The sequence below is a fragment of the Roseovarius sp. genome, assembly GCF_030373445.1.
GTDB lineage: Bacteria > Pseudomonadota > Alphaproteobacteria > Rhodobacterales > Rhodobacteraceae > Roseovarius.
In genome coordinates this window covers 1-171,318 of sequence record NZ_JAUCYU010000013.1, presented here as the reverse complement: position 1 = coordinate 171,318, position 171,318 = coordinate 1, and the positions used below count along the sequence as shown (strand labels likewise).

167 protein-coding genes and 2 tRNA genes are annotated in these 171,318 nt (G+C 66.3%); 78 read left to right on the top strand and 91 right to left on the bottom strand.

Annotated features, from left to right (window positions below; genetic code table 11):
- The 12 genes from QUV18_RS20755 to QUV18_RS20700 form a co-directional block, all read right to left on the bottom strand.
- The coding region (locus tag QUV18_RS20755; RefSeq protein ID WP_300896029.1) for a hypothetical protein at positions 1-1,025 on the bottom strand (1,025 nt) is incomplete at its 3' end.
- 124 nt (positions 1,026-1,149) lie between these two features.
- On the bottom strand, positions 1,150-2,391 hold the full coding sequence (locus QUV18_RS20750) for an ABC transporter C-terminal domain-containing protein (RefSeq protein ID WP_300896028.1): 1,242 nt from the start codon (positions 2,389-2,391) through the stop codon (positions 1,150-1,152).
- Between the two features lie 145 nt (positions 2,392-2,536).
- A complete protein-coding gene (locus QUV18_RS20745) occupies positions 2,537-3,667 on the bottom strand; it encodes a hypothetical protein (protein WP_300896027.1) in 1,131 nt (376 codons plus the stop codon).
- Positions 3,668-3,724: 57 nt separating this feature from the next.
- Positions 3,725-4,858 carry a hypothetical protein gene (locus QUV18_RS20740; protein ID WP_300896026.1) on the bottom strand — a complete coding sequence of 378 codons (1,134 nt, stop codon included), beginning with the start codon at positions 4,856-4,858 and terminating at the stop codon, positions 3,725-3,727.
- Positions 4,859-4,962: 104 nt separating this feature from the next.
- The gene (locus tag QUV18_RS20735) at positions 4,963-6,144 is read right to left on the bottom strand and encodes a hypothetical protein (RefSeq protein ID WP_300896025.1); all 1,182 of its coding nucleotides are present in this window, start codon (positions 6,142-6,144) and stop codon (positions 4,963-4,965) included.
- A 109-nt stretch (positions 6,145-6,253) separates the two neighbouring features.
- A complete protein-coding gene (locus tag QUV18_RS20730; RefSeq protein ID WP_300896024.1) occupies positions 6,254-7,474 on the bottom strand; it encodes a hypothetical protein in 1,221 nt (406 codons plus the stop codon).
- A 104-nt stretch (positions 7,475-7,578) separates the two neighbouring features.
- The gene (locus QUV18_RS20725; RefSeq protein WP_300896023.1) at positions 7,579-8,802 is read right to left on the bottom strand and encodes a hypothetical protein; all 1,224 of its coding nucleotides are present in this window, start codon (positions 8,800-8,802) and stop codon (positions 7,579-7,581) included.
- A 153-nt stretch (positions 8,803-8,955) separates the two neighbouring features.
- Entirely contained in the window at positions 8,956-10,101 is a 1,146-nt protein-coding gene (locus QUV18_RS20720; RefSeq protein WP_300896022.1) for a hypothetical protein, read from the bottom strand.
- Positions 10,102-10,150: 49 nt separating this feature from the next.
- Positions 10,151-11,383 (bottom strand): hypothetical protein, encoded by a 1,233-nt coding sequence (locus QUV18_RS20715; RefSeq protein ID WP_300896021.1) that lies wholly within the window; start codon positions 11,381-11,383, stop codon positions 10,151-10,153.
- A 129-nt stretch (positions 11,384-11,512) separates the two neighbouring features.
- Positions 11,513-12,646: a hypothetical protein gene (locus tag QUV18_RS20710; protein WP_300896020.1), complete on the bottom strand. Its 1,134-nt coding sequence runs from the start codon at positions 12,644-12,646 to the stop codon at positions 11,513-11,515.
- Between the two features lie 84 nt (positions 12,647-12,730).
- The gene (locus QUV18_RS20705; RefSeq protein WP_300896019.1) at positions 12,731-13,957 is read right to left on the bottom strand and encodes a hypothetical protein; all 1,227 of its coding nucleotides are present in this window, start codon (positions 13,955-13,957) and stop codon (positions 12,731-12,733) included.
- A 144-nt stretch (positions 13,958-14,101) separates the two neighbouring features.
- Positions 14,102-15,247: a hypothetical protein gene (locus tag QUV18_RS20700; RefSeq protein ID WP_300896018.1), complete on the bottom strand. Its 1,146-nt coding sequence runs from the start codon at positions 15,245-15,247 to the stop codon at positions 14,102-14,104.
- Between the two features lie 172 nt (positions 15,248-15,419).
- Here QUV18_RS20700 and QUV18_RS20695 point away from each other — a divergent pair, with 172 nt between their 5' ends.
- The 3 genes from QUV18_RS20695 to QUV18_RS20685 all read left to right on the top strand — a co-directional run bounded on the left by QUV18_RS20695 (position 15,420) and on the right by QUV18_RS20685 (position 18,295).
- The gene (locus QUV18_RS20695) at positions 15,420-16,832 is read left to right on the top strand and encodes an amidase (protein ID WP_300896017.1); all 1,413 of its coding nucleotides are present in this window, start codon (positions 15,420-15,422) and stop codon (positions 16,830-16,832) included.
- A gap of 68 nt (positions 16,833-16,900) precedes the next feature.
- On the top strand, positions 16,901-17,677 hold the full coding sequence (locus tag QUV18_RS20690; RefSeq protein WP_300896016.1) for a DUF2189 domain-containing protein: 777 nt from the start codon (positions 16,901-16,903) through the stop codon (positions 17,675-17,677).
- A 147-nt stretch (positions 17,678-17,824) separates the two neighbouring features.
- Entirely contained in the window at positions 17,825-18,295 is a 471-nt protein-coding gene (locus QUV18_RS20685) for a hypothetical protein (RefSeq protein WP_300896015.1), read from the top strand.
- Positions 18,296-18,398: 103 nt separating this feature from the next.
- On the opposite strand, the gene mazG is transcribed toward QUV18_RS20685, so the two are convergent.
- Positions 18,399-19,214, bottom strand: a complete 816-nt coding sequence (mazG, locus tag QUV18_RS20680; protein WP_300896014.1) for a nucleoside triphosphate pyrophosphohydrolase — start codon at positions 19,212-19,214, stop codon at positions 18,399-18,401.
- A gap of 62 nt (positions 19,215-19,276) precedes the next feature.
- Here mazG and QUV18_RS20675 point away from each other — a divergent pair, with 62 nt between their 5' ends.
- From QUV18_RS20675 to QUV18_RS20665, 3 genes are all read left to right on the top strand, one after another.
- Positions 19,277-20,440, top strand: a complete 1,164-nt coding sequence (locus QUV18_RS20675; protein WP_300896013.1) for a M20 aminoacylase family protein — start codon at positions 19,277-19,279, stop codon at positions 20,438-20,440.
- Positions 20,441-20,518: 78 nt separating this feature from the next.
- Positions 20,519-21,490, top strand: coding sequence for an agmatinase (gene speB, locus QUV18_RS20670; protein ID WP_300896012.1), 972 nt, complete (start codon positions 20,519-20,521; stop codon positions 21,488-21,490).
- Between the two features lie 28 nt (positions 21,491-21,518).
- Positions 21,519-21,938, top strand: a complete 420-nt coding sequence (locus QUV18_RS20665) for a DUF1499 domain-containing protein (RefSeq protein ID WP_300896010.1) — start codon at positions 21,519-21,521, stop codon at positions 21,936-21,938.
- On the opposite strand, the gene QUV18_RS20660 is transcribed toward QUV18_RS20665, so the two are convergent.
- Positions 21,873-22,160: a hypothetical protein gene (locus QUV18_RS20660; RefSeq protein WP_300896009.1), complete on the bottom strand. Its 288-nt coding sequence runs from the start codon at positions 22,158-22,160 to the stop codon at positions 21,873-21,875. The genes QUV18_RS20665 and QUV18_RS20660 overlap by 66 nt on opposite strands.
- 63 nt (positions 22,161-22,223) lie before the next feature.
- On the opposite strand from QUV18_RS20660, the gene prfA reads away from it, so the two are divergent.
- The 3 genes from prfA (at position 22,224) to QUV18_RS20645 (ending at position 24,999) form a co-directional block, all read left to right on the top strand.
- Positions 22,224-23,273: a peptide chain release factor 1 gene (gene prfA, locus QUV18_RS20655; RefSeq protein WP_300896008.1), complete on the top strand. Its 1,050-nt coding sequence runs from the start codon at positions 22,224-22,226 to the stop codon at positions 23,271-23,273.
- Positions 23,270-24,115 carry a peptide chain release factor N(5)-glutamine methyltransferase gene (gene prmC / locus QUV18_RS20650; RefSeq protein ID WP_300896007.1) on the top strand — a complete coding sequence of 282 codons (846 nt, stop codon included), beginning with the start codon at positions 23,270-23,272 and terminating at the stop codon, positions 24,113-24,115. The genes prfA and prmC overlap by 4 nt, the downstream gene beginning before the upstream one ends.
- Before the next feature lie 230 nt (positions 24,116-24,345).
- Positions 24,346-24,999: a DUF4167 domain-containing protein gene (locus QUV18_RS20645; protein WP_300896006.1), complete on the top strand. Its 654-nt coding sequence runs from the start codon at positions 24,346-24,348 to the stop codon at positions 24,997-24,999.
- A gap of 283 nt (positions 25,000-25,282) precedes the next feature.
- On the opposite strand, the gene rsmA is transcribed toward QUV18_RS20645, so the two are convergent.
- From rsmA to lptF, 6 genes are read right to left on the bottom strand one after another with little or no spacing between them, the layout of a single operon-like run.
- A complete protein-coding gene (rsmA, locus tag QUV18_RS20640) occupies positions 25,283-26,122 on the bottom strand; it encodes a 16S rRNA (adenine(1518)-N(6)/adenine(1519)-N(6))-dimethyltransferase RsmA (protein ID WP_300896005.1) in 840 nt (279 codons plus the stop codon).
- Positions 26,119-27,093 carry a 4-hydroxythreonine-4-phosphate dehydrogenase PdxA gene (gene pdxA, locus QUV18_RS20635; RefSeq protein WP_300896004.1) on the bottom strand — a complete coding sequence of 325 codons (975 nt, stop codon included), beginning with the start codon at positions 27,091-27,093 and terminating at the stop codon, positions 26,119-26,121. Before pdxA ends, rsmA begins: the two co-directional genes overlap by 4 nt.
- Positions 27,090-28,325 carry a peptidylprolyl isomerase gene (locus QUV18_RS20630; protein WP_300896003.1) on the bottom strand — a complete coding sequence of 412 codons (1,236 nt, stop codon included), beginning with the start codon at positions 28,323-28,325 and terminating at the stop codon, positions 27,090-27,092. Before QUV18_RS20630 ends, pdxA begins: the two co-directional genes overlap by 4 nt.
- A gap of 17 nt (positions 28,326-28,342) precedes the next feature.
- On the bottom strand, positions 28,343-30,568 hold the full coding sequence (gene lptD, locus QUV18_RS20625; RefSeq protein WP_300896001.1) for an LPS assembly protein LptD: 2,226 nt from the start codon (positions 30,566-30,568) through the stop codon (positions 28,343-28,345).
- Positions 30,565-31,656 carry an LPS export ABC transporter permease LptG gene (lptG, locus tag QUV18_RS20620; protein WP_300896000.1) on the bottom strand — a complete coding sequence of 364 codons (1,092 nt, stop codon included), beginning with the start codon at positions 31,654-31,656 and terminating at the stop codon, positions 30,565-30,567. The genes lptD and lptG overlap by 4 nt, the downstream gene beginning before the upstream one ends.
- A complete protein-coding gene (lptF, locus tag QUV18_RS20615) occupies positions 31,653-32,783 on the bottom strand; it encodes an LPS export ABC transporter permease LptF (protein ID WP_300896037.1) in 1,131 nt (376 codons plus the stop codon). Before lptF ends, lptG begins: the two co-directional genes overlap by 4 nt.
- A gap of 152 nt (positions 32,784-32,935) precedes the next feature.
- Between lptF and QUV18_RS20610 the strand changes: the two genes are divergently transcribed.
- On the top strand, positions 32,936-34,408 hold the full coding sequence (locus QUV18_RS20610) for a leucyl aminopeptidase (RefSeq protein WP_300895999.1): 1,473 nt from the start codon (positions 32,936-32,938) through the stop codon (positions 34,406-34,408).
- Complete coding sequence (locus QUV18_RS20605; RefSeq protein ID WP_300895998.1) at positions 34,408-34,866, top strand: DNA polymerase III subunit chi; 459 nt, start codon at positions 34,408-34,410, stop codon at positions 34,864-34,866. The genes QUV18_RS20610 and QUV18_RS20605 overlap by 1 nt, the downstream gene beginning before the upstream one ends.
- Positions 34,867-34,949: 83 nt before the next feature.
- On the opposite strand, the gene QUV18_RS20600 is transcribed toward QUV18_RS20605, so the two are convergent.
- From QUV18_RS20600 to QUV18_RS20585, 4 genes are all read right to left on the bottom strand, one after another.
- Positions 34,950-35,180, bottom strand: a complete 231-nt coding sequence (locus QUV18_RS20600) for an aspartate aminotransferase (RefSeq protein WP_300895996.1) — start codon at positions 35,178-35,180, stop codon at positions 34,950-34,952.
- Positions 35,181-35,225: 45 nt separating this feature from the next.
- Complete coding sequence (locus QUV18_RS20595) at positions 35,226-35,807, bottom strand: TIGR02281 family clan AA aspartic protease (RefSeq protein WP_300895995.1); 582 nt, start codon at positions 35,805-35,807, stop codon at positions 35,226-35,228.
- Positions 35,808-35,844: 37 nt separating this feature from the next.
- Positions 35,845-36,474: a MarC family protein gene (locus QUV18_RS20590; RefSeq protein ID WP_300895994.1), complete on the bottom strand. Its 630-nt coding sequence runs from the start codon at positions 36,472-36,474 to the stop codon at positions 35,845-35,847.
- A gap of 120 nt (positions 36,475-36,594) precedes the next feature.
- Positions 36,595-38,448 carry an ABC-F family ATP-binding cassette domain-containing protein gene (locus QUV18_RS20585; RefSeq protein ID WP_300895993.1) on the bottom strand — a complete coding sequence of 618 codons (1,854 nt, stop codon included), beginning with the start codon at positions 38,446-38,448 and terminating at the stop codon, positions 36,595-36,597.
- Between the two features lie 135 nt (positions 38,449-38,583).
- On the opposite strand from QUV18_RS20585, the gene ndk reads away from it, so the two are divergent.
- Positions 38,584-39,006, top strand: a complete 423-nt coding sequence (gene ndk, locus QUV18_RS20580; protein ID WP_300895991.1) for a nucleoside-diphosphate kinase — start codon at positions 38,584-38,586, stop codon at positions 39,004-39,006.
- A 72-nt stretch (positions 39,007-39,078) separates the two neighbouring features.
- Here the strand turns inward: ndk and QUV18_RS20575 are convergent, their stop codons facing one another.
- The 3 genes from QUV18_RS20575 to QUV18_RS20565 form a co-directional block, all read right to left on the bottom strand.
- Positions 39,079-39,207 (bottom strand): hypothetical protein, encoded by a 129-nt coding sequence (locus tag QUV18_RS20575; protein ID WP_300895990.1) that lies wholly within the window; start codon positions 39,205-39,207, stop codon positions 39,079-39,081.
- A 142-nt stretch (positions 39,208-39,349) separates the two neighbouring features.
- Positions 39,350-40,396 (bottom strand): zinc-dependent alcohol dehydrogenase family protein, encoded by a 1,047-nt coding sequence (locus QUV18_RS20570; protein WP_300895989.1) that lies wholly within the window; start codon positions 40,394-40,396, stop codon positions 39,350-39,352.
- Between the two features lie 130 nt (positions 40,397-40,526).
- The gene (locus QUV18_RS20565; protein ID WP_300895988.1) at positions 40,527-41,369 is read right to left on the bottom strand and encodes a LysR family transcriptional regulator; all 843 of its coding nucleotides are present in this window, start codon (positions 41,367-41,369) and stop codon (positions 40,527-40,529) included.
- A gap of 120 nt (positions 41,370-41,489) precedes the next feature.
- Between QUV18_RS20565 and QUV18_RS20560 the strand changes: the two genes are divergently transcribed.
- The 5 genes from QUV18_RS20560 to QUV18_RS20540 all read left to right on the top strand — a co-directional run bounded on the left by QUV18_RS20560 (position 41,490) and on the right by QUV18_RS20540 (position 46,509).
- On the top strand, positions 41,490-42,005 hold the full coding sequence (locus QUV18_RS20560) for a flavin reductase family protein (RefSeq protein WP_300895987.1): 516 nt from the start codon (positions 41,490-41,492) through the stop codon (positions 42,003-42,005).
- A gap of 13 nt (positions 42,006-42,018) precedes the next feature.
- Positions 42,019-43,488, top strand: a complete 1,470-nt coding sequence (locus QUV18_RS20555; RefSeq protein ID WP_300895985.1) for an aldehyde dehydrogenase — start codon at positions 42,019-42,021, stop codon at positions 43,486-43,488.
- A gap of 13 nt (positions 43,489-43,501) precedes the next feature.
- The gene (locus tag QUV18_RS20550; RefSeq protein WP_300895984.1) at positions 43,502-44,560 is read left to right on the top strand and encodes an LLM class flavin-dependent oxidoreductase; all 1,059 of its coding nucleotides are present in this window, start codon (positions 43,502-43,504) and stop codon (positions 44,558-44,560) included.
- Positions 44,550-45,146 (top strand): amino acid synthesis family protein, encoded by a 597-nt coding sequence (locus tag QUV18_RS20545; RefSeq protein ID WP_300895983.1) that lies wholly within the window; start codon positions 44,550-44,552, stop codon positions 45,144-45,146. The genes QUV18_RS20550 and QUV18_RS20545 overlap by 11 nt, the downstream gene beginning before the upstream one ends.
- Positions 45,147-45,267: 121 nt before the next feature.
- Positions 45,268-46,509, top strand: a complete 1,242-nt coding sequence (locus tag QUV18_RS20540) for a GAF domain-containing sensor histidine kinase (RefSeq protein ID WP_300895982.1) — start codon at positions 45,268-45,270, stop codon at positions 46,507-46,509.
- A 110-nt stretch (positions 46,510-46,619) separates the two neighbouring features.
- Here QUV18_RS20540 and QUV18_RS20535 read toward each other — a convergent pair whose 3' ends face one another.
- The 4 genes from QUV18_RS20535 to QUV18_RS20520 all read right to left on the bottom strand — a co-directional run bounded on the left by QUV18_RS20535 (position 46,620) and on the right by QUV18_RS20520 (position 49,965).
- Complete coding sequence (locus tag QUV18_RS20535) at positions 46,620-47,177, bottom strand: polymer-forming cytoskeletal protein (RefSeq protein WP_300895981.1); 558 nt, start codon at positions 47,175-47,177, stop codon at positions 46,620-46,622.
- Positions 47,167-48,486, bottom strand: a complete 1,320-nt coding sequence (locus tag QUV18_RS20530; protein ID WP_300895980.1) for a M23 family metallopeptidase — start codon at positions 48,484-48,486, stop codon at positions 47,167-47,169. The genes QUV18_RS20535 and QUV18_RS20530 overlap by 11 nt, the downstream gene beginning before the upstream one ends.
- Before the next feature lie 202 nt (positions 48,487-48,688).
- Complete coding sequence (locus QUV18_RS20525) at positions 48,689-49,483, bottom strand: ferritin-like domain-containing protein (protein ID WP_300896036.1); 795 nt, start codon at positions 49,481-49,483, stop codon at positions 48,689-48,691.
- A 20-nt stretch (positions 49,484-49,503) separates the two neighbouring features.
- Positions 49,504-49,965: a peroxiredoxin gene (locus tag QUV18_RS20520; RefSeq protein WP_300895979.1), complete on the bottom strand. Its 462-nt coding sequence runs from the start codon at positions 49,963-49,965 to the stop codon at positions 49,504-49,506.
- Between the two features lie 93 nt (positions 49,966-50,058).
- On the opposite strand from QUV18_RS20520, the gene QUV18_RS20515 reads away from it, so the two are divergent.
- From QUV18_RS20515 to uvrA, 6 genes are all read left to right on the top strand, one after another.
- Positions 50,059-53,394: an AsmA-like C-terminal region-containing protein gene (locus QUV18_RS20515; RefSeq protein WP_300895978.1), complete on the top strand. Its 3,336-nt coding sequence runs from the start codon at positions 50,059-50,061 to the stop codon at positions 53,392-53,394.
- A gap of 2 nt (positions 53,395-53,396) precedes the next feature.
- The gene (queA, locus tag QUV18_RS20510; RefSeq protein ID WP_300895976.1) at positions 53,397-54,449 is read left to right on the top strand and encodes a tRNA preQ1(34) S-adenosylmethionine ribosyltransferase-isomerase QueA; all 1,053 of its coding nucleotides are present in this window, start codon (positions 53,397-53,399) and stop codon (positions 54,447-54,449) included.
- A gap of 105 nt (positions 54,450-54,554) precedes the next feature.
- Positions 54,555-55,811 (top strand): MFS transporter, encoded by a 1,257-nt coding sequence (locus QUV18_RS20505; protein ID WP_300895975.1) that lies wholly within the window; start codon positions 54,555-54,557, stop codon positions 55,809-55,811.
- 119 nt (positions 55,812-55,930) lie between these two features.
- Entirely contained in the window at positions 55,931-56,515 is a 585-nt protein-coding gene (locus QUV18_RS20500) for a DUF924 family protein (protein WP_300895973.1), read from the top strand.
- Between the two features lie 148 nt (positions 56,516-56,663).
- Positions 56,664-58,058 (top strand): dihydrolipoyl dehydrogenase, encoded by a 1,395-nt coding sequence (lpdA, locus tag QUV18_RS20495; RefSeq protein ID WP_300895972.1) that lies wholly within the window; start codon positions 56,664-56,666, stop codon positions 58,056-58,058.
- 166 nt (positions 58,059-58,224) lie between these two features.
- Positions 58,225-61,083, top strand: coding sequence for an excinuclease ABC subunit UvrA (gene uvrA, locus QUV18_RS20490; protein ID WP_300895971.1), 2,859 nt, complete (start codon positions 58,225-58,227; stop codon positions 61,081-61,083).
- A gap of 93 nt (positions 61,084-61,176) precedes the next feature.
- Here the strand turns inward: uvrA and QUV18_RS20485 are convergent, their stop codons facing one another.
- From QUV18_RS20485 to QUV18_RS20465, 5 genes are all read right to left on the bottom strand, one after another.
- Positions 61,177-61,497: an excinuclease ABC subunit A gene (locus tag QUV18_RS20485; RefSeq protein WP_300895969.1), complete on the bottom strand. Its 321-nt coding sequence runs from the start codon at positions 61,495-61,497 to the stop codon at positions 61,177-61,179.
- 99 nt (positions 61,498-61,596) lie between these two features.
- Complete coding sequence (locus QUV18_RS20480) at positions 61,597-61,794, bottom strand: DUF2892 domain-containing protein (protein ID WP_300895968.1); 198 nt, start codon at positions 61,792-61,794, stop codon at positions 61,597-61,599.
- A gap of 77 nt (positions 61,795-61,871) precedes the next feature.
- Positions 61,872-62,744 (bottom strand): 3-hydroxyisobutyrate dehydrogenase, encoded by an 873-nt coding sequence (mmsB, locus tag QUV18_RS20475; RefSeq protein WP_300895967.1) that lies wholly within the window; start codon positions 62,742-62,744, stop codon positions 61,872-61,874.
- Positions 62,745-62,748: 4 nt separating this feature from the next.
- The gene (locus QUV18_RS20470; protein ID WP_300895965.1) at positions 62,749-63,792 is read right to left on the bottom strand and encodes an enoyl-CoA hydratase/isomerase family protein; all 1,044 of its coding nucleotides are present in this window, start codon (positions 63,790-63,792) and stop codon (positions 62,749-62,751) included.
- Positions 63,789-64,931: an acyl-CoA dehydrogenase family protein gene (locus QUV18_RS20465; RefSeq protein ID WP_300895964.1), complete on the bottom strand. Its 1,143-nt coding sequence runs from the start codon at positions 64,929-64,931 to the stop codon at positions 63,789-63,791. The genes QUV18_RS20470 and QUV18_RS20465 overlap by 4 nt, the downstream gene beginning before the upstream one ends.
- Before the next feature lie 157 nt (positions 64,932-65,088).
- Between QUV18_RS20465 and QUV18_RS20460 the strand changes: the two genes are divergently transcribed.
- Both QUV18_RS20460 and QUV18_RS20455 read left to right on the top strand, forming a co-directional pair.
- Positions 65,089-65,331: a type II toxin-antitoxin system ParD family antitoxin gene (locus tag QUV18_RS20460; protein ID WP_300895963.1), complete on the top strand. Its 243-nt coding sequence runs from the start codon at positions 65,089-65,091 to the stop codon at positions 65,329-65,331.
- A complete protein-coding gene (locus QUV18_RS20455) occupies positions 65,328-65,627 on the top strand; it encodes a type II toxin-antitoxin system RelE/ParE family toxin (RefSeq protein ID WP_300895962.1) in 300 nt (99 codons plus the stop codon). The genes QUV18_RS20460 and QUV18_RS20455 overlap by 4 nt, the downstream gene beginning before the upstream one ends.
- A 70-nt stretch (positions 65,628-65,697) precedes the next feature.
- On the opposite strand, the gene QUV18_RS20450 is transcribed toward QUV18_RS20455, so the two are convergent.
- The 3 genes from QUV18_RS20450 to QUV18_RS20440 all read right to left on the bottom strand — a co-directional run bounded on the left by QUV18_RS20450 (position 65,698) and on the right by QUV18_RS20440 (position 68,034).
- Positions 65,698-65,943 carry a hypothetical protein gene (locus QUV18_RS20450; RefSeq protein WP_300895961.1) on the bottom strand — a complete coding sequence of 82 codons (246 nt, stop codon included), beginning with the start codon at positions 65,941-65,943 and terminating at the stop codon, positions 65,698-65,700.
- Positions 65,940-67,100 (bottom strand): aromatic ring-hydroxylating dioxygenase subunit alpha, encoded by a 1,161-nt coding sequence (locus QUV18_RS20445; protein ID WP_300895960.1) that lies wholly within the window; start codon positions 67,098-67,100, stop codon positions 65,940-65,942. Before QUV18_RS20445 ends, QUV18_RS20450 begins: the two co-directional genes overlap by 4 nt.
- A gap of 109 nt (positions 67,101-67,209) precedes the next feature.
- On the bottom strand, positions 67,210-68,034 hold the full coding sequence (locus tag QUV18_RS20440) for a helix-turn-helix transcriptional regulator (RefSeq protein ID WP_300895959.1): 825 nt from the start codon (positions 68,032-68,034) through the stop codon (positions 67,210-67,212).
- 202 nt (positions 68,035-68,236) lie between these two features.
- Between QUV18_RS20440 and QUV18_RS20435 the strand changes: the two genes are divergently transcribed.
- Positions 68,237-68,626 carry a hypothetical protein gene (locus tag QUV18_RS20435; protein ID WP_300895958.1) on the top strand — a complete coding sequence of 130 codons (390 nt, stop codon included), beginning with the start codon at positions 68,237-68,239 and terminating at the stop codon, positions 68,624-68,626.
- Here the strand turns inward: QUV18_RS20435 and ilvN are convergent, their stop codons facing one another.
- The 3 genes from ilvN to QUV18_RS20420 all read right to left on the bottom strand — a co-directional run bounded on the left by ilvN (position 68,627) and on the right by QUV18_RS20420 (position 72,333).
- Positions 68,627-69,187 (bottom strand): acetolactate synthase small subunit, encoded by a 561-nt coding sequence (gene ilvN, locus QUV18_RS20430; RefSeq protein WP_300895956.1) that lies wholly within the window; start codon positions 69,185-69,187, stop codon positions 68,627-68,629.
- A 13-nt stretch (positions 69,188-69,200) separates the two neighbouring features.
- Positions 69,201-70,442 carry a glycosyltransferase family 87 protein gene (locus tag QUV18_RS20425; RefSeq protein ID WP_300895955.1) on the bottom strand — a complete coding sequence of 414 codons (1,242 nt, stop codon included), beginning with the start codon at positions 70,440-70,442 and terminating at the stop codon, positions 69,201-69,203.
- A gap of 133 nt (positions 70,443-70,575) precedes the next feature.
- Positions 70,576-72,333, bottom strand: a complete 1,758-nt coding sequence (locus QUV18_RS20420) for an acetolactate synthase 3 large subunit (RefSeq protein ID WP_300895954.1) — start codon at positions 72,331-72,333, stop codon at positions 70,576-70,578.
- Between the two features lie 346 nt (positions 72,334-72,679).
- On the opposite strand from QUV18_RS20420, the gene QUV18_RS20415 reads away from it, so the two are divergent.
- The gene (locus QUV18_RS20415) at positions 72,680-72,862 is read left to right on the top strand and encodes a hypothetical protein (protein ID WP_300895952.1); all 183 of its coding nucleotides are present in this window, start codon (positions 72,680-72,682) and stop codon (positions 72,860-72,862) included.
- Positions 72,863-72,996: 134 nt separating this feature from the next.
- Positions 72,997-74,895, top strand: coding sequence for a PhoX family phosphatase (locus QUV18_RS20410; protein ID WP_300895951.1), 1,899 nt, complete (start codon positions 72,997-72,999; stop codon positions 74,893-74,895).
- Positions 74,896-75,019: 124 nt separating this feature from the next.
- On the opposite strand, the gene QUV18_RS20405 is transcribed toward QUV18_RS20410, so the two are convergent.
- Both QUV18_RS20405 and QUV18_RS20400 read right to left on the bottom strand, forming a co-directional pair.
- Positions 75,020-75,667 (bottom strand): response regulator transcription factor, encoded by a 648-nt coding sequence (locus tag QUV18_RS20405; RefSeq protein ID WP_300895950.1) that lies wholly within the window; start codon positions 75,665-75,667, stop codon positions 75,020-75,022.
- Positions 75,664-77,094 carry a cache domain-containing protein gene (locus tag QUV18_RS20400; RefSeq protein WP_300895949.1) on the bottom strand — a complete coding sequence of 477 codons (1,431 nt, stop codon included), beginning with the start codon at positions 77,092-77,094 and terminating at the stop codon, positions 75,664-75,666. Before QUV18_RS20400 ends, QUV18_RS20405 begins: the two co-directional genes overlap by 4 nt.
- A 224-nt stretch (positions 77,095-77,318) precedes the next feature.
- Here QUV18_RS20400 and QUV18_RS20395 point away from each other — a divergent pair, with 224 nt between their 5' ends.
- The 3 genes from QUV18_RS20395 to QUV18_RS20385 all read left to right on the top strand — a co-directional run bounded on the left by QUV18_RS20395 (position 77,319) and on the right by QUV18_RS20385 (position 81,755).
- Positions 77,319-78,404, top strand: a complete 1,086-nt coding sequence (locus QUV18_RS20395; RefSeq protein WP_300895947.1) for a TRAP transporter substrate-binding protein — start codon at positions 77,319-77,321, stop codon at positions 78,402-78,404.
- 91 nt (positions 78,405-78,495) lie between these two features.
- Positions 78,496-79,386, top strand: coding sequence for a TRAP transporter small permease subunit (locus QUV18_RS20390; RefSeq protein WP_300895946.1), 891 nt, complete (start codon positions 78,496-78,498; stop codon positions 79,384-79,386).
- Positions 79,387-79,400: 14 nt separating this feature from the next.
- Positions 79,401-81,755, top strand: a complete 2,355-nt coding sequence (locus tag QUV18_RS20385) for a TRAP transporter large permease subunit (protein ID WP_300895944.1) — start codon at positions 79,401-79,403, stop codon at positions 81,753-81,755.
- 96 nt (positions 81,756-81,851) lie between these two features.
- Here the strand turns inward: QUV18_RS20385 and QUV18_RS20380 are convergent, their stop codons facing one another.
- On the bottom strand, positions 81,852-82,019 hold the full coding sequence (locus QUV18_RS20380; protein WP_300895943.1) for a hypothetical protein: 168 nt from the start codon (positions 82,017-82,019) through the stop codon (positions 81,852-81,854).
- Positions 82,020-82,238: 219 nt separating this feature from the next.
- Between QUV18_RS20380 and QUV18_RS20375 the strand changes: the two genes are divergently transcribed.
- Positions 82,239-83,357: an alpha/beta fold hydrolase gene (locus tag QUV18_RS20375; RefSeq protein ID WP_300895942.1), complete on the top strand. Its 1,119-nt coding sequence runs from the start codon at positions 82,239-82,241 to the stop codon at positions 83,355-83,357.
- Between the two features lie 6 nt (positions 83,358-83,363).
- Here QUV18_RS20375 and QUV18_RS20370 read toward each other — a convergent pair whose 3' ends face one another.
- From QUV18_RS20370 to QUV18_RS20355, 4 genes are all read right to left on the bottom strand, one after another.
- A complete protein-coding gene (locus QUV18_RS20370; RefSeq protein WP_300895941.1) occupies positions 83,364-84,197 on the bottom strand; it encodes an arginyltransferase in 834 nt (277 codons plus the stop codon).
- A gap of 82 nt (positions 84,198-84,279) precedes the next feature.
- A complete protein-coding gene (locus QUV18_RS20365; protein WP_300895940.1) occupies positions 84,280-84,729 on the bottom strand; it encodes an RDD family protein in 450 nt (149 codons plus the stop codon).
- 69 nt (positions 84,730-84,798) lie between these two features.
- Entirely contained in the window at positions 84,799-85,230 is a 432-nt protein-coding gene (locus QUV18_RS20360; protein ID WP_300895939.1) for a DUF2852 domain-containing protein, read from the bottom strand.
- 223 nt (positions 85,231-85,453) lie between these two features.
- Positions 85,454-85,921, bottom strand: a complete 468-nt coding sequence (locus QUV18_RS20355; RefSeq protein WP_300895938.1) for a YbaK/EbsC family protein — start codon at positions 85,919-85,921, stop codon at positions 85,454-85,456.
- Positions 85,922-86,008: 87 nt separating this feature from the next.
- On the opposite strand from QUV18_RS20355, the gene QUV18_RS20350 reads away from it, so the two are divergent.
- From QUV18_RS20350 to QUV18_RS20330, 5 genes are all read left to right on the top strand, one after another.
- Positions 86,009-88,798, top strand: coding sequence for a glutamine-synthetase adenylyltransferase (locus QUV18_RS20350; protein ID WP_300895937.1), 2,790 nt, complete (start codon positions 86,009-86,011; stop codon positions 88,796-88,798).
- Positions 88,795-89,070, top strand: coding sequence for a hypothetical protein (locus tag QUV18_RS20345; protein WP_300895935.1), 276 nt, complete (start codon positions 88,795-88,797; stop codon positions 89,068-89,070). Before QUV18_RS20350 ends, QUV18_RS20345 begins: the two co-directional genes overlap by 4 nt.
- A 197-nt stretch (positions 89,071-89,267) precedes the next feature.
- The gene (locus QUV18_RS20340) at positions 89,268-89,882 is read left to right on the top strand and encodes a DUF6778 family protein (RefSeq protein WP_300895933.1); all 615 of its coding nucleotides are present in this window, start codon (positions 89,268-89,270) and stop codon (positions 89,880-89,882) included.
- A gap of 44 nt (positions 89,883-89,926) precedes the next feature.
- Positions 89,927-91,123, top strand: a complete 1,197-nt coding sequence (locus tag QUV18_RS20335) for an RSP_2647 family RNA methyltransferase (RefSeq protein ID WP_300895932.1) — start codon at positions 89,927-89,929, stop codon at positions 91,121-91,123.
- Positions 91,120-91,665 (top strand): RSP_2648 family PIN domain-containing protein, encoded by a 546-nt coding sequence (locus QUV18_RS20330; protein WP_300895930.1) that lies wholly within the window; start codon positions 91,120-91,122, stop codon positions 91,663-91,665. The genes QUV18_RS20335 and QUV18_RS20330 overlap by 4 nt, the downstream gene beginning before the upstream one ends.
- On the opposite strand, the gene QUV18_RS20325 is transcribed toward QUV18_RS20330, so the two are convergent.
- From QUV18_RS20325 to QUV18_RS20305, 5 genes are all read right to left on the bottom strand, one after another.
- On the bottom strand, positions 91,652-93,859 hold the full coding sequence (locus QUV18_RS20325; protein WP_300895928.1) for a fused MFS/spermidine synthase: 2,208 nt from the start codon (positions 93,857-93,859) through the stop codon (positions 91,652-91,654). The two genes, QUV18_RS20330 and QUV18_RS20325, sit on opposite strands and share 14 nt — an antisense overlap.
- 136 nt (positions 93,860-93,995) lie before the next feature.
- Complete coding sequence (locus QUV18_RS20320) at positions 93,996-94,679, bottom strand: M48 family metallopeptidase (protein WP_300895927.1); 684 nt, start codon at positions 94,677-94,679, stop codon at positions 93,996-93,998.
- Between the two features lie 64 nt (positions 94,680-94,743).
- Entirely contained in the window at positions 94,744-96,519 is a 1,776-nt protein-coding gene (locus QUV18_RS20315; protein ID WP_300895926.1) for an SLC13 family permease, read from the bottom strand.
- Positions 96,520-96,625: 106 nt separating this feature from the next.
- Positions 96,626-97,774 (bottom strand): Xaa-Pro peptidase family protein, encoded by a 1,149-nt coding sequence (locus QUV18_RS20310; protein WP_300895925.1) that lies wholly within the window; start codon positions 97,772-97,774, stop codon positions 96,626-96,628.
- Between the two features lie 155 nt (positions 97,775-97,929).
- Entirely contained in the window at positions 97,930-98,883 is a 954-nt protein-coding gene (locus QUV18_RS20305) for a radical SAM protein (protein ID WP_300895924.1), read from the bottom strand.
- Between the two features lie 155 nt (positions 98,884-99,038).
- Between QUV18_RS20305 and zwf the strand changes: the two genes are divergently transcribed.
- From zwf to pgi, 3 genes are all read left to right on the top strand, one after another.
- On the top strand, positions 99,039-100,493 hold the full coding sequence (zwf, locus tag QUV18_RS20300; RefSeq protein ID WP_300895923.1) for a glucose-6-phosphate dehydrogenase: 1,455 nt from the start codon (positions 99,039-99,041) through the stop codon (positions 100,491-100,493).
- Positions 100,490-101,161, top strand: coding sequence for a 6-phosphogluconolactonase (gene pgl, locus QUV18_RS20295; RefSeq protein WP_300895921.1), 672 nt, complete (start codon positions 100,490-100,492; stop codon positions 101,159-101,161). The genes zwf and pgl overlap by 4 nt, the downstream gene beginning before the upstream one ends.
- Before the next feature lie 105 nt (positions 101,162-101,266).
- Complete coding sequence (gene pgi / locus QUV18_RS20290) at positions 101,267-102,859, top strand: glucose-6-phosphate isomerase (protein ID WP_300895920.1); 1,593 nt, start codon at positions 101,267-101,269, stop codon at positions 102,857-102,859.
- A 473-nt stretch (positions 102,860-103,332) separates the two neighbouring features.
- On the opposite strand, the gene QUV18_RS20285 is transcribed toward pgi, so the two are convergent.
- The gene (locus QUV18_RS20285) at positions 103,333-103,758 is read right to left on the bottom strand and encodes a cupin domain-containing protein (RefSeq protein ID WP_300895919.1); all 426 of its coding nucleotides are present in this window, start codon (positions 103,756-103,758) and stop codon (positions 103,333-103,335) included.
- A gap of 128 nt (positions 103,759-103,886) precedes the next feature.
- Here QUV18_RS20285 and QUV18_RS20280 point away from each other — a divergent pair, with 128 nt between their 5' ends.
- Both QUV18_RS20280 and QUV18_RS20275 read left to right on the top strand, forming a co-directional pair.
- Positions 103,887-104,219: a DUF1992 domain-containing protein gene (locus tag QUV18_RS20280; protein ID WP_300895918.1), complete on the top strand. Its 333-nt coding sequence runs from the start codon at positions 103,887-103,889 to the stop codon at positions 104,217-104,219.
- Positions 104,220-104,379: 160 nt separating this feature from the next.
- A complete protein-coding gene (locus QUV18_RS20275) occupies positions 104,380-105,123 on the top strand; it encodes a dimethylsulfonioproprionate lyase family protein (protein ID WP_300895917.1) in 744 nt (247 codons plus the stop codon).
- Positions 105,124-105,128: 5 nt separating this feature from the next.
- Here QUV18_RS20275 and eno read toward each other — a convergent pair whose 3' ends face one another.
- The 6 genes from eno to QUV18_RS20245 form a co-directional block, all read right to left on the bottom strand.
- On the bottom strand, positions 105,129-106,406 hold the full coding sequence (eno, locus tag QUV18_RS20270; RefSeq protein ID WP_300895916.1) for a phosphopyruvate hydratase: 1,278 nt from the start codon (positions 106,404-106,406) through the stop codon (positions 105,129-105,131).
- 84 nt (positions 106,407-106,490) lie between these two features.
- Entirely contained in the window at positions 106,491-107,390 is a 900-nt protein-coding gene (locus tag QUV18_RS20265) for a DMT family transporter (RefSeq protein ID WP_300895915.1), read from the bottom strand.
- Positions 107,391-107,581: 191 nt separating this feature from the next.
- A complete protein-coding gene (locus QUV18_RS20260; RefSeq protein ID WP_057815945.1) occupies positions 107,582-107,995 on the bottom strand; it encodes a Fur family transcriptional regulator in 414 nt (137 codons plus the stop codon).
- Positions 107,996-108,070: 75 nt separating this feature from the next.
- Positions 108,071-108,910: a PhzF family phenazine biosynthesis protein gene (locus QUV18_RS20255; RefSeq protein WP_300895912.1), complete on the bottom strand. Its 840-nt coding sequence runs from the start codon at positions 108,908-108,910 to the stop codon at positions 108,071-108,073.
- Positions 108,911-108,921: 11 nt separating this feature from the next.
- Positions 108,922-110,169, bottom strand: coding sequence for a sodium:proton antiporter (locus QUV18_RS20250; RefSeq protein WP_300895910.1), 1,248 nt, complete (start codon positions 110,167-110,169; stop codon positions 108,922-108,924).
- A 69-nt stretch (positions 110,170-110,238) separates the two neighbouring features.
- On the bottom strand, positions 110,239-110,943 hold the full coding sequence (locus QUV18_RS20245; RefSeq protein ID WP_300895909.1) for an endonuclease/exonuclease/phosphatase family protein: 705 nt from the start codon (positions 110,941-110,943) through the stop codon (positions 110,239-110,241).
- Between the two features lie 40 nt (positions 110,944-110,983).
- Between QUV18_RS20245 and QUV18_RS20240 the strand changes: the two genes are divergently transcribed.
- Positions 110,984-111,622, top strand: a complete 639-nt coding sequence (locus QUV18_RS20240) for a hypothetical protein (RefSeq protein ID WP_300895908.1) — start codon at positions 110,984-110,986, stop codon at positions 111,620-111,622.
- Positions 111,623-111,805: 183 nt separating this feature from the next.
- On the opposite strand, the gene QUV18_RS20235 is transcribed toward QUV18_RS20240, so the two are convergent.
- From QUV18_RS20235 to QUV18_RS20205, 7 genes are all read right to left on the bottom strand, one after another.
- Positions 111,806-113,224 (bottom strand): protein adenylyltransferase SelO, encoded by a 1,419-nt coding sequence (locus QUV18_RS20235; RefSeq protein WP_300895907.1) that lies wholly within the window; start codon positions 113,222-113,224, stop codon positions 111,806-111,808.
- 42 nt (positions 113,225-113,266) lie between these two features.
- A complete protein-coding gene (locus tag QUV18_RS20230; protein ID WP_300895906.1) occupies positions 113,267-113,713 on the bottom strand; it encodes a GNAT family N-acetyltransferase in 447 nt (148 codons plus the stop codon).
- On the bottom strand, positions 113,710-114,651 hold the full coding sequence (locus tag QUV18_RS20225; protein WP_300895905.1) for a nucleoside hydrolase: 942 nt from the start codon (positions 114,649-114,651) through the stop codon (positions 113,710-113,712). Before QUV18_RS20225 ends, QUV18_RS20230 begins: the two co-directional genes overlap by 4 nt.
- A gap of 124 nt (positions 114,652-114,775) precedes the next feature.
- Positions 114,776-115,960, bottom strand: a complete 1,185-nt coding sequence (locus QUV18_RS20220) for a VWA domain-containing protein (RefSeq protein WP_300895904.1) — start codon at positions 115,958-115,960, stop codon at positions 114,776-114,778.
- A gap of 10 nt (positions 115,961-115,970) precedes the next feature.
- A complete protein-coding gene (locus QUV18_RS20215) occupies positions 115,971-116,141 on the bottom strand; it encodes a hypothetical protein (protein ID WP_300895903.1) in 171 nt (56 codons plus the stop codon).
- Between the two features lie 7 nt (positions 116,142-116,148).
- On the bottom strand, positions 116,149-117,522 hold the full coding sequence (locus QUV18_RS20210; RefSeq protein ID WP_300896035.1) for a DUF2927 domain-containing protein: 1,374 nt from the start codon (positions 117,520-117,522) through the stop codon (positions 116,149-116,151).
- A gap of 311 nt (positions 117,523-117,833) precedes the next feature.
- Positions 117,834-118,673, bottom strand: coding sequence for a MoxR family ATPase (locus QUV18_RS20205; protein ID WP_300895902.1), 840 nt, complete (start codon positions 118,671-118,673; stop codon positions 117,834-117,836).
- 191 nt (positions 118,674-118,864) lie between these two features.
- Between QUV18_RS20205 and dksA the strand changes: the two genes are divergently transcribed.
- Together dksA and QUV18_RS20195 are read left to right on the top strand one after the other, a co-directional pair.
- Entirely contained in the window at positions 118,865-119,287 is a 423-nt protein-coding gene (dksA, locus tag QUV18_RS20200) for an RNA polymerase-binding protein DksA (RefSeq protein ID WP_300895901.1), read from the top strand.
- A 72-nt stretch (positions 119,288-119,359) separates the two neighbouring features.
- Entirely contained in the window at positions 119,360-120,529 is a 1,170-nt protein-coding gene (locus QUV18_RS20195) for an FAD-dependent monooxygenase (RefSeq protein WP_300895900.1), read from the top strand.
- A gap of 156 nt (positions 120,530-120,685) precedes the next feature.
- On the opposite strand, the gene xth is transcribed toward QUV18_RS20195, so the two are convergent.
- Positions 120,686-121,468 carry an exodeoxyribonuclease III gene (gene xth / locus QUV18_RS20190; RefSeq protein WP_300895899.1) on the bottom strand — a complete coding sequence of 261 codons (783 nt, stop codon included), beginning with the start codon at positions 121,466-121,468 and terminating at the stop codon, positions 120,686-120,688.
- A 325-nt stretch (positions 121,469-121,793) separates the two neighbouring features.
- Between xth and QUV18_RS20185 the strand changes: the two genes are divergently transcribed.
- Genes QUV18_RS20185 through QUV18_RS20175 form a run of 3 tightly spaced genes read left to right on the top strand, consistent with a single transcriptional unit; the run spans position 121,794 to position 124,240 of the window.
- Positions 121,794-122,213, top strand: coding sequence for a DUF6749 domain-containing protein (locus QUV18_RS20185; RefSeq protein ID WP_300895898.1), 420 nt, complete (start codon positions 121,794-121,796; stop codon positions 122,211-122,213).
- Between the two features lie 51 nt (positions 122,214-122,264).
- Complete coding sequence (locus tag QUV18_RS20180; protein ID WP_300895897.1) at positions 122,265-123,338, top strand: hypothetical protein; 1,074 nt, start codon at positions 122,265-122,267, stop codon at positions 123,336-123,338.
- Positions 123,335-124,240 (top strand): DMT family transporter, encoded by a 906-nt coding sequence (locus QUV18_RS20175; RefSeq protein ID WP_300895896.1) that lies wholly within the window; start codon positions 123,335-123,337, stop codon positions 124,238-124,240. The genes QUV18_RS20180 and QUV18_RS20175 overlap by 4 nt, the downstream gene beginning before the upstream one ends.
- A gap of 40 nt (positions 124,241-124,280) precedes the next feature.
- Here QUV18_RS20175 and QUV18_RS20170 read toward each other — a convergent pair whose 3' ends face one another.
- The gene (locus QUV18_RS20170) at positions 124,281-124,604 is read right to left on the bottom strand and encodes an iron-sulfur cluster assembly accessory protein (protein ID WP_064258676.1); all 324 of its coding nucleotides are present in this window, start codon (positions 124,602-124,604) and stop codon (positions 124,281-124,283) included.
- A gap of 81 nt (positions 124,605-124,685) precedes the next feature.
- On the opposite strand from QUV18_RS20170, the gene QUV18_RS20165 reads away from it, so the two are divergent.
- The 7 genes from QUV18_RS20165 to QUV18_RS20135 all read left to right on the top strand — a co-directional run bounded on the left by QUV18_RS20165 (position 124,686) and on the right by QUV18_RS20135 (position 131,568).
- Complete coding sequence (locus QUV18_RS20165) at positions 124,686-125,852, top strand: deoxyguanosinetriphosphate triphosphohydrolase (RefSeq protein WP_300895895.1); 1,167 nt, start codon at positions 124,686-124,688, stop codon at positions 125,850-125,852.
- Between the two features lie 73 nt (positions 125,853-125,925).
- Positions 125,926-127,671, top strand: a complete 1,746-nt coding sequence (gene argS / locus QUV18_RS20160; protein ID WP_300895894.1) for an arginine--tRNA ligase — start codon at positions 125,926-125,928, stop codon at positions 127,669-127,671.
- Positions 127,672-127,765: 94 nt separating this feature from the next.
- Positions 127,766-128,704 carry an SPOR domain-containing protein gene (locus QUV18_RS20155; RefSeq protein ID WP_300895893.1) on the top strand — a complete coding sequence of 313 codons (939 nt, stop codon included), beginning with the start codon at positions 127,766-127,768 and terminating at the stop codon, positions 128,702-128,704.
- A complete protein-coding gene (gene nagZ, locus QUV18_RS20150) occupies positions 128,680-129,711 on the top strand; it encodes a beta-N-acetylhexosaminidase (protein ID WP_300895891.1) in 1,032 nt (343 codons plus the stop codon). The genes QUV18_RS20155 and nagZ overlap by 25 nt, the downstream gene beginning before the upstream one ends.
- The gene (locus tag QUV18_RS20145; RefSeq protein WP_300895890.1) at positions 129,701-130,492 is read left to right on the top strand and encodes a ScpA family protein; all 792 of its coding nucleotides are present in this window, start codon (positions 129,701-129,703) and stop codon (positions 130,490-130,492) included. The genes nagZ and QUV18_RS20145 overlap by 11 nt, the downstream gene beginning before the upstream one ends.
- An 84-nt stretch (positions 130,493-130,576) precedes the next feature.
- Positions 130,577-131,236 carry an SMC-Scp complex subunit ScpB gene (scpB, locus tag QUV18_RS20140; protein WP_300895889.1) on the top strand — a complete coding sequence of 220 codons (660 nt, stop codon included), beginning with the start codon at positions 130,577-130,579 and terminating at the stop codon, positions 131,234-131,236.
- Positions 131,237-131,331: 95 nt separating this feature from the next.
- A complete protein-coding gene (locus QUV18_RS20135) occupies positions 131,332-131,568 on the top strand; it encodes a hypothetical protein (RefSeq protein WP_300895888.1) in 237 nt (78 codons plus the stop codon).
- Positions 131,569-131,698: 130 nt separating this feature from the next.
- Here QUV18_RS20135 and QUV18_RS20130 read toward each other — a convergent pair whose 3' ends face one another.
- The 8 genes from QUV18_RS20130 to QUV18_RS20095 form a co-directional block, all read right to left on the bottom strand.
- The gene (locus tag QUV18_RS20130; protein WP_300895887.1) at positions 131,699-132,772 is read right to left on the bottom strand and encodes a 2'-deoxycytidine 5'-triphosphate deaminase; all 1,074 of its coding nucleotides are present in this window, start codon (positions 132,770-132,772) and stop codon (positions 131,699-131,701) included.
- Positions 132,773-132,851: 79 nt separating this feature from the next.
- Positions 132,852-132,928, bottom strand: a tRNA-Pro gene (locus QUV18_RS20125).
- A 62-nt stretch (positions 132,929-132,990) separates the two neighbouring features.
- Entirely contained in the window at positions 132,991-133,965 is a 975-nt protein-coding gene (locus tag QUV18_RS20120) for a MerR family transcriptional regulator (protein WP_300895886.1), read from the bottom strand.
- Between the two features lie 15 nt (positions 133,966-133,980).
- A complete protein-coding gene (gene ihfA / locus QUV18_RS20115; RefSeq protein WP_300895885.1) occupies positions 133,981-134,283 on the bottom strand; it encodes an integration host factor subunit alpha in 303 nt (100 codons plus the stop codon).
- 110 nt (positions 134,284-134,393) lie between these two features.
- Positions 134,394-135,368, bottom strand: a complete 975-nt coding sequence (locus QUV18_RS20110) for a beta-ketoacyl-ACP synthase III (RefSeq protein ID WP_300895884.1) — start codon at positions 135,366-135,368, stop codon at positions 134,394-134,396.
- On the bottom strand, positions 135,365-136,474 hold the full coding sequence (gene plsX / locus QUV18_RS20105) for a phosphate acyltransferase PlsX (RefSeq protein ID WP_300895883.1): 1,110 nt from the start codon (positions 136,472-136,474) through the stop codon (positions 135,365-135,367). The genes QUV18_RS20110 and plsX overlap by 4 nt, the downstream gene beginning before the upstream one ends.
- A gap of 23 nt (positions 136,475-136,497) precedes the next feature.
- Complete coding sequence (gene rpmF, locus QUV18_RS20100; protein ID WP_300895882.1) at positions 136,498-136,704, bottom strand: 50S ribosomal protein L32; 207 nt, start codon at positions 136,702-136,704, stop codon at positions 136,498-136,500.
- 156 nt (positions 136,705-136,860) lie between these two features.
- Complete coding sequence (locus QUV18_RS20095) at positions 136,861-137,418, bottom strand: DUF177 domain-containing protein (protein ID WP_300895881.1); 558 nt, start codon at positions 137,416-137,418, stop codon at positions 136,861-136,863.
- Between the two features lie 90 nt (positions 137,419-137,508).
- On the opposite strand from QUV18_RS20095, the gene bamE reads away from it, so the two are divergent.
- The 3 genes from bamE (at position 137,509) to QUV18_RS20080 (ending at position 140,679) form a co-directional block, all read left to right on the top strand.
- Positions 137,509-137,964 (top strand): outer membrane protein assembly factor BamE, encoded by a 456-nt coding sequence (gene bamE / locus QUV18_RS20090; protein WP_300896034.1) that lies wholly within the window; start codon positions 137,509-137,511, stop codon positions 137,962-137,964.
- A gap of 91 nt (positions 137,965-138,055) precedes the next feature.
- The gene (locus QUV18_RS20085) at positions 138,056-138,793 is read left to right on the top strand and encodes a GNAT family N-acetyltransferase (protein WP_300896033.1); all 738 of its coding nucleotides are present in this window, start codon (positions 138,056-138,058) and stop codon (positions 138,791-138,793) included.
- A gap of 62 nt (positions 138,794-138,855) precedes the next feature.
- Positions 138,856-140,679 carry an ABC-F family ATP-binding cassette domain-containing protein gene (locus QUV18_RS20080; protein ID WP_300895880.1) on the top strand — a complete coding sequence of 608 codons (1,824 nt, stop codon included), beginning with the start codon at positions 138,856-138,858 and terminating at the stop codon, positions 140,677-140,679.
- Between the two features lie 3 nt (positions 140,680-140,682).
- On the opposite strand, the gene QUV18_RS20075 is transcribed toward QUV18_RS20080, so the two are convergent.
- The 3 genes from QUV18_RS20075 to QUV18_RS20065 form a co-directional block, all read right to left on the bottom strand.
- Positions 140,683-142,560, bottom strand: a complete 1,878-nt coding sequence (locus QUV18_RS20075; RefSeq protein WP_300895879.1) for a nucleoside-diphosphate sugar epimerase/dehydratase — start codon at positions 142,558-142,560, stop codon at positions 140,683-140,685.
- A 188-nt stretch (positions 142,561-142,748) separates the two neighbouring features.
- On the bottom strand, positions 142,749-143,366 hold the full coding sequence (locus tag QUV18_RS20070; protein WP_300895878.1) for a sugar transferase: 618 nt from the start codon (positions 143,364-143,366) through the stop codon (positions 142,749-142,751).
- The gene (locus QUV18_RS20065; RefSeq protein ID WP_300895877.1) at positions 143,363-144,202 is read right to left on the bottom strand and encodes an NAD(P)-dependent oxidoreductase; all 840 of its coding nucleotides are present in this window, start codon (positions 144,200-144,202) and stop codon (positions 143,363-143,365) included. The genes QUV18_RS20070 and QUV18_RS20065 overlap by 4 nt, the downstream gene beginning before the upstream one ends.
- Positions 144,203-144,310: 108 nt before the next feature.
- On the opposite strand from QUV18_RS20065, the gene QUV18_RS20060 reads away from it, so the two are divergent.
- Positions 144,311-145,426, top strand: a complete 1,116-nt coding sequence (locus QUV18_RS20060; RefSeq protein ID WP_300895876.1) for a polysaccharide biosynthesis/export family protein — start codon at positions 144,311-144,313, stop codon at positions 145,424-145,426.
- A 33-nt stretch (positions 145,427-145,459) separates the two neighbouring features.
- Here the strand turns inward: QUV18_RS20060 and QUV18_RS20055 are convergent, their stop codons facing one another.
- Complete coding sequence (locus tag QUV18_RS20055) at positions 145,460-146,188, bottom strand: hypothetical protein (RefSeq protein WP_300895875.1); 729 nt, start codon at positions 146,186-146,188, stop codon at positions 145,460-145,462.
- 191 nt (positions 146,189-146,379) lie between these two features.
- On the bottom strand, positions 146,380-149,091 hold the full coding sequence (gyrA, locus tag QUV18_RS20050; protein ID WP_300895874.1) for a DNA gyrase subunit A: 2,712 nt from the start codon (positions 149,089-149,091) through the stop codon (positions 146,380-146,382).
- A 263-nt stretch (positions 149,092-149,354) separates the two neighbouring features.
- Here gyrA and QUV18_RS20045 point away from each other — a divergent pair, with 263 nt between their 5' ends.
- Complete coding sequence (locus QUV18_RS20045; RefSeq protein WP_300895873.1) at positions 149,355-149,618, top strand: usg protein; 264 nt, start codon at positions 149,355-149,357, stop codon at positions 149,616-149,618.
- Positions 149,619-149,693: 75 nt separating this feature from the next.
- Here the strand turns inward: QUV18_RS20045 and QUV18_RS20040 are convergent, their stop codons facing one another.
- A complete protein-coding gene (locus tag QUV18_RS20040; RefSeq protein ID WP_300895872.1) occupies positions 149,694-150,254 on the bottom strand; it encodes a YSC84-related protein in 561 nt (186 codons plus the stop codon).
- Positions 150,255-150,514: 260 nt separating this feature from the next.
- Positions 150,515-151,510, bottom strand: a complete 996-nt coding sequence (gene hemB / locus QUV18_RS20035; RefSeq protein ID WP_300895870.1) for a porphobilinogen synthase — start codon at positions 151,508-151,510, stop codon at positions 150,515-150,517.
- 141 nt (positions 151,511-151,651) lie between these two features.
- Between hemB and QUV18_RS20030 the strand changes: the two genes are divergently transcribed.
- From QUV18_RS20030 to QUV18_RS20020, 3 genes are all read left to right on the top strand, one after another.
- Positions 151,652-152,179 (top strand): component of SufBCD complex, encoded by a 528-nt coding sequence (locus QUV18_RS20030; protein ID WP_300896032.1) that lies wholly within the window; start codon positions 151,652-151,654, stop codon positions 152,177-152,179.
- A 27-nt stretch (positions 152,180-152,206) separates the two neighbouring features.
- A complete protein-coding gene (mfd, locus tag QUV18_RS20025; protein ID WP_300895869.1) occupies positions 152,207-155,662 on the top strand; it encodes a transcription-repair coupling factor in 3,456 nt (1,151 codons plus the stop codon).
- 378 nt (positions 155,663-156,040) lie between these two features.
- A complete protein-coding gene (locus QUV18_RS20020) occupies positions 156,041-156,994 on the top strand; it encodes a hypothetical protein (RefSeq protein ID WP_300895868.1) in 954 nt (317 codons plus the stop codon).
- Between the two features lie 74 nt (positions 156,995-157,068).
- Here QUV18_RS20020 and QUV18_RS20015 read toward each other — a convergent pair whose 3' ends face one another.
- The 3 genes from QUV18_RS20015 to QUV18_RS20005 are packed head-to-tail and all read right to left on the bottom strand — an operon-like array spanning position 157,069 to position 158,580.
- Positions 157,069-157,653, bottom strand: a complete 585-nt coding sequence (locus tag QUV18_RS20015; RefSeq protein ID WP_300895867.1) for an HD family hydrolase — start codon at positions 157,651-157,653, stop codon at positions 157,069-157,071.
- Positions 157,650-157,922, bottom strand: coding sequence for a hypothetical protein (locus QUV18_RS20010; protein WP_300895866.1), 273 nt, complete (start codon positions 157,920-157,922; stop codon positions 157,650-157,652). Before QUV18_RS20010 ends, QUV18_RS20015 begins: the two co-directional genes overlap by 4 nt.
- 4 nt (positions 157,923-157,926) lie before the next feature.
- Entirely contained in the window at positions 157,927-158,580 is a 654-nt protein-coding gene (locus QUV18_RS20005; RefSeq protein ID WP_300895865.1) for an alpha/beta hydrolase, read from the bottom strand.
- 159 nt (positions 158,581-158,739) lie between these two features.
- Here QUV18_RS20005 and QUV18_RS20000 point away from each other — a divergent pair, with 159 nt between their 5' ends.
- The 14 genes from QUV18_RS20000 (at position 158,740) to QUV18_RS19935 (ending at position 168,006) form a co-directional block, all read left to right on the top strand.
- Positions 158,740-159,201, top strand: a complete 462-nt coding sequence (locus QUV18_RS20000) for an Rrf2 family transcriptional regulator (protein WP_300895864.1) — start codon at positions 158,740-158,742, stop codon at positions 159,199-159,201.
- 106 nt (positions 159,202-159,307) lie between these two features.
- Complete coding sequence (locus tag QUV18_RS19995) at positions 159,308-160,330, top strand: cysteine desulfurase family protein (RefSeq protein ID WP_300895862.1); 1,023 nt, start codon at positions 159,308-159,310, stop codon at positions 160,328-160,330.
- Positions 160,331-160,348: 18 nt separating this feature from the next.
- On the top strand, positions 160,349-161,881 hold the full coding sequence (sufB, locus tag QUV18_RS19990) for a Fe-S cluster assembly protein SufB (protein ID WP_300895860.1): 1,533 nt from the start codon (positions 160,349-160,351) through the stop codon (positions 161,879-161,881).
- Positions 161,881-162,138, top strand: a complete 258-nt coding sequence (locus tag QUV18_RS19985) for a hypothetical protein (RefSeq protein WP_300895859.1) — start codon at positions 161,881-161,883, stop codon at positions 162,136-162,138. Before sufB ends, QUV18_RS19985 begins: the two co-directional genes overlap by 1 nt.
- 10 nt (positions 162,139-162,148) lie before the next feature.
- Positions 162,149-162,406 (top strand): hypothetical protein, encoded by a 258-nt coding sequence (locus QUV18_RS19980; protein ID WP_300895857.1) that lies wholly within the window; start codon positions 162,149-162,151, stop codon positions 162,404-162,406.
- Positions 162,403-162,717, top strand: coding sequence for a heavy metal-binding domain-containing protein (locus QUV18_RS19975; RefSeq protein ID WP_300895856.1), 315 nt, complete (start codon positions 162,403-162,405; stop codon positions 162,715-162,717). Before QUV18_RS19980 ends, QUV18_RS19975 begins: the two co-directional genes overlap by 4 nt.
- A gap of 9 nt (positions 162,718-162,726) precedes the next feature.
- On the top strand, positions 162,727-163,077 hold the full coding sequence (locus QUV18_RS19970) for a hypothetical protein (protein ID WP_300895855.1): 351 nt from the start codon (positions 162,727-162,729) through the stop codon (positions 163,075-163,077).
- Positions 163,078-163,080: 3 nt separating this feature from the next.
- Positions 163,081-163,836 carry a Fe-S cluster assembly ATPase SufC gene (gene sufC / locus QUV18_RS19965; protein WP_300895854.1) on the top strand — a complete coding sequence of 252 codons (756 nt, stop codon included), beginning with the start codon at positions 163,081-163,083 and terminating at the stop codon, positions 163,834-163,836.
- Positions 163,836-165,122, top strand: a complete 1,287-nt coding sequence (sufD, locus tag QUV18_RS19960) for a Fe-S cluster assembly protein SufD (protein WP_300895853.1) — start codon at positions 163,836-163,838, stop codon at positions 165,120-165,122. The genes sufC and sufD overlap by 1 nt, the downstream gene beginning before the upstream one ends.
- The gene (locus QUV18_RS19955; RefSeq protein ID WP_300895851.1) at positions 165,122-165,607 is read left to right on the top strand and encodes a YIP1 family protein; all 486 of its coding nucleotides are present in this window, start codon (positions 165,122-165,124) and stop codon (positions 165,605-165,607) included. Before sufD ends, QUV18_RS19955 begins: the two co-directional genes overlap by 1 nt.
- Entirely contained in the window at positions 165,604-166,206 is a 603-nt protein-coding gene (locus tag QUV18_RS19950) for a YIP1 family protein (protein WP_300895849.1), read from the top strand. Before QUV18_RS19955 ends, QUV18_RS19950 begins: the two co-directional genes overlap by 4 nt.
- 2 nt (positions 166,207-166,208) lie before the next feature.
- Positions 166,209-167,429 (top strand): cysteine desulfurase, encoded by a 1,221-nt coding sequence (locus QUV18_RS19945; protein ID WP_300896031.1) that lies wholly within the window; start codon positions 166,209-166,211, stop codon positions 167,427-167,429.
- A gap of 182 nt (positions 167,430-167,611) precedes the next feature.
- Entirely contained in the window at positions 167,612-167,746 is a 135-nt protein-coding gene (locus QUV18_RS19940; RefSeq protein WP_300895847.1) for a hypothetical protein, read from the top strand.
- A gap of 183 nt (positions 167,747-167,929) precedes the next feature.
- Positions 167,930-168,006 (top strand) — tRNA-Arg (locus tag QUV18_RS19935).
- Between the two features lie 165 nt (positions 168,007-168,171).
- Here the strand turns inward: QUV18_RS19935 and QUV18_RS19930 are convergent.
- Positions 168,172-168,747 (bottom strand): dihydrofolate reductase family protein, encoded by a 576-nt coding sequence (locus tag QUV18_RS19930; protein WP_300895846.1) that lies wholly within the window; start codon positions 168,745-168,747, stop codon positions 168,172-168,174.
- 169 nt (positions 168,748-168,916) lie between these two features.
- Here QUV18_RS19930 and QUV18_RS19925 point away from each other — a divergent pair, with 169 nt between their 5' ends.
- Complete coding sequence (locus QUV18_RS19925; protein WP_300895845.1) at positions 168,917-169,414, top strand: GNAT family N-acetyltransferase; 498 nt, start codon at positions 168,917-168,919, stop codon at positions 169,412-169,414.
- A gap of 85 nt (positions 169,415-169,499) precedes the next feature.
- Here QUV18_RS19925 and QUV18_RS19920 read toward each other — a convergent pair whose 3' ends face one another.
- Complete coding sequence (locus QUV18_RS19920; protein ID WP_300895844.1) at positions 169,500-170,264, bottom strand: hypothetical protein; 765 nt, start codon at positions 170,262-170,264, stop codon at positions 169,500-169,502.
- The gene (locus tag QUV18_RS19915) at positions 170,261-171,211 is read right to left on the bottom strand and encodes a GSCFA domain-containing protein (RefSeq protein ID WP_300896030.1); all 951 of its coding nucleotides are present in this window, start codon (positions 171,209-171,211) and stop codon (positions 170,261-170,263) included. The genes QUV18_RS19920 and QUV18_RS19915 overlap by 4 nt, the downstream gene beginning before the upstream one ends.
- Positions 171,212-171,318: the final 107 nt, after the last annotated feature.

Sequence of the window (171,318 nt, the reverse complement as noted above, 5' to 3'; positions counted from 1 at the left end):
TTCTGGCGCTCGATGAACACGTGGGCGTGCTCCAGCGCGTTCAGCATCCCGCCCATCTTCTCGCTGACGTTGATCGGCGCCTCCGGGGCGGTCGGGCCGACGAAAGGCAGGTGACCGTCGGCCCACATCCGGGCGGCGTAGTCGTCTTCGGGGATGATCCGGCGCTCGGTGAAGACCGCGTCGCAGCCGCCATCGCAGGTCGGCCCGCCGGTGGTGAGCGTGCCGCGGATCACCAGGTCGCCATCGGCATTGAGGCGCATCTCGGGCCCGTCGCCGTCGACGATGTTGTAGCGCAGCTCGCCCGTGTTCAGAGGGCCTTGCGTGAAGACGACATCGACAGACTGGTTGACCGGCGCGCCGGTGGCGGTGATGCGGAAGAAGCTGAAACTGTCCGCGTCGCTGATTTCGAGCGGTGCCGCGGGCGCATCGGTGCCAAGGCCGACCTGGCCCTCGCTGTTGATGTAGAGCGCCCGGGTCGGCGCCCCGCTGCGAATTTCGAAGGGGATGGCAGAGTTCTGCGGGTCGAACAGGTAGAAGCCGCCGTCATTGCCCGCCAGCGTCCATCTCCAGGACGGATCCTCGAAGGTGATGCCCGGATCGATCGCGTCGAAGATGTGCAGCTCGTCGGTCGGTATCACCGTGCCCAGGCCGACATGGCCGCTGCTGGCGACATGGAGGGAGGCGCCCGGTGCGCCCGCGTCGAGGCGGAAGATCGTGTTGCCGGTTTCGTCATCGACGATGGAGAAATGGTCGGCGCCACCGCTCAACGAGTCGTTCACCCTGATCTGCCAGTCATTGGTGGGAAAGCTAGAGGTTGAAGAATTATCCTCGAATTTCAGCCATGTGTTGTTCTGCTTGATCTTCAGGGCGAAGTCCCCGAAGTCCTCGCTGCCGGTACAGCCTTCGCCAACGCATAGAGCGCCATCGACGCTGTGATCGCCGGACAGCACGGTCTGGGCATGGGCGGTGGCGGGAATAATGCTGGCGACGGCGAGCAGGCGGAGGGCGGAATGAAGGCGGAGCATTGGCAATTCCCTTGATCTGGATAATTGAAAAATTCCGGGCGACCGTACCGCATGAACGCGACAACTCAAACGGGAATGAGGCGCCAGGGCCCGTTTTGACCGGCTCCGCCGCCCGTGTGCCGGTTCAGTCCGCCCGCGCGCCCGCTTCGATGGCCGAAAGTCGCGCCTCGAGCCGGGCCAGCCGCGCGGCCTGTGCGGATCTTTCCGCCTCGAGCCGGGCGAACCGCGCGGACTGTGCCGCCTTTTCCGCCTCGAGCGTCTCGATGCGCCGGTTCTGGCGTTCGATGAACACGTGGGCGTGTTCCAGCGCGTTGAGCATCCCGCCCAGCTTCTCGCTGACGTTGATCGGTGCGCCGGGGGCCGTCGGGCCGACATGGGGCAGGTGGCCGTCTGCCCACATGCGCGCGGCGTAGTCCGGCTCCGGGATGATCCGGCGCTCGGTGAAGACCGCGTCGCAGCCGCCACTACAGGTCGGCCCGCCGGTGGTGAGCGTGCCATCGAGTGTCATGTCGCCATCGGCGTTGAGGCGCATCTCGGGCCCGTCGCCATCGACGATGTTGTAGCGCAGCTCGCCAGTGCCAAGCGGCCCTTGGGTGAAGACCACGTCGACGGACTTGTTGATGGCGGCGCCGCCGGCGGTAATGCGGAAGAAGCTGAAGCTCGCGTCGTCGCCGATTTCCAGCGGGGCACTTGCGCCGGCGGTGCCGATGCCCACGTTGCCGTTGCTTGCAATGTCGATGGCGGAGGTCGGCGCACCGGGGCGGACCTGGAAGGGCACTGTATCGGCGGCGGGATCGTACACGTAGAAGCCGAAGTTATTCGCCCGAATATCCCATGTGTAGGGCGTGGCGCCGATTTCCTCCAACCGGATGATGGCCTCGTTGAATACGGCATCGTCGAAGATATGCAGGTTCGCCTGCGGCATGGATGTTTGCAGGCCGACGGCCCCGGATTCGGCGACATAGAGCGCGTTGGTGGGCGCGGCGCCCCTGACCAGGAAGGGGACCGTGCCGGCGGACATGTCATGGATGGCGAAATATTCGGTGCCGCCACTGGCGATGGAAAGGTCCGGTTCGTTCAGCTGGATCGCCCAGTTCGTATTCGGGAAACTGTCGGTCGAGGTGTCGACAAAGTCTATCCGGCTTCGGAAATCATTGATCTCGAGCGAGGCGGTGAAGCCATCTGCGACGAATTGGGGGGAGGGATCATCGGCGCATTCGCCGCCCAGGCAGAGACGGTCGCGGATGGTGGCGTCGCTTGACGCCTCCAATACCTGCGCCGCGGCGGGCTGGGCGAGAAGCGTGGCGAGGATCGAGACCGCGGGCAGAATGCTGGCAGAGGCCAAAACGGGCTGGGGGCGGGACATGGGCAATATCCTTGGTTCATGACAATATTAAAAAACTCGTGGCGACACTATCGCACGACGGCAGTTTTATCAAAACGGAAGATGCCCCTGTGCGGCCTTTGGTATGGCGCATTCTCCCGCCCGGCGTTTTCAGGCTGCTGGCGGTTCAGTCCGTGGTCCGGCTCGTTTCCAGCGCCATCAGCCGCGCTTCGAGCCGGGCGATCCGGGTGTCCTGCGCCGCCTTTTCCGCCTCGAGCGTCGCGATGCGCCGGTTCTGGCGTTCAATGAACACGTGGGCATGTTCCAGCGCGTTCAGCATTCCGCCCATCTTCTCGCTGACGTTGACCGGCGCCTCCGGTAGGGTCGGGCCGACATGGGGCAGGTGGCCGTCGGCCCACATGCGCGCGGCATACTCGCCCTCGGGGATGATCCGGCGCTCGGTGAAGACCGCGTCGCAGCCGGCCGCGCAGGCCGGGCCGATCGTGGTGAGCGTTCCCGCGATCTCCATGTCGCCCTTGGCGTTGAGGCGCATCTCGGGCCCGTCGCCATCGACGATGTTGTACCGCAGCTCGCCGGTGCCGAGCGGGCCCTGCGTATAGACGATATCGACCGAGTCGTTGACCTCGGCGCCGGCGGCGGTGATGCGCAGGAAGTTGAACGCCTCGCGCCGGAAGATCTCCAGCGGGGCCTGCGGACTGGAGGTGCCGAGACCGACATTGCCGGTATTGGCGATCCGCAGGGCGTAGGAGGGGGCGTTCTTTTCCAGCATGATCGGATTGGTGGCGGCCAGCACGTCCTGGATGACGAAGGCGGCGCTGTTGGCCTCGATGTCCCAGCGCGCGGCGGTGCCGACGGTTTCCTCCATCCGGATCGTGGCGGTGCCGCCGTTCGAGACGATGTGCAGGTCGTGCTGCGGCAGGCCGGTGCCGATGCCGATATCGCCGTTGCCCGCGATCCGAAGCGCGTTGGTGGGGGCGAAGCCGTCGATGCGGAAGGGAACGGTCGCGAGGGTGCGGTCCTCGACGGCGAAGTAATCCTCGCCGAACTGGGCGACATCGTTGAAGAGGAAACCCCAGTCGTGGCCCGAATAGTCCGGGTTGGTGGTCCGGTCGTCGACATGGATGCGAAGGTTGTAGGCCTTCAGGCGCAACGTGTCGTCCCCGAAGCTTTCGCTGGCGCACTGGGGTCCGACGCAGAGGGCGCCCAGCACCGTATGGTCCCCGGGCAAGACGGTCTGCGCCCGGCCCGACGTGGCGGCGAGCAGCAGCAGGAGGGCGGCGGCGTGACGTGCTTTCATCTTTCTTCTCCCTGTTGGCGGTGAACCGGCCGGCGGGGAGGGCGCGAGGCAGTCTCCTTACGGTTGGCCGGTGTGGTCAGTGTCGTCGATGCGGTCGAGCCGGGCCGTGAGCGCGGCCAGGGCGGCGCGGGTCTCGGCCAGCTCTGCCTGCTGGCGGGTGATCTGCTGCTGCTGGCGGGCGATGAAGAGGTGTGCGTGTTCCAGCTCGTTGAGGATGCGGCCCATCTTGTCTGTCACGTCCCACGGCTCGCCGTCTCGCGTCGGCCCGACATTGGGCAGGTGACCCAGGGCGAGGGTTTGCGCGTGATGCTCCTCGATCGAGGGCAGGGGGTAGCCCGCGTCGAACACCGCGTCGCAGCCGACGGAGCAGGAGCCGGAGGTGGTCAGCGTGCCGTCGATCGCCATGTCGCCATCGGCGTTGAGCCGCATCTCGGGCCCGTCCCCGTCGACGATATTATAGCGTATCTCCCCGGTGGTCAGCGGCCCCTGGGTGAAGGTGATATCGACAGACTGGTTGACCGGGGCACTCTCGGCGGTGATGCGGAAGAAGCTGAACGTGCCCGCGTCACTGACTTCGAGCGGGGCGTCGGGGCTGTTGGTGCCGAGGCCCACGTTCCCGTCAGAGCCGATCGCGAAGGACGAACTGGGCGCGCCCGAGTTTATCCGCAAGGGCAGGGTTCCGGCCCCGATATCGTAGACATAGAAGCCGCCCTGGTTGCCGCGCAGGTCCCAACTGTAGGGCGTGCCCGTTGTCCCCTCCAGCCGAAGGCTCGCGGTGCCAGCGGTATCGACGACGTGCAGGTTGGCCAGCGGCAGGGAGGTTCCCAGCCCCACGTCGCCGTCCGAGGAGACGTAGAGCGAATTCGGGGGAGCGCCGGCGTTGAGCCGCATGATCGCATGGAAGGTATCGGCATCCCTGAGAGCGAAATAATCCCCGGTGCCGGATGACGCATTCGCTTCGAGCACCCAGTCGTTGGTGGGAAAGCCGGCGGATGTGGAGATATCCTCGAAAAACAGCCGGACACTGTTGCCCTTGAGTTTCAATATGCTTGTGATGGGTTCGTCTGCGGCGCAGCTGGGGCCGATGCAGACGCCGCCCGAGATGCTGTGATCGCCCGACAGCAGGGTCTGGGCAGGGGCGGCGGCGGGCAGGAGGCCGGCGATGGCCAGCGCGGGACAAAGGCGGTGCATGGGCAATTCCTTTCATCAAAGTGACGGGGAAATTTGCCCTCCAGCCTAGCAAATGGCCGCGATTTCTCAAAACGGGATACGGGGCGGCGCGCCGGCCGGCGGGGTCAATCCGCCTGCCGGCTCGTCTCGAGCGCTGTCAGCCGGGTGGTCAGCGCGGCCAGCGCGGCCCGGGTCTCGGACAGCGCGGCGCCGGTTTCGGCCAGCTCGGTGCGTTGCGCGGAAAGCTCTGCCTCCTGGCGCCTGATCTCCTCCTGCTGGCCGGCGATGAAGAGGTGCGCATGCTCCAGCTCGTTGAGGATGCGGCCCATCTTGTCGGTCACGTCCCACGGCTCGCCGTCTCGCGTCGGCCCGACATTGGGCAGGTGGCCCAGCGCCAGGGTTTGCGCGTGGTGCTCCTCGATCGAGGGCAGGGGATAGCCCGCGTCGAAGACCGCGTCGCAGCCGACCGAGCAGGAGCCGGCGGTCGTGAGCGTGCCTTCGAGCAGCATGTCGCCATTGGCGTTCAGCCGCATTTCCGGCCCGTCCCCGTCGACGATGTTGTAGCGCAGCTCGCCGGTGCGGAGGGGGCCCTGGGTGAAGGTGATGTCGACCGACTGGTTGATTTCGGCACCGTCGGCGGTGATGCGGAAGAAGTTGAAGGTTTCGTCGCTTTCAAGTTCGAGCGGGGCCTCGGGGAGCGAGGTGCCGATGCCGACCCGCCCGGTGTTGCGGATGACGAAGGTATTGGCGGGCGTGCCAGCCTCCACGCCCACGGGCGCGGCGAGCGCTGTCACATCGCGGATGTACCAGAAATTCGCGTTCGCGGCGACCTCCCAGGCGTAGGGCGTGCCGTCCGCCTCCTCGAGCCTGATCGCGGGAGTGGAAGCGCTTACGATGTGCAGCCGGGAGAGGGGGGCGGCGGTGCCAAGCCCGACGTCCCCGTCATTGGCCACGTAGAGCGCGTTGTCCGGCGCGTCGCCCTCGACCCAGAACGGGTCGGTGCCGGCGGTGACGTCGGAGAGGAAGAAGGCATTGCGCCCGGACAGCGTGTTTTCATTGGCGTTGAGCTGCCAGTCGTGGCTCGGAAAGCTGCCGGGGTCAGATTGGTCGTCGAACAGGATCGCGGTGTTGTTGGCCTTCAGCTTGAGGATGGTTCGGTTGGCGACGTTGGGCTCGCCATCCGCGCAGCTCAAGCCGACACAGAGCAAGTCATCGGCGACGATCACGTCATCGTTGAAGACCTGGTCGGCCAATGTGGTGGCAGGAAGAAGGGCAAGGGCCGCGGCGGCGGAAAGGGCTTTGTGCATTGTATTGTCTCCGGATGGAATACGACCCGACGGGCCGTGCGGACGAAATGGCAATGGCCGCAGGATAGCGCGGCGCGGTCCTTCGGCATAGGCTGTTGACGTGGGCCGCTCAGTCGGCGCGTTCGAGCGCGTCGAGCCGGGCGGTGAGCGCCGCGATCTGGGTCGACTGCGTGTCGATCCGGGCCTCCTGCGCGGCGTTCTCGCGGTGCAGGGTGTCGATGTAGATATGCGCATGCTCCAGTTCGTTGAGCATCCCGCCCATCTTCTCGGACAGGTTCATGGGCTGGCCCGGCAGGGTCGGGCCGATCGCGGGCAGGTGGCCCTTCTCCCACATCAGCGCGGCGTGATCGCTAACCGAGAGCCTGTCGAAATCGGCATCGAACACCGCGTCGCAACCGCTGTCGCAGCTGGGCCCCCCGGTGGTCAGCGTGCCCTCGACCAGCATGTCGCCATTGGCATTCAGCCGCATTTCCGGCCCGTCTCCGTCGACGATGTTGTAGCGGAATTCGCCGGTGCCAAGCGGCCCTTGTGTGAAGACCAAGTCGGCGGACTGGTTGACGGATGCGCCGGTGGCGGTGATGCGGAAGAAGCTGAAACTGGCGTCGTCGCTGATCTCGAGCGGGGCGGCGGGCGTATCGGTACCCAGGCCGATGTTCCCCGAGGCATCCATGACGAACGACGCGTCGGGGGCGGCAGCCCCGATGCGAAACGGCGTGGTGCCGGCGGTTTCGTCACTCAGGCCAAAGCTGTTCTGGCCGAATAGGCGCCAGGTTCGCGGCTGCAAAAGCCCTGTGCCCTGCTGTTCCAGCCGAATCGAGGGCCCGACCAGCCCGAGGATGTGGAGCCTGTTCTGGGGAAACATCGTGCCCAGCCCCACGCGCCCGTTATTGTCGAGCCACATCGTGCTGTCCGGGGCGGCGCCCTCGATCGTGAAGGGCAGCGTACCCGCGGTGGCATCGGCGATGGAAAACCGCGCCAGCCCGCCCGCGTTGAGATCGTTGGCTTCGAGCGTCCAGTCGTTACTGGGCTCGGTGCCGACCGCGTTGTTGCTGTCGACGAATTCCAGGCGCAGATATGTCGACTTGAGCTTCAGCGTTGTTTGTACGTCAAAATCCTCGAAATCCGAACAGGCGTCGCCGATGCAGACGCTGCCCGAAAGCGCGCTGTCATCGCCCACGAAAAGCGCGGCCTGGCTGGGATCGCCGTCGAAAATGTCGACGCCGTTATAGAAATCCTGTTCCTGCGCCGCGGCGGCGGGGGCGAGGGCAAGGACCGGCAGGACAAGGACAGGGAGGAGGGCAAGGGCGGGGGCGGAAAAGACTTTCTTCATATGACATGCTCCGGATTGGAGAACCGCCCGGCGAACCGGGCCGGTAACATGCCGCAGGATAGCGCGGTTTTGCCATTTGGCCTAGGGCGTGGAATTTGGCGGCCTCAGCCGTCGCGTTCCAGCGCCTCGAGCCGGGCGATCAGGGCGTCGATCTGCGCGGCCTGCGTCTTGATCTGGCTGGCCTGCGCCTCGATCCGGGTGTCCTGCGTGGCGTTGTCGCGATGCAGTTCCTCGATATAGATATGCGCGTGCTCAAGCTCGTTGGTGAGGGTGCCGATGCGTTCGGAGAGGTTGATCGGCGCGCCGGGGATGGTTGGGCCGACCGCCGGAAGGTGGCCCTTGTCCCACATCAGCGCGGCGTGCTGGGTGACGGAAAGCCGGGGGAAATCGGCGTCGAACACCGCGTCACAGCCACTGTCGCAGCTGGGCCCGCCGGTGGTCAAAGTGCCCTCGACCAGCATGTCGCCATTGGCATTCAGCCGCATCTCGGGCCCGTCGCCGTCGACGATGTTGTAGCGGAATTCGCCCGTGCCCAGCGGGCCCTGGGTGAAGACCACGTCGACGGACTGGTTCGTGGGGGCGCCGGTGGCGGTGATGCGGAAGAAGCTGAAAGTGTCGTCGTCGCTCACCTCGAGCGGGGCGTCGGGGCTGTCGGTGCCGAGGCCGACATTGCCGTTCGCGGCAAGCGCCAGGCTGGCATTCGGGGCTTCGTCATTGATGCTGAACGGAAAGCCGTTGCCGTTTGAATTGCCAATGTAGAACACGTTGTGATTGCCAGCGAGGGTCCAGAAAAAGGGCGGAAAGGCCCCGAACCCGACCTGGTCCAGCCGCAGCGTCGGCAGCGTCGAGGCCGCGACATGCAGGTCGGACTGCGGGAGCGACGTGCCCACCCCGACCTCGCCGCCGGGGGCGATCCAGAGCGCGCTGCTCGGCGCGCCCGCCTCGACGGTGAAGGGCACGGTGCCGGCGGTCGCATCGGCGATAGAGAAGCGGTCCTGCCCGAAATTCGCAGTGTCGTTGATCTGGATTTCCCAGTCATTGCTCGGAAAGCTGCCCGCTGCGGAGCTGGTGTCGACGAATTCCACGCGGATATCGGGATTGGTCAGGCGCAGCAGCGTGTCCTCGGGGAAGACCTCGGTCTCGACACAGGCGTTGCCGATGCAGACGCTGTCGTCGAACACCGTGTCGCCGGTGACGAAGAGGTCGGCCTGGGTGAAGTCGATGTCGGAGATGTCGACGCCTTCGCCGAAGACGGCTTCCTGCGCGTGAAGGGCCGGGGCCAGGGCGAAGAGAGGCAGGGCGAGGAGCGGGGAAAATCGAAGCGGCATGCGGCAGGCCTTCCTTGAATGGGCGCCTGCGAATGGGCCGGGAACCGGCGCAAATGAATTGGTCTCAAATTCCGTCGTCCCGGTCGGCGGATGCCGGAAGGGTAGCAGAACGGGGGCGCATCCTGTCAAGCGTGCGCCCCCGGCATTGCGCCGTCAGTCAGCCTGCTGGTCGAGCCGGGCCGTCAGCGCGGCAAGCTGGGCCGTCAGCGCCTCGATGCGGGTTTCCTGCGCGGTGAAACGTGCCTCCTGCGCCGCGTTCTCGCGGTGCAGCTCCTCGATGTAGATATGGGCGTGCTCCAGCTCGTTGAGCATCGCGCCCATCTTCTCGCTGACGTTCAGGGGCGCGCCCGGCAGCGTCGGCCCCACGGCGGGCAGGTGGCCCTTCTCCCACATCAGCGCGGCGTGATCCGTCACCGACAGGCGCTCGAATTCCGCGTCGAAGACCGCGTCGCAGCCGCTGTCGCAGGTGGGGCCCCCGGTGGTCAGCGTGCCATCGAGCACCATGTCGCCATCGGCATTCAGCCGCATTTCCGGCCCGTCGCCATCGACGATGTTGTAACGGAATTCGCCCGTTCCGAGCGGACCTTCGGTAAAGACCACGTCGACCGACTGGTTGATCGCGGCGTCGTTGGCGGTGATGCGGAAGAAGTTGAACGAGTCGTCTCCGGCCACTTCCAGCGGTGCGCTCGGTGAACTGGTGCCGAGGCCGACATAGCTGTTCTCATCGATGTAGAGCGAATAGGGGGCGGCGCCCGTCCTGATGCGGAAGACGTAATTATCACTATCCGTCACGTTGTCGATCCGCACGCCGCGCTCGTCGGCCAGGATATCCCATACGTGCGCGGCCTGTGCCTGCGTGGTGTCCTGTTCCAGCCGGATGGCCGGCTGGTTGCCGTTGATGATGTGCAGGTCCTTTTGGGGAAACGCGGTGCCGAACCCGACATTGCCGGTATCCTCGATGAACAGGGCGGCGGGGGGCGTGCCATCCTCGATCAGGACCGGATAGACGCCTTCGGTTTCGTTCTTGAGGGTGAAGCCATTGAAGAGACCCGAAGTCGTGTCGTCGACGCTCAGTGTCCACGTGGTGGCGTCGGTGGAGGTGTCGAAAAACTGGATCTCGGGGATCGTGCCCTTGACCCGGAGGTCGGTGGCGCCGAACACCTCTCCATCCTCGCATTCGAAGCCCCCGGTGCAGATATTGCCGGTGACGATCAGGTCGTTCAGGATGACCTCGTCGGATTGCGCCGTGCCCGGCAGGGACAGGGCAAGAAGCGCGGTCGTGGTCAGAAGTCTTTTCATGGGTCAGTTTCCTTGAATGAAAAGGCCCGAATCCGGGCGTTGGAAAAAATCAGTTCGTCTCCAGCGCGTCGAGCCGGGCGGCGAGGGCGGCGATCTGGGCGGCCTGCCTGGCGTTCTGAGCCCGCTCGGCGGCGACCTCGGCCGCGAGGGCGGCGTTCCGGCTGTGCAATTCCTCGATATAGATATGGGCGTGCTCCAGCTCGTTGAGCATGCCGCCCATCTTCTCGGAGACGTTCATCGGCGCGCCCGGCAGCGTCGGGCCCACGGCGGGCAGGTGGCCCTTTTCCCACATCAGGGCGGCGTGCTCGATGACCGACTTCCGCGCGAACGCGGCATCGAACACCGCGTCGCAGCCCGTCGCGCAGGTCGGGCCGCCGGTGGTCAGCGTGCCGGCGATCGTCACGTCGCCATCGGCGTTGAGCCGCATTTCCGGCCCGTCGCCATCGACGATGTTGTAGCGGAACTCGCCGGTGGTGAGCGGCCCCTGGGTGAACACCACGTCGGCCGACTGGTTGACCGGCGCCTCGGTCGCGGTGATGCGGAAGAAGCTGAAACTGTTGTCGTCGCTGACCTCGAGCGGCGCGTCGGGGGTGTTGGTGCCGAAGCCCACATACCCCGTCCCGGCGACGTAGAGAGAATTGCTGGGGGCGGTGCCCTCGATCACCAGCGGGATGGTCCCGTTGCCGCTGCTGGCCACCTGGAACGCCGTATCCGAGGCCGCGATGTCGAACCCGCCGGCCGTGCCGTTCGTCTCCTCGAGCCGCATCACCGCCGAGGTCAGGGGCGACACGACATGCACATTCGTCTGCGGCATCGAGGTGCCGAGGCCCAGATACCCGCTGGTGTCGAGCCAGAAGGCATTGTCCGGCACGCCGCCGGCGATGGTGAAGGGCGTCGTGCCGGCGGTGTCGTCCTCGACCGCGAACTTGTCGATCCCGCCCGTGGCGACGGTGTTGGGGTCGTTGACGCGCAATGTCCAGTCGCGGTCGGGCGAGGTCGAGCCGGACGTGTCGTCGAAGACGATGGAATGCTGCGTGTATCTCAGGATAAGCGTTTCGTCATTCGCGAAGGTCGTGGTCGGTTGGCAGGTATTGCCAAGGCAGAGGGAGCCGTCGATGACGCTGGCCCCCTCGACATACATGCTGCCCGTGGTGCCCGCGTCGACGGTCAGGTCGCCCTGGATCACGACGTCGTCGGGGAAAGTGGTGACCTGCGCGGCGGCCGGGGCGGCAAGTAGGACAAGGGCACAGGTCGTGGCGGCCCGGGGGAGGCGGAAAGGCATGGGGATCTCCCTGGTAAGCGGCTGGCCGGCGTCCGGCTCAATGCCATTGGTCTGAAATAAGTCTTTCGCAAAGGCGCGCATCATGCGGGCGCGTCGCGCGGAAAGTTAACGACAGCCGGCGCCGGGTTGTCAATTTCGTATCGCGGGGGGCTGGTCGGCACGCCCCGCCAGCAGGGCCTCGACCCGCGCGAGCCGCGCTTCCAGTTCGGTGATCCGCGCCTGCGCGGCATCGCGGTCGTCGTGCAGCTCCTCGATGTAGATATGCGCGTGCTCCAGCTCGTTGAGCATCGCGCCCATCTTCTCGCTGACGTTCATCGGCGCGCCCGGCAGGGTGGGGCCCACGGCGGGCAGGTGGCCCTTCTCCCACATCAGCGCGGCGTGTTCCTTGACCGACAGCCGCTCGAAACCGGCATCGAACACCGCGTCGCAGCCGCCCGCACAGGTCGGCCCGCCGGTGGTCAGCGTGCCGTCGAGTTCCATGTCGCCATCGGCATTCAGGCGCATCTCCGGCCCGTCGCCATCGACGATGTTGTAGCGCAGCTCCCCGGTTTTGAGCGGCCCCTGGGTGAAGACGAAATCCACGGACTCGTTGAACTGCGCTCCGGCAGCGGTGAGGCGAAAGAAGTTGAAGCTCTCCTCGCGCCGCAGTTCCAGAGGGGCAGCCGGGTCGTCGGTGCCGAGGCCGAGGTAGCCGTTACCGTCGAGCCACATCGCCCAGGCAGGCGCGTCGCTGGCGATGAAGAGCGGCATCTTCCCGTTGCTGGTCACGTCGCGAATGCCGAAGCCGGTCTGGTCGGCCACGATGTCCCACGCGTGCGCGGGTGCCTGCGTGCGCTCCAGTCGGATGCCGGGAAAGGTGCCCTTCGCCACGACATGCAGGTCCTGCTGCGGCAGCGACGTGCCGAGGCCGACCCGCCCGTCGCTGCCCACCCAGAGCGCGTTGTCGGGGGCACCGCCGAACAGGGTAAAGGGCGTGGTGCCCGCCGACAGGTCGAGGATCGAGAACAGGCTGAGATAGCTGCTGCTGTCCTCGTTGGCGCGGATCTGCCAGTGGTGCTGGTTGACGGCCGAGGCATCGTCGAAATGGATGCGGGGCGACTGGGTGCTGAGCCGCAGCAGCCCGTCGGGGAAGAAGCTGCCGGGCTGGCAGTAATCGCCGGCGCAGAGCCCGCCTTGGACGATCACGTTCTCGTTGAAGACCTGTTCGGCCATGGCGGGGGAGGCCGCTGCGGCAAGCGCGGCAACAAGCGGGAAAACCTTCATCACAATATCCTTTGATCAATCGCTGCGCCGGGGCAACGTCATTGGTTTATAAAGGTTTTTTTGTAATGCAGGGCCGGTGGTCCGTCAACGCCCCTCCAGCGCGTCGAGCCGGGCAGCCAGCGCCGCGACCTGTGCCGACAGCGCCACGTTGACGGTTTCCTGTGCCTGTCGCTGCTCTTCCTGCGCCGCAAGACGGGTGTGCAGCTCTTCGATGTAGATATGCGCATGCTCCAGCTCGTTGAGCATGGCGCCCATCTTCTCCGACACGTTCATCGGCGCGCCCGGCAGGGTGGGGCCCACGGCGGGCAGGTGGCCCTTGTCCCACATCAGCGCGGCGTGGTCGGCCATGGAGAGGCGGGCGAACTCCGCGTCGAACACCGCGTCGCAGCCGCTGTCGCAGGTGGGGCCCCCGGTGGTGAGCGTGCCGTCGAGCACCATGTCGCCATCGGCATTCAGCCGCATCTCGGGCCCGTCGCCGTCGACGATGTTGTAGCGGAACTCGCCGGTGGTGAGCGGCCCCTGGGTGAAGACCACGTCGGCCGACTGGTTGACCGGCGCGCCCTCGGCGGTGATGCGGAAGAAGCTGAAACTGCCCGCGTCGCTGACCTCGAAAGGCGCGTCGGGCGTGGCGGTGCCGAAGCCCACGTTGCCGGTGTCAGCGATGTAAAGCGCATTCGTGGGCGCCGCGCGTTCCAGGCGGAACGGCGTGGTGCCGGCGGTGGTGTCGGCGATGCTGAAGCTGCTCTGGCCGATCAGGCGCCATGTCTGCGCCGGCACAAGCCCGTTGCCGGTCTGCTCGAACCGGACGCTGGGGCCGAAGGCGCCGACCGCGTGGATCCGGTCCTGCGGCAGCAGGGTGCCGAGGCCGATATTGCCGGCGCTGGTCATCCAGAAGGCATTCTCGGGCGCGCCCGCCGCAATGGTGAAGGGGATGGTTGCGGCGGTGATGTCCTCAATGGAAAACCGGTTCAGCCCGCCCTCGGTAAACGGCTCGGGATCGTTGACCCTGATCCGCCAGTCGTTCGAAGGTGTTGAGCCGCTAAAACCACTGTCGTCGTCGAAAAAGATGCTTGGCGAACTCGTGTTCAGCTTCAGAATGTACCCAACGTCAAAACTTTCGGCCAGATTGCAGACTTCACCAATGCAGGTATGGCCCCTGACGACGCTATCGTCCTCCACGTAAAGATCAGCGTTAGTCGGATTGACGTCCGAGATCCGAACACCGTCGGTGAACACGTCCTGCGCCAGCGCGGGCGCGGCAAGACCGGACAGGGCAAGAATGGCGCAAAGCGCCGGGGGACGAAAGGGCATTGGGCAGGCTCCCGATGAGGGCGCCGGCAAGGGGGCGGGGGCTGGCGCGGCAATGACTGGTCTCAAATCCCGCCGCCCCGGACGGCGGGTCTGGCATTAGTTAACCCGCCCCGGGCGCCCCCTGTCAAACTTTCGCGATTGGGCTCACTTCTTCTCCACTGTCCCGGAAAGCGCGGCAAGCTGCCGGGTCAGGGCGGCGATCTGCGCCGCCTGCTCGCCGCGAAGCGCGGCAATCTCCGCCTCGAGCGTCGCGATGCGGCCGTTCTGCCGCTCGATGAACACATGGGCATGTTCGAGCGCGTTCAGCATTCCGCCCATCTTCTCGCTGACGTTGATCGGCGCCTCCGGCAGGGTCGGGCCGACGAAGGGCAGGTGGCCGTCGGCCCACATCCGCGCGGCATACTCGCCCTCGGGAATGATCCGGCGTTCGGTGAACACCGCGTCGCAGCCGCCCGCACAGGTTGGCCCGCCCGTGGTCAGCGTGCCGCCGAGCACCATGTCGCCATTGGCGTTCAGGCGCATCTCGGGCCCGTCGCCATCGACGATGTTGTAGCGCAGCTCTCCGGTGCCCAGCGGGCCCTGGGTGAAGGTGATGTCGACCGACTGGTTGATCGCCGCGCCGTCGGCGGTGATGCGGAAGAAGTTGTACGTGTCCTCGCCGAACACCTCGAGCGGGGCGCTCGGGTCGTTTGTTCCCAGGCCGACATTGCCGGTCGCATGGACGAATATGCTGTGGTTCGGCGCTGCCTTTTCCAGATGCAAGATCGCGTCGTGCTCGTTGGCGTTTCGGACCTGGAAATAAGTCGGGTTCGCCCGCAATTCCCAGAAGGCCGATCCTGAATCCATGCGGATGCCGACGGCGCTGCTCGTCCCGGTAACGTGAAGCTGCTTGGTGGGCAGCATCGTGTTGATGCCGACATGGCCGTCTTCGCCGATCACGAGGGTGTTCTCGTCCGCGCCCCCCAGGATGCGAAACGGCCTTGTGCCCGCGTCTTCGTCCTGCACGGCGAATTCTTCGGCGCCGCTGGCCGTGGTTTCGCCGGTCCGGATCGACCAGTCACCACTTGGAAAGCCCGAGTCGGACATGTCTTCGAACAGGATGGCAGGAGCGACGTCCTTGATCTTGAGACCCTGCCGGTCGGGTATCTCGGGTTCGCCTACGGCGCATTTGTTGCCGACGCAGAGCAGGTCTTCCACCACGATCAGGTCGTCCGTGACCAATTGGTCGGCCAGGGCGGCCCCGGACAGGGCGCAGGTCGCAAGCAGGGATGTCAGGAAAGGGCGCTTCATGTCTAAATCCACTTCGCAAGGGGTCGGGTGTAAAAACATACAGTCTGTGCAACGAACGCTACGCCGTGCGGGGGGACTTGGCAATTTTATTGCGCACAGGCGCGGACCCGACCGGTCCGCGCGCCGCGAAATCGGCCTTGCACCGCTCCGGACGGCCCGCCAGATTGGCCGCATGGATGATGTCCCCGCACAGACCGCCGCCGCGCAGGCCCACGCGATCGCCGAAGGCCGGCTGACCGCCGAGGCGCTGATGGAAGCGTCGCTCGACCGGATCGGCGCGGTGAACGGGGCGGTGAACGCCATCGTCTCGCTGCGCGCCGCCGACGAGGTGCTGGCCGAGGCCCGGGCGGCGGACAAGGCCGGACCGGGCGGCCCGCTGCACGGCCTGCCCATCGCCATCAAGGACCTGGCCGATGCCAGGGGCCTGCCCACCAGCATGGGCTCGCCCGCCTTCGCAGGCCAGGTGGCCGAGGCCGACGAGCCGCACGTGGCCCGCCTGCGCGCCGCCGGGGCCATCGTCATCGGCAAGACAAACACGCCTGAATTCGGGCTGGGCAGCCACACCTACAACCCGGTGCATGGCGTCACCCGCAACCCCTACGCGCTCGACCGGAGCTGTGGCGGCTCGTCGGGCGGGGCGGCGGTGGCGCTGGCGGCGGGGATGCTGACGCTGGCGGACGGGTCGGACATGATGGGCAGCCTGCGCAACCCGGCGGGGTGGTGCAATGTCTACGGGATGCGGCCAAGCTGGGGCACCGTGCCGTCGGGCGGGGGCGGGGAGCTTTACCTGCACCGGCTGTCGACGCGCGGGCCGATGGCCCGCTGCCCGGCCGACCTGGCGCTGCAGTTCGACGTGATGGCGGGCGCCGCGCCTGGCCAGCCGATGGTGCGGGATGCCGCGCCCTGTGGCACGCCCGAACCCCGCGCCGGGGGCCGCCGCGTGGCCTGGCTCGGCGACTGGGGCGGCGCCTGGCCGATGGAGGAGGGGATCCTCGCGCTTTGCGAAAGCGCGCTGGGGGTGCTGGATGCCGCCGGCGCGCGGGTCGATGCGGTGGGCGCGCCCTTCGACCGCGACGCGCTCTGGCAATCCTGGGTTGCCCTGCGCGCCTGGAGCAATGCCGCCGACCTCGGCCCGCTGCTCGACGATCCGGCCACCGCCGGGCTGCTGAAGCCCGAGGCGCTGTGGGAGATCGAACAGGGGCGGGCACTCTCGGCGCTCGACATACACCGGGCCAGCCTGCGCCGGTCCGACTGGTACCGGCAGGCGATGGCGCTGTTCGAAACCCATGACGTGCTGGCCCTGCCCTCCGCGCAGGCCTGGCCCTTCCCGGCCGATATCGACTGGCCCAGGGAAGTGGCGGGCGTGGCGATGGACACCTATCACCGCTGGATGGAGGTGGTGATCCCCGCCAGCCTGCTGGGCCTGCCGGTGGTGGCGGTGCCGGCGGGGTTCGGCGCGGCGGGGCTGCCGATGGGGCTGCAACTGATCGGCGCGCCGGGCACGGACGCGATGCTGCTGGAGGTGGCCGAGGCCTATCACCGCGCGACCGGCTGGCCCGAGGCGCGGCCGCCGCTGCTAAGCTGAGCGCAAGTTACATCTTTGCCCCCGCCGATCCCTTGGCTAACCTGTGCCGGGGACGAGGGAGGACAGCCATGCAGGAGAAACCGCTCGGGGTGCCGCCGCTGGGGGCGGCGCGCTTCGACATGCTGGGCGCGGCGTTGCGCCGGGGGTGGCGCGACATGCGCCGGGCTCCGGGCTATGCCATTGTTTTCGCAGGGGTCTACGTGGCGATCGGCTGGGTCATGGCGTGGATCACGTGGGTCACGGGGCAAAGCTACTGGTTGATCTTCGCGGCCGTGGGCTTTCCGCTGATCGGGCCTTTCGCGGCGGTGGGGCTTTACGAGGTCAGTCACCGGCTGAGCGGCGGCGAGCCGCTGGTGGCACGCGAGATATTCGGCGTGATCGCCCACCAGAGGCGGCGGCAACTGCCCTCGATCTGCGCGGTGATCATCATCATGTTCCTGTTCTGGTTCTTCCTCGCCCACATGATCTTTGCCCTGTTCCTCGGCCTGTCGGCCATGACCAACGTGTCGAGCAGCTACGAGATCTACCTCACCCGCGAGGGGCTTTTGATGCTGGGCTTCGGCACGGCGGTGGGCGCGGCCTTCGCGCTGCTGCTCTACATGATCACGGTGATTGCCCTGCCGCTGCTGCTGGATCGCGAGGTCGATTTCGTGACCGCCATGATCACCTCCTTCCAGTCGGTCCTGCGCGCGCCGGGGCCGATGCTGGGCTGGGCGGTGATCGTGGCCGGGCTGACCTTCGTGGCGATGCTGCCGGGGTTCCTCGGGCTGTTCGTGGTGCTGCCGCTGCTGGGGCACGGGACGTGGCATCTCTACCGGCAGATGGTGGAGGCGGGGGAGGGGTAGCCCGCCGGGGAATGGGCCCACCGGGCGCCGGGCGTCCGCCATGGCGGATATGCAACGCCCTTGAGTTAGGTCGCGTCAACCTTGGATTGTGCTGGCACGAGGGCGCGTTCCGGGGCATTTTATCCGTACATTACAGAAGGATGCCATATGAATTTCCCGTTTCAGCATATCCGCACCCGCCTGCTCGGCCTGTCCCTTGCCATCGGCCTGTCGGGCGTGGCGCCGTCCGTGGCACAGACCACGGGGTTCACCACGCCGCTGGTCAAGGATGCCTACGTTATCGAGATCCCGTTCAAGCCCTATGGCAGCATGTATTACGCCATCACGATCCGCGAAGTGCAGGGCAAGGTGGCGGTCTGCGGCATCTGGGCCGAGGGCGATCGCTGGCAGGCCTATGTCATCAAGGGGCACCTGCCGATGCGGGTCCGTGGGGTGACGACGGTGATGCTGGGCGATACCTACCTGTTGAAGGGGGTGGGCTTCTTCACCCAGGGCGAGATGGAGGATTTCGTCAGCGGCACCCCGGTCAATTGCCAGATGACGAACGTGCCCTGGCGGCGGGGATATTCCAACAAACAGATCAACCTGCGCATTCCGAGGCTGAGGGTCATCGCCTGAGCATCTAGGGGGGCGCCGACGGTCAGCGCCCGCCCGTCACGCCGGGGCGTACCGCCTAGAGTGGCGCACCTCTGGTGCGACGGGCGGGCGGGCGCTGCATGACTTATCCCCGCTCCTCCGCCTTCGCCCGGTCCCACAGCGCGTCCATCTCGGCGAGGTCCGAGTCCGACGCCTCCCGCCCGTCCTCGGCCAGCCATGCCTCGATCCGTTCGAACCGCCGCGTGAACTTGGCATTGGCCCCGCGCAGGGCCGCCTCGGGTTCCACTCCCATGTGGCGGGCAAGGTTGGCCATGACGAAGAGCAGGTCGCCGAACTCCTCCTCGACCTTCTCCTGCGGCAGGCTCTCGGCGGCCTCCCGCAGCTCCCCGGCCTCCTCGGTGATCTTGTCGAGCACGTGGGACGCATCGGGCCAGTCGAACCCCACGCGCGCCGCCCGTTTCTGCAGCTTCACCGCCCGCAGAAGCGCCGGCAGCCCCAGCGCCACCCCGTCCAGCACGCCGGTCTGCGCCTTGGCCGCCCGCTCGGCGGCCTTCACGGTTTCCCAGTCGCGGGTCTGCTGCTCGGCCGACTTGTCGCGGCTCTCGTCGCCGAAGACATGCGGATGCCGCGCCACCATCTTGTCGGCGATCGCATCCGCCACCTCGTCGAACCCGAATAGCCCGCGGTCGCGGGCGATCTGCGCGTGAAACACCACCTGCAACAGCAGATCGCCCAGCTCGTCCTTCAGCTCCCCCCACGCCTCGCGCTCGATGGCATCGGCCACCTCGTAGGCTTCCTCGATCGTGTAGGGGGCAATCGTGCCGAAATCCTGCTCGATATCCCACGGGCACCCCGTCTCGGGATCGCGCAGCCGCCGCATGATCTCGATGAGGCGGGGCATGCCCCCATGGGGGTCGAAAATCAGCGGATCGTCAGGCATTGCACCCCCTCAATTCTTGCAGTTGAATGCAGCGTGACCGCAGAGGGGCAAGGAGTCCAGACATGGCCGTGATAAACCGCATCGCGGGGTTCGCCGACGACATGACGGCATGGCGACGGCACCTGCATACCCACCCCGAGCTGGGGCTCGAGTGCCACGAGACGGCGGGCTTCGTGGTCGAACGCCTGCGAGAGTTCGGCATCACCGAGATCGAGACGGGCATTGCCACGTCCGGCGTTGTCGCGGTGATCGAAGGGCGCGGCGAGGGGCCCACCATCGGGCTGCGCGCCGACATGGACGCGCTGCCGATCATGGAGGCGACGGGGCTCGACTATGCCAGCGCAACGCCGGGCCGGATGCATGCCTGCGGCCATGACGGGCACACGACCATGCTGCTGGGGGCGGCCCGCTACCTTGCCGAAACGCGCAATTTCGCCGGCCGCGTCGCGCTGATCTTCCAGCCCGCCGAGGAAGGGCCGGGCGGCGGCCGGGTGATGGTCGAGGAGGGCATCCTCGAGCGCTACGGCATCTCCGAGGTCTACGCGCTCCACACCCTGCCGGGCGCGGCGGAGGGCAGTTTCGAAACCTGCCCCGGCCCGATCATGGCCGGCGTCGACACCTTCCATATCGACGTGACCGGCCTTGGCGGCCATGGCGCCATGCCTCACGAGACGCGCGACCCGGTCGTGGCGGCGGCGGGCATGGTGCAGGCGATCCAGACCATCGTCAGCCGCAACCACTACGCGCTCGACGAGCTGGTCGTCTCGGTGACCCAGATCCACACCGGCAGCGCCGAGAACATCATCCCCGAAACCGCCTATATCAACGGCACGATCCGCTCCTTCGACCCGGCAGTGCAGGCCATGGTCCACCGCCGGCTGGAGGAGATCGTGGCGGGGCAGGCGGCCTCCTACGGTGTCACGGCGGAATTGCGCATCGACGTGGGCTACCCGGCCACGATCAACCACCCCGACCAGACGGGCTTTGCCGCCGATATCGCCCGCGAGGTCGCCACCGGCGGCTCGGTGGTGGACGACCGGCGCAAGGAGATGGGGGCCGAGGATTTCTCCTACATGCTGGCCGAGCGCCCCGGCGCCTACCTCTTCCTCGGCCAGGGGGAGGCCGCGGGGCTGCACCACCCGAAATTCGACTTCAACGACGCGGTGGCGCCGGTCGGGGCCTCCTTCTTTGCCCGGCTGGTGGAGCGCGCCCAGCCAGCGGCGTGAACCACGGGGCTTGACGCCCCGCTTCGAACCTGCACAATTTGATCAAATTATCCCGGCAGATCTGGAGGCAAGACCGGCATGGCACTGGAAGATGCGAAGAAGGAAGTCGACAACGCGCTCATTCAGGAGGACCTGAAAGGCCTCTCGCACGAGAACACCTTCGGCGGCGCGCTGTCCTTCCTGCGCCGCGCCTATACGAAGAACCTGCAAGGCGTCGACGTGGCGGTCACCGGCATCCCCTTCGACCAGGCCGTCACCAACCGCCCCGGCACGCGGCTCGGCCCCCGTGCCATCCGCGAGGCCAGCACGCTTCAGGCCTTCGATGCGCCCTATGGCTGGGGCTACGACGCGATGAGCGAGCTGGCGATCGTCGATTACGGCGACGTGGCCTTCGACTATGCCAAGATCCAGGATTTCCCCGACGCGGTGACCGACCACATCCGCACCATCCTGGCCGCCGGCGTGCCCAGCATCGCCCTGGGGGGCGATCACTACATCACCTTCCCGATCCTCAAGGCCTATCACGAGAAATACGGGCCCCTGTCGCTGGTGCAGTTCGACGCCCATACCGACACCTGGCCCGATGACGACATGGAGCGGATCGACCACGGCACCATGTTCTACAAGGCGGTGAAGATGGGGCTGATCGAACCCGCGCGCTCGGTCCAGGTGGGCATCCGCACCTCCAATTCCGACCCGCTCGGCGTCAACATCATCGACGCGCGCGAGGTCTACGAGGCCGGGCCGGCGGCCACGGCGCAGAAGATCAAGGGAATCGTCGGCGATCACCCCACCTATGTCTCCTTCGACATCGACGGGCTCGACCCGGCCTTCGCGCCCGGCACCGGCACGCCGGTCTGGGGCGGGCTGACCTCGGTTCAGGCGGCGATCATCCTGCGCGATATTGCCGGGATCAACATGGTCGGTGGCGACGTTGTGGAAGTGTCGCCGCCATATGATACTTCGGGGGCGACGGCGGTCGCGGGGGCGCATGTGGCGACCGATCTCATCAGCCTCTGGGGATGGCGCCATCGGAACGGTCGGGAGTGAGTATTTTTGGAACAATGAAAGGCGGGACATGCGTATCGCGGTGATCATTGTCGTTGTGGTGCTGGTGCTGGCCGTGGGGTTGGCGGCTTACGTGCGGTTGGCGCCCTCCGATCCTCAGCGCTGGCACAAGATGCCGGATGACGTGACCGACCGCGATTTCAGCAGCGGCGCCATGCGCGTGATCGCGGCGGGCGAGGGCGATCTCGCCCGGCTGCACGGGATCATCGCAGGCAGCCCGCGCACCACGGTGCTGGCCGGCTCGGTGGAGGAAGGGATGATCACTTATGTCAGCCGGACGAAGATCATGGGCTTTCCCGATTACACCACGGTTCAGCAGGCGGGCGGCGAGATCCGCATCCATGCCCGCCAGCGCTTCGGCTCGTCAGATCTTGGAGTGAACGCCAGGCGCGTCGACGGCTGGCTCGACCGGTTCCGTCAGGGAGGATGACAGGCACCCCTCGCTCACCTCGCGCCACATCGGGTTGTTGAGCGACATCTGGCACTGCGCCATGAAACTGCGGCCGTCCACGTGCAGGCAGGTCATCTCGCCGATCTCGACCCGCCCGCCGGTCTTGTCGGTGCAGTAGCAATCCACCGTCTTGCCATTGTACATCCCGTCGGCCAGCACCGGCGCGGCAAGAAGCGTGAAGAGGATGGCAAGCCGTTTCATGGGGCCAAGTATAGCACCGTCAACCCGCTTGACCAAATGAAAGGAATGGGAGAGACCGGCGCAATGGTGCCCTTGGACAAACTGAACGAGATCACGCAGCGCTTCGAGTATCTCGAGGCGCGGATGGCCGAGGGCGGCGGCGATATCGCCAAGCTGGGCCGCGAATATGCCGAGCTGCGCCCGGTGGTCGAGGAAATCCGCGCCTACAGGCAATTGCTCGACGATCTCGAGGGCGCGCAGGCGATGCTCGACGACCCCGAGATGCGCGAGCTGGCGCGCGAGGAGCTGGAGACGCTCGAAGCCCGCAAGCCCGGGCTCGAGGACAAGCTGCAACTGGCCCTGCTGCCCAGGGACGAGGCCGACAACCGCTCGGTCATCCTCGAGATCCGCCCCGGCACGGGCGGCGAGGAGGCGGCGCTTTTTGCCGGCGACCTGCTGCGCATGTACCAGCGCCACGCTGAGGAGAAGGGCTGGAGTTTCGAGATCATCGAGATGAGCCAGACCGAGCTTGGCGGGATCAAGGAGCTGGTGGCCCACGTGAAGGGCGACGGGGTCTTCGCCCGGATGAAGTTCGAAAGCGGCGTGCACCGCGTGCAGCGCGTGCCGGAAACCGAGAGCGGCGGGCGCATCCACACCTCCGCCGCCACCGTCGCCGTGCTGCCCGAGGCCGAGGACGTGGACATCCAGATCGACCCCAACGCCCTGCGCATCGACACGATGCGGTCAAGCGGGGCAGGGGGGCAGCACGTCAACACCACCGATTCCGCCGTGCGCATCACCCACCTGCCCACCGGCATCGTTGTGACCTCCTCCGAGAAATCCCAGCACCGCAACCGCGAGATCGCCATGCAGGTGCTGAAGACCCGGCTCTACGACATGGAGCGCCAGAAGGCGCATGACGAACGCTCCTCGGCCCGGGCGGCGATGGTGGGCTCGGGCGACCGATCGGAACGGATCCGCACCTACAATTTCCCGCAAGGGCGCATGACCGATCACCGCATCGGCCTCACCCTCTACAAGCTCGACCAGATCATGAACGGCGACCTCGACGAGATCACCGACGCCCTGACCGCCGACGCCCAGGCCACCCTGCTGGCGGAGATGGAGGGGTGACCCGCAGCGTGGGCGACGGGCTCTCCGACCTGCGCGGGAGGCTCGCCGCCGCCGGCATCGAAGGCGCCCCCCGCGAGGCGCGGCGGATCATGGCCGCCGCCCTGGGCGTGGCGCCCGACCGCGTCAGCCTGATGCAGACCGACCCGCTGCCGGCCGAGGCCGAGGACCGCCTGACCGGCATGGCCGCCCGCCGCTGCGCGCGCGAGCCGCTGTCGCATATCCTGGGCCTGCGCGCCTTCTACCGCCACGAATTCCGCGTCACCCGCCACGTGCTCGACCCCCGGCCAGAGACCGAGATGCTGGTCGAGGCCGGGCTGGGCGCACCGTTCGAGCGGGTGCTCGACCTCGGCACCGGCACAGGCTGTATCCTGCTGTCGCTGCTGGCCGCGCGGCCCGGGGCCAGCGGCACCGGCACCGATATCTCCGACGAGGCGCTGGCGGTGGCGCGGGAGAACGCGGAAAACCTTGGCGTGACCGACCGCTGCGAGCTGCTGCGCTCCGACTGGTTCACCGCCGTCGACGGGCAATATGACCTCATCGTCTCGAACCCGCCCTACATCGCCGCGTGGGAGATGGACATGCTGGAGCCCGAGCTGCGCTATGAGCCGCGCGGGGCACTCACCGACGAGGGCGACGGCCTGACCGCCTATCGCGCCATTGCCGAAGGCGCCATGGATCACCTCCGCCCCGGCGGCCGCCTTCTGCTGGAAATCGGCTGGCGGCAGGGGCCCGACGTCTCGGCCCTTCTGCACGCCCACGGCTTCGAAAACCCGCGCCTCCTGACCGATCTCGACGGGCGCGACAGGGTGCTCAGCGCGGCCCGCCCCCTCACGGCCCCGTGACTTGCCGACACGCGAGAGCCAAAAAACGCGCAATTTGACCGAAATTTCAGCCTTTCCCCTTGTCTCGGGCCTTCAGGCATGTTTACTGAAGGGGTCTAGCCGGTGGATGCCCAGACGGGCGGTCCCGCTTGACATCAAGCCAGAACATGTCGGATCCGGGTAAAATTTCGGCGCAAGGGGCGCCAGTCGGATCGAAAAGACGCTTTGAGCATAGGGCTGACAACTTAACAATGAGATCATCCAAGTCACGTTCGCGGAACAAGTCGAACCGCAATAGATCGATGGGCAATGTGGTCAACCGGGTTTTCGACAGCTCGGGGCCCGAGGGCAAGGTGCGCGGCACGCCGCAGCAGGTCATCGACAAGTACAACCAGCTGGCGCGCGATGCCCAGCTGTCCGGCGACCGCGTCGCCGCGGAGAACTTCCAGCAGCATGCCGAGCATTACCTGCGGCTTCTGGGGTCCGCCCAGAAGGAGCAGGACGCCAAGCGCGAGGAGCAGGAGCGCCAGAACCGCGAACGCCAGGCCGAGCGCGACCGCGAGCGCGCCAAGCGGCAGGAACGCGAGATGAACGGCGGCGACATGGTCGAGGATGACCAGCCGTCGCAACATCACCAGAACGACCAGCCGTCGCAGGGCGAAGGCAAGTCGAAGAAGTCTTCCCGCTCGGACGTGCTGGAAACCACGGGCGACGAGCCCGACAGCGGGCTGGTGGAAACGCCGGAAAGCAAGTCGGGCGACACCGGTGGCCAGCAGGACGCGCCGCAGGAAAAGCCCAAGCGCACCCGCAAGCCGCGCACGCCCAAGCCGAAAGCCTCCGACGGGGGCGACAAGGGCGGCGACGGCGGCGACAAGGGCCCGGATTCGCAGGAAGCGGCAGAGTAGGCTGCCTCGCTACGGTTGAAATCTGGAAAAGCGCTGCCGAAGGGTGGCGCTTTTTTCTTTTGGGGAAACAGTAGGGAAAGTTTGCGCTTCGCTTGAGTAGCCGCGCATCGACGGGCCGTGGCGCGGCGATCCGACGGTCGTGATGGGCACTTTATACCTGCCAAATACATCTGAACTGCGTGCGTGGCACTTCGCCTGCTAAATCGCCGTGCCGTCGGGGCGGCCCGTCGATGCGCGGCGGGCTGAAGCCCTTTGTTCCGCGCAGGGGCCTGAAAGACGGTCGCTACCCCTCGAACCCCCGCGCCAGCGCGCAGAACTGCTCCAGCGACACCACCTCGGCCCGGTCCGTGGGCTTGATCCCCGCCGCCAGCAGCCGGTCCTCGATATCCGGCCCCAGCCCCTTCAGCGCCGCCCGCAGCATCTTGCGCCGCTGGTTGAAGGCGCGGGCCACCACGTCCTGCAATATCTTCGCATTCGCCGGATAGCGGGGGCCGGGCAGGGCGGTCAGGTGCACCACCGCGCTCGACACCTTGGGCGGGGGCGAGAACGCCCCTGGCGGCAGGCTCATCACGATCTTCGCGTCACAGCGCCACTGCGCCAGCACGGCAAGCCGCCCGTATGCCTTGCCGCCCGGCTGCGCCACGATCCGCTCCGCCACCTCGCGCTGGAACATCAGCGTCAGGCTCTCCCAGAAAGGCGGCCAGTCCTTCGGCGTCAGCCACCGCACCAGCAGTTCCGTCCCGACATTGTAGGGCAGGTTGGCCGCCACCTTGATCGGCGGGGTCAGGTGCGCCAGCGGGTCCACCTCCAGCGCGTCGCCCTCGATCACGTCCAGCCGGCCGGGGTAAGCCGCGGCGATCTCCTCCAGCGCGGGGATGCAGCGGCTGTCCTTCTCCACCGCCAGCACCCGGCGCGCGCCCTCGGCCAGCAGCCCACGGGTCAGCCCGCCGGGCCCCGGCCCGATCTCCAGCACGTCGGCGCCCGCGATATCCCCCGCCGCGCGGGCGATCCGCGCCGTCAGGTTCAGGTCCAGAAGGAAGTTCTGCCCCAGCGACTTGCGCGCCGACAGCCCGTGCGCCGCGATCACCTCGCGCAGGGGCGGCAGGCTGTCGATCCCGCTCATGCGGCGGCGCGGGCGACGGCCATGCGCGCGGCCAGCCGCAGCGCCTCGATCGTCGAGGTGGGGTTGGCCACCCCCTTGCCGGCGATGTCCAGCGCGGTGCCGTGATCGGGCGAAGTGCGGATGAAGGGCAGGCCCAGCGTCACGTTCACGCCCCGGTCGAAATCCAGCGTCTTGATCGGGATCAGCGCCTGGTCGTGATACATCGCCACCGCCGCGTCATAGGTGGCCCGCGCGCTGGCGTGGAACATCGTGTCCGCCGACATCGGCCCGGCGAGGTCCAGCCCCTCGGCCCGCAATTCCTCGATCACCGGCGCGATCAGCTCGATCTCCTCGCGCCCCATCTTGCCGCCTTCGCCGGCATGGGGGTTGAGCCCCGCCACCGCCAGCCGCGGCGTCGCCACCGAGAAATCGCGCACCAGCGCCGCATGGGTGATCCGCAGCGTCTCGCGCAGCAACTCGGCCGTCAGCGCCCCGGGCACGTCCTTCAGCGGAATGTGGATCGTCGCCGGCACCACCCGCAGCACGTCGCTGGCCAGCATCATCACCACCCGGTCGACCCCGCCAAGCGCGGCCAGGTACTCGGTATGGCCGGGATAGGCGAACCCCGCGCCGTCCTGCAGGGCCTTCTTGTGGATGGGAGCGGTACAGACGGCGCCGGCGAACCCGTCCTGCACCAGCGTCACCGCGCGGGCGATCACGTCGATCACGCCCTGCGCATGGGCCGGGTTGGGCTGGCCGGGCGTCAGCGCGCCCTCGAACCGGTGCGGCAGCACCGGCAGGCCGCGGGGCAGGGCGGCCAGGCACCCCTCGGGGCTGTCGATCTCGACCACGCGGGCGCCCTCGGGCAGGTGATCGGGGTCGCCCAACAGGAAGAAGGGCAGCCGCCCCTCCAGCCGCTCCCACGCCCGAACCGCCAGCTCCGGGCCCACCCCGGCCGGTTCGCCACAGGTCAGCGCGATGGGGGCCGTCATCTCAGCTCGACGATCCGGGCCTCGGCGCGCAGCTGTTCCAGGTAGCCATTGGCAAGGGAATCGAGCTGCCGGCTGCGGATGAAGTTGGTCAGTTCCTCCGACGACGGGCCTTCGCCGCCATCGACCAGCGGCGTGCGCCCGCACAGCATCAGGAAGACCAGCGTCTGCCCGTTCGACCGGGTCAGCCGGGTCGACACCTCGCCGGGGTCGAGATTGGCCAGCTCGCGCGCGACGTCCTGCGGGATCTCGTTCGGCGCCTTCTTCTCGCGCGCCAGCACTTCGGGCGGCTGGCCCTTGGCGATGCCGTAGAGGTCGTCGCAGACATCCACGTCGGCCTCGACATTGGCGGCCCGCTGCAGGGCGGCCTGGCTGCGGCCACCGTCGATATAGTACATGGCATAGTCGATCGAGGAGTAGCGCGGCGTCGGCACGGCGGTCTCGGCGATGTCGCGCAGTTGCAGCAGCACGATCGCCCGCTCGGTCGGCAGCGGCGCCGACACCTCGCCCGGCGACAGCCCCAGCACCACGGGGCGCAGCGGCTCGGGCAGCTCGTCGACCGCGGTCCAGCCCATCTGCCCGCCGCTGTCGGCCGAGGGCGAGGCCGAATAGCGCCGCGCCGCGGCGGCAAATTCCGCCAGGCTGCGGATCTGCGACAGCTCCTCGGCCCGGGCCATCGCTTCCTGACCGCGCCCCTGCGGAATGGGCAGCACGATCTCCGACAGGAGCACGGTCACGCCCGAGCTCCCGGTCAGCGCGAGCTTGGCGCGTTCGATGTCGTCCTCGCTCACGTCGACGGAATTGCCGAACTTCGCCCGCACCACCTCGCGCCAGGTCACGCCGGCCCGCACGAAGGCCCGGAACGAGCTTTCGTCCACCCCGGCCCCGGCCAGGCTCTGCACCATCTGGTTGGCCGACATGTTGCCCCGCTGGGCAAACTCTTCCATCGCCGCGTTCACAACGTCTTCGGTCACCTGGATACCCTCGACCTTCGCCGCGCCCAGCTTGAGCCGGTCGTCCACGAGCTGCTCCCGGGCGATCTCGATCGGGTCGCCCGGCGTGCGGAACAGCGTCAGCATCCGCGCCCGCTGCTCGATCTCGAACCGGGTGACGGCCTGTTCGTTAACCTTGATGACCGGCTGGAAAAGGCCCTGCGCCGCGGCTCGGGGCGCCGGCACCGAAACCAGCGCGCCGACCAGCGCGATCATGGCGGCTTTGAAGACAACAATTCGCATAGAGACGTCCATTCGGGTTAATTGTTACAGGTTCTGACGTAGCTTTTGTCGCTCGTCTTCGTGGTGAAGCCCCTGAGCCCGACCGTCAAGCTTATATCGGTCGAGGGCTCAAGGATCGTCGATGAGGTAAAGCGCCGCGACGCCGCAAGGCGGACCTCGACGCATTCGTTCGTGTAGGTCAGCCCCAGCCCGGCGCGCACGCTTTCGTCGCTGGCAATGTCATAACGCCAGTTGGCGCTGCCCGTCCAGTGCCGCGACAGCCGGTAGGAGGCATCGAAGGCCCATTCCGAGATCGTCGTCGGCCGGTTCTCGGCAAGGTCGCGGCCCAGCCAGATATAGGTGGCGCTCAGGCTGGCAAGGCTGTTCTGCCAGCTTGCCCGCGCCTCGGCCTTGGTGGTATTGAACGTGTCGTCGAACAGCCCCCGCGCCGTCAGGACCAGCCCGTTGCCGGTCTTGACCTGGCCCGCCACCAGCACGTCCGACACCTTGCCGTTCAGCCCCGAGGAGCTGGTGAAGCTGTCCTGCCCGTTCACCTCGAGCTGGATCTCGTCGCGTACCAGCTGCCCCATCGCCAGCGAGGTCTGAAGCCCGGACGGGTCGAACCTTGTCCAGCTGACGCCATAGGCGGCGATGCGGCCGCGCTCGCGCCGGTCCGGCGCGGTGAAGCGCGAGGTCGAGAACAGGTTGCCCTCGTCGAACTCGATCCGCGTGCTTTCGTCATTCGGGATGAACGGGTTCTCGCCGCCGGTCCACGAGAACTGCACGATCGGCTCGATCACGTGGGTCGAATGGCCCGACATGGCATTGATCAGCGGCCAGCGCAGTTCGACCGCGACGGTGGGCGACACCTCGGTCGCGGTCGACAGGCTGGTCAGCCCGGCCTGCCGTATCTCGAAATGGTCGATGGCGACGCCGGTGCGCACATGCGCCAGCACGCCGCCCGGCAGGGTCCAGTTGCGGTGCCAGTCGGCGCTGAGCGTCAGCCGCCCCACGTCGCGCCCGTCGGCCCAGGGGTCGATATCCGGCCCGTCGCTGATCAGCCCGGACGAGCGGATATGCGAATGCGCCAGCATCCCCAGCCGGATCTCGCCGCCGCCGGCCCAGTTGGGATGCATCCGCCGCTCCCACTCGGCATTGGTGACCAGCGTCGGCAGGGTGCTGTTCTGCTCGCCCACCCGCAGGCTGTGGAAATGGGTGATCGCGCCCCGCACGTAGCTGTCGCGCCGGGCGCGTTCGATCTCGATCTCGCTGTCCAGCCGGTCCTTCTCGTAATAGGAATAATCCAGCAGGTAGGTGTCGTCGTTCACCGTCTCGACATCGAAGCGCAGGATGAAATCGCCCGGCAGGGTGAACTCGCCCTCGCCGAAGATGTACCCCCGCCGGCTTCTCGTGCCGAGATCGTCGTCGGAAATCGCGCCCTCGAACTCGATCCGCCCGTTGCGGAAGGCCTGCCGGTAACGCAGCTCTAGCGTCGTGCTCTTGGTGGTCACGAAGGGCGTGACCGTCAGGTCCTTGTGATCGCCCAGCTTGATGAAATAGGGCACCCGGACGCCGGTGCCCAGCAGCGAAGAATTGTAGAAGGACGGCACCAGGAAGCCAGTGGCGCGTTCGAGCGACGGGTCGGGCAGGCGCAGCCGCGGCAGGTAGAAGATCGGCGTGTCCATCACCCGGAATTGCGCGTCCTCGAAGTAGAGCTGCTTCTCCTCCTGGTCATGGATCACCCGCCGCGCCCGGATCTGCCAGAGCGGGGCACGCCCGGTTTCGCACACCCTGCACGAGGTGACAGAGACCTTCACGAGCTGGTTGTACCGCCCGGCCGAGCGGTTCAGCTCCTGCGCGGCAAGCTGCACATGGTCGCCCATCACGATCCGTGCGCCCCGCAGGATGCCGTTGCGCAGCTCCTTGTCGATTTCCCCCGACGAGGCCAGGATGATCGACTCGCCGTCCTCGTGGATGACGATCGGCCCGCTCAGGATCAGCGTATCCTCGGTGCGGTCGTAGATGATCCCCTCGGCCTGAAGCCGCGTGCCGTCGTAGAGCGCCTCGACATTGCCGGTGGCGACCAGGCGTTCGTTGCCTTCCATGTAGACATCGTCGGCGACCAGGACGGCGGGCGGGGGCGGGGCGCCCGTCTGTCCGGCCGTCTGGCCCTCTGCCGGGCCGGCAGCCTGCGCCGTGGCCACACCTGGCCCGGCCAGCGCCATCCCCAGCACCAGAAGACATATGACGGCAGCACCCCTCATCCGTCCTCCATATGCAAAAGGATGCCCGTCGCCAATAGTATTGACGCCACCGGGGGAGCCCAGGCCGCAAGAACTATGGGGATTTCTCCATTCTCCCCCAATATCTGGGCGAAATTCCGTATGTAATGCAGACCGAATCCCAGCAGCACCGCCGACAGGACCGAGATGCCGGTATTCGACAGCCGGGCATGCCGCATGGTGAAGGCGGCCGAGATCATCACCAGCGCCATCATGAACAGCGGCCGGGCCAGCTCCATCTGGAACCACATGGCATAGCGGCGGGCGGAAAACCCCGCCTCGTCAAGCTGGTCGATGAAGCCGGGCAGGTCCCAGATCGGGATGTATTCGGGCTTGCCGAACGTGTCGATGATCCGGTCCTGCGTCAGCGCAGAGCTGAGGCGCAGCGTCTCGGCGCGTTCGGCCGCGGCCTCGGGGTTGTCGCCGCGCGACAGGTCCCAGATCTTGGCGTCGTAGAGCATCCATTCGCCCTTCGACAGCCGCGCCGCCTCGGCCATGATCCGCTTGGCGGGCTGGCCGTCGGGGTCGAAGTCGATGAAGGTCGTGTCGAACAGCACCGTCAGGTCGGAACTGGCCCGCTCGGCATGAATCACCGTCTGCCCCTCGGGGCTGCCCTGCCTGAGCCATAGGCCCTCGGAGGCGATCACCATGATCGCCGCGCCGCCGCCCACGTGGCTGTTCACAAGGTCGTTGTAGCGCTTGGCCGAGGCCGCGACGATCGGGTTCAGCATCGTCACCGACAAGAGGCCCAGCAACAGCGCCACGCCCACCGGCGCGGCCAGGCTGCGCAGCGCCGACCGCCCCGTCGCCCGTACCACCACCAGCTCCGACGACCGCGCCAGCCGGATGTACAGCCCCACCGTCGCCAGCACGATCACCAGCGGAAGGATCTCGTAATTCGCCGACGGCATGTTCAGCAGCACGATCTCCAGCACGTCGCCGAAGGGCAGGTTGGGGAAATCCTGCAACTCGTCGACCAGGTCGATCAGCGCCAGCAGCACAAGGAAGATCGAGAAGACCAGCATCACCGACCAGAAGAACTTCCGCGCGAAATAGGCATCCAGCATCATGGCGTGCCTCCTCCCTCGGATGCCCGCCGTCGCCATGGCACCAGCCGCCGCAACAGCCCGGGGCGGGCGGCGAAATAGAGCAGTATCAGCGTGGTCAGGAACCCGATCCCCGCCGGCAGGTACATCAGCGGCCACATGCCGGGCTGGCTAATCACCACCCCGGTGATACTGCCCTCGACCAGCTTGATCCCCACCAGCAGCACGAAGGCGATCAGGATCTGCCACCACACGCCGAACCGGCTGAAGCTGCCCAGAAGCAGCGTGGCGAACCCGATCAGCGCCGCCACGATGCACATCAGCGCCTGCGTGAACCGGCTGTGCAGGGTGAACTGCAGCTGCCCCTCGGTCGCGCCGGTGACCTCCATCACCTCTTCCGGCCGCAGGATCAGGTCGGCGGTATGGGCGAACTCCACCTTGTTCAGGTTGGTGGGGTTCTGCGCGATCAGCCGGCTGATATCATAGGAGAAATCGTCGAAATGCGTGGTGAAGAGCCGCTTGCCGTCGGCGCGCAGCGTCTGCGCCAGCCCCTTGACCATCACCAGCTTCGTGCCGCCCCCCTCCTGCACCAGGTAGGCCAGCGTCGAGGTATAGGTCACCGGGCTTTCGGTGTTCCGCCGGTCCGACAGGAACACGTCGCGCAGCTCGCCCTCGGGGCTGATGTCGCGGATGTAGAAGGTGATGCCGGGGGCCGGATGCAGGAACTCGCCCTCCTCCAGGAACCGGGCCGAGACGCTCTGCCGCACCTCCGCCTCGCGCTGGCGCAGCTCGCTCAGGCTGGTCGGGATCAGGTAATGGCTCAGAAGCGACATGATCAGCGCGATGATCACCCCGAACACCGCCGCCGCCTTGATCAGCCGAAGCGGCGAATACCCCGTCGCCTGCACCACCGTCAGCTCGCTTTCCGTCGACAGCCGGTTGGTGACATAAACCGCCCCGGCAAAGGCCGCGATCGGCAACACCATGCCGATGACGCCGGGGAGGGTGAGGGCGGTGAACTCGAGGAAAACCCAGGCCGGCTGCCCGTCGCCCACCAGCCGGTCGAACATCCGCACCGCCTTGTTGATCCAGAAGATCGACACCAGCACAAGCGAGAAGAATCCGAACAAAACCATGAATTGCGACAGCATATACCTGTCGAATCTGGTCATGCTCTAAACCCCCCAAGGTTCGTCTTTTCAGGCAACTTATCGGAATTGATCACGGGGGAAAACTGCTAACTGGCCAAGCCGGCACAGCCGCGCTAGGACTCTGCCCAACCACAGGATATCAGGAGCAGCCGATGACCACCCCCGCCGCCGTCACCATCACCGAGACCGACATCGAGCAGATCGCCGAATTCGAAGGCCGCGTCGCCGTCTTCGTCACCCCCGATGGCAAGCTCGACCCCGGCGCGCGGCGCGCCAACCGGCAGACCAAGGGCGCGGTGGGCCGAATGGCCGAGGCCGAGAGCTGGGGCAAGATGACGCCCGGCGATGTCAGAACGCTGGCCTGGCCCGCCGGCATGAAGGCCGAGGCGCTCGACGTGGTCTGCCTGCCCCGCAATGCCGACGTGGCCGAGGCCCGCAAGGCCGGCGTGGCGCTTGGCCGCCTCAAGGGCGACGCCGCGCTGCTGGTGCTGGCGAACCCGGTGCGCCGCGCCGACGAGATGCTGCTGGGCCTCGTCCTGCGCGGCTACGAGTTCACCGCCCACAAGACCGCCGAGCGCGACGCGCCCAAGGGCATCACCGTCATGACCGGCAAACCCGACGAGCTGAAGGAGGCCGCCGCCCCGCACCTCACCGCAGCCGAGGGCGTCTTCCTCACCCGCGACCTTGTCAGCGAACCGGCCAACCACCTGACAACCGAGGAATTCGCCAGCCGCATCAAGGGGTTGGAGAAATCCGGCCTGAAGGTCAAGATCCTCGACGAGGACGAGATGCGCAAGCTGGGCATGCACCTGCTCCTGTCGGTGGGCCACGGGAGCGCCATGCCGTCGAAGCTGGCCATCATGGAATGGATGGGCGGCAAGAAGGGTGACGCGCCGCTGGCACTGGTGGGCAAGGGCGTCGTCTTCGACACCGGCGGCATCAGCCTCAAGCCCGCCGCCGGGATGGAGGAGATGACCATGGACATGGGCGGCGCCGGCGTCGTCACCGGCGTCATGCACACGCTCGCCGCCCGCAAGGCCAAGGCCAACGTGGTGGGGCTCGTCGGGCTGGTCGAGAACATGCCGTCGGACCGTGCCACCCGCCCCGGTGACGTGGTGAAATCCATGAAGGGCGACACCGTCGAGATCATCAACACCGACGCCGAGGGCCGGCTCGTGCTGGCCGACGTGCTGTGGTACGCGCAGGAGAAATACAAACCCTCCGGCATCGTCGACCTCGCCACGCTCACCGGCGCCATCATCATTGGCCTCGGCCACGACAAGGCCGGCGTCTTCTCGAACGACGACGCCTTCTGCAACAGCTTCCTCAAGGCGGCCGATGCCGAGGGCGAGGGCGCCTGGCGCATGCCGATGGGCGACAGCTATGACAAGCAGCTCAAATCCGCCATCGCCGACATGAAGAACGTGGGCGGCCGGCCGGCCGGGTCGATCACCGCCGCGCAGTTCCTCCTGCGCTTCGTGCAGGAGGGCACGCCCTGGATCCACCTCGACATCGCCGGCGTGGCGCGCGTGGGCGAAGACACAACCTACGCGCCCAAGGGCTCCTCGGGCTGGGGCGTCCTGTCGCTCAACCGCATGATCGCGGACAATTACGAAGCCAAGTGATGGGGGCCGCCTATTTCTACCACCTCACCCGCCGCCCGCTCGAGGCGACCCTGCCCATGTTGCTGGGCAAGGCGCAGGAGGCGGGCTGGCGGGTCGCGGTGCGGGGCAGGGCGGCCGCCCGGATGGAATGGCTCGACGAGAAGCTCTGGCTGGGCCCCGAGGAAGGGTTTCTCCCCCACGGCCTCGCCACCGCGCCCCATGCCGCGCGCCAGCCGATCCTGCTGACCACCGGGGCCGACAGCCCCAACGACCCGCATTGCGTGATGACCATCGACGGCGCTGAGGTCGCGGCGGAGGAGGTTCAGCGCCTCGACCGGGTCTGCGTGCTGTTCGACGGCAATGACGAGGCCGCGCTGCAGACGGCCCGCGGCCAGTGGAAGGCCCTGACCGATGCCGGATGTTCCGCGCAATACTGGTCGGAAGAGTCTGGCAGATGGGAGAAAAAGGCCGAAAAATAAAGCCTTACGGCCTAATCTTGACGCCACCCGAAATCTTTAAAAGATTTCGATCCGCTTTCTTTTCAAGAAAGCGCCCCCAACCCTCACTCGAGCCACCTCACAGGCTCCCGGTTGCAGAACACCACGACCTGCCCGCCATTGAGCGCCACGCGAAACCCGCGCCGCCGGACCTCGCGCAGGAACACGTCCATGCCCGCGAACCGCTCCACGTCCCGCGCCTTGCGTCGGATCACGCCACCCTGCTGCACCGCCTTGCTGGCGAATAGATCGTTGAGCCAAAGCTCCGGCGAGAGGGGAGAGTTGCGATTGTCCATGGGGCCAAGCCTGCCCCGAACATGGTTAAGGCACGGTAAAGCGCGTCAGCGCGTCAGCACCAGCGTCCCGTTGGTGATCTCGACGCTGGTGAACCGCTGCAGGTATTCCATCCCCAGAAGCGACTGGTCCAGCTCGCCCTCGTTCACCACCGCGCGCACATCCTCGTCGACCAGCGGCCCGACCTCGACCCGCTCCAGCCGCACCGGCGCCGTGCGCACCTCGCCATTGGCGGTAAAGGCCCGGCCGACGAAGGACAGCTCCTCGGTCGCCAGCCCGGCCGTTTCCGCATCCGCCTTGGTCAGCACGATCTGGCTCGCCCCGGTATCCACCACGAAGCGGATCGGTGCGCCGTTCACGTCGGCCGTCAGGTAGTAATGCCCGTCCGCCGCGCGGGGCAGCTCGATCCGCCCGTCCTCGGCCACAACGGCCTGCCCGGGCATGACCGTGTTGCGGATATCGCCCCAGAGGCCCACCGCGGCGATCACGCCCACGAAGATCAGCGCCCAGATGATCGCCTGCTGCGTGATCTTGCCAAGGGAATTGCGGTTCTGCGCGAAGAACCAAAGCACCACCGCGCTTCCCAGCAGCACGAGGTAGAAGACGCGGGCATAATCGAATTCGCTCATGGGGCGGATATAGTTCCGCGCGGGGCGGTTGGGAAGGTCACAGCGCCAGTCCGAAGCCGCGGAGCCCGTCCAGGACGAACTGTACCGCCAGCGCCGCCAGCAGCATGCCCAGCAGGCGGGTGACCACGATGATCCCCGTCCGCCCCAGCGCCCGCTCCAGAAGCCCGGCGGTCAGGAACAGCACGAAGACGATCCCCAGCACCGACAGCATCACGCCGATCACCCAGGCCAGCCCCTCCAGCCCCGGCCGCTGCCCCGCCAGCAGGATCACCGAGGCGATCGCCCCCGGCCCGGCAATGAGCGGAATGGCCAGCGGAAAGACCGAGGGGTCGTCGCTGTCGTCATCCTCCTCCTCGGCCTGCGCCGTGCCCTCGCGCCGCTTGGTGCGCCGCTCGAACAGCATGTCCAGCGCGGTCAGGAACAGCAGGATGCCCCCGGCGATGCGAAAGGCGGGCATGGAAATGCCGATGAAGCCCAGCACCGCCTCGCCGAAGGCGGCGAAGACGATCAGGATTAGCGCCGAGGTGATGCAGGCGCGCAGCGCGATGGCCCGGCGGCGGGCGCCGGTCATGCCCTGCGTCAGCGCCACGAACAGCGGCGTCATGCCGACCGGGTCGATGATGACCACGAGGGTCACGAAAGCGGTGATCAGAAACCCGGTATCCATGAGGCCACCATTGCAGATGGGGGCGGTGGGGGGAAGGCTGCGTCGGTCATCCGCACCGACGTAATACCGACAGAATACCGACGTTATACCGACGTCGGATTTCGGCCATTTCGGCCCGGCTCACCCCTCGGCCCGCTCCAGCTTTTCCAGCGCCGTCATCCACAGCGCCTCGGCCCGGTCGAGCCCGTTCATCACCTCGGCATATTTCTTCTGCCACTCGGCCATGTCCCCGGCGCGGGCCTCGTCGTAGAGTTCCGGGTCGGCCAGTTTCTTCGAAATTCGGTCGCGCATTTCGTGAAGCTTTTCAACGCGTTCCTCGCACTTCCTCACCTCCTGCCGCATGGCAAGAATGGCATCCCGCGAGGGCCGTTTCACCTTCTCCGCCTTGGGCCGCGGCGCCGCCTTCTCCTCGCCGTTCCCGCCCAAAAGCATCTGCCGGTACGCCTCTAGGTCCCCGTCGAACGGCCGCACACGCCCGTCCTTCACCAGCCACAGCCGGTCGGCCACGAGGCTCAGCAAGTGCATGTCATGGCTCACCAGGATCACCGCCCCGGTATAGGCCGTCAGCGCCTCCACCAGCGCCTCGCGGCTCTCGATATCGAGGTGGTTGGTGGGCTCGTCGAGGATCAGCATATGCGGCGCATCGAGCGTCGCCAACAAAAGCGACAGCCGCGCCTTCTGCCCGCCCGAAAGCCGCCCGGCTTGCGTATCCGCCTGCTCGGCCCCGATGCCGAAACCGCCGAGCCGCGCCCGCAGCTTGCCCGGCGCCTCGCCCGGCCGCATCCGGCGGATATGGTCGAGCGGCGTCTCGTCAGGCCGCAACTCCTCGAGCTGGTGCTGGGCAAAATACCCCACACGTAGCTTCGAGGAGGCATGCATCTGCCCCTCCATCGCCTCAAGTTTGCCCGCCAACAGCTTGGAAAGCGTGGATTTCCCCTCGCCGTTCCGGCCCAGAAGGGCAATCCGGTCATCCTGGTCGATCCGCAGGTCGAGCCGCTTCAGAACCGCCCTGCCGTCATAGCCCACCGCGGCTTCTTCCAGCCGCAGGATCGGCGGCGACAGCTCCTCCGGCTCGGGGAAGGAAAACGCCCGGAGCGCGGCCTCCTGCGGCCTCGTGATCGGCTGCATCTTGGACAACGCCTTGATCCGCGCCTGCGCCTGTTTCGCCTTGTCGGCCTTGTAGCGGAAGCGGTCGACGTAAGACTGCAGATGCGCCCGCCGCGCCTCCTGCTTCTTGGCCTCCGATTCCGCCGCGGCCAGCTTGGCCGCCCGCGTTTCGGAAAACCGGTCATAGCCGCCCTGGTAGAGCGTCAGCTTGCGGTCCTCGAGATGCAGGATCGCCCCCACCGCCCGGTTCAGCAGCCCACGATCGTGGCTGATGATCAGCACGGTATGCGGATAGCGGGCGAGGTAACTCTCGAGCCACAAGGCCCCTTCGAGGTCGAGATAGTTGGTCGGTTCGTCGAGCAGCAGCAGGTCGGGCGCCGAGAACAGCACCGCCGCCAGCGCCACGCGCATCCGCCAGCCGCCCGAGAAGGCCGAGCAGGGCATCGCCTGCTCCTCGTCGGTGAAGCCCAGCCCCTTCAGGATCGACGATGCCCTTGCCTCGGCCGACCACGCGTCGATATCCGCCAGCCGCGTCTGGATCTCGGCAATCCTTCCGGCCTCCGTCGCCGTCATGGATTCCTCAAGCAATTCAGCGCGTTCCGTGTCGGCCTTCAACACGGTATCCAGAAGCGACACCTCGTTGCCCGGCACCTCCTGGTCGACCCCGCCGATGCGGGCGCGCTTGGGCAGGCTGATCTCGCCCCCCTCCAGCGCCAGCTCGCCCCGGATCAGCCGGAAGAGCGTCGTCTTGCCGGTGCCGTTGCGCCCGACCATGCCCACCTTGTGCCCCTCGGGGATCACCGCCGAGGCGTGTTCGATCAGGGGCCGGCCCGCCACCGAATAGGATATGTCGTCAATCCGCAGCATGGCCCCCGCATGCCCCATCCACGGGCGAGGGTCAATCGCGGCTTTTCAAAGCACATCCCCCATGCTATCGGAGCCGCGATCTTTCGGCGCGGGCGCATTGACCCCGCGCGCATAACCCAAGGAAAAGAGGCTGACATGGCTGTCGAACGCACGCTGAGCATCATCAAACCCGATGCCACCAACCGGAACCTGACCGGCAAGATCAACGCCAAGTTCGAGGAGGCGGGCCTGCGCATCGTCGCCCAGAAACGCATCCACCTGACCAAGGCACAGGCCGGCGTGTTCTACGCTGTCCACAAGGAACGCCCGTTCTACGATGAGCTGTGCGAATTCATGGCCAGCGCGCCGGTCGTCGTGCAGGTGCTCGAAGGCGAGGGCGCCATTGCGAAAAACCGTGACGTCATGGGCGCCACCAACCCCGCGGACGCGGCACCGGGCACGATCCGCGCGGAATTCGCTGAATCCGTCGGCGAGAACTCGGTTCACGGGTCGGACGCACCGGAAACCGCGGCGGTCGAGATCGCCTATTTCTTCTCGGGTCTGGAACTGGTCGGCTAAGCGCCGTCCCTGACTGCCCGCTCGGATTGGCCGCGCCTGTCAAAGGGGGCGGCCTTTTCATTTTTGCGCCGCTCAGATGGCGGCGAAGTCGTTAAAGACGCGCGTGGTCGCGGTCACGCGCGGCGAATTAGGTGTGGATTTCGTCGGGTTCTGGGGCTTGGGTTTGCCCGTGTCCGGCGGCGGTGTCGCTGTCTTGGCCATGCTCGGCTCCCTACTCTTTACAGAGCGCCGGCTGACTTGCGCCAACCGGCGCCCCTGTCACAAGGCTTTCATAAAGAAGTGTGCGAATCTACACTTTTCCACAGGCTGTCGCGGCCAGATGGGCGAACTTGTTGCCTAAATATCAACAATCTAGGCGGTCGATCACGGTTACCCCGCTGGATTGGAAACCATCCATCTCGCGCAGGGCCGCCGCCGCGCCCGACAGCGGAATGGTCCGCGTGACCAGCCGGGAGGGGTCTAGCCGGCCCGCAGCGATCATCTCGAAGAGCGCCGAAAACCGCGTCGCGCCGATGCCGCGCGTGCCGTGCAGGGTCAACTGCCGGGCATAGACCAGCTCCAGTAGGGGAAGGGACGGGGAGGCATGGGCGCCCACCGGCATGCCGATCTGCACGTGCCGGCCCATCTTGCGCAGGGAGCGCAGGGAATTCTCGAAAGTCGCGGTGATCCCCAGCCCCTCGACCGAGACATGCGCGCCGCCTTGCGTGATCTCGCGCACCGCCTGGCCGACATCGCCGTCGCTCGCGTTGACCGTGGCCGTCGCCCCGAACGCCTCGGCCATTTTCAGCGCCTCGGGGTTGATATCCACCGCCACCACCGGCGCCCCCAGCGCGGCGCCGATCATGATCGCCGACAGGCCCACGCCGCCGCAGCCATGCACCGCCAGCCATTCGCCGGGCTGCAAGCGCCCGCGGTCGACCACGGCGCGAAAGGCCGTGGTGACGCGGCAGCCCATCCCGGCGGCGGCGGTGTAGTCGACGTTCTCGGGCAGGCGCACGAGGTTGAAATCGGCCCGGCGGATCACCACCCGCTCGGCAAAGGCGCCCCAGCCGGTGAAGCCGATCACCTCCTGGTGGTTGCAGATCGTGGGCTCGCCGCCGCGGCAATCGGGGCAGGTGCCACAGCCGAGGATGAAGGGCGCCGTGACCCGGTCGCCCACGGCGAAAGCGCGCACGTCCTGACCAAGTTCGAGGATCTCGCCCGCAAATTCATGCCCCATCACGTGCGGCAGCGCCACGTCCGGGTCGGCGCCTTTCCAGGCGTGGTGATCCGACCGGCACACGCCACAGGCGCGCACCGCCACGACGGCCCCGTCGCGCGGGCAGGTCGGGTCGGGGACGGTTTCGAGCGGAAGCTCGCCGTCATATTCCATCATCAGGGCGGCTTTCATACGATATCTTAACCTTGTGTGTTTGAATTGCGCCGGAGCCACCGCGTGGCCTGCCGGCGGATTTGAGTATTTTTGGAAAGATGAAGCAAGGGCCGGCGCGCGCCGACAGGCACCGGCATTAACCTTTCGTTCATGTTTCGGGGGCGGTCATCGTGGCCACGAGCGGGGCGAACCATGTCCACCGCCGGGCCGCGGCGTCATTGACGATCAGGTTCTTCTTGCGCGTGTAGACCGGCGCATCGAGCTGGAAGAGCTTGCCCTCGGCCACGTAGGGCTCGGCCAGCGCGCGGGGCAGGTAGGCCGAGCCGCCCCTGTCCAGCATGGTCTGCAGCGCCCACCACGAGCTGTCGAGGCTGACCCTGGCCACCCCCGCGCCGTAATAGGTTTCGGCATGTTGGCGGCGATACTCGGCGCCGTGGTCGACGAAGATATAGAAGGGCCCCTTGTCGATCGGCGTGTCCGGCTGGTCGGAATAGAGCACCAGCTCCTCGGCCGGCAGCGGGTGCACCGTCTGGTTGCCGCGCGTGACCGAGTCGAAGGTCAGGATCACGTCGACCATGCCGTTGGCGAGCCACTCTTCCAGATCCCGCGCGCTGCCCTGCAAGACGGAAACGGCCATCTCCGGGCTGCCCGACAGCACCCCGTTGAAAAAGTCGCGCCCCGGCCCGTGCCACAGCTCGCGGTCGCAGCCGAAGGTACAGACCGAGGCCAGCCCCGCCGGCAGGCTGGTTTCGAGCTGCGCCTGCCGCCAGAGCCCCGTCATGATCCGGGCGTAGCGCAACAGCCGCGTGCCTGCCGGGGTCAGCGTGGTGCCGGATTTCTGGCGGTTCAGCAGTTGCTGGCCCAGCCCGTCCTCCAGCGTCTGCAGCCGGGCGGTGACGGTCGACTGGGTGACGTGCAGCACCTGCGAGGCCCGCACGAGGCTGCCGGTGTCGACGATGGCGAGGAAGGTCTGGAGCGCGGTGATGTTCATGGGGGCGGGCCTGACAATTCGAATACTCCGAACTTATTCCGCAAAACAATTCGTTTTCAAGAATTGAGATTCTGTGTCACCCCTGACGATGCGACAGGATGCGAAGACAGGAGATGCGACATGGTTCGGCAGACCCACGGGCTTGCACCCAGAGAGGATTTCATCTCGGCCATGCGCCGCGTGGCGGCCTCGGTCACGGTGGTGACGAGCGACGGCCCGGCGGGCCGTGCAGGCGCCACGGTCAGCGCGTTCTCTTCCGTCTCGGCCGACCCGCCCACCGTGCTGGTCTGCCTTGCCGCGCAAAGCCGGATCGCGGGCGTGGTGCAGGAAAACGGGCGGTTCTGCGTCAATGTCCTGCCCGAGGGATTCTCCGATATCGCCGACCGTTTCGCCGGGCGGCATGATGCCATCGTCCCCGACCGGTTCGACGGGATCGAGATGTTCGCCCCCCGCGGCAGCGCGCCGGTGATCGACGGGGCCACTGCCTTTCAATGCGGCCTGCAGCAGGTGATCCGCTCGGGCAGCCACCTGATCCTGCTCGGGCACGTGCACTCCGTGCTCGATGGCGCCGCGCCGCCGCTCGCCTATCGCGAGGGGGCCTATCACCGGGTCGTGCCGCACGCCCATGCCGGATGAAGGAGCACGATTGATGGAAGAGTACAGCATGCTGATCGGCGGCCAATGGGTCGCCGCGTCCGACGGGGGAAGGTTCGAGACGGTAAACCCCGCCACCGGAAAAGCCTGGGCCACCGCGCCCGAGGCCACGGCAGAGGATATCGACCGCGCGGTGAAAGCGGCCCACGCCGCCTGTTACGAAGGGCCCTGGTCGCGCATGACCCCCACCGAGCGGGGCCGCTGCCTGCGAAAGCTGGGCGACCTGCTCGCCGACCGGTCGGAGGAGCTGGGCGAGATCGAGACGCGCGACAGCGGCAAGATGTTCAAGGAAACCCGCTGGCAGGCGAAATACATCGCCGAGTTCTTCCATTTCTACGCCGGCGCCGCCGACAAGATCGGCGGGGAAACCCTGCCCATCGACAAGCCCGACCTCTTCGTCTTCACCAACCGCGAACCGCTGGGCGTGGTCGCCGCCGTGGTGCCGTGGAACAGCCAGCTGTTCCTGACCGCGGTCAAGATCGGCCCGGCGCTGGCGGCGGGCAACACGGTGGTCCTCAAGGTCTCGGAACAGGCGCCCGCGGCGATCCTCGCATTCGGGCGGCTGATCGCCGAGGCCGGCATCCCCGACGGGGTGGTCAACATCGTCTCGGGCCATGGCGACCCCTGCGGCAAGGCACTGACCTCGCACCCGCTGGTGGCGCGGATCAGCTTCACGGGCGGGCCGGTGGCGGCGCGGCGTGTCATCATGAACTCGGCCAGCAACTTCGCCGAGGTGAGCCTGGAACTGGGGGGCAAGTCGCCCTTCATCGTGTTCGATGATGCGGACCTTGAAAGCGCGGTGAACGGCTCCGTCGCGGGGATATTCGGGGCCTCGGGGCAAAGCTGCGTGGCCGGTTCCCGGCTTATCGTGCACGAGGATGTGGCGGACGACTTCATCGCCCGGATGAAGGACATCGCGCAGGGCATCCGCATCGGCGATCCGATGGCGGAGGAGACCGAGATGGGCCCGCTCTGCACGCATGGCCAGATCGAGACAATCGAGCGCGAAATTGCCGGCGCGGTCGACGAAGGCGCGACCGTGGTCTGCGGCGGCAGGCGGGCCGAGGCGGGGGAGATGTTCTTTCAGCCCACGATCATCGACTGCCCGTCGCCCGAACTGAAGATCGTCGATACCGAGCTTTTCGGCCCGGTCCTCTGCGTGTTGCGCTTCCGCACGGAAGAGGAGGCGCTGCGCCTGGCCAACGACACCGAGCATGGCCTCGCCGCCGGCATCTTCACCCGTGACAGCGCCCGCGCCCTCAGGATGAGCCGCGCCGTGCGGGCCGGGATCGTCTGGGTGAACACCTACCGGGCGATCTCGCCCGTGGCCGCGTTCGGGGGCGTGAAGGCCTCTGGCTACGGCCGGGAAAGCGGGTTCCAGGCGGTCTACGACTATACCCGCCCCAAGACCGTGTGGATGAATATGTCGGACGAGCCCGTCGGCAACCCGTTCCAGATGCGATGAGAAGGAGAGAGTTATGAAGTTCCATTTGGCAATCAACCTCGAACGCATGAGCCCCGAGACGGACATGCGCGAGGTGCGCGACCACACGCTCGAGATGGTGAAGATGGCCGATGCGGCGGGGTTCGAGATCGCCTGGGCGGCCGAGCACCACGCGCTCGAGATGACCATCGCGCCCAACCCGTTCCAGATCCTGACATGGTGGGGCGAGCATGCGAAGAACATCCGGCTGGGTATCGGCGTAGTGAACGCCGCCTACTGGCACCCGATCAACCTGGCCGGCGAGGCGGCGATGCTCGACCTGCTGAGCGACGGCCGGCTCGAATTCGGCATCGGATCGGGCGCCTACCAGCGGGAATTCGACCGGATGAAACCCGGCCTCGATCAGAAGGACAGTTGGCGCTACATGCAGGAAATGCTGCCGGTGGTGCAGAAGCTCTGGGCGGGCGACTATGCCCATGACGGCGAGTTCTGGCAGTTCCCCACCGCCACCTCCTGCCCCAAGCCGGTGCAGCAGAAGGTGCCGGTCTGGGTGGCGGCCCGCGCGCCCATCACCTTCGACTACGCGGTCGAGCATGACTGCGACATCCTGAGCTGGCCGCTGACCATGCCGATCTCCGAGGTGCAGACCTATCGCCGCCGGCTTGACGAGGCGGTCGAGAAGGCGGGCAAGCCGTTCAAGGCCACATGGGCCGTGATGCGCCATTCCGCCGTCTACGAGACCGAGGAGGACCGGAAAGCCGCGATGGGCGCCATTCGCCACGTGCTGGGGCAGTTCGGCAACCTGATGATGAAAAAGGGCGAGGTGATCAACGGCTTCCCCGAACAGGTGCCGCTGGCCGAGCTTGACGGCAACGCCCGGGTCGACCCGGCGATGCTGGAAGAGAACCTGATGTTCGGCTCGCCGGACCAGGTGATCGAAAAGCTCAAAGCGCATGAAGCGGTGGGCGCCGACGCCTTCGTCTACTACGCCTCGATGGGCATGGACATGGCCCAGCAGAAACGCTCGCTGCAGCTCTTCATCGACAAGGTGATGCCCGAGTTCGCGGAAAGGGAGGTGGCCCATGCCGGCTGAGATCAGGCGCACGCTTCTGCAGGTGCAAACGACCTACAAGGAAGGCTGGAAGGAGGTGGCGACCCCCACCAAGCTGGTGGCCGCGCTGGCGGTGATCCGCAACCCGTGGTTCGGGCAGGAGCATGTGGAAGACCTGAGCCCCGAGGTGCAGGATATCTGCCCCCAGATCGGCAGGCTGCTGACCGAAATGCTGCTCGACGTGACAGGCGACACGCTGGAGGGCTGTGGCAAGGCCGCGGTCGTGGGCATGGGCGGCGAGGTGGAACATGCGCAGGCGCTGACCCATTCGCTTTGGTTCGGCAACCAGCTGCGCGATGCGATCAAGGCGAAGTCCTATCTCGCCTTCACCAATGGCCGGGGCGGGGCAGGGCAGCCGATCATGATCCCGCTGATGCACAAGGACGATGCCGGCATGCGCTCGCATTACCAGACCATCCATCTCGACATCCCCGACGCGCCAGCCCCCGACGAGGTTGTCATCGCGCTCGGCGCCTCGGTGGGCGGGCATCCCAACCACCGGATCGGCGATCGCTATGCCGATCTGCGGGCGATGGGGCATGACGTCGACAACCCGGCTGGTGTCTGACGGCAGCGGCGGGGCGCGGGTATATTGCCATTCCTTTCAAATGGCCGGTATATGATCCTGCGCTCCGCCTCTTCCGCCCGGCGGCGGCCGGGCGCCGGAGATACGATTGTACGGGACGAGTATGAGCCAGACTTCACTGCCGCAGGCGGCGATGCACGACCACGCCGCATTCCTTGCGCAGCGGCATGATTTCCAGACCGATATCGACCGGATTGCCGGCAGCGATACCGTCGGCACCATTCTCGAGACGGTGATGCTGGCGACGAACATGCGCTTTGCCGCCATTGCCCGGGTCACCGCCGAGCGCTGGGTGGCCTGCCGGACGGTGGACGAGGTGAATTTCGGGCTGGCCGAGGGGGACGAGATCGACATCGAGTCGACCTTCTGCCAGATCGTCCGGACCAGCGCGGAAAAGGTCCTGTTCAACGACAGCGCCACGGATGACATCTACAAGGACCATCCGATCGCGCGGAAGTTCGGCATCGTCAGCTACGCCTCGATCCCCATCTATCGCAGCGACGGCAGCTTCTTCGGCACGCTCTGCGCCATCGACACAGAGCCGCGCGACGTGAAGGATGCACGCGTGGTGGCGATGCTGGAGATGTTCGCCGACGTCATCGGCCGCAGCCTCGAGACCGAGGAGCGGCTGGAGGCGCAGGAGCACAACCTCGCCCATGAAAAGGAACTGGCCCGCCTGCAGGACGAGCTGGTGGCGGTGCTGGGGCACGACCTGCGCAACCCCGTCGCGGCCTTCTCGGCCGGCATCCGCCAGCTCGAGCGTGAGCCGCTGAACGACAAGGCGCGCATGATCCTGCCGCTGATGCGATCGTCGCTCTTCCGCATGAACGACCTGATCTCGAACATCATGCTGCACGCCCGCGCCCGGCTGGGCGGCGGCATCCGCGTGACCGCAACCCCCGACGCGCCGCTGGCCGAGGCCGTGCGCCAGGTGGTCGAGGAGATCCGCGCGGCCGAGCCGGAAAGCACGATCAATCTCGACCTCAGTTTCACCCGCCCGGTCGCCTGCGACGCGCCGCGGGTCGCGCAGGCGGTGTCGAACCTGTTGTCGAACGCGGTCCGCCACGGCACCCCCGGCTCGCCGGTCGAGGTACGCGGCACGACGGACGATCACGAGGTGTCAATCACCGTCAGCAACCGCGGGCTCGCCGTGCCCGGCGACCTGCGCGACAAGCTGTTCCACCCGTTCCAGCGCGGCACCCATGCCCAGGGCGAGGGGCTTGGCCTCGGCCTCTATATCGCCGCGACGATTGCCGAGGCGCATAATGGCCGGATCGGCGTGACCTGCGAGGGTGGCACCACCACGTTCGCTTTCACGCTGCCGCTGTCGGAGGCTGCGGCCTGACAGTTGCCTGCGCGGGCGCCATCGCGATGAGCCGGCATGCAGAAGGCGCCGCTGCGGGGCAGGGCGCCTTTCCATGATGACCCCGAAAGGTCTTCCGCCGGCGGGCCGGTTCAGCCCTTGGCGGCTTCCTGCACCTGCTGGGGCTTCTGCTGGTTCTGCTGACCCTGCTGGCCGCCACCGCCGCCCTGCTGCTGCTGGTTCTTGGGCTTCGAGTTGAGCGGATCGTCCTGCCGCTGCACCGAGCCTTCGAAATGGGCGCCGGATTCGATGGCGATGGTCTTGTGGATGATGTCGCCTTCAACCCGCGCGGTCGAGGTCAGGCGTACCTTCAGGCCACGGACCCGGCCGACGATACGGCCGTTGATCACCACGTCATCGGCAATCACCTCGCCCTTGATCGTGGCGCCTTCGCCGATGGTCAGCAGGTGGGCGCGGATATCCCCCTCGACCGTGCCTTCGACCTGGATATCGCCGGTGGTCTTCAGGTTGCCGGTCACGTGCAGGTCCGACGACAGCACCGATGCCGGCGGCTTGGCCTTGGGCGCGGCGGCCTTGAATTCGTTCGACGGTGAGTCGTTGCGCGCGGTGTCGGGCTTTTCCGGAACTGCCGGTTTGGCCGCGGCATCTTGCTTGGGGGCGGGATCGTTGATTTTGCTCTTAGAAAACATTTCTCGCAGCCTTGATGTAGATCATGGGGTTGACGGCCTTGCCGCCGACACGGACCTCGTAGTGTAGATGCGTGCCCGTGGAACGTCCAGTGCTCCCCATATCACCAATACGTTCCCCGCGCGAGACCCTTTGACCTTTTTCGACCCGAATGCGCGACATATGGGCGTATCGGGTCTCGATGCCGAACTCGTGCTGGATTTTCACGAGCCGGCCATAGCCCGACAGCCATTCCGCGTGAATGACGACCCCGTCGGCGGTGGCATAGATCGGTGTGCCGTGTTTCGACGCGAAGTCGGTGCCCGAATGCATCCGCCCCCAGCGCATGCCGAAGCCCGAGGTATAGCGGAAGGTCGACTTCACCGGCAGGGCGAAGGGCGCCTTCTGCGCGGCGATACGGTAGAGGTTCAACCGGTCGAGCTGGTTGAGGATGCGGTTGGCGCGCATCGCGTCGGGCGTGGGCTCCTCGCCCCGGGTCGAGAACGACAGCGGCATCAGCGGCCCGCCCTGGCCCGAGTAGCCGCGGCGCACGGTATCGAGCATGTTGTCGGTGTCCATGCCGGCGGCGGTGAACATCTTGTCGAGCGGCTCGACCGAGATCGTCATCGCGTCTTCGAGCTGGCGGAAGATCTGGTCGTTCTGGTCTTTCATCAGCTGGATCTGCGCGGCCATCTCGTCGGCTTCCAGCAGCGCCAGCTCGGCGTCGTTGCTGATCTTGTCACGCTGGCGCGCGGTGTCGGAGAGGGCGGCGGTCAGGGTTTCCAGCGTCGCCTCGGTGCCCATGCCTTCCTCGTCGGCCAGCGTTCCCGGGGCGCTGTCCTTCAGCGCCAGTGTCAGTTCCTCGCTCTCCGCGCGGGCGGCGTCGCGCTCCTTCATGGTGCGGCGCAGGGTCGACTGGATGACCTCGATGCCGGTCTCGAGCTCGCGCCGGCGCGTCTCCGAGGCCAGCAAATCGGATTGCATCGTGGAAATCTGCTTCAGGGCCGAGTTGAACCGCTCCTGCGCGGCCGCCGCTTCCTCGGCGCGGGTGTTGCGCTCGGCCTCGAGCGCGTTGAGCCGCGCCTCGTAGGTGCGCTGGTCGCGCTTGGCCTGTTCGCGGAAATTGCCCGAGCCGATCGAATCCATCAGCAGCACGGCAGTGGCGATGATCGTCCATGCGACCACGGCCGAAACGCCCACGAAGGCAATGAGTTGAGAGCCGGGCTTGAGGCGGATGAACCGCGTGTCGTTATCTGACCGGAGGAAAACCCTGCGCTCCGGGAAATATCTTTCCAGAAACGCATGAAACTTGATTGCGAGTCGTGTTCGCACGAAAACCCCGTCCCTGTTGCCCCATCCCCAAGGCGGCACCGTCGATCACTTTTTCTTTCACCGATGCCTTTGGTGTGATTATCGGCTGGCGTTCCGATGAGCAAGGTTTTTGGACAACACCGTCCAGAAATCCGGCAATTTACCGCACAGACGGCAAAAAATTGCCGATCTCAATGGGTTGGCGCTAACAGCAGGGCAAGAATCAGCCGGTCGCTTCCGTAAGCGGCCAGTAGAAATCGGGCGGCAGGCCGGCTTCGGCGCGCTTTTCCTCGTTGAAGGGCGGTTTCAGCAGGCCGTGGAAATATCGGCGCACAAGGGTGTGGAACGCCTCTTTCGGGTCCTGGTCGTGGCGTCCGCAGAGGAAATGAAACCATTTCGAGCCATAGGCGACGTGATGCACCTCCTCGGCGTAGATCACCTTCATCGCCTCGACGGCATCTGTCGGGCCGGCCGTCTCGAACAGCGCGATCATCCCCGGTGTCACGTCGAGCCCGCGCGCCTCGAGCACCATGGGCACCACCGCGAGCCGGCCCATGAAGTCCTGCGCGGTGTCCGAGGCCGCGCGCCACATGCCGGCATGGGCGGGCATGGCGCCGTAATAACTGCCTTGTGCTTCAAGGCAGTCGCATATCAGGTTGAAATGCTTCGATTCCTCGTCCGCCGATTTCACCCAGTCATCGTAGAAGCCGATAGGCATTGGCACATCCGCGAACCGCGCGATGATGTCCCAGTGCAGGTCGACGGCGTTCAGCTCGATATGCGCCACCGCATGCAGCATCGCCAGCCGCCCCTTGGGCGAGCCGGGGCGGCGGCGCGGCACGTCGCGGGGGTCGAGAAGCTCTGGCCTGTCGGGCCTTGCGGGGAAATCGGGCGGGGTGGCGCGGCCAAGCGGAATGGCCTCGCCCGTCTCGCGCGCGGCAAACCATGCCGCCGCGTGCCGGCGGGACAGGGCGGTCTTTTCGCGCCCGTCGGCGGTGGTCAGAACCTCCACCGCCATCCGTGACAGCGTCGGTTCCGTCAAAGCGCCTTCACCGCCTCGAGCACCTCTTCGGCATGTCCCGGCACCTTCACCTTGGGCCAGACCCGCACGACCTTGCCGTCGCCACCGATCAGCACGGTGGTGCGCTCGATTCCCATGAATTTCTTGCCGTACATGCTCTTTTCCTTCCAGACGCCGTATTGTTCGCACACGTCGGACTCGGCGTCGGAGAGCAGCGGAATGCCCAGCTCGTGCTTGTCGCGGAACTTGTCATGCTTGGCGACGGTATCCTTCGAGATGCCGAACACCTTCGCGCCCGCCGCCTCGAACTCCTGGCCGAGTCCGGTGAAGGCGATGGCTTCCTTGGTGCAGCCCGACGTGTCGTCCTTCGGATAGAAGAACAGGACGACGGGCGCGGGGCGCAGTTCGGACAGGGTCACATTCCCGCCGCCATCGCGGGGCAGGGTGAAATCGGGGGCCGCTTCGGCGGGTTTCAGCACGGGGAGTCTCCTTCCACAAAGAATTGAGTTTCATATTAGGGCGCGAGCCGCCAGAATAAACAACCAGAGGCAGGTCACCGTTTGAAGACAAGAATGACCGATGAAAAACAGGAACGGCCGCGCGCCCGACGCCTGAAGAGGGCCGGGTTGTGGAGCGGCGGGCTGTTGGTTGCGCTCGTCGTGGCCGCTGGCGTTACTGTCATGTCATTGGTCGGAACGCGCCTGTCGGCGCCCGACTGGCTGCGCACGCGCATCACCGAGAAGATCAACAGCGACGTCGAGGGCCTGTCGATCGGTTTTGCCGACGTGTCGATCGTGCTGGAAAACGACTGGGTGCCGCGGCTGGCGCTGCAGCGGGTGACGATCCGAGACGAGGCGGGCACGCCGGTGGCGCAATTGTCCGACGTGCATGGCGCCGTGGCGCTGGGGCCGCTCCTGAAGGGCCAGTTGCAGCCGGGGCGCATATCGCTGAACGGGGCCCGTGTCACGCTGCGGCGCGCCGATGACGGGGCGGTGGGCGTCAGCGTGGGCGACACGCCCGACCCGGTGCAGGAGGCCGAGACGGTGACCGCGCTGATAAAGCGGGCCGATACCTTCTTCCAGCGCCCCCATTTCTCGGCCCTGACAGAAGTGTCGGCCGACAACCTGACCCTGCGCTTCGAGGATGCCCGCGCCGGAAAGGCCTGGACGGTCGATGGCGGGCGGATCCAGATGCGCCGCGAGGGTGAGACGCTGTCGATCCGGTCCGATTTCGCGCTTTTGGGCGCGCGCGACTATGCCACGACACTGGCCGTGGCGTATTCCAGCCGGATCGGCGAAACCGCGGCGGAGTTCGCGATAGATTTCGAGGACATGCCGGCCGGTGACATCGCCGGGCAGTCGCCGGCGCTGACATGGTTGACCGCGCTCGACGCGCCGATTTCGGGCTCCGTCCGCGCGGCGGTCGACGAGGAGGGGCAGCTCGGCCCGCTCGATACCAAGCTCGAGATCGGGGCAGGGGTCCTGCACCCGAACGAAGCCGCCCGACCGGTGGCCTTCGACCATGCCAGCACGCATTTCACCTTCGACCCGGCCGACGACCTGATCCGCTTCCACGCGCTCGATGTGCAAAGCAAATGGGTCAGTGCCCGGATCGAGGGGCAGACCTACCTGGCGGGAATGGAAGATGGCTGGCCCAATGCGCTGGTCTCGCAGTTCCAGGTGCGGGACCTTTCGGCCAACCCGCTCGAGATCTACGACGCGCCGGTGGCCTTCGAGGGCGCGACGATGGACATGCGCCTGACGCTCGACCCGTTCCGCATCACGCTGGGCGAGCTCAGCCTGTCGGACCAGGGCCGCAATCTCGTCGTCTCGGGCGATGTCCATGCCCGGCCCGATGGCTGGTACGTGAGCGTCGATGGGCGTCTCCCGGGGATCGACCCGGACCGGCTTCTGACGCTCTGGCCCGAGAGTCTCGAACCGAAGACCCGCACGTGGATCGAGGAAAACATCGTCAGTGCGAAGCTGAGCGATATACAGGTTGCCCTGCGCGCCGTGCCGGGGGAGAAGCCCGATGTTTTCCTGGGCTTCGACTTTTCCGAGCTGACCTCGCGGTTCATCAAGAACGTGCCGGTGATTGAGGACGGGCGCGGCCATGCCACCATCTATGACAACCGCTTCGTGATCGCCGCGCACGAAGGGTACGTGACTGCCGCGCAAGGCGGCAAGATCGACATTTCCGGGTCAAGCTTCGATATCCCCGACATCGGTATCAAGCGCGGCCCCGGCACCGTGCGGCTGAAGACCCGCAGCACGATCACCGCCGCCCTGTCGCTGTTGAACGAGGAGCCGTTCCGGTTTCTCGACAAGGCCGGGCGTCCGGTCACGCTGGCCGACGGGATGGCGCAGCTGGAAGGGCAGCTCGATTTCCTCGTGGTCGATGACCTGCAGCCCGAGGACGTGGCGTTCGGGCTGACCGGGACGATGCGTGACGTGCGCAGCGAAACCCTGGTCGAGAACCGTGTGCTGGCCGCCTCGGAACTGAAGATCGACGCGACCAGCGAGCGGCTCAACATCTTCGGCGAGGGCCGCGTCGGCCGGGTGCCGTTCGGGGGCACGTGGTCGATGCCGCTGGTCGAGGGCAGCAACGGGCGGTCGCACGTGGATGGCTGGATCGAGCTGTCGGAACGGTTCGCCGACGAATTCCGCATCGGCCTGCCGCCGGGCAGCATATCCGGGGCAGGCCGCGGGCAGATCGAGATCGATTTCGAGAACGAGAAGCCGCCGGTGTTCCGCATGGCGTCGGATCTGTCGGGCGTGGCCTTGCGCCTGCGCCCGCTCGACTGGGCGATCGGGGCCAGCGCGACCGGCCTGCTGGAAGTCGACGGCGCGCTTGGTCAGCCGCCGCAGGTCGACCGGATCCGGCTCGACGCCGCGGGCCTGCGGGCCAACGGGTCGGTCACGCTCAACAATGACGGCACGCTGCAACAGGCCAATTTCGGGCGCGTGCAGCTTGGCTCTTGGGTCGATGCGCCGGTCGACCTTGTGGGGCTGGGGCCGAACAAGCCGCCGCTGGTGCGGGTGACGGGCGGCGAGATCGACCTTCGCCAGACCTCCCTTGCCGCCAAGGGTGACGGGCCGCGCGGCGAGCAGGGGCCGGTGTCGCTTCGGCTCGACCGGCTGCAGATTTCCGACAAGATCGCCCTGACCGATTTCAACGCCGAGCTCGACATGTCACGCGGCGCGGACGGCAAGTTCACCGGGAAGGTCAACGGGGGCACACCTATCGTCGGGCGCGTTCTGCCCCGCGACGGGCGCAGCGCCTTTACCATCACCTCGCAGGACGCGGGCGGCGTGTTGCGCTCGGCCAACGCGCTGAAACAGGCCCGCGACGGCTCGCTTGTGCTGGTGCTGGTGCCGGGGCAGGGGGAAGGGATCTATGACGGAAAGCTCACCGTCGACAACCTGCGGGTCAAGGACGCGCCGGCCATGGCTGCCCTGCTCAACGCCCTGAGCGTGGTGGGCATCCTCGAACAGCTCGCCGGCGAGGGGCTGCATTTCAACCGGGTCGAGGCGGAGTTCCAGCTGGGTCCTGACCGGGTCACGGTCTACAACGGTAGCGCCGTCGGGGCCTCGCTCGGGATATCGATGGAAGGGTATTACTGGCTCGAGGCCGCGCAGATGGATATCGAAGGGGTGATTTCCCCGGTCTATGCCGTCAACATGCTGGGCGGGTTGTTCTCACGCCAGGGCGAAGGGTTGCTGGGGTTCCAGTATTCGCTGAAAGGCCCCACGACCAGCCCGCGGGTGCAGGTCAACCCGCTCTCGGTCCTGACACCCGGCATGTTCCGGGAAATCTTCCGCCGCGCCCCGCCGAAGCGGTCGGGTGTTGCGTCCAACGAAGAGGAAAGCGAAACACGCGAGGACGCGACCAGGACCCAGGACCGCTAGGAATGAAGCTTTCTGATTTCGACTTCGATCTGCCAGACCGGCTGATCGCTACCCGGCCCGCGCGGCCCAGGACCTCGGCCCGCCTGCTGGTGGCCGAGGGGGACGCGATCACCGACGCGACGGTGGCCGACCTCGGCCAATGGCTGCGACCCGGCGACCGGCTGGTGTTGAACGACACGAAGGTGATCCCGGCGCGGCTTTCCGGCGTTCGGCCCCGCACGGGCCCGGCCGGCGAGACGGAGGCGCGGATCGAGGTGACGCTGCTCGACCCGGCGCCTGACGGGGGCTGGCGGGCGATGGTCAAACCGCTGAAGAAACTGCGAGAGGGCGAGGTCGTGCGCTTCGGCGCGGGGCTCGAGGCGACCTGCGTCGCGAAGGAAGACGGCCACGCTGTGCTGCGTTTCAACCTCGAGGGCGACGCTTTCGACGCGGCGCTCAACGAGGCGGGCGCCATGCCCCTGCCGCCCTACATCGCCGCGCGCCGGACCGCCGACGCGCAGGACCGCGAGGATTACCAGACCGTCTGGGCCCGTAACGCGGGCGCCGTTGCCGCACCGACCGCATCGCTTCACTTCGACGAGGCGCTGCTGGCGGCGCTTGCAAAGATGGGCGTGGCCTTCACCCACGTCACCCTGCACGTGGGCGCGGGCACCTTCCTTCCGGTGAAGGTCGAGGACGTGACCACCCACAAGATGCACGCCGAATGGGGCGAAGTGAGCGAGACGGCCGCCGCCGAGATCGCCGCGACCAAGGCGGCTGGGCACCGGGTCATCCCGGTGGGCACCACCGCGCTCCGGCTGATCGAGAGCGCCGCGCAGGAGAGCGGACAGATCGCGCCGTGGCGGGGCGAGACCGACATCTTCATCTATCCCGGTTTCACCTTCCGGGTGACCGACGCGTTGATGACCAATTTCCACCTGCCGCGTTCGACCCTGATGATGCTGGTCTCGGCGCTGATGGGGTCGGCGCGTATCCGCATGATCTATGAGCACGCGATTGCCGAGGAGTACCGTTTCTTTTCCTATGGCGACGCTTCGCTGTTGATCCCCGGCTGAAACGCTGGCAGGGCGGCGCGGGCAGACCAGCGCGAGTCGGCTTTGGCCCTGACACCTGTGTCGTGCTAAGGCACTCTTGCCGGGTCTGTACGGGAGGCACAGTTCATGTTTTCGGTCTTGTCCAGCGCATGGGCGCTGCTTCTTGGGATGATGCTTCTGCAGGTCGGCAACGGCATGCAGGGCACCCTGCTCGGTATCCGGGGCGAGATCGAAGGCTTCTCGACGCTTGAAATGTCCCTCGTGATGTCGGGCTACTTCGTCGGTTTCCTGTTCGGCTCGCGCATGGCACCCGACATGATCCGCCGGGTCGGGCACGTGCGGGTCTTCGCCGCGCTGGCCTCCCTCATCTCGGCGGTCATGATCCTCTATCCGACCTTCGCCGACCCCTATGCTTGGGGTCTCGGGCGCATCCTGATCGGGTTCTGCTTCTCGGGCGTGTACGTGACCGCCGAAAGCTGGCTCAATGAGGCCGCGAGCAACGAGAACCGGGGCAAGGCGCTGTCGCTCTACATGATCGTGCAGATGGTCGGCATCGTCTCGGCGCAGGCGCTGATGCTGGTGGCCGATCCGGGCGGATTCGTGCTGTTCATCATCCCCTCGGTGCTGATCTCGCTGGCCTTTGCGCCCATTCTCCTGTCGATCAGCCCCACACCGGCCTTCGATACGGCCAAGCCCCTCAGTCTGCGCCAGATCATGAAGATCTCGCCGCTGGGCTGTGTGGGCATGTTCCTTCTGGGGGGCGTCTTCTCGGCCCAGTTCGGCATGGCGCCGGTCTATGGCGCCGAGGTGGGGCTTTCCGTTGGGCAGATATCGACCTTCGTATCCGCCTTTTTCGTGGGCGCCCTGGTGCTGCAATTTCCGATCGGCTGGCTGTCCGACAGGATGGACCGGCGGCTTCTGATCCTGATCGCCGCGGCCATCTGTGGACTGGGCGGCGTCGTGGGCGCCCTGTTCGGCGCGTTCTTCCCCGCGCTGCTTCTGGCGGGGCTGATGGTGGGCGGCATGTCGAACCCGCTTTACTCGCTGCTGATCGCCTATACCAACGACTTCCTGAGCCACGAGGACATGGCCGCCGCTGCCGGCGGCATGGTGTTCATCAACGGGCTGGGCGCGGTTGCCGGTCCGGTCGTGACGGGCTGGCTGATGGGGCAGCTTGGCGCATGGGCGTTCTTCCTGGTGATCGCGGTGCTGTGTTTCGCGGTCACGGGCTACGCCGCCTACAGGATGACGCAGCGCGCGGCGCCGTCCGTGGACGAAACAGACAGCTTCACCATGGTGTCGATGTCCGCCTCGCCGCTGGCCGTGAACTTCGCCGCCGAGTACGACTATGAAACAGCCCAGGACGAGCAGGAGGCCGGATAGCGCTAACGAGTTATCCACAGTCACGGACTGTTGCCGATGTTACAAATTTTTACTGTCCAAATAAAAGGATATGGGAATAATCGTTCCTGATCGGGTGTGGGAAAAATGAGGAGGCACCAATGACGACCCCTGAGGAGGTCTTGCAGTTCTGGCTTGATGAGGTCGGACCTCAGGGCTGGTACGAGGCGTCGGACGAGCTTGACGCGAAGGTTCGCGAAAGGTTCCGGCAAACATGGGATCGGGCGAGAGACGGCACCTACGGCCTCTGGCTGACCTACCCGAGTGGCACGCTGGCCTATATCATCGTCATGGACCAGTTCTCGCGCAACATGTTCCGGGGCGAGGCGGCGGCTTTCTCGACCGACAAGCACGCGATGGCCGCGGCCAAGGCGGCGATCCACCGGAAGTGGGATCTGCGCATCGATGAACCGGCGCGGCAATTCTTCTATCTCCCCCTGATGCATTCCGAGAACCTCTGCGACCAGGAACGCTGCATCCGCCTGGTGATGGAGCGGATGCCTAAGGGCGGCGCAGACACGTTGCTGCACGCCCGTGCGCATCGCGAGGTGATCCGCATGTTCGGCCGTTTCCCCTATCGCAACGACGCGCTGAGCCGCAATTCGACCGAGCCGGAACTCGATTACGTCGAGCAGGGCGGCTATGGTTCGACGCTTCAGGCGCTGCAGAAAGCCGATGCCGCCTGAGTTGGGGCGGTGAAAATCGTTCTCTGTAAGCCTCTTAGGTTCGCCCCCCGTGACATTGCGTTGCGGGGTGCGTTTGGCGCGTTGAATGCAAGTGGCAGATAGTTTAATATCAAACTAAATTCCGGCACATAGCCAGACGGAGACGGAAATGGCGGCAAAATCCTTTGACATGATCGTTATCGGCGCAGGTCCGGGGGGCTACGTGGCCGCCATTCGCGGGGCGCAGCTTGGCCTGAACGTTGCCATTGTCGAGCGCGAGCACATGGGCGGCATCTGTCTCAACTGGGGCTGCATTCCGACCAAGGCGATGCTGCGCAGCTCGGAAGTGTTCCACCTGATGCACCGCGCCAAAGAGTTCGGACTGAAGGCCGACGGGATAGATTACGACCTCGACGCCGTGGTGAAACGCTCTCGCGGGGTGGCCAAGCAGCTGGCTTCGGGCGTGGGCCACCTGATGAAGAAGAACAAGATCACCACCGTGATGGGCGAGGCAACGCTACCTGCCAAGGGCAAGGTTTCGGTCAAGACCGACAGGGGCACCGAGGAGCTGGAGTCCAAGGCGATCGTGCTGGCCACCGGCGCCCGGGCGCGGGAACTTCCGGGGCTCGAAGCCGATGGCGATCTCGTCTGGACCTACAAGCACGCGCTCCTGCCTCCGCGGATGCCGAAGAAGCTTTTGGTGATCGGCTCGGGCGCCATCGGCATCGAGTTTGCCAGCTTCTACAACACGCTGGGCGCCGACACGACAGTTGTCGAGGTGATGGACCGGATCCTGCCGGTCGAGGATGCCGAGATTTCCGCCTTCGCCAAGAAGGCGTTCCAGAAGCAGAAGATGAAGATCATGGAGAAGGCGACGGTCAAGAAACTCGACCGCGCCAAGGGCAAGGTGACCGCCCATATCGAGACCGGCGGCAAGACAGAGAAACACGAGTTCGACACCGTGATCTCGGCCGTGGGCATCGTCGGGAACGTCGAAAATCTCGGGCTGGACGAGCTGGGCGTGAAGGTCGACCGGACCCACGTGATCGTCGACGAGTACTGCCGCACCGGGGTCGACGGGCTTTATGCCATCGGCGACCTTGCCGGTGCGCCGTGGCTCGCCCACAAGGCCAGCCACGAGGGTGTCATGGTGGCCGAACTCATCGCCGGCGGGCACCCGCACCCGGTGCGCCCCGACAGCATTGCCGGTTGCACCTATTGCCACCCGCAGATCGCCAGCGTCGGCATGACCGAGGCACAGGCCAAGGAGAAGGGCTACAAGATCAAGGTCGGCCGCTTCCCCTTTATCGGCAACGGCAAGGCGATCGCCCTTGGCGAGGCGGAAGGCATGATGAAGACGGTGTTCGACGAGAAGACCGGCGAGCTTCTGGGCGCGCACATGGTGGGCGCCGAGGTGACCGAGTTGATCCAGGGCTACGTGGTGGGGCGGCAGCTCGAGACCACCGAGGAAGACCTGATGAACGCCGTGTTCCCACATCCGACTCTCAGCGAAATGATGCACGAGACGGTTCTGGATGCCTATGACAGGGTCATCCATATCTGACCCGGATCGCGGGGAGCAGGCCAGAGATCGGCAGGTTTTCGAGCATAGCGGGAAAATAATCGCCGTCCTGACAGAGGTTGTCAGGCGTTCCCCTTATGTTCGCAGTTTGGGCTTGGAAGATCCGCACCGCTCCACTATCTCTTAACCAGTGTGAACGGGGGACCGGATGGCCGAGCTCAAGCATATCGAAGTGCGCGGTGCGCGGGAGCATAACCTGCGCAGCATCGACGTGGATATTCCGCGCAACGAGCTGGTGGTGATCACCGGGCTTTCAGGGTCGGGGAAATCGTCTCTGGCCTTCGACACGATCTATGCCGAGGGGCAACGGCGCTATGTCGAAAGCCTGTCGGCTTATGCGCGGCAGTTCCTCGACATGATGGAAAAGCCGGATGTGGACCACATCAGCGGTCTTTCCCCGGCGATCTCCATCGAGCAGAAGACGACCAGCAAGAACCCGCGTTCGACAGTGGGCACGGTCACCGAGATCTACGATTACCTGCGTCTGCTCTTCGCCCGGGTCGGCACGCCCTATTCGCCCGCCACCGGCCTGCCCATCGAGGCGCAGCAGGTGCAGGACATGGTGGACCGGGTGCTGGGCATGGAAGAAGGTACGCGCGCCTATCTCCTCGCACCGATCGTGCGTGACCGGAAAGGGGAATACCGCAAGGAATTCCTGGAGTTGCGCAAGCAGGGCTTCCAGCGCGTCAAGGTCGATGGCGAGTTTCACGAGCTCGACGATCCGCCCAAGCTCGACAAGAAGTTCCGCCACGATATCGACGTGGTGGTCGACCGGCTGGTGGTGAAGGACGGGATCGGCACGCGGCTGGCCGACAGTTTCCGCACCGCCCTGGACCTGGCCGACGGAATTGCCGTGCTGGAAACGGCGCCGAAGGAGGGGGATCCTGAGCGGTTTACCTTCTCCGAGAATTTTGCCTGTCCGGTCAGCGGGTTCACCATCCCCGAGATTGAGCCGCGGCTGTTTTCCTTCAATGCGCCCTTCGGGGCCTGCCCGGAATGTGGGGGCCTTGGGGCCGAGCTGTTCTTCGACGAACGGCTGGTGGTGCCGGATGAGCAGTTGCGCATCGCCGACGGTGCGCTGGCACCGTGGCGGAAGGGGAAAAGCCCTTATTTCCTTCAGACGATCGAGGCCATCGCGAAACATTACGAGTTCGACCGGAACGCGCGGTGGAAGGACCTTGATGCGCATGTGCAGCAGGTTTTCCTGTATGGCTCGGGCGACGAGGAGATCCAGTTCCGCTATGACGAGGGCGGGCGTGTTTACCAGGTGAGCCGGGTGTTCGAAGGGGTGATCCCCAACATGGAGCGCCGGTATCGCGAGACGGACAGTGCGTGGATCCGCGAGGAATTCGAACGGTATCAGAATAATCGGCCATGCGGGGCTTGTGGCGGCTATCGCCTGCGGGACGAGGCGCTGGCGGTGAAGATTGCCGGGCTGCACGTGGGCCAGGTGGTCGAGATGTCGATCCGCGAGGCCTATGCATGGTGCGAGACGGTGCCGGAAAGCCTGACTTCGCAGAAAAACGAGATTGCGCGGGCCATCCTGAAGGAAATCCGCGAACGTCTTGGATTCCTTAACAATGTTGGGCTCGACTACCTGACGCTGTCGCGCAGTGCGGGCACGCTTTCTGGCGGTGAAAGCCAGCGGATCAGGCTGGCGAGCCAGATCGGGTCGGGGCTGACGGGGGTGCTTTACGTGCTCGACGAGCCGTCGATTGGCCTGCACCAGCGGGATAACGGGCGGCTGTTGCAGACGCTGCAGAACCTCCGGGACCAGGGCAATACCGTGATCGTGGTGGAGCATGACGAGGAGGCGATCCGGACGGCGGATTATGTTTTCGACATCGGGCCGGGGGCCGGGGTGCATGGCGGGCAGGTGGTGAGCCACGGCACGCCGGAGCAGATCGCGGCCGATCCGAACTCGGTGACCGGGCAGTATTTGTCCGGGCAGAGGGAGATTTCCATCCCGGCGGAGCGGCGCAAGGGGAACGGGAAATCCGTCAAGGTTATCAAGGCCGAAGGAAACAATCTTAAGGCGGTCGATGCCGAGTTTCCGCTGGGCAAGTTCGTCTGCGTGACCGGGGTTTCCGGCGGGGGCAAGTCGACGCTGACGATCGAGACGTTGTTCAAGACCGCATCGATGCGGCTGAACGGGGCGCGGCAGACGCCGGCGCCGTGCGAGACGATCAAGGGGCTGGAGCACCTGGACAAGGTGATCGACATCGACCAGCGGCCTATCGGGCGGACTCCGCGGAGTAACCCGGCCACGTATACCGGGGCGTTCACACCGATCCGGGACTGGTTTGCCGGGCTGCCGGAGGCGAAGGCGCGGGGGTACAAGCCGGGCAGGTTCTCGTTCAACGTCAAGGGCGGGCGGTGCGAGGCGTGCCAGGGGGACGGCCTGATCAAGATCGAGATGCACTTTTTGCCCGATGTCTATGTCACCTGCGAAACGTGTAACGGCGCGCGGTACAACCGTGAGACGCTGGAAATCACGTGGAAAGGCAAGAGCATAGCCGACGTTCTTGAGATGACTGTCGAGGACGCGCAGGAGTTCTTCAAGGCGGTGCCGTCGATCCGGGAAAAGATGGACGCGCTGGCAAGGGTCGGGCTTGGCTATATCAAGGTCGGGCAGCAGGCGACGACCCTGTCGGGCGGCGAGGCGCAAAGGGTGAAGCTGTCGAAGGAGTTGTCGAAACGCTCGACGGGTCGGACGCTTTACATCCTCGACGAGCCGACCACGGGGTTGCATTTCGAGGACGTGAAGAAACTGCTGGAAGTCCTTCATCAGCTTGTGGAAACCGGCAACACGGTTGTCGTGATCGAGCACAATCTGGACGTTATCAAGACCGCCGACTGGCTGATCGATATCGGGCCGGAAGGCGGGGATGGCGGCGGTGAGATCGTGGCCGTGGGCACGCCGGAAACCGTGGCCGAGGAGCCGCGGAGCCATACCGGGCGCTACCTCAAGGAGATGCTGGCGGCGCGGAAAGTGGCGGCCGAATAGGGCCGGTTTTCAACGTCGGTATCACGTCGGTATTTTGTCGGTATTACGTCGGTGCGGGTGGCGGTGTCCGCCACCCGGCAAACCTGCGACGGATCAGTTCAGGATCCGGCTGACCGCGCCGATCAGGTCGAGCACCTCGCGGGTGTCGCGGTCGACCCGGTAGACGTTCCCGCCGGAGCGGTAATAGGTGTAGGCCGGGTTCAGCCCGTAGCGCTGCGGATACTCGACGAGGATGCCATTCCGGAGGTATCTGCGCTGATCGTTGTTGTAGATCTTCTTGGCCTGACCCGGAGGCAGACAGCCGTTCTGTTTCTTGGCCAGACCCGGCGGGCAGCCTGCGGCGCCGGCATGGGCGGTGAGCGGGGCCGTCAGTGTGGCCGCGGCGATGGCGGTGGTGATGAGTATCCTGCGCATGTGGTGGCCTCCTTGGCGTGGCTTTGGCATGGACCACTCAAGATGGGGCCGCCCGGCCACGTCGCAAGGCGGGCCGGGGCGGGTGCGCGGATTGCTGCCTCAGCTGCGCTTGCAGGTATTGATGCCGAGCCAGGCGTAAGGCGGACAATAGCCGATCACGCCCGTGGCGAGCGGAATGATGCCCAGCAGGTAGAGCCAGCTATAGGCGCCGTCGCCGAGGAAATAGCCGAGGATCAGGGCCGCGCCGACGAGGACGCGGAGGATACGTTCGATATTGCCGATGTTTTGTTTGAACATGGCTGGTCCCTTTCGTGAAAGACGGGACCAGCCTTAATCATATTTTCAAATATGAATATGATGCAGATCAAACCGCCTTAGCTGTGGCCGCGCTTCTCGAGGCGGGGGAGCATGGCGGAGAAGTCCTTGCCGGCGCCGTCTTCCTTCTCGACGAACTGTTCGTAGAGCTTCATCGCCGCCTTGCCGAGCGTGGTGTCGGCATCGGCGGTTTCGGCCGCCTGCATGGCAAGGCGCAGGTCCTTGAGCATCAGGTCGGCGGCGAAGCCCGGCTTGTAGTCGTTGTCTGAGGGCGATTGCGGGCCGACGCCCGGGGCGGGGCAGTAGGCGTTCATCGACCACGAGTAGCCGGAGGAGGTGGAGACCACGTCGAACATGGCCTGCCGGTCGAGGCCCAGCTTGTCGGCCAGCGCGAAGGCCTCGCAGGTGACGATCATGGTGGCGCCGAGGATCATGTTGTTGCAGATCTTGGCAGCCTGGCCGTTGCCGGAGGGACCGCAGTGAACGGCCTTTTGGCCCATGATGTCAAAGAGTTCCTTGGCGATGTTGAAGCCCGCCTCGTCGCCGCCGACCATGAAGGTCAGCGTGCCGTTCGTGGCGCCGCCGACGCCGCCCGAGACCGGCGCGTCGAGCGCGGAGAGGCCGGCGGCCTGCGCGGCTTCGGCCACGGCGCGGGCGCTGTCGACATCGACGGTGGAACAGTCGAGATGCACGGCGCCCTTGTCCATCGCCGGGTGGATTTCCTCGGCGACGGCGCGGAGGATCTTGCCGTTGGGCAGCATGGTGATGACCACGTCGGCCCCCTTGGCGGCCTCGGCGGCGGAGGCGACGGTGGTGACGCCCTCGATGCTGACATCAGCGGTGTCGAAGCCGGTCACGTCATGGCCGGCCTTGGAGAGGTTGGCGGCCATCGGCCCGCCCATGTTTCCAAGTCCGATGAATCCGATCTTCATGGCGTTATCCTTCCTTTTGGAATGTCAGGGCGTCGGCCCCGAGGGGCGTCAGCATCGCGTCGGCCGCCTCTTGGGGCGGGGCGTCGAGATCGTGCTGCCACTTGGGAGAGCGGTCCTTGTCGATCACCGCGGCGCGGATGCCTTCGAGGAAATCGCCATGTTCCATGGCGCGGTGGGTGAAACGGTATTCGAGGTCGAGCGCCTGCCGGATATCGGTGCCGGGCCCTTCGAGACGGTGCAGCATCTCGACGGTGCAGGCCATCGAGAGCGGCGAGCCGCGGGAGAGGGCCTTGAGCGTGGCGGCGGCGAACTCGCTGTCGGAGGATTTGAGGGAGGCCACGATATCGGACAGGGTATCGCCGCTGAAGTGGGTGTCGATCTCGGCGGCCTGCGCGCTGACCGTGCCTTCGGGCGGGGTCGCACTGACCTGATCGATGAGGAAGAGGTCGCCGGTTTCGGAGAGTTGCGCGATGAGGTCGGCCCATTTCTCCTGCGGGATGAAGTGGTCGGCGAAGCCCGCATGGATGGCGTCGCCGGCGTTCATCCGGGTGCCGGTGGTGCCGAGATATTCGCCCAGGCGACCCGGCGCCCTGGCCAGCAGGTAGGTGCCGCCCACGTCAGGCACGAGGCCGATACCGCATTCGGGCATGGCGATCTGGCTGGATTCGCAGACGATGCGGGGGTGGCCGTGGCAGGAGATGCCAACGCCGCCGCCCATGACGAAGCCCTGCATGAAGGCGACGTAGGGTTTGGGATACTCGGAAATCTTGGCGTTGAGCCGGTACTCATCGCGCCAGAAGCGGCGGGCGTATTCGTAATCGCCCTTGGTGCCGGTCTCGTAGAGCGCGGCGATGTCGCCGCCGGCGCAGAAGGCCTTGTCGCCCTCGGCGTCGATGATGATCAGTTCGACCGTGTCGTCATCGGCCCAGGCATCGACCGCGTCCTCGATGGCGATGCACATCTCGTAGGTCATGGCGTTGAGCGCCTTGGGGCGGGTGAGGGTGATGCGGCCCGCCTTGCCGTCTTTCCGGATCGATATGTCTGTCATTTCTCCGCCAGCATGTGCCGCGCCACGATGAGGCGCATGATTTCATTGGTGCCTTCGAGGATTTCATGAACGCGCAGGTCACGCACGAGTTTTTCGATGCCGTAATCGGCGAGGTAGCCGTAGCCGCCGTGGAGCTGGAGGCAGTCGTTGCAGATCTTCGAGCCCGCTTCGGTCACGAATTTCTTGGCCATGGCGCAGAACTTGGTGGCGTCGGGGGCCTCGGTGTCGAGCTTCCACGCCGCTTGCCGCAGGAAGGTGCGGGCGGCCTGAAGCTCGATCTCCATCTCGGCGAGGCGGAACTGGAGGGCCTGGAACTGGTCGATGGACTGGCCGAAGGCCTTGCGCTCGGCCATGTAGTCGCGGGTGAGGTTCATGGCGGTCTGGGCCGCGCCTAGCGAGCAGGCCGAGATGTTGAGGCGGCCGCCGTCGAGGCCCGCCATGGCGTAGGTGAAGCCGCGCCCCTCGTCGCCGACGAGGTTGTCGGCAGTGATCTTGCAATCGTCGAACTGGACCTGGCGGGTGGGTTGCGAGCGCCAGCCCATCTTGTCCTCGAGCCCGCCGAAGGAGAGGCCGGGGGTGCCGTCCTCGACATAGACGGTGGAGATGCCCTTGGGGGTGTTGTCGCCGGTGCGGACCATCACGACATAGGCGTCGGAATAGCCGCCGCCGGAGATGAACGCCTTGGTGCCGTTGAGGGTGTAGCCCTCGTTGGTTTTCTCGGCGCGGGTCTTGAGGGCGGCCGCGTCGGAGCCGGAGCCGGGTTCGGTGAGGCAGTAGGAGAGGACGGTTTCGAGCGAGATGACCTTGGGCAGGACGCGCGCCTTCATGTCGTCGGAGGCGAACTTGTCGATCATCTTGGCGCACATGTTGTGGATCGACAGGAAGGCCGCGACGGAGGGGCAGGCCATGGAGAGCGCTTCGAAGACGAGGGTGGCGTCGAGGCGCGAGAGGCCGGCGCCGCCCGCTTCTTCCGAGACGTAGAGGCCGCCGAAGCCCAGTTCGCCGACCTGGGGCCAGAGCTCTTTCGGGATGGTGCCTTCTTTCTCCCAGTCGCGGGCGTGCGGGGCGATCTGTTCCTGCCCGAAAGCGTGGGCCATGTCGAAGATGGCCGTCTGTTCTTCATTCAGGGCGAAATCCATGGGGGTGCCTCCTCCTCCTCCTGGCGTTCGTCTAATTGAACGTGTGTTTAATTAACGGAGGGGAAGGGGGTAATGCAAGATTGATTTATGCAGACCGGTTTTGCAGGGATGGGGGAGGAGAGTTGACAAAGATTGCCAAGGTGACAAGATATCAGCCATGGCCACGATGAACATATCGCTTCCCGACCATATGAAATCCTCTGTCGAGGCGCGCGCCAAAGGCGGGCAGTACAGTAATGTGAGCGATTACGTGCGTGACCTGATCCGCAAGGACCTGGAGCGGCAGCAGGCGATCGGCGAGTTGCAGGGGCTGATCGACGAGGGGCTTCGGAGCGGAGAGCCGAGAGCGGTCGACATGGCCGGGTTCATCGAAAGGAAGACGCGCGGGCAGGGCGGGTGAGCCGGGAGGTTCTGTGGCGCCCGAGGGCCGAGGCGGACCTGGACGATATCTGGCGATACACGGTCGAGACGTGGTCGGAGGGGCAGGCGGTGGCCTACCTGACCGGGTTGGAGCGGACGTTGCGGCTGTTGGCGGAGTTTCCGGAAACGGCGCGGTTGAGGGAGGAATTCGTGCCGCCGGTGCGGGTGCATCCCTATCGCGCGCATCTCGTCATCTTCCAGAGCGATGAGGCCGTGCTGGACGTGGTGCGGGTGGTGCATGCGCGGGCGAACTGGCAGGCGTTCCTGGCGGAGTGAGCGGGGCGTGCTTGTCAGCCTTTACAGGCTGCCTCGCGGCGGAAGTCGTACGGCCAAGGGGAGGAAGCGGCTATTCCTCGCGTCCGTGGGCCTTGAGGCGGGCGTGGAGGGTGGCGGCCTCGGCGGCGCCGGCCTCGAGCGCGAAGATATAGGCGTAGGTGAGGAAGAAGCAGGCCGCGTCGATGTCGTTGGTGATGTCGGCGGCCTGGGTGTAGAGCCGGATCAGGGCGAAGCGGTCGTCGCCGTCATGCGCGGCGAGGAGCTGCGCGTCGAGGCTGTCGACCATGCCGATGCCCTGATCCGGCAGGGCGGTCATTGGGCGGCTTGCGCCTGGCCGCGGTGGGTTTCGACCTTGGCGGCGACCCAGTCGTGGAAGCAGTGGGTCGGGCTGTCCATCACCGGCGAGAAGCGGCCGCCGTCGAAATTGGTGGCGTGGCGGCCCTTCTGCATGCCCTCGACGACGAAGATGTCCTCCTCGAACACGGTCTTCCAGAGCTGGGTGTTGCGCATGCGCAGCCCTTCGTCGCTGTCGGGGACGGCGTAGTAGAGGTGGATATGTTCGACCGTGCGGTCGTGGCCGCGGGGTTCGAGGATGATGGCGAAGGCGTGGTCGCGGTGGACGCCAAGAAGCACGTTCGGGTAGACGGCGATGTATTCCGCCTGTTCATTCCATTTCGAACCGACATCGGCGAAATCGGGGAAGGTTTCGCCGTTCTCGTTGGTGAGCTGGCGGTAGACCATGGTGCCCTGGCCGGAGAATTCGCCCGGTTTCTCGATATTGTAGTGGTCTTCGAGCTTGGAGTAGCTGTTGAGCCCGGGGTGGACCCAGGGCAGGTGGTAGCTTTCGCAGTAGTTCTCGACCGCGAGCTTCCAGTTGGTGTTCACTTCCAGCGTGATCTTGCTGTCATGGCCGCCGTGGTAGAGGGGCAGGTCGAACTCGGACCAGCGGGCGATGATGTCGCGCATGGCGTCCTCGAAGGCGGGGGCGTCGCCCGAGACGTTGATCCAGACCACGTCGCGCCAGATATGGGAGCGCACCTCGATCAGGCCGAGATCCTCGCGCTTGATGGTCTCGTGGGTGTTGTGGCCGGGGCCGCCCACATGGGGGGTCGAGACCAGCTTGCCCTTGGTCGAGTAGCACCAGGAATGGTAGGGGCAGCGGATCGCGCCCTCGATCTTGCGGGGCTCCTCGACCAGGATCATGCCGCGGTGGCGGCAGATGTTCTGGAAGACGCGGACGTCCCCTTCCTTGTCGCGGATGAGGAGGAGCGGCATGCCGAGGAAATCCATCGGTACGGCATCGCCCGGTTCGGGCACGTCGGCGGCGACGGCGAGGCCCGCCCATTGCGAGAAGAGCAGCGCCTGACGTTCCTCGGCATAGACCTCGGGGTCGATGTAATGCGCGTTGGGCAGGCCGTGCGCCTTGTCGACGGACAGGCGGACGTGGCTGAGATCGGTCACGGTGGCGGTCATCGCGGGTCTCCATGCGTTGGCTGGGGAGAGCTACGCATGAAAGGGCCTGTCGCGACCGACCGGCAGCGACCCGGATTATCTCAGGGCGACAAATTGAGGGGCGATGCGCCTAGCGGAAATCCTCGTCGGGGCGCAGAAGGTGGCGGTAGAAGCGCGGCACCTTGTCGATGGGCACGACCCCGGTTTCGCGGGCGGCCTGCAGGATGCGGGCGGAGGAATTGCCCAGGTGCTCGTAGACCATCCGGGTGGCGCGGTTGCCCGAGACCTTTTCGCGTACCGTGCGGGAGGCGTAGCCTTCCCACAGGTTCGACTGGAAGGAGGTTTCCGGCGTCAGGAAGTTGAACGAGCAGGAGAGCGAGGCGCGGTGGGTGACCACGGCCATGATCCCCTCTTCCTGGCGCATGACGATGCCGCGGTATTCGCGGGTGTGCGGATCGGTCGAGAGACCCTGTTCGCGCACGCCCTGGCGCGGCTCGAACCCGCGCAGGAAGGTGTAGCCGTCGCCGCGCTTGATCATCACCAGCCCCAGCACGAAGCGCGAGGCGTCGACGAAGCTCTTGCGGGCGAAGCGGTAGAAGCCGCTGGGGAAGACATCGGTGGAGACGTCGACCGTGGGCTTGCCGAAGAACTCGGAAAGGAAAGGGTGGTTGAGCAGGTCGTTCGGCTTCGGGGCGAGGGAATCGACCGGTTCGAGCAGGATGCGGGCATCGGTGCCGAAGAAGGCGCAGATCCGGTGCAGCACGTCGGGGCGGGGGAAGCTTTCGCCGGACATGTAGCGATTGAACTGGGTGCGGTTGATGCCGAGCTCGCGGCAGAGCTCGGACACTGAAGGGTAGCTGGCGCAGAGGCGGCGCAGGTTGTCGCCGAAGACCTCCCTCAGCGCGGCCGGGTCAGTGTCGCGTGTTCGCGAGTCGGCTGTGCGTTGTTGTGTCAAGGGAGGACATGCTTTATAGTTGCAAAGGCGGGGATATCATCACGCTATCGGAGATTCCCGGGCGTTTCCACAAGAATCGACGCTAATCAGAGTCAAACGTGACGCGACTTGGCGTCAGGTTTCCCCCGGTTTGTCACAAATTGCCGGCGGTTCAGGGTCAATCACCCCATTCACTTTTATTCAAACTCTTTCAAAATCAGGAGTGAGGAAGAAGATTGGGGTCACCATGTACGGCGTAGTTCTTTGGAGTGATAAAAAGCATAACCGGGCGGTCATCTGGTGCGAGGATCACCGCAACCTGGCCTTTTACAAGGACGAGGAAAACCTGTCGGAGGCGAGCTGTTTCGTGCCCGGCGACCTTGTCGAGTTCGACCTGCGCGAGGTGGACGACATGCGCCTTGCGGTCGATCCCAGCATCGTGTCGAAGCATGAATTCGCCTCGTTGCCCGGGGATCTGAAGACGGCCAAGGCCAACCTGCGGCGCAACAAGATCGCGCCGCCAAAGACGGGTGCGGGCCGGCAGAACGTGGTGGCGCTGCATCCGCGCGGCACGCCCGGGGCACGCCGCGCGGCGGAATCCTCCTACCGCTGATCAGGCGCCGCGCGAGAGCGCGGCGATGCCTGTCCGGGCGATCTCGGTCAGGCCGAGGGGCCGCATGAGATCGGCGAAGGCGTCGATCTTCTGCGGCGTTCCGGTGATCTCGAACACGAAGCTGTTGAGCGTGCTGTCGACCGCGTTGGCGCGGAAGATGTCGGCAAGGCGCAGGGCCTCGACCCGTTTTTCCCCTTCACCCGCCACTTTCAGGAGCGCCAGCTCGCGTTCGACGGAATGCCCCTCGACCGTGAGGTCGTGGACATCGTGGACGACGACGATGCGGCCCAACTGTGCCTTGATCTGTTCGATCACCTGTGGCGTGCCGGTGGTGACGATGGTGATGCGCGACATGTGGCCGGTATGGTCGACCTCGGCCACGGTGAGGCTGTCGATGTTGTAGCCGCGGCCGGAGAAGAGGCCGATGACGCGGGCCAGAACGCCCGGTTCGTTGTCGACGATCACCGCCAGCGTATGCGTCTCGGCCTTGTCGGAGAAGGTCGGGCGCAGGTTGTAGGCGGAATGCTTGGTCGAGCCTTTCTTGATCTTGAGCGCTGACATTGGGTCTGGTCCTTCAGTGGGTTTCTTCGGGGGTGGCCGGCGTGGCCGCAGGGCGGGGCCTGAGCAGGGCGTGCCACAGGCAGGTGAGAAGCGCGATCGACGCGAGGGGCAGGAAGACCGGGCGGAAGACATCGGCCGCGCCGGACTTGAGCAGGACGAGGGCCGAGGGGCCGAGGCTGAGCCACATGGCGAGGCCGAGGAGCACGGTGAGGGGGCGCCCCGGCGTGACCACGCCGGCGCGGGTGAGAAAGAGGGCGGCGGGGGCGAGCAGGGCGGATTCGTAGTGCCACAGGTAGGGCGAGGCGAGCGGGATGGCGCAGAGCAGCGTGGCGGCGCGCAGGTCGAAGGAGATGGAGGGGCGGCGCCAGGTCAGGAAGACGGCGGCGGCGCAGAGGGCGGTGAGGGCCCATTGGGCGGCCAGCGCGGTGGTTTCGGCGAGGCCCATGAAGGTGAGGGTGGCGTAGGCGCTGATCATCAGGTTGAGATCGGCGATTGCGTTGCGGACGGTGTCGCCATGCTCGCGCATCATGGCGAGCATCTCGGGCCAGTAGGCGGTGCCGAAGAGCGCGGTGGGAATGGCCGCGAGGAGGAGGGTGGTCACGGCGGCCGAGGCGATCGCGCGCCACTGGCCGGCGGCGATGAGGGCGAAGGGGATGAGCAGGCCGAGCTGGGGTTTCAGCGTCAGCAGGCCGATGAAGGCGCCGGCGAGGATCGGTCTTTCGGCGCGGAGCGCGGCCAGCGCGGCCATCAGCCCGGCGAGCCAGAGGATGGTGGTCTGGCCGACCAGCAGGCAGGGCAGGATCGCGGGGGCCAGCGCCGCGCCGAGCAGCACCTGCGTGCGACCGGCGGCGAAGGGGCGGGTGGCCAGCAGCAGGGCGGCGCAGGAGACGGCCATGAACACTGCCCAGGCGGGGGCGAAGGGCAGGAGGCCCAGCGGCATCACCAGCAGAAGGAAGCCCGGAGGATAGGCCCAGGGCATCCAGTCGTCATGGGTGACGGCGGCCATCTCGGCGATGCGGGTGACGTCGAACGCGTCGAGGGGCAGGCCCTGGAGCGCCAGCTTGGCGGCGGCCCAGAAGACGTAGAAATCGACCGAAACCGAGATCAGATCGGTGTTGTTGACCTCGACGATGCCGCCGATGATGAAGATCGCCCCCAGCATCACCGTCACCACCGCGCCCAGCAGGCCGAGCTGCCAGCCGCGGCGGCTGTCGAAGATCGCGAGACGGGCGTCTGCGGCGGCGTGGGGCGTCATGCGGCGGGTCCTTGGGCGGCGCTAAGGCGAGAAGGGTTGGCGGGTTTCACCCACCCTGCGGGGGACCAGTCGGGCGGGGGCAAGGTGGTGGGTTTCACCCACCCTACGGGGGAGGGTGGGTGAGAGTGGGTCATTACACCAGGACCGCCCCGGACGTGCTGATCGCGTCCTTGGTGGAGGCGTTCTCGCCCAGCAGCATCTTGTTGTGCGGCTCGCCCGAGGGGATCATCGGGAAGCAGTTCTCGTGCTTCTCGACGAGGCAGTCGAAGATCACCGGCCCGTCATGCTCGATCATTTCCATGATCGCGTCGTCGAGGTCGGTGGGATCCTTGCACTGGATGCCCTTGGCGCCGAAGGCCTCGGCGAGTTTCACGAAGTCGGGCAGGGCCTCGGACCAGGAATGCGAGTAGCGCTCGCCGTGCAGGAGCTCCTGCCACTGGCGGACCATGCCGAGGCGTTCGTTGTTCATGATGAACTGCTTGACCGGCAGGCGGAACTGCACCGCGGTGCCCATCTCCTGCATGTTCATCAGCCACGACGCCTCGCCCGCGACGTTGATGACCAGCGCGTCGGGGTGCGCCATCTGCACGCCGATGGAGGCCGGGAAGCCGTAGCCCATGGTGCCCAGGCCCCCGGAGGTCATCCAGCGGTTGGGGTCGTTGAAGCCCAGGTATTGCGCCGCCCACATCTGGTGCTGGCCGACCTCGGTGCAGATATAGCGGTCGTGATCCTTGGTCAGCTCTTCGAGACGCTGGAGGGCATATTGCGGCTTGATGGTCTTGCCCGCCTGCGTGAAGGCGAGGCAGTTGACCTTCTTCCAGTCGTTGATCTGCGCCCACCATTTCTCGATCGCCTCGCGGTTGGTCTTGCGGCCGCGGGATTTCCAGATCTTGAGCACGTCTTCCAGCACGTGGGCGATGTCGCCGACGATGGGGATGTCGGTCTTGATCACCTTGTTGATCGAGGACGGGTCGATGTCGATATGCACCCGCTTGGAGTCGGGGCTGAAGGCGTCGACGCGACCGGTGATCCGGTCGTCGAACCGGGCGCCGACGTTGATCAGCAGGTCGCAGTCATGCATCGCCATGTTGGCCTCGTAGAGACCGTGCATGCCGAGCATCCCGAGCCACTTGTCGCCATTGGCCGGGTAGGCGCCGAGGCCCATGAGGGTGGAGGTGATCGGCACGCCTGTCGCCTCGACCAGTTCGCGCAGAAGCTGGCTGGCGGCGGGGCCGGAGTTGATCACGCCGCCGCCGGTGTAGAAGATCGGGCGTTCGGCGGTCTCGAGCGCCTCGACCAGCTCGGTGATCGCCTCCATGTCGCCCTTGACCTGCGGCTGGTAATGCGAGGTCTTGGCCTTTTGCGGGGGCGTGTATTCGGCGCTGGCGAACTGCACGTCCTTGGGGATGTCGACCAGGACCGGGCCGGGCCGGCCGGAGGTGGCGACGTGGAAGGCCTGGTGCAGGACGTTGGAGAGATCCTTGGTGTCGCTCACCAGCCAGTTGTGCTTGGTGCAGGGGCGGGTGATGCCGACGGTGTCGGCCTCCTGGAAGGCGTCGTTGCCGATCATGAAGGTGGGCACCTGTCCCGAGAGGACGATGAGCGGGATCGAATCCATCAGCGCGTCGGTGATGCCGGTCACGGCATTGGTGGCACCGGGGCCCGAGGTGACGAGGCAGACGCCGGGCTTGCCGGTCGAGCGCGCATAGCCTTCGGCCGCGTGCACCGCGCCCTGTTCGTGGCGTACGAGCACGTGGCGAATGTCATTCTGCTGAAAGACCTCGTCGTAAATCGGTAGCACGGCCCCGCCGGGGTATCCGAATACGACGTCCACACCCTGATCCTTGAGGGCCTGAACCACCATTTTCGCTCCGGTCATGTGACGTGTCATCTTGATTTGCTCCGTTTATGACGTGTCTGTCGCTGCGCATAAAAAAGCCCCCGAGTTTCGGGGGCGCATGGGGTACCGTTATGGTGTCCGTTACCGGCCCATGCGCCATTTACCTACCAGAATTACGATCGAACCGATCATCGGAAGCTCCTGTCTGCGTGCGCGGGACATTATGGCGGGGGACGGGACCCGTCAACCGCTGTCATGGGGGTGTTGGTGAAAAAAATGTCGCAGGGCGGCGGGTTTTCTTTCCGGATGTTGCGCGGGAGCGGGGTATGCCGACAATGGTTGTCAGGGGGCGGGGGTAGGAAAGGGGGAGAGATGGCCCGAAGCGAAGGAGAGCGGCATGATCAAGTATTATTATCCCAACGGCGACCATTGCTACCGGGCGCTGCACACGGCGCACGCGGTCTATCACGACGCCGAGGGCCGGCTGATCGCGCGGGCGATGCGGGCGGATAACAGCGCGCTCTACGAGTTCGAGATCGTGGCGTTCGAGCTGGTGGAGGCGGGGGTGCGCTGTACCTGAGGCGGCGTCATTCCGCGCAAGGCGGGGATTTTTCGGCTCCGGGGCGGGTTTGATGAAAAGGGACACATGGATTTTACAGGAATCACCCAATGCAGGAGGGACAGACAGTCTTTGAAGCAAGGGAGATGCCAGCCATGAAAGACGCGCAGGGAAACCGGATATCCGCCGACGAGTGGGACGAGCTGAACGACCCGCGCCCCGAGGGGTGCGATTTCGACGAGGTGGTCGAGCGTGCGCTTTCGCGGCGGGGCTTCCTTGGCGGGGTGATGGCCTTCGGCTCGGGCGCCGCGGCGATGGGTACGGCGCAGCTGCTGGGCTCGGCCGCCGAGGCGATGGAAGTCTCGCGCTTTGCCTTCACGCCGATCGGGGCGCAGACCGATGCCACGGTGCATGTGCCCGAGGGCTACAGCTGGGACGTTCTGGTGCGCTGGGGCGATCCGCTGTTTTCCGACGCGCCGGCGTTCGACCACGAGACCGGCGGCGATGCCGAGAGCGCCGACCGGGTGTTCGGAGAGAACACCGACGGGATGGAAAGCTTCGTGCATGACGGGCACGAGCTGATCGCGGTGAACCTCGAATACACCAACCAGGAGATCAACCTGCCGCAGACCGGGGAAGGCGTGCCCGCCAGCCTCGACGACGTGCGCAAGCTGCAGAAGCTGCAGGGCGTGACGGTGATGGAGATCGAGAAGGGCGAGGGTGGCTGGGGCGTCGTGGTCGACAGCCCGTATAACCGGCGGATCACGCATCTGACGCCGATGACCCTTGCGGGGCCTGCTGCCGGGCATGACTTGCTCAAGACCGAGGCCGACCCGAGCGGGACCGAGAGCCTTGGCACGTACAACAATTGCGGCTCGGGCAAGACGCCGTGGGGCACCTACCTGACCTGCGAGGAGAACTTCAACGGGTATTTCGGTGCCACGTCCGAGGGTGACGTGCCGGAGGCGGTGCAGGCCGGGTACGAGCGCTACGGGATCGGGGCCGATGGCTGGGGCTACGATTACCACAAGTGGGATGACCGGTTCGATACGGCGAAAAACCCCAACGAGCCGCATCGCGCGGGCTGGGTGGTCGAGATCGACCCGGCGGACCCGGAGAGCACGCCGGTCAAGCATACCGGGCTGGGCCGTTTCAAGCACGAGAATGCCGAGGTGGTGCTGGCGCCCGACGGGCGCGTGGTGGTCTACATGGGCGACGACGAGCGGGGCGAGTTCATGTATCGCTTCGTCTCAAACGCGGCTTATGCGCCGGGCGGGTCGACCGGGGGGCTGCTGGACGAGGGCACGCTCTATGCCGCGAAGTTCAACGATGACGGCACTGGCCAGTGGCTGGCGCTGACGCCGGAGAGCACCGGCATGGAAAGCCTTGCCGAGGTGCTGGTCTTCGCCCGGATGGCGGCCTCGAAGGTGGGCGCCACGACGATGGACCGGCCGGAGTGGATCGCCGCCAACCCGCATGCCGTCGAGGCCTATTGCTGCCTGACCAACAACAAGAACCGCGGCGTGAAGCCCAATGCGGGCGGTGACGAGACGCCGGTGAACGGGCCCAACCCGCGCGAGACCAACAATTACGGCCAGATCGTGCGCTGGCGGCCGCATGAGGACGATCATGCCGCCGATACGTTCGACTGGGATCTCTACGTGATGGCGGGCAACCCGGACGTGTACAAGAACGTCTATGGCGGCTCGGAGAACGTGACGAACGGCAACATGTTCAACTCGCCCGACGGGATGGCCTTCGACAGCGCCGGGCTGGTCTGGATCCAGACCGATGGCGATGACAGCAACGAGGGCGAGTTCGCGGGCATGGGCAACAACCAGATGCTGGCGGGCGACCCGGTGACGGGCGAGATCGCGCGCTTCCTGACCGGGCCCAAGGGCTCGGAAGTGACCGGGCTCACGTGGTCGGCGGACCGGACGGCGATGTTCGTGGGCATCCAGCACCCCGACGCGCCCTTCCCCGACGGCGAGGGCAAGCTGCCGCGCTCGTCGGTGGTGGTGGTCTGGCGCGAGGATGGCGGGCTGGTCGGCTGAGCCTGGGAAAGACGGCCCCGGTGTTTCGCGGCACCGGGGCTTCTTCTGGCCGGAAATATCCCGGGGGAGACGTTGAAATTCCAAGGGAATTTCGACGTTGGGGGCTGGCCCCCCGCAACGCCCCCTAAAGCGAGACGCTGGTGCCCTGCAGCATGCCGTGTTCCATGGCGTAGCGGGTCAGGCCGGCGGTCGAGCTGATGCCGAGCTTGCTCTTGATGTTCTTGCGGTGGGTTTCGACGGTGCGGATCGAGATGTCGAGGTCGAGCGCCACCTCTCGGTTCGACCGGCCCTGGGCCACCTGAAGCAGGATGGTCTGTTCGCGGTTGGTGAGCTGTTCGCGCAGGCCGCCCTCGCGCGGGGCGAGGGAGCCTTGCGCGCCGGTGCAGAGGTAGCGGCGCCCCGCCATGACCGCGTCGATGGCGCGCTTGATCTCCTCGGTGGGGACGTCCTTCAGCACGTAGCCCACGGCGCCGTGGCTGAGGGCGGAGGAGATGTATTCGGGGCTGTCATGCATCGACAGGATCAGGATGCGCGTCTCGGGGCGGCGTTCGAGGATGATCTCGGTGGTCGAGAGCCCGCCGATGCCGGGCATGTTGAGGTCGAGCAGGATCACGTCGGGCCGGAGGGTTTCGACGTTGTCGATGATCTGCTGGCCGGTCGAGAGCGTGGCGATCACCTGGACATCGTCGTAGCTTTCGAGGATCGACTGGATGCCTTCGGCGACCATCGGGTGATCGTCGACGATGACGATGCGGGTGGGCGTGTCGGTCATGCACTGGCCTTGGTGTTGGTGTCGGTGCGTTCCTGCGGCGGCAGGAGGTGGGTGAGGGGCACGGAGGCCTCGATCACGGTGCCGGACTTGCTGGACAATATTCTGAGCGTGCCGTCAAGCTGTTCGATGCGTTCCTGCATGTTGCGCAGGCCTAGCCCGCCATTGCCGGTGCTGTCGCGGCGGCCCGACTGGTCGAGCCCGCGGCCGTTGTCGGTGATCCGCAGGGTGGCGCCGCGGGCGTGGCCGCGCAGGTCGATCGAGACGCGGGTGGCGCCGGAATGGCGCTCGACATTGGTCAGCGCCTCCTGGGCGACGCGGTAGAGGGCGATCTTGGAATCGCCGTCGAGCCGGTTGCGGAAGACGACCGTGTCGAACTCGATCTCGACGCCGGTGCGCTGGCCGAAATCCTCGATCAGCGCCTTCAGCGCCGGCCCGAGGCCGAGATCGTCGAGCACGCCGGGGCGCAGGTCGCGGCTGATGCGGCGCACTTCCTGGATCGCACCGGAGAGATAGGCGATGCCCTTGTCGAGATTGTCGGCGGCGCGGGTGTCGCCCGCCGCCATCCGCCGGCGGGTGGTGTCGAGCGCGTAGCGGACGCCGACGAGGATCTGGCTGATGCCGTCATGCAGCTCGCGGGCGACGCGGCCGCGCTCTTCCTCCTGGGCGTCGAAGACCCGCTGGGTGAGCTTCTTGAGCTTGGCGTCGGCGAGGCGGCGTTCGCGGATGTTGATGAAGAGGCCGGTGACGAAGACCAGCAGCAGGGCGGCGAGGGTGATGCCGCCGATCCAGAGAAAGGTGCGCTGGACGCGGTTTTCGACCCCGGCGCGCGCGGCGTTCACGGTGGCGACCACGTCATCGACGAAGACGCCGGTGCCAACGGCCCAGCGCCAGTCCTGCAGGCCGACCACGTAGGTGATCATCGTCGCCGTCTCGCCGGTGGAGGGCTTGGGCCATTCGTAGCTGTGGTAGCCGCCGCCGGTGCGGGCGAGGCGGATCAGCTTGTCGGTGACGGGCGTGCCGTTCTCGTCCTCGAGCCCGGACCAGTTGCGGGTGATCAGTTCCGTCCGGCGCGGGCTGACGAGGTTGGTGCCGTCGTAATCGAAGACGAAGAAGTAGCCGTCCTGCCCGTAGAGCATGGCCGAGAGGATCTGGGTGACGGCCAGTTTCGCCGCCTCGTCATCGGGCGCCGCGCGGCCGTAGATGTTGACGAAGGCGGTGCGGGCGATGGACATGTAGTTCTTGAGCTCGTCGCGCTTGGCGGCGATCAGCTGGTCCTCGAGGTTGCGGATTTCGCGCTCGGCCAGTTGCCGGGATTCGAGCGTGACGATGACCGAGATCAGGACCGCCGCGAAGACGAGCGGCAGGGTGGCGACGAGGAACAGTTTCTGCCCGTAATTGAGCCGGAGTCTGCTGTGTAAAGCCTGCATGACGAATCGATATAGCGAATCGTTGCGGTTGCACAGACTCATAACGTCGCGGTGGCTCAAAGCCTGATAATTAAGCGCTAAATTCGCGGCGGGGGCGGGTTTCTACGCAGAAGTCGGTATTCCCATGTTACCGTGTGCACGCTAGGGTCGTCGCACTTGCAACGATCCGCGCGCGGGACACCAAGAGCCTGCGGCGCTCAAATTGTATCGGGAGGAAACACCACATGGATCGTCGTTCATTTCTGAGAAATTCCGCACTCGGCGGCGGTGCGGCCGCCGCGTCGGCGCTGGCCGCACCGGCCTACGCCCAGGGCAACCGCACGCTGACCATGGTCACCACCTGGGGCCGGGGCCTGGCCGGGGTGCATGACAGCGCGCAATACTGCGCAGACGCCATCACCGCGATGAGCGACGGCCAGCTGACCATCGATCTCAAGGCCGCCGGCGAGCTTGTCGGCGCGTTCGAGGTGTTCGACGCGGTGTCGTCGGGCCAGGCCGACCTGTATCACGGTGTCGACTACTACTTCATGGGCCAGCACCCGGCGCTGTCGTTCTTCAGCCAGGTGCCGTTCGGCATGAACTTCATGGAATTCAACAACTGGTACTACCATGACGGCGGCGCCGAGATGGCCGACGAGCTGTACGGCATCTTCGGCATGAAATCCTTCCCCGCCGGCAACACCGGCCCGCAGTCGGGTGGCTGGTTCAGCAAGGAAATCAACAGCCCCGAGGACTTCCAGGGCCTGCGGTTCCGGATGCCGGGCCAGGGCGGCCAGGTTCTGGGCAAGCTGGGCGCGAGCGTGCAGAACCTGCCGGGCGCGGAAGTGTATCAGGCGCTGGCCTCGGGCGCGATCGACGGGACCGAGTGGATCGGGCCGTGGGCCGACGAGAAGGCCGGTTTCCAGGAAATCACCAAGATGTACTATACCGCCGGTTTCCACGAGCCGGGCCCGAACCTGAACCTGAACATGAACCTCGACATCTACGAGGACCTGACCGCCGCGCAGAAAGAGATCGTGAGCCAGGCCGCGCGGGCGTCGAACATCTGGACGATGTCGCTGTTCATGGCCAACAACTCGGCCGCGCTGCAGCGCCTGCAGTCGGGCGGCGTTCAGATCCGCGAGTTCCCGGACTCGGTCTGGGATGCGTTCGGCACCGCCGCCGAGGAAGTCACGCAGGAGCCGATGGGCGACGAGATGTACGCCCGCTTCTACGAGAGCTACATGGCGTCGCTGCGCAGCTCGGCCGAATGGATCAGCCGTTCGGAAGACGAGTTCACGCGCCAGCGCAACCGCGTCGTCGGTATCTGATCGGGCCATGGCCTGACGAGAAGGGCGGGTCCCCCGGCGGGGCCCGCCGCCATTTGGGCCAGCGGCCCGTACAACAGTCCCGGGGGGAGCGATGCTGGATGCAGTCGCCTGGTTCTTCCAGAATATCGGCCTGGCCTTTTACAACTTTTTCTACGCGATCAGCCATCCGGGGCTCTGGCTTGACTGGTCGGACAAGGAAGCGATCATGCGGTTCGTCTATTACGGCGGGTCGATCGAGTTCTTCTTTGTCGTCTTCACCGCGATCCTGATCCTGACCGCCGTCGGCATGTGGAAGAACGGCGTGATGTGGGGCTGTGTCCGGGTGATGGAGGGGTTTGCCAACACGGTCGGCCGGTTCTTTGCCTGGGCCGGGCTGATCATGGTGCTGCAGCAGGTGATCATCGTCTTCGTGCAGCGCATCTTTGCCCGGCCGGACATCTCGATCGGGTTCGGGATCCCGCTGGAGATGGACATCAGCTGGTGGTCGGAGGAACTGAAGCTCTATAACGCGATGGTGGTGGCGCTGTGCTGTACATACACCTTCGTACAGGGCGGGCACGTGCGGGTCGACCTGATCTATGCCACTGTCAGCCACCGCACCAAGCGGGTGATCGACATGGTCGGCAGCCTGCTGTTCATGCTGCCGATGGCGATCCTGATCTGGATGTATGGCTGGTACTTCCTGTGGCGACACCTGATCACGCCCAAGCCCTCGGCCTCGGACACGCTGGAGCGGCTGCTGATGAAGGCCCGCGCGGTGCGCTGGAACGTCGAGACGATCGGCTTCAGCCCGAACGGGTTCAACGGGTATTTCCTGTTCAAGATCCTGATGGTGGCCTTCGCCGGCATGATCTTCATCCACGCGATCGCGTTCTTCTACCGGTCGTACCTGGAGTGGAAGGAAGGGCCGGAGAGCGAGAACAAGTACCTCGACAAGGATACGCTTGGCGATGGCGAAGAAGCCTATGAAGGCGCGCATTAAGGGGGCAGGGGACAATGTTATTCGGACTTGATGGCGTCGAGATCGGCCTGATCATCGTGTTCCTGTGCCTCTTCGGGGGCATTCTGTCGGGTTTCCCGGTGGCCTTCGCCATCGGCGGGGCGGGGGTGATCTCTTTCGCGATCATCGCCGCGCTCGACAGTGCGGGACTGCTTATTCACCAGGCCATCGACACCTCGTCGCAGGCCTACAGGGACCTGATACAGAGCGGGGTGAAATCCGAGAGCATATCGGTCTTCCGATACCCGGATCTGCCAAGGATCGGCATGCCGGTCTTCGACCGCGGCTGGGAGATGGCGCTGGACAGGAACATCTCGTTCATCGTGAACCGGATCAACGAACGCGTGCTGGCGGGCCAGTCGATCGAGACGCTGCTGGCGGTGCTGATGTTCGTGCTTATGGGCATCACGCTGGAGCGGTCGAAGATCGCCAACGACCTGCTGACCACGATGGCGCGGGTCTTCGGCCCGCTGCCGGGCGGCCTGGCCGTGTCGGTGGTGGTCGTGGGGGCGTTCCTTGCCGCTTCGACCGGGATCGTCGGGGCGACGGTGGTGACCATGGGCCTGTTGAGCCTGCCCACCATGCTCAGGCACAATTACAGCCCCGAGATTGCCACCGGCGTGATCGCCGCGTCGGGCACGCTGGGGCAGATCATTCCGCCGTCTATCGTGATCGTGCTGCTGGGCACGCTGGCGGGCGACCTGTATTCGGTGGCGCAGGAGAACCGGGCGATCGAGGCCGGCTGTTCCGACGCGCTGACCTACCTGGGCGAGCCGGCGGTGGTGTCGGTGGGCACGCTGTTCCAGGCGGCGCTTCTGCCGGGGATCCTGCTGGCGCTGCTCTATGCGCTTTATGCCTTCGGCTACGCGCTGTTCAACCCGTCGAAGGCGCCGGCGGTCGATGACCTGGGCCAGACCAATGCCGAGCCGATCACGCGGGGCGAGAGCTTTACGTGGTTCATCGGCGTGCCGGTGGCGCTGGTGGCCGGGATGCTGGTGCTGTCGGAGTTCGGGGTGATCGGGTCGCAGAGCCTGAATGTCGACCGCTATTCCGAGCGCGGAGAGGCGGCGAGCCTGCGGACCAATGTCAGCCCCGATTGCCAGGAGGCGATGATCGACCTGCACGGACAGGCGGCCTGGGACAGGGCCGTGGCCGAGCAGGCGGCGATCGACGAATCCGGCGGGATGACCGAGGCGCACAAGCTGACGGAAGAGGAAATCGCCGAGAGACGCGCGGCCAAGATCGCCAACGCGGCGCCGATCGGCACCGGTGTGGCGACGATCATGCTGCTGTTCGCGCTGGTGCTGGCGGTGGCGCGGGGGATCATGCCCTCGGCCAGCCCGGCGCCGCTGCTGGTGGGCGGGCTTGGCGTGGTGCTGGGCCTGCTGGTCGATATCCTGCTGATCGGGCCGCAATGGAGCGCGGGCGGGTCGGTGATGGTGCTGCTGATCCCCTTCGCGCTGGCGATGTATGGCTGTGTCCATGCCGCGGCGCGGCTGTCGAAGAACGAGCTGATCCGGGTGGTGTTCCCGCCGCTCGTGCTGATCGTGGCGGTGCTGGGCTCGATCCTTGGCGGGATCACCAACCCGACGCCGGCGGCGGCGCTGGGGGCCGCGGGGGCGATCATGCTGGCGGCCTATCGCAAGCTGCGCGACGAGGAACGCTCGGGCAGGATCATCATCTTCGCCACGCTGGCCATCGTCGTGGCGATCCTGATCGGGATCAATTTCGACCTGCGGATCAACAATGACAACGTGAGCTTCGACACCTGGGTGGCGTTCTTCCTGGCCTATGCCGCCTATATCTATGCCGCGTTCGGACTGTTCTTCGCGTGCTGGGTTCTGTACGCGGGCGGGGTTCTGAGCCCGGTGGTGCGGGAGACGGCGAAGGTCACGTCGATGGTGTTCACCATCCTGATCGGCTCGCAGCTTCTGAACCTCGTGGTGATCTCCTTCGGGGGCGAGCATTACATCCAGCAGTTCCTGAAGAGCTTCGACAACGAGTTCACGGTGTTCCTGATCGTGATGCTGGTGCTGTTCATCCTTGGCTTCGTGCTGGATTTCCTCGAGATCATCTACATCGTCATCCCGATCGTGGGGCCGGTGATCTATGGCGGCACGTTCGACCCGAAATGGGTGACGATCATGATCGCGGTGAACCTGCAGACCTCGTTCCTGACGCCACCATTTGGCTTCGCGCTGTTCTACCTGAGGGGCGTGGCGCCGAAGGAGGTGACGACGGGCCATATTTATCGCGGTGTGGCGCCCTTCGTGCTGATCCAGGTGGTGGGGATCGCGATATTGTGGTTCTTCCCGTGGATCGTGACGATCGTGCCGCAGCTCATCGGCTGACAAAGGGCGCCCCGGCCGCCGCGGAAACAGGTGTTTTCCGGCGGCCGGGGCGCGGGGCCGCAGCGCGTATGGCGTTCGGCCCCCGTGTCGGGTGTTTCAGAGAAAGCTGAAGAGCGCCCTTGCCTTGCGGCGGGGGCGTTCCTCGTTCCGGGTGCCGCCGGTGAGCAGGGTCATGGCCTGTTCGCTGCGCATCCGCCGGCCGATCTGCATGTAATGCGCGGTGTCGATGGAGCCGTCGCGGCGGGTCTTGATCTCGGTGGTCATGGTCTCGGTCCTTCCGTTGCCTGGGACCATGTGAGCACGGATCGGTAGGTCCCGCTTGAAGAGGGTCTTGCGAAAGGCTTGTGCTTTCCTTGCGATATGCCGAAGCCGGTGGATTTTTGTTGCGCGGGCGGCGTGAAGGGCCGTTATCCTAAGCGCATGATCCATCGTTTCGCGGAGTGCACACTGGATACCGGGCGCCACGAGCTTTGCCGTGATGGCGTGCCGGTTCACGTGGAGCCGCAGGTGTTTGCGCTGCTGGCCATGATGGCCGGGTCGGGCGGGGCGGTGGTGAGCAAGGATGAGCTGGTGGCGACGGTCTGGAAGGGGCTGAACGTGTCGGATGCCACGATCAGCGCGCGGATCAACGCGGCGCGCAAGGCGGTGGGGGATGACGGAACGGCGCAGCGGGTGATCCGGACGGTGCCGAAGCGGGGGTTCCAGATGGTGGCGCCGGTGGCGGTCGAAGGCGCGGCGGCTGCGCCGTCCCGGCCCGTGGCGGCGCCGACGATCCGGTATGCGACCTCGGCGGATGGCGAGGTGATCGCCCATGCGCATCACGGGACAGGGCCGCCGCTGGTCAGGGTGGGACACTGGCTGTCGCACCTGGAGCTCGACTGGGACTGCCCGGTCTGGCAGCCGCTGATGGCGCGGCTGGGGGAGCATTTCACGCTTTACCGGTATGACCAGCGGGGAACGGGGTTGTCGAGCCGCGCGACGGACAACCTGTCGCTCGATGCCTTTGCCGACGACCTCGCGGCGGTGGTCGAGGCCAACGGGCTGGAGCGGGTGGCGATCTTTGCGGCGTCGCAGGCGGTGCCGGTGGCGCTCAGGTTCGCGGCGAAGCATCCCGAGCGGATCAGCCGGATGGCGCTTTACGGCGGCTATTCGGTGGGCCGGGTTTACCGCGAGGCGGCGCCGGGGGAGGTGGACGAGGAGACGATCCTCGGGCTCATTCGCGCGGGCTGGGGGCGCGAGGGGTCGGCGTTTCTGAACGCGTTCACGGCGCTGTTCATGCCGGATGCCACGCCGGAGCAGGTGCAAAGCATCGTGCGCATCCAGCAGCAGTCGGTCTCGGCCGAGAGTGCCGCGCTGCTCAGGCAGGCGGTGGACCGGCTGGTGGTCGAGGAGGACCTGGTCCATGTCCGGGCGCCGGTGTTGCTGGCCCATGCGCGGGACGACGCGATCCACCCGTTCAGCCAGAGCCAGAAGATGGCCGCCAGGCTGCCCGATGCGCGGCTGATGATGCTGGACACGCGCAACCACGTGCCGCTGCCGCAGGAGGAGGGCTGGGAGAAGCTGATGCAGGCGGTGATTTCTTTTTGCGGGGGCGACGGCTAGGGGCCGTCAGCCCCGCTGCGGCCCGCGGAGGGGGCGGCTGTCGGGAAGGGAGATGTTGGCCACCTGCTCGGCGATGGGATCGTTCGAGAGGGGGTGGCGCTTGGAATGGTAATCCGCCGGGTCGCGCATCTTCTGCCATTCGCCGGAGGAATAGACCTCGAGCCCGGAGAAGGCGGCCTTGTAGCCCATCTTGGCGCTGCCGGGCACCCAGTAGCCGAGATAGACATTGGGCAGCCCCGCCTCGCGGGCGATGTCGATATGGTCGAGGATGATGTAGGTGCCGAGCGACTGGCGCGGCAGGTCGGGCTCGTAGAAGGAGTAGACCATGCTGACCCCGTCATCGAGCACGTCGGTCAGGCAGACGGCCACCAGTTCGCCCGTCTCGCTGTCGGCATATTCGACGACGCGGGTGCGGATCGGGGTTTCCTCGATCATGGCGGCGAATTCGAAGGCGTCCATGTCGGCCATGCCGCCCTGGGCGTGGCGGGTTTCGAGGTAGCGGCGGAAGAGCTCGTACTGTTCTTCGGTGGCCCAGGCCGAGGTCGCGCGGCGTTCGAGATGGCGGTTGCGGTTGAGCGTGCGCTTCTGGCTTTTCGACGGCGTGAACTCGGCCACGTTGATGCGGGCCGAGAGGCACGCCGCGCAATCGGCGCAGGAGGGCCGGTAGAGCACGTTCTGCGAGCGGCGGAAGCCCTGCTTGGACAGGCTGTCATTGAGACGCTGGGCCGATTCGCCCTGGAGGGCGGTGAACAGCTTCCGCTCCATCCGGCCTTCGAGATAGGGGCAGGGCTGCGGGGCCGTCACGTAGAACTGCGGCGCGATGGGTAGCGTATGGCGCATGAAGGCTCGTTATTCATCCGGTCTGTTACAGAAACGATAACAACGAACCCGGCAGGCGCCAAGTGCGAAACCTTGCCGCGCCTTACGTTGCGGCACGCCGGTTGATCGCCACCGTCCCGAGCAGGTGGTCGGTGATGCCCTGCGCGCGCGGGGTGGTCAGCATGAAGATCATCGACGCGATCTGGACCAGGAAAAAGGCACAGGAGAGCGAGAAGCCCAGCGTGTGCAGGAAGGCCATGGGCAGGTCGAAGCGCTGGCCCGAGGCGGTGCGGAACTCGATGGCGACGAGGCGCATGCCCCACGTGGCCGAGCCGCCCGCGATGGTGAGCACGCGGTAGACGAAGCCCACCACCAGCATCAGAAAGGGGAAGAAGAAAATGCCGGTGAAGGCCGTGAAGGGCAGTATGAGCAGGCAGAGGACCACCACGAGGATCGTATCGACCACCCACGCGATCAGCCGTTTCACCGGCACGTCGGCGTAGAATTCCGGCTGTGTCACCGGGTCGGGGGTATGCCATGTGTAGTCGGTCATCTGGTTGCCTTCTATCAACGGGGAACCGGCCCGGGAAGTTCCGGGCCGGGCAGGGGGAGGAGAGGCGCGTTACGCCTCTTTCGGGGTCTCGTCGTCGCGGTCCGACTGGGCGGCGCGGGCGCGTTCTTCCATGAACTGGTCGAACTCGGCCTTGTCGCGGGCATCGCGGAGACGCTGCAGGAAGGCTTCGAAATTGTCCTGCTCGCGCTCGAGCCGTTCCAGCGTGTCGGCCTTGTAGGCGTCGAAGGCGGCGTTGCCGGTCGAGCGGTTGATGTTCATGCGGCCATGGCCCTTGTGGCGGCGCTGCGAGACTGAACAGGTCATTTTCTTGCTCCAGATCATGTAGGCGAGGAGTGCGAGGCCAACCGGCCAGAAGAGGATGAAGGCGAGCACCATGGCGGCGATCCATGCGCCCTTGCCCTTGTCATCCAGCCAGGCCTCGGCCCGGTGAAGCCAGCCGATCGGTCCGGTGGCATGGGTGGATGAAGCGACGGTGGTCATTCGGCGTGTCCTTTCGGGTCAGCGTTGCTTTTCAATGTGAATGTCTTTCACATCCCCTAGATCGGGATTGCGGGTGCGTGTTGCAAGGGGTGATGTGAATGTTTTTTACATTATTGGGCGTTGCGCTTGTTTTTTATGGCGCAAATTGGGGGCCAGCCCCCAAGCCCCCGGGATATTTTTGGCCAGAAGAAGCATGGGGGTTCGGCCTGAATTGCGGTGGAGCTCAGGCGGTGAAATCGGCTTCCTGGGCGCCGGAAAGGCGGAGGAGGTCGGCGGGGGCGATGGGGAAGACGTGGCGCGGGGTGCCGGCGGCGGCCCAGACCTGGTCGAAGGCGTTGAGGCGCGGGTCGAAGAAGGCGCGGGGGCGGGTGAGGTGGCCCACGGGCGAGACACCGCCGATGGCAAAGCCGGTCTGGGTGCGGATGAGGCCGGCGTCGGCCTTGCCGAGGGGTTCGCCCGCCAGCGCGCTGGCCTTGGCGTCGTCGACCCGGTTGCCACCGGCGGTGATGAAGAGGATCGCCGCGCCGCTCTCCTCGCCGCGGAAGATGATCGACTTGGCGATCTGGTCGGTGGTGCAGCCGACGAGATCGGCGGCCATCTGGGCGGTCGTGGCCTGGCCCACCTCGACGGGCAGGGTGTCGACGCCGCCTTCCTGCAGGGCAAGGGTGACGCGTTTGAGGGATTTGGACATGGGGCGCGCGCTCCGTCTGGGGACGGGGCGGAGATAGATCAGCCGCGCGGCATTGACCAGACCCGGCGGCGCTGTATCACTGGCGCCATGAGTTTTACCGACCGCATGACCCGTTGCCCGCGCCCTTTCGAACCGGACCAGGGGGCGGAGACGCGCGCCCGGTTTCCGGACGTGGCGCCCGAACTGGGAGAGCTGATCGAGGGGGCGGCGGGGTGCAGCCCGTATTTGCGGACCCTGTGCGAGAAGGAAACGGGATGGCTGCCCGGCGCGCTGGAGGCGCCTGAAGAGGCGCTGAAGGCGGTGTTGTCGGAGGTCAGGGAGGCCGCGCCGGACACGGTGGCTGACGGGCTGCGGCAGGCCAAGCGGCGTGTGGCGCTTTTGACGGGGTTGGCGGACCTGGCCGGGGTCTGGGCGCTGGAGGAGGTGACGGGGCATTTGACCGGGTTTGCCGATGCGGCGGTGCAGGTGGCGCTGCGGGCCGCCATTGGCGTGGAGATCAGGCGCGGCAAGCTGCCGGGGGTGGGCGAGGACGAGCTGGAGGTTGCCGGCGGCATGACCGTTCTGGCGATGGGCAAGATGGGGGCGGGAGAGCTGAACTACAGCTCGGATATCGACCTGATCTGCCTGTTCGACGAGACCCGGTTCGACAAGGACGACTATCACGATGCGCGGGCGGCCTTCGTGCGGGCAACGCGGAAGATGGCGGCGACGCTGAATGACAAGACGGCGGAGGGGTACGTTTTCCGCACCGATTTGCGGCTGCGGCCCGATCCGTCGGTCACGCCGGTCTGCATGGCGATGGCGGCGGCGGAGACCTATTACGAGAGCCTTGGCCGGACATGGGAGCGGGCGGCCTATATCAAGGCGCGGCCCTGTGCGGGGGATATCGGCGCGGGGGAGAGTTTCCTGGCGACGCTGAAGCCTTTCGTCTGGCGCAAGCACCTGGATTTCGCGGCAATCGAGGACGCGCATAACATGCGGCTGCGGATACGCGAGCATAAGGGGCTGGGCGGGCGGCTGAGCCTGCCGGGGCATAACATGAAGCTGGGGCGGGGCGGAATACGCGAGATCGAGTTCTTCACCCAGACGCGGCAGCTGATTTCCGGGGGGCGGGACCCGGACCTGCGGGTGCGCGGCACGGTCGAGGGGTTGGAACGGCTGGCGGAGAAGGGCTGGGTGCCCAAGGACGCGGCGGAGATGCTGACACGGCATTACCAGGCGCATCGCGAGGTGGAGCACCGGTTGCAGATGTTGCGGGACCAGCAGACCCATGACCTGCCGACGAGCGGGGAGGAGTTTGAGCGGCTGGCGGCCTTCATGGATTGCGATAGGGCGGAGATGGAGGAAGGGCTCGAACGGCGGCTGACCGAGGTGCACGAGACGATCGAGAGCTTCTTTGCCCCGGAGGATGCGGGAACTGCCGAGGAGATCGGGGCGGAACTGGACCAGGAGATCATCGCCGGGTGGCCGAGCTATCCGGCGCTGCGGTCGAGCCGGGCGGTGGAGATCTTCAACCGGTTGAAGCCGGAATTGCTGGCGAAGCTGGCGAAATCAGTGGAGCCGAACGAGGCGCTGCTTGCCTTTGACGGGTTCCTGAAGGGGCTGCCGGCAGGGGTGCAGGTTTTCTCGCTTTTCGAGGCGAACCCGCAACTGGTGGACCTGCTGGTGGATATCGCGGGCACGTCGCCCTCGCTGGCGGCGCACCTGTCGCGCAATGCAGGCGTGTTCGACGCGGTGATCGCGGGGGATTTCTTTGCCAAGTGGCCGGGGCGCGAGGCGCTGGAGGCGGAGCTTGTCGGGCGGTTCGAGGCGGACGAGGATTACGAGCGGCGGCTGGATGCGGCACGGCGGTGGAGCAAGGAATGGCATTTCCGGATCGGGGTGCATCATTTGCGGGGGTTGATCGATGCCGACGAGGCCGGGACGCAATATGCCGAGCTGGCCGAGGCGGTGATCGGGGCGCTCTGGCCGGTGGTGGTGGACCAGTTTGCGGGCAAGCACGGGTCGCCGCCGGGGCGGGGCGCGGTGGTGCTGGGCATGGGCTCGCTGGGGGCGGCGAAGCTGAACGCGACGTCGGACCTTGATTTGATCGTGCTTTACGATGCGGCGGGTGAGGAAAGTTCCGACGGGCGGCGGCCCCTGGCGTCGCGAACCTATTATGCAAGGCTGACGCAGGCGCTGATTACCGCGCTGACCGCGCCGATGGCGGAGGGGCGGCTTTACGAGGTGGACATGCGGTTGCGCCCCTCGGGGAACCAGGGGCCGGTGGCGACGGGATGGCCGTCCTTCCAGGAGTATCAGAAGGGCGAGGCGTGGGTGTGGGAGCACCTGGCACTGACGCGGGCACGGGTGATTGCGGGGCCGGAGGCGCTGGCCGGGGATTTCGAGGCGTTTCGCTGCGAGTTGCTGACGGAAAAGGGCGCAAGGGAGCGGGTGTTGCCCGGCGTGGCCGACATGCGGCGGCGGATCGCCGAGGCCAAGAGCCCGGCGGGGGCGTGGGACACCAAGCTGGGCCCGGGCCGGATGCAGGAGATCGAGCTGGTGGCGCAGGCCGGGGCGCTGATGGCGGCCGAGCCGGGGCGGAGCGTGGCGGCGGGCTTGCAGGCCTGTGTCGCAATCGGCTGGCTGGATGACGCGGACCGGGCAGCGCTTGCCGAGGCTTATGGGCTTTGCTGGTGCGTGTTGCAGGCGGCGCGATTGCTGACGGACAAGCCGCTCGATCCGGAGAACCTTGGCGAGGGGGCGGTGGCCTTCCTGCTGCGGGAAACCGGGGCCGAGACGCTGGACGAGGTGCAGGCGCGGCTGGTGGAGGCGACGGGCCGGGCGGCGGAGATCATCGATGCCGCGCTGGCGGACGAGGGAAAGGACGAGGCATGAGCAGGGAGCGTGACCCGCTGGACCCGAAGGGGCTGATCCGGGAATCCTATCGTATCGAGGGGATCACGGAAGGCGAGTGCCGGTCGGTCTTCCTGGACTGGGCGCTGTCGCTGCCCGAGGGGCAGGAGACGCGAGAGGCGATCGAGACGCATCTTGCGCGGCGGGAGGCGGAGTTTCCCGACCACCCAATGACCACGGTGCTGCGGCAGGGGCTGGAGACCGCGGCAAAGCCACGGCGGCGCGGGGGGTGGCGGTCTCGGGAACGGGACTGAGCGGGGCACCCGCTTGACGTGCGCAGGGTCTTGGTAAAGGTCCGCTTTGGTCCCAAATGCGCCCGATTTCAACGACATCCTGAATTCCAGGCAAAACGAGCAAGGCCTGCGTGCGGAGAAGACCGGGGAGACCGGCGAGACATCCCGGACGCGGCCGACTGGAGGACAGGATGAAAAGATCAGGGATTATCGCGGCCGTGACGGCGAGCTTGGCGTTGTCGGCCTGTGGCGGGGCGCCGATGGAGACGGCGACGCGCAACGCGCCGGCGGACTTCGCGACGCCACGGGTTGCCCCTGTGGCGGAAGCGGTGAAGGTGACCGCCGTCATGGTCAGCGTGCCGCGGACGCTGGACGTGTCGGAGGCGAACCGGTTCTACCCGGGCGGCGATATCGTGTGGCGCGAAGACCCGCCGGGCGATCGCCATGCGCAGGTTCAGGCCATCGTCGAGGCCGCCATGCTGAAGGGCGTGCGCGCGGTCGAGGGCGAGGGACGGCCGGTCGTGCTGGACATCGAGGTGACGCGGTTCCATGCGCTGACCGAGAAGACGCGGAACACCGTGGGCGGCGTGCATGCGCTGCAGTTCACGATGCAGTATCGCGACCCGGAGACTGGCGCGGCCCTGAACGCGCCGAGGTTCGTGAAGGCCGATTTCAAGGGATTCGGCGGCAAGGCCGCGAAGGCGGCCGAGAGGGCCGGGAAGACCCAGAAGGTGCGGATTACCGATCACCTGGCCGGGGTGATCCGGCAGCAGCTGACCGATCCGGCCCATTACGAGACCGAGCGGCTGGGGCTGATGAGCGCGTTCGACTGACTTCTGATCTTTCCCAGGCGCCGGAAAGGGCTTAAGGGGACGGCATGACGCCGTCCCCTTTGCCCGTGATCCGCCTGAAACCCAAGGCCAATGCCCGCGCCATCCGGCATGGGGCGCCATGGGTGTTCGACAACGAACTCGTGACCGACCGCCGCACGAAGGCGATTGCGCCGGGCAGCATTGCCGTGCTGGAGGATGCCGGGCGCGAGCCGCTGGCGCTGGTGGCGGTGAACCCCAATTCTCGGATCATGGCGCGGGTGCTGGACCTCGATACCGGGGCGGAGATCGGCGCGGACTGGCTGCGCCGGCGGCTGACGGCGGCGCTGGCCTTGCGGGCTAAGCTCTACGATGCGCCGTTCTACCGGCTGATCCATGCCGAGGGTGACGGGCTACCGGGCGTGGTGATCGACCGGTTCGGGGATGTGGCCGTGATCCAGCCGAACGCGGCCTGGGCGGAGGGGCTGTTGCCGGAACTGGTGGCGGCGCTGCGCGAGGTCACCGGGGTGACGACGGTTCTCAAGAATGCCGGGGGCCGGGCGCGGGGGCTGGAAGGGCTCGACGACGTGAGCGCGGTTCTGGAAGGCGCGGCGCCGGAAGGGCCGGTCGAGGTGCCGATGAACGGGGCGATCTACATGGCCGACCTGACGGGCGGGCAGAAGACGGGGCTGTTCTATGACCAGCGGCCGAACCATGCGTTCGCGGCACAGATGGCGAAGGGCGCGCGGGTGCTGGACGTGTTTGCCCATGTGGGCGGGTTTTCGTTGGCGGCGCTGGCGGCGGGGGCGGAGAGCGCGCTGGCGGTGGACGGCTCGGAGCCGGCGCTGGAGCTGGCGCGCGACGGGGCCGGGAGGATGGGCGCTGGCGACCGGTTCGAGACCCGGAAGGCGGATGCGTTCGAGGCGCTGGCCGCGCTGGCCGAGGAGGGCGCGCGGTTCGACATGGTGATCTGCGACCCGCCGGCCTTTGCGCCGTCGAAACAGGCGTTGGAGGCGGGGTTGCGGGCCTATGAGCGGGTGGCCCGGCTTGCGGCGCCGCTGGTGGAAGAGGGCGGGATACTGGCTTTGTGTTCCTGTTCGCATGCGGCGGACCTGGCGAAGTTTCGGTCGGCCTGTTTGCGGGGGATCGGGCGGGCCGGGCGTGCGGGGCCGCTGATTTACACCGGCTTTGCGGGGCCGGACCATCCGCAGCATCCCAACCTGGCGGAGACGGCGTATCTGAAGGCGCTGTTCTTCCGGCTGTGAGGGCGCTTCTCGATACTTGCGTGATCTATCCCACGGTGATGCGGCAGATGCTTCTTCGGGTCGCCGAGCGGGGGGCGTACACGCCGCTCTGGTCGGCGCGGATCATCGAGGAATGGCAGCGGGCGGCCGCGAAGCTTGGGCCAGACGGCGTGGCACAGGCCGGGGCGGAGGCGGCGCTTTTGTCGGTGGACTGGCCCGAGGCCGAAGTGAGCTGGCCGCCGTCGCTGGAGAGCCGGCTGTGGCTGCCTGACCCCGCGGATGTTCACGTGCTGGCGGCGGCGGTGGCGGGGTCGGCGGACCTGATCCTGACGCTGAACGTCAAGGATTTCCCGCGCAATGTTCTGGCAGAGGAAGGCGTGGCACGGGCCGATCCGGACGGGTTCCTGCTGGGGCTGTGGAAGGCCGGGCCGGAATTGGTGGAAGAGGCGGCGGAAAGCGTGCTGGCCGATGCGAACCGGCTTTCGGGCGACACCTGGGAGATGCGGCAGCTTCTGAAGAAGGCGAAGCTGCCGCGGCTGGGCAAGGCGCTTACCGTTTCATGATCGAGATCAGGTTGGCGTAATCGTCCGTCCAGACCCGCCCGCCGTCGCTTTCCAGCACTCTCCAGCGGGGATCGGCGGACATCTCGCCAAAGGCGGCCGGGTCGCGGGCCAGCATGACCACGCTCGACGGGCTGTCGCCGGGGTCTTTCCTGGCGTTGCCCTTGTAGTGCTGCACCCGGGCCGCGAGGCCCAGATCGGCGGCCGAGCGGGCGAGCGGCAGGTCGATGTCGTAGTAGCGGTTCGAGATATGGTAGAGCAGGAGCCCGCCGGGCGAGAGCCGGTCGAGGTAGAGCTGCATCGCCTCGTTAGTGGTCAGGTGCACCGGCACGGCGTCGGAACTGTAGGCGTCGATCACGAGGATGTCGAAGCGCAAATCGCGCTGGCGGTCGAGCATCATGCGGCCGTCGCCCATGTGGGTGGGCGCCTCGGGCGTGCAGGCCGAGAGGAAGCGGAAATGCTCGGGCGAACGGGCGATCCGGTCGACGAGGGGGTCGATCTCGTAGAAATGCCAGTTCTGGCCCGGCTGGCTGTAGCAGGCGAGCGAGCCCACGCCGAGGCCCACCACGCCGACGGTGCCGGCGGTGCGGCCCCGGGCAGAGCTCATCACCTGGCCCAGCGGGCCGTTGCGGTGGTAGTAGTAGAGCGGCTCGGGCCGGGCGGCGGTGTCGTCGGCGATGCGCTGGGCACCGTGCACAGTTGTGCCGTTGCCGTAGATGCGCAGGCCGTCCCCTTCGGTGATCACGTGGGTGCCGAAGAAGCTGCGGTCGCGCCAGAGGGCGTGGTCGGGGACGAAGAGCGTGCCGACCAGAAGCAGCACGATGCCCGCCGCGAAGGCCCCCAGCGGGGAGCGGCGGAGCCACGCGAGGCAGAGCACGCCGCCGATCAGCAGGATGAGCAGCACCGCCGTCCAGTGCCCGTCGCCCGACGGTGTCAGGCCGGTGAGCAGGGCCGGGACGGAGACCACGAAGCCGATCAGTGCGCCGCGGCTGAGGCTGGTGACCGTCTCGCGCAGGTTGCGGCCGAAGGGCAGGAAGAGCAGCACGGCGAGCAGAGCCGTGATCACGGCCTCCTGCAGGCCGGGGAAGATGGCGGGAGCGAGGATCGAGTTGAAGAGGCCGCCCAGCGCGCCGCCCACCGACATGGTCAGGTAGAAGCCGGTCAGGTTGTGGCCCGCGGGCCGCGCGGCATAGAGCCGGCGGTGGGCGAAGAGCGCGATGCAGAAGAAGCAGAGGAGCAGGATGCCGACCGACGCCCAGTCGAGGTAGTTGCCGTGGAGGCCGAAGACGAAGAGGCTCAGCACGGCGAGCGCCAGCGCGGAGATGATCTTCAGCGACCGGTCGGAGACGAGGCGGCGGTTGGAGAAGGCCAGCACGAAGCTCAGCAGGTAGAGCGCGAGGGGCACGACCCAGACCAGCGGGAAGGAGCCCATGTCGATGCTGATCTTGAGCGTGACCGACAGCATGAGCGAGGAGGGGATGAAGGCGAGGAAGCCCCAGAGGAGGTAGTTCGAGGCGGTCGGACGGTCCGCGGCGGTCCCGCGCTGCGTCGGGGCGGCTGCGGCAGGGCCATGACTGAAATGAGCGCTCAGGGCCAACGCGCCGCCCAGGGCCACGAAGCCCGCCGCCCAGCCAAGCCCGATGCTGCCGGCGCCGAAGATCGGCTCGGCGGCCAGCGGGAAGGCGAGCAGGGCGATCAGCGAGCCGAGGTTGGACGCCCCGTAGAGGAAATAGGGATCATGCGCCGACGGCCCGCCGCTGCGGCTGTACCAGAACTGGATCAGCGGCGCGTTGGCCGAAAGGGCGAGGAAGGGCAGGCCGACGCCTGCCGCGAAGAGGAGCAGCGTCTGCCACGCGGTCGAGCCTTCGGGGTTCAGTTGCCAGCCTTCGGGCACGCCCAGCGGCAGGCTGAGCAGCGCCGCCGCCCAGAGGCCCAGGTGCACCAGCACCTGGCCGCGCACGGGCAGCGCGCGGGTCAGCAGGTGGGCATAGAGGTATCCGGCGATCAGCACGGTCTGGAAGAACAGCATCGCCGTCGTCCAGACGGCGGGCGAGCCGCCCACATGGGGCAGCACGAGGCGTGCGAAGAGCGGCTGCACGAAGAACAGCAGCGAGGCGCTGAGAAACATCGTGGCGATGAATATGGCCGGTGCGACGCGTGTCGAGACGCCCGCGGCCGGCGTATCGGATACCTGCATGTTGGTCCTCTTTGGGCCCCCCGGGCCTTCAATACATGCGGGATCGTGCCGAATTATGATCGGTTTGTGGCGGAAGGGCGGTCATAGGGGGCCGAGATTCCGGCAACGGGCTACGGTGGGGCGGGATGGCTGTCGGTTACCGGGCCCACTTCGCTTCGAGCTTCTCGATCGCGGCGATGCGTTCGCCGGTTTTCGGGTGGCTCATCAGCCAGGCCGGCATGGCGCCGGAGCGGGACTGGGTGAGCTCCTCGAGCTTGGTGAAGAGCGCCTTTTGCGGCGCGGTGCCGATGCCGGCCTTGGTCAGCAGGGCGGCGGCGTATTCGTCGGCCTCGTACTCGTCGCTGCGCGACAGGCGGGCGGCGAGCAGGGTGGTCAGGCCGCTGGCGATCATGGCGCCGATGCCGGGCAGGAAGCGCGACAGGATCATGGCCAGCGCCGTGCGGAGCGCGTTCTGACCGGAAAAGTCGATCATCCGCCGGCGGGAATGGCCGAGCGCCACGTGGCCCAGCTCGTGCGCGATGACGCTTGTCATCTCCTCGGCCGAAAGCTCGCCATTCTGGAATTTCCTGTAGAATCCGCGGGTTATGAAGATCCGCCCGTCAGGTGCAGCCAGCCCGTTGACCGGGTCGATCTCGTAGATATGGACCTTGATGCGCGGCAGGTCGAGCGCGGCGGCCAGCCGGTCGGTAAGCTTCTTCAGGCGCGGGTCGGCCAGCTCGGACGAGCGCGCGTCAAGCTCGCGCCGGGTGCGCCAGACCGAGAAGCGGTACATCGCCACGGCATAGAGAATCGCCAGCAGGATCGGGGTGAACTTCAGCATGGTCCGAATATGGGGTGCGGAACGGGGCCGGGCAAGCGCGGGGGGATCCCGCGCCTGCCGTGCCTCAGAACGGGAAGAACCACGGGATCACCAGCACCGCCACCACCGCGAAGAGCAGGTTGAGCGGCATGCCGACCACCACGAAGTCGCGGAACCGGTAGCCGCCGGCGCCGTAGACGAAGGTGTTGGTCTGGTAGCCGATTGGCGTGGCGAAGCTGGCCGAGGCTGCGAACATCACCGCCATGATGAAGGGGCGCGGATCGTAGCCCAGTTGCACCGCCATGCCGATCACGATGGGCCCGACAAGCACCGCGACGGCATTGTTGCTGATCATCTCGGTCAGCAGGCTGGTGAAGAGATAGACCGCCGCCAACGCCGCGATCGGCCCGAAGCCGCCGGTCAGCCCGACCACGAATTCCACCACGGTCGCCGCCGCGCCGGTATTGTCGAGCCCCTGGCTGAGGCCGAGCATCCCGAAAATCAGGAACAGGATGCGCCAGTCGATGGCGTCGAAGGCATCCTCGGGGTCGACGCAGCCGGTGAGCATCACCACCGTCGCCCCGATCACCGCGAGCCCGGCGATGGGCATGATGCCGAAGGAGGCCAGCACCATGACGCCGAGGATCGCGCCGATGGCGATGGGCGCCTTGGCGCGGCGCACCGGGCGGTCGGAGGGGGTGGAAAGGTTGACGATGCCGCCGTCGGCCACCAGCCTTTGCAGCCCGTCGGCGGGGCCTTCCAGCAGCAGCGTGTCGGCGAAGCGCAGGCGCAGGTTGTCGGTGCTCTCGGTGATGTTGCGGTCGTCGCGGTGGACGGCGATGACGTAGACGCCATAGGTGCGGCGCAGGCGCAGGTCGCCCAGCGTGCGGCCGCGCAGCATCGACTTGGGCCCGATGCTGCCTTCCATCATCATGGTGCTTTCGGCGGTGACCGGTTCGAACCCGGTGTCGTGCATCTCGTTGAAGGCGACGCTGCCGTCTTCCCTGAGGCCCAGAAGCTCGCCCGCGTCGGTCTTGATGACCACACGGTCGCCGGGCTGGAGGGTGAGGTTGGAGAGCTGCGTGCGCTGCGAGCGGTCGCCGCGGATCACGTCGAGGATGCGGGCCTGGCCGGTGTTGAAGGGCAGGTCGGCCAGGGCCTTGCCGACATGGGCAGAGCCCGCGGGAATCAGCAGGCGGGCCAGGAACTTGCGCTTGCGCTCCTGGCCCAAGACCGAGGCGAGCGAGGCGCGGTCGGGCAGCAGGTAGCGGCCGGCGAAGAGCATGTAGATCATGCCCGTACCGGCGAGGATCAGCCCCGGCAGGGTCATCTCGAACATGGTGATCCGGGGCTGGCCGGCGGCGAGCGCCACGTCGCTCATCAGGATGTTGGTGGAGGTGCCGATCAGCGTCAGCGTGCCGCCGAAGATCGCCGCGTAGGAGAGCGGGATCAGCACCTTGGACGGCGCGGCGCCCACGTTGGCGGCGACCGAGATCATCACCGGGGTCAAAAGGACCACGACGGGCGTATTGTTCATGAAGGCCGAGGCGGCGATGGCCGCGCCCATCATGATCATCACCGCACGCGAAAGGGAGCCACGCGCCCGTCTCTGGAGGATGTCACCCAACAGCGAGAGCACCCCGGTGCGTTCCAGCGCGGCGGAGATGATGAACATCATGGCGATGGTGATCGGCGCGCCGGAGCTGAAGACGGTGAGGAAGTCATCGGTGCTGAGGATGCCCGTCGCCAGCAGGATGGCGGAGGCCGCGAGGGCCGTCACCTCGGGCGGGTAGATCTCGAAGATGAAGCCCGCGAAGACGAGCCCCAGGAGGACGAGAACGAAGATCTGGTCGTATGGCATTTCGGGGGAGGAATCCGGACAGGAGGACAGGGGCCGACGGCGGAGTGTCGGGCAAGGCCGGGCCGCTGGCAACAGGATAATGCGGGGCGGTGACGATTTGGGCGGATTAGCGGACGAGCAGGTCGAGCGGCTGGCCGGAGAGGCGTTCGACGCCGGTTTCGGTGACCAGGACGGAATGGCCGGGGCACATGGCCAGCCCCGCCTCGGCATCCATCAGGATCATGTGCAGGAAGAAGACCTGGCCCGCCTGCATGAGAAGCGGGTTGCCCTCGTAGAACATGGGGAAATCCACCCAGATCGGGTTGTAGACCGCGCCCATGCCGTAGCCGCAGGCCTGCATCCTGGCGTGGCCCAGGCCATAGGCGTCGAGGGTGCGGGCATGGGCGTCGAAGACCTCGCTCATCGGTCGGCCGGGGCGGATGGCGGCTTCGCAGGCTTCCAGCGCGGCGGTCGCGGCCTCGTGCATGTGGCGCTGTTTGTCGCTGGGTTTGCCGATGATCACGGTGCGCATCATGGCGGCGTGGTAGCGGGCATAGGCGCCGGCCCATTCCCATGTCATATGATCCTGCGCGTCGAGATGCCGTCGGCCGGAATGGTAGCGGCAGAGCAGCGCCTGGGGACCGGAGCCGAGGATGAACTCGTTGCCGGCATAGTCGCCGCCGCCCCGGAACACGGCGCCCTGCATGGCGGCGAGGATATCGCCCTCGAAGGCGCCCGCGCGGGTTTCGGCAAGGCCCGCGTACATCGCGTCATCGGCCAGTTGCCCGGCCCGGCGATGCATGGCGATCTCGGCCGGTGACTTGACCCGGCGCAGGGCGCGGATCAGGTCGGACTGGTCCTCGGCGCCTGGCAGCGCGGCGCGGGTAAGCTGGCCGTTGCGGTCGGTGAGGCCGGCGGTATCGGATTCGAAGCCTAGGCGCCCGCCCGCGACGCCGAGATCTGTAAGCAGGTCTTTCAGGTGCCGGGCGGGGTTCGAGCCCTCGTATTGCGGCCAGACATGGATTTCGTCTTCCGAGAGTACCGAGGTGCGCAGGGCCTGGATGCGGTCGGGCATCCGGGTCATCAGGTGCAATTCGCCCTTCGCGGTCAGCACCATGGCCTGGTACATGGCGAAGCCGAACGTGTCGTAGCCGCAGATCCAGTACTGGCTTTCCGGCGCGAAGAGGATCAGCGCGTCGAGGCCGGCGTCGTTGACCGCTTGCGTGGCGCGGGCGCGGCGGGCGGCGTATTCGGCGTCGTCGAAATGGAAGGGCATTTGCGGGCTCCGTCACGGGGGTCCGTGGCACTGGAGCCGCTTCCGGGCGGGCGTGCGCGTCTGGTTGCGACCTCGGGAGCCTCCGGCGGGGATATTTTTGGCCAGAAGAAGCGGAGGGAGGCGTGCCGCCTCGGGCGTGGGGACGAGGGGGCGCCTCAGCCCGAGCAGCTGGCGCCGCCGAGGACGCAGAACTTGGCGCAGTGCGGGTGGTTGAGGGAGACGTCGCGCTCGGCCTCTTCCAGGGTTTCGCCCATCTCGAATTGCGGGTCGTAGGGCAGGAGGGTGCAGGACAGCACCGTGGGGCGGGGCGCGCCCTTGCGTTTCACGACCATGCGCGAGGAGGCGCACATCACCTCGTCGGGCGACTTGCCGAGGATGCCCCAGCAGGCGGTGGTGATCTCGGGCACCTCGACCGTCATGTCCATTTCGGGGAAGAGCACGGTTTCGCCGGGGTTGTCGGCGTCGATGGCGAAGCCGTGGCGGGCATAGAGGGCGCGGTAGCCGGCGCGGGCCTCTGCCTCGGTCTCGTGCCAGAGGGTGCGGCCGGCGACGGCCATTCGGGCGCCCGCGTCGCGGAGCCAGGCCATGCCGGTGAGCGTCTTGTCGAAGGCGCCGCGGCCGCGTTCCTCGTCATGATGGCTGGCCGACCAGTGATCGACCGAAATGCGCAGGGTGAGGCGGTCGCCATAATCCGCGATCAGCGTGCGGAGGTCGTCCTGCACCCGGGGCCGCATCATCGGCCGCATGGCGTTGGTGAGGATGAGCACCTCGAAACCGCGCTCCAGCGCGGTGCGGGCCATGGCGCACATCTCGGGGTTCATGAAAGGCTCGCCGCCGGTGAAGCCGATCTCGCGCACGGGCCAGCTGCGCGCCGCGAGCTGGTCGAGGTAGTCGCGCATCTCGGCCTCGGTGATGTAGACCAGCCGGTCATTCTCGGGCGAGCTTTCGATATAGCAGTTGACGCAGGTGATGTTGCAGAGCGTGCCGGTGTTGAACCAGAGCGTTTGCGGATTGGACAGCGGCACATGCGCGCGGGCCTGCCCGTCGGCTGTCACATGCGGGTCGCGGAACTTGCCGTCATTGGCCCGGTCCGTGGCGGCGTCTTTCATCACTTCACCTGATTTTGGTTTGCATTTCCGGCGTAACCTGTCCTTTTTGTCGTGAAAAGTCATGACCGGGCTGGTGACGGCTTTGTGATACGGGCATAAAGTCCCGGTGAACGCCGCGCGGCAAATCGGTACTGCGGCGGGACAGGAGAGGTCTGATGGTTTCGCGAGTCATTCCGGTGGATCCCTTCGACCTGGTGATTTTCGGCGGCACGGGGGATCTCGCGCGGCGGAAGATCCTGCCGGGGCTCTTCCGGCGTTACTGTGCGGGCCAGATCGAGGGCGACGTGCGCATCATCGGTGCCGCCCGTGGCGAGATGGATACCGAGGGCTATCGGCAGTTCGCCTCGGACGCGATCGTGGCCTCGGACGAGGGGGCGGGCGCGAACCGCGGCAACCTCGAGGCGTTCCTGCAGATGCTGCATTACGTGGTGGTCGATGCCATGGGCGACGACGGCTGGGAGGAGCTTGCCGGGATCATCCGGTCGGACCGGATCAGGGCGTTCTATTTCTCGGTCGCGCCGCGGCTTTTCGGCCCGCTGGCCGAGCGGCTGCACCAGCACGGGCTGGCCGACGGGCAGACGCGGATCGTTGTGGAAAAGCCGTTCGGGCGCGACCTTGCCACGGCAAAGGACCTCAACCGCGTGCTGGCGGAGCATTTCGACGAAAGCCAGATCTACCGGATCGACCATTACCTGGGCAAGGAGACGGTGCAGAACCTGATGGCGATCCGGTTCGGCAACATGCTGTTCGAGCCGCTGTGGAACAGCCAGTACGTGGACCACATCCAGATCACCGTGGCCGAGGAGGTGGGCGTCGGCGGGCGGGGCGACTATTACGACCGCTCGGGCGCCATGCGGGACATGCTGCAGAACCACCTGATGCAGCTACTGTGCCTGATCGCGATGGAGCCACCGGCGAAGTTCAACCCCGACGCGGTGCGCGACGAGAAGCTGAAGGTGATCCGGGCGCTCGACCCGGTGCCGCCGCAGGACGTGGTGCGCGGGCAGTATGACGGCGCGGACGGGCGGCCGAGCTATCGCAACCAGGTCGGAAACCGCGACAGCACCACCGAGAGCTTCGTGGCGCTGCGCGCCCGGGTGAGCAACTGGCGCTGGGCCGGCACGCCCTTCTACCTGCGCACGGGCAAGCGGCTGAAGGAGCGGGCGAGCGAGATCGCCGTGGTTTTCAAGGATGCGCCGCATTCGATCTTCGGCGACGAGGCCGGGCGGCACCGCAACATCCTGACCATCAAGCTGCAGCCTAACGAGGGGATCGAGCTGGGCGTGACCATCAAGGAGCCGGGGCCGGGGGGCATGCGGCTGGTCGACGTGCCGCTCGACATGACCTTCGCCGAGGCGCTGGGCCCGGAGGAGGCGGATTTCCCGGACGCCTACGAGCGGCTGATCATGGACGTGATCCGCGGCAACCAAACCCTGTTCATGCGCGGCGACGAGGTCGAGGCGGCCTGGGCCTGGACCGACGGCATCATCGCCGGATGGGAGGAGCGCGGCGAGGATCCGCTGCCCTATTCCACCGGAAGTTCCGGGCCCGATGACGCGCTGATGTTGATGCACCGGGACGGGCGCCGCTGGCGGGAGATCAAGGCATGAATTTCGTGGACTACCCCGATGACGAGCTGATGGCCGTGCACCTGGCCAACAACATGGCCGGAGAGCTGACCGCGGCGCTGGAGCACAAGGACCGGGTGCTGTTCGTGGTGCCGGGCGGGACCACGCCGGGGCCGGTTTTCGACAGTCTCTGCGATGCCGATCTCGACTGGGCCCGGGTCGACGTGCTGCCCAGCGACGAGCGCTGGCTGCCGGAGGTGCATGTGCGCTCGAACAGCCGGCTCATTCGCGAACGCCTGCTGACGGGGCGGGCGGCGAAGGCGAATTTCATTCCGCTCTACCGGAAATCCGAGACGCCGGAGCCGGTACTGGAGGAGCTGGAGGACGGGATCAGCCCGGCGCTGCCGATCAACGTGTGCCTGCTGGGCATGGGGACCGACATGCACACCGCGTCGTTGTTTCCCGGGGCGGACAACCTTGAAAAGGCGCTGGACCGTTACGCGCCGGTGCTGGTGCCGATGCGGGCGCCGGACGTGCCGGAGCCGCGGGTGACGCTTTCCGCGCGGGTGCTGCGCGACGCGCTGGCGCTGCACGTGGTGATCACCGGACAGGCGAAGAAGGCGGCGCTCGACCGGGCAAGATCGCTGGAATGGGCGAAGGCGCCGGTGGCGGCGGTGCTGGAAGAGGCGACGGTGCACTGGGCGCCGTGAGCGCGGCGGGGGGGCGCTGCCCCCGACGTTGAAATCCCGTGGGATTTCAACATCTCCCCCGGAGTATTTCTGGAACGGTGAAATGTACAGGCAGGAGTTGATGGCATGTGGGAGGCCCTGAAAGCCGATACAGGCGCGCGGATATCCGAGCTTTTGTCCGAGGAGGGCCGGGCGGCGGATTTCTCGGTGCGGTTCGACGGGATGCTGTTCGACTATTCCAAGACCGCGATGAGCCGCGAGGCGCGGGCGCTGTTGCTGTCGATCCTGCGCTCGCACCATGTCGAGGACCGGCGCGACGCGATGTTCGCGGGCGAGGCGATCAACGAGACCGAGGGGCGGGCCGTCCTGCACACGGCGCTGCGCAACCTGGGCGGCGGGCCGGTCGAGGTGGACGGCCGCGACGTGATGCCGGACGTGCTGGACACGCTGGCGCGGATGGAGGTGTTCGCCGAAGAGGTGCGCGGCGGCGGGTTCCGGGGCGCGGGCGGACCGATCACCGACGTGGTCAATATCGGGATCGGCGGCTCTCACCTTGGCCCGGAGATGGCGACGCGGGCGCTGTCGCCCTATCACGACGGGCCGCGCTGTCATTTCGTGTCGAACGTGGACGGGGCGGATATCGCCGATTGCCTGGCCGGGCTCGACCCGAGGACGACGCTGGTGATCGTGGCGTCGAAGACGTTCACCACGATCGAGACGATGACCAATGCCGAAACCGCGCGGGCATGGATGGCGAAGGCGGTCGACGACCCCGCCGCGCAGTTCGCCGCCGTCTCGACCGCCGAGGACAAGACCGCCGCCTTCGGCATCGCGCCCGAGCGGGTTTTCGGCTTCGAGGATTGGGTCGGCGGGCGCTATTCCATGTGGGGGCCCATCGGGCTGCCGCTGATGCTGGCCATCGGATCGCAAGGTTTCCGCGCCTTCCTTCGGGGCGGAGAGGCGATGGACGGGCATTTCCGGGAAGCCCCGGCAGAGGAGAACATGCCCGTCATGCTGGCGCTGACGGGGTTGTGGCACAGCCATGCCTGCGGGTTCCCGACGCGCGCGGTGCTGCCCTATGACCAGCGGCTGTCGCGGCTGCCGGCGTATTTCCAGCAGCTCGAGATGGAGAGCAACGGCAAGCGGGTGACGATGGAGGGCGACGCGCTGGAGGTGCAGAGCGGCCCGGTCGTCTGGGGCGAGCCGGGCACGAACGGGCAGCATGCGTTCTACCAGCTCATTCACCAGGGCACGCAGGTTGTTCCTTGCGAGTTCATGGTGGCGGCGAAGGGCCACGAGCCGGAGCTGGCGCATCATCACCACCTGCTGGTGGCCAATTGCCTTGCGCAGTCGGAGGCGCTGATGCGGGGACGGTCGCTCGAGGCGGCGCGCGCGCTGATGGAGGAGGCCGGGTTCCAGGGCGAGGAGCTGGAGCGGCAGGCGGCGCACCGGGTGTTCCCGGGCAACCGGCCGTCGACCACGCTGATCTATGACCGGCTGACGCCGCGCCGGCTGGGCCAGATCGTGGCGCTTTACGAGCACCGGGTGTTCGTCGAGGGGGTGATCCTGGGGATCAACTCCTATGACCAGTGGGGCGTGGAGCTGGGCAAGGTGCTGGCCAAGGAAATGGCGCCGATCCTGTCGGGCGAGCGTGACGGGGCCGACAAGGATGGCTCGACCCGGCAGCTCGTGGATTTCGTGCGCGGCGCGGTGGAATGAAAGAGGCCCGGAGAGCGTTTCCGCTTTCCGGGCCGGTGCCGCGACTGGACTGCTCGTATCACCTCGTAACCGGGATCAATAGCACAACTCGTAACCGCGATCCGGCGGCGTGTGTCCGGGATGCACGCTGGCACCCCGGACCAGAACCGACGCCGATCTTGCCCGAAGGCGAAGAAAACGCTCACACTCATACGCAGCGCCGGTCCTGTCTGTCGGGGCAAAGGGCGGGCCCCGACAAACTCGGCCTTGGGCGCGGTGGGGAAATGCTGCGGGCAACGCCGTGATGCAGCACCGTGGGTGTACGGGAGTCGGGAAAAGACCCCACGGCATCCACGCCGTCTGGCTGAGTTCAGTGAAAAACCACGTGCGTGGTCTGGAAAAGTTTCAGCCAGCGTCTACTTTTTCTGATGTTTTTAACGAATATCCGTCAAGGCATTGATCGGGTTGCGAAAAAAACTTTTGCACACGCGGCGTCAGGCGGTGTCGGGAATGTCGAACCCGTCGTCTGCAAGGGTAAATCCCTCGAACCGGAAGCCCGGTGACACGGTGCAGCCGACCAGCGTGTAGGCCCCGGTGCATTCGGCGCGCTGCCAGTGATGGGGCGGGATGATCACCTGCGGCCGTTGCGCGGCGGTGAGGTCGGGGCCGAGCAGGTGGCGTTCGGCCGGTCCGGAATCGGTGGCGGAAAGCCGCAGGAGGAGCGGGTCGCCCGCGTAGAAATGCCAGATCTCGGTGGCGTCGACCCGGTGCCAGCGGTTCACCTCGCCGCCCTTGAGCAGGAAATAGATGCAGGTGCCGGTGGCGCGGCCGTCGTTGTCGGCCACCCATGTCTCGCGGTAGTGGCCGCCTTCGGGGTGGGGCTGAAGGTCGAGCTGGCGGATGATGTCGTCTGCTGTCATGGGCGCAGGGTATCGGCTGCGGCGGAGGTGGGAAAGGGGAAAGCGGGATACCGTGCCGAGAGGCCATTGCCGGAATACAACGCCGCCGCGTGCTTCAGTGGCAGACCGTTCCGCGGTAAAATGATGGCATGTCATGGCTTGCACGAATCATCGAGCGGCAGATCCTCAAGGCGCGCGCCGAGGGCCGTCTTCAGGGGCTGGATGGCGAGGGAGAACCGCTGCCCGATCGCAGCGGCGAGGCGTATCTCGATGCTGGGGAGGCCGCGGCCTTTCGGATGATGGCAGAGGCCGGGGTCGTTCCGGAGGAAATCACGCTGAAGAAACGGATCGCCGCGCACAAGGCGCGAATGAACGACATCACCGACCCCGAGGCCCGACAGGTGGCGATGGCGGAACTGGCGCAGCTGACGATGCGCCAGTCGATTGCCGAGGAGGCGCGGCGAAAGTTCCTGAAAGGTTAGTTTCGCCGTTTCCTTCGGCGCGAAAGGGCGTTATCCGCCCAAGCCGCGGGCATTGGCGGTGCAGGGGGGGCTGTCGGGGCGCTCCGAGGCCGGTCGCCCCCTTTGCAACCCTGGTCCCGCGGGCTTAGTTGGGAATGGCATGGGGACGAAGGGCGTAGGCATGGCGACCGATCAGCAGGATGAACCGAAGGCAGGGACACCGCCGGGCGAGGGTGCGACCACCGGGCCGCGGCTAAAGGATTGCCCGGACTGGTATTACCTGATCCGCGAGTTCGAAGTGCTGTACCGGCAGGGCTCTGCCGGGGGGAGCCGGTCGATCCGCAGCCACCGCAAGCGGGTGCGCGAGGCGGTGTCTGCGGTGCTGGAGGCGAACCCGGAAATGGCGGTGCGGGCACCGGAGGCGAAACCCGTCACCGCGCACCTGGGCCGGGCGCTCGATATCGGCGAACGCGGGGCGATGCAGGGGCTGGCAAGGGCGTTGTCGCGGGTCTCGGGCCAGCTGACATGGGAATATGGCTACGAGAAGGTTTCGCCCGCGCTGGCGCGCAAATACGCCTATTGCGAGGTGATGGGGCCGAACGGGCCGGTGCGGACCGGCCGGCTGATCATCGGGTTCGTGCTGTTCGCGCCGAACACGACCTATCCGCAGCACAGCCATCACGAGATCGAGGAAAGCTATGTCTCGATCGCGGGGGCGTGGTCGGAGAACGACGCGGCGGTCTATGCGCCGGGCTCGCTGATCCTGAACCGGGCGGGGGACGAGCACCGGATCACCACCGGAGAGCAGGAACCCTGCCTGCTGGCCTATGCGTGGAGCGGGCCGGAGGCGCGGTTGAAACTGCCGGAGATGAAGCTGACGCCGCCGCGCCAGCAAAAGGCGCGGCGGGAAGGGCGGAGCGGCTAGGCGCCTCAGCCGCGAAGGATCGAGCGGCCGGCGTATTCGGCGCTGTCGCCCAGGGCTTCCTCGATCCGGATGAGCTGGTTGTACTTGGCCAGCCGGTCGGAGCGCGCCAGCGAGCCGGTCTTGATCTGCCCGCAATTGGTGGCGACGGCGAGGTCGGCGATGGTGGCGTCCTCGGTCTCGCCCGAGCGGTGGGACATGACGTTGGTCATGCGCGCGCGGTGGGCCATGTCGACGGCTTTCAGGGTCTCGGTCAGGGTGCCGATCTGGTTGACCTTGACCAGCATGGAGTTGGCCGCGCCCTTCTCGATGCCCTGGGCCAGGCGCACGGGGTTGGTGACGAAGAGGTCGTCGCCCACGAGCTGGACCTTGTCGCCGATCATGTCGGTCAGGGCTTTCCAGCCGTCCCAGTCATCCTCGCTCATGCCGTCCTCGATCGAGATGATCGGGTAGTCGCCGACGAGCGCCTTGAGGTAGTCGGCGTTTTCCTCGGAGGTGAGCGAGAGGCCTTCGCCCTTGAGCTCGTACTTGCCGTCCTTGAAATACTCGGTCGCGGCACAGTCGAGGGCGAGGTAGATGTCCTCGCCCGGCTTGTAGCCGGCCTTCTCGATGGATTTCAGGATGAAGTCGAGCGCCTCGCGGGTCGAGGAGAGGTTGGGGGCGAAGCCGCCCTCGTCGCCGATGCCGGTGGAAAGGCCGGCGGCGGAGAGTTCCTTCTTCAGCGTGTGGAACACCTCGGCGCCCATGCGCACGGCCTCGCGGATGTCGCTGGCGGCGACCGGCATGATCATGAATTCCTGGATGTCGATCGGGTTGTCGGCATGTTCCCCGCCGTTGATGATGTTCATCATCGGCACCGGCAGGACGCGGGCGGAGGTGCCGCCGACATAGCGGAAGAGCGGCTGGGTGGTGAAATCGGCGGCCGCCTTGGCGACGGCGAGCGAGACGCCGAGGATGGCGTTGGCGCCGAGCCGGGCCTTGTTGGGGGTGCCGTCAAGCTCGATCATCGCGGCGTCGACCGAGACCTGTTCGGTGGCGTCGAAGCCGAGCAGCAGGTCGGCGATCTCGCCGTTGACCGAAGCCGCGGCCTCGAGCACGCCCTTGCCGAGGTAGCGGCCCTTGTCGCCGTCGCGCTTTTCGACGGCCTCGTGCGCGCCGGTCGAGGCGCCCGAGGGCACCGCCGCGCGGCCCATGGTGCCGTCTTCGAGGACGACGTCGACCTCGATCGTGGGGTTGCCCCGGCTGTCGAGAATCTCGCGGGCGTGAATGTCGATGATGGTGCTCATGTCTTTGTCCCTCGGAAGGCTGAAATGGTTGGCTGTCCCATACCAAGTTTTGCGTCGAATGCAACCAGGCGTTGTTAGCGCTAACTACATGTTGGGGTTTCCCGCCAGGTCCCGGCGCTGGCGGCGGGCGAGGCGCTGTTCGCGCAGGAAGGTATAGAGGCCGGTGCAGATGATCAGGGCGGCGCCCGCCAATGTCATGGTGTCGGGGTGTTCGCCGAAGACGGTGACGCCGACGAAGAGCGAGAAGAGCAGGCGAGTGTATCGGAAGGGTGTAACGGCTGCGGCCTCGCCAAGGCGCATGGCCTGCACGATGCCGTAATAGGAGAGCGCGCCGACGACGACCGCCCCGAGCATCATGGCGCCGTGGGCGGCGGACATGGCCGTCGGCCCGTCGCCGGAGAGGGCCAGCAACAGGAAGCCCGCGGGGATCGCGACGCCAAAGCCCTGGAAGGAGATCACGAAGGAGGAGACGTTGGCGTCGATGCGGCGTGTGATCAGGTCACGCGCGGCGATGGCGCAGACCGAGATGAGGACGATCAGCGCGGCCGGCTCGAATCCGGCGACGCCGGGGCGGATGATCATCAGCACGCCCACGAAACCAAGGCCGATGGCGCTCCACCTCCGCCAGCCGACGTCTTCGCCGAGGAAGAGCGCGGCGCCCATGGTGATGACGAGCGGCGTGGCCTGGAAGACGGCCGCGACGACCGAGATATCGACCAGCGAGAGCGACGTGACGAAGGCCATCGAGGCCGTCGCCTCGGCCAGGGCACGCCAGAGGAACATGGGCCGCCACGCCGCGCGGGCGAAGATATCGTGACCCCGGGCGCGGGCGACGAGGGCGAAGATCACGGTGCTGGCGAGCCCGAGGATTATCAGGATCTGGCCTACGGGAATGTCCTGCGACATCCGCTTGATCAGCGTGTCCTCGATGGTGAAGCCGGCCATGGCGGCGATCACGAGCAGGATGCCGTGGACGTTCTGCATGGGGTGCCTTTCCCTCGCTGCGGCGGGATGCCGCACGAAACCGCCTATAGTGACCATTGGCGTCAGCAGCAACACCGGGCGTGAGGGCCGGGCGTTGGCGCGTCGGAAGGGGTTGTTCGGAGGATGTGATCGGGGTTGGACGGTGGGTTGGAACCCACCCTACGGCGCGCGAATGTGAAGGGCCAGACGGCTCAGGACTTCTTGAGCGGCACGCCGTACAGTTCGAGCTTGTGGCCCTTGAGCTTGTAACCGAGCTTGTTGGCGATCCTTTCCTGAAGCGCCTCGATCTCGGCATCGACGAACTCGATGACCTCGCCGGATTGCAGGTCGATCAGGTGGTCGTGGTGGTCGCGCTCGGCGTCTTCATAGCGGGCGCGGCCGTCGCCGAATTCGACCTTTTCGAGAATACCGGCTTCCTCGAACAGCTTCACGGTCCGGTAGACCGTGGCGATGGAGATGTTCGGATCGCGGCCCGAGGCGCGGGCGTAGAGCTCTTCCACATCGGGGTGATCGTCGGAGTCTTCCAGCACGCCGGCAATTGTGCGGCGCTGGCCGGTCATCCGCAGGCCCTTGGCCTCGCAACGCTCGGTGATGGTCTCGGTCATCGGCTCGATCTTTTGCGACTCGTGGGCCCGTTGGATAGCCGGTTCGCGGCGTGTTGGCCAGATTTTATCGGCGGGTCAGAGGAGGCGGCCTTCCATGACTTTCACGGCCGCGCCCGACACGGTGACGCGGGTGCGGTCGGTTTGCAGGGCGATGCGGCTGGGTCGGCCCATATCCTCCCCCTGGTGGACGATAAGGGAGAGGTCTTTTCCCAGGGCCTTGGCGAGGAGAGCCGCAAGGGTGGCGCAGGCGCTGCCGGTGGCCGGGTCCTCGGGGATGTTGTCGAGCGGGGCGAACATGCGGGCATGCACGGTGTCGCCCTCGCGGACATACGCGAATTGCGCGAAATCGAGCCCGCCGGGATGGGTTTTGGCGCCTTCGCGGAAAGCCGCGATATCGGTCTGGCAGGCGGAGAGGGCGGCGCGGCTGGCAAGCTGGGTGATGGTGAATGGCAGGCCGAGGGTGGCCATGGTGGGCGGATGGGTTTCGGCGGCGATATCAGAGGGTTGCAGGCCGAGGGCGCGGGCGACGAGGGCGGGGTCGGGCGTGGCCAGCACCTCCAGCGTCGCCTCGGTGGTGAAGGCGGCGGTGCCGTTTTCGACCCTACAGGACAGGGGGCCGACGCCCAGTTCCAGCATCATCTCCGGCCCGTGGCCCGCATCGGAGAGCGCGATGGCGGTGCCGATCACCGGGTGGCCGGCGAAGGGGATCTCCATCGTGGGCGTGAAGATGCGGACGCGGGCGGTGTGGGCCGGGTCTTCGGGCGGATAGACGAGGGTGACCTCGGAAAAGTTGAACTCGGCCGCGATGGCCTGCAGGTCGGTCTCGGGCAGGTCGGTGGCGTCGGGAAAGACGGCCAGTTGATTGCCGCCGAAGCGGGTGTCGGTGAAGACGTCGTAGACGACATAGGCGGTCATGGGCGGCCTCCTCAGACCAGGTCGGGCTCGCGGCCGACGCGGTTGGCCAGTTTGCTGACGGTCAGCCCCTGCACGATGATCGAGAAGATCACGACGATATAGGTGGCCGTCAGGATCAGGGGTTTCCATTCATTGTCGGGCAGCGAGAGCGCCAGCGCGACCGAGATGCCGCCTTTGAGCCCGCCCCATGTCATGATCGGCACGACGCCGGGGGAGAAGGTGCGGAAGGGGCGCAGGATGAGCACGGGCACCGCCACGGCGGCCAGCCGGCCCAGCAGCGCAAGACCGATGGAGAGGACGCCGGCGAGCAGGAAATCGACCTCGAAGGCCACGGCGAAGACCTCGAACCCGATCATCAGGAAGAGGACGGCGTTGAGGATCTCGTCGACCAGTTTCCAGAAGGCGTCGACATAGTCGCGGGTTTCCTCGCTCATGCCGTGCTTGGCGCCGACTTCGCCGATCAGGAGACCGGCGCAGACCGCCATGATGGGGGCCGAGACGTGGAGGAAGACGGCCAGTTCGTAGCCGCCGAAGGCGAGGCCGAGGGTGAGCAGGACCTCGAGCGAATAGTCGTCGATCAGGCGCATCACGCGGAAGGTGAGCCAGCCGAGGACAAGGCCGAGGACGGCGCCGCCGAGGGCTTCCTGCACGAAGAGAAGGGCGGCGCCCTGAAGCCCGCTGGCGTGGTGGTCGTCGCCGGGAAAGGCGAGGCCCACCAGCACGAGGAAGACCACGTAGCCCACCCCGTCATTGAAGAGGGATTCGCCGGCGATCTTTGTTTCCAGGGACTTGCGCAGGTTCGCCTCGCGCAGGACGCCCAGGACGGCGACCGGGTCGGTGGGCGAGATCAGCGCGCCGAACACCAGCGCGACGATCAGCGGCATGCCGGTCAGCCAATGAAAGCCGGTGCCGATGACGATGGTCGAGAGCGCCACGCCCATGGTGGCCATGAGGAAGACCGCCCGCCATTCCGCGCGCAGGTCTGCCAGCTTGACGTGAAGGGCGCCGGCAAAGAGCAGGAGGCCCAGCATGCCTTCGAGCAGGGCGTCGGAAAAGTCGATCGAGGTGATCAGGTCGCGGGCGGTTTCGGCGATGATGAGCTGGGGCCAGATCACGTCGGTCAGCAGCACGCCGAAGGAGGCCAGCAGCGCCACGACAAGGATGCCGATGGCCGAAGGGAGCTTTAAAAACAGGTAGTTGATGGCCCCGAAGACGCCGGCCAGCACGATGAGAAGCGAGGTGATCTGGAGAATGGTCATGAAAAGCGTCCATCAATGTCGGGTCGGCGGGCCAGCGCCTATCACGGTGCCCCGGGGCGCGCCAGATGTCTAGCGCGGCGCGCGTTCGAGGTCGGCCCAGACCGGCAGGTGATCGGAGGCGATGTGGGCGGGCTTGGCGGCGTAGGTGCCGGTGGCCCGGGCGACGAGCGCGTCGCAGGTGGCGATGCGGTCGAGCCGGGCCACGGGGCGGGGGGCCGGGTAGCTGGGGGGCGTAGGGGCGAAGCGCTTGTCATCGACGGCGGCGGCGAGGGCCGCGGCGCTGCCCCATTCGTTGAAATCGCCGGCCAGGACCGTGGGCATCGGCGGCAGGCGGCGGAGCCGGCGCTGGATCGCGGCCAGTTGCAGGAGACGGTAGCGGCGGACCAGCCCGAGATGCACGCCGATGACCCGCAGGGGGCCGATCGGGGTGTCGATCTCGGCCATGATGGCGCCGCGCGGCTCGAGCCCCGGAAGCTCTAAATGCCATGTATCGCAAAGGGTTACGCCGGGACGGGCGAGCATGGTGTTGCCGTGCCACCCGAGCGAGCCGCCGGGGGCGCCGAAGGGCAGGATGCGCCAGCCATCCTGCTCGGCCATGTCGTGGGGCAGGGCGGCGGGCCGGGGGGGCAGACGCTTGTCGGCCTCTTGCAGAACAACGAGATCGGCCTCGAGCGCGGCGATGACCGACAGGCTGCGATCGGGGCGGCGACGCATGTCGAGGCCCACGCATTTCTGCAGGTTGTAGGTTGCAATCCGGAAGCTTTGACCATTCATATCCTTCAGATAGTACTTCTGAAAGAAAGAGACATCACCGGTGTTCGCAGATCAGACATGGCTGGCACGGGCAATCTGGCTGGCGCTGGCCGGTGTGGTGCTGTTCGCGCTGGTGGAGGGGCGGCTGGAGCTGGCCTTCGTGGCGCTGGGGACGCTGGCCCTGTCCTATGCGCCGGTGGTGGTGGCGAAGTGGACGGATGTGCACGTGCCGCCCAGCTTCATCGCGGCGCTGGTGATCTTCGTGGGTGCCACGCTGTTTCTTGGCGAAGTCTATGATTTCTATGAACGTTTCTGGTGGTGGGACATGGTGATGCACGGCGCGTCGGCCGTGGGGTTCGGGCTGATCGGCTTCGTGCTGGTCTTCATGATGTTCCAGGGCGACCGCTATGCCGCGCCGCCGATCGCGGTGGCGTTCTTTGCCTTCTGTTTTGCCATAACCATCGGGACAACCTGGGAAATCTTCGAGTTCTTCATGGACCAGGCGTTCGGGTTCAACATGCAGAAATCGGGGCTGATGGACACGATGGGCGACCTGATCGTCGACGCGGTGGGGGCGTTCATCGGGGCGGCGACGGGGTTCGGATACCTCAAGGGGCAGGCGCGGGGCGGGCTGGCGGTGCTGATCGACGAGTTCGTGCGGAGCAACCCGAGGTATTTCCGGCGGCTGCGCCGGAAGTAGGCGGGGCCCTGTCGGCAGGGATTCGGCGCGACTCAGGTTAACGGCCATATTTTGCAGGGAAACCGGTGTCGGTATCGCGTCGGTATCACGTCGGTATCACGTCGGTATTCCGGGCGGTAAGCGCATGTGTTGATGTGGCGTTCGGTGGGGTGTGGCGCGAGATGTTGGGGCGCGCGCAACGGGTCAGGTGCCGCAGAACGTCTGGTGGACGACCTCCGACGGCCCCGGCGGGCGGGTGAGGTCGGCGGCGTCGGGCTGGTCGTCGAACGGGTTGGCCAGCACGCCGAGCAGGCGCTCGAACGGGGCGAAATCGCCCTGGATTGCGGCCTGGATCATCTGTTCGACGCGGTGGTTGCGGGGGATGAAAGCCGGGTTGGCGGAAAGCATCCGGGCCTCTGCGCCCTTCTCGGCCTCGAGCCGTTTCTGCCAGAGGGGTTCCCACTCGTCGAAGGCTTTCGGATCGAGGAACTGGTCGCGGGCCTTCCCCGTGGCCAGCGCGCGGAAGGTGTTGGTGAAATCGGCGCGGTTCTCGGCCATCGCACGGAGGAGGCCGGTGATCAGCTCCTCGTCGCCCGCGTCCTCGGTGGCCAGACCCAGCTTGGCGCGGAACCGGGCCAGCCATGCGGCCTGTATCTGGTCGGGCATGGCGTGAACGGCCTTGGTGAAGACGTCTATCGCCTCGTCCTGATCGGGCATGAGCGGCACGAGGGCGGTGGCCAGTTGTGCCATGTTCCAGACGATGACGTTGGGCTGGTTCGAATAGGCGTAGCGGCCATGCGCGTCGATCGAGGAATAGACGGTGTCGGGGTGGTAGGTGTCCATGAAGGCGCAGGGGCCATAGTCGATGGTCTCGCCCGAGAGGGTGGTGTTGTCGGTGTTCATGACGCCGTGGATGAAGCCCACGGACATCCAGTGCGCGATGAGCGACGCCTGCCGGGCGATGGCGGCGTTCAGCAGGTCGGTGGGGGTCTCGACGCCGGGGTAGTGGCGCTCGACCGTGTGCTCGAAGAGGGCCTGCAGCCCCTCGGTGTCGCGGCGGGCGGCGAAGAACTGGAAGGTGCCCACGCGGATATGGCTGGCGGCGACGCGGGTCAGCACGGCGCCGGGCATGCCGCCGTTCTCGCGATAGACGCGTTCGCCGGTGGCCACGGCGGCCAGCGCACGGGTGGTGGGGACGCCGAGGGCGTGCATCGCCTCGGACACGACGTATTCGCGCAGGACGGGGCCCATCCAGTTGCGGCCGTCGCCCATGCGGGAATAGGGGGTGGGGCCGGAGCCCTTGAGCTGGATGTCGTAGCGTTTGCCGTTCGCCACCGTCTCGCCCAGCAGGTTGGCGCGGCCGTCGCCCAGCTGGGGCGAGAAGCCGCCGAACTGGTGCCCGGCATAGGCCTGCGCCAGCGGGTCGGCGCCCTCGGGCGGCGTGTTGCCGGAGAAGGCGAGCGCGATCTCCTGATCCGTGCCGGGGGTGATGCCCAGCTCGGCCGCCAGCGCGTGGTTGAAGCGGATGAGCTGCGGCGTCTTCACCGGCATGGGGTTCAGCCGGCTGTAGAAGCGCGCGGGCAGGCGGGCGTAGGAGTTGTCGAACGGAATCGTCAGGGTCATGGACGAAAGATAAGTGTTCCGCCGCGAATGGCTAGGGGGCGGTTACAGCTCGCGGGTCATCATGCCGTAGCCCTCGCGGGCGCGGAAGCCGAGTTTCTCGTAGAGCTTGCGGGCGCGGGGGTTCTCGTTGCCCACTTCGAGGTGAATGGCCTTCATGCCGGCCTTGGCGAGCGCCTTGGGGAGCGTGTGGAGCACTTCGGTGCCGATGCCGCGGCCGCGCACGGCGGGGCGGACGTAGATCTCGTCGACGAAGCCGTCCATGCCGCCGAACTCGATCGACCAGCCGAAGCAGACGACGACATAGCCGATCGGCGCGCGGGCGGGGCCCATCAGGTAAATAACGCCGTGGGGCGAGCCTTCGAGGAGTGGCAGGATGGCGGCGCGGCGGGTGTCTTCGGATTGGTCGATGCCTTCCTCGCCGTGGTAATCGGCGACGAGGCGCATGATCCGGTCGAGGTCGTCTGTCTTGGCGATGGTGAGAGCGGTCACAGCCGGGCCAGCCTTTCCGTCAGCAGGTCGAAGAAGCCATCGGCGTCGAGGTCGCCGATGAAGAGCGCGTTGGGGGGGCGGCGGGTGACGCGCCACCAGTCGGCGACGGTCATGCCCATGGTGAGCGGCGAGGTGGTTTCGATCTCGACATTGATGTGGCGGCCGGTGAAGAGGTCGGGGTTCAGCAGGTAGGCCACGGTGCAGGGGTCGTGCAGGGGGGCGCCGGCGGAGCCGTATTTCTCCTTGTCGAAGCGTTCGAAGAAATCGGTCATCTCGGCCACGGCGACGCCGACCGGCGTGCCGAGGGCGCGGAAGGCGTCGTTGCGGCGCTTGGTGACGAGCGCCTTGTGGGTGACGTCGAGCGGCATGACGGTGATGGGCGCGCCGGCGCGGAAGACGATATGGGCGGCGTCGGGGTCGACGTAGATGTTGAACTCGGCCGCCGGAGTGATGTTGCCGACCTCGAAATAGGCGCCGCCCATGAGGACGATTTCCTGAACCTTTTCAACGATGTCCGGGGCGGCCTTGAAGGCGGCGGCGATGTTGGTGAGCGGGCCGATGGGCACGAGGGTGACGCTGCCCGCGGGTTCGCCGCGCAGGGTGTCGACGAGGAAGTCGACGGCGTGGGTGTCGGCCAGCGGCATGGCGGGCTCGGGCAGGTCGGGGCCGTCGAGGCCGGTCTTGCCGTGGACATGCTCGGCGGTGACGAGGTCGCGGCCGAGGGGGCGGTCGCAGCCGGCGAAGACGGGAATATCGGTGCGCCCGGCCAGTTCGCAGATCATGCGGGCGTTGCGCGCGGTGAGCTCGAGCGGCACGTTGCCGGCGACGCAGGTGAGGCCCAGCAGCTCGATCTCGTCCGGGCTGGCCAGTGCCAGAAGGATGGCGACGGCGTCGTCCTGCCCCGGGTCGGTGTCGATGATGATCTTGCGCGCGGTCATGGGGTGGCTGTCTCACGGTCGGGGCGATTTGTCTACTGGGAGATGCAGACTGGGCGCACTCCCGCCCTTCTTCTGGCCGGAAATATCCCGGGGGTCTGGGGGCAGCGCCCCCAGCGGTCGCCATTCAGCGCCCCAGTTCCTTCATGCCCTGTTCGATCCCCGCAAGGGTCATCGGGACCATGCGGTCTTCGAAGATCTCGCGGATCATCTGGATGGACTGGGTGTGGGGCCAGTATTTTTCGGGCACGGGGTTGATCCAGAGGTGCTGGGGCCAGTGTTCCCGGGCGCGCTGGAGCCAGACCTGCCCGGCCTCGGCGTTCCAGTGCTCGTTGGCGCCGCCGGGGTAGGCGATCTCGTAGGGCGACATGGAGGCGTCGCCCACGAAGATGCATTTGTAGTCGGCGCCGTAGGTGCGCAGGATCTCGTCGGTGGGGGTTTGCGCATCCCAGCGGCGGCGGTTGTCGCGCCAGACGCCTTCGTAGAGGCAGTTGTGGAAGTAGTAGTATTCGAGGTGCTTGAACTCGGTCCTTGCGGCGGAGAAGAGTTCCTCGACCACCTTGATATGGGGGTCCATGCTGCCGCCGACGTCGAGGAAGAGCAGGACCTTGACGGCGTTGTGGCGTTCGGGGCGCATCTTGACGTCGAGATAGCCGTGCTCGGCGGTGGCGCGGATGGTGCCGTTGAGGTCAAGCTCGTCCGCCGCGCCCTCGCGGGCCCAGTTGCGCAGGCGTTTCAGGGCGACCTTGATGTTGCGGGTGCCGATCTCGACGGAATCGTCGAAATTGCGGAATTCGCGCTTGTCCCAGACCTTGACCGCGCGCTGGTGGCGGCTTTCCTTCTGGCCGATGCGCACGCCCTCGGGGTTGTAGCCATAGGCGCCGAAGGGGGAGGTGCCGGCGGTGCCGATCCACTTGTTGCCGCCCTGGTGGCGGCCTTCCTGTTCCTTGAGGCGCTCTTTCAGGGTTTCCATCAGCTTGTCGAAGCCGCCAAGCGCCTCGATCTCAGCCTTTTCCTCGGCGCTGAGGTGTTTCTCGGCCATCTTTTCCAGCCATTCCTGCGGCAGGTCGACGGCGTCGAGCACTTGCTCGGCGCTGATCTGTTCGAGGCCTTCGAAGCTGGCGGCGAAGGCCTGGTCGAAGCGGTCGATCAGGCGCTCGTCCTTCACCATGGCGGCGCGGGCGAGGTAGTAGAAGCCCTCGATGTCGTAGGTGACGAGGTTCGCCGACATCGCTTCGAGGAAGGTCAGGTATTCGCGCAGCGACACCGGCAGGCCGGATTTGCGCAGGTTCTCGAAGAAGGGAAGGAACATTGCCGCCCCCTCAGCCCGACGCCCGGACGAGGAAGATGGTGACGAAGAGGCCGGCGAGCGCGAAGAGGATGGCGAAGACCGCCGCGTATTGCAGCATGTCGGTCTTCGAGCCCTTGCGGCGGCGTGCGACGAGGGCGCCGAGGAGCGCCCCGATGACGAGGCCTATCAAGGCAAGGAGCATGGTCAGGTTACCCGTTCGTTTCCGTCCGCGGGCTGAGCGCGGAGATTTCGCTCATCTTGGCGCGCACCGCCCAGTCTGCCCCGAACCCGTACCGTGCCCAGCCGATACTGTCCAGACGCACGGCGCGGGCCTCGTCGGTGCGGCCGGCGAGGTCGAGCGCCTCGGCCTGGAGCATCATCAGGGTGGCGAGCAGCGCCGCGTTCTCGTGCCGCTCGGCGATGCCCATGTGGGGGGCGATGAGGCGCAGCGCCTCGGCGCTGCGGCCCTGGCTGATGGCGTAGGCCGCAAGCTGCGAGGCCGAGTAGGCGCGGTGCAGGTCGGTGCCCGGCGTGGCGCGGTAGATCGCCTCGGCGGCCTGGAACTGGGCGAGGGCGAAATCGGGCTCGGACATCTGGGTCAGGCGGCCGAGGGCGAAATGGCTGAAGGCGAGGCGATGGTCGTTCCAGCCCTGCGCACGGGCGATCGACAGGGCCTCGAGCGCCGCGCGGTGGCGCTGGTTGGAGGTGGCGCCGGGGCCGAGCGCCGTCTGGATGGCGCGGACCCACGGGCGCGGCGTGGGCCCGAGCGCGCGGGGCGCGATGCCGTCGCCGCGCGGGTTGAGACGGGTGAGGATGGCGGGCAGGCGCGAGGCGACCTGCTGGCGGGTCATGCCCGATTGCAGTTCCGGCGCGTAGTAGGCGCGCAGGATCAGCATGTCGAAGCCGGTCAGCACCGCGTGCACGTTGTCGTCGTTGAACACGCTGTCGGGCAGGCGGTAAAGGTCGTTCAAGGGGCCGAGGGCCTGGGCCAGTTCCTCGTGCAGGCAGTCGCGCACCTCCTGCGGGGAGCTGTCGCCGGGCACGAAGATGGCGATGCGGTCGCGTTCGACAAGGTCGCTCCAGTTGGTCTGGCGGGAATGGCGGGCGCTGCGGTATTCCTGCAGGCTGGAGACGTTAGGCACGACGAAACAGGCGGCTTTCGGCAGGAATTGCCGGATGTCGGCGCGGCTGACGGCCTCGATCGTGATGCTGGCATGGCCGCCGCGGCCGGGCACGCGGCCGATGTCGATGCCGGCCTCGGTGCGCAGGCGGCTGACCAGGCGGTTGAGGTCGGGCATGAGGCTGGGCGGGGGCTTGCCCGCCACCCGGATCGAGATCGGCCCCTCGAAGCGCGAGAAACGGTCGAGCTGGCGACCGGATTCGAGCTGGAAGCTGAGTTCGAGGAAGTCGCGGTAGATGTCGCGGTTCGACCGGGCCGGCGGCTCGGGATGGGCGACGGAGAAGGCCTTCATCGGCGGCAGGTTCGACGCCTCGGGCGTGGCGGCGCGGGAGGGGACGTCCTCCTGCGGGGCGGCGGTGCAGGCGCCGATTGCCAGGCAGAGGGGCAGCAGGGCGCGGCGCAGCAGGGCGCCAGGCGCGGCGGGACCGGGGCGATTCGCGCAAGGGCGGCCGGGCCGGGCGGTCAAACGGCGAAACAATCCTTTGAAAAGCGCGATATTGTTTCCATCTGCCCCGGTGCGCACTGTTGCGGCAAGGCCCGGTCGCCCTGCCGCTTTCGGGCGGCGGTTGCGGTGCGAACTGGGGGTGTCGACTGGCACGGGCTCGGGGGCTTTCTGTCAGGTGTCCCGCAAGGGGGAGGGTCTCTGCCCGGCCAAGCCTACACGCTTTGCCGGGCCGGGGAAGGGCTTTCCTGCCGCCGGGGCGGATGGCCGGTTCAGCGTTGCCGTCGCGCCATGAAGGCGAGCCGTTCGAAGAGGTGCACGTCCTGCTCGTTCTTCAGCAGCGCGCCGTGCAGCTTGGGCAGGGCGTCGGCCCCGTCGCGGCGCAGGTCTTCTGCCGTCAGGTCCTCGGCCAGGATCAGCTTGAGCCAGTCCAGCACCTCGGAGGTCGAGGGTTTCTTCTTGAGCCCGCCCTGGTCGCGGATCTCGTAGAACTGGGTGAGGGCGGTGGTCAGGAGCTGTTCCTTGATGCCGGGGTGATGCACCTCGACGATCTGCTTCATCGTCTCGACATCGGGGAAGCGGATGTAGTGGAAGAAGCAGCGGCGCAGGAAGGCGTCGGGCAGCTCTTTCTCGTTGTTCGACGTGATGATGACGATGGGCCGGTGTTTCGCACGGATCGTCTCGCCGGTCTCGTAGACGTGGAACTCCATCTTGTCGAGTTCCTGCAGGAGGTCGTTCGGAAACTCGATATCGGCCTTGTCGATCTCGTCGATCAGGAGGACCAGCTTGCTGTCGGCCTCGAAGGCCTGCCAGAGCTTGCCCTTGCGGATGTAATTCTTAACGTCGTGCACCCGTTCGTCGCCCAGCTGGCTGTCGCGCAGGCGGCTGACGGCGTCGTATTCGTAGAGCCCCTGCTGGGCCTTGGTGGTCGACTTGATGTTCCATTCGAGCATCTCGACCCCCAGCGCCTGGGCCACCTGGCGGGCCAGCTCGGTTTTCCCGGTGCCGGGTTCGCCCTTGACCAGCAGCGGACGCTCGAGCGTGACGGCGGCGTTCACCGCGACGGTCAGGTCCTCGGTGGCGACGTAGGATTCGGTGCCCTCGAACTTCATGAAATGTCTATCCTTTTTGCATCTTTCCCCGGACGGTCGCGTTGCACCGTACTGCGGCGCAGAAAACACCGCAATGGCGCGTATTTGTGTAGTGACATTCCCGGGGCGGAAGTGTAAGTGCGAGGCCACGGGCTTGCCAAATGTCTGAGGAGAATACCATGCCAGACACTGGCTTTGATGAGGGAGTTGAAATGAAAGCCGAGGTCTTTCTTCCCGAGGACTACAGTCCCGCCGAAGATGAACCGTTCATGAACGAACGCCAGCTTGAGTATTTCCGCCGCAAGCTGATTCACTGGAGATCCGACCTGCTCGAGGACAGCCGCGACACGATCGAGGGGCTGCAGGACAGCACCCGCGCCATCCCCGACGTGGCCGACCGCGCCAGCGAGGAAACCGACCGGGCGCTGGAACTGCGCACCCGCGACCGGCAGCGCAAGCTGGTGGCCAAGATCGATTCCGCGCTGCGGCGGATCGATGACGGCGAGTACGGCTATTGCGAGGTGACCGGCGAGCCGATCAGCCTGAAGCGGCTGGATGCGCGCCCGATCGCGACCATGAGCCTCGAGGCGCAGGAACGCCACGAGCGGCGCGAGAAGGTTCACCGCGACGACTGACGCGGGCGTGGCCTGAGACAGATCAAGGCGCCGGGGTGAAAGCTCCGGCGTTTTTCGTCAGGGGGCGGACATATGCATCTGGATGGCATGAAGATCGTCGTGGTGGGCGGCGGCATCGGCGGGCTAGCGGCGGCGCGGGCGCTTGCGCTGCGCGGCGCCGAGGTGACGGTGTTCGAGCAGGCCGAGGCGATCCGCGAGGTGGGCGCCGGGCTGCAGGTGAGCCCGAACGGGTTCCGGGTGCTGGAGGCGCTGGGGCTGGGCGACGCGCTGCGCGCCGTGTCGGTGCAGGGCCGGGCGGTGCGGCTGAAGGATTACCGGGGCGGGGAGGTGTTGCGGCTCGACCTGGGTGGGCTGGGGAGCAGGGATTACCATTTCGTGCACCGGGCCGACCTGGTCGACGTGCTGGCCGCGGGGGCGCGGGAGGCGGGGGTGAAGATCCGGCTGTTGCAGCATGCCGAGCGGGTGAGCCCCGGCGCGCGGCCGGACGTGACGCTGGCCCGGGGGGTGGACGTGCAGGCGGACCTCGTGGTCGGCGCCGACGGGCTGCACTCGGTGGTGCGGGAGGCGCTGAACGGGAGCGTGGCGCCGTTCTTTACCGGCCAGGTGGCGTGGCGCGCGGTGGTGCCGAACGTGGACGGGCGCGGCACGGAGGTGCATGTGCATATGGGCCCGCACCGGCACGTGGTGAGCTATCCGTTGCGGGACGGGTCGGCGCTGAACCTTGTGGCGGTGCAGGAGCGGGCCGAGTGGCAGGAGGAAAGCTGGAGCCAGCGGGACGATCCGGAGGCCCTGCAGGCGGCGTTCGCCGATTTCGGGCCGGAGGTGCAGGAGATGCTGGGCCGGGTCGAGACGGTGCACCTGTGGGGGCTGTTCCGGCACCCGGTGGCGCGGGCGTGGCACGGCGCAGGGACGGTTCTGCTGGGCGATGCGGCGCATCCGACGCTGCCGTTCATGGCGCAGGGGGCGTCGATGGCGCTGGAGGATGCCTGGGTTCTGGCCGAGGCGCTGGCGGGGCCGGGCGCTCTGGAGGCGCGGCTGGCCGCTTACCAGGCGCGGCGGGAGGGGCGTGTGCGCAAGGTGGTGGACGCGGCCAGTTCGAACGCGTGGAAATATCACTTGTCTTTCCCGCCGCTGCGGTGGGCGGCGCATGCGGCTTTGCGGGTCGGCGGGACGGTCGCGCCGGGCAAGATGCTGCACCAGTTCGACTGGATTTACGAGCATGACGTGGTGAGCGGCGGGTAAGGTATATCCGCTCGCCCGGCGGCCTTCGGCCTTGTTCCGGGCGTGTGGACCTCTTGCGCTGCCGTCCCGGCTCTGAGCCGGGGTCTGGTTCCGTTCAAAGGCCCCGGGTCAGGGTGGTTTTGGGAGAGGCGGCGTTTTTGTAGATAAACCGTAGGCTTACGCGTCGAGGTTCACCCAGATGGGTACGTGGTCGGAGGGCTTTTCGCGGCCGCGGATGTCCTTGTCGATCTGGCAGTCGGTCATCAGGTCGGCGGCCTGCGGGGTCAGCAGGAAATGGTCGATCCGGATGCCGTCGTCGCGGTTCCAGGCGCCGGCCTGGTAATCCCAGAACGTGTAGTGGCCGGGGCCCTGGACGCGGGCGCGGAAGGCCTCGGTGAAGCCGAGATTGACCACCCGGCGGAAGGCGGCGCGGGTTTGCGGCAGGGCGAGGGCATCCTCGGCCCAGGCCTCGGGGCGCTTGGCGTCCTCGTCCTGGGGGATGACGTTGTAATCGCCCGCCATGAGTGCCGGTTCCTCGGCGGCGATCAGCGCCTCGGCGCGGGCCTTCAGCCGCTCCATCCAGGCGAGCTTGTAGTCGTATTTCGGCCCCGGCGCCGGGTTGCCGTTGGGCAGGTAGAGCCCGCAGACGCGGACGGCGGTGCGCTCGCCCATGACGGTCGCCTCGATCCAGCGGGCGTGATCGTCGCCGTCGTCGCCGGGCAGTCCGATGGTGACATCCTCGAGCGGGAGTTTCGACAGGATGGCGACGCCGTTGAAGCTCTTCTGCCCGTGGGTTTCGACGTTGTAGCCGCGCTCCTCGAAGATCTCGCGGGGGAAATTCTCGTCGACCGACTTGATCTCCTGCAAGAGGGCGACATCGGGCTGCGCCTCGTCCAGCCAGTCTGTCAGGGCGGCCGCGCGCGCCTTGATGCCGTTGATGTTGAAACTGGCGATTTTCATCGGGCCCTCCGCGCTTGACTGGCCCCTTCTATCGCCCAGCCGGTTCCGGCTGACAAGGGAATCCCTTGGCGGGACCGGGAGAGGGCTCGATTGATTCGCCGAGCGCGATACACCCATAAGTTGAAACGTGTTCAAAATCAGACCTGTGGATAACTTTTTTTGAGTTTACTCAGGACTCGAGAAACCCGACGGAAATTCAAAGATTTGTCCGATTGGCGGGTTTGGGAACCGCCTGTGGATAACTCGCTATGAGGGAAATCTATATTGGCAAGACCCGTTTAACGTGCAAGCGTCTCCCGGCAACGTCATACACGGGAGTTACCTAATGTCTGCAATTCGTAAGTTTGATCAATCTGTTGAAACCTCCAATTCGCGCGGCTTCGCCAGCCTTCACGACGGTGAGGCCGTGGGCGCGTTCACCTCGTCGATGGGCCCGGTGGCCCGGGCCGATGCCGGGCTTGGCGAGGGTGTCGAGATGTTCACCTCTTCCATGGGTCCGCTGACCGTGGCCGAGGCCGGCGCGGGCGATGCGACCGGTCTTTTCACCTCGTCCATGGCGCCGGTGGCGTCGGCCCGCGCGGAAACCGGTGACGCGGTCGAGCTGTTCACCTCGTCCATGGCGCCCGTGACCGCCAGCGCCGCCGAGACCGGCGAGGCCGTCGGCGCCTTCACCTCCTCGATGGGCCCCCGTGCCGTGACCGCGGAAGAGGGCGATGGCTGCGAGATGTTCACCTCGAGCATGTAAGCCGGTGGACCCGAAACGGAATATCTGACGAAGCTTTGGGAAATCAATACGATGGCTAGCATACTTCATCTCGACGTTCCGTTTCGCCAGCGCACGCGCGCGGCACGGCAGGCAGCGCTTGTCGACCGTGTCGCGCGGGAGCGCCGGCCGCATGAAGACGTTTACTGGCTTAAGGAGAATGCCGAGCTGCTGAACGCGCTGGAGACCGCCGACGCCCGCCCGGGTGAGGCGGCGCTGGAGGCCTATGCGGGAGTTTACGGGGAGATCGAGAAGCGGATCGGGTTCTTTCCGCAGTATTACCGGTTCTTCCTGTCGATCTGCCTTGACCTTGAAGACCTCGGGATGCCCGGCAACAAGGGCGCCGCGCTGGCCGAATGGGTGGCCCGCCAGGGGCTGGCCGGGGCGGAACTGTCGGACCTGCAGCGGGCCGAGGCGCGGCGGCTGTGCCTGCGGCGCGGGGTCGACCCGGTGGGCGCGGACCCCGAGCTGGACGACCGGCTTCGGGCCTTTGCGCGGCGGTCGGAGACCTTCACGCTGCCCAACAAGAAGGCGGCTTACGAGCTGACCCATATCGTTTTCTACCTCTCGGAATACGGCCGCAAGTCGCCCTGCGCCGATCCGGAGATGATCGACAGCCTGTGTTACGCGGGCACGTTGGCCTTCCTGGAGCTGAACATCGACCTGCTGTCGGAGGTGTGCATCGCGCTGCGCTTTGCCGGCAAGACGCCGCCGCCGGTGTGGGAGCGGTGGCTGTCGGACCAGATGATGCGGTTCCAGGTGATGCCCGCGGACCGGCCGGGGGGAATGGATGATTACCATACATGGCTGATGGTGAACTGGTTCATGGACCTGTCGGGCCGGGGCGGGTTTGCCCACGAGATGCCCGAGGGGGCCGTGGTGTTCGCCGCGCCGGAGCCCAATTCCGGGCCGCTGCGGGAGCTGTCGGACTGCATGTACAACATGACCGAGGCGCGCAGCCCCGACTGGGGCCAGATGCGCGACCGGGTGGGCGACCGGCTGTCGGACGAGGCGCGCACGGTGCTGGCAGCCGCCGAGCAGGCCGTCGATTTCGGGGCGTTTTTCAAGGGGTTCGCCAGGGCCGGCGGGCCGGGAGGTTTGACATGATCGGGTCTGTCGCGCGCAGTGCCTTGCTTGTTGGCGTGGGGCTGACCGCGCTTTACACGCTTCTGATTTCGACGGCGGATGCGATCACCAAGCTGTTCGCCACTTCCTATGCGGCGCCGCAATTGTTCGCGCTTTCGGGGGGGATCGTGGCGCTGCTGGCGCTGGTGTCGAACCGGAAGGGCGGACAGTGGCGGGGGGTGCGCACGAAATGCCCGAAGGCGATGGCGATACGGGCGGGGGCGACGGTGCTGGGCTCGATCGCGTTCTTTTATGCGTTCCGGCTGTTGCCCTTTGCCGAGGTGTTCCTTTTCATCGCGCTTATCCCGCTGGTGGCGGCGCTGATGTCCGGGCCCGTCCTGGGCGAGCCGGTGCGGCCGCAGGTCTGGGCGGCGCTGGTGGTGGGCACGGTGGGGGTGATGTGCCTCTTTCCCGGCGGGCTGAGCAGCGTGGGGCTGGGGCACCTGGTGGCGCTGGCCGCGGTGCTGCTGGGCACGGTGTCGATGGTGGCCTCGCGTTATATCGGCCAGCGGGACGACAATATCCTGTCGCAGGTGTTCTATCCGAACCTGGCGCTGATGGCGGTGATGGCCTGTGCGCTGCCCTTCGTGTTCCAGCCGATGGGGCTGGCGGACCTGGGCTGGGCGGTGGCCTACGCGGTGTTCCTGTTCGGGGCGCGCTGGGTGCTGGTGGCGGCGCTGCGGATGCTGCCGGCCTACGTGGTGACGCCGCTGATGAACCTGCAGTTCCTGTGGATGGTCGCTATCGGCTTCGTGGCCTTCGGCGAGGTGCCCTGGGCAGGCGTGTTCGTGGGGGCGGCGATCGTGATCGCGGCGGGCAGCTGGCTGGTCTGGGACCAGACAAGGCCACGACGGGAAGAGCCGCGGGTGGTGCCGGCGGAATAAGCGGGAAGGGCGCCTTGAGGGCGCCCTTCAAGTATCTGGATTACATGGCAAATGACGTGCCACAGCCGCAGGAGCTGCTGGCGTTGGGGTTCTCGATGGTGAACCGGGCGCCGATGATTTCCTCGGCGAAGTCGATGGTCGCGCCGTTGAGGAAGGGCAGCGAGATGCTGTCGACCACGACCTTCTGGCCCTGGCCCTCGAGCACGAGGTCGTCATCGGCGGGCTGATCGAGCTTGATATCGTACTGGAATCCCGAGCATCCGCCGCCCTCGACGGCGATGCGCAGGGCCTGCCCCTGATCGCCGGCGCCGATTTCGGCCAGCCGGGCAAAGGCGCGGTCGGTGACTTTCGGTGGCAGTTCCATCTGTCGATAAACCCTCGTGGTTTCCTTGTTCGCTTGGCTGCAATATATGGGCTTGGGGAACAGGCGACAAGGACAGTGGTCATGCAGAAGCGATACGCGGCGGACCCGGTGCGGACGCATGGCCGGCTGGTGGCCGAGGAGGAGAGCGCGTTCCGGTCCTGTTTCCAGCGGGATCGCGACCGGATCATCCATTCCAGCGCCTTCCGGCGGCTGAAACACAAGACACAGGTCTTCGTGGAACACGAGGGGGATTATTTCCGGACAAGGCTCACCCATTCCATCGAGGTGGCGCAGGTGGCGCGGACGATCTCCGGGGCGCTGGGGCTGAACGAGGAGCTGACCGAGGCGGTGGCCTTGGCGCATGACCTGGGCCACACGCCGTTCGGACACACGGGCGAGGATGCGCTGGATGCGCTGATGGCGCCCTATGGCGGGTTTGACCATAACGCGCAGGCCTTGAGGATCGTGACGGCGCTGGAGCGGCATTACGCCGGGTTCGACGGGCTGAACCTGACATGGGAGACGCTGGAGGGGATCGCCAAGCATAACGGGCCGGTGACGGGAGATCTGCCCTGGGCGCTGGCCGAGTATGACGAGCGGCACGACCTGGAGCTTTACACCCATGCGAGTGCCGAGGCGCAGGTGGCGGCGTTGTCGGATGACATTGCCTATAACAACCACGATCTGCATGACGGGCTGCGCGCGAAGCTGTTCAGCGAGGCGGATATTCGCGGGCTGCCGATCGTGGGCGACTGTTACGACGAGGTCGACCGGGTCTATCCGGGGCTGGATGACTACCGGCGGCGGCACGAGGCCCTGCGGCGGGTGTTCGGGGTGATGGTGGCCGACGTGATCGAGACGTCGCGGGGGGTGCTGGAGGAGGCGGATCCCGAGAGCGTGGAGGCGGTGCGGCATCAGGGCCGGCCGGCGATCGCGTTCTCGGACGATGTCTGGCGGCATATGAAGGAGATCAAGGCGTTCCTGTTCCGGCACATGTACCGGGCGCCCTCGGTCGTGGAGATGCGCAAGCGGGTGACGGCCGTGGTCGAGGAGCTGTTTCCCTTCTACATGGAGAAGCCCGAATTCCTGCCCAAGCGCTGGCAGGAGGACGTGGCGCGGGCCGATAGCGAGACGGCGCTGGCACGGCTGGTTTGCGATTATATCGCCGGGATGACGGACCGGTTCGCGCTGGAAAGCCATGCGCGGCTGCTGGGCGGGCCCGGTGGGGCGGGGGAACGGCGCGGCTGACGGCTGGTCAGGCCGATTGACGCCAAGGCTGGCGGTGGTAAACCGGCGCCAACGCTGGAAGGACGAAACGGATATGAACCTCTTCACCGATATCAGGGCCCTTGTTCTGGACACGCTGCAGGCGATGCAGGAGGCGGGCGAGCTTCCGCAGGGGCTGGATACCGCCAACGTGACGGTCGAGCCGCCGCGCGATGCGGCGCATGGCGACATGGCGACCAACGCGGCAATGGTCCTTGCCAAGCCCGCTGGGATGAAGCCGCGCGATATTGCGGCGTCGCTGGCGGAGCGGTTGTCGGGCGAGGACTGGATCGAGAGCGCCGAGGTGGCGGGGCCGGGGTTTTTGAACCTGCGGCTGTCGGCATCTGTCTGGCAGGGCGTGATCCGCAAGGCGTTGAGCGAGGGCGAGGCGTTCGGGCGGTCCGAGATGGGCAAGGGGCAGAAGGTGAATGTCGAGTATGTCTCGGCCAACCCGACGGGGCCCTTGCACGTGGGTCACACGCGCGGCGCGGTCTTCGGCGACGCGCTGGCAAGCCTGCTGGATTACGCGGGCTACGACGTCACGCGGGAGTATTACATCAACGACGGCGGCGCGCAGGTCGATGTGCTGGCGCGGTCGGTCTATCTTCGGTACCTCGAGGCGCACGGGCAGGCCGTGGCCTTCGAGGACGGCACCTATCCGGGCGATTACCTCGTGCCGGTGGGCGAGGCGCTGAAGGCGGAGGTGGGCGATGCCTATGTCGATCAGCCGGAGTCGGTCTGGCTTGAGAAGGTGCGGGATTTCTCGACCGACAGGATGATGGACCTGATCCGGGCGGACCTGAAGGCGCTCGGTGTCGAGATGGACGTGTTCTATTCGGAGAAGTCGCTCTATGGCACGGGCCGGATCGAGGAAGCGCTGAAGGCGCTGGAGGACAAGGGCCTGATCTATGAAGGCGTGCTGGAGCCGCCCAAGGGCAAGGTGCCCGAGGATTGGGAGGCGCGGGAGCAGACGCTGTTCAAGTCGACCGAGCATGGCGACGATGTCGACCGGCCGGTGAAGAAATCGGACGGCAGCTGGACCTATTTCGCCCCCGACATCGCCTATCATTATGACAAGGTTTCCAGGGGGTTCGACGCGCTTATCGATGTGCTGGGCGCCGACCACGGGGGCTATGTCAAGCGGATGAAGGCGGCGGTTCGGGCGCTGACCGACGGGCGGGTGCCGCTGGACATCAAGCTGACGCAGCTTGTGAAGCTCTACAAGAACGGCGAGCCCTTCAAGATGTCGAAGCGGGCGGGCACGTTCGTGACGCTGCGGGACGTGGTCGACCAGGTGGGCTCGGACGTGACGCGCTTCGTGATGCTGACGCGGAAGAACGACGCGCCGCTCGATTTCGATTTCGACAAGGTGCTGGAGCAGTCGAAGGAAAACCCTGTTTTCTACGTGCAATATGCCCATGCGCGGGTGTGTTCGGTGCTGCGCAAGGCGGAAGGCGCGGGGATCGACGTGAGCGATGCGACGCTAAGCCAAACGGATATCAGCGGGCTGACCCACGAGGCGGAGCTGGCGGTGGCCAAGAAGCTGGCCGAGTGGCCGCGGCTGGTGGAGATCGCCGCGCGCACGCATGAGCCGCACCGGGTGGCGTTCTACCTCTACGACCTGGCGAGCGATCTGCACGCGTTGTGGAACCGGGGCAATGACGAACCGTCTCTGCGCTTCCTGCAGGAGGACGATCCGGCGACCTCGCAGGCAAAAATCGCCCTCGCACGGGCCGTAACCGTTGTTATTTCTGCCGGTCTTGGTATTCTCGGCGTTGTCCCGGCAGAGGAGATGCGCTGAGCCGCATCCGAGACATAAAACAAACCGCCGGGCGCTAGAGGCAGATATCAGAAAGTCCGGCGGCGATGCATCGCCGGAAGTGGCGAGGCGAGACATGGCAGAGATGCAGCAGGGGCACCGTGACGGTGCCGAGAGGCAGCCCAGATCCATCACGAACGTCGTCAATCTGCTTGGGGCAGTCACGTCGCTGGCCCTTGTGGTTGGCATGGGCGTCTGGGGGTACAAGCTGGTGATGCGGGACGTGAGCGGTGTGCCGGTCATCCGCGCGGCCGAGGGGCCGATGCGGGTGGCGCCCGAGGACCCGGGCGGGCGGCAGGCGCTGCACCAGGGGCTGTCGGTGAACGACGTGGCGGCCGAGGGGACGGCGGCGCGGCCGGCAGACCGGCTGATCCTGGCGCCGGAGCCGCTGGATTTGACGCTGGAGGATACGCAGCTGGCCCGGCTGGAGGCGCGGGGCGCCACGGCCGAGCCTGTCACGATCGGCGCGGCCGAGCAGGGCGACCAGGGGGCACAGGACGACGGCACCATGCGGTTCGCCTCGGTCGAGGCGCTGGCGGAGTCGCTCGCGGAGGGCGTGGCGCCCTTGCAGGAGCTGCCCGCCGCCGAGCCGGTGGAGGAAGAAGAACTGGAAGAACGCGACAGCCCGCCGGTGGAAGGCGGGATCGGGCGGTCCTTGCGGCCCAAGACGCGGCCGGCGAGCCTTGTGACCTCGCCCGAGGGCGTGGCGCTGGCCTCGGTGGCGAACGCGTCGGCGCGGGACGTGGACCCGTCGAAGATCCCCGTGGGCACGCGGCTGGCGCAGCTTGGCGCCTTTGCCAGCCACGAGATCGCGGTGCAGGAGTGGGACAAGCTGGCCGATCGGTTCGACGAGTATCTCGAGGACAAGGACCGGGTGATCGAGAAGGCGACGAGCGGCGGGCGCACGTTCTATCGTCTGCGGGCCATGGGGTTTGCCGACCTGTCGGACGCGCGGCGGTTCTGTTCGGCGCTGGTGGCGGAACGGGCGGAATGCATCCCGGTGGTCACGCGGTGAGCCGGTTCGGCGCGACGATCCTCGACGCCGAGGGGCTGCGGCTTTCGGCGGCGGAGAGGGCGCTTTTTGCCGAGCATGACCCGTTCGGGTTCATCCTGTTTGCCCGGAATATCGACACGCCGGACCAGGTTTACGGCCTGTGCGAGGAGATGCGCGCGGCGGTGGGGCGCGAGGCGCCGATCCTGATCGACCAGGAAGGCGGGCGGGTGCAGCGGCTGCGCGGGCCCCGCTGGCGCGAGTGGCTGCCGCCGCTGGAGCATGTGGAGGCCGCAGGGGAGGCGGCGGAAGAGGCGATGTACCTGCGGTACCGGCTGATCGCGCATGAATTGCGCGAGGTCGGGGTGGATGGCAATTGCGCGCCGCTGGTGGACGTGGCGCGGGGCGAGACGCATGATTTCCTGAAGAACCGCTGTTACGGCTTCGATGCCGATACGGTGGCGCGGCTGGGCCGGGCGGCGGCAGACGGGATGCTGGCCGGTGGCGTGCTGCCGGTGGTGAAGCATATCCCCGGGCATGGGCTGGCGCTGGTGGACAGCCATCACGAGTTGCCGGTGGCCGACGTGCCGCACGAGGAGTTGGCCGCGGTGGATTTCGCGCCGTTCCGGGCGCTCAACGACCTGCCGATGGGGATGACCGCCCACGTGGTCTATTCGGCGCTGGACGAGCTACCGGCCACGACCTCGAACATCGTGATGAAATGCATCCGCGAGGAGATCGGGTTCGGCGGGCTGATCATGAGCGACGATATCTCGATGAAGGCGCTGGACGGGTCGCTGACGGATATCGCCCTCGATACGCTGGCGGCGGGGTGCGACGTGGTCCTGCATTGCAACGGCACGCTGGACGAGCGCCGGGCGGTGGCCGAGGCCGCGGGCCGGCTGTCGAACAAGGGGCAGGCCAGGGCGGAAAGCGCGCTGGCGGCGCGGCGGGAGCCCGACGAGGTTGACATTCCGGCCATGGAAGCAAAGCTTGAGGCGCTGATGAATGGGCGCGTCTATGGCGGATGAGAACTTCGAGGGACCGGGACAGGTGGAGCGCGTGGCCGACCGCATGGCGGCCGAGGCGCTTATCGTCGATGTCGACGGGTTCGAGGGGCCGCTTGACCTTCTGCTGACGCTGGGGCGGACGCAGAAGGTGGATCTGCGGCAAATTTCCGTTCTGCAACTGGCGCAGCAATACCTGGCCTTCGTGGAGAAGGCCAAGCAGCTTCGGATCGAGCTGGCGGCCGATTACCTCGTGATGGCGGCGTGGCTGGCGTTTTTGAAGTCGCGCCTGTTGCTGCCGCCCGATCCCGAGGATGAGGGGCCATCGGGCGAGGAGCTGGCGGCGCACCTGGCGTTCCAGCTGGAGCGGCTGCAGGCGATGCGGGAACGGGCCGCGCAGTTGATGGGGCGTGACCGGTTGGGGCGGGATTTCTTTGCCCGCGGCATTCCCGAGGACGTGACGCGGGTGAAGACGGTGAATTACACCGCGACGCTTCTGGACCTGATGCAGGGCTATGCCCGCATCCGCACGAAGGACGAGTTCCGGCCCTACGCGATGGACCGCGAGGCGCTGTTCACGCTGGAACAGGCGCTGGAGCGGATGCGCGGGCTGATCGGGTTCGCGGGCACGTGGACGGATATCGTCAGCTACCTGCCGGAGGGGTTCACCACCGATCCGGGGCGGCGGCGGTCGGCCACGGCCTCGACCTTCGCAGCCTCGCTGGAGCTGGTGAAGGAAGGCAAGGTGGAGATCCGCCAGTCGGAGCATTTCGCGCCGGTTCAGTTGCGGCGGAAGGATCAGTAGGATGGGCGGTGTCGAAATCTTGAAAAGATTTCGGGTCGATTTCTTTTCAAGAAATCGTCGGCGTCGGGAGTTTGGGTCAGGGTCGTGACGGAAGAGACGGAACATAAGGAAGAAAGCCTGTTCGCGGCCCCGCCCATGGCCGAGCAGGAACGGATGTGCGAGGCGATCCTCTTTGCCACGGCCGAGCCCATCACCGTGCGCGAGATGGAGGCGCGGATGCCCCATGGCAGCGACGCGGCCGAGGCGCTGGTGCATCTGCGCAAGCGGTACGAGGGGCGCGGGGTGCACCTAGTGAAGGTGGGCGATGCCTGGGCGATGCGTACGGCGCCGGACCTGGGTTACCTGATGCAGAAGGAAACGGTGGAGACGCGCAAGCTGTCGCGGGCGGCGATCGAGACGCTGGCGATCATCGCCTATCACCAGCCCGTCACCCGCGCCGAGATCGAAGAGATCCGCGGCGTGTCGGTCAGCCGGGGGACGGTGGACCAGCTTCTGGAGATGGAGTGGATCCGGTTCGGCCGGCGCAAGATGACGCCGGGGCGGCCGGTGACCTTCGTGGTGACGCAGACCTTCCTTGACCATTTCGGGCTGGAAAGTGCGCGCGACCTGCCGGGGCTGAAGGAGCTGCGCGCCGCCGGCCTTCTGGAAAGCCGGGCGCCGCTGGGCGAGATGCCGACAGGCGGCGAGGGCGAAGACGAGGACGAGCCGGGCGCGAAGGGGCAGGACGAGCTGTTCGACGACTGAGGGCCGCGAGGGGCCGGGGAAATTCCGCGCATATGCCCTGAAATCTCCACGTTTTCCTGCTATATAAGGTTCAACAGGCAGGAAAGGAGGGCGTCATGAACGCCAATCGGATCATTAACATGGTCGTGCGCATGGTGATGCAGCGCCTTATCCGCTCGGGCGTCGATGCCGGGGTGAACGCCTATGCCAACCGGCGCGATGCCAAGTCGGGCAAGGGCACGGGGCAGGCTAAGGGTACCGGGCAGGCCAAGGGCAAGAGCCCCGAGACGGCCAAGACCCAGAAGCGCATGCGCCAGACCATGCGCATGGCGCGGCGTATGGGCCGCTTCTGATAAACGGGGCGCCGGGTCGACCGGGCTGACCGCCGCGAGGGCCGGACTGGCCTGTCGTGGGCGGCGGAGGTGACGGCGCTGCCGATCCAGCGGCGGCTGGCGGGGCAGGTGCTGGACGTCTCGATCCGGTTCAGGCGCGGAAGTGTTTCGAGAGCTTGAGGCCCTGGCCTTGGTAGTTCGACGCGATGCCGGCGCCGTAGAGCTGGTCTGGCACCTGGTCCATCTTCTCGTAGACAAGGCGGCCCACGACCTGGCCGTGTTCGAGGACGAAAGGCGCCTCGTGACAGCGGACTTCGAGCACCCCGCGGGAGCCCGCGCCGCCCGCGGCGTCATGGCCGAAGCCGGGGTCGAAGAAGCCCGCGTAATGCACCCGGAATTCGCCCACCATGGCAAGGTAGGGCGCCATTTCGGCGGCATAGGCGGGCGGGATGTGCACCGCCTCGCGGCTGACGAGGATGTAGAAGGCGCCCGGATCGAGGATGATGCGGCCGGTGTCGGTGTGGACCTCTTCCCAGTATTCGGAGGGGTCGTAATGACCGATCAGGTCGAGGTCGATCACGCCGGTATGGGGTTTGGCGCGGTAGCCCACGAGCGAGCCCTTGCTGGGTTCGAGGTCGACCGAGAAGCCGAGCCCGTCGGAGATCACCGCCTCGCCATCCACCAGCGGCGACTCGGCATGGAGGGCTGTCAGGGCGGCGTCGTCGAGCGCGGCCTGACCGTCGCGGAAGCGGATCTGGTTGAGGCGCATGCCGGGGCGGACGAGGACGGAGAAGGAGCGGGGGCAGATCTCGGCATAGAGCGGGCCGGTATAGCCGGGCGCGATGCGGTCGAATTCCTCGCCCTGGTCGGTGATGGTGCGGGTCAGCAGGTCGAGCCGGCCGGTGGAGGACTTGGCGTTGGCGACGGCGGTGACGTCTGACGGCAGGTCGAGCCTCTCCATCAGCGGGACGACGTAGACGCAGCCCTTTTCCAGCACCGCGCCGTGCGTCAGGTCGATGCGGTGCATCTCCAGCTCTTCCAGCCGCTCGGCCACGGTGCGCCCGGCGCCGGAGAGGAAGGAGGCCCGGACGCGGTAGGCGATATGCCCGAGGCGCAGGTCGAGGCTGGCGGGCTGGACCTGTTCGGAGAGGATGGCGGTGGGGGCGGAGATGCGCCCGTCGGCGATCATCGCTCTGAGTTGCTGGCTGGCGAGAACACCTGTCATGCTGCGGCTCCGTTGCGGCCGGGCGACCTGCGCGACGCGCGGGGCGCCTGGTGTTCCGGTTCTGCGGGGAGGGTGTTCATGGTCGGGCTAGCAGGATTCGAACCTGCGACCTCCCGTCCCCCAGACGGACGCGCTACCAGCCTGCGCTATAGCCCGACGATTGGGGTTACATACTGGATTTGCGCACGGGGACAAGGGGCAAATGCGAATTTTCCGGCTCAAGTTTCATCCGTTTCGTCAAGCTTCTTCCGAAGGCGCTGGACGATCGGCCGGATCGAGCGGATCACCGGCGATGTAAAGGGGCGCGGCACCTCGGCGAGCATGGTCAGCGGGCCGGGGGTGACGAACGCGTCGTCGGCCGGGTCGTCGGGAACATCGACGTTGAGCGGCACCGGGGCGGGCGAGGGGGCTTCCTGCTCCTCTGAGGCCGTGTCCTCCGTGGCGGGGGCATCTTCGGAGGCGGTGTCCTCTGCGGCGGGGTCGCGGGTGAGGAAGCCGGGGAGTTTCGGGTCGGACTCGGCCGAGTCCTCGGCGCCGGGCCAGGGGTGAGCCTCGTCGTCCTCGACGCCGTTCCGGTCTTCCTCGGGCGCGGTGTCGTCATCGGCGAAGAGGTTTGGCTCTCCGGTCGGCTCGCCCGGCGTCTCCGGGGCTGGCGCGCGCGCGTCGTCGGCCAACTCTTCGGTGGCGGCGGGGTTTTGCGGAACGGTGTGGGTCAGGGTGAAATCCCGTTGCGGCGGCACTGGCGGTTCTCCGGCAGGTTCGTGTTCAGTCTCGTCCGGAGCATTCGCAGCTTCGGGCCGGAAGGTCGAGGGGGGCTCTGCCGCGGTGTCTTCGGAGCGGGGCCGGAAATCGAGCACCTGCGCCGGTTCCTGCGTCTCGGGGGCCGGGACATGGGGGAGGGCCGTGTCCTCTTCCCCGGCCAGCGGCTGGGACAGAGAGGAGACGTGCTTGATGCCGTTTTCGCGCAGGAGTTTCTGCACGCCCTTGATCGTCATCCCGTCGTCATGAAGCAGCTTCTTGATGCCGCCGAGAAGGCGCATGTCCTGGGGCCGGTAATAGCGCCGCCCGCCAGCGCGCTTGACCGGTTTGACCTGGGTGAACTTGCTTTCCCAGAACCGCAGAACGTGTGCCGGCGTGTCCAGCCACTCGGCAACCTCGCTGATCGTGCGAAAGGCGTCTGCGGATTTGGCCATCGCGGAGGGCCTTCGTTATTTCCGGTTGCCGGCGGCGACGCGGTCTTTCATCAGGTGCGACGGCCGAAATGTCAGCACGCGGCGCGGGTTGATGGGCACTTCTTCACCGGTTTTCGGGTTGCGGCCCACGCGGGCCGATTTTTCGCGCACCGAGAAGGTGCCGAAGGAGGAAATCTTGACCTGCTCGCCGCGCACCAGCGCGTCGGAGACGTGATCCAGCACGCTTTCCACCAGCGTTGCCGAGTCATTCCTGGAAAGGCCGACCTCGCGGAAAACGGCCTCGCTCAAATCCATCCTGGTCAACGTCTTGTCGCTCATCTCATCCCCTCGCTCTTTCCAAGACTTTAGGGCGGAAGAAATTTCCGAGTCAATGTCAATGACTTGGCGGAAGGAGTTTAAGCGCGGTTTCAGGCCAATCGGGGCGGTTTTTACCAGCGCAGCACGACCGAGCCCCAGGCCAGCCCGCCGCCGATCGCCTCGGAGACGAGCAGGTCGCCGCGCTTGATCTTGCCCTGTGCCACGCCCTCGGACATGGCCAGCGGAATCGAGGCGGCGGAGGTGTTGCCGTGCTCCTGTACCGTGATGATCACCCGGTCGAGCGGCACGCCCATCTTCTTGGCGGTGCCGGCGATGATGCGGATATTGGCCTGGTGGGGCACGATCCAGTCGATGTCGTCATGGGTGAGCCCGGCGCTTTGCAGCGCGGTCTCGGCGGTCGATGTCAGCTTTTCCACGGCCTGCCGGAAGAGGGGGTTGCCCTGCATCCGCAGCTTGCCCGAGGTGCCGGTGGTCGAGACGCCGCCATCGACGTACAGCATCTCGCGGTAGCGCCCGTCGGAGTTGAGGTCGGTTGCGAGGATGCCCCGGTCGGCGGAGGTGCCGTCGCCCTCGGCCGCGCCGAGGACCAGGGCGCCCGCGCCGTCGCCGAAGAGCACGCAGGTCGAGCGGTCTTCCCAGTCCATGATCCGGCTGAAGGTCTCGGCGCCGATGATCAGCAGGCGCCTGGCCTGGCCCGAGACGATCAGCGCGTTTGCATTGGCCAGCGCGTAGATGAAGCCCGCGCACACTGCCTGCACGTCGAAGCCGAAGCCGCGGGTCATGCCCAGCCGGCTTTGCACCATGGTGGCGACGGAGGGGAAGGTCAGGTCGGGCGTCGAGGTGGCGACGAGCACGCCGTCGATGTCGTCCGCGCTCACGCCCGCCTTTTCCAGCGCGGCGGTGGCCGCGTGAACGGCAAGGTCGGAGGTGGTTTCGCCCTCGGCCGCGAAATGCCGCCGCTCGATCCCCGAGCGGGTGCGGATCCATTCATCGGAGGTGTCGAGGAACTCTTCGAACCACGTGTTCGGGACGATCCGTTCCGGCAGGTAGTGGCCGACGCCCTCTACAACGGCGCGTATTGTCATGCAGGGTCACCGCTGGCTTTCGAGTCTTCGGTCGCATCATCCTGATCAAGCATCGAGGCAGATGCAACCCGCGCGGCAAGTTTTTCGGTAAAGCCGGTCTGGGCAAGCTGGAAGGCCAGCTTGACGGCAGACGAGACCCCCATCGCATCGGCCGCGCCGTGGGATTTCACCACCGTGCCGTTCAGCCCGAGGAACACGCCACCATTGGCGCGGCGCGGGTCGATTCGCTTCTTGAGACGCTGGAGCGACGTGTAGGCGAGGATCGAGGCGAAACGCGACAGCGGGGTGTAGCGGAACGCCTCCTTCAGAAGGTCGGAGACCAGCTTGGCCACGCCTTCGCCGGTCTTGAGCGCGATATTGCCGGTGAAGCCGTCGGTGACGATCACGTCGCAGAGCGTGCCGGGCAGGTCGCGGCCCTCGACGAATCCCACGAACTCGAAATCGGCCTTGCGGGCGTTGGCGGAAATCAGGTCATGCGCCTCGCGCAGCTCGGCCCGGCCCTTGTGTTCCTCGGTGCCGACGTTGAGCAGGCCCACGCGCGGCCGCTGCAGGCCGAAGCCGTTGCGGGCGTAGGAGGTGCCCATCAGCGCGTATTGCATCAGGTCCTTGGCGTCGGCCCGGATATCGGCGCCGCCGTCGAGCATGATGTTGAAGCCCTGCGGATTGCGCGAGGGCCAGAGCACGGCGATGGCGGGGCGGTAGATGCTGGGCAGCTTGCGCAGGCGCACCACCGACATCAGCATCAGCGCGCCGGTGTTGCCGCAGGAGACGCAGACCGTGGCCTCGCCCTTGCGCACCGATTCCAGCGCCGACCACATCGACGTTTCCTTGCCGTGGCGGATCACCTGGCTGGGCTTCTCGTCCATCGAGACGACGTCGGGCGCATCGCGAATCTCGCAGCGGCCCTCGAGATTCTTGCGCTTGGCGACGAGCGGTTCGAGGATGCCCTTGCGGCCATGCAGGATGAAGCCGATCTCGTCGTTCTTCTTGGCCGAACGCGAAATGCCGGCAACAACGGTTGCCGGCCCCAGATCGCCACCCATCGCGTCGACGGAAATGATCGTGCGTTTCGGGCGTGCCCTGGACTGATCCGAATCTGCGGTCATCAGGACGCGCGCCCCCGGCTGATTCAGGCTGCGTCGTCGTCCAGATCGACCTCGTCAACCATCGCCACGACTTCGCGGTCGGCATAGTGACCGCACGCCGCGCAGACGTGGTGCGGGCGCTTGAGCTCGCCGCAGTTGGGGCACTCGTTCGGGTTCGCACCCGTCAGCGAGTCGTGGGCGCGACGGTTGTTGCGGCGCGATTTCGATACTTTGTTCTGTTGGACGGCCATGTCGCAACCTCAGTTTTCTGTGGGTCCTTGGAAAGACCCGTGTGTCACGGGTTGAGGCGGCTCATAATCTGTCTCGAGCCGCCGGTTCAACCCCAAATTCCGGTGAGACGGCGAAAATACAGGGAATTGTTGCAGGAGCAAGTGGTTTTTTGGCGGTTATTCGCCTTTATCCTCGAGCTTTTTCTTCAGGTCGGCGAGCGCGGCGAAGGGCTTGGTTTCCTCCTCCTCGATCGGGGCGGCGCCGGGGGGAATCGCGCTGTCGGTTTCCAGCTCGGCCCGGTCGGCGCGGGGATAGGCGGGCAGGGCCAGCGCCAGCGCCTCGGTCATCACCGCCCAGAGGTCGATCTGTTCGCCCAGCGGGTCGATGGTTTCGTCCTCGGGCATCTCGACCTCGTCGCCCTTTTCCTCGGGCGGGGGCCAGTTGGCGAGGAAGCGGCGGGCGACGTCCTCCTCTATCCGCGTGTTGACCGGCTCGAGGGTGACGACGCAGGCCTGCGTGACGGTGGCGCCGATATGGCCGTCGAGCCGCCAGTCCTCCTTGCCCTCGGCGCCAAGCTCGCCGGTGAAGCGCAGCTTCTTCAGGCCGAGGATGCCAAGGTCGGCCGCGATCTCCTGCAACTCGTCGGGGCCGGGGACGATCTCGAAGGGCTGCGGCTTGCGCGGGGACAGGCCGCTGACGCGGTAAAGGGCGGATTTCCGGGAATGTTCCGGCATCGGGCCTCTCTCATCATTTCTTGAACATGTAGCCTAGCTTGTTGTAAGCGGGTGTGAAAGCAATCTGGGCTGAGTTCAAGAGGACAGATGATGATGGGTATTCGCAACCGGTTGGCCAGCGCGCTGGCCGTCGTCTGTCTGATCGGGCTGGGCGCCTGCCAGTCGCAGTACCAGAACCACGGCTACGTGCCGCCGGCGCGTGATCTCAACAAGCTGAACGTCGGTGTCGATACCCGCGCCACGGTGGACGAAGTGATCGGCGCGCCCTCGGCCTCGGGGCTGCTGAGCGACGGGGATTACTATTACGTCAAGACCCGGATGCGGGAATACGGGATGCGCGCGCCGGAGGTGATCGAGCGCCAGGTGGTGGCGATCAGCTTCAACCAGAACGACACGATCCGGAATATCGAGAGCTTCGGGCTGGAAGACGGCCATGTGGTGCCGCTGACCCGCCGGGTGACGGACTCGTCGGTGATGGGCAACGGGCTGCTGCGGCAGATCTTCGGCAACTTCGGCAATATCGATCCGAGCCAGCTCTTCAACTGATCGGGCCCGCGCGTCACGGCCCTGTCACATCTTGAGTGTTAAAGCCCCCGCAACTACCTTTGAGAGTAGGTGTTCGGGCATGGGCAGGACGATGTTCCGCAAAGGGCGCTACAGCACGAGGGTGGCCGAGACGGAGGCCGATATCCGCGCCGCGCAGCGGCTGCGCTTCGTTGCCTTCAAGCAGGGCGAGGACGTGCCGGGCATAGACGCCGACGAATTCGACGACATCTGCACGCATATCCTGGTGGAGGAGAACGGTACGGGCCGGCTGGTCTGCTGTTTCCGGATGCTGCCGCTGACCGGTGGGGCCGAGATCGGGCGGAGCTACTCGGCGCAGTTCTACGAGCTGTCGGCGCTGAAGGATTTCGAGGGGCCGATGGTGGAGATGGGGCGGTTCTGCATCCATCCCGACGCGCGCGATGCCGATATCCTGCGGGTGGCCTGGGGGGCGATGACGCGGTTCGTTGACGAGAACGGGGTCGAGATGCTGTTCGGCTGCTCGTCGTTCAAGGGCACCGATGCCGAGCTTTACGCCGATGCCTTCGCCATGCTGAAGGACCGCCACCTTGCCCCGCGCCGCTGGCTGCCCAGGGTGAAGGCGCCGTCGGTCTTCCGGTTCGCCCAGAAGCTGCGGCTGCGGAAGCCGGATGCCAAGCTTGCGATGCTGGGGATGCCGCCCCTGTTGCGGACCTACCTGCTGATGGGGGGCTGGGTGAGCGACCATGCGGTGGTCGATGCCCAGATGAACACGCTGCATGTCTTCACCGGGCTGGAGATCGCCGCCATCCCGCCGACCCGCAAGCGGCTGTTGCGGGCGACCGCGGGGTGAAACCGGCGTGGTGTCGCACGGCGCCGCTTGACCATGACCGGGTGGCGGGATAGCTCGCGCCCATGGCCAAGGCACCGCTTCTCCAACTTTCCGATATCTCGCTGACCTTCGGGGGCGATCCGCTGTTCCGCGACGTTTCGCTGACCGTGCAGCAGGGCGACCGCGTGGCGCTCGTGGGGCGCAACGGGTCGGGCAAATCGACGCTGATGAAGGTGATGGCCGGGCTGGTCGAGGCCGATACCGGCACGCGCACCGTGCCGCCGGGGATTTCCGTGGGCTACATGGAGCAGCACCCGGACATTTCGGGCTTTGCCACGCTGGGCGAGTTCGCGGCGAGCGAGCTGGACGCGGGCGAGGAATACCGGGTGGAGATGGTGGCCGAGGGGCTGAAATTCGATCCGGGCCTGTCGCCGCAGACCGCCTCGGGCGGGGAGCGGCGGCGCGCGGCGCTGGCCAAGCTCCTGGCCGAGGGGCCGGACCTGATGCTGCTCGACGAACCGACGAACCACCTCGACATCCAGGCGATCGGCTGGCTGGAACAGCAGTTGAAGGAGACCCGCAAGGCGTTCGTGCTGATCAGCCACGACCGGGCCTTCCTGCGTGAACTGACGCGCGCAACCCTTTGGGTCGACCGGGGAATCACCCGCCGGCAGGAGCGGGGTTTCACCGATTTCGAGGCCTGGCGCGACAAGGTCTGGGAAGAGGAGGACGCGAGCCGCCACAAGCTCGACCAGAAGATCAAGGCCGAGGCGCGGTGGGCCGTCGAGGGCATCTCCGCCCGGCGCAAGCGCAACCAGGGCCGGGTGCGGGCGCTGCAGGACATGCGGGCCGAGCGGGCCGCCCAGATCAAGCGGCAGGGCACGGCGGCGATGGCGCTCGATTCGGGGCCGAAATCGGGCCGCAAGGTGATCGAGGCGGAGGGGATTTCAAAGGCTTACGGCGGGAACGTGATCCTGCACGATTTCAGCCTGAAGGTGCTGCGCAAGGACCGGATCGCCTTTGTCGGTCCGAACGGCGTGGGCAAAACCACGCTGCTCAACATGCTGATGAAGCGCGAGGCGCCCGACAGCGGCACCGTCACCCACGGTACCAGCCTTGTGCCGGCGATCTTCGACCAGTCGCGCGCCGGGCTCGACCCGGACATGAGCCTTTGGGAGAACCTGACCGGCGACCGCGACATGCGGGTGTCTGGGCAGGCCGACCAGGTGCTGGTGCGGGGGCAGCCGAAACACGTGGTGGGCTATCTCAAGGAATTCCTGTTCGACGAGCGGCAGGTGCGGGCGCCGGTGCGGTCGCTGTCGGGGGGCGAGAAGGCAAGGCTGCTTCTGGCCAAGCTGATGGCGCGGGAGAGCAACCTGCTGGTGCTCGACGAGCCGACCAACGATCTGGACATCGAATCGCTCGACCTGTTGCAGGAACTGCTGGACGATTTCGACGGCACCGTGCTGCTGGTCAGCCACGACCGGGATTTCCTCGACCGGGTGGCGACCACGACCATCGCGATGGAAGGCAACGGGCAGGCCACGGTCTATGCCGGGGGCTGGTCGGATTACCGCGCGCAGCGGGCCGAGGCGGCGCCGGTGGCGGCGGAGCCTGCGAAGCCCAGGGGGAAGCCCGCGCAGCCGGGGGCGCCGAAGCCCGCCGCGCCGAAATCGAAGCCCAAGCTGAGTTTCACCGAGAAGCACCGCCTGGAAGAGCTGCCCGGCGTGATCGAGCGGCTGGAGGCCGAGATTGCCAAGCTAGAAGGGCTGCTTTCGGATGCCGAGCTGTTCACCCGCGAGCCGGAGAAGTTCCGGAAGGCGACAGATGCCCTGACCAAGCGGCAGGCGGCGCTATCGGAGGCGGAAGAGGAATGGCTGGAACTGGCGGAGAAGGCGGAGGCGTGACGCCTATTCGTTGACCGTCTTGATGGTCTTGGCGTCGTCCTTCTCGATCCACTTTTCGAGGGTCTGCTTCATCAGGTCGAGCCCGCGGGTTTCCAGCGCCTGGCGCAGCGACTGGATGGCGTTGGCCATCTCGAGCTCGGACAGGCCGGTTTCCTGGGCGCGCAGGATCTTGGGGTGCGGCGTTGTCAGCATGTCGGAGCCGATCAGCAGCTCCTCGTGCAGCTTCTCGCCGGGGCGCAGGCCGGTGATCTTGATCTCGATATCGCCGGTGGGGTTCGACGTGTCCTTGACCGTGTAGCCCGCGCTTTCGATCATCTTGCGGGCCAGTTGGCGCACCGGCACGGGCTTGCCCATGTCGAGCACGAAGACATCGCCGCCGCGGGCGAAGGAGCCGGCCAGCAGCACCAGGCGAACGGCCTCGGGGATGGTCATGAAGTAGCGGGTGATGTCGGCATGGGTCAGGGTGACCGGGCCGCCGCGCGAGATCTGTTTCTGGAAGATCGGGATGACGGACCCCGAGGAACCCAGCACGTTGCCGAAGCGGACCATCGAGAAGCGGGTGCTCTGGCTGCGGGTGGCGAGATCCTGTACCAGCAGCTCGGCGAAGCGCTTGGAGGCGCCCATGATGCTGGAGGGGCGCACGGCCTTGTCGGTTGAGACGAGGATGAAGCGTTCCACGCCCGCGGACCGCGCGGCCTCGGCCACGATCTTGGTACCGAAGACGTTGACACGGATGCCTTCGAGCCCGTTCGATTCCACCAGCGGCACGTGCTTGTAGGCGGCGGCGTGGAGGACGATGTCGACCTCGTTGTCGGCGAGCGCGGCCTCGACCAGTGACTTGTCGCAGACCGAGCCCAGCACCGGGACGATCTCGACATCCTTGCAGTAGCTGCGCAGTTCGCGGTCGATCTCGAACAGGGCCAGTTCGCTGTGGTCGACGAGGATCAGCGAGGCCGGGCGGCAGGTGATGAGCTGGCGGCAGATCTCCGAGCCGATCGAGCCGCCGGCGCCGGTGACCATGATGCGGCGGCGCAGGTAGGTGTCGCTGACGCCGGGAAGTTCCTCTTCCATCTGGTCGCGGCCGAGCAGCTCGTTGACGTTGACGGGCCGGGTGTCGGACAGGTTGCGGGCGTTGTTGGCGACGAGATCGGCGAAGGAGGGCAGGGCGTGCACCTCGCAGCCCGTGCGGGACAGGCGGCGGGTGATCTCGGCCCGCTTGTTGCGGTTGGCGCTGGGGATGGCCAGCACGATCCGCTTGACGCCGCGGCGCTTGACCACCTTCATCAGGTCGGTGGCCGGGTAGACCCGCAGGCCGGCGACGGTGAGGCCCTGGAGGCGGCGGTCGTCGTCGATGAAGGCCACGGGTTCGACCGCGTCGTCGGTGGCCAGGGCCATCGCGAGCTGCTGCCCGGTCTGGCCGGCGCCGAAGATGATCAGCGGCTTGCGCTGGGTGCCGTTGGCGTAGATCCGCAGCAGCACCCGGCGCATCAGCAGGCGGGTGGCGACCGACAGGATCAGGAAGGTCATGCCGACGACGATGAAGAGCTGTACCGAGCCGCCGCTGACCGCGCCGAGATAGGAGAGCGTCATGCCGGTGGCCATCAGCACCGCCGCCACGATCGCGGATTCCATCACGCCCTGCATCTGGTAGGCGTTGAGCTTGACCTTGTGCAGCCCCTGCGAGACCGTCGCGACCGCGCCCGAGCACATCATCGCCAGCACGAACAGGGCCGAGGTCACCGGCGTTTCGAGCAGGCTGACCGGGTGCATGACGATGGATTTTGCGAGTGCGAAAGACAGCGCGATGAGCAGCAGATCCACGGCGAGGATGATGAAGCGTTTCTGCTGTCGAGTCAGGGCAACGACTATTTTATAGAACATGCCGGAGCATCTCCCGGTGTCATTTCTTCAGACCCCGCGGCGGGATGTGTCCGCCGCAAGACAAAGCGCCGTAAAGTACCCAAGGTGTCCGAAAATCAATGTATTGCAAGATGCATACTGCCGACAAGCCTTATCGCGGCGCATCGCGGATTTCCGCGCAAGCGAAGGGCGCTCCCCCGAGTCTGCCGTTAATTTGAGCGGCGGATGAGCACCCGGCGAACGGTTTCGACGATCAATGCTGCATCGTAGCAAAACGACCGGTTGCGCGCCCAGAGCAGGTCGAGCCGGGCCTTGGCGGGCACGCAATATTTCAGGTAGACGCGCTCGGTATCCTCGGCGTCGGTGCAGCGGTTGAGCAGCCGCTCTTCGCGGCCGTGATAGGTGAGCGTGGCGAGCCCGGTGACGCCGGGGCGGTTGCGGAGCACCCTGGCATAGAGCTCGGGGCGCAGCTCGACGTAGCGGCGCAGGGGCGGGCGGGGGCCGACAAAACTCATGTCGCCCCGCAAGATGTTGTAAAGCTGGGGCAATTCGTCAAGGCGCTTGCCACGCAGGACGCGCCCTGTGCGGGTGATGCGCGCCGACTTGTAGCCGCCCGAAACGCCGGTATCGTTGCGGTCGGTGCGCATGGTGCGGAACTTCCACAGGGTGAAGGGCGTGTCGGGGGTCTTCATCCGTTCGGACGGGTAAAAGACGGGCCGGCCGTCGACCACGAGCACCCAGAGCGCGATCACCAGGATCGGCACGGCGAGGGCGATCACCAGCAGCAGGGCAAGGCCGATATCCATCAGCCGCTTGGCCAGCGTCATTGCCTGGCCTCCAGTGCCGCCCAGTCGGCCACCATGGCACCGGCCGTTTCGTGGCGGACGGCCCCCGGCAGAAGCGCGGAGAGGCGCGCGGTGTCGAGCGAGACCTCCTGCGTGGCCGCGGGCGGGGCGGGGCGCCAGTCGAGTTCCAGCCCGCGGGCGCGCACCAGCTCATCCATGCGGACGGGGCCGGGCGCGGCGATGTTGAGCGCTTCGGGCAGGTTGTCGGGCGGCAGGGAAGCCAGGCCGGTCAGCACGCGCAGCAGGTCGCCCGGCGCGATGTAGCTGCGGAGCGGGCCGGTGCCGTCGTCGAACCGGTCCATGCCGACGGGGCCGCTGCCGCGCAGGCCTGGCGCCAGGCTGTCGGCACCGACCACGTTGGCGAGTCGCAGGCAGCAATGGGTGATCCGGTCGGTCCGGGGCAGGCGGGCAACTTCGCGCTCCATCTCGCGTTTCGAGCGGCCATAGTCCGCCGATGGGGAGAGGGGCGCGCCCTCGTCCAGGCGCCGCCCGGGGCCGTAGACGGCGGCCGAGGAGAGGTGGAACAGCCGGCGCGCGCCGGTCGCCAGGGCAACGGTGTGGCCGAAGGCCACGAGCGCCGCGTTCTCGGCCAGGGCCGCCGCGTCGCCGCTTGTCCGGCCCCAGAGAGCAACCACGGTATCGCAGCGGGGCAAGGCCGACAGGGCCTCGCCGGGGGCCCATGTCAGCCCGGTGCCGGGCCGGCGCGACTGGAACGCCAGCCGCTGGCCGCCGGTGCCGTCGCGCACCGCCGCGCGGCGCAGCAGTCGCCCAAGCCGCCCGCCCGCGCCTGTGACCAAAATATCGGCTGCTTGCGGCATATGTGTCAAGAATGTGCCCAACTACCAGATGCGGTGAGATTTCCGTTGTCTAACATCCTTTCAATGCGGTAGTGAACTGCCAATACGAAGAAGTCGGGGGACGACGGTTTGACGCGATTTTCCAAGACGATCCTTCTGGTTGGCATCGCCATTTCCATTGGTGCATGCTCTCTACCAAGGGGGGCGGCGGTACAGAGGGAAGTCGTCAGCCAGGGCTCGTCCGAGAACCCCACCTTCCAGGTGGTGGAGGTGACCCGCGCGGCCACGCCGATGATTTCGACCTGGCCCTATACCGGCGACCAGGAGCACAGCCTCTGGTTCCACGCCGATCGCGGACCGGATTCGTCGGTCATCCAGACGGGCGACCGGCTTGACGTGGTGGTCTGGGACAACCAGGAAAACTCGCTGATCTCCGACGGCACCAAGCAGACGCCGATTCCGCCGCTGACGGTGTCGTCCTCGGGCTCGGTCTTCCTGCCCTACGTGGGCGACGTGCCCGTGCGCGGCCTGACCGCCGACAGCGCCCGCGACCGGATCCAGCGGAAGATGGAAATGATCGTGCCCGCCGCACAGGTGCAGGTGCAGGTCACGCCGGGGCGCAACAACTCGGTCGACGTGGCCAGCGGCGTGGGCGCGCCCGGCCGCTACCCGCTGGAGAACCGCAATACCCGCCTGCTGAGCGTCCTGGCGCTGGCCGGCGGGGTGAACACCACGATGCGGCATCCGCGCGTGCGGCTTCAGCGGGGCGGGCGGGTGTACGAGACGCGCGTCGAATCCGTCCTGGCCGATCCGTCGATGAACATCACCGTTCACGGTGGCGACCAGATCGCCGTTCTCGAGGATTCCCGCAGCTTCACGGTCCTGGGCGCTTCGCAGAGCCAGAAGCTGGTGTATTTCGAGAAGGAGCGGATGAACGCGCTCGATGCGCTGTCCGCGTCGGGCGGCCTGAACGCGTCGCGGGCGAACCCGAAAGGCATCCTGATCCTGCGCGAGTATCACCCCCGCCACCTGACGCCGGGGCCGCGCGGGCCGGACATGCAGCAGGTGATCTTCTCGATCGACATGACCAGCGCCGACGGCCTGTTCGCGGCGCGCCAGTTCCAGGTGATGCCGAACGACACGCTGATGGCGACCGAATCCCCGGTGACGGCGGTTCAGACCATCATCGGCCTGTTCGGCACGGTGATCGGGGTGAGTTCCTCGGTGAACAACCTGTCCAACTGATCCGGCCCGGTTCGGGCCGGGGCGGTTCGGCCCTCAGATATTCGAGAAGATGTTGTCGACCTCGTCTTCGCCGTCAAGCGGGGGCGGGATCAGGCGCAGGCGGTTCGTCAGCTTCAGGGGGTGCTGCGCCCCGGTGCGGTCGTTCGCCGGAACGCTTGCGCCGTTGAAATCGGGGCGCGGGCTGACCGGCGGTTCGGGCCGCGCGATCGGGCCGGTGGGCGCGATCAGCGGGCGCAGCACGCGGTCGTAATTGGGCCGCTCGGTGGTTTGGCCGGCTTCCTCGGTGCCCGGTCTCTTCTGCACGATGACGCGGCGGGGCGTGACGGTGGAGAACTTGCCATGCTTGATCCGCGACGCCCGCCGGCCCATGAAGAGCGCGGCCTTGCGCAGCTCGTGCCGGTGCAGGCTCGAATAGGACATCAGTACCGCGCAAACCAGCGCCAGGTCGCGCCAGAACGGCGAGACCGGCAGCGGGTCGGGGCGCAGGAAGTTCTCGGCAACGCTGGAGCACAGGATGAAGAGCGCCAGGGCGAGCGCCGCGCGCCGCAGGACGATGCCCGACATGAACAGAAGCGACAGCGACAGCAGCACGCCCATCCCGACCAGTCGGGCTGTTTTGCCGTCAAGCACCGGGGTGAAGAGCGCCGAATGGTCGAACCCCTGGATCAGGCCGAGGGAGATCGCCATGAAGTACGACCCGATCACGATGCGGATCAGGTTGAGACCGGTATGGTCAAGCCAGCGTTCGTTCTTGGTCGGCACCACGGTTGTCCTGTACGACCCGCGCAATAGGTTCGCGAGAGAGGGTTGATCGCAGGGCAGATGCGCCCGGGTGGCTGGGCGCATACGCATTTCGAACCCGGTTTCTGGGCCTTAAATGTGGCAAAACTTGAGCGCAAAGACGGAAAATGCTGGCGGAACCGCTTGTGTTGCAGCGAGTCCGCGCAGGGAGATCAGGCTTCCGCGTCTTCGGCCTCTTCCTCGGCCTTCTCGGCGATCCAGGCGACGCTGACGACCTTTTCGCCCTTGCCGGTGTTGAACACCTTGACGCCGCCCGCCCCGCGCGAGCGGAAGGAGATCCCCTCGACCGGGACGCGGATCGACTGGCCGCGCGAGGTGGCGAGCATGATCTGGTCTTCGGCTTCCACCGGGAAGGAGGCGACCAGCGCGCCGCCGCGCATGGCCTTGTCCATCGCCCGAACGCCCATGCCGCCGCGGCCCCGGACGGGGTAGTCGTGGCTGGAGGAGAGCTTGCCCGAGCCGCCCTCGGTGATGGTGAGGAGCAGGTTCTCGGCCGCCTTCATCTCCTCGAACCGTTCGTCGGAGATGGTGGCGTCGGCATTGCCTTCGTCGTCAGTGGCGCCTTCATCCTCGGCCCCGGCCATCTGGCGGCGCATCTTGAGATAGGCGGCGCGTTCGTCGGGCGTGGCCTCGAAATGGCGGATCACGGACATCGAGACGACCTTGTCGCCGTTCTGCAGGCGGATGCCGCGCACCCCGGTGGAATCGCGGCCCTTGAAGATACGCACCTCGGTCGTCGGGAAGCGGATGGCGCGGCCCGAGTCGGTGAAGAGCATCACGTCATCGTCTTCCGAGCAGATGCGGGCGTTCACCAGTTGCGTGCCGTCCTCGGGGAGCTTCATCGCGATCTTGCCGTTGGATTTGACATTCGTGAAGTCCGACAAGGCGTTACGGCGCACATCCCCGGCGGAGGTGGCGAAGAAGATCTGCAGGTTTTCCCATTCGTCTTCCGGAACGTCGACCGGCATGATCGCGGCGATCGAGACGCCCTGCGGGATGGGCAGGATGTTGACGATCGCCTTGCCCTTGGAGGTCCGCCCGCCCAGCGGCAGGCGCCATGTCTTGAGCTTGTAGGCCATCCCGTCGGTGGTGAAGAACAGAAGTTGGGTATGGGTGTTGGCCACGAAGAGGGTGGTGACCACGTCCTCTTCCTTGGTCTGCATGCCCGACAGGCCCTTGCCGCCGCGCTTTTGCGCGCGGAAATCGGCCAGCGCGGTGCGCTTGATGTAGCCGCCCTGAGTGACGGTGACGACCATGTCCTCGCGCTCGATCAGGTCCTCGTCTTCCATGTCGCCGGACCAGTCGACGATCTCGGTGCGGCGGGGGACGGCGAATTGCTCCTTCACCTCGGTCAGCTCGTCCGAGATGATCTGCATGATCCGCTCGCGGCTGGCGAGGATGGCGAGGTATTCCTTGATCTTCGCGGCCAGCTCCTGAAGCTCGTCGGTGACTTCGCGGACACCCAGTTGCGTCAGGCGTTGCAGGCGCAGCTCGAGGATGGCGCGGGCCTGTGTTTCGCTGAGGTTGTAGGTGCCGTCCTCGTTCGCCGTGTGGGTCGGATCGTCGATCAGCGCGATGTATTCGAGGATGTCCTGCGCCGGCCAGCGGCGGGTCATCAGCTTCTCGCGCGCTTCTGCCGCGTCGGCCGAGGCGCGGATGGTGGCGACCACCTCGTCGACGTTGGAAACGGCGACGGCGAGGCCGCAGAGCACGTGGCTGCGCTCGCGCGCCTTGCGCAGGTCATGGGCCGTGCGGCGTGCGACAACTTCTTCCCGGAAGCTTATGAAAGCGCTGAGGAATCCGTGGAGCGTGAGCTGCTCGGGCTTGCCGCCGTTGAGCGCCAGCATGTTGCAGCCGAAGGAGGTTTGCATCGGCGTGAAGCGGAAGAGCTGGTTCAGCACCACCTCGGGGGTTGCGTCGCGCTTGAGCTCGACCACAACGCGCACGCCGGTACGGTCGCTTTCGTCCTGGACGTGGGCGATGCCCTCGATCCGCTTCTCGCGGGCGGTTTCGGCGATCTTCTCGATCATCGCCGCCTTGTTCACCTGGTAGGGGATCTCGTCGATGACGATGGCGTAGCGGTCCTTGCGCAGTTCCTCGACCCGGGTTTTCGATCGGATGATGACGCTGCCGCGCCCTTCGAGATAGGCCTTGCGCGCGCCGGAGCGGCCGAGCATCAGGCCGCCGGTGGGGAAATCGGGGCCGGGCACGTATTCGTTGAGTTGCGAGCTGTCGAGATCGGGGTTCTCGATCAGCGCCAGCGTGGCGTCGATCACCTCGCCCAGGTTGTGGGGCGGGATGTTGGTGGCCATGCCGACGGCGATGCCGCCGGCGCCGTTGACCAGCATGTTGGGGAAGCGGGCCGGAAGGACGGAGGGTTCACGATCCTTGCCGTCGTAATTGTCCTGGAAGTCGACCGTGTCCTTCTCGATATCGGCGAGAAGCGACTGCGCCGGCTTGTCCATGCGCACCTCGGTGTAGCGCATGGCGGCCGGGTTGTCGCCGTCCATCGAGCCGAAATTACCCTGGCCGTCGAGCAGGGGCAGGGACATCGAGAAATCCTGCGCCATCCGCACCAGCGCGTCGTAGATCGCGCTGTCGCCGTGGGGGTGGTACTTACCCATGACGTCGCCGACGGGGCGGGCGGACTTGCGATAGGGCTTGTCGTGGGTGTTTCCGGTTTCGTGCATTGCATAAAGAATGCGCCGGTGCACAGGTTTTAGGCCATCGCGCAGATCGGGGATCGCGCGGCTGACGATCACGCTCATCGCGTAGTCGAGATAGGAGGTCTTCATCTCCTCCGAGATGGAGATCGTCGGCCCGTCATAGGCCGGGCGCTCGGGGCCGGAACCGCCGTTTGGCATTTCGTCTTCGTTTTCAGGTGTTTCCGGCGTATCGTTCACGTTTCTGCCCGCTCTGTCCTGCTGTCGTCTTTTGCTGTTGCCAAGGGTATATCAGAGGGCTTGCAGGGGGCGCAATGCGCAATGCCCGGCCCGGTTGGCGGGCATTTTGGCAGCCGGGGCGGATGGCTGCTAACATGCTGTTTTTGTTGAAAACTAAAAAAATCGCGGCATCCTTGATGGAACCAAAGGCAAAAAATCCGGGGTTTCAGCAGGAGTGTAACGAGATGACCGAGACGGAGATGATGCTCAGGGGGTATGGCCTTACCACGGCGGAGTTCTTCTACCACATGCCGGACTATGCCCATGTTCTCAACAGTTTCGTCTGGCAGGAGTACGATATCGCGCCCGATCACCCGCGGCTGTTCGAGTTCGTGGAGTTCTGGCAGAAGGAGATCGAGGGGCCGCTGCATTCGGTGCAGTTCACCCATCGCAAGCTGATCGCGCCGGGCGAATGGCGGCAGGTCGTGGGCGAGTTCACGCTTCATTAACCAGGGTTAACAAAACGTAAAACCCCGGGCGTTTTCGGCCCGGGGCTCTGTCCGACCCTCCGCGGGAGGCGGCGGTCAGGGAATGATGCGGGTGTATTTCATGCCTTCGAGCGAGGCGCCGATCAGCGCCCCCGCCTGGCCGAAGACCACCGCGACGACCGGTGCCGTCGATGTCGTCGTGTCGGCGCGCAGGTTGCCGCCCTGGTCGTTGAAGACATATTCCACGTCCGCCCCCGCGACCCAGCCGGTGGCCCGGCGGAAGCGGCTGAGCGCGTCCTCGGTCATGAAGAACAGGACATGGGCGAATTGCTGGGCGCCGATCTGAAGGCCCACGCTGCCCTTGGTGGCCGAGTAGTAATCGACCGTCACCCCGCCCACGCGGAGCGCGCCGCGGCCATAGCCGCCGCCGACGATGAAGCCGCCCTCGGTCACCAGCGGCATGATCAGCACGCCGGTGGATTTCTCGCCGATCTCGCGGGTAGCGGGATAGCGGGTGTAGAGGTGGTTGATGGTCGCGTCGGCGCGGGCGTCGATTTCCGTGCCCTTGGTGCTGCCGACCCCGTTGCCGCAAGCGGCGACGACGGGGGTGGTGGCCAGCATGCCGAGCGTGAAGCTGCGTCTGGAGAGAATGCTCATGTTATTTGCCTGTGACTGCCTGTGTTCCGCGTCGGCATGTACCTGCCGATCTGGGGCCGAGTATAGAGGCGAGCCGGCAAAGTGTCACCCGCAAAGCGCCTTTTCGGCGGGATATTGCGACCCGGCGTACAAACCCCCCGGCCGCAGCGATTCGCGGGCACTATTCCACAAGGCGATTAAGGCTTTGTCACCCGGGGTTCATCTTTCCCGAAATACTCCCGCCGGAGGCGTCCGGCGGCGCGTCCTGGTGCCGCGGCCGGTTATGCAAGGGCCCGGGCCATGGCCGGGGCGAAATAGGTCAGGATGCCGTCGCAGCCCGCGCGCTTGAAGGCCATCAGGCTTTCCGCCATCGCCCTGTCGCCGTCGATCCAGCCGTTCTGGGCGGCGGCGGTGATCATCGCGTATTCGCCCGACACCTGGTAGGCGAAGGTGGGGGTGGCGAACTCGTCCTTCACCCGGCGGCAGATGTCGAGATAGGGCATGCCGGGCTTGACCATCACCATGTCGGCCCCCTCGGCCAGGTCGCGGGCGACGCAGCGCATCGCCTCGTCGGAATTGGCGGCATCCATCTGGTAGGTCTTCTTGTCGCCCTTGAGCGCGCCCGAGGCGCCCACCGCGTCGCGGAAGGGCCCGTAGAAGGCCGAGGCATACTTGGCGGCGTAGGAGAGCAGCATCACGTTGCGATGGCCGGCGCCTTCGAGCGCCGAGCGGATGGCGCCGATGCGGCCATCCATCATGTCGGAGGGGCCGATGATGTCGACCCCGGCCTCGGCCTGGGACAGCGCCTGTTTGACCAGCGCCTCGACCGTTTCGTCGTTGACGATCTCGCCATCGACGACAAAGCCGTCATGGCCGGTGTCGGAATAGGGGTCGAGCGCCACGTCGGTCATGATGGCGATCTCGGGCACGGCGGCCTTGATGGCGCGGGTGGCGCGGTTCGAAAGGTTCTCGGGGTTCCAGGCCTCGGCACAGTCGGAGGTGCGGTTGGCGGCCTCGGTGTAGGGAAAGAGGCAGATGGCGGGAATGCCGAGATCGGCCGCCTCGCGCGCGGCCTCGACCACGCGGTCGACGCTGCGGCGCACGACACCGGGCATCGACGGCACCGGCTCCTCTATCCCGTCGCCCTCGCGCACGAAGACCGGCCAGATCAGGTCGCCCGGCGTCAACGTGTTCTCGGCCACCAGCGCGCGGATCGCGGGGCTTTGCCGCGTGCGGCGCAGGCGCGTGGCGGGGAAGGGGGCTTGGGTCGGGCGCATCGGCGTCAATCCTTGTTTTCCACCCTGCTGTCACTGGCATGGAAAATTGACGATCTCAAGGGTAGGAATTGCCGCGTGGCGGCGCTATGAGGGGTGAACCTTCAGCCCCGGCCGGGCAAGAAACGTTACAGGCTCTATCTCGTGGACTGGTACGACAGCGTCTTCGAACTCATCGACATGCGCAGCTTCAGTAACCTCTGGTACTGGATCATTCTTGCCGTGATGTGGTCGTCGACCAGCCACTGGGTGCTGGGCGTGCCGTGGGACATGGTGATGCGCGCGCGCAAGGACGACACCGAGGCGCGGATGCAGGATCTCGAGACCATCGTGCGGATCAACATCAACCGCATCCTGCTGATCGCCGAGGAATCGGGGCTGCTGCTGGCGGGGCTCACCTGCTTCATGCTGACGATGCTGATGCTGCTGGGCTTCGTCTATGGCAACGAGTTCTCGCAGGCGGTCTTCCTGCTGCTGTTCCCGATGACCATCGTCGGGCTGCTGTCGGTGGCCACGGCGCACGTGATCCGGCGCGACGGGCTGTCGGGCGAGGCGCTTTACAGGATGATGCACAAGCACAGGGTGCTGACACAGGTGGTTGGGGTGATCTCGATCTTCGTCACCGCCATGTGGGGCATGCTGCAGAACATGATGATCGGGGCGCTCGGCTAGGGGTCAGGCCCGGCCAGGCGGTGATAGATGAGCGATGCGAAGCACATAATCGTGGGCGGCGCGCCCGAGGGGTTCGACGCGCGGCTGATCCTGAAGGAGGCCGAGCGGGATGGCGGCCCGGTCATCCACGTGGCGCGCGACGACAAGCGGCTGGCCCAGGTGGCCGAGGCGCTGGCCTTCTTCGCGCCCGGCATGCCGGTGCTGCGCTTTCCGGGGTGGGATTGCCTGCCCTATGACCGGATATCGCCCAATGCCGACATATCCGCCGCGCGGATGGCGACGCTGGCGGGGCTGGTGCACGGGGCGCCCAAGCAGTTCGTGCTTTTGACCACGCTCAACGCGGCGAGCCAGCGGGTGCCGCCGCGCGATGTGTTGCGCGAGGCCGCGTTTACGGCCGAGGTCGACCGGCAGATCGACGAGGAGGCGCTGAAGGCGTTCCTCGTGCGGATGGGCTTCGTGCAGAGCCCGACGGTGACCGAGCCCGGCGATTATGCCGTGCGGGGCGGGATCATCGACATCTTCCCGCCGGGCGAGGGCGGGCCGGTGCGGCTGGACCTGTTCGGCGACGTGCTGGACGGCGTGCGGCGGTTCGATCCGGGCAGCCAGCGGACGACGGAGAAGCTTTCGAAGGTCGAGCTGGCGCCGGTGAGCGAGGTGATCCTCGACGAGGCGTCGATCACGCGGTTCCGGCAGAATTACCGGATCGAGTTCGGTGCCGCGGGCACGGACGACCCGCTTTACGAGGCGGTGAGCGCCGGGCGGAAACATGCCGGGATCGAGCATTGGCTGCCGTTCTTCCATGAAAAGCTGGAGACTTTGTTCGACTACATGCCCGGGGCCCCGGTGACGCTGGACGACCAGGTCGAGGCGGCGCGGCTGTCGCGGTGGGACACGGTGCAGGACCAGTACGAGGCGCGGCGGCACGCGCTGGAGCAGAAGCAACGGGCCGAGACGATCTACAAGCCGGTGCCGCCGGGGCAGCTCTATCTCGATGACGATGCGTGGAACGCGGCGGTGGCCGACCGGCGGCGGCTGGCGTTTTCGCCGCTGGCGAAGAGCCCGGGGCCCAACATCATCGACGCGGGCGGGCGGATCGGGCGGAACTTCTCGCCCGAGCGGCAGCAGGAAAGCATCAGCCTTTTCGGGGCGTTGAAGGACCATATCGAAGCGAAGATGGGTGAGGGCCCGGTGCTTCTGGCGAGCTATTCCGAGGGGGCGCGGGAGCGGCTCGAGGGTTTGCTGGAGGACGAGGGGCTGATCGGCGCGGTCACGGTGCGCGACGTGGGCGGCGTGGGCAAGCGCGGGCTGCACCTGGCGGTCTGGGGGCTGGAACACGGGTTCGAGTCGCCCGGGCTGACGGTGATTGCCGAGCAGGACGTGCTGGGCGACCGGCTGATCCGCTCGCCGCGCAAACGGCGGCGGGCGGAGAACTTCCTGACCGAGGCGCAATCGCTCAGCCCCGGCGACCTGGTGGTGCATGTGGATCATGGGATCGGGCGGTATCACGGCCTGGAGGTGATCACGGCGGCGGGGGCGGCGCATGAATGCCTGAGCCTGGAATATGCCGAAGGGGCAAGGCTTTACCTGCCGGTCGAGAATATCGAATTGCTGAGCCGGTATGGGCACGAGGAAGGCTTGCTCGACCGGCTGGGGGGCGGCGCGTGGCAGGCGAAGAAGGCCAAGCTCAAGGAGCGCATCCGCGAGATGGCGGACCGGCTGATCCGGATTGCCGCCGAGCGGGCGCTGCGCAAGGGCGCGGTGATGGAGCCCGAGCACCACGCGTGGGAGGCGTTTTCGGCCCGGTTCCCGTACCAGGAGACCGACGACCAGCTGCGCGCGATCGAGGACGTGGTGAACGACCTGAGTTCCGGCACGCCGATGGACCGGCTGATCTGTGGCGATGTTGGGTTCGGCAAGACGGAAGTGGCGATGCGGGCGGCCTTCGTGGCGGCGCTGCAGGGATACCAGGTGGCGGTGATCGCGCCGACGACGCTTCTGGCACGGCAGCATTACCAGAGCTTTGCCGAGCGGTTCCGGGGCTTTCCGATCTCGGTGCGGCCCCTGTCGCGGTTCGTGTCGACGACCGAGGCCGCGAAGACGCGCGAGGCGCTGTCGCGGGGGCAGGTGGATATCGTGGTGGGCACGCATGCGCTTCTGGCCAAGGGGGTGCGGTTTGCCAATCTCGGGCTGCTGGTGATCGACGAGGAGCAGCGGTTCGGGGTGGCGCACAAAGAGCGGCTGAAGCAGTTGCGCAGTGATGTGCACGTGCTGACCCTGACCGCCACGCCTATTCCGCGGACACTTCAACTTTCGCTCTCAGGTGTCCGGGATCTCAGCATAATCGGCACGCCGCCGGTCGACCGGCTGTCGATCCGGACCTATGTGAGCGAGTTCGACACGGTGACCATTCGCGAGGCATTGCTGCGCGAGCATTACCGGGGCGGGCAGAGCTTTTTCGTGGTGCCGCGGATCAAGGACCTGGCGGAGATCGAGGAATTCCTCAAGGAGCAGGTGCCGGAGGTGTCCTACGTCGTGGCGCATGGGCAGATGGCGGCGGGCGAGCTGGATAGCCGGATGAACGCGTTTTACGACGGGAAATTCGACGTTCTGCTGGCGACGACGATCGTCGAGTCGGGGCTGGATATTCCCACCGCCAACACGATGGTGGTGCACCGGGCGGACATGTTCGGGCTGGCGCAACTCTACCAGATCCGGGGGCGTGTGGGGCGGTCGAAGGTGCGGGCCTATGCCTACCTGACGACCAAGCCGCGCGTGCCGCTGACGCCGGCGGCGGAGAAGCGGCTGCGGGTGCTGGGGAGCCTCGATACGCTGGGGGCGGGGTTCACGCTGGCGAGCCAAGATCTGGATATTCGCGGGGCGGGGAACCTGCTGGGCGAGGAACAGTCGGGGCAGATGCGCGACGTGGGCTACGAGCTTTACCAGTCGATGCTGGAGGAGGCGATTGCCAAGATCCGGGCGGGCGAGCTGGAAGGGCTGACCGAGACGGACGAGCAATGGGCGCCGCAGATTAACCTCGGCGTGCCGGTTCTGATCCCCGAGGAGTATGTGCCGGATTTGGACGTGCGGCTGGGATTGTATCGCCGTCTCAGTGGGTTGCACACCAAAGTTGAACTGGAGGGGTTCGCCGCTGAGCTGATCGACCGGTTCGGGAAGCTGCCGAAGGAGGTGAACACGCTGCTGTTGATCGTGCGGATCAAGGCGATGTGCAAACGGGCGGGGATTGCCAAGCTCGACGGGGGCCCGAAGGGGGCAACGATCCAGTTCCACAACGACAAGTTCGCGTCTCCGGAGGGCCTTGTGCAGTTCATGCAGGACCAGAGGGGCATGGCCAAGGTCAAGGACAACAAGATCGTCGTGCGGCGGGACTGGACCAAGGAAAGCGACAAGATCAAGGGGGCGTTCGCCATTGCCCGGGACCTTGCGGAGAAGGTCGTCGAGAAGAAGAAGGCGAATCGGGGTTAACGGGCTGATTTCGTTGAGATTTGGCGGGTCGGTATCACGTCGGTCTTACGTCGGTATTTTGTCGGTGTTCTTGGCGGTGATTGGCCGGGTTGATGTGGCGTGCGGTGGGGGGTGGTACCGGATGTTGTGCGGGGCGCAACGGCGGTGTGAGGGGCCGGGACCGGTGAGCGGAGGATGGGCCGGTAGAGGCCGGGCCGGAGGGTAAATCGCTTGATCCGGGGCCGGGAACGGGCAATGTTGCCGCGAGGCATGGTGGTGTCTTGGACATGTCGGCCGCCTTCTTCCCGCAGTTACCGTTTGACGCGGCGCTTGCGCCAATCGGAACTGCGTCGGCGGAGACGCGGAATTGGTAAAAAGTTGATTGGGAAATGCGACGTGATGGACCAGCAAGCAGACGCTGACGCAAACGGGCTTTATGTCGGGCGCGACGATTACATATTTCTTCGCGGTGGAAAGCACGGGGTGTTCTCGTACTTCACTGGCGTAAAGAGCCCGGATCGCAAGTCGCCGCGGATTTTCCGCAACAATGCCGAGGCCCGGACGGATTTCTGCGCGAAGACGGGCCGGCGGTTTCGGATGGTCATCTTTCCCGAGAAATGCGTTGTCCTTCGGGAAAAGATCGACCTGCCGGAGCAGTTCTCGTCACTTTACGAGCGGTGCTACGGGCCGGTCATGGCCGGATCCAGGGCGGAGGACAATATTCTCTACCCGGTTGAGGCGCTTCGGGAGAACCCGGCGGCCATGTCGCGGACGGATACGCATTATGCCGCCCCCGGTGTGCTTGGCGTGACAGAGGCGCTGCTGGCGGACCTTTTTCCCGAGGAGATCGAAACGGGGATGACCATGCTCCGGGCGCTGCTGACGGAATCCACCGCGTTTTTCGGTGACCTTGGTCGCAAGTTTGCCGATCCGGTCGGCGAGACACAGCTTGTCATGAAAGGGCAGGCAGTGCCGAACACCATGGCGAGCAACGGATTGCAAGGGAATGACGGTCTCATGTTCCTGGTCTCGTCGCCGCAGGCGTTGAGCGACAAGACGGTGCTGGTGTTCGGGGATTCCTTTTTCCGGCAGCTGTTGCAGACATTGCCGGTGTTCTATCGGCGGGTGGTGTTTTGCCGGTCGCGGTATTTTCATTACGAGATGGTCAAGGCGGTCAAGCCGGACGATATCTTCTGCGGGCTTGCCGAGCGCTACCTGTCGCGTTGCAGCCCGGACACCAAGCGGCCGCATTTCCTGAGCTATCCGCTGGCGCTGGGACGGGCGATAGAGCCGGAACCCGATTTCCCGGCCCTCTGGGACGAGATGATATACCGGGCGCAGCTCTGGCGGTGACGCGCCTTACGGGTGGCGCGGCGTCCCGGCGCGTCGGTTGCGGAGTGGTGGGTTTCACCCACCCTGCGGCGGGATCACCCGTTTCGTGAGAACCACGCCTTCACCTTGGGCGCGATGTGGGCCCAGAAGGCGGGGACGGTGTCGCGCAGCGAAGGGGCGATGCGGGCTTCGAACTTGTCCCAGGTGGCGCCGTTTTCGCGCCAGCCGATGCCGTCTGACGCGAGGTTCTGGTTGGGCGGCTGGAAGCGGTCGAGGGCCTTGGCGAAGCGGGCGTCCGGGGTTTCCGCGGCTTCGAACTCCTCCCAGAGGGCGCGGAAGCTGTCGGCCTGGTCCGGGGGCAGGAGGCCGAAGAGGCGGCTTGCGGCTTCTGCTTCGCGCTCGGCCTGGTCGTCGTGGCCGGTATTGCCGTAGATGGGCGTGTCGCCCGCGTCGATTTCGACGATGTCGTGCAGGAGCAGCATGCGGATGACACGCGAGATGTCGGTGCCTTCTGGCGCGTGGTCTTCCAGCACAATGGCGTAGAGGGCGAGGTGCCAGCTGTGTTCGGCCGAGTTCTCGTAGCGGGAGCCGTCGCAGAGCGTGGTGGTGCGGGTGACCGACTTGAGGCGGCAGGCCTCGTTCAGGAAGGCGATCCGGGCGTCGAGGCGGTCTTCGCTCATGTCTTGGGCGTGTCGGCGGAGGGCGGGGCCGCGGTGCCCGCCGCCTCCTGCCTTGCCTTGAACGCCTTGACCTTCTGCAGGAGCAGCGCGCGCGCCTTCATGTTGGCGCGGCGCACGCGCATGGAGGTGAGGAAGGCTTCCTCGGCGGTTTGCGAGGTGGCGCCGAGCAGCGCCACGATCTCGTTCACCACGCCCTCGTCGCCCGAGGCATCGACATACTTGATGACTTGCGTCGCCAGGTCGTCGGCCAGGTCCTCGGTCACGCCCATGGGCTTACCTCGTGGTTTCGGTCAGCCGGCGTTTGACGTAATCGCTGACCGTGTCGATCATCGTGTCCATGTAAGGCTCTTCGAAGAAGTGGCCCGAGCCGTCGATTTCCTCGTGGGTGACGGTGATGCCCTGCTGTTCCTGCAGTTTCGACACGAGCGACTTGGTATCGGCCGGGGGCGCGACACGGTCGGCGCCGCCGTTGATGATGAGGCCCGAGGAGGGGCAGGGCGCCAGGAACGAGAAATCGTACATGTTGGCGGGCGGCGAGACCGAGATGAAGCCCGTGATCTCGGGCCGGCGCATCAGCAGTTGCATGCCGATCCAGGCGCCGAAGGAGAACCCGGCGACCCAGCAATGCTTGGAGTTGTTGTTCATCGACTGCAGGTAGTCGAGCGCGGAGGCCGCATCGGACAGCTCGCCCACGCCCTGATCATATTCGCCCTGGGACCGCCCGACGCCGCGGAAATTGAACCGCAGCACGGTGAAACCCATGTTGTAGAAGGCGTAATGCAGGTTGTAGACGACCTTGTTGTTCATCGTGCCGCCGAATTGCGGGTGCGGGTGCAGCACGATGGCGATGGGGGCGTCTTTCTCGCGTTGGGGGTGATAACGGCCTTCGAGCCGGCCTTCCGGTCCGGGAAATATTACCTCGGGCATATGGTCCCTTTGTCCATCTCAGGGGTGCCGAGGCTATTCTTGACGAATTTCCCTTGGCACCTTAGAATTATTCTAATTTCCAGCCAGGGGCCGGATCGGGCTGCAAGCGAGATAAGCTTTGCGCATCGTCAGGTCAATCTATTCGCGAGGGTCGGGGCCATGAAACTCAGCACGAAGGGGCGCTACGCGATGGTGGCGCTGGTCGATATCGCCCTCAGCCAGAAGGACGGGCTGGTGACACTGGGCGAAATCTCGAAACGGCAGAAGGTGTCGCTGCCCTACCTGGAGCAGCTGTTCGTGAAGCTGCGGCGGGCCGAGCTGGTGGAATCGGTGCGCGGGCCGGGGGGCGGCTATCGCCTGGCGCGGCCGGCGGCGGAGATCCGCATCAGCGAGGTGTTGCAGGCGGTCGACGAGACGGTCGACGCGCTGCACAAGGGCGCGGGCGCGTCGGGCGCCACGTCAGGCTCGCGCGCGCAGTCGATGGCGAACCGGCTGTGGGAAGGGCTGTCGGCCCATGTCTACGTGTTCCTGCACCAGACCCGGCTGTCGGACGTGGTGGAGAATTCGCTGACGCCATGCCCGATCGTGCCGACGCTGGTGCCGGTGGTCGACGATCAGTGACCTGTGGGTGTGAAAGCCGTGGCAGGGGGCGCTGCCCCACGTTGAAACCCCGGCAGGGTTTCAACGCTCCCCGGGATATTTTCGGCCAGAAGAAGCGGGGGGCGTAGTGGCGCGGGTCTACCTCGATCATAACGCGACGGCGCCGTTGAGGCCCGAGGCGCGCGAGGCGATGGTGGCGGCGATGGACGTGGCCGGCAACCCGTCGAGCGTGCATGGCGAGGGGCGGGCGGCCAAGGCCTTGGTGGAACGGGGAAGGGCGCAGGTGGCCGAGGCCGTGGGGTGCAAGCCGCAGGAGGTGGTGTTCACCTCCGGCGCGACGGAAGCCGCGCGGGTGATGGAGCGCTGGCCGGGGCCGGTGGAGGTTCAGGCGACGGCGCATGACGCGCTCTGGGCGCATCGGCGCGCGGAGGGCGAGGGCACGCCGCTTTACGCGATGGGACTGGCGAATTCCGAGACGGGGATCGTGACGGAGCCGGAGGCGCGAGACGGGGCGCTTCTGCTTGACATCACGCAGGCGGTGGGGCGTATTCCGTTTTCCTTCGCCTGGAGCGGGGCGGATTTCGCCATTCTCTCGGCGCACAAGCTGGGCGGGCCGAAGGGCATCGGTGCGCTGATCGTGAAGCAGGGGGTGGATTTCCTCGCGCTTACCCCCGGCGGCGGGCAGGAGATGGGGCGCCGCTCGGGCACCGAAAACATCATTGGAATCGCGGGCTTCGGCGCCGCAATTGAAGCAGCGCTCCGGGACCAGGCCGCGGGGGGCTGGGACGAGATCGAGAAATTTAGAAACATTCTAGAAACACTGCTTGAGGAATCGGCGAGAGAGACTATTTTTGTCGGGAAATCGGATCGGCGTCTGCCCAACACCTCCTGCTTCATTTCCGACGGATGGAAAGGCGAGACACAGGTGATGGCGATGGATCTGGCGGGGTTTGCCATATCCGCAGGCTCGGCCTGTTCCAGCGGCAAGGTGAAGGCGAGCCGGGTTCTGGGGGCGATGGGATACAGCGACACCCAGGCGGCAAGCGCCGTGCGCGTGTCGCTGGGCCCCGGGACGAGTGAAGACGACGTGACACGCTTTGCCGAAGCCTGGGCAAGGCAGCATGCAAAGCATCGCGCCCGCGCGGCGTGAGCTGAAAGGAGCTTGAAGATGGCGGCACTGGACGAAACACGCGTGAAGGAAGGCGTCGACAAGGACACGGTCGATGCGGTCCGCGAGGCCGGCACCTACAAGCACGGCTGGGAAACCGAGATCGAGACGGAATACGCGCCGAAAGGGCTGACGCCCGATATCGTGCGGCTGATTTCCAAGAAGAACGGCGAGCCCGAATGGATGACCGACTGGCGGCTGGCGGCCTACGAGCGCTGGCTGCAGAAGAAAGAGCCCAACTGGGCGATGGTCGATTATCCGCAGATCGACTTTCAGAACCAGTATTACTATGCCCGGCCCAAGAGCATGGAGACGAAGCCCAAGTCGCTCGACGAGGTGGACCCCAAGCTGTTGGAAACCTACGAGAAACTGGGCATTCCGCTGAAGGAGCAGATGATCCTTGCGGGCGTCGAGGGGGCCGAGGAGGCCCCGGCGGAGGCGCGCGAGAGTGACCGGAAGGTGGCCGTCGATGCGGTGTTCGACAGCGTCAGTGTCGGGACCACGTTCCAGAAGGAGCTTCAGAAGGCGGGCGTGATCTTCTGCTCGATCTCCGAGGCGATCCGGGAGCATCCGGAGCTGGTGAAGAAATACCTCGGCAGCGTCGTGCCGGTGAGCGACAACTTCTATGCGACGCTGAACTCGGCTGTCTTCTCTGATGGCTCGTTCGTCTACGTGCCGCCGGGGGTGCGCTGCCCGATGGAGCTGTCGACCTATTTCCGGATCAATGCCGAGAATACCGGCCAGTTCGAGCGGACCCTGATCATTGCCGACAAGGGCTCTTACGTGAGCTACCTCGAGGGCTGCACCGCGCCGCAGCGGGACACCAGCCAGCTTCACGCCGCGGTGGTCGAGATCGTGGTCGAGGAAGACGCCGAGGTGAAGTATTCGACCGTTCAGAACTGGTTCCCGGGCGACGAGAACGGCAAGGGCGGCATCTACAACTTCGTGACCAAGCGGGCCGATTGCCGGGGCGACCGGGCCAAGGTGATGTGGACGCAGGTCGAGACCGGGTCCGCGGTGACGTGGAAATATCCGAGCTGCATCCTGCGCGGGAATGAAAGCCAGGGCGAGTTCTACTCGATCGCCATCACCAACAACTACCAGCAGGCCGATACCGGCACGAAGATGGTGCATCTGGGGAAAGATACCCGGTCGCGGATCGTCTCGAAGGGGATCAGCGCGGGCAAGGCGCAGAACACCTATCGGGGGCTTGTGAGCATGCACCCGAAGGCCAAGAACAGCCGGAACTACACGCAGTGCGACAGCCTTCTGATCGGCAGCGACTGCGGGGCGCACACGGTGCCGTATATCGAGGTGAAGAACAACTCGTCCCGGGTGGAGCACGAGGCCACGACCTCGAAGGTGGATGACGACCAGATGTTCTATTGCCGCCAGCGCGGCATGGACGAGGAGGAGGCGGTGGCGCTTGTCGTCAACGGCTTCTGCAAGGACGTCCTCCAGGCCCTGCCGATGGAATTTGCCATGGAAGCCCAACAGCTTGTGGCGATTTCGCTGGAAGGGTCGGTGGGCTGATGACCCGGCCGGCGATACGGGACTGGATCGTCTGGGTGATGGTGTTTTCCTTCGTGGCGCTGTTGCTTGTCGGGCCTTGGCAATTCCATGATGGGGCGAGGCTTGATATGGCCCTTGGCGCCGGCGTTGGCGAAACAGTCCTGAATTGGGTCCTGATCCCCGGTTTTGTCGTTGATTGGGACTATCCCAATCCGACACCGTGTCGCCAGGACTGGAATATGTTCGCCCCGGTGAGCCCGATAGCTTGCTTTAACTGAGGACGCGGAGATGACGCAGCCTGTACTGAATGTGCAAGACGCGCCGGAGGGCCCTCCGCGCCAATATGACGTTGTCGAGCTGGCTTGCGATGTTGTCAGCAATGGCGTGACGCTGCCCGACGGCACACGTGGCACGATCGTGGAACTGCAGGGAAGTCCGGTCGAAGCGCTCACCGTGGAGTTTGACGAGTTTCGTTTCGGGGAAGAGTTTCTCCAGGACCTGAAGGAACCGCAATTCAAACTGCTGTGGCGGGAAAGCAAACAATGATCATCACCACCACCAACACCATCGAGGGCCACAGGATCACCGCCTACAAGGGGATCGTGGTGGGCGAGGCGATCATGGGGGCGAATGTCGTGCGCGATGTCTTCGCCTCGATCACCGATATCGTCGGCGGGCGCTCGGGCGCCTATGAAAGCAAGCTGCAGGATGCCCGCGACACGGCGATGACCGAGCTGGAGGCGCGGGCGGCGGCGATGGGGGCGAACGCGGTTGTCGGCGTCGATCTGGATTACGAGGTGGTGGGGCAGTCGATGCTGATGGTATCGGCGAGCGGCACCGCCGTGGTGATCGAGTAGGGCCGCGCGATGACCGGGAACGCCACCGAGGAATGGCTGCTCACGCGGCTGGACTATCCCGGGCACATGGATGCCGGGCGGCTGGCGGGGCTGGGCGGCTCGGCGGTGGCGATCATCGTCGGGCTTTCGGCCTATGCGGCGGTTTCCGCCCCGGTGGCGCTGGCCGTGGGGGTCGGTGCCGGGTTCGGGGCGGGCGCGGTGATCCATCGCGTGGTCAGCCGGCGCAAGATGGAACGGGAGGTGGCGGCGCTCAACGCGAGACGCGCCGCCGAGACTGAGATGACACATGCGCAGATAGCGCGGATGAAGGAAAATGCGCCCGGTGGCACGGCCCCCGCGGCAGAGATGAAGAAGGGTTAGAACATGTTGGAAATCAAGAACCTGCACGTCGGTCTTGAAGACGAGGACAAGCAGATCCTGAAGGGCGTCGACCTGAAGGTGGGCGCCGGCGAGGTGCACGCGATCATGGGGCCGAACGGGTCCGGCAAGTCGACGCTCAGCTATGTTCTGTCGGGCCGGGATGGCTATGAGGTGACCGAGGGCAGTGCCACGCTCCTGGGCGAGGAACTGCTCGACATGGAGCCGGAAGAGCGCGCCGCGGCGGGGCTGTTCCTGGCGTTCCAGTACCCGGTGGAAATTCCGGGCGTTGGCAACATGACCTTCATGCGCACCGCTTTGAACGCACAGCGCAAGGCGCGCGGCGAGGAGGAGATGAGCGCGGCCGATTTCCTCAAGCTGGTGCGCGAGAAGGCGAAGACGCTGAAGATCGATGCCGACATGCTGAAACGGCCGGTGAACGTGGGCTTTTCCGGCGGCGAGAAGAAGCGCAACGAGGTGCTGCAGATGGCGGTGCTGGAGCCGAAGATGTGCATTCTCGACGAGACGGATTCGGGCCTCGACGTGGATGCGATGAAGCTTGTGTCGGACGGGGTGAACGCCCTGCGTGACGCGGGCCGGAGCTTCCTTGTGATCACGCACTACCAGCGCCTGCTGAACCATATCCAACCGGACGTGGTGCACATCATGTCCGAGGGCCGGATCATCAAGACCGGCGGGCCGGAACTGGCGCTGGAAGTCGAAGAGAACGGCTATGCGGACCTGCGCGGGGAGGTGGCCTGATGGCATTGCCGCAGAAGAAGCTGGACGCGACGGAAGCGCGGCTGGAGGGTCTGAGCCTGCCCGGTGGGGCGGCATGGGCCCGCGCCGCGCGCGAGGCGGCGCTGGACCGGGTGAAGGCGATGGGCCTGCCCGAGCGACGCGACGAGTACTGGAAATACACCCGCCCCGACACGCTGGTGCAGGCCGAGGTGCCGCCGGCGGCGACGTTCGATTCGGACGACGGGCCGATGTACGAAGGCATCGACCGGCTGAAGATCGTCTTCGTCGACGGGAAGTTCGACGAGGCCGCGAGCGATGACCTGAGCCTTGAGGGCGTCACCATCGAGCGGCTGAGCGCGGCGGCGGAGAAGGACATTCACTGGGCCAAGGACGTTTACGGCGTGCTGGAAGAGCGGGGGCAGACCCCGGTCGAGCGGCCGCTCGCGGCGCTGAATACGGCGCTGGCCGAGGATGGGCTGCTGATCCATGTCACCGGCCGGGTCAGCAAGCCGCTGAACCTTGTCTATCATCACAGGTCGGAAACGTCGGACGCCATCCTGCACCATGTCATCAGGCTGGACGAGGGCGCCGACCTGACGGTGCTGGAGAACGGCCCGGCGGCGGCACGGTTCAACAAGGTGATGGAGGTGGACGTGGCCGATGGCGCGGGCTTCCACCACGTGCGCACGCAAGGCCGCGACCACGAGCGGCGGGCGGCGACGCATATCTTTGCCCGGCTCGGCAAGGAGAGCACGTTCAAGACCTTCACCCTGACGGTGAACGGGGTTCTGACGCGCAACGAGTGTGTCGTGGAGATGCTGGGCGACGATGCCGCCGCGCATATCGCGGGCGCCTGCGTGGGCGATGGCGATTTCCACCATGACGACACGGTGTTCGTGACCCATGACGCGGTGAATTGCGAAAGCCGGCAGGTGTTCAAGAAGGTGCTGCGGAACGGCGCCAAGGGCGTGTTCCAGGGCAAGATCCTGGTGAAGCCCGGCGCGCAGAAGACCGACGGCTACCAGATCAGCCAGTCGCTTCTGCTGGACGATGACAGCGAGTTCGACGCCAAGCCGGAGCTCGAGATCTACGCCGATGACGTGGCCTGTTCGCACGGGTCCACCAGCGGCGCGATCGACGAGGAAGGGCTCTTTTACCTACGCGCGCGGGGCGTGCCGAAGGAGATCGCGACCGACCTGCTGACGCTCGCCTTCCTGGCCGAGGCGGTGCAGGAGATCGAGGACGAGACCCTGCGCGAAGAGCTTGTCGGCCGGCTGGACGCCTGGCTGCAGCGCCGGCGCGGCTGATGCCGGTCACCACCGATATCGTGGCCTCCTACCGGGGGCCGCGGCCGGTGATGCGGCGGCTTCTGGCGATGCCGGTGAACGAGGGCAGGGCGCTGGCCATCCTGATGGCGGGCTGTCTTGTCACCTTCATCGGCCAATGGCCAAGGCTGGCGCGCGAGGCGCACCTGACCGGGCAGGAGCTGAACCCGCTTCTGGGCGGGGCGCTGCTGGGCTGGATCTTCATCGCGCCGCTGGCGTTTTACGCGCTGGCCTTCCTGAGCCACCTTGCCAGCCGGGCGTTCGGCGCCCGCGGCACGGGCTATGGTGCAAGGCTGGCGCTGTTCTGGGCCTTCCTTGCGGCAAGCCCGCTGCTGCTGCTTTTCGGGCTGGTCGCCGGGTTCATCGGGCCGGGGCCGGGGCTGACCGGTGTGGGCGTGGTCTGGGTCGCGGTGTTCCTGTGGTTCTGGCTGTCGAACCTGCGCGAAGCGGAATGGGGCACGTCATGAGTTTCGCGTGGTTCCGGGCGATGCTGCGCCTGACGCTGACCAAACCCCGGGAGGCCGGCGCGCTGGTGGTCGAGATGGGCTGGCCCATGCAGGGGCTGTGGATCGCGCTGATGCTGGTGTCGGTGCTGCTGTCGCTGCTGGTGTCGGGGGTGTTCTACGTGGCCCCGCTGCCGCCCGGCGAGATGGGCGAGCTGATCCAGCTTTCGCCGGCCTACCACACGCCGCTTCTGTTCGCGCTGCTGAACTGGGCGCAGGCTCTGATTTCGGTCGTGCTGCTGCACCGGATCGGGCTGGCCTTCGGCGGGCAGGGCGAGCTGGCCGACGTGCTGGCAGTGATGATCTGGCTTCAGGTCGTGTCGCTGGTGCTGGCGGTGGTGCTGTTCGTGATCGGGCTGATCCTGCCGCTGGTGGGCGGGCTGATGATGTTGGCCGCCTTCTTCTGGGGGCTGTGGGCGACGCTGGCACTGATCGCCGCCGCCCACCGATTCGACGGCCTGCTGAAAGCGGCGGGCGTCTGCGTTCTGACGGTGGTGACCTTTTCCATCGGCATGACGATCCTGTCCGCCGTGCTTGGCGGGCTGGGAGTGACAGGGAGATGACCATGTATGACGTCGACACGATCCGCGCCGATTTTCCGATTCTCAGCCGCGAGGTGAACGGCAAGCCGCTGGTCTACCTCGACAACGGCGCCTCGGCGCAGAAGCCGAAGGTGGTGATCGACGCGATCGCCCATGCCTATAGCCACGAATATTCCAACGTGCACCGGGGCCTGCACACGCTGTCGAACATCGCCACCGAGAAATACGAGGGCGTTCGCGGCACCATCGCGCGGTTCCTGGGCGTGGCGGATGCCGAGCAGGTCATCCTCAACACCGGCACGACCGAGGGGATCAACATGGTCGCCTATGGCTGGGCCATGCCGCGGATGGAGGCGGGCGACGAGATCGTCCTGTCGGTGATGGAGCACCACGCCAATATCGTGCCCTGGCATTTCCTGCGCGAACGGCAGGGGGTGAACCTCAAGTGGGTGGATACCGAGGCCGACGGCGCGCTCGACCCGCAGAAGGTGATCGACGCGATCGGGCCGAAGACGAAGCTGGTGGCGATCTCGCACCTGTCGAACGTGCTGGGCACCAAGGTCGACGTGAAGGCCATCTGCGATGCCGCGCGCGAGAAGGGCGTGCCGGTGCTGGTCGATGGCAGCCAGGCGGCGGTGCACATGCCGGTGAACCTCGACGAGATCGGCTGTGATTTCTACGCCATCACCGGGCACAAGCTTTACGGGCCTTCGGGCTCTGGCGCGATCTTCGTGAAGAAGGAGCGGCTGGCCGAGATGCGCCCCTTCATGGGCGGCGGTGACATGATCCGCGAGGTCAGCAAGGACGAGGTCAGCTATGCCGATCCGCCGATGAAGTTCGAGGCCGGCACGCCCGGCATCGTCCAGACCATCGGGCTGGGCGTGGCGCTCGAATACATGATGGGCCTGGGGATGGAGAACATCGCCGCCCACGAGGAACGGATTCGCGATTATGCCGCCCAAAGGCTGAGCGGGCTGAACTGGCTTCAACTGCAGGGGAGGGCGCCCGACAAAGCCGCGATCTTCTCGTTCACGCTCGACGGGGCGGCCCATGCGCATGACATTTCGACCATCCTCGACAAGAAGGGGGTGGCGGTGCGCGCGGGTCACCATTGCGCCGGGCCTCTGATGGATCACCTCGGGCTGACGGCCACCTGCCGGGCGTCTTTCGGGCTCTACAATACCGAGTCAGAAGTCGACACGCTTGTCGAGGCGTTGGAGCTCGCACACGAGTTATTCACCTGATTCTTCGGCGGATTCGGGCCTGAAAAAGGCCAAAAACCGGCCAATGTGCGTCAACTAGGCAACACAAGCCAATCTCTTGCGCCAGTCTCCCGGATTTCATCGCGGTAACGTGAAAAGACGGTCGACAAAGGAATTAATTCGTTGTTTTATCCACCGTGTTTAATGCGAAAGGAGCTGCCCTTATGAAAGTGATCAAGCTTATCACTCTGCTGGCAATCGGTTTCGGTGCAACTGCCTGTGCTCAACAGCAGCAGGAAGAGCCCGCGCCGATGGTCGTTCCGGAACCGGTTTACGACAAGTACGGCAACCCGATCTGATCGAACGGTCTCTGACCGCTCGACCATTTCTGGTGAGTATAAAACATCAAGAGGCCGCATTCCCGCCAGGGATTGCGGCCTCTTAACTTTCGCGGCCGGTGAATTGTGGCGGCCGGAAACCTGACCCGGGGCGCATTTCGCGATTGCAGGGCGCTCTCGTGAAAGCTATACCCCGCCGCGTAGGCACCTGTAGCTCAGCTGGATAGAGCGCTGCCCTCCGAAGGCAGAGGCCTCAGGTTCGAATCCTGACAGGTGCGCCAAATCTCCCGTTTTGGAAAACCGATTCCACGGGCTCGAGTTTCACGGGCACGAGGTCCACGGGCACGAGGCGACCGGGACCGGTGCGCTGCAAGGCGGGCGGGTGACGGCCCGGCAGGCTCGCCGCCGGGGCCGTCCTCCGGAACCGGTCATCCATGCGGCGCGGGTCACGCCAGGTCAGGCAGTGTCCGGTAGCGCAGCAGCAGCAGCCCGTCTTTCAGCCCGGTATGCTCGATCAGCTTTAGACGCGTCCGCGCATTCTCGGGGAACAGCCTTGTGCCGCGGCCAAGCACCACCGGGTAGACGATCAGCGAAACCTCGTCGACCAGGCCGCCGCGCAAGAGATCGTGGCACACCGATCCACTTCCGAAAATGAGTATGGTGCCCGTGACCCTGGTCTTCAGCTCCCTTGCGGCGGCGCAGAGATCGGCGCCAAGCAGGCGGGTATTCGACCAATCCGGAGCCGTGATCGTGCGGGAGGCGAGGTATTTCGGCAGGGCGTTCATCCGGTCGGCGTAGTCGCCGGGAACGGCCGGCCAGACCGCCGCGAAACCATCGTAGGTCTTGCGTCCGAGGATCAGGGCGTCGGCGCCGCGCAGTTCGTCTTCCTTGAACCTGTCCCCGACCGGACCGCGGCTGAACGGTCCGGTCCAGTCGCCCAGCCCGCTGTCCTCCATCCCCACGGGATCCTCTATCACGCCGTCGAGCGAGATGTATTGCGTGGCGACGATCTTGCCTGTCATTGATGACCTCCCTGAAGCGGCGCGGGACGGCAACTCAAACCCTGCCGTTCGACCGCCCGTGCAGGGCCAGATGCGCACACGCACCAGCACGCCTCAATGACCTTGAAGGTAATTGCGGGCGGCGCGGCGGCGCGCTAGCGTCACGGGCGGGACGGATGTCGAGTGGATCATGGCGGACGGAACCATCTTCACCACCGGGCGCTTTCGCGTCCGCGAGTTCACGCGGGACGATCGCGAACCGTTCATCGCCTGCCATCTCGACCCCGTGTTCTCGCGCCACCACCTGGAACACGAACGGGGCAGGGCGCATGCATCGGCGGTGTTCGATGCGTTTCTTGCCTGGCAGGCGGATCACCCGCGTGCGAATTTCCAGTTCGCCATCGCACCGCGCGATGACCCTGCCGGCTATATCGGGAATGTCGGCCTCCGCACCGACGGTCTGCGGCCTGGCGAGGGCGAGCTCGGGATCGAGGTGAGCCCGGCATGGTGGCGGCGCGGCGCCGCAAGCGAGGTGATGCGCAGCCTTGTACCCTGGGCGCGGGAGACTCTGCGCATCCGGACATTCACGGCCGAGACCATGCCGGGCAACCGTGCCGCGACCCGTTTGGCGGAGAAGGTCGGCCTGGTCCCGACAGGGCAGACGGGGAAACGCCGCTGGAGCTTCTGACGGCCGACCGGCCGCGATGTCCCGGCCACGACCCGGTCGTCTGGCCAGCTGACCCGCGTTGAAGGCATCTGAGCGAAGTTCCGGTTCAGTTCCGCCGCTCGCGCCGTTGGTCGCCGCTGACGATCGTCTTGAGCACCACCTCGCCGTATTGCTGGTTCATGTGCCCGAAATCGGTGTCGTCATGCAGTTTGGACCTGCGCGTAAGCCGTGCCGATCCACGGCAAAATTCGTCCAGCGTAAACAGCCGGTCCTGATTAAGGCATTCGCATGGCGGGAAGAGCAGTTCCACATTCGCTGGCAGGTTCTCTTGCGCTAGTCGCTCGACATGGCGCCTGACCGTTTCGGCCCGTATTGCCGCGGCTGGATGACTGTCCATGTACGCGGTCAGGGCACGAGCTTCCGGCGCGTTCTCCGAGCGGAAGGGATGCCCCAGGAACCCGATCGGCAAGTCCGAACGTTCTGCCAGCCGGACAAGGAACTCCGCCCCCGGGCTTTGCATCCAGCCGTTGAAGATGTGCTCGATCAGTTCCGGCGACAGGGGAAGCAGTGCTCCCTCCTGGGCGTAATTCAGCATGTCGAACGGGTTGGAGCCGAAGACGACATAGATTTCTTGGTAATTGTCGAGGTTGATGGTCTTCTGACCGCCGGACGTCCATTCGAACTTCTCCGCGACAGTCGCGCTGTCAGGATGAATGACGTTGTCGACGATCGTGGTTTCCAGCAGTTCCTTTCGATGTGCGGCAAACGTGTCGAAGTGATACCCTTGTGCCGCAAGGTCATCCTTCATGGCGTCGGCTGCCAACTTGATGGCGGCAAGGTGGGAATTGCCGATCAGACAGACATTCTTCACCTGGAAAAGGCCTCCAGCATGGCTTCCTCGCACTGCACATCGTCCTTGGAACTTTCCGGCTCGGCCGGACTAGCTTTCTTCGAAGGCTGCGGCTGCTGTGTACGTGCCGGCCTGGCCTTTGAAAGGGTATGTTCCGCAAAGAACGTCTTCATGACCACGTCGACGCCTTCGATCGTCACGGATCTCAGGTTCGAGGCGAAGAACACGCCGCGCGAGGCGGGGTTGGTCACGATTTCATAGCTGGGGAAATAATCGATGTTCGGGCGTTCATTCAGCTGCCCAGCCACCGCCCGCAGCACACTCTTCGAGTAGGTGCTGGCTCGCAGGATGTGGGTATCGCTCGCGGTTGCGGTCAGGGGCACGGGCGACACCGTCAGGATGACCTTGAAGCGGCTTCCCCGAAACTCGTTGACGATTTTCAAGAAAGACAGGAAGTCATTCTGGATCTCTTGGTAGGTGAAGTTGTGAAACTCATACACCTCCGGGTCGAACGTGCCGCAGATCGTTCCGGGCGCGGTCGGATAGACCGTTCCGTGCTTTTTGTGCATCCATGCTTCGGTAAGGCCCATCGTGAACACGAAGACGTCCATGTTCTTGAACATATCCCGCACTTGCGCCCGGTGGTGCTGTCGCAGCTCGGCTACGTCTTCCGGCGTGTCCAGTCCGCTCGGTTCGATATTGGGGCGGATCGCGTCGTAATAGCGGCCATCCTTCTCCCAGATGTAGTCTTGCGGCGGGGTGTCTGATATCGCCTCTTGCGCCAACTGGAGCAGCTGGCGGACCGTGTAGATGTTGCCGTATCGGGCGGAATACATCCCGAAGCCGAACGCGGTATGGTTGGCAGGGTCGAGCTGCTTGGGCGCAGGCTCTACGTCCATCACGTTGTAACCACGCTGACGCATGTGGCGGGCAACGTGCTGGGCAAAGCAACTCCCGGCGGTTGCGATCTTCGCCTTGGCCGGAATTCGGAACTTCTTGGTATAAATCCCCTGAAGGTCCAGTGAACTGGCCCCATTTTCGACCGGACACCTGGGCCTGAACCAGGAGGCTTAGG

Bases quoted from the DNA above. Each gene is read 5' to 3' on its own strand.
- QUV18_RS20750 (WP_300896028.1), bottom strand. From the start codon at position 2,391: ATGTCCCGCCCCCAGCCCGTTTTGGCCTCTGCCAGCATTCTGCCCGCG.
- QUV18_RS20745 (WP_300896027.1), bottom strand. From the start codon at position 3,667: ATGAAAGCACGTCACGCCGCCGCCCTCCTGCTGCTGCTCGCCGCCACG.
- QUV18_RS20740 (WP_300896026.1), bottom strand. From the start codon at position 4,858: ATGCACCGCCTTTGTCCCGCGCTGGCCATCGCCGGCCTCCTGCCCGCC.
- QUV18_RS20735 (WP_300896025.1), bottom strand. From the start codon at position 6,144: ATGCACAAAGCCCTTTCCGCCGCCGCGGCCCTTGCCCTTCTTCCTGCC.
- QUV18_RS20730 (WP_300896024.1), bottom strand. From the start codon at position 7,474: ATGAAGAAAGTCTTTTCCGCCCCCGCCCTTGCCCTCCTCCCTGTCCTT.
- QUV18_RS20725 (WP_300896023.1), bottom strand. From the start codon at position 8,802: ATGCCGCTTCGATTTTCCCCGCTCCTCGCCCTGCCTCTCTTCGCCCTG.
- QUV18_RS20720 (WP_300896022.1), bottom strand. From the start codon at position 10,101: ATGAAAAGACTTCTGACCACGACCGCGCTTCTTGCCCTGTCCCTGCCG.
- QUV18_RS20715 (WP_300896021.1), bottom strand. From the start codon at position 11,383: ATGCCTTTCCGCCTCCCCCGGGCCGCCACGACCTGTGCCCTTGTCCTA.
- QUV18_RS20710 (WP_300896020.1), bottom strand. From the start codon at position 12,646: ATGAAGGTTTTCCCGCTTGTTGCCGCGCTTGCCGCAGCGGCCTCCCCC.
- QUV18_RS20705 (WP_300896019.1), bottom strand. From the start codon at position 13,957: ATGCCCTTTCGTCCCCCGGCGCTTTGCGCCATTCTTGCCCTGTCCGGT.
- QUV18_RS20700 (WP_300896018.1), bottom strand. From the start codon at position 15,247: ATGAAGCGCCCTTTCCTGACATCCCTGCTTGCGACCTGCGCCCTGTCC.
- QUV18_RS20695 (WP_300896017.1), top strand. From the start codon at position 15,420: ATGGATGATGTCCCCGCACAGACCGCCGCCGCGCAGGCCCACGCGATC.
- QUV18_RS20690 (WP_300896016.1), top strand. From the start codon at position 16,901: ATGCAGGAGAAACCGCTCGGGGTGCCGCCGCTGGGGGCGGCGCGCTTC.
- QUV18_RS20685 (WP_300896015.1), top strand. From the start codon at position 17,825: ATGAATTTCCCGTTTCAGCATATCCGCACCCGCCTGCTCGGCCTGTCC.
- mazG (WP_300896014.1), bottom strand. From the start codon at position 19,214: ATGCCTGACGATCCGCTGATTTTCGACCCCCATGGGGGCATGCCCCGC.
- QUV18_RS20675 (WP_300896013.1), top strand. From the start codon at position 19,277: ATGGCCGTGATAAACCGCATCGCGGGGTTCGCCGACGACATGACGGCA.
- speB (WP_300896012.1), top strand. From the start codon at position 20,519: ATGGCACTGGAAGATGCGAAGAAGGAAGTCGACAACGCGCTCATTCAG.
- QUV18_RS20665 (WP_300896010.1), top strand. From the start codon at position 21,519: ATGCGTATCGCGGTGATCATTGTCGTTGTGGTGCTGGTGCTGGCCGTG.
- QUV18_RS20660 (WP_300896009.1), bottom strand. From the start codon at position 22,160: ATGAAACGGCTTGCCATCCTCTTCACGCTTCTTGCCGCGCCGGTGCTG.
- prfA (WP_300896008.1), top strand. From the start codon at position 22,224: ATGGTGCCCTTGGACAAACTGAACGAGATCACGCAGCGCTTCGAGTAT.
- QUV18_RS20645 (WP_300896006.1), top strand. From the start codon at position 24,346: ATGAGATCATCCAAGTCACGTTCGCGGAACAAGTCGAACCGCAATAGA.
- rsmA (WP_300896005.1), bottom strand. From the start codon at position 26,122: ATGAGCGGGATCGACAGCCTGCCGCCCCTGCGCGAGGTGATCGCGGCG.
- pdxA (WP_300896004.1), bottom strand. From the start codon at position 27,093: ATGACGGCCCCCATCGCGCTGACCTGTGGCGAACCGGCCGGGGTGGGC.
- QUV18_RS20630 (WP_300896003.1), bottom strand. From the start codon at position 28,325: ATGCGAATTGTTGTCTTCAAAGCCGCCATGATCGCGCTGGTCGGCGCG.
- lptD (WP_300896001.1), bottom strand. From the start codon at position 30,568: ATGAGGGGTGCTGCCGTCATATGTCTTCTGGTGCTGGGGATGGCGCTG.
- lptG (WP_300896000.1), bottom strand. From the start codon at position 31,656: ATGATGCTGGATGCCTATTTCGCGCGGAAGTTCTTCTGGTCGGTGATG.
- lptF (WP_300896037.1), bottom strand. From the start codon at position 32,783: ATGCTGTCGCAATTCATGGTTTTGTTCGGATTCTTCTCGCTTGTGCTG.
- QUV18_RS20610 (WP_300895999.1), top strand. From the start codon at position 32,936: ATGACCACCCCCGCCGCCGTCACCATCACCGAGACCGACATCGAGCAG.
- QUV18_RS20605 (WP_300895998.1), top strand. From the start codon at position 34,408: ATGGGGGCCGCCTATTTCTACCACCTCACCCGCCGCCCGCTCGAGGCG.
- QUV18_RS20600 (WP_300895996.1), bottom strand. From the start codon at position 35,180: ATGGACAATCGCAACTCTCCCCTCTCGCCGGAGCTTTGGCTCAACGAT.
- QUV18_RS20595 (WP_300895995.1), bottom strand. From the start codon at position 35,807: ATGAGCGAATTCGATTATGCCCGCGTCTTCTACCTCGTGCTGCTGGGA.
- QUV18_RS20590 (WP_300895994.1), bottom strand. From the start codon at position 36,474: ATGGATACCGGGTTTCTGATCACCGCTTTCGTGACCCTCGTGGTCATC.
- QUV18_RS20585 (WP_300895993.1), bottom strand. From the start codon at position 38,448: ATGCTGCGGATTGACGACATATCCTATTCGGTGGCGGGCCGGCCCCTG.
- ndk (WP_300895991.1), top strand. From the start codon at position 38,584: ATGGCTGTCGAACGCACGCTGAGCATCATCAAACCCGATGCCACCAAC.
- QUV18_RS20575 (WP_300895990.1), bottom strand. From the start codon at position 39,207: ATGGCCAAGACAGCGACACCGCCGCCGGACACGGGCAAACCCAAGCCC.
- QUV18_RS20570 (WP_300895989.1), bottom strand. From the start codon at position 40,396: ATGAAAGCCGCCCTGATGATGGAATATGACGGCGAGCTTCCGCTCGAA.
- QUV18_RS20565 (WP_300895988.1), bottom strand. From the start codon at position 41,369: ATGAACATCACCGCGCTCCAGACCTTCCTCGCCATCGTCGACACCGGC.
- QUV18_RS20560 (WP_300895987.1), top strand. From the start codon at position 41,490: ATGGTTCGGCAGACCCACGGGCTTGCACCCAGAGAGGATTTCATCTCG.
- QUV18_RS20555 (WP_300895985.1), top strand. From the start codon at position 42,019: ATGGAAGAGTACAGCATGCTGATCGGCGGCCAATGGGTCGCCGCGTCC.
- QUV18_RS20550 (WP_300895984.1), top strand. From the start codon at position 43,502: ATGAAGTTCCATTTGGCAATCAACCTCGAACGCATGAGCCCCGAGACG.
- QUV18_RS20545 (WP_300895983.1), top strand. From the start codon at position 44,550: ATGCCGGCTGAGATCAGGCGCACGCTTCTGCAGGTGCAAACGACCTAC.
- QUV18_RS20540 (WP_300895982.1), top strand. From the start codon at position 45,268: ATGAGCCAGACTTCACTGCCGCAGGCGGCGATGCACGACCACGCCGCA.
- QUV18_RS20535 (WP_300895981.1), bottom strand. From the start codon at position 47,177: ATGTTTTCTAAGAGCAAAATCAACGATCCCGCCCCCAAGCAAGATGCC.
- QUV18_RS20525 (WP_300896036.1), bottom strand. From the start codon at position 49,483: ATGGCGGTGGAGGTTCTGACCACCGCCGACGGGCGCGAAAAGACCGCC.
- QUV18_RS20515 (WP_300895978.1), top strand. From the start codon at position 50,059: ATGACCGATGAAAAACAGGAACGGCCGCGCGCCCGACGCCTGAAGAGG.
- queA (WP_300895976.1), top strand. From the start codon at position 53,397: ATGAAGCTTTCTGATTTCGACTTCGATCTGCCAGACCGGCTGATCGCT.
- QUV18_RS20505 (WP_300895975.1), top strand. From the start codon at position 54,555: ATGTTTTCGGTCTTGTCCAGCGCATGGGCGCTGCTTCTTGGGATGATG.
- QUV18_RS20500 (WP_300895973.1), top strand. From the start codon at position 55,931: ATGACGACCCCTGAGGAGGTCTTGCAGTTCTGGCTTGATGAGGTCGGA.
- lpdA (WP_300895972.1), top strand. From the start codon at position 56,664: ATGGCGGCAAAATCCTTTGACATGATCGTTATCGGCGCAGGTCCGGGG.
- uvrA (WP_300895971.1), top strand. From the start codon at position 58,225: ATGGCCGAGCTCAAGCATATCGAAGTGCGCGGTGCGCGGGAGCATAAC.
- QUV18_RS20485 (WP_300895969.1), bottom strand. From the start codon at position 61,497: ATGCGCAGGATACTCATCACCACCGCCATCGCCGCGGCCACACTGACG.
- QUV18_RS20480 (WP_300895968.1), bottom strand. From the start codon at position 61,794: ATGTTCAAACAAAACATCGGCAATATCGAACGTATCCTCCGCGTCCTC.
- mmsB (WP_300895967.1), bottom strand. From the start codon at position 62,744: ATGAAGATCGGATTCATCGGACTTGGAAACATGGGCGGGCCGATGGCC.
- QUV18_RS20470 (WP_300895965.1), bottom strand. From the start codon at position 63,792: ATGACAGACATATCGATCCGGAAAGACGGCAAGGCGGGCCGCATCACC.
- QUV18_RS20465 (WP_300895964.1), bottom strand. From the start codon at position 64,931: ATGGATTTCGCCCTGAATGAAGAACAGACGGCCATCTTCGACATGGCC.
- QUV18_RS20460 (WP_300895963.1), top strand. From the start codon at position 65,089: ATGGCCACGATGAACATATCGCTTCCCGACCATATGAAATCCTCTGTC.
- QUV18_RS20450 (WP_300895961.1), bottom strand. From the start codon at position 65,943: ATGACCGCCCTGCCGGATCAGGGCATCGGCATGGTCGACAGCCTCGAC.
- QUV18_RS20445 (WP_300895960.1), bottom strand. From the start codon at position 67,100: ATGACCGCCACCGTGACCGATCTCAGCCACGTCCGCCTGTCCGTCGAC.
- ilvN (WP_300895956.1), bottom strand. From the start codon at position 69,187: ATGTCAGCGCTCAAGATCAAGAAAGGCTCGACCAAGCATTCCGCCTAC.
- QUV18_RS20425 (WP_300895955.1), bottom strand. From the start codon at position 70,442: ATGACGCCCCACGCCGCCGCAGACGCCCGTCTCGCGATCTTCGACAGC.
- QUV18_RS20420 (WP_300895954.1), bottom strand. From the start codon at position 72,333: ATGACACGTCACATGACCGGAGCGAAAATGGTGGTTCAGGCCCTCAAG.
- QUV18_RS20415 (WP_300895952.1), top strand. From the start codon at position 72,680: ATGATCAAGTATTATTATCCCAACGGCGACCATTGCTACCGGGCGCTG.
- QUV18_RS20410 (WP_300895951.1), top strand. From the start codon at position 72,997: ATGAAAGACGCGCAGGGAAACCGGATATCCGCCGACGAGTGGGACGAG.
- QUV18_RS20405 (WP_300895950.1), bottom strand. From the start codon at position 75,667: ATGACCGACACGCCCACCCGCATCGTCATCGTCGACGATCACCCGATG.
- QUV18_RS20400 (WP_300895949.1), bottom strand. From the start codon at position 77,094: ATGCAGGCTTTACACAGCAGACTCCGGCTCAATTACGGGCAGAAACTG.
- QUV18_RS20395 (WP_300895947.1), top strand. From the start codon at position 77,319: ATGGATCGTCGTTCATTTCTGAGAAATTCCGCACTCGGCGGCGGTGCG.
- QUV18_RS20390 (WP_300895946.1), top strand. From the start codon at position 78,496: ATGCTGGATGCAGTCGCCTGGTTCTTCCAGAATATCGGCCTGGCCTTT.
- QUV18_RS20385 (WP_300895944.1), top strand. From the start codon at position 79,401: ATGTTATTCGGACTTGATGGCGTCGAGATCGGCCTGATCATCGTGTTC.
- QUV18_RS20380 (WP_300895943.1), bottom strand. From the start codon at position 82,019: ATGACCACCGAGATCAAGACCCGCCGCGACGGCTCCATCGACACCGCG.
- QUV18_RS20370 (WP_300895941.1), bottom strand. From the start codon at position 84,197: ATGCGCCATACGCTACCCATCGCGCCGCAGTTCTACGTGACGGCCCCG.
- QUV18_RS20365 (WP_300895940.1), bottom strand. From the start codon at position 84,729: ATGACCGACTACACATGGCATACCCCCGACCCGGTGACACAGCCGGAA.
- QUV18_RS20360 (WP_300895939.1), bottom strand. From the start codon at position 85,230: ATGACCACCGTCGCTTCATCCACCCATGCCACCGGACCGATCGGCTGG.
- QUV18_RS20355 (WP_300895938.1), bottom strand. From the start codon at position 85,921: ATGTCCAAATCCCTCAAACGCGTCACCCTTGCCCTGCAGGAAGGCGGC.
- QUV18_RS20350 (WP_300895937.1), top strand. From the start codon at position 86,009: ATGAGTTTTACCGACCGCATGACCCGTTGCCCGCGCCCTTTCGAACCG.
- QUV18_RS20345 (WP_300895935.1), top strand. From the start codon at position 88,795: ATGAGCAGGGAGCGTGACCCGCTGGACCCGAAGGGGCTGATCCGGGAA.
- QUV18_RS20335 (WP_300895932.1), top strand. From the start codon at position 89,927: ATGACGCCGTCCCCTTTGCCCGTGATCCGCCTGAAACCCAAGGCCAAT.
- QUV18_RS20325 (WP_300895928.1), bottom strand. From the start codon at position 93,859: ATGCAGGTATCCGATACGCCGGCCGCGGGCGTCTCGACACGCGTCGCA.
- QUV18_RS20320 (WP_300895927.1), bottom strand. From the start codon at position 94,679: ATGCTGAAGTTCACCCCGATCCTGCTGGCGATTCTCTATGCCGTGGCG.
- QUV18_RS20315 (WP_300895926.1), bottom strand. From the start codon at position 96,519: ATGCCATACGACCAGATCTTCGTTCTCGTCCTCCTGGGGCTCGTCTTC.
- QUV18_RS20310 (WP_300895925.1), bottom strand. From the start codon at position 97,774: ATGCCCTTCCATTTCGACGACGCCGAATACGCCGCCCGCCGCGCCCGC.
- QUV18_RS20305 (WP_300895924.1), bottom strand. From the start codon at position 98,883: ATGAAAGACGCCGCCACGGACCGGGCCAATGACGGCAAGTTCCGCGAC.
- zwf (WP_300895923.1), top strand. From the start codon at position 99,039: ATGGTTTCGCGAGTCATTCCGGTGGATCCCTTCGACCTGGTGATTTTC.
- pgl (WP_300895921.1), top strand. From the start codon at position 100,490: ATGAATTTCGTGGACTACCCCGATGACGAGCTGATGGCCGTGCACCTG.
- pgi (WP_300895920.1), top strand. From the start codon at position 101,267: ATGTGGGAGGCCCTGAAAGCCGATACAGGCGCGCGGATATCCGAGCTT.
- QUV18_RS20285 (WP_300895919.1), bottom strand. From the start codon at position 103,758: ATGACAGCAGACGACATCATCCGCCAGCTCGACCTTCAGCCCCACCCC.
- QUV18_RS20280 (WP_300895918.1), top strand. From the start codon at position 103,887: ATGTCATGGCTTGCACGAATCATCGAGCGGCAGATCCTCAAGGCGCGC.
- QUV18_RS20275 (WP_300895917.1), top strand. From the start codon at position 104,380: ATGGCGACCGATCAGCAGGATGAACCGAAGGCAGGGACACCGCCGGGC.
- eno (WP_300895916.1), bottom strand. From the start codon at position 106,406: ATGAGCACCATCATCGACATTCACGCCCGCGAGATTCTCGACAGCCGG.
- QUV18_RS20265 (WP_300895915.1), bottom strand. From the start codon at position 107,390: ATGCAGAACGTCCACGGCATCCTGCTCGTGATCGCCGCCATGGCCGGC.
- QUV18_RS20260 (WP_057815945.1), bottom strand. From the start codon at position 107,995: ATGACCGAGACCATCACCGAGCGTTGCGAGGCCAAGGGCCTGCGGATG.
- QUV18_RS20255 (WP_300895912.1), bottom strand. From the start codon at position 108,910: ATGACCGCCTATGTCGTCTACGACGTCTTCACCGACACCCGCTTCGGC.
- QUV18_RS20250 (WP_300895910.1), bottom strand. From the start codon at position 110,169: ATGACCATTCTCCAGATCACCTCGCTTCTCATCGTGCTGGCCGGCGTC.
- QUV18_RS20245 (WP_300895909.1), bottom strand. From the start codon at position 110,943: ATGAATGGTCAAAGCTTCCGGATTGCAACCTACAACCTGCAGAAATGC.
- QUV18_RS20235 (WP_300895907.1), bottom strand. From the start codon at position 113,224: ATGACCCTGACGATTCCGTTCGACAACTCCTACGCCCGCCTGCCCGCG.
- QUV18_RS20225 (WP_300895905.1), bottom strand. From the start codon at position 114,651: ATGACCGCGCGCAAGATCATCATCGACACCGACCCGGGGCAGGACGAC.
- QUV18_RS20220 (WP_300895904.1), bottom strand. From the start codon at position 115,960: ATGTTCCTTCCCTTCTTCGAGAACCTGCGCAAATCCGGCCTGCCGGTG.
- QUV18_RS20215 (WP_300895903.1), bottom strand. From the start codon at position 116,141: ATGCTCCTTGCCTTGATAGGCCTCGTCATCGGGGCGCTCCTCGGCGCC.
- QUV18_RS20205 (WP_300895902.1), bottom strand. From the start codon at position 118,673: ATGAAGTTCGAGGGCACCGAATCCTACGTCGCCACCGAGGACCTGACC.
- dksA (WP_300895901.1), top strand. From the start codon at position 118,865: ATGAAAGCCGAGGTCTTTCTTCCCGAGGACTACAGTCCCGCCGAAGAT.
- QUV18_RS20195 (WP_300895900.1), top strand. From the start codon at position 119,360: ATGCATCTGGATGGCATGAAGATCGTCGTGGTGGGCGGCGGCATCGGC.
- xth (WP_300895899.1), bottom strand. From the start codon at position 121,468: ATGAAAATCGCCAGTTTCAACATCAACGGCATCAAGGCGCGCGCGGCC.
- QUV18_RS20185 (WP_300895898.1), top strand. From the start codon at position 121,794: ATGTCTGCAATTCGTAAGTTTGATCAATCTGTTGAAACCTCCAATTCG.
- QUV18_RS20180 (WP_300895897.1), top strand. From the start codon at position 122,265: ATGGCTAGCATACTTCATCTCGACGTTCCGTTTCGCCAGCGCACGCGC.
- QUV18_RS20175 (WP_300895896.1), top strand. From the start codon at position 123,335: ATGATCGGGTCTGTCGCGCGCAGTGCCTTGCTTGTTGGCGTGGGGCTG.
- QUV18_RS20170 (WP_064258676.1), bottom strand. From the start codon at position 124,604: ATGGAACTGCCACCGAAAGTCACCGACCGCGCCTTTGCCCGGCTGGCC.
- QUV18_RS20165 (WP_300895895.1), top strand. From the start codon at position 124,686: ATGCAGAAGCGATACGCGGCGGACCCGGTGCGGACGCATGGCCGGCTG.
- argS (WP_300895894.1), top strand. From the start codon at position 125,926: ATGAACCTCTTCACCGATATCAGGGCCCTTGTTCTGGACACGCTGCAG.
- QUV18_RS20155 (WP_300895893.1), top strand. From the start codon at position 127,766: ATGGCAGAGATGCAGCAGGGGCACCGTGACGGTGCCGAGAGGCAGCCC.
- nagZ (WP_300895891.1), top strand. From the start codon at position 128,680: ATGCATCCCGGTGGTCACGCGGTGAGCCGGTTCGGCGCGACGATCCTC.
- QUV18_RS20145 (WP_300895890.1), top strand. From the start codon at position 129,701: ATGGCGGATGAGAACTTCGAGGGACCGGGACAGGTGGAGCGCGTGGCC.
- QUV18_RS20135 (WP_300895888.1), top strand. From the start codon at position 131,332: ATGAACGCCAATCGGATCATTAACATGGTCGTGCGCATGGTGATGCAG.
- QUV18_RS20130 (WP_300895887.1), bottom strand. From the start codon at position 132,772: ATGACAGGTGTTCTCGCCAGCCAGCAACTCAGAGCGATGATCGCCGAC.
- QUV18_RS20120 (WP_300895886.1), bottom strand. From the start codon at position 133,965: ATGGCCAAATCCGCAGACGCCTTTCGCACGATCAGCGAGGTTGCCGAG.
- ihfA (WP_300895885.1), bottom strand. From the start codon at position 134,283: ATGAGCGACAAGACGTTGACCAGGATGGATTTGAGCGAGGCCGTTTTC.
- QUV18_RS20110 (WP_300895884.1), bottom strand. From the start codon at position 135,368: ATGACAATACGCGCCGTTGTAGAGGGCGTCGGCCACTACCTGCCGGAA.
- plsX (WP_300895883.1), bottom strand. From the start codon at position 136,474: ATGACCGCAGATTCGGATCAGTCCAGGGCACGCCCGAAACGCACGATC.
- rpmF (WP_300895882.1), bottom strand. From the start codon at position 136,704: ATGGCCGTCCAACAGAACAAAGTATCGAAATCGCGCCGCAACAACCGT.
- QUV18_RS20095 (WP_300895881.1), bottom strand. From the start codon at position 137,418: ATGCCGGAACATTCCCGGAAATCCGCCCTTTACCGCGTCAGCGGCCTG.
- bamE (WP_300896034.1), top strand. From the start codon at position 137,509: ATGATGGGTATTCGCAACCGGTTGGCCAGCGCGCTGGCCGTCGTCTGT.
- QUV18_RS20085 (WP_300896033.1), top strand. From the start codon at position 138,056: ATGTTCCGCAAAGGGCGCTACAGCACGAGGGTGGCCGAGACGGAGGCC.
- QUV18_RS20080 (WP_300895880.1), top strand. From the start codon at position 138,856: ATGGCCAAGGCACCGCTTCTCCAACTTTCCGATATCTCGCTGACCTTC.
- QUV18_RS20075 (WP_300895879.1), bottom strand. From the start codon at position 142,560: ATGTTCTATAAAATAGTCGTTGCCCTGACTCGACAGCAGAAACGCTTC.
- QUV18_RS20070 (WP_300895878.1), bottom strand. From the start codon at position 143,366: ATGACGCTGGCCAAGCGGCTGATGGATATCGGCCTTGCCCTGCTGCTG.
- QUV18_RS20065 (WP_300895877.1), bottom strand. From the start codon at position 144,202: ATGCCGCAAGCAGCCGATATTTTGGTCACAGGCGCGGGCGGGCGGCTT.
- gyrA (WP_300895874.1), bottom strand. From the start codon at position 149,091: ATGCCAAACGGCGGTTCCGGCCCCGAGCGCCCGGCCTATGACGGGCCG.
- QUV18_RS20045 (WP_300895873.1), top strand. From the start codon at position 149,355: ATGACCGAGACGGAGATGATGCTCAGGGGGTATGGCCTTACCACGGCG.
- QUV18_RS20040 (WP_300895872.1), bottom strand. From the start codon at position 150,254: ATGAGCATTCTCTCCAGACGCAGCTTCACGCTCGGCATGCTGGCCACC.
- hemB (WP_300895870.1), bottom strand. From the start codon at position 151,510: ATGCGCCCGACCCAAGCCCCCTTCCCCGCCACGCGCCTGCGCCGCACG.
- mfd (WP_300895869.1), top strand. From the start codon at position 152,207: ATGAGCGATGCGAAGCACATAATCGTGGGCGGCGCGCCCGAGGGGTTC.
- QUV18_RS20020 (WP_300895868.1), top strand. From the start codon at position 156,041: ATGGACCAGCAAGCAGACGCTGACGCAAACGGGCTTTATGTCGGGCGC.
- QUV18_RS20015 (WP_300895867.1), bottom strand. From the start codon at position 157,653: ATGAGCGAAGACCGCCTCGACGCCCGGATCGCCTTCCTGAACGAGGCC.
- QUV18_RS20010 (WP_300895866.1), bottom strand. From the start codon at position 157,922: ATGGGCGTGACCGAGGACCTGGCCGACGACCTGGCGACGCAAGTCATC.
- QUV18_RS20005 (WP_300895865.1), bottom strand. From the start codon at position 158,580: ATGCCCGAGGTAATATTTCCCGGACCGGAAGGCCGGCTCGAAGGCCGT.
- QUV18_RS20000 (WP_300895864.1), top strand. From the start codon at position 158,740: ATGAAACTCAGCACGAAGGGGCGCTACGCGATGGTGGCGCTGGTCGAT.
- sufB (WP_300895860.1), top strand. From the start codon at position 160,349: ATGGCGGCACTGGACGAAACACGCGTGAAGGAAGGCGTCGACAAGGAC.
- QUV18_RS19985 (WP_300895859.1), top strand. From the start codon at position 161,881: ATGACCCGGCCGGCGATACGGGACTGGATCGTCTGGGTGATGGTGTTT.
- QUV18_RS19980 (WP_300895857.1), top strand. From the start codon at position 162,149: ATGACGCAGCCTGTACTGAATGTGCAAGACGCGCCGGAGGGCCCTCCG.
- QUV18_RS19975 (WP_300895856.1), top strand. From the start codon at position 162,403: ATGATCATCACCACCACCAACACCATCGAGGGCCACAGGATCACCGCC.
- QUV18_RS19970 (WP_300895855.1), top strand. From the start codon at position 162,727: ATGACCGGGAACGCCACCGAGGAATGGCTGCTCACGCGGCTGGACTAT.
- sufC (WP_300895854.1), top strand. From the start codon at position 163,081: ATGTTGGAAATCAAGAACCTGCACGTCGGTCTTGAAGACGAGGACAAG.
- sufD (WP_300895853.1), top strand. From the start codon at position 163,836: ATGGCATTGCCGCAGAAGAAGCTGGACGCGACGGAAGCGCGGCTGGAG.
- QUV18_RS19955 (WP_300895851.1), top strand. From the start codon at position 165,122: ATGCCGGTCACCACCGATATCGTGGCCTCCTACCGGGGGCCGCGGCCG.
- QUV18_RS19950 (WP_300895849.1), top strand. From the start codon at position 165,604: ATGAGTTTCGCGTGGTTCCGGGCGATGCTGCGCCTGACGCTGACCAAA.
- QUV18_RS19945 (WP_300896031.1), top strand. From the start codon at position 166,209: ATGTATGACGTCGACACGATCCGCGCCGATTTTCCGATTCTCAGCCGC.
- QUV18_RS19940 (WP_300895847.1), top strand. From the start codon at position 167,612: ATGAAAGTGATCAAGCTTATCACTCTGCTGGCAATCGGTTTCGGTGCA.
- QUV18_RS19930 (WP_300895846.1), bottom strand. From the start codon at position 168,747: ATGACAGGCAAGATCGTCGCCACGCAATACATCTCGCTCGACGGCGTG.
- QUV18_RS19925 (WP_300895845.1), top strand. From the start codon at position 168,917: ATGGCGGACGGAACCATCTTCACCACCGGGCGCTTTCGCGTCCGCGAG.